The organism is Corynebacterium sp. HFH0082 (assembly GCF_000411235.1).
GTDB lineage: Bacteria > Actinomycetota > Actinomycetes > Mycobacteriales > Mycobacteriaceae > Corynebacterium > Corynebacterium jeikeium_D.
This window is the reverse complement of the sequence record NZ_KE150404.1, coordinates 1,934,229-2,164,914: the sequence shown is the minus strand read 5'-3', so window position 1 is coordinate 2,164,914 and position 230,686 is coordinate 1,934,229. Positions and strand designations below refer to the sequence as shown.

Genomic DNA, 230,686 nt, shown 5'->3' with positions numbered 1-230,686 from the left:
CTAATTCCGTCGCTCTACAGCAGATCCTTCACCTTCGGATCCACCAGCGCGGTCACTGCGGCCTTCGCATCGGCCGCAGTTTCGGCATCGACAGCGTATGCTGCCATCTGCTGGCAGGTAGCGCGGTCGTGGAGGCGGAGAGCGGCGCGGACGGCCGGCACCTTCTTGGAAGCCATGGACAGCGAGCTCACGCCGAGGCCCACCAGGACCAGTGCCAGCAGCGGGTCACCGCCGGCTTCACCGCAGACACTAATGGGCTTGCCGGTAGCATTGCCGCCCTTGCATGCGGACTTAATCATTTGCAGCACAGCCGGCTGCCATGGAGATAGGAGATCCGCCAGAGCCCCCTGCATACGGTCGGCCGCCATAGTGTACTGCGACAAGTCGTTAGTACCAATGGAGGCAAAGTCCACAATGGACAGCAGCTGCTTCGCACGAATCGCTGCTGCGGGGACCTCAATCATGATGCCGACCTTCGGCAGGCCACGCTCACGCGCTTTGTCCGCAAACCACTTTGTTTCTTCGACCGTTGCGATCATCGGAGCCATAACCCGTAGGTCAGCCTTGCGCCCGGTGGCGTCAAACGCAGCGGCGAGTGCATCCAGCTGCGTATCCAGCAAATCTTCCCGAGCCTGCGACAGGCGCAGTCCGCGGCGACCCAGCGCCGGGTTTTCTTCCTCGCCTAGGTCGGCAAAGCTCAGCGGCTTATCCGCACCCGCATCCAGCGTGCGCACAACCACGCGTCGCTCACCGAATGCCTTCAGCACACGAGTGTAGGTTTCCGTTTGTTCTTCCAAACTCGGAGCCTTGTCGCGGTCGAGGAAAAGGAACTCAGTACGGAACAGGCCGGTGCCCTCATTATCCTGCGCTGCCGCAGACTCACCATCTTCCGCGGTACCAATGTTGGCCAGCAGATTCACCGGGTAACCATCAGCGGTCTTGCCTGCGCCCACAGACTGCGCTAGGGCTGCTTCCCGGCGTCGAGCGCGCTCTTCCAACGCGGCGACCTCATCGGCGGTCGGATTCGCAATCACCTCACCGGCGCCGCCGTCAATGGCGACGAAGGTTCCGGCCTCGAGTTCCATGACGCCCTTCGCCTTAACGACGGCTGGAATGCCCAGCTGTGCTGCGAGGATAGCCGTGTGACTGGTCGGCCCGCCACCAGCGGTGGCAATGCCTACGACCAACTCGGGGTCAAGACCCACGGTTTCGGCGGGCGCGAGATCGTCGGCAAGCAGAATAGTTGGGGTGGAGACATCCGGGACGCCCGGTTTTGGCAGGCCACGCAGCTCGCAAATTGTGCGGTCGCGAACATCGTAGAGGTCGGTGACACGTTCAGCCATGTAGCCACCGAGACTGGTTAGGAGCTGCGCGTAGTCCTCAACGGCATCGTGAACGGCCTGGGTGACGCCGGAGCCTGCCTTGAGTTTCTTCACCACGGCCTTGGCGAGCGCCCTATCGGAAGCCAGTTGCGCAGTGGCCTCCAGAATCGGACGTGCCTGCGGGCTGGAGTGCTCAGCCTGCTTCTTCAGCGACTCTGCGACGTTGGCCATCGCTTCGCGGACGCGCTCACCATCGGCGACGGGATCGGTCGACGACGGTTCTTGAGTATCAACTCCCGGGGCGGGGAGTACCTTTACTACTTCAGCGCTGGCCGTACCGGTCGAGACACCGATGCCATAGATGACAGTGTGCTGCTCGTTCATTGCTTCCGATCTCCTTTTCGGGACCTCTGCGGGGATACTCGTCGGTCGTGGTGTGCCGTGGTGTTATCCAGGAGCGTTCTAGCTGGGCTTACTCGGCATCAATGTCGCGCTCGAGCATGGCTGCAAGCTCGTCCAGAGCTGCAGCTGCGGAGTCGTCCTCGCAGCTCAGCGTGACTTCGTCGCCGTGCTTAGCGCCGAGGGTCATGACCTCCAGGATCGAGGCGGCATCGGCCTCTTCGTCGTCAAGGGAAATGACAATGTCGTAGTCGTACTCAGCAGCAGCCTGAGTGAACAGGGAAGCCGGGCGAGCGTGCAGGCCTACGGAGGAACCGATGGTAGCGGTACGAGTAATCATGGTTGAATCCTTTCGGGTCGAATATGTGAAATTTTCTGACTCAGGCACAGTGCCTGTACACCCCACCGCGGGTGCGCCGCCCGCTGGTGCTTGCTTAGCATCAACGTCGCGCACGCTCCGGGAAGCCCTGGAGGCGGTGGGAGATACAGCCGCTGCCTGCACAATGCGTGCAATGTGCAGGGTGAGGTAGGAAACTTCGTCTTCCGTCAACCCCGTCCCCAGACGCAGTTCAATGACTGCGGAGATACGCTGTGCGCAGCGAAACGCCTCTGGGGCGGAGTCACGGATGGCCTGGCCAATAGCGGAGGAGTGATCTTTCAACTGCTCATGCTTGGCAATCCGGACGAACAAGTAGCGCAGGTGCGTGATGAAGCGCCCTACATTGACAGTCTCTGGCTCCAGCGTGATGCCAAAATCACTTTCAATGATTGTGAGCAGCTGCTGCAGGACGCCCGTCATGGTGTAGGTGAAGCTCAAATCACCCGTGGCAAACCCGGCGTTGACCAGGTGCAACGTAATAGCCACTGCTTCGGAACGGGGCAATGGCGCTATACGACGGTCATTGAGGGCGCGATTGATATGCGACAAAATCGCCTGCGCCTGCGCGTATTCTTCACTATAAAGTTGGCTGACCTCCGCGAGCAGCGGGTAATCGGCTCGCTGCCCGTTAGCTGCCCTCATGATGGCGAAACCAATGTGATCGGCCAACGCCACAAGGAGGGAAGCGTTCTTCGTCATTGATTCCGGCAGGCCGGCTGCGGTTACCGCATCGGTCACAAGAGTCATGTGAGCCAGCGGAATTTCTGTGAGCATCGTGGCAATATGGTCCGGATCGCGGCCTTCTGCCGGGACGAAGATTCGGACTACTTTGCTCGAATCAACCGGCTGTCCCGGGCGAGCCTTGAACCCAATGCCGCGGCCGGTGATGATTTTTTCACCGGTCGCGTCCTTGGCCAGGACCACGTTGTTATTGAATACTCTCAGGATTTCCATGTCGGTAACCGTGAACTCCTCCATAAGTTGAGGGATTTCAGGCCGGTATGCCTTCTAGAAATCAATTATGGCTGAACTTCGATGACCATGTCGCCGGCTTGGACAGAGATGCCGGTGACCGGGGAAACCTTGGTTAGCTTCTTGGTATTGGTGATGGTCATCAGTGTCGTGGTTGGGTAACCAGCTTCCTTGACCTTGTCGAAATCGACCTCGGCAAGTACATCGCCGGCCTCGACGTGCTGCTTCTTGGAAACCTGGACATCGAAGCCTTCACCGGCCATCTTGACTGTGTCGATACCGACGTGGACGAGTACCTCTACACCGTCATCGGTCTTAATACCGAAGGCGTGACCGGTCTTTGCCACAGTCATCAACGTGCCCGATACGGGTGCGACCACGGTAGAACTGGTTGGCTTGATACCGACACCGTCACCGAGAGCACCGGAGGCAAAGACCGCGTCGCCGGCCTCAGCAAGGCTGACAACCTCACCGGCAACCGGGGCCTGCACCTGTACAGGCTTGGTATCAACGGCAGTTGCGACACCACCGGCGCCAGCTGCCGCAGCAGCCGGTGCGGCAGCCTCGGCGTTGGTACCAGCGTCACCGGAAGCCTCAGCTGGAGCCGAATCGGAGCCACTGGTGGCAGCGTGTGGGGTGGCGTCGCTGGGTTCGTCGTCAAGCTCTGCGGCGCGTGCGGCCTCGGCCTCAGCCTTCTCTTCCGGCGTGCGGTAGTCGGTGAGAATGATGGCGAACATGGCGACGAAGAATGCCACGGCGACGGAAATCAGGTAGACCCACATCGGTTTGAACACGACAGTGGTGATGAGGGAGGTGAAGACGAAGGCGTTGGTTGTCACACCACCGAACGGAGCCGACAGGATGGCGATAGTCAGACCGCCGGCGAAACAGCCGAGCAGCATGCGCGGGTAAATCCGCTTGAAGCGCAGGTGAATACCGTAGAGGGACGGCTCGGAGATACCACCGAAGAGACCGGCAGCGAGTGCACCCGTTGCAGTTTGGCGCATCTGAGTGTCGTGGTCGCGCATGGAAAGAACCAGCACACCGGCAGTTGCTCCGAAGCAGGCGAAGTTCCAGGCACCCATCGGGCCTTGGATGAAGTCGTAGCCGAGAGTCTGGATATTGACCAGCATCAAGGCATTCAGCGGCCAGTGCAGACCCAGCGGTACCAGGAACGGGTAGAGCATCGGGATGAGAATTGCGAACACAAACGGTGCGTTCGAGTTCATCCATGCCAGGCCGGAGCCAATTCCGTTACCCAGCCAGATACCCAGCGGGCCAATGAGGAAAGCCGTCAGCGGAATCATGATCAACATGGAGATAAACGGAACGAAGACCATCTGCACATTCTCCGGGAAGATCTTCTTCAAACCGTGGTAGACCACTGCCAGGATGGCGACCATGATCAGCGGTACAAAGACCTGTCCGCCGTAGTCATTGAGCTGCATTGGCAGGCCGAAGATGTTGGCGGTGAAAGTTTCGGTACCGAGTTCCTCGTTGACTGTCTTGATGGTGTCCGAGAAGCGATCGGTATCCTGCAGACTCATAAACTCCGGCGTCATTAGGGCAGCCATGATGGCTGCGCCCAGCCATGGATCTACCCGCAGCTTCTTCGCTGCGTTGTAGGCGACCATGATTGGCAGGAAGTAGAAGACGCTGCGCCACATGGCATCGACGAAAATCCAGGTGGCGGACTTATCCTCAGCGCGGAAGTCGACGATGTTCAGGCCGTCGAGTACAGCCGCAATCGCGATAATCAGCGATGCACCCAACAGCACGCCCAGGATTGGGCGGAAGGAATCCGAGAGGTACTCGAAGAAGTTGTCCAACCAGGAGTACTTGCCGCGTGCCTTCGAGCGAGCTTCTGCCTTAACGTCTGCGTCGGACTTAGTGGCGACTGCGCCGGCGCCCTTCATTTCCGGTAGATGCTTAATTGCCGTGTACATCGATTCGACGCCACCGCCACAGATGACCTGGTAGCGGTTATCGCCCTGGTGAACGACACCGAGTACGCCCGGCACCTTGTCAATCTTGTCCTCGTTGATCTTGGAGACATCACCGAGTTCAAAACGCAGACGCGTCGCACAGTGCGTCATGCTTGTGATGTTTCCGGGTCCACCGAGGTTTTCAACTATTGCCCTCGCGCTGGAATCTTTTGACGACCCCATCGTGACCTTCCTTCACAGTAAGCAGGGCCGTTAAACGCAAAAAGACCCGAGGCGCCACAAACTGTGGGCCTCAGGTCTTGCCTCAAAAGAGTAACAACCCTGGGTTGATATCTATTAACTTCGACCCTACTCCGCTTTACATAGTTTTGACAAGGTAGTAATTCAAGCTCAAATTTCACATTTGGGGATAGCCTGGATTGCCTGTGGACAACCGCATGCAACCTATTTCGCGCTCAGTGCGGAAGTCGTAAGGTGGCAGCTATGAGGATTGGAGTTTTAGGTGTAGGAGCTGTCGGCGGCTGGTTTGGCGGTCGCCTCGTGCAAGCGGGTTATGATGTCGTCTTTCTCGCCCGCGGCGAGACCCTGACACGTCTTCGTGAGGTGGGGCTCACGCTTATCGACGAGCACGGGGAACGCAGCATTATCCCCGTCAAAGCAGCCGACAATTGGGGTGAACTCACTGCCGATGGCGTCGACGTCGATGTTGTGATTGCAGCAACCAAGGCGCTGCCGGGCAACGATCCTTTCCCGCAAGTTCCGGCTGGTGCAGCAGTGGTGACCACCCATAACTCGGTGGAAATCCCTTATTTGGCAGCGGGGCGGTTCGGTGAGGACAAGGTGTTCCCGGGTGTTATCCGCGGTTTCTTTATCCACACTGGCCCGGCAGAAGTCACCTTCCGACCAGGACCGATGAGCCTGAACATCGGCACATTCGATGACTCCACTAATGACCTGGTCGGGGAAGTTATCGAGGCATTGCACATGGCTGGGCTCGGTGGCGAACAGCTCCCGGATATCTGGGTCGATATCTGGGCAAAAGCGATGTTCGTGGCTAACCTCGGTGCCCTAGGTGCCCTGGCTGATAGTCCGATTGGTTACTTGCGTTCGGAAATGCGCGACAGCTTGACGCGGATGTTTGAAGAAACCGAGGCAGTCGGTCGAGCCTGCGGCGTTGCGCTGCCAGAGGACATCGTGTCGCGGACCTTGGCCTTTACTGATGCTCAAGGGTACGACAACACCTCGTCGATGCAGCGCGACTACACCGCGGGACTTACCAATGAGCTCGATGCCCAGATTGGCGCAATCCGCCGGATGGGGCAGAAGGCGAAAGTGGAAACGCCGACGCTGGATCTGGTGTATGGCGCTCTGGTTGGGCGTCAACACAAGCATAAGAATTAAGAGCTGCGGTGCTCAGCTAAGTCAAACCGGAATTGGGGGATTGGAAAGACTGATGAAAATTGGATCGGACTACACGGAAAACAATGGGCTCATCATCGGTGAGGATGGGTTGGCTCGACCGGCATGGGCTGCTCACAGTGAGCTGCTGAGAGAGTACTACGACACCGAGTGGGGGATGCCGGTGCGCGATGAGCAAGGACTATTCGAACGGCTCAGCCTGGAGGTATTTCAGGCGGGGTTGTCGTGGGAGACAGTGCTGAAGAAGCGGCCCGCGTTTCAGGAAGCCTTCGCGAACTTCGACCCCGATGCGGTTGCTGATTTCGATGACGAAGATGTCGAAAGATTGATGAATGATGAACGAATCATTCGGAATCACAGGAAGATTACCGCGGTAATCAATAACGCCGCGGCGACGATTGCTCTGCGTGAAAACGGCGGCTTAGCCGAGTTGATGTGGTCGTTTAAACCGGAGAAGTCTCCCGAGCCACGTTCAATCGAAGAGGTGCCCAGCTACTCCGAGGAGTCCAAGGCGCTTGCCAAGGCATTGAAGAAAGCTGGTTTTAAGTTCGTAGGCCCCACCACGGTCTTTGCATCAATGGCTGCCGTGGGGATTGTCGATATCAACATTGTTGGCGCACATCGGCGCGGTGCCTCTGGCGTTTTTGACTAGTGGAAAGGGGGATTTAACTAGCTAGGGGGAAAGAAAAAGAGCGTGCCACCCGGCACGCTCAAAATCTTTCGGTTCGTGTAGAACTACTTGTTCTCGTAGGAGTCGGAGTAGTTCTGGCCGTCCTCAGAGGTCCACTTCATGGTGTCCTTAGTGAACGGCTGCTCCCAACCGTTTTCAATCTCGGACTCCGGAGCGGTCGGCAGACCAATCTCGTTTTCCAGTGCGCCGTTGGCAACCCAGGTCTCGCGAATCTTACCAATCAGCGGCTGTGCACCGTTGGTCTCTGGGGACTCAACGAAGGTGACGTTCTCGTATTCAGCGGCAACTGCGTCGCCGACCTTCTTAGCGGACTTGAACTCGCCAGCCTCAGAATCGTACGGGGAGGTGAAGGAAGAAGCTGCCTCGGTGATGGACTCAGGCAGGTCAGCCTCTGCCACATCCTCGCCAGCAGCGTCGCCCAGACCCAGACCGTTCATAGCCTCGCCGGCCTTGTCCTTAGCGCCATCAGCAGCCTCGCCAGCCTTGTCCTTAGCGCCATCAGCTGCGTCGCTGGCCTTATCCTTAGCGCCGTCCATAGCGTCGCCAGCCTTATCAGTGGCGTCGGTTGCTACCTGGCCAGCCTGATCCTTGGCGTTGTTAGCAGCATCCTGTGCATCATCGGAAGAACATGCAGCCAGGCCGCCGAGTAGGGCGGCGGAGCCGACGATTGCGGTAGCGATACGGGTCATCTTCTTGTTCTGCATTTCAAAACCACTTTCTTGAGAGCTAACTAAGTTACCTATTCAATTATTGGCAACTTCCACTATTTGCCAGAATTAAATTCAAAGAGAAATTGACAATTCTTTTGAATATCAGGCATCGGAAGAGGGCGTGGCTTCAAAGCCGTACAGAAAGAACACTAGGTAATTCTGGGACCTGTGCAAGTCAAATGGCGCGAATCTGTGCACTTTATGCACTATTTGTTACCGAATTTGCGTGATTGCGAAATTGGAATAGTGCTGGTGAGGGCGTTGCGAGTAACGGAAAGGTATCAATCTTATTAAGCTTGACGTTTATTGCTTATTTTCTTTCCCTGCGGGGTTGGAGCCGCGGGCATCGTCGTCAAGCGTGTACTCGCCATCTGGCAGGACGAACCAGGCTAAGAGGTAAAGAGCTAGGAATCCAGCGCCAATCTTCCAGCCAATCATCGATCCAACGCAGGGAAGGATGATGTAGACCATTCGTGTGAAAGTGATATCCCAGCCTTGGCTTTCCGCGATTCCTGCGAGGACGCCACCGAGGAGGCGGTCATTACGCGAGCGGTAAATTTTCTTGGTGGGTTTTTCGGGAGCGGCGTCGCTCATTAGATAAATACTCCAAGGTATGGCTATTTAGGTATTTTTCGGTCGACCGCGCTTATACGTAAGTTTGCTTCGGCATGATAATCCATGCTGCGAGGTAGAGAAGAAACTGCGGACCAGGCATCAGGAAAGACGCGACAAATATAACGCGCAGCAAAGTCGCATCCCAGTTGAAATACTCAGCGAACCCACCGAGCACACCGGCAACCATTTTGTTATTGGTGGAACGGGTCAGTGACTTGTTGTTCATAACAATCAAGGGTAGCCCCAATCCGTTTAGTTCGCAGTGGTGCTAGCTCTACTAAATGTGCCGACTAAAAACAGCGTGTCCCAGCTAAAAACACCGCTACCCCAATACGGTTAGGTGGGGTAGCGGTGTGGGCGTCGTCAAGCGAGCTTTACGGGGCGAATGCTAGCAGTCGTAGTAGAGCTCGAACTCCTGCGTCGTCGGGCGCAGACGTGCCGGCATAATCTCCTGCTCGAACTTGTAGCGGATATGCGCGTCGATGAGATCCTGTGTGAAGACATCGCCGGCAAGCAGGAACTCGTGGTCCTCTTCCAGCGCCTTCAGCGCACCCTCCAGCGAATGCGGGACGGTGGGGACGTCCTTGAGTTCCTCTGGTGGCAGCTCGTAGAGATCCTTGTCAATCGGCTTGCCAGGCTCGATGCGGTTCTTGATGCCGTCGAGACCAGCCATCATTGCGGCGGTGAAAGCCAAGTACGGGTTGCCCGACGGGTCCGGAGCGCGGAACTCGATGCGCTTGGCCTTCGGGTTTGCGCCGGTAATTGGGATTCGGATGGCGGCCGAGCGGTTCTCCTGGCTGTAGACCAAGTTGACGGGGGCCTCGAAGCCCGGAACCAGCCGGTGGTAGCTGTTCATCGTCGGGTTGGTGAAAGCCAGGACTGCGCCGGCGTGCTTCAGAATGCCGCCAATGTAGTAGCGCGCCATGTCCGACAGGCCACCGTAGCCATTCTCATCGTGGAATAGCGGCTTGCCATCCTTCCACAGTGACTGGTGGATGTGCATACCAGAGCCGCCATCGCCGGCCAATGGCTTCGGCATGAAGGTAGCGGACTTCTGGTTGAACTTGGCGGTGTTCTTCACCACGTACTTGAAAGTCTGCATGTCATCGGCAGCGTGCAGCAGGGTATTGAAACGATAGTTAATCTCCTGCTGACCGCCCGAACCCATCTCGTGGTGGGATTGCTCAACATGGAAGCCAACATCCTGCAGGTGCTCGCCGATTTCGTCACGAAGATCCTGCATGTGGTCATACGGAGCAGTAGGGAAGTAGCCGCCCTTGGTGCGCACCTTGTGGCCGAGGTTGCGCGATCCGTCCGGGTTTACCTTCACACCGGAGTTCCACCAGCCCTCAACCGAGTCCACCTCGTGGAATGACTTGTTTGAACTGGAGTCGTAGCGGACGGAGTCGAAGATGTAGAACTCTGCCTCAGCGCCAAAATTACAGGTATCGGCGAAGCCCAGTTCGTTCAGGTAGTTCTCGGCCTTGCGGGCAATATTGCGCGGGTCGCGACTAAACGGCTCGCGGGTGTGCGGGTCATGGACGAAGAACTTCATGTTCAGCGTCTTCGACTTACGGAACGGGTCGATGAAAGCCGTGTCCAGGTCGGGCAGCAGCATCATGTCGGAGTTATCCACCGAGGTGTAACCCGCAATGGAAGATCCGTCGAAGGCGAGGCCCTCATAGGCTGAGTCCTCATCAAACTCGGATACCGGAACGGTTAGGTGCTGTTCGATGCCGGGAACGTCGGTGAACTGGACGTCTACCCAGCGAATGTCATTGTCCCGGATGTATCGTTGGATTCCTTCCGGAGTTGTCTGGTCACTGCTGGGTTTGAACTTACCCATTGGTAAAACTCGCCTACTTCGCGTCTAGCTTGTTGAGCTTACTAATCGTGTTATCGAACTTGCTGGTCACTACTACTTCAGCAGCGGAACATCCCACAGGTTCAGCTTGGTGCCGATGCCCTTTGCCAGGGCGTTGTCGTAGACATCGGTGGCCCAGGCGACGTCCTCGACTGGCATGCCTCCGATGGAGTAGCAGAAGATTTCCTCGTCGTTCTGGCGACCCGGGGCCTTACCGGAAGCGATATCACCAATGTTGACAAGCTTCTCGGCGGGAAGGGTGCCCTCTTCCTTCATGTCCCACCAGCGGTTACCCGGAATACCGAGCAAGCGCTCATAGGTCACGTCTGGGCCGTTCTCGTTGAACCACTCTTCGTACAGGCCGGTGTAGTCAACGACGAGGTTGCAGTCGTCGGAACGCACGAAGTCGTCGTCGAGGCGTGCAGCGGCTGGCATGAGCAGCAGCGCGCCGGGCTTCAGATACTCCTTCTTGAAGTACGGGAAACCGGACGGGCCATCGGAGGAAGTCGAGGTGCCGGCGATGAGGATGTTGGAGTCGCGGATGGCCTCTTCTTCGGTCTCGACGATACGGACCTCTTCCAGCTGCGGGAACTCGTTCTTAATCCAATCGACAGCCTTCTGAGTCGAGGCCTGGGAGCGGCCCTTGACCTTGACCTTCTTAATGCCCGGACGCTGCGACATGGCAGAGCCGAGAATGGTGCGGCTCATAACACCCGGGCCAATGATGCCAACGACCTCGGCGTCTTCGACGGCCAGGTGCTTGACGCCGACACCCGGAACAGCGCCAGTGCGGTATGCCGACAGGAGGTTTGCCGACATGACAGCCTTCGGGGCACCCGTAATTGCATCGTTGAGAATGAACAGGTGGATCGAACGTGGCAGGTCGTTCTGGCGGTTATCGGCATTGGAGCCGTACCACTTCACACCTGCGCCGTTGAAGCGACCACCGAGGTAAGCGGGCATTGCCATGAAACGACGGTCAGGGCCATTTGCCGGCATACCCTCATGGATTGGGTTATCCGGGAAGTTGATCTGGGCACCGTGGGAGTTAGCGGAAGCACCGGCCATGCGGTAGTCGCCGTCAGCCAGCAGAATCAGGGTTTCTTCCATGGTCTCAACACACTTGGCGAAATCCGTGACACCAGCTTCAACCATGTCCGGTTCGCTGAGGTAGAGAAAATCAATGCGAGTTGAGTTTTCTGGGTTGGCAGCGTTTTCGTTAGTCAAGAATGCTCAAATCCTTCTTAATGTTCATCGGCCACCCTATGCGGCGGCTCTGCTTAAGAAATTCCAGATGCATGCTCTCCAGAATCAATCAAATCGCCTCGGCGTGGGCTCTCGAGTCGCCATTTCCGAGGGGTATGGCGTACCACCATACGGAAAAACCACAGCGTAGGGGCGTTTACGCAGTTTTCAGCACGACATTCCCGCTTTACGACGGTCACAGCGACAGAGTCCAATTTCCGTCAATAAGTTGCCCGTAATAACTACTTCGACATGCACAATTGATACTTTTTGAGAACGATTACAGATGAGTGAATTATCCTCCCACGCATCAATGTTTATGAACTTTGTCACATGTCATTAAGTTGCGACACATTTCTGGTTCAACGGGCGTGATTGCCTGGCGTCCTACCTTCGCAGCATGCCCCATCCGCTCTTGGTGTCCGCCCCCTTGCGGTGTCCCTCGCATCCGTCCCTCGTGTTGTCCCTAGCGCCACCCTCGCACTTATGGCCACTTTTCTGGCACTTATCGATGATTTTCCTTCACTCATCGACGGCTGTCCGGCACTTATGCGCACGGTATCCTCCCCACCCTGTCACTTGTCGATGCGCTGTTCACTTATGGCCACGCTATAGCGCATCGACAAGTGAATATTGCATCGATAAGACTGGGGCGGAGAGTGTGCAACTCTACTCGTGCAGGGGTCGCGGCCCTTTTGTGGTGGTGTATGACCCTGTTCAGGGGAGTGGCCCGGAACCGCGCACAAATTCGTGCTCACATACGCGCGCGTATGCGGGCCCAGGCGCCCGCAGCCAGCATGACCGCAATGAAAAACCGCCTGACCACATTAACTGTGGTCAGGCGGCATCTAACAAGCTCGTTGGGCGGCCATGAGGAGCAATGGGGGGGTGCTTGCTGTGGCCGTCGTGAAGCGAAAACTTTAGCAGTCGTAGTACATTTCGTATTCCTGCGGAGTCGGGCGCAGGCGAACCGGTTCGATCTCGTTTTCGTACTTGTAGTCGATGTAGGTCTGGATGAGGTCCTCGGTGAAGACATCGCCCTCGAGCAGGAACTCGTGGTCGTTGCGCAGGGCCTCGAGCGCGGCCTCGAGAGAGGTCGGAGCCTGTGGGATGTCGGCGGCTTCCTCCGGCGGGAGCTCGTAGAGATCCTTGTCAACCGGAGCGTGCGGCTCGATGCGGTTCTTCACGCCGTCCAGTCCGGCCATCATCATGGCAGCGAAGCCAAGGTACGGGTTGCCCGACGGGTCCGGGGCACGGAACTCGATGCGCTTTGCCTTCGGGTTGGAGCCGGTGATCGGAATGCGAACAGCGGCAGAGCGATTGCGCTGCGAGTAGACCAGGTTAATCGGAGCCTCGAAGCCCTTGACCAGGCGGTGGTAGGAGTTCAGGGTCGGGTTGGTGAAGGCCAGTACCGCACCTGCGTGGTACAGGATGCCGCCGATGTACCAGCGAGCGATGTCCGACAGTCCTGCGTAACCGGCCTCATCGTGGAACAGCGGCTTGCCGTCCTTCCACAGCGACTGGTGAGCGTGCATGCCCGAGCCGTTGTCGCCAGCCAGCGGCTTCGGCATAAAGGTGACGGACTTGCCCTCTTCCCAGGCGGTGTTCTTGATGATGTACTTGAAGGTCTGCAGGTCGTCTGCAGCGTGCAACATCGTGTTGAACTTGTAGTTGATCTCCTGCTGGCCACCAGTGCCGACCTCGTGGTGGGCGCGCTCCAGGTCGAAGCCGGCGTCAGCGAGCTTCAGGCACATCTTGTCGCGCAGGTCCTGGTAGTGGTCGTACGGAGCGGTAGGGAAGTAGCCGCCCTTCAGACGGGTCTTGTAACCCAGGTTTGCAGAGCCGTCCGGGTTCTGGTCCTTGCCGCGGTTCCACCAGCCTTCGATGGAATCAACTTCGTAGAAGCCGCGGTTGGTGTCGGTCTCGAACTCTACGTTGTCGAAGATGTAAAACTCCGCCTCAGCGCCGAAGAAACAGGTGTCGGCGATGCCGGTAGAGATGAGGTATTCCTCCGCCTTCTTCGCGACGTTACGCGGGTCGCGGGAGAACGGCTCGAGGGTAAACGGATCGTGGACGAAGAACTTGACGTTCAGGGTCTTTGCCTTGCGGAACGGGTCAATGCGCGCGGTGCTCAGGTCGGGCAGCAGTGCCATGTCGGACTCGTCGATGGAAGTGAAACCACGAATCGAGGAACCGTCGAATGCCAGGCCTTCGGCCATCGCGTCCTCGTCAAATGCGGATGCCGGGATGGTGAAGTGCTGCTCGATGCCGGGAACATCCGTGAAGCGGACGTCTACGAACTCGACGCCCTCTTCCTTGATATACGCGACTACTTCCTCGGGAGTTTTGAAGGACATGTGCGGTCTCCTTAGTTGGCCTTGTTTAGTACGCAGCAGGGAATTCTTGCACGCTGTTTCGTGCACCTGCCGCGCTGTCAAGGACTGGCCGGTTGACGCCTTCAAGCTTAACGAACCACGCATTCATTCTGGAATTAGAACCACGAATTTCTGGCATGGCGCGTGAGGAATTCGCCAATACGGAATGGGTTACGCAAATAGGGAGCGGATTATCTGTTTATGGAAACACGGCAATATCCTGCGCATTCATGTCACACACGCTTTACGACGAGCCTTTAGCTCCCATGCTGATAAGAAAATGGAAAAGGCGACGCAACATCGCCCCCGGATTACCCCCGCACGCGCTGAATGGCTGTCCCAGCCCGTGATTTGATAGCCGGATTGCTGCACTAGACTATGAACCCATGGAAGAAAAGCACAGTTGGCTAGATGGCCCTCAGATTCCGGGAGAGTTCGATAATCCGGACAAGCTCTCGGACTATCCCGGCCAGGCATTGGGTCTTGCCCCCGATGGCCCAGGATCGCAAGCGACGTTGATGCGTCGCGTCGGCGGCATTCTCATTGACTGGATTATTTCCTTGATGATTGCCGGCGCTTTTTCGATGTTCTTCGGCCCGAGCGAGGCGCAGATTGACCAGTTCGGGGATTCGTTTATCGCCTGGCAGTCATTCCTTGCGACCTATTCGCCAGTTGTCTTCCTCATTATTGGCACGGTGTCGGTTTGGCTGTTCGCCCGCACTCCGGGCCAGTGGATGATGAAGATGGGTGTCGCTCGCGTGGACAAGCCCGGCGAGCGAGTTGGCTTTGTTCGTGCCTTCTTCCGCAGCTTGCTTACTCTTTTCTTGCTGCCGCCAGCAATCACCGACTCGGATATGCGCGGCATGCACGACCGTGCCACTGGCACGGCCGTCATTTTGGGTTAGCGCTATAGCACCAACACGACCAGGACCTGGGCGAGAATAATCTTCATGATCATGGCCATTGGATACACCGTTGTGTATCCCATTGCCGGCAACTCGTTCTTGGCCTGGTCGTTGACGTATGAGAGCACTGCCGGGTGAGTCTGCAAGCCCGAGAGGATACCCGCAGTTTGGCCGAATGGAATCTTCAGCACACGGTGACCGACAATGAGGGTCAACAGTGCGGAGCTAAACGCGATGATGGCGGCAAGACCCAGAACTGTCAGTGATGCCGGGTCAGACAACGCAGCCTGGAATCCCTTACCAGCAGTGGTGCCGATACCAGCCAGGAACAGTGCTAGACCCATGGTGCGGAACGCCAGGTTGGCCGAGTAGGGGATAGGCCAAACCAACGGGCCAGTGCGGCCGACAGCACCCAGAATCAGCGCCACAACCAGTGGACCACCAGCGGATCCCAGGGCTAACGAGCTGCCGCCCGGAAGCGGAATCTTGATGAGACCCACCAAGACACCCAGCGTAAGCCCAAGGGTGAGTGGCAAGAGGTTGACGTCGGAAAGCTTCTTGTAAGAGTCGCCGAAGAACTTTGTTGCGTCCTTGATTTTCTCTGGCGGTGCAACTACGCGGACGCGATCACCAAGCTCTAGGCGCATGTTTGGTTCCGCGACGATGTCGTGGTCGCCGCGGCGGATACGCGTAATGATCATGCCATCCATGCGAGTCTGAAGCTCCGCGATGGGTACGCCAACCACGTCAGATGCAGAGACGAAGATGCGGCGGAAGTCTAGGCGGCCGTCGTGTGTCGGATCACCCGGCATAAGCTCGCCAATGTACTCGGCGGCACGAGCAATTTCTTCCTCTGTACCGACGACGGAAATAATATCGCCGACGGAGACAGTGTCACCCGGAGACGGAATGTAGAGGTGGCCCTTGTACTCAATGCGCGAAACCGTGATGTCCAAACCGAACTTCGACGGAAGGTCAGTGATGGAAGGCAGGTCGTCCTTGAGAATCTTGATGTCCCGAGTATGTAGCGGAAGCGCGGCGACACCTGCGTCAATAGCTTCCTGGTCGTGATCGACGCGGAAGACCTTCGACATAATACCGATAGAGGCAATCACTGCCAGCACGCCGATTGGGTAGGCCAGGGAGTAACCAATCACCGGCATATCGTGCGCAGCGGCCAGCTCGCCCTTATCCGAAATGAGGCTAGGAAGAGCATCGACGATTGCTGCCATAGCCGGGGTGTTGGTCAGGGCGCCTGTGAAGGCGCCTGCGCCTTCCACCGGATCGATAGGCAAAAACTTGATCAGCAGGAAAGACTCGATGGTGACAACTGCGAGCACACCAATGCCGAACAGGTTGTGCTTGATGCCGCGCGAGCGTAACGAGCTGAAGAACTCGGGGCCCGCCTCCAGCCCGATGGTGTAGACGAATAATGCCAGGCCCACGATGTAAATCAACGGGGAGATTTGAATTTCCGGCTCAATAGTCGCGAGGATAAGGCCGACGAAGAGGACGGCAGCCACGCCAAGCTTGAAGCCGAAGATCTTGATCTGGCCAATTGCCAGGCCAAGAAACAAAATCACTAGAAGCGCTAAGAGTTCATTTTCAGCCAAGAGTTGCACATATCCCATGGTGGCACAACTAGCAGTAATCTTCATTAAGCACTGTTTCCAGCAAGGATACGACCTTTGCTGACAGCGTGATAAGTGAGAGCAATCACTTCAACAAGACATCAATAACTGTGTGTGAAGACATGGCTTTAGGCATCGTTTTAAAGCTTTAAAGCACAAAAAAAGGGGGCCCGAAAGCCCCTTTTTTCTGCTTCAACCTAGATTGCCCCTCGGCGGGTTGCCCGAGCAACCGACCCTGGTGAAACCTAGCTAAAACCTCTAGTGCTTCTTGCCGCGATTGGCGGCACGGCGCGCACGACGGTTCATGCCGGCCTGTGGGTTAGCGCCCTTCGGCATTGGACCCTTGGGCATGTTCGCGCGCGCATCGCGAATACGGTCCATCGACTGGATGCGCTCATTCAGAGCGTTGGCCTGATCCTTATTCAGGTTGCGCGGCAAACGCATGAGTTCGCGCTGCAGCTTCTTCGGCGGGACCTGGCCCTCGTCGCTACCAGCAATCATGTCGTAAATCGGCGCTTCGCCCGCAATGCGTGCCAGCGACTTCTTCTCACGAGCAATCATCTGCTTGACGCGGTTCGGATCACCTTCACCGACCAGCACAACACCGGCGTTACCAATAACACGGTGAACAGCATCCATGTGCTGATTAGCGACAACACCGGTCTTGACGTGCCAGACATAGCCAACGCCCTGACGCATATTGTCCAGCGTCCACGCCGCAGCGCCGGCCTGGCCTTCCGCCTCTGTGTAGAAGGACGCCTCAAGACGCTTAGAGAAGATGTACATCGCGACCATAAAGCCGATCGAGATACCAATAATCGTCAGAACCCAGGGCCAGACTCCACCAATGAGCAGACCAAGCAGTAACAGCAGGATAATTGGACCGAAGAAGCCCAGCGCCATGTAAGGCACGAGCTTGTTGTCCCGCGAGCGCTGCAGCTTAAACGCCTGCCACATCTGGCTACGAGTCTGCTTACGCTGAGCGCGCTTGGCGGCGCGGTTCGCCTTCTTCATTTCTTTCGCATCATTGGTCGCCATAATCACCAACTTTAGGGCATGCGATGTAGTTTTAGGCAATAGACCGCGCCGTAGCGCCGTTTCGCTTTACGACGGCGCTGCGGCCGTCGGCCTCTAGGAAGCCGGAATAGTCGAAGTGACTGGCGTATCCTCCGATGCGCCATAGCGGTCGAGCAGAGTCGAGGCTTCCTGAAGCGCGAGGTTGTTGTCGTTGTCGTCGGCAAGCGCGGACAGATGCGCAGGCAGTTCCTGACCGCGGTGCGCCAGTGCACGGGCGTAGAGTCGGCCAGCGCGGTAGGAAGAGCGGACCAGCGGGCCGGACATGACGCCGGCAAAGCCCATCTCTTCAGCGGTCTTGGAGAGTTTGACGAACTCCTCCGGCTTAACCCAACGTTCAATTGGATGGTGCAGTGGAGTGGGGCGGAGGTACTGAGTGATCGTCAGAATATCGCAGCCGGCATCGTGCAAATCCTGCATAGCGGAGATGATCTCGTCGTAGGATTCGCCCATGCCCAGGATGAGGTTGGACTTGGTAACTAGCCCAGCTTCGCGAGCGCGAGTGATGAGTTCCAAGGAACGCTCGTAGCGGAATGCGGGGCGGATGCGCTTGAAGATGCGCGGCACCGTTTCCAAGTTGTGGGCGAAAACCTCGGGCTTGGCGTCGAATACCTGCTGTGCTGCAGATTCGTCGCCACGGAAGTCATCGACAAGGAGCTCGACTCCGGTATTCGGGTTGAGTTCGTGGATCTGGCGGCAGGTCTCAGCGTAGAGCCAGGATGCACCGTCGGGCAGATCGTCGCGGGCGACACCGGTGATAGTGGCGTAACGAAGACCCATCTCGCGGACGGATTCCGCAACACGACGCGGCTCATCCTTATCCAATGGGTCGGGCTTGGCTGAGTTAATCTGGCAGAAGTCGCAGCGGCGGGTGCACTTATCGCCGCCGATGAGGAAGGTGGCCTCGCGGTCTTCCCAACATTCGTGAATGTTCGGGCAGCCAGCCTCCTGACAGACCGTGTGCAAAGAGGCACCCGAGACACGGTTTTTCATGTCCTTGTAGCTGGGGCCCGGACGAACCTGGTTGCGAATCCACCGGGGCTTGTTCTCGATAGGGGTCTCGGCATTTCGTGCCTCGACGCGCAGTAACTTACGTCCTTCTGGCTTAACAGTCACAGTTTCATCCTACTCTTTTGTTGATGAGTACTCGAATATGCCGGTGGTGGAGTTGTGCTTCACCCGGTGTGGCAGGTCCTTCGTGGGGTCGGGCGCGGAGCCGAAGGAATGGTCGGCAACGGTCAGATGGCCTTCCAAAGCATCTTGCAAATCTGCCAGAAGCGGCTCTGTCATCTCTGACACGCTAACATCTCGGTCAAGCTCCCGGGATAGGGTGGTCACTCCAGCGTCGGAGATGCCACACGGGATGATGTAGTTGTAGAACTCCATAGAGTTGTCGCAGTTCAGACTGAGTCCGTGCATGGTTACACCATGGGTCACGCGGATTCCCAGTGCCGCAATCTTTCGGTCGCTCAGTCCGTTTGATGCGGGAACCCATACCCCCGAGCGGCCATCGATGCGGCCAGCAGCCGCGATGCCAGCTCGGCGAACGGTTTGAATGAGGGCTTCTTCCAGTCTGCGGACGTAGTCCACCACATCGACCGGCTGAGCGAGCTTGATGATGGGATACATCACAAGCTGGCCCGGGCCGTGCCAGGTGATGCGGCCACCGCGGTCGACATCGACGACCGGCAACCCATTGGTAGGACGGTCCTCCGGCTGGGTGCGCTTTCCTGCTGTGTAAAGACTCGGGTGCTCAAGCACGAGAACCTGATCTGGAATTAGGTCTTTCGCACGCTTGGCAGCAAGGTCTGCCTGTAGGTGCCAGGTCTCTTCGTAGTCGACAAGGCCGAGATGTTGAATCTCGATGTCGGAGCTTGATTCCCGAATGGATTTATCTGCGCGAGTAAAAGGTTTTCTTGGGGCAGTCATGGTGGCCTATAGGATACGCCGAAATTCTGTGAGCCTCAGAATCCTTGTTACTTGGATAGCGCCAGACTTACTTGGATAGCACCAGACGTAAAAATACCCCGGTGGTCACTAGAAAGTGACCGCCGGGGTAAAAGTGGCGTGCTTTTGTGGGCTTAGCCGAAGACGACGCGGAGGATGGAAACGGTAATTGCCGAGATACCTGCAGCGGCCGGAAGGGTAATAACCCAGGCCAAACCAATCGGCTTCATCAGGTTCCAGTTAGCGGCGCGGTTAACGATACCGACACCGAGAACGGCACCAATCAGAATGTGGGTGGAAGAAACCGGCAGACCCAGCAGGGAAGCAATCATAACGACCACAGCAGCGGAAAGCTCTGCGGCAAAACCCGATGCTGGGTGGATCTCAGTCAGGCCGGAACCGACGGTCTTGATAACGAAGCGGCCGATAAACCACAGACCGGAGATGAGAGCGACACCCATGGTGGTCATGACTGCCAGCGGAACACCAGACTCGGAAGAGATCTCGTTGGTACGGAGAACATCCAGAATTGCCACGAACGGGCCAAGCGCGTTAGCGATGTCGTTCGAGCCGTGGGAGAAAGCGAACGCAGCAGCGGTGAAGACCTGCATCCAGCTGAACAGCAGGAAGGTGGAACGATCCAAATCCTGACGCTTCAAAGTACGCGCGAAGATGTAAACGGCAAGCCACACTGCGGTGGCGATCATGCCCATAATCAGAAAGTTGTCCAGGCTGGAAAGCCCTAGGTGAAGGTTCTTCAGACCCTTGAACAGCATCATCGCGGAGATGACGATAGAGCCCAGGGCTGCTAGACCCGGAACCCAAGCTTCCAGCGCACGGTGAGCGCGGACATCATCAACCTTGGATTCGATGTGGACGAGCTTGCGGAAGTACTCAGACTCCAGGTCATCCGGAGTCCAGTCGTTGTCACGCATCGTCGTCGCGTCGCGAAGCATCGCGTTGGTGTACGAGATCTGATCGTGCTCAGGGAGCTTTTCGAAGTCGTCGCGGTGCTGCGCCTTGAGGTCCGCCTTTTCCTGGTGGATGGCCTGCAGCTGCTTGGAAGCCTTGTCGTTGTAGACGAGAATCGAGTTCTTAATGCCGCCGAACAGGAGGAACGCGACCAAACCGCCGAGGAGCGGAGAGAGGACCCAAGAAACGGCGATCTGACCAATCTGATCCCACTGGACCATGCTCCAGCCACCCTTGCCGGTGATGAAACCGACCGTCAGTGCGGCACCGACGATACCGCCGACGATGGAGTGGGTAGTGGAGACTGGCCAACCCATGCGGGTCGCAACGAGGAGCCACACTGCCGCGCCAAGAAGCGCGGACATCATGATGAAGGCGAACTCCATCGGGTCCAAACCGTGGATTGCGTTCAGGTCCACAATGCCGGAACGGACGGTGTCAGTAACCTCGCCACCAGCGAGGACGGCGCCCGAAACCTCAAAGACTGAAGCGACAACAAGCGCCTGCTTCATGCTCAGGGTGCCGGCACCGACTGAAGTACCGAAGGAGTTAGCAACGTCGTTACCGCCGATGTTGAACGCCATGAAGACGGCGAACGCGATGGTAATCAGAAGGATTGCCGTATTTGCCTGCGGGCCCACAAAGTCATAAGCCCAGAAGACAAAAATTACGATGTTGATTGCGAGAAGCCCGCCGAAGAAGAGGTGCCACCACTTATCTGAGGAGCTCGATTGCTCAGATGATGTGGTCCCGGTCGACGAACTAGTATTCGCTGGAGCCGAGGACATGCTCCACCTTTCTAAGTTACGTACAGAGAGCAAAAATAGGCACGCCAAAGAAGCCTGCTGTCTAATGATTTCTTAGATTGGTAAAGGCTAATTGCTAACTAGGTGACGGCGAGGTTAACAAATAATGAATTTAATTATCGCTATCTTCAGCTCTCGTCGGTGTAGCTGAAAGCGATAGCCGGAACTGTGTGCGGGGGTGTGTGGTGTTCTCGCATTTCGGCAGGACAAAAAGTATGCGCATTTGCTACTTGCAGCTTTGCTTTCGGTTCGACCCTCCCGCTGTCTGCTAATGGCTTAACGGCGCAATAACAGCACGTTAATTCTTTGTGCCGATGGAGCCTTTGCTAGCTATGTGTGGCTACGTGAAATCTGAGCACTAGCCAAGAATAGGGGGCCTGCGCATTTGAAGGAATCGCTGATTAGGTTCAACTGCGGGACGAATGCGGCAAAAGAAATACCCGCGTCAGCCGCAAAGTGCGACTAACGCGGGCAGGGAAGAGGCAGAACCTCCTGCTAGCAAGCCAGCTAGATTCCCGCGGCGCTACTACCCCAGGAGGGGAGCAAGCTGCTTAGAGCTGCAGATCCGATTCGAAGTTAGCAACCTCGAGGCGGTCAACAACGGTCGTCATGAAGCGACCTGCATCAGCGCCGTCGATCAGGCGGTGATCGTAGGTAATTGGCAGGAAGACCATGGCGCGAATACCAATGGCATCTGCCTCATTCTCGGTGACGACTACTGCGCGCTTCTTAATCGCGCCGGTGCCGACCATTGCGGCCTGCGGCGGAACCAGAATCGGAGTGTCGGTCAGAGCGCCCTCGGAGCCGATGTTGGTAATGGTGAAGGTGCCGCCGGACAGGTCGTTCGGGGTCAGCTTGTTGTTGCGAGCGCGGTCTGCGATGTCCGCAATAGCAGCAGCCAGCTCCGGCAGGGACATATCCTGAGCGTTGTGGATGACCGGGGAGAGCAAACCACGCTCGGTATCGACAGCGATACCCAGGTTGACCTGCTCGTGGTAGGTAATCTCCTTGGTCTCTTCGTTCCAGGAAGCGTTGACGTTCGGGTGGCTGACCAGAGCCTCAACGATTGCCTTTGCAAAGAATGGCAGGAAGGTCAGCTTTGCGCCGTGCTTCTTCTCGAACTCAGCCTTCTTAGTAGCGCGCAAATCCCAGATGGCAGTCATATCGGCCTCGTGGACCTGGGTCAGCTGTGCGGAAGTCTGCAGAGACTCGAGGGTCTTGGCAGCGGTGATCTCGCGGATGCGGTTGACACGCTGGGTGGTGCCGCGCAGCTCAGCGAGCTCAGGGCGAACGCCCTTGGTGGACCAGTTGGAGCCGGACTCAGCAGTAGTCTCCTGGCCGCCCTCGGCAGCGCGCAGAACATCCTGCTTACGAATGCGGCCGCCGATTCCAGAGCCCTCGACCTTAGTCAGGTCAACGCCGTGCTTGTCAGCCAGCTTGCGGACCAGCGGGGTGACGTAAGGAACGTCCTTGTTAGCGGAAGGCTTGGATTCAGCCTTCGGAGCCTCAGCCTTCGGAGTCTCCTTCTTCGGCTCTTCCTTCTTTGGCTCCGGCTTGGACTCTGCCTTTGGCTCTTCCTTCTTTGGCTCCGGCTTGGATTCAGCCTTTGGAGCTTCCTTCTTCGGTGCAGCCTTCTTTGGCTGGCCACTGCCAACGCGAGCGATGACCTCGCCGACGTCAACGGTGTCGTCTTCGTCGTAGAGGACCTCGAGCAGGGTGCCTGCGACTGGGGAAGGAATTTCGGTGTCGACCTTGTCGGTGGAAACCTCGAGCAGTGGCTCGTCGACCTCGACGGTGTCGCCGACCTTCTTCAGCCAGGTGGTGATGGTGCCTTCGGTGACGGATTCGCCGAGCTCCGGCATCTCAACGTCAGTAGCGTCGCCAGCGTCAACGTCAGTGGAGTCTTCCTCAGTCTCCTCGTTAGCCTTTACTGGCTCCTCGTCCTTCTCGACTGCGGCAGATGCCTCCTCGGCCTCTTCCTTGGCGGCCGGAGCAGCGTCTGCATCGCCAACGCGAGCGATGACTTCGCCGACGTCAACGGTGTCGTCTTCGTCGTAGAGGACCTCGAGCAGGGTGCCTGCGACTGGGGAAGGAATTTCGGTGTCGACCTTGTCGGTGGAAACCTCGAGCAACGGTTCGTCGACCTCGACGGTGTCGCCGACCTTCTTCAGCCAAGTGGTAATCGTGCCTTCGGTGACGGATTCGCCGAGCTCCGGCATCTCAACGTCAGTAGCGGAACCGGAGGCAGCCTTCGGTGCTTCCTTCTTTGGCTCTTCAGCGTCTTCCTTCGGAGCCTCTTCCTCGGTCTCCTCAGCGGAATCGTCAGCGCCTTCCGGCTCTTCGCCCGGCTCGCCGACCTTTGCGATGACCTCGCCAACATCGACGGTGTCGTCTTCTTCAAAGAGAATCTCGGTGAGAACACCGGCGACCGGAGATGGAATTTCGGTGTCGACCTTGTCGGTGGAAACCTCGAGCAACGGTTCGTCGACCTCGACGGTGTCGCCGACCTTCTTCAGCCAGGTGGTAATGGTGCCTTCGGTAACTGATTCACCGAGCTCCGGCATCTCAATAGAGGTCGCCATGTTTGTGCACTCCTCGAAAAGTTAAGAAATCTCGTTTTAAGACGGTTATTACAAATTAGCTTACAGGTTGAAAACTCTGCTTGCCCCGTGGGCTGCGCCCGCTTTCGACTGGTGCGTGGAATAGCTCATTCCAGCCAGGATTCCAGCCGGGCGGGGCGCAGTCGGATGACCGGCTACTTCGTTGCCAAATCCTCAATCACAGAGAACATCGTCCGAACCGGAACACCAGTGCCCCGCTTCGGGGTATAACCATACTCCCCGGTGGTGTTGAAGGCCGGACCGGCAACGTCGATGTGAACCCATTCAACATCCTCGCCAACGAATTCGCGCAGGTATGCAGCTGCAACACTCATACCGCCAAAGCGAGAGTTCGTGACATTCCGCAGGTCAGCCACCGGCGACTTCAGGGCCTCTGCTAGCTCAACTGGAATCGGCATTGCCCAACCATTTTCACCAATGCTCTGAGACAGCTCTGCAACACGGTCACGGAACTCGTCGTTACCCAGGACGCCCGGGGTGCGCTCGCCAAGAGCGACCAGCTGCGCACCGGTCAGGGTAGCGGTGTCAATCAGGTGAGTCGGCTTGTCTTCGCAGGCGCGGACAATGGCGTCTGCGAGTACGAGGCGGCCCTCAGCGTCGGTATTCAGAATCTCAATGGTCTTACCGCCGTACTGCGTAATGACGTCGCCCGGACGGTACGCCTTACCACCCGGCATGTTCTCCGCCATTGGAACAGTTGCGGTCACCGGGGTGGATACACCTAGGCGAGCAGCCAGGACGACTGTGGCAATAACAGCCGCAGCGCCGCCCATATCGGAGATCATGTTCTCCATGCTGGCGCCCGGCTTCAGCGAAATACCGCCAGTATCAAAGGTGATGCCCTTACCGACCAGGCCCAGCGAATTCTCTGCCGACTCATCGCCCTTCCAGATCAGGCGCACCAGGCGCGGCCCGCGCGAGGATCCACCACCCACGGCATTGAGGCCTCCGAAACCGCCGGCGCGCAGAGCGTCGTCGTCAAGCACCTCGACCTCGAGCCCCGCGTCACGGCCCAGCGCTGCAGCAGCGTCAGCAAACGTCTCGGGGTAGAGGTGCGACGATGCTGTATTGACGAAGTCACGCGCGGTGGCAACGGCATCTACAATTGCCGAAGCGCGCTTTACGACGTCGTCATCAGCGCCCAACACAACCACCTTCTGGGTGGCCTCGTTGCTTTCTTCGGTGCTCTTCTGACCGGAGTAAGCGTAAGCGCCCAGCGCAAAGCCCTCGGCTGCAGCCTGCGGATCGATGGCGCCGAGAGTGTTAAAGACCACCTTGGCCTTGGTCATACGGCGGGCAGCGGCGCCGCAGGCACGGCGGATGTCTTCCGCATCCAGGTCCTCAGAACCCACGCCAACGCCCGTGACACTGTCGACATCCAGGCCAGCAGGAGCCGGGATGGTGGTCACGGACTCGGACTTAGCGCTGGCGGAGACTGCCTCAAAGGAGGCGAGCAGCTGCTCTGCAACCGAACCGATGGCCTCGGGTGCGACCAGCTCGAGGCCATCCTCGCCGTCGATAAGCGCGACGAGAACCGCGTCGGCGTCCGCGGGCAGAGAGTTGTCGGCAGCGATGACCACGCGAGTGCCGATAGCCGGCAGGTAATTGGACAAAACAGCGGCGTTGCGAGAGGCGCCGAGCTGTGCCGAATCATTGTTAGCGGGGACTGACATGTAGTTGCATCTCCTTGTAGTCGTACTATGTGGTACACCACCGTATCCCTATTTGCCGGTTCGTGTCCTTCACCCCTGGACAGCGGACTGACGAGCCAGCGCCACGACTATTGGAATGTACCCGCGCCTAGTGCCCGCGACGCTGACATTGCCCTGACTAACACGGTCTTTCGGGGGCGAGTATTGATACGACTCGATCCTCGACGGTTTAGGATGAAAGACATGTCTGCTTTGGAATTTGCAATCGAACGTAACCCGAATCCACTCTCTGATGCCGAGCGCGAGGAGATTTTGGCCAACCCTGGTTTCGGTAAGCACTTCACCGACCACATGGTCCGAATTGACTGGACTGCAGACAAAGGCTGGCATGGCGCCAAGCTGCAGGCATACGGTTCGATTGAAATGCAGCCGTCTTCTTCGGTCCTGCATTACGGGCAGTCGATTTTTGAGGGACTGAAGGCGTATCGCATGCCGGATGGTTCCATTGTTACTTTCCGCCCGGAGCAGAACGCTCGTCGCTTCCAGCGCTCCGCTGACCGCATTGCAATGCCGCAGCTGCCGGAGGAGACCTTCCTCGAGGCAATCCGCCTGCTGGTTGAAGCCGATGCAGCATGGGTGCCGCCAGCTGGTGGCGAAGAATCCCTGTACCTGCGTCCAATCATGTTCTCCACCGAGAGCACCCTGGGCGTGCACCCGTCGAACTCTTACACCTTCCTGCTCATCGCTTCACCTGCCGGCGCGTACTTCTCCGGTGGCATTAACCCGGTGACCGTGTGGATCTCCCACGAGTACGTGCGTGCCGCGCCGGGCGGCACCGGTGCTGCGAAGTTCGCAGGTAACTATGCAGCTTCGCTGGCGGCTCAGCAGCAGGCAGAGGAAAAGGGCTGCGACCAGGTTGTGTGGCTGGACGCTGTCGAGCGCAAGTACATCGAGGAGATGGGCGGCATGAACCTGGCGTTTATCTACCCGGATGAGAATGCTGACGCTGGTGTTCGGCTGGTGACTCCAGAGCTGTCTGGTTCGCTGCTGCCGGGCATTACTCGGGCATCGCTGCTGCAGGCTGCTCAGGATCTGGGCATGAATGTCGAGGAGCGTCGCATTTCCACCGAGGAATGGAAGAATGATGCCACCTCCGGTGTTATGAGCGAGGCATTCGCCTGCGGTACTGCTGCAGTCATCACCCCGGTCGGTTTTGTGAAGTCCGCTGAGGGCGAGTTCGAGATCAACGGCGGCGAGACCGGTGAGTGGACTATGAAGCTGCGCGAGCGGCTGACCGGTATCCAGCACGGCGAGGTTGAGGATACCCACGGTTGGATTTACAAGCTCGTTGAGGCTTAGTTTCGGCGTAGGTCGGCTAAGAAAAATTTAATAGTGGTTACTAGAATTAGTACTTTCGCAGCCCCTGTTCAGTATTCGCTGTTCAGGGGCTGCGTTTTTGCTTTGCTGGCTCCCCAACGGCTGTGCGATTTTCTCATGGTTCATGAATTGTTCAGGCGGCATTTGTTTAGCCGTTAAAAACACCTCTAGCGTGACCGGGGTCACTGTGAAAAACTACCAACACGATTGATTTTTGTAGTTGGGAAAACAGTTTGAGGCGCTGTGATGGTGGTAGTTCAAGACTTTTTTAAAGATAGTTTTTCGTCAAGTAGTTCAAAGCGCCTAAGGGTAACCATCGTTGTCACTCTGTTGTTGGCTGCGTGGACGATTGGGTTTAGTGCGATTCCGGCTCCGGTGGCGGCAGCCCAAGATTCGCCTTCGCCGTCCGGGGTGGAACAGCCCGCTCCTACGGGCGAAGGGGGTACGGGCGAAGCAAAAGCAGAGCTAATCATGGATCTGTCTGGTTCGATGCTTGCCGACGACGCCGGAGGCACCCGCCTCGATGCGGCAAAGCGCGCATCCACGGAGCTGATTGACTCCCTCCCGGATGATGCGCTGCTTGGCATGCTGGTTTATGGCCAGCGCGAATCCAGTGATGAATCCAACCGCGAACGTGGTTGCCAGGACATCGAGGTGCTGTCGCCTGTCCAAAAGGTCGACAAAGAAGGCCTGAAGAGCAGGATTGCCGGGTTGGAAGCTCAGGGCTATACGCCGATCGGCAATGCACTGCGTAAGGCGGCTGATGAGCTTGGCCCAGACGGTGAGCGGTCAATTATTTTGGTCTCTGACGGTATCGACACCTGCGCGCCGCCACCGGTGTGTGAGGTTGCGAAGGAACTGGCAGGGCAGGGTGTTGGCCTGACGATTCACACAGTGGGCTTCAAGGTCGATGAAGAAGCTCGCGCTGAGCTGGAGTGTGTTGCGCAGGTATCCGGTGGACAGAGCATGACTGCGGACGATGCTACCCAGCTTGCAGACCACATGAAGTTCTTGACTCAGCGGTCAGTGCAGGGCTACGAAACCACGGGTACTCCTTTCGAGTTCTCCGAGACTAAGGAAGGCGCGAAATGGCTCGGCGAGGGCAAGTACCAGACGACGCTGGTGCCAGAGGTTGCCCAGCACGATCGCACCCCGCTCTACTACCGAATCGCAGTGCCGAAGGGACACAACGCGATTGTTACCTCAAAGGTGTTAGCGAATATCGATGCTGAGGGTAAAGGCCAGCAGGATGTCCGAACTGAAGTTGACGAAATCATCAATGAAACTGGCGGAAAATGCCAGGACGACGGTCGTATGGGGTCGCTGACTGGCGCCGAAGCTAGTGCCGATTCGTGGACTCCAACTTCGGCTGATGCAAGCATTCTTGCATGGGATAGTGACCGCATCGAATCCAGTTGCGATCAAACCAAGTGGCTCGTCGCAAATAACGTGTGGGTCTATGACGGTGATTCAGTAGCGGACTATCGTGATGAACCGGTGAAGGTCGAGGTTAGCGTCCAGTTTGAGCCAGTCCTGAAGAAGCAGGATGCTGACAAACTAAATGAGGGGCGGTCTTCTTCGACCGGCGACAAAGCCTACAAAAAGGCCACTTTTGGAGAGGCCAAGCCCGTAAACGGTGGCAATAACGCAGCCCAAGCGCCGGAAGTTAAATCTGGGGATAACATCTCTGACACAATCGTGCCCGGTGAACAGAAGTTCTACAAGATCCCTGTCGAGTGGGGTCAGCGACCAGTGATTGCTGCCCGCACTGGAAATTCGGAGCGCGATAATGCCGATTCCATGGGAATTGCCCTGCTGAATCCGTTCGAGGTTTCCGTGGCGGATGGAGCAATGCACTTTTATCAGGATTCCGAGGACCTGAACTTGTCAACAGATCGTCCGGTCGAATACAACAACCGAGAATCTAATGTTGGAGGACGACCTGTAGCCAACGCCGGCTACTACTACGCGACTGTCCGAATGGCTAACTATCGCCCGGATGAAGAGGTCAGTGGCATCGATCAGCCGTTCCAGCTCGCATTCCTCCTGGACAACAAGCCAACTAAGGGGCCTGACTGGCGACCGACTGACAAGAACGGCCCGACTCCATCCGATAAGCCGATTCTGGCCAAGGGAGAGCCGGAACAGGAATCGTCAAAGGACTCGTCAGAAGATGCGTCGAATGAATCTGACTCCTCGGATACGGATTCTCAGGCATCCGCATCCTCGTCGGACATGGAAGATGAGGGCATGAGCCCGTTGGTCATTGGCACCGTTGTAGCAGTGGTCGCCGTGTTTATCGGCATTGCCGGCGCAATCGTCTACCAGAACAAGAAGCGCAAGGAGTAGACAAACCGTAAGATCAGGAAGTTCCTGAGCAGGGGGGGGGGGCAGGGTGGGGAAGGCAGCAAAATTGTGTCCGCTTGGCGTATCGCTGGCGGGCACATTTTTTGCTACTTAGCCGCAAGAACTGACAACTCCAAGAATTATGGGCTGCAGATGTGAAACTGTGTGAGTTTATGACACTTTCAAGCCATTTTTCGGACCATTTTTGACATAAACGCAGTCAGTAACTCGCATTGGCCCGCCGTCGCTAACATAACCGCAGTCACTAGCCCCACTGAACCCAAACCCCACTGAACCCAAACCTGGGAGTGCCACCCCAACAAAGAAAAGCGCGTCCCGTGCATCGCTGCGGCGGGACGCGCTTTTTTAATTAGCTGGGAGGCTAGAAGGTGTGCTCGTTCTTGGCGCCCCGGCAAACGGTCGGCGCAAAATAATTTGGGCGAGCCCCGAAACGAGCCTCCTGTACTCCGCCTTCCCGGCGGTGTGCCCTCAGAATACGTCCGCGTCAAAGCGACCGTCAATAGTTCTTTTTAAAGAAAACCCCAACGGGGGCAATGCGCGCATTTTCCCTGCTAGAACCCTATGGCAAGTGCCACGGCACAGACAGCGCACGTTATCTCAATGACTGCACCAAACACGTCGCCGTTGACTCCGCCAAACCTCTTCACGCAATGCCGCGTCAGCAGCAGTGTAACGCCAAAGCTCAGTGCACAAGCGACTACGCCCACGAGCCCAACCACCCAGCCCGACACAGCGAGCAGCAGTATCCACCAGCAGGTCACCGTGACTGTGGACTGAGTACCGGCAGTCAGAGAGCCGAAGCCGCTGTTCGAAAAAGGCGGAAAGCCGCGCCAGCAGGCAGTCGTTGCTGCCGCGCGAGAGGCTACAAAAGGCAAGCACAGCGCAACCACGCCAGGCCACATCTGACCGGCAGACCACTGCGACAGCACACTAGCCACAATCACGGCAAAAGCAGTCGTCGTCGTCAACATCGTCAGCACGATGGAGCCCACGCCCATTGGGCCGGTGCTCGGATCGCGCAGCACCTCCCGCGCCCCCTCCGGCGGCTTATACGAGCCGAGGGCATCCGCCACATCCGCCAGCCCATCCAGGTGCATCGCGCGGGTCAACATCTGTGCCGCCACCATAATCAGGGCGCCGCCGAGGATTGGGGTGACGTCGTAAAGCGTGGGCGTGCGTGACGACGACGTTGCGAACAGCGCCGCCGTGATGAGAACTGCACCCGCGGCAGGAACGAGCCCAGCTACTGGCAGTGCGGCGATGGCGCGACGGCCGGTGATACGGTCGAACACGCTCGCGCCTTTGAAAGGCAGGATGGTGAGCCAGGACAGGGCAGTGGTGATGGCCTCAGCGACGGCATTGCCGTGAGCAGAGTGATCGCCGTCGAGGTTGTCCTGGTGAGACGGGCCGGCTTTGTCGGACAAGTCGATTAGTCCTTGGTGCTTACGCCTGCGTCGGCGAAAGTAGCCATGTTGCGCAGGACCGATACGCCGGATTTGACCAGTGGTAGGGCAGCGACGGCGCCGGAGCCTTCGCCAAGACGCATCCTGTATTCGAGAAGTGGTTCCTTATCCAGGTGTCGAAGGGCAAGCGCGTGCGCGGGCTCTGCCGACTTGTGGCCGGCGACCCACCAATCGCGGGCGCCCGGAGCGAGCTGGTCAGCCAGCAGAGCAGCGGATGTGACAACCACTCCGTCCAAAATCACAGGAGTGCGACGAACCGCTGCTTGCGCCAAGAACGCGGCCATCACGGTTATATCCGGTGAGGAAATACGACGGAGCACTTCAACCGGGTCATTGCGCAGGCGACGCACGCGGAACATGGCATCGCGTACGGCAGCGACCTTGAGCTTCCACCCTTCGTCATCAATGCCAGTGCCTCGGCCGACGACGACAACTGGTTCGGAGTTGGTCACGGCACCAATCAGCGCTGCGGCTGGAGTGGTGTTTCCGATGCCCAGGTCGCCGGCAATGAGCAGGTCAGCGCCTTCATCAACGGCGGCGTCGGCAATCGCGATGCCCGTGCGGATGGCCTTATCGACCTCCTCCTCGCTCATCGCATCCTCGCGGTCAATAGAACCACAGCTGCGACGGATACGGTATGGCCCTTCGGCATCGTGGTCGAGGGAAATGTCCACACCGGTAACAGTGGCTCCCGCGATGTCAGCGATAGCGTTCACGCCGGCACCCTTTGCCTCGATATTGGCAAGCATCTGAATAGACACCTCGGACGGGTACGCGGACACCCCGCCCTGGGCAACACCGTGGTCACCAGCGAAGACATAAACACGACAATCGTCCAGGTCACGCGGAGGGCATTCTCCCTGACACGCCGAAATCCAAATGCCGAGTTCTTCCAACCGGCCAAGTGAGCCTGCGGGCTTAGTCAACTGCTCATGGCGCGCGCGGGCGGCCTGTTCAGTCTCTTCGTCAGGGCGTGCTACCGGTCCAAAATAATCCGCGTTCATACTCTCAAACGCTACCCGAAAACGATTTGTCTACCGACCATTGGTGCACAGTTATTCGCATTGCTAGGCAGGCCGTCATAGGGGAAGCGGCGTGGCGTGAATCTAGCTCGCCGCCTTGACTTCCATGGGGCAGCCAGCCACAACTAGGACGACACGATCACAGATAGCTGCGAGCTGCTGGTTGAGAAGGCCAATCTCATCACGGAAAAGCCGCCCTGAACGGTGTTCGGGAATGACACCGAAGCCCACTTCGGGCGACACAATGAACAGGTCGGAATCTGCGGGGAAGTTGCGCACGGCGTCGACAAGCGAGTGCGTCCACGGCGCGACGCTGCCCCTCGGCGCTTCCCACAGCCCCTGCGCGTCGATGATGTGCGTCAGCCAGGTGCCGACATCGTCCAGCAGCATGCGCCGCTCCGGCGACTCGAGAGCTTCCACCGCATCGACGTCATCAACCGTGTGCCAGGCCACTCCGTGCTCTTTTGCCTGTGCTTGACGACGAATGCGGTGCTCCTCGACCCTGGAGTGAAAATCGCTATCACCGGGCCAGGGCCGTGCTGTTGCGATGTAGTGCAACACCGTTGAGGCTGCAGCATCTGAGCCACCGCCGGTTGAGGCTGCGGCGGTGGCCAGCAGCTCGTGCTCAGCCCATGAGGACTTGCCTGAGCGGGCGCCACCGAGAACCAAAGTGCGCATGGCAGATGAGGCTACTTGATTTCGTCGCCGATGTTGACCTGCGGACGCGGAGTACGCAGACGACGCGGCTGAGAAGCGCGGGAGTAAGCGTAGAAGCCCAGTCCCCAGGCTCCTTCGGTGGTCTTCGGGAAGCGCTCACGCGTCAACTTGATGGCACGGCGGCCGATGTAAATGCCCTCGATAATCAGGGCGATGATGAGAACCATCGCGATGAGAGATGCGATGTTGGCCAGCTTCGGCAGGGAAGTGCCAATCATCATAATCAGCAGCAGAATCAGCGCGAACGGGAGGAACACGTTAGCGAGGAAGCGACGGGAATCAACCCAGTCGCGGACAAACTTGCGCTCAGCGCCCTGGTCGCGTGGCAGCATGTAGCGCGGATCGCCGGCGGCCATGCGCTCGTCGGCAATGCGACGCTGCTCACGTCGCTCTGCTCGCTCGCGTGCCTTGGCGGCCTTGAGCTCTTCCTTGGACATGGAAGCCTTGAGCTCCTTGCGGCGCTGGCGAGCTTCCTTAGCGGTCAGCGGCGCCTCGACCGGGCCACGGCGGATGCCGCGTTCGCGCTCAACCTCGTTGCGCTTCGGAGTGGGGCGCCCCTTCTTGGGAGTAAAAGCACCGCTGTGCTTCTTCTCGGGCTGCTGAGACTCCGAAGCGGTGCCCTTGGCCCCGCTGGATGCGGTCGCGTCGGTGGCTACGTCTCCGGCGTTGGTTGCGTCAGCGTTAGCTGCCTCAGCTGCCTTGGACTTTTTGTCATTCTTTTTCCACGGTAGATTCACGACCCCAGATTATAAGGTCTTCAAGGTGCTTCCCTAATTAGGTTGCAGGTTGAGGGTCAGGGGCGGGGCAAGGGCGAGGTTTTGGGGATGACCGCCGCAGGGGCAGGCGGGAAGAGTGCGCTTGTGGCGTGGGAAGCCGTGGTGTGGTTGCGATGTGGCGGCAAAAAGAGACTTCCGAAAAAGAGAAAGAAAAAGAGAACCCAGAATTGGGAATTAAAGACTGGTCGGTAAGGTTGTGATAAATAATGACGTAGCCGACCTTGGGGTCGACTCGCATACTTAAACACTTCAACAAGGAGGACACGCGCTATGACTACTGCTCAGAGCACTGGCGTTACCCTGACCGAAGCTGCGGCTGCCAAGGCAAAGGCACTTCTGGACCAAGAAGGTGCCACCGACCTGGCACTGCGTATTTCCGTGGCTCCGGGCGGCTGTGCCGGCCTGCGCTACCAGCTCTACTTCGATGACCGCAGCCTCGACGGCGATGTCGCCGAAGTTTTCGGTGGCGTCAAGCTGGTCGTTGATCGCCAGTCGGTTCCGTACCTGTCCGGTGCCACCATCGACTTCGCTGACACCATTGAACAGCAGGGCTTCACCATCGATAACCCGAATGCCACTGGCTCCTGCGCTTGCGGTGACTCCTTCAACTAAGTCATTAGCTGAGCAGAGCTGTCAGCAGACGCTGTGAAAAGCGTCGGATAGTAAAAAGGCTCGGACCTCACTCTTGTTAACTGAGTGAGGTCCGAGCCTTTTCTATTGGTTGCCCCAGCGATGGTGACAGCCTGCCGGGGCAGGATGGGGCTGAATCGCGGAGACCGTCGTAAAGCGAGCTAGAGCTCGACGGGGTAGTCGCGCTGCTCGATGTCCGGAGTAATGCGGTCTTCGATGAAGATGCCGTGCCAGACCATGAAGGCCAGGATGGTCCAGAGGCGGCGGGAGTGGTCGCGCTCGGTTGGGTGGTGCTCGGCGAGCATCTTGAGCACGGCGTCCTTATTAATGAACTCTTCGGTCTGGGACTCGCGGATGATGTCCTCGGCCCAGCCGTGCAACTCGTCGCCTGCCAGCCAGTGGCGAATCGGCACCGGGAAGCCCAGTTTGCGGCGGTTGAGCACGTGCTCCGGAACAATCTGCTCCATGGCGCGACGCAATGCGTACTTGGTGGTGCCGTGAGAAACACGCATGTCCACCGGCAGCGTCTGCGCAACGTCGAAGACCACACGGTCGAGGAACGGCACGCGCAGCTCCAGGGAGTTAGCCATGGTGATCTTGTCCGCCTTGACCAGAATGTCGCCACGCAACCAGGTGAACAGATCCAAGTGCTGCATCCGAGTCACAGGGTCCCAGCCTTCAGACTGCGCGTAAATCGGCGCAGTGACATCGCTGTGGTCCCATTCCTTCTTGGCCCACGGCAGCACTTCCTGCAGCTGCTCAAAGTTAAAGGAACGAGCATTGCCGTAGTAGCGCTGTTCCAGCGGAGTAGTGCCTCGCTGCAGTAGCGACTTGCCGCGCATGCCCTCTGGCAGAGCTTCGCCGACCTTAGCCAGACCGCGCAGCAGGGGAGATGGAACCTTGTCGAACGGCTTCAGCGACAGCGGCTCCTTATAAATGGTGTAACCACCAAAGAGCTCGTCTGCGCCCTCACCGGACAGTACGACCTTAACGTGCTTACGAGCCTCTGCGGCCACGAAGTACAGCGGCACCAGTGCAGGGTCAGCTACCGGGTCATCGAGGTACCACATAATCTTAGGAATCGCCCCGGCGAACTCCTCCGGCGAGACGACCTTCACAATGTGCTCGACGCCAATGGCGGCGGCGGACTCGGCAGCCACATCGACCTCGGAGAAGCCCTCGCGCTCGAAGCCAGTGGTAAACGTCAGCAGGTTCGGGTTGTGGCGCTTAGCCAAAGTTGCAATCGCAGTGGAGTCGATACCGCCCGACAGGAACGAGCCCACCGTGACGTCGGCACGCATATGCTTCTCGACGCTGTCCTCCAGCGCACGGGCAATGCGGTCAAAAACATCCTGTTCAGCGCCCTTAGCCACTGGCTGAATCGGGAAATTCGGCTTGAAGTAGCGGGTCTGCTTAACTTCGCCACCAGGCGTAACGATGGCAGTGCAACCCGACTCCAGACGAACAATGTCAGTGTGCAGCGACTCCGGCTCCGGAACGTACTGCAGATCGACGTAGTGCTCCAGTGCGCGCTTATTCAGCTTCTTCGCATCGATGCCCATCTCCGGCGCAGCTTCGAGCAGGGACTTCTTCTCAGAACCGAAAATTGTGCCACGCTCTGTGGTGGCGTAGTAGAGCGGCTTAATGCCGAACGGATCGCGCGCCAGGAAAAGCTTGCGCTCGACGCTGTCCCAAATGGCAATGCCGAACATGCCGCGCAAGTGCTTTACGACGTCCGCTCCCCAGTGGTGGAACCCAACGACGATAGGTTCACCATCGCCGGAGGTATTAAAGGCATAGCCTTTCTTCTCCAGCTGCTCGCGAAGTTCGACGAAATTGTAGATTTCGCCGTTGAAGGTCATGGAGTAACGATTCGGCTGATTCTCTGGTCCCCACTGCAGCGGTTGGTGGCTGTGGGCAATATCAATAATGGATAGGCGGTTGAAGCCGAAAACTGCGTCCTCATCGTGCCACGTGCCTGCATCGTCAGGGCCGCGGTGCCGCATGCAGGGCAGGGCCCTTTCGACAACGGGAACGAGCTCCGCTGCGTCAGAATTTGCAGCCAGGATTCCGAGAAGACCACACATGCTTCGTGCGCGCACCTTTCGCTTAGTGTCACTTAATGGATTTTCGACGGCTCCGTAGCTAGCGGCTCAGCGCGACTGGTTGTCGCCTTAACCGGTGGCCGTGAAGGACCGCCGCGTGGCTGAGTAGCTGGGTTGAACCCCAGATTGGCGCCACATAGAAATGCTGCACCTACTTTAATGCCTTTTGGGGAAAAGCGAGAATGTCTGAGTTTGCCGTGTCTAGGGCTCGGGGCAAGGTTGCGCGGGACGGTGTGTGCGTCAGCGCGTGGCACAAACACTAAAAAATTCATAGACTTAGGAGCGTCAACAGGGTGTAACTGGTGAGAATGCCACCCCCGATAGGCGGGTCTTTCTCAGTATTTTATTAGGGCAGATATACTCAAAGGCACCCCACAGCCATATTTATTGTGGAGAAAGCTTAAGAATCGACTACTCTGCTTGGGTAGGACGAAACCTTAATCGGTTATCGAAAATTGTGTGGATCAGGAAGGCAGACACACGTGAATCAGCGTAGAAAGTTCGGAGTCGCCCGTAAGCTCGGCGTCCTCGGCGTTGCCACCGGTAGCGCAGCCTTGCTTGCCGGCTGCGATGTTAATCCTCCGGAGAACGGCTTCTTCAAGCTGCTCCGCTTTGGTTGGCCGGAAGGTGTGACCCCGGAAGCACAGTCCATGGGTAACTTCTGGGTTTGGACCTGGGTTGCAGCTTGGATTATCGGCATCATCGTTTGGGGCGTTACCCTTTACTCGATGGCAAACTTCACAGCTAAGAAGGCTGAAAAGAAGGGCAAGGGCGAGTTCCCGCGCCAGACTGCATACAACGTTCCGGTTGAGTTGTCTCTGACCATTCTCCCGATTCTGATCGTGATGACTCTGTTCTTCTTCACGGTTCAGACTCAGGACAAGGTCACTGCCCTGGATAAGGATCCGGAAGTTACCGTCGACGTCACCGGTTTCCAGTGGAACTGGAAGTTCGGTTACGCCAACATTTCCGCTGACCTGATGGGCGGCGAGGAATACAACGGCCGTATTGAGAAGCCGGCTGATGAGCAGTTCTTCACCGAGGGCGGCCACGAGGTTCCGTCCGCTGAGGATCGCGCAAAGCAGAAGGAGCACCCGGTTCACGGACGCTCCAAGGAGAGCCTCGACTACCTGCACTACGACGAGATTGAGACCCTCGGTACCACCGAAGAGGTTCCGGTCCTCGTTGTTCCGGAAGACACTGCAATCCAGTTCGACCTCGCGTCCGCTGACGTGATTCACTCCTTCTGGGTTCCGGAGTTCCTCTTCAAGCGCGACGTGTTCCCGCACCCGGAGGCTAACAAGTCCAACCGTGTCTTCCAGATCGAAAAGATTGACTCGGACAAGATTGCCAACCGACCAGAGGACAACCCGAGCGACAAGGTCAAGAACGCATTCGTTGGCCGTTGTGCCGAGATGTGTGGTACCTACCACGCAATGATGAACTTCGAGATTCGTGCTGTCTCCCGTGAGGCATTCACCGAGTACATCAAGTTCCGCCAGGAGAACCCAGAAGCTACTAACGCTGATGCTCTGAAGCACATCGGTGAGCCGGCATTCGCAGTCTCCACTTCGCCGTTCAACTCCGGTCGTGTCGACACCCGCGACATGGGTGATTGTGGTGCTAACACCATTGACCTGAACGCGACCGCCAAGTAAACCCAGCAAGATTCTTACTTAAAGGAAGTTCTCAAATGAAGTCTGCAGCAAAGCTCTTCTACGGACTTACCGTGTTCCTGGGGTTCATGGCTGTCGTCTACATCTTCGGCACTCAGTACCTCCAGGACACCGGTAACGTCATCAACGAAAGCCAGGGTCGCCTCGAGTGGGCTGGCGCAACCGGCCTGGTCCTCGCAGCTCTGATGACTCTGATGCTCGGTGGATACTTCCACTTCACTGAGCGCCGCTCCGACATCACCCCGGCCGACTTCGAAGAGGCAGAGATTGCCGACGGTGCAGGTACCCTCGGTTTCTTCTCCGCTAGCTCGATTTGGCCGTTCGTGATGACCATGGGCATCCTCCTCATGGGCTACGGCATCGCATTCATGGCCTACTGGCTGATTGTCCTTGGCGCGGTAATTCTGATCGTCTCCGGCACCAAGCTCAACACTCAGTACATCACTCCGCCGGAGAAGCACTAGTCCGAGTGCAATCAGACTGAACCACAGTCGTAGATAACCGAAAAGTCTCTCCCACTAACAAGGGCGTTAGTGGGAGAGACTTTTTTGTTTGGGCGAGTGGGAGGGGATTCCTAACTGGTGTTACCTCGTCGGTTAGGATCTGTAGTCAATATATGATTCCGCATCAAGCGAATTCGACGGGTTTCTGCCCCTTAGGTAGTTCGATGACCTCACCGTCAGTCACCTGCAGATGACGCGCTTCGAGCGAGTTGATCATGCGGTGATCGTGGGTAATCACAATAATTGTGCCCTCTGCAGATGCGATCGCGTCTTGGACCTGCTCGATTAGATCCACACTCAGATGGTTCGTAGGCTCATCGAGCAGCAAGATCTCCGGCGGATTGGCTACGACCAACGCTAACGCCACCCGGCGCTGCTGGCCGATGGAGAGGCTTCCTACCGGTCGATTGGCATCCTCAGGGCTAAGCAATCCAAAGTCGTCGAGAGGCACGCGGGCATTGGGCGCAAGGTCGTACAACTCACGGGCGGACTTCTTTGGGTTTTCCCAGTCTTGTTCCTGAGCCAGCATGGCTACTCGACAGTTCTCGCCGATACGCACCTCGCCAGCCTGCGTCTCAACTTGCCCCATGATCGTCTTAAACAAAGTAGATTTGCCGGCCCCATTAGGGCCGGTGATCACGACCTTGTCGCCGGGACGAATAGTCAGTGAACCAACCCGAATTCGATCTGGGACGACCACACCGCGCATCTTGATGTGAAAATCTTCATCGCTGCCCGAAGCAGCGCGCTTGGTCGGTAGGGGTGCGGTCAACGGGGCATCAAAGCCCAGTAGTGCCGGTGGACGCTCCACACCTTCCTCAATGAGTTCCTCCAGCCGCTGCTTAGCCGAACGCACGCGGCGGGCGATTTGCCGCTCTACACGACCGCCACGGCGGTCATAAGCCATCTTGTTATTGTCCGTCATTTCCCGACCCGGTGAGATCTCACGAGCGCCATTCTCGATGGTGTCTTCCAACCGATTGCGTTCATGCTCCTCCGAGCGCCACTGGTGCTCCCATAGCTCACGCTGGTGGCGACGGTGCTTCGCGTAGTCGGAGTAATTACCACGGAACAGCCCAATACCAGGGCGCCCCGGCACCAAGTCTCCAATTACAGTACAAACGGCATCCAGGAAGTCGCGGTCATGTGTTGCCACCACAACCACTCCAGGGTGGTTCTGGATGGTGTCAATCACGAGCTGGCGACCGCGTTCATCGAGATGGTTGGTGGGCTCGTCGAGAAGCAGAATCTCTGGCTTTCGAATGAGCGTAATCGCGAGCCCCAACCGCGCCCGCTGCCCGCCGGAAATCTCCGTGGTTAGTTGCTCTGTCAGGGGAGCGCCGTCCGGAGCAGAACCGGTCAGGCCGAGATGGTCGAGCACAATCTCCGCATTATGTTCGGCGTTCCAGTCATCGTGAGCCATGACGTCCGAGAAGGCCTTCGAATACGCCTTCTCTGCCGCCTTAGACTCATCTGGGGTCTCTGCTAAGGCCATCGCCTCAGCTGCCTCTTCTAACTCCGCTAAACGACGTTTCGAGGGGCCGAGGGCTTCATCGATAAGCATTTGCACCGTGGAGTCGAAAGGAGCTTCCAGTTCCTGAGAGCCGAGTACACGCGTGCCAACATGAGTCACCGTACCGCTCGTGGGCCGACGACGACCCGACAGCAGCCAAAGAAGAGTGGACTTGCCGGCTCCGTTGTCTCCAACCAGACCGAGGACATCGCCGTCGGAAAGCGTGAGCGAGACATCGCGCAAAACAGGCGTGGCCTCGTAGTCGAAGTTGACACCGTTGGCGACAAGCTGTGTGGCGTTGCTCGAAAGATCGGTGGTGGGGGAGGGACTGGTAGACATATGTCCATTTTAGTACTGGTAAACAGTAGATTTGGTATCCGACATATGTGGGGTCAAGGCGAAATCGGAAGAATCTGGGTAACAAAAACCACCCCGGTCGACATCCGAAGTGGATGCGGACCGGGGTGGTCTTATTTGAGCGCAGTAGAAAACCTACCGCGGAACTTTACTGCTCGAGCTGGCGACGCTCTTCAGCGTTTTGAGCTTCGAGGTCACGGAACATCTGAGCCTGCTGCTCGTGGTTCTCGTGCTCGATACGAGCTGCCTCTTCGGCGATCTCCGGGGAGTCCGGGCTGAAGAAGCTACCGCGACCCGGGCTACCAGCGGCGCCCAGTTCGTTCATGGTCTTCGGGACGTAAGCACCCTGGTACTCGAGCGGAACGGCGTGGCCGTGCTCGTCGACCGGACCCAGTGGCTGGTGGACCTCGATGAAGGAACCATCAGGTAGCTGGTTGATGATGCCCGTCTCGATGCCGTGCTCCAGGACAGCGCGGTCAGAGCGCTGCAGGCCGATGCAGATTCGGTAAGTGACGAAGTAAGCGATCGGAGGCAGGATGATCAGACCGATACGGCCAACCCAGGTCATCACGTTCAGCGAGATCTGGAAGTGGTATGCGATCAGGTCGTTACCACCGGACAGAGTCAGCAGGGTGTAGAAGACCAAAGCCATGGCACCCAGGCCGGAGCGAACCGGCACGTCGCGCGGACGCTGCAGCAGGTTGTGGTGGGCGTTGTCGCCGGTGATCTTCGCCTCGATGAACGGGTAAGCGAAGAGCAGGACAACCAGAACACCACAGAGCAGGGCGACCCAGAAGACTGCCGGGATCGTGTAAGAGCCCAAGTAAAGCTCCCACGGCGGCATGACACGGGCAGCACCGTCAGTCCACAGCATGTAGATATCCGGCTGGGAACCAGCGGAAACCTGCGCCGGGTTGTACGGGCCAAGGTTCCAAATTGCGTTGATCTGGAAGATACCAGCGAATAGCGCCAGGAAGCCGAACGTAATCAGGCCGAAGGAAACGGACTTGACTGCGAAGATCGGGAGAATACGAACGCCGACGACGTTGTTCTCGGTACGACCTGCGCCAGGGAACTGGGTGTGCTTCTGGTACCAGACCAGAGCCAGGTGAGCGGCAATCAGACCCAGCAGCAGGGCCGGGAGAATCAGCACGTGTGCAATGTACAGGCGCGGGATAATCATGTCACCCGGGAAGTCGCCGTTGAACATCATCCAGTGCAGCCAGGTGCCGATAATCGGCAGACCGATGATGATTGCGGACATAATACGCAGACCAACACCGGAAAGCAGGTCGTCCGGCAGGGAGTAACCCATGAAGCCCTCTGCCACGGACAGCAGCAGGAGGATGGAACCGATGACCCAGTTAGCCTCACGCGGCTTGCGGAATGCGCCGGTGAAGAAGATGCGGAACATGTGCGCCATGATGGACACGGCGAACAGCAGAGCACCCCAGTGGTGAATCTGGCGAATGAACAGGCCACCGCGAACCTCGAAGGAGATCTGCAGGGCGGTCTCGTAGGCGCGAGACATCTCGACACCGTTGAGCGGCGCGTAGGCACCGTCGTAAATGACCTTCGACATCGACGGGTCGAAGAACAGAGTCAGGTAAACACCCGAGAAGAGCAGGACTACGAAGGAGTAGAGTGCAATCTCGCCCAGCAGGAAGGACCAGTGGGTAGGGAATACCTTATTGAGCTGCTTACGCATGCCGCCAGACAGGGTGTAGCGGTCATCCATATTCTTAGCAGCGGTTGCTAGTTTCGTTGGATTACTCATGACTGACGCTCCCAGAATGCCGGACCGACGGGCTCAATGAAGTTGCCCTCTGCGTACATGTAGCCTTCTTCGTCAACGCTGATCGGCAGCTCTGGAAGAGCGCGAGCAGCTGGACCGAAGACCGGCTTGCCGTAGTGCAGTGCATCGAACTGCGACTGGTGGCATGGGCAGAGAATACGGTTCGTCTGCTGTTCGTACAGAGAAGTCGGGCAACCGATGTGTGTACAAATCTTCGAGTAGGCGAAGTAGTCGCCGTAGTGGAAGTCTTCCTGACCCTTGCGCAGGATTGCCTTTTCAGCGTCCTGGGAACGCAGACGGATCAGCATGACCGAGTTGCGGGAGCCGTGAATCGAGTGCATGTGTGCCTCGTAGACATCAGCATCCTTGGAGTACTTGTCGCCGTCGTTGACGTCCTCCTCCGGAAGAGGGAAGACGGTCTCCATGGAACCTGCGGACAGGTCCTCTGGGCGGAGGCGAACCAGGCGGGAAACGCCCTTAGTGGTGTAGCCGTGTACGCCCTCTTCAGCGATAGCGCCGGTGTCGCGACCCAGGTAAACCTTGTGGCCCTTCTCGACGAGAGTCCAGCCAGTGGTCCACAGGGTGCCGTCACCAGTGACGTCAACGTCGTAGCGTGGCTTCCACGGGTTCTTAATCATGCCGCCAAGCGGAAGGATCATGCCGATACCAGCCAGGACGGCGCCGGTACCAAGGAGGCCCTTGATAGCGGAGCGACGACCCAGGGTGGAGGTCTGCCAAGAATCGTTCAGCAGGGCAACGATGGTCTTCTGGTCGACCTCTTCGGACGGACCATCGTGGCGGCGCTGAACCGAAATCTCTTCCGGAATGAAGCGCTTGGTGAACTTAACTGCACCAATACCCAGGGTGACGATGCAGCCACCGATGGTGATACCCAGCAGCGGGGTGTACATAGTGTACAGCCACAGACCCTCTTCGCCGTGCCCCTTGTAGTGCCACGGGTAGAACAGGTAGATGGCGATGAATGCCAGGCCAAGAATGACCGACAGTGCCAGCCAGATGGTGACACCACGAGCCGCGCGCTTTTCAGCCGGGTCGTTGGCAATCGGGAAGCGTTCCTTGCGGTAAGCAATGGTCACGTCATCGAGTTCAGCACCCAGACGAGCGAGATCCGCATTGCTCATCTTCGACAGCTCTTCGGAGCTGTACTTCTTGTTTTCGTTATTACTCATCGGCGGGATCCAATCCAAAGAGCGGCCGCTACGAGAGCGACAATGCCTACAATCCACATGACAAGGCCCTCAGCAACTGGGCCGATGCCACCAATGCCCCAACCACCCGGGGTCGGAGTTTCCTTGGCGTTCTTGATGTAGGCGATGATGTCCTTCTTCTCGTCAGCAGACAGCTGGCGGTCAGAGAACTTCGGCATATTCTGCGGGCCGGTCAGCATGGCCTGGTAGATTTCCTGCTCATTTGCAGGATCCAGGACCGGTGCGTACTTACCGCTGGACAGTGCGCCGCCACGACCGGTGAAGTTGTGGCAGGATGCACAGTTCAGGCGGAACAGCTCGGAACCGCGAGCAACGTCAGCCTTGTCAAGCTCACCGTTCGGGCCAGCGTTCTTACCGCGTAGCGACTCCATAGCGATGGAGCCGTCCTCGTCGCGGACGATGCCGGCGCCGCCGCCATTAGCCTGGACGTAGGCTGCGATAGCCAGCGTCTGCTCTTCGGAGTAACGCGGGGTCTTACGTGCTGCCTGAGCCTCGTTGCGGAGCATCGGCATACGACCGGAGTGAACCTGGAAGTAAACCGAGCCTTCGCCGACGCCGATCAGCGACTTGCCGCGGTCCTTAACGCCCTGAAGGTTGGCGCCGTGGCAAGTAATACAAGCAACGTCGTAAAGCTCCTTGCCCTGCTGAATCATTGCGGCTTCATCCTGCTGAGCAGTAGCCGTCTGTGCATCAGGGGTCAGAGCATTAGCGAGGAAGCCCGCGCCGGTGAGGGCGAGAGCCATAGCCATAATGCCGGAGGCAGTACGGCGCATCTTGCGGCGGCCCTTTGACTTCGGGGCCGCAGCCAAGGACGTGGTGTCCTTGGTTTCGGAGGTAGTGTTTTCCATCTTTTTCCCTTTAATACTGTTCGTGGAAAGTGGATGGGCTGTAGGCCGTACTAAACAAAGGACGGCCAATACGGCCTACTGGATGAAGTAGATGGTGATAAACAGGCCAATCCACACGACGTCGACGAAGTGCCAGTAGTACGAGACCACGATGGCAGCAGTGGCCTGTGCCGGGGTGAACTTCGCCTTGGAGGTACGGATAAGCACCACAACGAAAGCCAGCACACCCGCGAGGACGTGGGCTGCGTGGAATCCGGTGGTGATGAAGAAGACCGAACCGTAAATGGAGTTCTGAATGGTCAGACCGTGGCTAACCAGTGTGAAGTACTCGTAAGCCTGGCCGACGAGGAAGATTGCACCCAGGGCGGTAGACAGTGCGTACCACTTACGGAGTGCGAAAACGTCGCCACGCTCGGCCGCGAACACGCCCCACTGGGCAGTGAACGAAGACGACACTAGGATCACGGTGATCAATAGTGCGTACGGGACATTGAGGTGGCCGGTACCCCAATCCCACGAATCGCCCTGGCCGTTCGCGCGTGACACGAAGTACATCGCGAACAGACCGGCGAAGAACATTAATTCCTGAGACAGGAACACAATCGTGCCGACACTGACCATATTCGGTCGGTTCAGTGTCGCAGCACGACGTGGTGCTGTCATACCTTGATTTTCAACTGCGCTCGTCACAACTAACAGTATGTACTGTTCTTAAGGAGTAGTCACGTTGCAACCCCCGTTTTTGTATAAAAATTCCTAAAATCCCAGGTCGCGAGGAAAGGTTTCTGAGAATTTCACTAATTTTTCCCCCTGTTGGGAACTTTCCGGTGTCTTTATCCGACGCGGGTGAATTCGAGGGTTTGGTTGTGCTGAGTTGCGCGGTGTCCATCCCCCCCTGGACTGCCAGGTTCACCTCCGGTGAACCTGGGTTTGCGATACTGCGGCATCAGCTGTCGGTTAGTTTATCGCAGGTTCGGCTCTATTTAATATCGTATTTTTCCAGTTGCCCCAATGGGGGTGAGATTTTCGGCGAACGCAAAAGGTGGACCTGGTGATGCGCTGGATATATGGGGGAGGTATCTTATCTTATTACGTACATCACGGTGGGATTTTTCAAAAGCCCTGTGATGTGGTGCACCTGGTGGACCGGATAACCAGTAGTACCTAGGTGCAGTTGTATTAATACTGTACGGGTACAGACTTGACTATCTAGTGGAAGGGAGTGGCGATGAGCGAGATCGGCGATAAGAGGGCGGTCGAGAACTGGCGCCATGTTCTCTCCACGATTGGCGCTGGCCGCGAAGTTTCCGGTGAGGGCATTCGATTCGCCATGGATCAGATCATGTCTGGTGCTTCCGGAGACGTGCAGACCGCAACGTTTGCTTTCGGTCTCCTCGCCAAGGGGATTACGGCTGCCGAGCTCGATGCTGCGGCTGAAGGCATGCTTTCATTTGCCCGCCCAGTTCATGATCCACAGCTCGCCGGTGTTATTGAGCGTGGAGCAGTCGATATCGTCGGCACCGGTGGTGATGGCGCAAATACCGTCAACATCTCCACGATGTCCATGATTGTTATCGCTGCCAGTGGTGTGCCGGTGCTCAAGCACGGTAACCGCGCGGCTTCTTCGAAGTCGGGCGGAGCTGACATGCTGGAGGCCTTTGGCATCGACATTGAGAACGGTCTCGTTACTTCTCCGGAACATCCGGATTTCTACGTGCGCTTCCTCTTTGCCGCTCGCTTTCATCCGGCCATGCGCTTCGCTGGACCTGTGCGTAAGGAGCTAGCGGTTCCGACAGTCTTCAACCTGTTGGGGCCGCTGACGAATCCAGCACGCCCGCAGGCGAGCTTGATTGGCTGTGCCTTCGAAGATCAGATGGAGACGATGGCGGACACCTTCGCCCGCCGTGGTCAGCGCGCGCTGGTGGTTCGCGGAAGCGATGGCCTCGACGAGATTACCGTTACTGGCCCCACCAAGGTCTTTATTGTGGAAAACGGTGGAGTTGCCGAAGATGTCATCGATCCACATGACTATGGCATGGAGTACTCCGAAATTGACGCGCTGCGTGGCGGTGACCCTGCTTACAACGCTGATGTTGCACGTCGCATTTGGGCTGGCGAGCTCGAAGGTCCGATTCGCGATGCAGTCATCCTTAACTCCGCCGCCGCAATCGCCATTTCGCGTGGTCTGAGTGGCCGTCCACTAAAGGAAGCTATGGCCGACTCCATTGAAGAGGTCAAGGAAACGCTCCAGTCGGGGCTGTGCTTGGATATCCTTACCGCGGCGATGAGGGGTTAAGGTTCGCGTCGCGCTTCACGACGTGCTTGCTGCGCGTCAATTGCCCACTGAAGGTATTTTCCTGCGCCCAGCCTAGGGTAGGAAAACTCGCCTCCGGTGGGCTTTATTCGTACCTCCGGGCGCTGCAGCCATTTCCAGATAATACTGAGTTCATCAATTGATGCTCCTTTATATAAGGAGTCATCTGGAGTGACTGTTTGGGCCGAACTCTCCATGAGGTCGATGATGTAGTTCATATCCGCGCCACGTGGTGCGGTGCTGGCGCCGGCCAACCTGCCGTAGCGAATTTCCGCTAGGTGCCAGCCTCCATTGCCATCGGGGAAAGCGGCTTGCAGAGATGGGATGGCGGCAAGCATGCTCAGGCGCTGCTGCTTGTCCAAGCTGATAATGAACTCCGCAGTGCGGTCACGCTGCACTGCCGCGCGTTGGAAGCGGTGTGCTTCGGCAAGTGCTGATATCTCTGCAATCATGTCTGCGATCTCGTTGGAACCGGTGGTAGAGATCTGGGTGGTTGTTATCGCAAAGTCGTCGTTAAGCGCAGAGAACCTGTCGCGGATGGCGGTAGCGGTGTCGCGCGTGCGGAAAGGACCTAGGCTGCGGGCGTCGGTGACTGTCCGGCTAATCTTGGCAGGCCGACCGGGGCTAGTGGGGACGATGTACCAGCCGCGGGTTGGTTCGGTGCGTTGTCGGTTGTAGGGCGGACGGAGTGCAGAGATCAGACGAGCCTCGCGGATTTCTGCAGCGAAGCCGTGCGGGCACTCGATGATCTCGACGCGTTCGGCTAGAGAGACCATTTCCGTAATCTTGCGACGAGAATCAGTGCCGTTGAAATACTGCAGAAGTCTACGTCGCAAATCGAGAGCTGTACCTATATATAAGGGGTCGTCATTTCTTGACCGAAAAACATAGACACCAGGGGTGTGCGGAGCTCCATCGGCAAGGTGCCGTTTAGCACGAACCTCTGGAGCGACGGTGGGCGAGTAGTGCACTAGCTCGGACGCTGTTTGTACTTCATCGCCAGCTAGTCTCTCCATGAGGTAGTGAAGGACGTCGACGGTTGCGATTGCGTCGTCAAGCGCCCGGTGGGTAGGGCGATTCGGAGAACCGACGTACCGTGCGAGCTGTGAGAGCTTGAAACTGCCAACTTGTGAGCGGTCGAGGACGCGACGCGCCAACGTGAGAGTGTCTACGACACTGGGGCTCGGCCAATCTAGGCCCAAATCTGTGCAAGCCTGGCGGAGGAATCCAATATCGAACTTGGCATTATGCGCAACCCAGACGCTTCCCCGGGCAAATTCGAGGAACTGAGTAATAACTGTGCCGAGCTGTGGTGCAGTTTCAACATCGGCGGTAGTGATGCCGGTGAGAGATGTGATGTGGTCGGGAATCTCCATGCCGGGGTCGATGAAGCTGGAAAAGGTGCCAATCGTCTTACCGCCACGGGTTTTGATGGCCCCAATTTCAATGATGTGGTCGTTCTTGGCCTTCAGTCCAGTCGTTTCTAGGTCTACGACGACAAAGGTGGTGTTGAAAAGAGAATCATCGACGGTGCCTTCGAGAGGGAAGTGCTGTTGTCCTGAATCCACATCAATAATCCTATTCTGAGCGCCCCTAGCGGTGTTAAAACTGTGAAACTTGAGCAAATTGAGCCGCTACAAGTTGGAGTGTGACATAAAACACGTTTTGAGCCCGCGATAAAAATGTGTCGACTTTAAGGCGTTAAGTGTAAAGTTCTCGGCGGACTTCAAAATGCCAGGTAGTGGCGCGTTTATCAAACTGTTATTATTCTGCTATAGGGGAGTGTCTAGTTGTAACAGCTTGGTAACGGTTTAGTTCTATCGATGGTAACAACCGGGCCTCGAGCGGTTTTCTGGACAAACGGCTAGACAAAACTTGATGCCATTTCGTAACCTTATCGAGACATTGAAACGGGGCCACTGAGTTGGTGCCGGTCATTGATAAGAAAACACAGAGCCTTATCGAAGGTCCTGAGGTTCTAAGTAGTGAGAGCCTCAGGGGATTCGAGCCGGGGACCCACCTCGAACCATGGGGTGAATCCCAAAGGGAAATCCCGGAGGGTAGGAAGTCTTCCATTCTTCCGAACCCGTCAGCTAACCCGGTCGGCTAAACAGGAAGATTTTGGAGTTTCAAAACAATGGGCAAGCACCACCGCCGTTCTAACTTTGCACGCAACGCAGTCGCATTTGGCGCAACCGTCGCCGGCGTTACCGCTCTCGCAGTTCCGACCGCTAACGCTAACCCGCTGAACGACATCCAGGGCGCACTGAACGGCTTCGATACCCCGCAGGTTGCAGGTCTGCAGGATGTTGTTGGCAAGTTCAATGACGTCGCAGGTGAGGTTACCTCCGGCAGCGTTGCAAACGTTGCAGCACCGTCCACCGGCTCGGCTATCGTCTCCGCTGCACGTTCCAAGATCGGTTCCCCGTACGTGTGGGGCGCTACCGGTCCGAACTCTTTCGACTGCTCCGGTCTGACCTCCTGGGCATACCAGCAGGTCGGTAAGTCGATTCCGCGCACCTCCCAGGCGCAGGCTTCCCAGGGCACCGCGGTCTCCAGCCCGGCACTGGGTGACATCGTTTCCTTCTACTCTGGCGCTACCCACGTCGGCATCTTCTCCGGCAACGGCAACGTGATTCACGCTCCGCAGTCCGGCGATGTCGTCAAGGAAGCTCCGATGAACTACATGCCGGTTCACAACTTCGTCCGCTTCTAATCTGTTTGAACGGATGACAACCTGCGGGGCCTTGATGTCCCGCAGAGCCTTGGCTCTCTTTTTACTGAGGGGCACTGAGGCGAGCGCCCGGGTGCTGACGCTATGCGCGTCGTAAAGCACTATAGGGGCGCTCGCCTCATTTTTTGTTTTTCTACTGCGGTTACGCAATGCGTGGAGTCGAAGGGCTATCCTGGTTACTCCCTTTGGATACCCCTTTGCGCTGGCGGTTTGTCGGTGTGTTGTTCCGCGGCAAGGCTGCTACAATTTGCTCGAATGCGTCAAGTGGTTTGATGTTTTGTTTTTCGGGGAAGAAATTTGAATACACAACTTGAAAAGGGTTTGGATTTGTCGCGTCACCGTGTCTCTCGTCGTCGCCACAACTCTCGTCGCGGTGTAGTCGGGCTTACGGTCGTGACTGGGCTAACCTTTGGCGCCGTAGGTTTGGCGCCGATTGCCTCTGCACAGGATGAACAGCCAGCCCCGGATCTGGCTACTGCAGACGGCATTATTGCAGAGCTGGAGAAGATTTCTCGGGATACCGAAGCGGTTTCTGAGGAAGTTACCGAGCTGGATTCCCAGGTTCAGGCCAAGGAAGAGGAACTCCGGCACGCCGAGGGGGAGCTGAAGCACTCTGAGGATCAGGTTCTCCGAGCACAGGATGACCTCAAGGCGCTCTCTGGTGAGATTTCTTACTTCGCGAAGAAGCGGATGCGTGGTGAAATCGTCGACCCATTGTCGGCCGCCCTGGGATCTGCCAGTGCTCAGGACGCTATCGACCGTGCCGGTTACATCAACAAGATGTTCCGCGACAACGATGAAGTTGTCAGCCGTGCGGTGCAAGCCCGCAAGGATGCCGAGGATGGTAAGGCCAATGCGCTGCGTCTGCAGGACGATATCCGCAAGCAGCTCGATGACCTGGCCAAGCGCCGCGATGATTTGGACAAGCGCAGCGCCGAATTTGATGAGCGCGCCGAGCATGTCAAGTCCATGGTTGAATCGCTGAGCCCCGAACAGCGGGAAATTTGGATTTCCAAGAACAACCCAATTACCGAAGGGTTGGACAAACTGTTCGGATCTTCCGCCGCAGTTGATGCCGCTCTGTCGAAGCTGGGCTCCCCGTACTCGTGGGGAGCTGCTGGTCCCTCTGAGTTCGATTGCTCGGGTCTGATGTACTGGGCGTACCAGCAGATTGGTAAGTCCATCCCGCGGACCTCGCAGGCGCAGCTCGCCGGTGGTACTCCGGTGAGCCGCGACCAGCTGCAGCCGGGCGACATCATCGGTTACTACCCGGGAATCACGCACGTGGGCATGTACATCGGCAATGGTCAGATTGTCCATGCTTCCGACTACGGTATTCCAGTCCAGGTCGTTTCCATCGACCAGGGTGGCCCGTACCAAGGCGCTGTCCGCTTCTAACTAGCGGCAGGTGGCCTCGCGTCCTTTTAGTCAAGGTAGATAAACTCGGCTCCATGTCTGCGCGCGTACTGCTCATTACGAATGACTTCCCGCCTCGCGATGGTGGAATCGAGTCCTACCTGCGTGATTTCTGTGCTCGTTTGGATCCGGAGAACCTCGTAGTCCTCGCGTCCTCGCGAGCTCCTAAAGAAAAGCTCCGCGCCTACGACGAGTCGCTACCGTACCGTGTTTATCGCATGCGTGATTCCGTGCTGCTGCCACTGCCGCACGTAGCTCGTCGCGCCGCTCAGATTATTCGCACCGAACGCATTGACACCGTCTGGTTTGGTGCAGCCGCGCCACTTGGTTTGCTTGCCGACGCATGCCGTCGCGCAGGTGCCGCCCGCATCGTTGCTACCACTCACGGACATGAAGTGGGCTGGTCGATGCTGCCTTTGGCCCGCCAGATGCTGGGGCGCATTGGTAAGAGCTCCGATGTTGTGACCTATATTTCCCGCTACACCCGTGGTCGATTTGCGGCAGCCTTTGGTCCGCAAACAGCATTTGAACGCCTGCCTTCCGGTGTCGATATCGAGCGATTCTCCCCGGACCCCGAGGCTGGGCAGAAGATCCGTCAGCACCACGGAATTGGTGAATCCCAGCCGCTTATCGTCTGTATTTCTCGGCTAGTCCGCCGAAAAGGGCAGGATATGCTGATTCGCAGCATGCCTAAGGTTCTTGAGCAGCACCCGGATGCCAGATTGCTGATCGTCGGCGTTGGTCCGTTGAACCGAGAATTGGAAAAGCTGGCAGTAAAGCTCGGGGTCTCCGAGCAGGTTATTTTTGCCGGCAAGGTCTCTTATGATGACCTCCCCGCCTATTACAATGCGGCCAGCATTTTTGCCATGCCCGCCCGAACTCGCGGACGTGGCCTCGATGTAGAAGGCCTCGGCATTGTCTACTTGGAAGCACAGGCCTGCGGTGTCCCTGTCATAGCTGGCAAGTCCGGTGGTGCTCCGGAGACCGTTATCGATGGCGAAACTGGCATCGTTGTCGACGGAGCCTCGAAGCGCAGCGTCGCCACCGGGCTGGTTGAGATTTTGGATGATCCGGAGCGCGCGGCGGCGATGGGAGCCTGTGGTCGGGAGCATGTTGTGCAGTCGTGGACCTGGGAGGTCATGGCTGCTCGGGCTCGCCGAATTCTCCGAACCTGCGCAATCCCTTTATAATCAACTGTTATGTCCACCGATATTCCGATTCATCCGAGCTCAGACGAGTCCGACGCCGCTGATCGCCCGGCTATCGGTTTTGATATTGGTGGAACAAACCTGCGCGCTGCAGTGGTCAGCGCTGATGGGCAGGTGTTGTATCGAGTTCAGACCAGTTCTGATGGCAGTGTGGATGCCATTGAGCGTGGCATTGTCCAGACATCCGAGCGCTTGGTTGAACGCTTTCCAGATGTCAGCGCCATCGGTTTAGCTGTAGCTGGTTTTTTGGATTCTGACCGCCAGACGGTTCGTTTTGCCCCGCATCTGCCGTGGCGCGATGCGAACGTCGTCAAGCGTTTATCCTTGCTTCTCCCATGTCCGCTGCAGCTTGAGCACGATGCCAACTCGGCCGCCTGGGGTGAGTATCGCTTTGGTGCGGCTCGCGGTGCGGATAATTGGGTGCTGTTTGCGCTGGGGACGGGAATCGGCGGCGCGATGATGCAGGGTGGTGAGATTTACCGTGGCGCGTACGGCACGGCGCCGGAATTCGGCCACCTCACCGTTGTGCCGGATGGTCGTCCCTGCTCCTGCGGAAAGCGTGGTTGCTTGGAGCGTTACTGCTCGGGTACGGCGTTGGTTACCACCGCTCAGGAACTCTCTGAATCCGGTCGCTACTTCTCGCGGCTTACCGACGGGCTCGTGGCCGGCTCGGTAACTGGTACCGATGTCGTCTCGGCTGCTCGCCAGGGGGATGAATTGGCTCTAGCTGCGATTGATGACTTTGCTACCTGGCTGGGGCGTGGCCTGTCGATGGTGGGCGATGTCTTTGATCCGGAATTGATTGTTATCGGTGGCGGTGTTGCCTCGGCGTCTGATCTATACCTGGACAAGGCCAAGGCCGAGTTTGCCCGCAATCTCACCGGTACTGGCTATCGTCCGGTAGCGGATGTGCGGGTCGCTGAACTAGGTGCGGATGCTGGGTTGATCGGTGCGGCGGATATTGCGCGCAGCGTTGTGGCTGCCGAGGGTGCGGCATCGTCGTAAAGCGTTAATTGGGGAATGTAGGGGAATTCGCCCGCGAAAAGGTGGGGGAATGGCTGCGGAGATGGATCGTCGGACCACCTGAACCTGTATAGTTTTAAACTGTGAATAATCGCTGGTACAAGTTCTTTAAGTACATCCTCATTGGCCCTTGGCTGCGGATCTATAATCGCCCGTACTACATCGGTGGTGAGAAGATTCCTCAGGAAGGTCCAGCGCTGATGGCGTCGAACCACCTTGCTGTGATGGATCACTTTTTCTTCCCACTGGTCTGCCGTCGTCAGCTGACGTTCCTGGCGAAGGCGGAGTACTTCACCACGCCGGGCTTTGTCGGCGGTATCCAGAAGTTCTTCTTCTCCTCGGTGGGGCAGGTGCCGATTGACCGTACCTCTGGTGATGCAGCTCGCGATGCGCTGAACGCAGGCTTGAAGGTGCTGTCACGCGGTGACCTGCTGGGCATTTCCTTGGAAGGCACCCGTAGTCCGGATGGTCGACTGTACCGCGGTAAAACTGGTGCGGCACGTGTAGCGCTGGAGTCCGGTGTGCCGGTGTTCCCAATGGCGATGATTGATACGGAGAAGGCCAACCCGATTGGTTCGTGGATTCCTCGTCCGGTGAAGGTCGGAACGATTATCGGCGATCCGATTGATCCGTCGGAGTACAAAGCCAAGTACAGCGATGAGTATGAAGCGGCCAGGGCGCTGACGGATGACCTGATTAAGGAAATTCAGAAGCTTTCGGGTCAGGAATATGTCGATGCTTACGCGACTGATGTGAAGAAGTCCTTGGAGGCCGGCACCGGCTATCCAGCGGGAACCGAGCCGGGTGGAGAGCTGACCACTCCGGCTCCGGGGCCGAAGCCGACCCCTCGTCGCTGGTTCCGACGCGCTCGCTAGAATAATTAGGCGCAGATAGTTTTCGCGACAGTGGGGCTGCACACTTCCTATGGCGATTCGGTGCATGGGTAAGATTTGCTCGGTAGGGCTCCACGGTCTTTTGGTCGCGAGGTAGCCGACGCGAGGCCGAGGCTGGAGAGGATTCCACACCGTGCGTTATTTTTATGACACCGAGTTTATTGAAGACGGCAAGACTATTGATCTTGTCTCCATCGGTGTCGTAGCTGAGGACGGCCGCGAGTACTACGCGGTGTCTACCGAGTTCAATGAGAGCAAGGCCGGGCCGTGGGTTCGGGCCAATGTGCTCAATCAGCTGCCCAACCCCTCATCTCCGCTGTGGAAGAACCGGGACACGATCCGCGAGGAACTGCTGGCATTTTTCACCGAACCCGGTACGGGCAGCCCAGAGCTGTGGGCTTGGGTAGGCGCCTACGATCACATTGCGTTGGTGCAGCTTTGGGGTGATATGACCAAGCTGCCGCAGTTCATGCCACGTTATACCCGTGAACTCAAGCAGTACTGGGAGATGGCGGGTAAGCCACGGTTGCCGAAACAGACTGCAGGTAAGCACGACGCGCTGGCAGATGCCCAGCACAATCTGCTGAAGTTTCAAAAGATTGCACAGAAATTGCCGCTCGATTAAGCAGCGGAATTCGAATATTTGGTGACCTGACTAACACCCTTCTGGCAGGGGCACTACAATGAACTTCTGTGAGTTGGACTATTGATCTCCCTGTAGATGACCTGCCCGATCTGCCACCGCTTCCCGGCGACATGGCTGAGCGTTTTGCTGATGTCGTATCCCGCCAAGCCCTACAGCAGCCAAGCTGGGATGCCCGCGCCGCTGCAAACGTACGTCGCATTCTCGAATCGGTACCGCCAATTGTGGTCGCGCCTGAGGTTCGTAAGCTTCGTCAGGAGCTTGCCGACGTCGCTAATGGTAAGGCCTTCCTGTTGCAGGGTGGCGATTGTGCGGAGACCTTTGAGTCCAATACTGAGCCGCACATTCGCGCCAATGTGAAGACCTTGCTGCAGATGGCCGTTGTGCTGACCTACGGCGCATCCACCCCGGTCGTAAAGATGGCTCGTATCGCTGGTCAGTACGCCAAGCCGCGCTCGAAGGATATCGACGGCGACGGTTTGCTTAGCTACCGCGGTGACATGGTCAACGGCGTTGAGCCGACCGAAGAAGCTCGAGTTCACGACCCAGCTCGAATGGTGCGTGCTTACGCCAATGCCTCTGCGGCGATGAACCTGGTACGTGCACTGACAGGTTCGGGCACCGCTGACCTGCACCGTCTGCACGAGTGGAACCGTGAGTTCGTCAGCAACTCGCCGGCTGGCGCCCGCTACGAGGACCTGGCACGCGAGATTGATCACGCACTGCAGTTCATGGCTGCCTGTGGTGTTGCGGACTCGAACCTGCAGACCGCGCAGATTTACTGCTCGCATGAGGCGCTGGTTGTTGACTACGAGCGCGCTATGCTGCGCCTTTCTGAAAACGATGGCAACCAGGAGCTGTTCAATCTCTCCGCGCATCAGCTGTGGATTGGTGAGCGCACCCGTGGCATTGAGGACTTCCACATCAACCTGGCTGCCATGATTGGCAACCCCGTCGGTGTGAAGATTGGCCCGACCACCACGCCGGAGGAGGCTGTCGCTTACGCCGACAAGCTCGACCCGTTCTTCCAGCCTGGTCGCCTGACCCTGACTTCGCGTCTGGGCAATGACAAGGTTCGCTCCGTGCTGCCTCCCATCGTTGAGGCTGTGGAAGCTTCTGGTCACAAGGTCATTTGGCAGTGCGACCCGATGCACGGCAACACTTACTCGGCTTCCAATGGTTACAAGACCCGCCATTTCGACCGCATTGTCGACGAGGTTCAGGGCTTCTTCGAGGTGCACCGCTCGATCGGTTCGCACCCGGGCGGTATCCACGTGGAGCTGACCGGCGAAGATGTCACTGAGTGCCTCGGTGGCGCGCAGGACATTTCCGATGTCGACCTGCCAGGCCGTTACGCATCCGCTTGTGACCCGCGTTTGAACACTCAGCAGTCGCTGGAGCTGGCCTTCCTGGTTGCCGAGATGCTGCGCAACTAGTTGCAACCAGCTCAGCTAGGTACAACTAGCCCAGCTAGTGCAGCGCCGCACTCATTAGCGCGCCGCACTTTTTACAGAGTGCTGACCGAAATGCTGTCACCCGCCGTGGCCTTAGCGCCCGGTCGGGGTGACTGCAATACGATGCGATCGTTCTCGTTCGCAGAGCCGTCGATGTCGAGCTGAAGATGCTGTTTCTCCGCTTCACGACGTGCCTGCGCAACAGTTTTACCCAGCAGCTGCGGAACCTTCACTGCTCTGGATACGGTCAGCGTGACAGTCGCATCATTGGGGTTAACCAGACGACCTGCACTCGGTGAGACTGCGTCGACACGGCCGTAGTCGCGCGAGGAGGAGGACGCGTCCTTTACTTCGCTTACCTCAATGCCCTCGCGCTGCAGAATTTGGCGAGCAGTATCTTCCGACTTGCCCACTACATTGGGCACTTCGATGCCGTTGTTAATGGTCAACGTCACAGAACTACCGCGTTCGAGGCCAGTGCCTTCCTCAGGAGACACGGAAAGAACCTCTTCCGGCTCAGCAGAGGAGGAGAACTCCGCCGATACCTCCCGGACTTCCAGTCCGGCCTTACTCAACAGCTCACGAGCTTCATCCTCTTGAAGGCCCACGATTTTTGGCACCTTCACCGGTGCTGGCCCCTTGGAGTAATGCACAGTCACAACCGAGCCAACTTCGACGGTCTGTCCTGGAGCAGGAACCGCAAAGACCAAGCCGCCGGTGGAGACATCATCGGAAAAGACGGGGTCTCCGACCTCTTCTTTCAACGTCCGCTTAGCTAGGGCAGCGCTGAATACTTCCTTTGAGTGGTTCGCGGGATATGCGGGCACTGTCGGGCGGCCGAGGCTGACCAGCACGCGAACATCATCACCGCGGACAACCCGCGCTCCAGCCAGGGGGTCCGAGCCAATAATCTGGGACACTGCGACATCGTTGTCGTAGCGCTCATCAACCACCGGTTCAAAGCCCGCCTCACTGATTGCGGTCATCGCCTGTGGTTGCGACAGCCCAGTGATAGAGGGCACTTCGCCGTAACGGCCAGAGCCCAGCCACCATGCGCCAAGCCCCATGCCCAACGTGGCAACCAGGGCGATAATCAGCCACAATGCACATCCACGGCGCGTCCGCTGTCGGGTAGCTCGACGGCTCTTAGGCGTCTGAGTCTGAGCAGATCGCGGCTGCGGATGCTGTGGGTGCTGTGGGCCCTGAGTGTCCGGCGGCAGCGGATATTCCGGAGCGCCTGGAACGTCGGCTGGTACGAGAGCTCCACCAGACGGCTCCGGGGATTCCCAGCCAGGGGGGTTGTACTCGTCATAGCGATCGAAAGTGCGTGTCCGCCCCGCATCCGGGTCGTCGAAATCATCGAAAACGTTTGGTGGTCCCGGTGGTCGGGAAGAAACGGGGCTACCGGGTGCGTCCGTCGAGAAGCCATAGCCGTCGTGACCGAAGCGCTCGGGTGCCGTCTCTGCGGTGCCGTGTCTGTCATCGAAATGGTCGTTGCCCGGTCGGTGGAAGTCCTCTGTGAGCCCCTCCATGGCGGCAGCGTTGGCGGCTGCTGAATTGACGGGCGACGGCACGCGGAATGGTGGCAGCGCGAGTTTGTCCGCAATGTCTTCGAGTGCGTCACCGAATTCCTCGGCCGTCTCAAACCGATCCTCCGGCCTGCGGGAACAAGCGCGGGCGACCAACTCGTCGAACTCCTCGGGAACGCCGTCGATGAACTCCGAGGGTGGCGGGACATCTTCGTTCAATCGCTTCATGGCAACGCCGAGCGAAGAATCGGCGATGAATGGCGTGGTGCCGGTAAGCAGCTCAAAGAGCAAAATACCCGCCGCATACACATCGGATGCAGGGGAGATGGATTCACCCGTGACCTGCTCCGGAGCCAGATAAGCGACGGTGCCGACGATGACCGAGTTAGAGGTCACCTTGGCATCAGCGGCCGCGCGCACTAGACCGAAGTCCGCCAGCTTCACTCGCCCGTCCGAGGCAATCAGCACATTTTCCGGCTTGATATCTCGGTGCACCATGCCGCGGGAATGCGCCACCGATAGGGCGCGCAGAACTGAGCGCATCACGACGGCAGCTGCATGCGGAGGCATCGGACCGCGCTGACGGAGCAGTTCGCGGAGGGTCCCACCGTCGACGAATTCCATAATGAGGAAAACATGCCCCGCCGGGTCCGTGCCCTGGTCGTAGACGTTGACAAGCGACTCGTCATTGAGGTGCGCGACCGCGCGGGCCTCACGTTCGAAGCGGATGCGGAAAGACTCGTCGTCGACAAAACGCGGATCCATGACCTTTGCGGCCACCCTGCGATCGAGCCGCAAATCGGTGGCGCAGTACACGGTGCTCATGCCACCGTGTGCGATGGTGGCTCCGATGCGGTAGCGACCATCGAGAATCTGCCCCTCGACAAGCTGCGACATAAACCAGCCTTCCCTGTTCCAATCAGTTGCTTCTAATAAGTATATGGGGACGTACCTACTGCAAGGCCAACGCGCTAAAGTGACCAGTGTGAGAAAGATTCCAACTTGCCACGATGTCCTGAGCGCCGACGAACCCACTCTTGCGCTGCCCGATGCCGCTGACCTCATTGGCGTCACCGTCACCCGAATTCACGCGTTGCTGCAGGAGGGTCGCCTTATTGCAGTCCACCGCGACGGCATTGCACAAATTCCCGCCCGCTTCTTTGAAGATGATGAGGTCGCGCGTTTTGTACCTGGCGCACTCGCATTGCTTGCCGACGGCGGCTACACGCGAGAAGAAACGCTGGAGTGGCTATTCACCGAAGATGAATCTCTGCCTGGACGTCCGGTGGACGCCCTGCACGGTCACCTTGCACGCGAAGTAATGCGCCGCGCACAGGCTATGGCGTTGTAAAGACCCGGACGGCGTCCTACGCCCGCCGTCCTACGCCCGCGATAGCTCCTGTCGTAATCGCCCGGCCACTGCTGTGAAAAGCAGCGGGAGGGCGATTTTTGCTTTTCGAGCGCGTCCCACTTGAGCGCGTTGCGCAAAGACGTTGTAGTTCATGCGCTCAATTTCGCCGAGAATGTCTGAGTAGAGAATCTCCGCGGCACGGATAGCCTGACGCCCTGGCACCTCTAACATGTCCACGCCGCTGCTGGCTTCGGCATAGAGTGCGCGGTTGCGAGCGATGAAGAAGGCCAATGCCTGACGTACCGCCGGGGTCGTCTGTCCCGTGGCGGCACAGTAGCCGATCTCCTCGGTACCCACTCCGAAGGCCTCCCACTCATTCAGTGGTAGGTAAATACGGCCACGGCGAAAATCCTCGGCGATGTCGCGGAGGAAATTCGTCACCTGAAAGGCTTTTCCCAGGAGCTCTGCGTAGGGAGTGGCTTCCTCGCGGGAGACCCCTGCGCGGGTGCCTAGGATGGGCATCATCTCAAGGCCGATGACTGCTGCGGAGCCCCACATATACGAGTCGAGTTGCTCCCATGTTTCAAAATGCGCAATGTGGCACGATGTGTCGGGCACGTCCATCAACATGGAGTGAACAAAGTCCGCAGAGAGCTGTGGATCGATGTCGTAGTCGCGAAAAGTCTGTGCGGCCGCCGAGATGACGGCACGGTCGCGGTCGCGGTGGACGTCGTCAAGCGAACCGATGACGACAGCTGAGTGGAAAAGCTCGCTTAAACGTGTGACCGTGGCTTCGATGTGCGTGGGGGAGCGGTCGGCGTCGGCGGGGCAGTCGACGTAGTCATCGACGATGCGTGCCCAGGCGTAGAGAGACCACACCGCACGCTGTTGGCGGGGTGCCAATAGTCGCGTGGCCAGGGAATACGTGCGACCGTGGGAGGCCATAATATCGCGGCAGAGCTCGTAGGACTGTGGCAGCGCGATTGTCGAGAGAGGCTGTGGGGTGGGCATGGACAACTATGCGACCTCGATCGACCGCGATAGGGGCGCTACCGTGGAATCCGTGTCTGCGGCGGTTTTATCGTCGCGCCACGGGTACTTCCAGCTGAACTTTCCAGTGGTCAGCCAGCCGACGGCCAGCCAGCCGAGAACGGTAATGATAACCATCCAGGGCACGTCGTAGAAGCGGTGATTGCCGCCGCCGGCGAAGGACAGCGACAGGATGAATGTGAACAACACGGTGCCTTGAATCACCCATCGTGGCGGGCGAATCGTTCCCATGGGAGTCAATAAGCTGGCGTAGTACCAGGGAAGTGCCACGGCATTAAATACGCAGGCCACCACGTAGGCGGCAATCATGCCAGCGACATTGTTACGAGGGGTGGCTCGGAAGTAGAACCAGGAGATCACGAGTCCCACCAGCATGATGATAGAGGAGACCACGCGTGTGTGGCTGACGATGACATTGAAACCGATGTCGTCGTTGAACCACGCCATGACGCCCGAGATCACACCAGCGACCGCTGACGGTGCTGCCAGGGGGTTAATCACCTTGGTATTGCCACTGATCTCGGAAATCCAGCCCCAGCTCGAGCCGGTCAGCCACGTCACCACTGCAAGCGTGCCGACGCAGACTGCGACCAACACGATGCCCACACCGGCAATCGCCGGAATCTTGCGCAGCATCTCTTGAACCGTGGCGATGGGCTCGCGCCTGGTCAACACAATCCACACGACGAAGGGAAGCGCCAGGACAGCGGTGGCTTTCAGCGCGACGCCGATTCCGATGAGGACAGCAGCGACCAGGCCACCCCGCATGTGCTCCATGTGCAGTGCGGCAACTAGTGCCAGGCTGACCAATCCGACCATCAGTGCCTCGTTGTGCATACCCGCAATCAGATGCAGTAGCACCAGTGGATTGAGCACACCGAGCCACTGTGCGAAAGCCGGATTTGCTCCAAGCTCCCGGGCGATTCGCGGGATCGACCAGACAATGGCGGCGAAGCCCAGCAGACACACAATGCGGTAGAGAATCACGCCGACGGTGATGTTGTCGCCGACAATCCGCGTGATGACCTCGCCAATTCCCAGATGCAGCGGGCCATACGGGGTGGTGGTATTCCGCCAATCTGCGGATACCTCCAGCAGCATCGGCCCTGGATTAGCTGCAGCTCCCTCGGTGTAGGGATCAAACCCATCGCGGACCATCGCGCCCTGCATGAGATACGAATAGACATCGCGAGAGAACAGCGGTGCGGCCAGCGCGAGGGGAATTGCCCAGGCCACCAGGATTGAATTGAACAGACGCAACGTGGACTCATCGCCGCCAGCGTTCGCTGGAACCGCAGCGCCTGCTGCGTCGCCAGCATGGGCAGAACCGGCCACAATGTCCCGGATGGTCCCCTTCGAGAACAGCAGTTCCCGCCCGATGCGCAGCCACGAGATAAGCAGCAGGGCGATACCTACCCAAATCACAATCTCACAGAAAATCTGACCGTGACCGTAGGTGATCCAGTCGAGTCCCAGAGCGTGGACAAGGCCGCCACGGTAGCGATTCGCACCGGAACCGTAGGAGCCCAGAGCAATGAGGATGCCACCGTAGACACCCAGCTGAGCACTCCGCGATAATTTCATGTCAACCTAAACAATCGATACATTGCTGATGCATTAATCCTAGTTGGTCAGTGACCACCGGCAGACATCCGGGAGACATTCATGAGCTAAGGCGTTTCAAACCGCTGTGCCGCAAGTCGTCCCGAAATCATGACCGTCGGCACGCCAACCCCCGGCACCGTCGTCGATCCCGCCAGCGTCAGATTCTTTGGCATCTTCGGAGAGAAGTTGCGGGGACGGAACGGCCCCGTCTGTCGGAACAGATGCGCCAGCCCAAACGGCGAGCCAACGCCCATGTCGCGTTCTTGCCACTGCTGAGGGGTATCGATCCGACCGACTCGCCACTTCGTAGAAATCCCGGTCAGTCCGCGCCGCTCCAGCTCAGCGGTTATTTTCGCAACGTAGTCCCCACTGATTCGTGACCAGATCAGATTGGCCGACTGCAAGTTTGGGCACGGCGCGAGCACACTGACGGGCTCCCACTGCACGCCGTTCGCATCTGTGACAATACGCTCCGGCGCGCTCACCGCAGGCCGGGTGACCAGCAATGATGGGTCCGACATTAGCTTTCCATGGCGCGGTGACGAGATCTCTTCAAAGGTTTCGTTCCACTTTTCGCCAAACGAAATCAGGTGATGCCGCTTCGGCCAGGTCGCAGTCTCCAAAACCGGAATCAGTCCGTGCGCCACCACCGCCGATGGGGAAAATCGAACTGGGAACAGCCGTCGCGCTCCCGGCCGCTTTACGACGCTCCGAAGGCCTCGCCGCTTCGATAAGCTACCGGCGGCAGAGGTATTCGCGTCGTGAAGCCAGCTCTGCACCACAGGTAAATCGGTCGTAGCGATGACGGCATCGGTGGGACGCTCGCCAGTTGCCGTGGTGATGGCGGAGACAAAGCCTGCCTCGTCGACTTTCAGCCCAGTGACATCAACGCCGAAGTCGATGGTTCCGCCAGCTCGACGGACGGCCTCGGCGAGCAACTCGCTGACGGCGCCTATACCCGAACCAAATGCGGGGGAGTGCGGATAGTAAACCCCCATCGAGGTATCCATGTGGGAAATGCAGCCGTAGACCGCACGGGCCTTAGCGGGAGGTACACCTGCGTAAAGCGCCTGGAAGCTGAAAACGCGAGCGAGATCATTATCTCCGAGGAAGGCACGAATCTTAGGTTCGAGGGCGCCGAAGGCACCGAGTCGGAGGAGCGCAGTGAGGTCGCGAAGCGCGCCGGGCCCGGTGAATAGGTCTGTAACGCGGTCAAAGCTGCGGGACATGAAGTTCTCGAAGCAGGCATTGAAGAGAGCTTGCAGCCACGTGCGAAGTTTGCGGTAACCGGCGACGGTGGAGTCAGAGGCACCGAAGCGCGCGAGTTCATCGGCCATCATGTCTTCGTTGGAAAACACGTCGAGTCCGCCGCGGGTGGCAAATTCCGCACGGTAGGTGGGCGTGATTGGGGAGGCCGAAAAACCCGGGTCGATATCGCGCGCGTGGAGGCCGACGGCGGCTAGGGCATCGTCGACAAGCGAGGGCATGGTCCATACAGTTGCGCCAGTGTCGAAGACTGCGGTGAGCGATTGCCCGTCGATATCGACTGTGATGGGTTCACTGGCGCAGCGTCCGCCGACGAAACTTCCCCGCTCGACAACGGTGACATCGTAGCCATCGGCGATGGCGTAGAGCGCGGCGGTAAGTCCGGACAGGCCTGCGCCGATGATGGTCAGTCGTGGTTTGGAGCCCTTATGAGGACGAGTGACCGCACGTCGCAGACGCGGGGAATTAATGGGGGCACGAGTGGGGGAAGCAGCGGGCATGACTACGCAACACCTGGTCTAATGCTGACGAGCGGTGGCGCGAACGCCCATAGCAATGAGGTTCTCGCGCGACGTTGCAGGCAGGTCGGCATTCTCGATAGTGGAGAAAGCGCGGCTGGTCAGGCGGTCAATTTCACGTTCGACGGCATCGGCAGCGCCGGAATCAGCGATGAGATTTCGTAGCTCATCAATATCTGCAGCAGACGAGACCGCTCCCAGGCGTTCATCGATAAAGCGGGCCTTTTCAGGTGCGGAATCGAGGTAGAGGCTTAAAGCCTGGCCGACCAGTACGGTCCGCTTGCCCTCGCGGAGGTCATCGCCGGCAGGCTTGCCCGTGACTTCGGGATCGCCGAAAACACCCAGCTGATCGTCGCGGAGCTGGAATGCCACACCGATATCGCGGCCGAAGCTGCGGTAGGCCTCAACCAATTCCGCTGGGGCGCCGGCAATCGCAGCACCAATGTGGAGCGGCCGCTCGATGGTGTAGGCGGCGGTCTTGAACAGATTGATTTTCTCAGCGGTCTCGACGCGACTGTCCCGGCTGGCTTCGGCCGTGATATCGAGCAGTTGGCCGCCAAGTACTTCAGTGCGCATCGCCCGCCAGGGGACAAGTGCGCGGGTTAGCGCTTCCGAGCTGAGGCCTGAAGAGTGCATCATGTCATCAGCCCAGGTCAGGGCGACATCGCCAATGAGAATCGCGGCGGAAATGCCGAAGCGGTCGGCGGCTCCATTCCAGCTATGGGCCTCGTGCTTGGCCTCGAATACCTTGTGGATGGTCGGTGCGCCACGGCGCGTATCAGCGTCATCGATGATGTCGTCATGAATGAGTGCGCAGGCTTGAATGAGTTCCAGGGCACTCACCGCGTTCATCACAGCCTGGGAATCCTCGGCTGGGGAGAAACGGCCTTCGAGGCCGCCTGCTCCCAACCACCCCTGCCAGGCGAAGGCTGGACGCACGCGCTTGCCCCCATTGAGGACGAAGGAATGGAGCGAATCTATGGCCTCGGTGTATACCGCATCGACCGACGCGACATCGTCGCCACGGTTTTTGAGGTAATTCTCCAGCGTTTTGGTAACAGTAGCTGGTACTTCGCGGGGCTGTAGCGCGGCCAAATCCAGTTCTTCGCTCATGTGAGCCTCTCGTCGATGACGGGTAATGCTGACTCAAGAATAGGACACCGCTTAGTATGAGTGACTATGTCCTCAACAATGCCACTGTCGCCAGGTCGCCAAGTGACGATCCGCCAGGCGCTTTCAATGCCGAGCGCGGGCAGTATTCCCTTCTCGGTCGAGTTCATGCCCCCGCGTGACGACGCGGCCGAGGAACGTCTTCTCCGAGCAGCTGAGGCTTTCCATGATCTTGGTGCCTCCTTTGCATCCGTGACCTACGGCGCCGGTGGTTCTAGCCGCGACCGCACCCTGCGAATCGCCCAGCGCGTTTCGAGGCAGCCGCTTACAACGCTTGTGCACCTGACATTGGTAGAGCACACTGTCGACGAGCTGCGGGAAATCCTGCGCTCTTATCTCAGCGCGGGGCTGACGAATCTGCTCGTTCTGCGTGGTGACCCACCGGGAGACCCGCTTGGCCCTTGGGTGGAGACCGAGGGCGGTCTGCACTACGCCAGCGAATTGATTGAGCTGATTAAGGCCGAGCCGGAGTTCGAGAAATTTGAAATCGGCATTGCGTCGTTCCCGGAGGGACACTACCGCTCGCCGGATTTGGACCATGACACGCAGTACACGCTGGCCAAGCTGCGCGCGGGAGCCGAATACTCGATTACGCAGATGTTCTTCGATATTGAGCACTACTTACGCCTTCGAGACCGCCTGGTGGAAGCCGACCCAGTGCACGGTGCCAAGCCCATCATTCCGGGGCTGATGCCGATTACATCGCTGCGCTCAGTGCGCAGGCAGGTTGAGCTCTCCGGGGCACAGTTGCCATCCGATTTGGAGGAACGCCTGATTAAGGCAGCAGATGGTGACGAGCAGGCCAATAAAGATGAGATTCGCAAGATTGGTATCGAGTTTTCGACCAACATGGCAGAGCGGCTCATCGCCGAAGGCGTGCCGGGGCTGCACTTTATGACTATGAACTTCGCTCGCGCCTCCCAGGAAGTTTTGCACAACCTCGGCATGGCGCCCGAATGGGGCACCGGCCAGGATATGCTGCGCGGCGGTTTTTAACTGCTAAAAGTCCTGCATGTCGCGAACTCTTCGCGCCCACAGGACACCTAGCACTGAGGCTAGGACACCGGCGGCTGTGGTCACACCGGCAAATAATAGGAATTGATTCCGCTTGGTGGATCCAGCCGGCGACGAAGCCCATACATTATGGTTCTCGCCACTGGCGAGCTGCCATTCCACCTTGTTCGGTTCGGTCTGGCGGCCATTGGAGTCAGTAACCTGCTCCGGGAACGCGACGACGAAATCAACCTTCGCGCCGGGCAGGTGAGTCAAATCCATGTGGCCGTTCATCGAAATCTTGCCGCCACCGGTACGGTCTAGGTCGATGTCTACGCGATCGTCGGAAAGCTGTCGGAGCGTATCGGTGAGTTCAATGAAGTGCAGCTCGTTGAACGAGACTTCCATCTTTCCTGTGGAGGAGTCGATTACTCCCTGCGAGACGCGGTCGGAGAGATCTTCCGGTACTTGCCACTGCTCAAATTGGGAACGGACTTCCTCCGTGGGCGTTACGTGAATTGTGCCCGAGACTCTGTCGTCGCCGGAAATGGTAATGCCAGCCTGCGCGTCAAAGCAGCCGCTGAGCGGCAAGATGGCGGCAATTCCGGCCATTGCTGTGGCAATGCGCAGAGGCGAAAGCCGTCGACGTGGTGTGGAAGGTTCACTCGGTGATGATGTCACGGGGAAGATCTACTCCTAGAACTGCGAAGGGACGAGAGTCCCCTGTGAAATAAAAGTTCCTTAAAACATCTTTGAAACCAAATTGGCGGTAGAGCTGCCATGCCCTATTGGCCTCATTTGGGTATTCCGGGGTTGACAACAGAACTCGCCTCTCTGGGCGGGAATCGACCAACTCACGGAGCAGCCGTTTACCGAGTCCCCGCCCCTGAAAGCTGGGGTGAATGTGAATCTCAGACAGTTCGGCGTAGTTGCCCAAGAGCTTGACGACGTCCGGTAGCGAGCGCCCGTCCATGAGCAGTCCATCTCTTACCTGGCGATACCACCAGTGCGTGTCCAATCCGGTACGGCAGTAGCCGATGCCAACCAACCTGCAGCGCGGGTCGCGGAGAGCCTGGGCAGGGGAGAGCTCTTTGGGGTGAGCTATGGCTGCAGCAGCCATGAAGCCGGGTTGAGTGGTTTGCTTCTGCCATTCGTGGAGACGACCGGGCAAGATCGCGGGGTTGTACTGCATCGCGGTGATGTAGAGAGCCACTGCTTCTTGCAGGCGGAGATTGAAGTCTCCTGCTGTCATCGGAACCACGCTGTATTTCACAGTGACCAGATTAGCGACTTGGACGAACTTAGTTGTGAGATTACTGCAATAACATTGAGTCGAACAGGTGTGCGAAAGTGTGCATGGCGTAGTCCGGGCTTGGGGATAGATTGCAGTCAATCCCGCTAAGGAGAAGCGGAAAATCCGTGCTCATGTGAATGCTGTGTGAAAGGAGAAGCAGGGTGGTGGCAAGGTCGAACGTGGTGGAGTTTAGGGCGATTTCGCAGTCGGGTTCGGTCGCCCCGGTCGGTGTCTCAAGGCAATCGCTGGAGCTGCTGGGGCGGGCAGAGGCTCTGCTAGCGAATGCTCGGAATGCCAGCTCTGATGAGATGTTGGAGCTTTCCTACTGTGCGGCGCTGCGTTGCGCAGGCGCGCTGTTGAATCGCGACGATGCGTCGGTGGCTGGGGGTTCTGGCTCGGGCGCTCGTTCGGGCTCGGCAGTTAAGCGTCGTCGTTCGGCAACACAGAGTGCCTGGTTGCGTTTGAAAAAAGAGCAGCCTGAATTTGATAGCTGGGTCACCAAGTTCGAGCAGTTCACCGCACTGCGTGAGGAAGTCCGGTTGGGTATTTCGCGTCGCATTGACTCGCAGCGGGCGCAGGAGCTGTGGGATTTAAGTTGTGCATTCTTGGGGGCTGTTCGGACTGAGCTGGGTATTCTGCCCGCGGCTGCATAAGCCGGTGGGGGGGGCGTGCTAAAGCGTTGCTTTCCTAAATAAATGGGGGATTGTTCGGATTCATGGAACAATAGAGGTGAGTCGCCCGTTGAAGGGGTAAGAATGAAGCTAACGGACGCCGCGTTAGCAGCAGGTGGCCTGTGATTAACTTTGCTGTATCGGCATTGTTGGTTGAGGGTCAAGGCTCGCCAGTATCGCGGTGGGCAATGCTCAAGTAGGCGATGGAGGAATTGTGGGACTATCTGAGCACGAACAGCGGATGCTCGACGAAATCGAGTCTGCACTCTACGCTGAGGATCCTAAATTTAGTTCGACGATGGCCGGAAATGCGTTCAGCTTTCCGGAGGAAAACAGCGCACCTCGTGGGTTTTCCATCCAGGTTTTTGCGCTCATGCTCCTCGGTCTGCTGATGTTGATTGGCGGCGTCGCTCTTTTCTCTGTGAGCAATTGGTTCATTGTGTTATCGGTTGCCGGCTTTGGCCTTATGTTCGGTTCCGGCGTTTGGGCTCTGACCGGCGCCGGTAAGCAGGAGAAGGCTAGTTCTGCTTCGGGGCTGAGCTTTGGAAAGTCTAAGTCCGGGGCGGCAAAGAGTCGTCGAGGGACCTCGGGTAGCCGTGGCTCCTCTGGTGATTCCACGTTGGAATCGCGTTTCCGTGGCCGCTTCGAGGGGCGTTAGGGGATAAGCCTCAAGAATTAACAAGTGAGGGCAAGCCAGCGATGGCTTGCCCTCACTTTTTTGTTTTTCTAGACGTGAATCGTCTCCACAAGATCTCACCCACTTTGCCCCACCCCGAGTCCCCACTTTCCCCCACTTAGCTATTGGGGTGAGGGAATTCTTATCTGCGGTCGTTGTTGGTATTTCTGAAAAGTTTGGCTCTGGCGACACAAAATTGCAGGTCAACGCGCTAATTCTGGCGATCAGGTTGAATCTGGATGGTTTTTAGCAGGTAAGTGGTGGGTAGTGGGGCGTAAACTGCTTTCTGTTAACAATGTGGTTGGTGTGGCGTCGTTATCGGCGTGGTTGCGGGTGGGTGCCCCACTTTTTATTCGCGCTTTAATTGTCGAGGTGATTCTTTAAAAGTCCAGGTCAATTGGGTTAAAGTGGATGTCCTGGCGGCGGGGTTGCGCTGATTCTGTGACTATTTTTCTTCTTCTTGTGTTGATAGTGGCAGATAGTGGGGTAAAGTGGGGCGTGATGTTGATTGAGGTTGGTCAACATTGCAGAAGTGAATATCCGATTTGCGCTTAAAGTTTGGCGAGATTTTGGCACTGCGGTAAAGCACAGCCCTCCGGCTCTGCTTGAAGGCAACGCCTAAATCCCTGAATTCGGTAAGCGTTTGTGCGTTGACATTGAGGTTGACACGGGGATAGGAGGCCAGTGACGCATGTTTCTGGGCACCTATACGCCGAAGCTTGATGACAAAGGGCGCCTGACGTTGCCAGCGAAGTTCCGTGAGGATCTCGCAGGTGGCCTGATGGTCACTAAAGGGCAGGATCATTCTCTGGCGGTGTATCCGAAAGAGGAGTTCGTCAAATTAGCTCAGCGGGCTACTAAGGCCTCTCGTACGAATGCCAAGGCGCGAGCTTTCATCCGAAATCTTGCGGCGAGCACCGATGAGCAGCGTCCTGATGGCTCGGGGCGAATCACGTTATCGATGGATCACCGTCGGTACGCGAATCTCTCCAAGGAGTGCGTGGTTATCGGCTCTATTGACTTTCTGGAGATCTGGGACAAAGAGTCCTGGGAGGCCTACCAGGCGGAGCATGAAGCTGATTTCTCCGAAGGTGAGGATGACTCGCTGTTCGGCGTTTTATAAACCGCTTGGAATAACCGAAAAGAGGGAATGTCCGCATGGACTCTGCCTGATAGCCCCTGGTGTACTTCCCCGATACCAGGTTCTGTCAGGCGGGGCCCTGTGAACATCCCCGCTTTTTGTTTTAAGCACCGATAGCAGCATTCCCAGTAGTGCTCATGAGGTGCGGTCTGGTTGCTGGCGCGGCACTCGTCGTTAAGCAAACCGGGAATACACTCGATAGATTCTCTGACCAGTGCGAACATACCCGGTGAGGAGGGGAAATGAACGGATCGGCACCTGCGGATGATCGCAAGTCCGGCGAGTTTGGTCATGTCCCCGTTTTGCTTCATCGAGTAACTGATTTGTTGCGCCCGGGCATCGAGGCACTGGGTGACGACGCAGTAGTTGTCGACGGCACTCTTGGTGCCGGTGGACACACGGAATACCTGTTGGAGCAGTTCCCGAAGCTCTGCGTTGTTGGACTCGATCGCGATGACAATGCATTGCGAGGGGCAGAAGAACGTCTCGCGCGCTTCGGTGATCGCTTTGTAGGGTTCCGTGTGCGTTTCGATTCGCTCGCCGAGGTGCTCAGTGGTGAAATTTCTGCAGCCGCGGGTGGAAGTGGCGCGGAGGACATTCTCGCCCGCGCCGCTGAGAAGGGCATTGCAGGTGCGCTTTTCGATCTCGGTGTTTCCTCGATGCAGCTTGACCAAGTCAATCGTGGATTCGCCTACCGAGTCGACGCCCCGCTGGACATGCGCATGGATGCAAGCCAGGGGATTACCGCAGCGGATGTGCTCAATACCTATTCGCACGGTGATATCGCGCGCATCCTATCGACTTACGGCGACGAGCGCTTCGCCGGCAAGATCGCCTCGGCAGTCCTGCGTGAGCGGGAGAAGGAACCGTTTACGACCTCCGGTCGTCTGGTCGAGCTGCTCTACGAAACCATTCCGGCGGCATCTCGCCGCAAGGGCGGACACCCGGCCAAGCGTACGTTTCAGGCTCTTCGTATCGAGGTAAATCGTGAGCTTGAAGCTCTGGAAAATGTACTGCCACAGGTCTGCAATGCACTCGCAGTCGATGGGCGTGCAGTGTTCATGAGCTACCAGAGTCTGGAAGACCGCATCGTCAAGAAGGACTTTGCGGAGCGCGTGAAGTCGACAACCCCACCGGGGCTCCCGATGGAGCTTCCGGGGCATGAACCGCACTTTGCTCTCATCACGAGAGGTGCGGAGAAGGCGTCGGCAAGCGAGATCGAAGACAACCCCCGAGCCGCACCGGTGAGAGTTCGCTGTATCGAGCGGATTCGAGCCGATTGACCCAAACCTTTCAACCGCACCAAACGCACCCTTAACGATCTAAGTACTGGGAGAACTTTCGAGCATGGCAACGACAATCACGGAGCACGCCCCCACCCGGCGCACCTCCCGCGGCGCATCTGCAACCGTCGCCGGTGCCAAGACGAAGACTCGTCAGCGCGGTCGCAGCGCCCGCACGAAACAGGATCTTTATCAGCGCCGGCGGTTTGGGCGCACAGGTTCTCAGCAGGTCATCTCGGTGCGTGGGCGTCGCGTTACGACGTCCTCGAGGGATAACCACAAGTTTGCCGGTGCGGCCGTGATGATCATTCTCGTCGTTGCCGGAATCGTGGCGGCGATGTGGCTGTCGGGTATTTCGACCTCGACATCCTTGCAGCTGGATGCTGCGCAGACCAAGGAAAAGGAGCTGCGTAACCAGCTGGAGGTGCTCGAGCGGGATGTTGCTTACATGAAGTCAACCGGTGCTATCGCGCAGCGTGCTGTGGAAGAGGGCATGGTCAATCCGGAGCAGCCTGCCGTTTTGACGACCGATCCGGAAGGCAAGGTCGTGGAAGTGCGACCGGGCGATGAGAAGCAGCAGAAGATTGTCGACCTCAATAACGAGTCGCCGAATATTCCGCATGCGCCGTCGTCGAACCCGAAGGACACCGAGAATGTTCCGGGGATGCAGGCACCGGCCATTGAGGAAGCGCACCCACGTCCGAACGGGTTGCCGGCAACCGCTCCGTATGCGCCGCAGAACCATGAGCCCGCACCAGCACCTGCGCCGGCTCCGGCACCCGCGCCTGAGGCTGAAGCGCCAGCGCCAGCCCCAGAAGCGCCAGCCGCGGCGCCGGAAGCACCGGAAGCTCCGGCACCCGAGCCAGCTCCAGCACCGTAGGAACTTAGAAAACAAACTGGGCCAAACTGGCCAACTGTCCGATATTCTGGCGGTTCCACTGTTTCTGGTCAGTCGACTGTAGACTAATTAATTCAGTACTCGCGATGGCAGGGAATACCGCCTAACGTTATCGCGCGCGGGAGAATCGACTTAGTAGAAAGCACTAGCGCATGATTCGATCTGAAGACGACTACCCCAACCGTGGAGGGGGGTATGACTTCGGCGAACGTGCTTACCGAATTACATCCCGTGAGCGCAGAGGCCAAAGTCGCGTTCGGGATGGTCAGCGCAGCCGGGGGCTCGATGCTAAAACCAACCGAAGCGTGCCCCCGCGCGAAAAAATGCGCATTAGTAATAAGGACTTCATCCGACGTCGCAACTGGCTGCAGTTTATAGGCGCTATCGCAGTTGTAGTGCTGGTCTCCCGTTTGGCTTGGGTGCAGCTCGTCGCAGGTCCTGACCTGTCGGCGGCGGCGCAGAATCAGCGCACGGTGGAAGTTGTTGATGCAGCTCGGCGCGGTGCGATTCTCGATCGTAACGGAGCTCAGCTTGCCTTCACTATGGAGGCACGCAGTATTACCGTTCACCCGAACACTTTGCGCAAGTGGATTGGGGACGCCCATAAGCAGCGCCCGGATGATGTCGCTACCTACGATGAACGCCTCGAGCAGATCGCCAAGGATTTGCCGAAGCTACTCGACGTGGCCGACATCGACGCGGAGAAGTCGGGAAGCAGTCGCCGTCGTCAAGCGGAACCCGAAACCGAGGAGAACTCGGTGATGAGCGCGCCGTCCCGGGTGAGCTCGAAGGACATTCTGGAGAAGCTGCGCAATGAGGACAGCACCTATGAGGTGCTCGTGCGTAATGTCGACCCGGACAAGGCCGCTGCCATCGTGGAAAAGTATCCGGAACTGGTGGCGGAGCGTCAGGATATTCGCCAGTACCCGAATGGGGCGACGGCGGCTAACGTCATCGGCAAGATTGGCATGGAGGGCGTCGGCCAGTTCGGCTTTGAAGCCTCTCGTGATGCCACTTTGCAGGGTATTAACGGTGGCAAGACCATTGATATCGCCTCTAACGGTGTGGCAATCCCGGGATCCACGCGCGATGTCCACGCAGCTGTGGACGGTACGACTTACGAGCTGACCCTGGACCTCGACATGCAGTACTTTGTCCAGCAGCAGGTCAACCAGGCGAAGGCCAACTCGGGAGCGAAGGATGCGTCGGCAGTCGTGCTCGACGCGAAGACCGGCGAAGTGCTTGCAATGGCGCAGGCGGACACGGCTAACCCGAATAAGGATATGGGGGCCGAGCTCGAAGAGGGGCGCACTATCGGAAACTCCGCTGTATCGAACCCATTTGAGCCGGGCTCTGTAGCAAAGATCATTACCGCCGCGGCCGCTATCGAAGATGGCAAGACCACACCGGATGAGGTTCTGCAGGTCCCGGGCACGATTGATATGGCGGGTGTCACCGTGCGCGATGCATGGGAGCACGGCACGGAAGCTTTCACGACGACCGGTGTATTCGGCAAGTCCTCCAATGTCGGCACCCTAATGCTGGCAGAGCGTTTGGGTCAGGACCGCTTCGCTGAGATGCTGCATCTCTTCGGGCTGGGGCAGTCCACGGGTATCGAGTTGCCCAGTGAATCGTCCGGCTTTGTGCCACAGCGTCCGCAGTGGTCCGGCGGTACATTTGCGAACCTGCCCATTGGTCAGGGTATGGCCATGACACTGCTGCAGATGACAGGAGTTTTCCAGGCAATCGCCAACGATGGCGAGCGCATCCCGCCGCGTATGATTCGTTCGACAATTTCCCCGGACGGCACGAAGACGGCAACAGAGCGCCCGGAAACAGTGCGTGTGGTTAGCCCGGAGACCGCCCAAACTGTGCGCGCTATGTTTGAAGGCGTTATGCAGTCTGATCCCACGGGGCAGCAGTCGGGTACCGCGGCCGGCAATAGTATTGAGGGATACTCGCTCACAGGCAAGACAGGTACGGCGCAGAAGTTTGACCCCGACACCGGCGCGTACTCGAATTCCAAGTACCACATCACGTTTGCAGGCATCGCGCCTGCCGACGATCCCCGTTTTGTCATTGGCATTATGCTTGACGAACCCCAGCGTGGTGTCCATGGTGACGGCGGTCAGTCAGCAGCCCCACTGTTTAAGGACATCGCCGCTTGGGCGCTTAACCGCTACAACGTACCGCCGTCGCCACCCCGCGAGGGCAAGTTGTTGCTGCAGCCGTAACGAGGTCACCACCACAATGAAGTTACCGCGACAGCACTAATACACAGACTTTTATTACTTTGGTTTCTGCAAAGTGAATCTCTTGAATTTTTCCAACCTGTTGTACACCAACGACTGACTTGAAAGAGGGAACAGCCAATGACCGCCACCCTTGCGAAATTGTGTAACCTCGCGCATGGCCGACTTGACGGCATTACCGAATCCGCGGCGGCAGGAGCGGATATCGCCGCAATCGAACTCAACGCTGCCGAAGTGCCTGAAGGCGGAATGTTTGCTGCCGTCCCAGGTACTCGCACGCATGGTGCGCGCTACGCGCAGCAGTCGGCTGCTACAGCGATCCTGACTGATGAGGAAGGTCTGAAAATCCTGCGGGAAGCAGGGGAGACTCGACCAGTCCTGGTTGTCGACGATGTCCGGGCCGTCATGGGGCACGTTGCTGCAGAAATCTACGATCACCCCTCGGATTCACTGACCATCATTGGGGTTACCGGCACCTCTGGCAAGACCACCACGACCTACATGCTGGAGGGCGCGCTCCTGGCAGCTGGATGCTCGACAGGCATCATTGGTACTACCGGCACGCGCATCAATGGCCGTGCCGTTCCGTCGAGCCTGACTACCCCAGAGGCTCCAGCCCTCCAGCGCCTGTTCCACCAGATGCTCTCCGAGGGTGTGACGCACGTTGTCATGGAGGTTTCTTCCCACGCACTGTCGTTGGGACGTGTAGACGGAGTCAGTTTCGACGTCGGCTGTTTCCTCAACCTCTCGCAGGATCACCTGGACTTCCACAAGACCTTGGAAGAGTATTTCCAAGCCAAGGCCAAGCTCTTTGATCCTGAAGGTCCGACACATGCACCGAAGGCTGTCGTGTGCATCGACGACGACTGGGGTGTCCGCATGGCAGATATCGCTGCCGGCGACCCGGATGTCCAAGTCACCACTGTCCATACTCAGCATCGCGTAACCGACAAGACGCCAGCTGCCGAGGTCTTTGCAGAATGGCACGCCGCTGCAGCCACTGTCGCCACTAACGGTGTCCAGCATGTGGAGCTAACGCGAAACAACACTGACACAGTTGAGGTGGAAGTTCCTCTGCCGGGTGCTTTCAACGTTGCCAATGCCGCAGTCGCATGGGCTGTGCTCGATGCGATTGGGCATGCCAATGACGCGGCCAAGAGCGGTCTGGCACAGGTGCGTGTGCCAGGCCGCATGGAGCGCATCGATCGCGGACAGGACTTCCTGGCTGTGGTGGACTATGCCCACAAGCCAGCCGCAGTAGCTGAAGTGTTGGCCACCTTGCGTGCACAGACCGAAGGTCGCGTGCTGGTTGTCGTCGGCGCCGGTGGCGACCGCGATAGTGCCAAGCGTCCAATTATGGGAGCTGAGGCTGCATGCGGTGCCGATGTCGTCATCATCACCGATGACAATCCACGCTCCGAGGTGCCCTCTGAAATCCGTGCGGCCGTGGTCGCCGGTGCGAAGGAAGCGGTTGCCAGCAGCAAGGCCAGTTCTGACACGGTTGTTGAGGAAATCGGCGATCGCGGCCAGGCAATTCGCCGTGTCGTCGAACTTGCCCACAGCGGCGACAGCATCGTGGTGGCAGGCAAGGGACACGAAACCGGCCAGGATATCGGTGGCGTGATTCACCCGTTCGATGACCGTGAGCAGCTGGCCGAAGCACTCACACAGCGACTGGAGGGATCCGCTGATTGAGATTGCTGAAATCGCTGAGGAAGCGCACCACCTGACATGCCTACCGCGAACCATTCGCGGTAAGCGAATAGAATCAAGAAATCATCCTTTACTAGGCGCCTGGAACTCTAACCAACAAGGACTATAGACATCATGATTGCCCTGACCGCCGCGGAAATCGCTCACATCGTGGGAGGTGAACTCGCCCACGTCAATGATGACGCCACAGTGACTCAGCCCGCAGAATTCGATTCCCGAAAGATTCGCGAAGGCTCGCTCTTCCTCGCCCTACCGGGCGCGCGTGTCGACGGCCACGACTTCATCGATCAGGCTGTGGCAGCTGGAGCGACGATGGCACTGGCGGCACGAGATGTTGGGCAACCTGCGGTCGTCGTCAAGCCCCTTGGTAAGCAGGACTCCAATGCCGACGCATTTGCACACGATCCGGATGGTTCCGGGGCGGCGGTGCTGGAAGCGCTTGGTAAGTTGGCGCGTTACGTCGTCGACGAGCTGAAGAAGGATCAGCTGCATGTCGTCGGTGTGACGGGTTCGGCGGGAAAGACGTCGACGAAGGACATGATGGCGACGCTGCTGCGTACCGACGGTCCGACGGTGGCGCCGAAGGGGTCGTTTAACAACGAAATTGGACATCCGTACACGGTGCTGCAGTGCACTTCGGAGACGAAGTACCTGGTTGCGGAGATGAGCGCACGCGGAATTGGGCATGTGGCCCACCTGGCGCGCATTGCGCCACCGACTATTGGTGCGGTGCTCAATGTTGGCACGGCGCACCTTGGTGAGTTTGGCTCGCGCGAGGCAATCGCGCAGGCTAAGGGCGAGCTCGTGGAAGCGCTGCCGGCTGCGGAGCAGGGCGGTGTGGCCGTACTTAATGCCGACGATGACTACGTCACTGGCATGGCTCCGCGTACCCAGGCGAAGGTGGTGTTCTTCGCTGCAGATGAGAACTCCGAACGCCACGCAACCGCGGATTACCGCGCCACGAATGTGCAGCTCGACGATCTTGCTCGTGCATCTTTTGACCTGCATGTACCGGACGGGCGTACATTCCCGATCCAACTGCAGGTCTATGGTGCGCACCAAGTGGCCAATGCCCTGGCGGCGATTGCGGTGGCAGTGGAATCCGGTATTGATGCTGAGCAGGTCGCAAAGGCGATGGCCGCGCATGTGGCAGCGTCAGAGCGGCGCATGGATGTCCAGCAGCTCACTGGCAACATCGTCGTTATTAACGATTCCTACAATGCCAACCCTGATTCGATGCGTGCGGGGATTGATGCTCTGGCACGTACAGCAGCTGGCCCAACGCACCAGGACGCCTCATCGTGGGCCGTGCTGGGACAGATGGGTGAGCTTGGTGATTCCGCTGAAGATGAGCACTCGTCGCTTGGCGAGTACCTTGTGGGCCGCGGCATCGATCGACTAATTGCAGTCGGAGAGAGTTCTAATGTGCATGCCCTGGCCGACAAAGCGGAAGAGTTGGGGTTAAATACTTCTAGGGTGCCGGATACATCCACTGCCGCGGATTTGGTGGCGGCCGAGGTGCGTCCGGACGATGTGGTGTTAGTCAAGGCCTCCTATGCGGACGGTATGTGGCGGGTCGCGGACTCGCTGGCTGCCAAGGTTGGGACTACGCCCGAAGGTGAAAGCGGAGAGGAAAAGTAAGTGATTCAACTTATTCTCAGTGGTGCGATTGCATTTCTGGTGAGTGTCTTTTTAACACCAGTGCTTATTCGCAAATTCTCTGCTGAAGGTCTTGGCCAGGAGATCCGTGAAGAAGGGCCGAAGAGCCACCTGCGCAAGCGGGGAACTCCGACTATGGGCGGCATCGCCATCATCGCCGCAATCGTCGCTGGTTATTTCCTCTCACACCTCGTTACGTATATCCAGACTGGCGTGGGGCCGTCCGCCTCCGGTCTGTTGGTGATGTTCCTGGTTCTGGCGATGGGCGCATTGGGTTTTGCCGATGACTTCATCAAACTCTACAAAGGACGCAACCTGGGGCTGAACAAGACAGCGAAGCTGGTTGGGCAGCTGGCGGCAGCGCTGATTTTCGGCGTGCTGCTGCTGCAGTTCCCGGATGCGTCTGGCTTGACTCCCGGTTCGACGAGCTTGTCGCTGATTCGAGATATTCCGTTCCTGAATCTGGCACCGGGGCCTGTGTGGTTCGGCATGATTGTCTTCCTGGTATTTGTCTTCATCGTCATTGCCGCATGGACGAATGCCGTCAATCTCACTGATGGCCTTGACGGCCTGGCCGCTGGCGCCACCGCGCTGCTACTGGCCACCTACACGCTGATTTCCTTCTGGCAGTTCCGTAACTCTTGCGAGGCTTCGCTGGGCAGCGGTTGCTACAACGTCCGCGATCCGCTGGATATCGCCGTTATTTCCGTCGCGGGTCTGGGCGCCTGTTTGGGCTTCCTGTGGTGGAATGCAGCGCCGGCAAAGATCTTCATGGGAGATACCGGTTCGCTGGCTCTTGGCGGTTTGGTAGCGGGTCTGTCATTTGTCACCAAGACTGAGCTGCTGATGGTTATCATTGGCTTCATCTTCGTGATGGAAGTTGCTTCCGTGGCAATCCAGATCGCGGTTTTCCAGACGACTGGCAAGCGCGTATTCCGCATGGCTCCTCTCCATCACCACTTCGAAAACGGAGGTTGGGCGGAGACAACTGTTGTCGTTCGCTTCTGGCTACTCGCAGGCATTTTCAACATGATTGGCGCAGCCATCTTCTACAGTGACTGGCTCTCTCAGGTAGGCGTATTTCAATGATTAACTCACCAGACCCGACCAACCTCACCGATATCCGAAATCTCGACTTAGTCGCTACGGTGCGCTCTGGTCGAGTTCTGGTGGCAGGAGCCGGAGTTTCCGGTCGCGGTGCCATTGCGATGCTCAAGGACATCGGCTGTCCGGAAGTTGTCGTCGTGGACGATTCCGCTCTCGGCGCACTGGTTGCCGCTGACTTTTCGGTTCGGCATGTCACGACCGCAGACGCTCGCGACGAGCTTGCCGACGCGGTTGCGATTGTGACCTCGCCGGGGTGGCGTCCGACCAGTCCGCTGTTCGGCGCCGCCGCTGAGGCCGGTGTCCCGGTATTCGGCGATGTGGCGCTGGCTTTCGCCGGCGACTGTGCCCAGCTGTGGGGGCCGAAACGTACCTGGCTGGTAGTCACCGGCACTAACGGCAAGACCACAACCACCTCCATGCTGGCCGCCATGCTCGGGGAGCAGGGCGCAGCTGTGGGCAACATTGGTGTGGCTCTGTACGACGCACTGACTGCTGAGCCTCGTATCGAGGTCTTGGCCGCAGAGCTGTCCAGCTTCCAGCTGCACTGGGCTCCAAACATTCGCCCAGATGCGGGAGTACTGCTGAACCTGGCGGAAGACCACATCGACTGGCACGGTTCTTACGAAAACTACGGTCTGGACAAGACCCGTGCGCTGCGCGGTACTGTCGCAATCTACGGTGCGGATGACGCAGATGTCGTCGAGCACGTGGAAAAGATGCTGAAAAACGACGAGCTCGGCAACTCCGTCGTGGGCTTTACCGATGGTCCCCCGGAGGCACACCAGGTCGGAGTTCGCGACGGCATGATTGTCGACCGCGCTTTTGGCGGCGGCGATGCCGCAGCTGACGACTCTGGTCCGGGCATTGTCATCGCACCGGTAGCGGGAATTTCTCCTCCCGGCCGGGCAGGTGTTCTCGACGCGGTGGCCGCCACTGCGATGGCGCGCAGTATCGGTACCTCACCGGAGCAAATTGCAGCGGCATTGGAGACTTTCGAAGTTCGCGCACACCGCGGTCAGATTGTCCATAAGGCAAATGATGTCGTGTGGATTGATGACTCCAAGGCCACCAACCCCCACGCTGCCGACGCTGCACTGTCCGGTCATGAGCGTGTCGTTTGGATCGTCGGTGGTCAGCTCAAGGGCGCGGAAATCTCTCCGCTAGTGGCGAAGCATGCTCATCGCCTGCAGGCCGCCGTGGTTCTGGGCGTCGATAGGCAACTAGTCAGCGATGCGCTCTCCCGCATCGCACCTGCTGTGCCGGTCGTTGTCATTGATGACACCGATAAGGTCGATGCCATGGCAAAGGTCTGTATGGCAGCTAGTGAATATGCCAACCCTGGGGATGTGGTGCTGTTGGCACCAGCTGCCGCCAGCTTGGACATGTACTCCGGTATGGCTGAACGTGGCGACTTGTTCGCGCAATGGGCGCAGAAGGTGACGTCAACTGATGGATAACTCCCGCAAGGCTCGTAATTTAAGCGCTAGCGCCGCGACGGCACAAAAGGGGACGAAGGCTACCAGTTCACAGCGGCCTTCGTCGTCAAGCTCTAGTGCTCGAGAACGGCCGGCGTGGGTGGAGCGTTTCAACGACTGGAAGTCGCGTCCGCTGTTCGACTACCACCTACTGATGATCATCGTCGCGCTGCTGACGTCGATAGGCCTGGTGATGGTGCTGTCGGCATCCATGGCCAGCGCGGGTAACGACTCGGGCAGCGTGTGGTCGGTGTTCATCCGTCAGCTGGTCATGGTGGTGGCGGGTCTTATCTCCATGTGGATCGTGCTGCGAATGCGGGTGGAATTGATTCGCTCGCTATCGACAGCAGCGCTGATTTTGTCCTTTGTGCTGCTGGTTTTGGTGATTATCCCTGGTATCGGCATCGGCCTGGAGGAAACCGGTGCGCGTTCGTGGCTGAGTATTGGTGGTATCACCATGCAGCCGTCAGAAATCGCGAAGATCGCGCTGGCACTGTGGGGTTCGAAGCTGCTGGCTGAAAAGGTCCGCACTGCTGTGTCCTATACCGATTTGTTCGGGCTGTTCGGTGCGGTCAGCTTCGTGGTATTGGCACTGGTGATGCTGCAGCGTGACCTCGGCATGGTTGCTTCCATGGCGTTCGTCGTGGTGGCGTTGGCGTGGTTCGCTGGCCTGCCGCGCGTATTCATCACCGGGCTGCTTGCCGCTGCGGCTTTCGCCCTGGTGATTTTTACCGTCACCGCGGGTTTCCGTTCGGCGCGAATCAGGGTCTACTTGGACTCGCTGGTTGGTAACTTCAACGACGTGCAGGGCGATGCCTACCAGTCCTACCAAGGCTTTCTTTCGCTTGCCGACGGCTCTCTCACCGGTGTCGGTCTCGGTCAGTCGAGCGCGAAGTGGGGATACCTACCGGAGGCGAAGAATGACTTCATTTTCGCCATTATCGGTGAGGAGACTGGTTTCCTCGGCGCGCTGATGGTTATTTTGCTCTACGCAGCGCTCGGCTGGGTGGGACTTCGTATCGCCGGTCGTCAGAACGATCCGTTTCTCCGTCTGCTCGCGGGCACGATTACTGCTGCAACCGTGGTGCAGGCTTTCATCAACATCGGCTACGTCGTTGGTGCGTTGCCAGTGACTGGTCTGCAGCTGCCGCTGATTTCCGCCGGTGGTACATCGGCGATGGTGACGTTGTTCTCGATGGGTCTGCTGGCCACATGTGCCCGCCACGAATCGGAGGCAGTCTCTGCAATGCAGACTTCGGGACGTCCGGGGCTGGACAGGTTCCTGGGTATTCCGGAACCAATCCCGTATGACGAATCGCGTCGCCACGCGCCGAAGGTGCGTGCCCATCGCGATCCGCAACGCTTCGGTCCTCCCGTGGTGACCAGTGGAGCGCGTACTCCACGCGGCGAGGGGGCGCAGGTGCGGGAAACCTACAGTGGCCGAGCTGACCGACCCAATCGGCCCGGCCGTAGTGGAGGCAGCCGCAGTGGTCGAGGTGCCGCCCCGCAGCGTGGCTCCCGAACCTCCGGCAGCTCCGGAAACTCGGGCAGCGTTCGTGGCCGCGAAGTGGATTATTCCCCTCGCAGTGACAACGGACGGACGCGGGGTTTTACAGCGAGGTCGCCGCGGACTGGACGGTCACAGGGCTCCTGGTCGTCGTCAAGCTCAGGCCGGGGCAGTAGGATTCGGGGCGAAGGTCGTGGCGGACAGTCGCGTTCGCGCCAGCGCCCGGGCCGAAACAATAGGAACGGCGGTTCAGCACCGCGGAGGAGGAATCGATAACACCATGGCAGACAAGAATCTGGGCGCAGCCGCTGGGGCGAAAGGCGCTTCGGAGTCTGAGCAGTTTCTCAAGGAAGATGGCTCTGCTCCGACCATTGTGGTGGCCGGCGGTGGTACGGCTGGCCATATCGAACCTGCACTGGCAGTAGCGGATGCGATTTTGAAACTGCAGCCGGATGCCCGCGTCATTGCACTCGGTACGAATCGGGGGTTGGAGTCAACCCTCGTACCGGCGCGAGGCTATGACCTAGAGCTGATTCCGCCAGTGCCGGTGCCGCGCAAGCCGACTGCGGATTTGTTCAAGCTGCCTCTCAACGTCGCTCGTGCGGTGCGTGAGACCCGCAAGGTTTTCAAGCGCATTGACGCTGATGCGGTCATCGGCTTTGGTGGCTACGTATCGGCACCGGCCTACATGGCGTGCCGTGCGGGGAAGAAGATTCCGTTCCTGGTTCACGAGGCCAACGCCCGTGCGGGCCTGGCCAATAAGCTCGGTGTCGCACTCGGGGGCGTCGGTTTGGCTGCCGTGACTGGCTCTGGCCTGAAGGCCGAGGTTGTTGGCAATCCCGTGCGTGCCAGTCTCGCGGCGTTGGACCGCGACGCCAAGCGTGCCGAAGCCCGCGAGTTCTTCGGTTTACCGCAGGAGGGTCCGGTGCTCTTTGTCACCGGTGGTTCGCAGGGGGCACGTTCCATCAACGAAGCTGTTACCGGTGCAGCCGCAGAGCTCGCCAACGCCGGTGTATCTGTACTGCATGCCTACGGCAAGAAGAATCACGTCGAGGTCGAGGCTATCCGCGAGGACGCCCCCTATGTCGCTGTGCCGTACATCGACCGGATGGATCTGGCGTACTCCGCCGCCGACCTGATTTTGTGCCGTTCCGGTGCGATGACGGTGGCTGAAGTCTCAGCTGTCGGCTTGCCTGCGGTGTACGTTCCGCTGCCACACGGAAATGGGGAACAGGCGCTCAACGCCACCGATGTCATCGATGCTGGTGGCGGTATTCTCATCGCCGACGAGTCGCTGACTGCGGCATCAGTTTCGGATATCGTGATTCCGCTGGTCACGTCCCCAGAAAAGCTTGCCGACGGGCGCCGCGCCCTGGCCAACATTGGACATGGTAACGCTGCGGAGAACATCGCCCGTCGGGTGCTGTCTGCGGCTGTGAACTCTAAGAAGTAAAGCGAGCATAAACATGAACGTTAATTTCGATGACTTTCAGCCGGTAACGGGAGAGCTGCCCGCAAGTGTCCACATGATTGGCATTGGCGGTGCCGGTATGTCCGGTATCGCTCGCATCCTGTTGGCGCGTGGCATTCGTGTTACCGGTTCCGATGTCAAGGAGTCCCGCGCGGTGGTGGGACTACGTGCGATGGGAGCCACCATCGCCATTGGGCATGACCGTGCGAATCTCGAGCTTGCTGGCGAGGGAGAGCTGCCGGACGCAGTGGTCATTTCCTTCGCTGCTATCCCGAAGACGAATCCGGAGCTGGCCGGTGCACATGAGCTGGACATTCCGGTGCTCAAACGCTCCGATGTGTTAGCGCTGTTGATGCAGGACTCCAAGGCTCTCCTGATCGCCGGTACTCACGGCAAAACCTCGACTACATCGATGACCGTCGCCGCTTTGCAGGCAGCTGGTTTGGATCCGTCTTTTGCCGTTGGCGGTCTGATGAGCAAGGCCGGTGTCAATGCTCACCAGGGCAGTGGCGATGTCTTTGTTGCTGAGGCCGATGAGTCGGATGCCTCGTTGTTGACCTACCAGCCGGAAGTGGCCGTAATTACCAACATCGAGCCCGATCACCTTGACTTTTTCGGTGACGACGAGACCTACTACGCCGTCTTTGACGCTTTTGCAGAGCGCATTAAGGATGGCGGTCATCTGGTCATCTGTGCTGAGGATCCGCATGCGGCCGCATTGGGCGAGCGCGCGGTGGAGCGCGGCATTAACGTGCTGGCTTATGGTGGGGAAGAAGCCTTGGCTCAACACCCGACGCTGCCGGTCGGTGCCGTTTTGCACGGCTGGACTCCGGTCGGTGGTGGTGCCCGCGTGGAGGCCACTGTTGGCTCGACATCGGTGAGGTTTGAACTTCATCAGCCCGGCCGTCACATGGCGCTCAACGCGCTGGCTGCAATGGTCGGTGGCGACTGCGTCGGGGCAGATTTGGGGCGTATGGCGCGCGGTCTCGGTGAATTCACCGGTGTCCGTCGCCGCTTTGACTACCACGGCAGTATCGGCGAGGGGCCATTTGTTGGCGCTCGTATCTACGACGACTACGCGCATCACCCGACCGAGGTCTCCGCAGTTCTCGGCGCAGCTCGGGAGTTGGTCACCGAGGCCGGTCGTGGCAAGGTCATCGCTGTGTTCCAGCCTCACTTGTACTCGCGTACTCGCAACTTTGCCGACGAGTTCGCTGCCGCCCTGTCTCTGGCGGACAAGGCCGTATTGCTCGATGTCTTCGGCGCCCGCGAGGAGCCACTGCCGGGCGTCGACGGCGCGCTCATTGCCAACAAAATGACCATCCCTGTGACGTATGAGCCGCATTTCACCAGCGTCCCGGCTCGCGTTCGCGAAATCGCCGAACCGCACGACGTCATCCTGACCATCGGCGCTGGCTCTGTGACGATGCTTGCCGACGAAATCGTGCGCGAGCTCAGCGGAGACAACGACGAACAGGTGGAGTCGTAGCACTGTGAAAACCAGCCGAAAGCAATCTCAGCAGACCGACGGTGCAGGCCGGGGCGCAACAGCGTCGCGGCGTCGGCGTTCAGCGCGCGCCCCGCGACGCGGCTGGCTCGTCGGCGGTGGCCTGGTCGCGATTATCGCCATCGTTGCAGCGGTGGTGTGGTTTTCGCCGTGGCTGGTTGTGAAAAACATCGATGTTGAGGGCGTCGTCCACGGGGATAAAGACGCGATTGTCGAGGCCAGTGGTATCTCCGAGAATCAAAAGCTCATTCGCTTGGACACGGATGCCTCAGCGCGCTCCGTGGCGGGGCAGCCGTGGGTCGATAGCGTGACTGTCAGTCGTTCGTGGCCGCAGGGCGTGACTATTTCGGTACGAGAATTCACCCCGGTGGTGTTTGTCCGTGCCACTGACGGAGAGCATCTGTTTTCCGCAAATGGTCAGGAGTTCGTCACGGCAGCCCCGCCGGCGGGTGTCATCGAGGTTGTTGATGCACCTCGTGTGGATGAGCCAACAGACGGCAAAGTTGACCCCGAACCGCGCGTTATCAAGGCGGTTTTGAACGTCGTCAAGGCGTTGCCAGAGCCCGTTGCACACCGTGTGGAGCGGATTAGCGCTCCTTCCGAGGCAGAGATCAAGCTATTTCTGACCGATGGATACGAGGTGTACTTCGGGTCCTCGGATAATGCGGCAGAAAAGGCACGCGCGACGGAGATTGTGCTGAACCGTGGCGAGAAGATTTGGAATGTCTCCAACCCCCGACTACCCGCTGCTAAGGGAGAGTAGAGAATGGTGGTGTCTGGAGTGATTTCTGTGGCTAAACACTATCCCTCAAGTGCAGGTTTAAGGTAGCGACACGCGCTAAAAGGTCGCTGAATTATTTGCAGTTTTCGACCACAATGGGGTCAACAGCTTTTCGGCCATGATGCACTTCTTCCGTGCGGTGTCATGGAGAGCTGTACTGCCCGGCGGTGCCAATGCTGTCGTGCGGCCCATGTGCAACGTGGCTAGATGAAATTATTTAGGACCTATAGGAAAGGGCGAGAAACGCGCAATGACCTCCCCGAATAACTACCTCGCCGTTATCAAAGTCGTCGGTGTCGGCGGCGGTGGCGTCAATGCTGTCAACCGCATGATCGAGGAGGGGCTGAAGGGTGTCGAATTTATCGCAGTCAACACCGACTCGCAGGCCCTGATGTTCTCCGACGCTGATGTCAAGCTCGACATTGGGCGTGAGGCAACTCGTGGTCTGGGAGCTGGCGCTAACCCCGAGGTTGGCCGCACTTCCGCGGAAGACCACAAGGACGAGATTGAAGAGACCCTCAAGGGCGCCGACATGGTCTTCGTTACCGCAGGTGAGGGCGGTGGAACCGGTACCGGTGCAGCTCCGGTTGTCGCGAGCATCGCCAAGAAGTCCGGTGCCCTGACTGTTGGTGTCGTAACCAAGCCGTTCGACTTCGAGGGCAAGCGCCGTGCACGCCAGGCCGCCGAGGGCATTGAAACCCTCAAGGAGGTCTGTGACACCCTTATCACCATTCCGAACCAGCGTCTGCTGCAGATTGGTGAACAGGATCTGTCCATGATGGACGCGTTCCGCTTCGCCGACGAGATTCTTTACAACGGTGTCCAGGGTATTACTGACCTGATTACCATTCCGGGCATGATTAACGTCGACTTCGCCGACGTCCGCTCGGTAATGGCTGAGGCTGGCTCGGCTCTGATGGGCGTTGGTTCCGCACGCGGCGACGACCGTGTGATGAACGCCGCTACTCAGGCCATTAACTCCCCGCTGCTGGAGTCCACCATGGATGGTGCACAGGGTGTGCTTATTTCCGTCGCCGGTGGCTCCGACCTGGGCTTGATGGAGGTCAATGCCGCCGCGTCCATCGTGGAGGAAAAGGCTGACCCGGATGCCAACATCATCTTCGGTACCATCATCGACGACAACCTCGGTGACGAAGTTCGCGTCACTGTGATTGCTACCGGTTTTGAGCAGGGTAACGGCAACCCGCTGGACAAGCCAGCCGCAGGTGCCGCTGCACGTCCGGCTGCACAGGATGCCGAGGCGCGTCCGGCCGCTGAGCAGGCACCGCGACAGGGCAGCGCACTGCCGGGCGGTGACAACCTCGGCGCTCCGGCCCCGCGTGTGGAGGAAGAGCGCCCGGTCGCACAGCCGCGCGAGCGTGAGGATCGCGACCGCTTTGTCCCGCGCACCAACCCGAACAGCGGTGGTCTGTTCACCGATAACCCGACACCGCGTACGCAGGAAAACCGCAACTACCGTGGTGCTCACCGCGATGACCGCGACGACCGTCGTGGCGGCTACCAGGCTTCCAGTGACCTGCCGGAGTGGGGCTTCTAAGAAATCATGACTGAATCCCGCCGCAGCCGAAAAATTCTGACGAATCGGCGCGGCGGGTTTTCGCTGCCACCATATGATTCCTTCAATCTTGGAGATCATGTCGGCGATGACCCGTCCGCAGTCGAACGCAACCGCCAGCGCTTGGCCGATTCTCTGGGAATCGACCGTGCCCGCTTCGTCTACATGGAGCAGCTTCACACCAACACGGTCACCGTCGTCAACGAACCACAAACTGAGCCTGTCTCGGCTACCGACGCCATCGTCACGACCACGCCGGGTCTCGCGCTGGTAGTGCTCGTTGCCGATTGCGTTCCCGTCTTGCTTTCCGACGATTATGCGGGTGTCGCCGCTGCGGTACACGCAGGGCGGACCGGTGCCCGCAACGGAATCGTTCGTAAATCTGTCGAGAAGATGATTGAGCTCGGTGCCACGCCCGAGAATATCCATGCGCTTCTCGGTGCGGCGGCTTCTGGCCACAATTACGAGGTGCCTGAGTCGATGGCCGATGACGTCGATAAGCATTTGCCCGGAGCGAAGATGCGAACGAAGCAGGGGACTGCCGGTGTCGACGTGCGCGCCGGCCTGATGCGTCAGCTCTATGACCTCGGTGTACGGCATGTCAATGTCGAGCCCAGCTGCACTATTGAAAATGAGCAGTACTTTTCCTACCGGCGGGAGGGGAAGACTGGCCGTCAGGCGGGCATCGTAATCTTGCCTGAGCAGGGCTAAGTTTCAAAGTTGTAATTTTGGCGCGCCAAATTTGCGCGTGTCTATGCGATATTGCCAACCCAGCCGGTAGGTTGTGGGTAGCACAGACTTAAATTCGCACACTAAGAAGGACGTAGCAGAAGATGGCTGATTTCTTCCGTGGGGTTTCAAATTTCTTCGGTCTTACCCCGACTGATGACGCGGCTTACGACGAGCACTACGACGAGTTTGACCGCCGTGACGAGGAGCGTTTTGATGATTCCTATGCCGACTCGCGTCGTGCGGAGCGTCACCGCTACGAGCTGCGCGAAGAGGCTCCACGTGAGGCTGCAAGTGTGAACTCCCGCGAGGAGGACTACCGCTACGGCAACCTGCACTCCGTTGCTGATACCAAGGAACCGGAGCAGGTCTTCATCAAGCCGGAAAGTGGTTTTCAGGACAAGTACTCCAAGGCTCCGGACATCGGTTCGCACTTCCGCGACGGTGACATCGTCACCTTCGATCTGAGTGAGCTTGACCCATCTGAGGCTAAGCGCTATGTCGACTTCGTTGCTGGACTGGTTTTCGGTCTGCGCGGCCGGATCAAGGCTGACGGCTCCGTGTTCACCCTGTACCCGCATGGCTGCGATGTCAACGAGGGCCAGTTCGACCGGATGTCCGGCTAGTCAGCCGGCTCGCATGGCTTGTTAGTGTTTCGTATTTCGATTAATTAGCTAGACTGTTTATTCGTGTCTTCACTACTGCTAGTTCTGCTAATCCTGCTGAAGCTTTTCACCTATCTGCTGTTGGCTCGCATTGTGATTGAAATGATTCAGTCATTTTCTCGCTCTTGGCGACCAGGCAGGGTGTTTTCGTCGATTGGTGAAGTTGTTTTTGTCATTACCGACCCGCCGGTGAAGCTGTTGCGCCGACTCATCCCGCCTATGCCGATGGGCAACGTGATGGTGGACATGTCTGTGCTTGTTTTGTTCTTCATCCTTATGATTCTGCGAATGGTGCTGCAGGTAGCTCTCGGCGCGGTGGTGTAAATATCGCTAACTGTTTGCTTGGGGTCCACAATGTGGATTTCGGTGGAGCTGTGTTGTTTTGACTGTCCCGAATGTGATGTTCTCGGGCATTGAATTGCTACCGGGGGTGTTAATCGGGGGCAATAATAGGAACCCGTTGGGGAATGTAATCCCCAATGGGTTTTTATTGTGTCGGGGGTAAAGTTCTGTGGCTAAAGGTGCAGGGTAAGGGCGAGGTTTAACGTTTTACTAGAACTTTGCCATTGGTTAGAACGTGGGGGATAGAGTCCTGCCCAAAATAAATGGGGTGAGGACTGTGACTAGAGCAGGTAGGATTGGCCGGGTAAACAGTACTACTGGAAATAATTCTCTTAAGATTTCTTAAGAACTGTCCGCTCAAAGTGTTAGGGGAACTCACCATGCCGTTGACTCCGGCTGATGTGCATAATGTGGCTTTCAGCAAGCCTCCGATTGGCAAGCGTGGTTACAACGAGGACGAGGTCGATCAGTTCCTCGACCTCGTAGAGGACGCACTGGGTGAGCTCCAGGATGAAAACGCTGAGCTGCGCCAGCGCGTTGAGGACCTTGAAGGTCAGCTAGAGCAGGGTGGCGGCGCAGACTACGCTGCTTCCGGTGCTGCCGCTGCGGCGCCGGCTGTCGATGAGGACAAGCTGCGCAAGGAAATTGAGCAGGAGCTGCGCGCTGAGTACAACGAGCGCCTGAGCGCTCAGCAGCAGGAGATTGAGGCTCACTACCAGGATCGTCTGGATGCTCTTGAGAAGCGTGCTTCTGAGGCAGAGGCTTCTGCACAGCAGGCTTCCTCCGCAGCTGCGGAGCAGCCGCAGGCAGTTGCAGCAAGCACCGGCACCGAGTCGCAGGAAGTTAGCCTCCGCGCTGCTCGTATCCTGCAGGCTGCTCAGGACACCGCTGATCGCGTCACCACTGACGCCGACGCTGAGGCCAACAAGCTTGTCACCGAGGCTCGTGAAAACGCTGACCGCACCGTGGCAGAGGCCAATGAAGAGGCCGAGCGCACTATCACCAACGCTCGCAATGAGGCAGAAGCAACTTTGGCTGATGCCAAGGAGCGCAGTGAGCAGCTGTTGGCTGATGCCCGCAACGAGTCTGAGTCGACCCTCACTGACGCTCGCCAGCGCAGCGAGCAGATGATCAGCGACGCAGACGCTCGCTCTAACGCCACCATCACCGCAGCGCAGCAGAAGGCAACCGCGCTGCAGGACGATGCAGAGCGCAAGCACCACGAGATCATGACCACCGTCAAGGAGCAGCAGACCGCTCTGGAGGGGCGCATCGAGGAGCTGCACATCTTCGAGCGCGAGTACCGCACCCGCCTGAAGACCTTCCTGGAGTCCCAGCTCGACGACCTGAACTCTCGCGAGTCGGCTGCCCCGGCCGACGGCTACAACAACTAATTACGTAGCCAACACGTAGAAAACCACCACGCTCGGCTCCCCAGAGAGGGGAGGCAGAGCGCGGTGGTTTTTGCTATCTTTCCCTGCGAACCAATCGCATTCTTTGTTCCGGTCAGGGTTGTAGTAGTTGCCTGAGACACTGCTATACTGACACCCATACGCGCAATGAGCCGGCCATCACCGGGGAGCGTTTCGGAAGAACAGTCCAGTAGAAAATGGGCCCAGTAGAACCGAACGGTTTGGCACCGTTACAAAGCCTTATTAAATAAGCGGGCTATCGCGTGAAACCGCATGGTTCTTGTTCGCAAGAACCGTCGTAAAGCGTGATGCCAAGCGGGGTGGTACCGCGCGAGACTCCTTTTCAGCGTCACCAGTAACAACGCTGAAGGGGCTAGGCATGCGTCCCCGTGGTGAGTATTAATGATGTTCGACCACGGAAGTGACGTAGAAACGGTGTCTAATTCGAACGATGTAAATGCCTCTGCTGAGGCCACTCCGGCAGGTGGCGCGTATCCGCGCACTGCTGACTTTGGTAAGTACACCTCGAGCCCGAAGTTCCCGGAGCTGGAAGAAAAGGTCCTGGAGTACTGGGGTAAGGACAGCACTTTCCAGGCCTCTATTGATCAGCGTGATGGTGCTGACGAATACGTCTTTTATGATGGCCCGCCGTTCGCCAACGGCCTGCCGCACTACGGTCACCTGCTGACCGGTTACGTCAAGGACATCGTTCCGCGTTACAAGACCATGCGTGGCTACCAGGTTGGTCGTGTCTTTGGCTGGGACTGCCATGGTCTGCCGGCTGAGCTGGAGGCAGAGAAGCAGCTCGGTATTAAGGACAAGGGCCAGATCGAGGAAATGGGTCTGGCTAACTTCAACAAGTACTGCGCTGAGTCGGTGTTGCGGTACGCGGGCGAGTGGAAGGAATATGTCACTCGTCAAGCGCGTTGGGTTGATTTTGACGGCGGATACAAGACCATGGACATGAGTTACATGGAGTCCGTGATTTGGGCCTTCAAGGAGCTCTACAACAAGGGCCTGGTCTACCAGGGATTCCGCGTGCTGCCGTACTCCTGGGCAGAGCACACCCCGCTGTCCAACCAAGAGACCCGCCTGGATGACTCCTACAAGATGCGGCAGGACCCGACCCTGACCGTGACCTTCCCGTTCACCGGCGCCAAGGCAGGCTCGGCAGCGGAGAAGACGCTGGCGGACAACCCGGTGCTCGCTGACACTGCGGCTATCGCTTGGACCACCACGCCGTGGACGCTGCCGTCCAACCTTGGTCTGGCCGTGAACCCGAAGGTCACCTACGCCGTAGTTAAGGTCGGCGAGGATTCCTCCGTGCCGGAGTTTGCAGGTAAGACCTTCCTGCTGGCAGAAGCGCTGATTGGTGCCTACGCCAAGGAATTGGGCAAGGAACACGAGGTCGTGGCTACCTTCGCTGGTGCTGACCTGGAAGGCCTGACCTATCAGCCGATCTTCGACTACTTCGCAAATCACCCGAACGCTTTCCAGATTATGGTGGCCGACTATGTCACCACCGAGGACGGTACTGGTGTGGTCCACCAGGCGCCGGCCTTCGGTGAAGACGATATGAACACCTGTAATGAATACGGCATTGATGTCATCATTCCGGTGGACATGGACGGTAAGTTCACTTCGCAGGTGCCGGAGTACCAGGGCAAGTTGGTCTTTGACGCCAATAAGGACATCATCCGTGACCTGAAGGCCGCTGGCCGCGTCGTCCAGCACCGCACCATCGAGCACTCCTACCCGCACTCCTGGCGTTCGGGCGAGCCGCTGATCTACATGGCACTGCCGAGCTGGTTTGTGTCCGTTACCAAGATCCGCGAGCGCATGGTGGAGCTCAACCACAACGAGATTGAGTGGATGCCGGAGCACGTCCGCGACGGTCAGTTCGGCAAGTGGCTCGAGGGCGCACGTGACTGGAACATCTCCCGTACCCGCTACTGGGGTTCGCCTATTCCAGTGTGGGTTTCCGACAACGACGAGTACCCGCGTGTCGACGTCTACGGTTCCCTCGATGAGCTGGAGGCCGACTTCGGCGTTCGCCCGACCACACTGCACCGCCCGGAGATTGACGAGCTGGTGCGCCCGAACCCGGACGACCCGACCGGTAAGTCCATGATGCGCCGCGTCCCGGATGTCCTGGATGTCTGGTTCGACTCCGGTTCCATGCCGTTTGCGCAGTTCCACTACCCGTTCGAGAACAAGGAGTGGTTCGAGTCCCACGCACCGGCCGACTTCATTGTGGAGTACATCGGCCAGTCCCGCGGCTGGTTCTACCTGCTTCACGTCCTGTCGGTTGCACTGTTCGACCGCCCGGCGTTCAAGAAGGTCGTCGCCCACGGCATCGTGTTGGGCGATGACGGCAACAAGATGAGTAAGTCCAAGCGCAACTACCCGGACGTCAACGAGGTCTTCGACCGTGACGGCTCCGACGCCATGCGCTGGTTCCTCATGTCCAGCCCGATCCTGCGCGGCGGCAACCTGATCGTCACCGAACAAGGCATTCGCGAGGGCGTGCGCCAGGCGCTGCTGCCGATGTGGAACGCATACTCGTTCCTGCAGCTCTACGCCTCCAAGCCGGCCGAGTGGTCGGTAGACTCCGACAACATCCTGGACAAGTACATCCTGGCCAAGCTTGCAGCAACCGTCCGTGCTGTTACTGAGTGCCTGGACAACACTGACATTGCTTCTGCCACCGATGAGGTCCGTCAGTTCTGTGACGCACTGACCAACTGGTACGTGCGCCGCTCCCGCGACCGCTTCTGGGCCGGCGATGTCAAGCACCCAGAGGCCTTCAATACCCTGTACACGGTGCTGGAGGTTCTCACCCGCGTGGCTGCTCCGCTGCTGCCGATGGCCACCGAGGTCATCTGGCGCTCGCTCACTGGCGGCCGCTCGGTGCACCTGGAGGATTGGCCGGACGTCGACAAGCTGCCGACCGATGACGAACTCGTTGAGTCCATGGACATTGTCCGCAATGTCTGCTCGGCAACATCGCGCATCCGCAAGGCCAACCAGCTGCGTAACCGCCTGCCGCTGAAGAAGCTGACCCTGGCATTCCCGGATGCTGAGCGTCTGCGTGAGTACACCGACATCGTTTCCTCCGAGGTCAACGTCGACAAGGTGGAGTTCACCTCCGACGTGGACTCGGTGGGACGATTCGAGGTCTCCGTCAACGCTCGCGTGGCCGGTCCGCGCCTGGGTAAGGACGTCCAGAAGGTCATTAAGGCTGTGAAGTCTGGCAACTACGAGGTTGCCGACGGCACGGTTGTCGCCGATGGTATTCCGCTGCAGGAGGGTGAGTACACCCGCAACCTGGTCGCGATCTCGCCAGATTCCACCGCTGAGGTCGACGGCGTCAATGGCCTGGTTGTGCTCGACACTGAGCTCGACGAGGACCTGGAGTCCCGCGGTTGGGCCGCTGACCGCATCCGTGGTCTGCAGGATGCCCGCAAGAACGCTGGCCTTGAGGTCACCGACCGCATTTCGGTGAAGTTGCAGGTGCCGGCCGAGCGTGAGGAGTGGGCCAACCGCCACGCTGACCTCATCGCCCGGGAAGTTCTCGCAACCGCTTTCGAGGTCGTCGCTGGCGGAGAGTCCCTGAGCTACGACGTGGCGGACGGCTGCTCGGCGGATATTGCCAAGCAGTAGGGGAGAGTAATCTCTATGCCGACTTCCGGGCGGTGGGTTCTGCACATCGACATGGACGCGTTCTTCGCGTCCGTCGAGCAGCTCACTCGCCCGACTCTGCGCGGGCGGCCAGTTCTCGTCGGCGGACTGGGCGGTCGAGGTGTGGTCGCCGGTGCCTCCTATGAGGCCCGCGCGTACGGCGCGCACTCGGCTATGCCGATGGCTCGCGCACGTCGTCTCATGCCACCGATCGCAGTGACGGTCAGCGCGCGCAAGGGCATCTATGGGCCGGTGTCGCGCCGCGTGTTCTCTGTAATCCGCGAGCGCGTGCCCGTGGTCGAGCAGCTCAGCGTCGATGAGGCTTTCATGGAACCCGAAGAGCTGCAAGGCGCCTCGAAGGAGCAGGTCATTGCCTGGGCGGAGCAGCTGCGGGCAGATATTCGGCGGGAGACCGGCTTGGCCTCGTCGATAGGCGCGGGCGCGGGCAAGCAGTTCGCGAAAATTGCGTCAGGCCTGGCGAAACCCGATGGCGTGTACGTGCTGGACCCCGCACGCAATCACGAGCTTCTACACCCATTGCCGGTAGAGAAGCTCTGGGGCATCGGCCCTGTCACCGCTGCAAAATTGCACACGCTGGGCGTGGAGACGATTGGTGATTTTGCCGCCATGTCCCAGCGCGATGTCGAGGTTTCGCTGACATCCAAAACCGGTGTGATGCTGTGGCAGCTGGCGCAGGGGACGGACGATCGGCCGGTTAAGGAGCGAGATGTCGCCAAGTCTGTATCGGCGGAGTACACCTACCCTGAGGATTTGGAGTCGCAGGCCCAGCTCCACGCCGCCGTCGATCGCGCGGGTGAGTCCGCTTTTCGACGGCTCAAAAAAGATGGCCGTGGTGCCCGCACCATCACTTGCAAGGTGCGTCTGTCTGACCTGAGCATCCATACCCGATCTGAGACACTCGCCTATGCCACACAGGATTTCGACACCCTCATGGCCGTGGCGCACCGAATCGCGTTCACGCCCGCGGAGGTCGGCCCAGTGCGACTGGTGGGCGTCGGTTTCTCCGGGCTGGATTCGCACATACAAGAAGTCCTGTTTCCTGAGCTCGACCGCGCTATCACCGTCGAAGATCGAGTGCCAGCACCTGCGCTTTCCGACGCTCCCGCCGGCCTGGTCGAGCTATCTGGAACCGGTGCGTTGCCGACCGTTCGGCTTTCCGACTCCAAGTGGGCACCCACCTCGGACGTACACCACAGCGAGTATGGACATGGTTGGGTGCAGGGTTCGGGGCACGGGATTGTGACCGTCCGCTTTGAAAGCCGCACCAGTGGCCCCGGGCGCATGATTACGTTGAAGGAAGACGACCCGGAGCTGCGTCCGTGCTCCGCGGTGTGCAGTTTGGACTGGCCGGAGTGGCTGGCATCCGACGAAGCAGCAGCTCTCGACTTGCCGCAACCTGAGCGGGAAAGCGAAGACGATCTCGGCCCCGACGCGGATGCTTGATATGGCTGACTGCCTCAGTGCCGTTCGCGGCTCTCTGTTTATGCGCTATCCGTAAACTAGGGCACTATGACTACCGCATCCCGCATTGCAGAGCTCGAGGCAGCTCGCCGCGCCTCGTTGCGCAACACCGATCGAGATCCGAATCCGTCGACCACACTTCCCGACGACGGTCTGGATAACCGCCAGCGCATGCTGAACGGTCAGTGGTATATCGCCGATCATCCGGAATCACAGGCTCTGAACGTGCGAATTGGCCAGGTGGCCGCTGAATTTGAGGTCGCATTCCGCGAAGACCAGCAGGCAGCACAGCAAGTGCTAGCACCGGCACTGGGGTCTTTCGGAGAGAGCAGCACCGTTCGCCCGCCGATCTACCTGGACTACGGCGATAACATCCACATCGGCGACAACGTTTTCATCAACTTTGGGCTCACCGCACTTGACGTGGTGAAGGTGACAATCTGCGACTATGCGCAGCTCGGGCCCAACGTACAGCTGCTTCCACCAGTACACCCACTGGGAGCTGAGGCCCGCGCCGCTTATCTAGAGTCTGGAGATGAAATCATCATCGGACGCAATGCCTGGATCGGTGGCGGAGCCATCATCCTGGGCGGTGTTCACGTCGGCGACAATTCTGTGGTCGCCGCGGGTGCCGTGGTGACTAAGGACGTTCCCGCGGGCGTAGTCGTGGCTGGAAACCCGGCGAAAATCATCCGCATCATCGAGGCGTGAATTAGAACAGCGTCTGCGGATGCACATTCGCAGCCAGCGCGGCGGCGAGAATGATGCGCGCCTGCGGTGCATGCACGCAACCAGCGCTAATCACACCGTGCCGAGCCAGCGTCGCACCGCCACCGGCACCGCCGTAGGCGCCGTGGACATCACCGCGCGGAACGCGCGTTGCCATCACGACGGTCACATCAGCCGCAATGGCCCGGTCAATGGCAGCGGCAAACTCATCGGAGACATTGCCCGACCCCAGGCCCTCTACGACAATGCCGCGTGCACCGGCGGCGACTGCCGAATCCAGCAGTGATCCATCTGCACCCAAGTAGGCGGGGATAATCTCTACCTTCGAGCCCGCCAAAGCCGCCAGAGGCAGCGGATCTGGACGAACCGGCTCCTCCGGTGCATTAGTGGCAAAAGCCAAAGGATCGGTTGTGTGCCACTTCGTCGCACCTCGTACCGGCAAGACTGCGTGGCCAAAGACAATAAGAACGCCAATTCCCTGCGCAGAGGCATCGGAAGCAATGGTCACGGCCTCAAAGAGGTTCCCCGGTCCGTCGGTTTCCGGATGATCATAGGGAAGTTGTGCACCAGTAAAGACAACCGGACGCGAGTCAGCATGGAAAATATCGGCAGCCATGGCCGTTTCCTCCATCGTGTCCGTGCCATGAGTTACGACGACACCGTCCACGGAGTCGTCGTCAAGCACTTCGTGAATAGTGGCGAGAATACGGTCAACGTCGGTGAACGCGAGATTCGACGAGTCCAGCATCCCGAGCTCACGAACCTCCAGCTCTAACATGCCCTCTGGATAACGCTGCGCGACCGCTGCGACGAGCTCCGTGCCCGAGATGGTCGGGGTTAGCGCACCGCTGCGATCTGTGGTGCAGGCGATGGTGCCGCCGGTGGTGATGACAACGATTCGGCGAGGGGAGGCCGTGCTAGACGAGGCCGAGCTAGCCGGGGAATGATCCTGAGTCGACATGTCCACCATCTTACCTAGGCGTTGTTTTGGCCTTGTGTAGGATTATGGAAGGCGTGAAGCCAGCGAATCTTCATGCAGATTTTATTGGAGTAGTGCACATATGAAAGTCCCCTGCAACCAGCGCGTTAGCGGAATGCGTTGGCGCACAGCGCGTGGTGTGACAGTAGCGGCAATGGTCTCGGTCAGCGCACTTGGGCTCGCTGCCTGCGGTGGTGGCAATACTGCAGCGCCGACGACTGAATCGAAGACATCCAGCTCGGCGGAACCCGTCATCATGCTGCCGACGCGCGCAGAGCTTAACGACGTCCTCGCACGCCTTATCAACCCCGATTTACCTATCGAGGAAAAGGCGCTGACCATCGAGGACGGCGATACTGCCGGCGATTTCTTCGACATTGTCACCAATAGTGCCAATGAGCAGGAAATCAGCTTTGATGTCATTGATCCGATCACGCCCGGCTTCACGACGAAGCAGGCCGTGGCCGGTGTCAATATCCTCCGCCAGGAGGAAGATCCGATGCTCGTGGATCAGGTGGACTTCATCTACAGGGATGGCCGTTGGATGCTGAGCAAGGAATGGGCCTGCAACCTGGCATCGACGCTTGATCCGGAGCACAAGCCGGGGTTCTGCCTCGCGCCGGGCGAAACCCCTCCGCCGCCACCTGAGCCGGAGGAAGAAGCTCCAGTTGAAGAGGCTCCGGTTGAGGAGGCCCCAGCACCGGTCGAGGAGCCAGCCCCGGCTCCGGCGCCCGAACCACCCGCTGAGGAAGTTCCGCCTCCTGCACCTGAACCGCCGGCTGAGGAGGTCCCGCCTCCTGCGCCGGCTCCGGCTCCGGCTCCGGCGGAGGACGCGCCTCCTCCGCCTCCCCCGGCTTAGGTGCCGTTGGCCCAGGCATCACAGCCTAGCCCGGTCGGGTGCACTGGGGCAGACAAAAGAAAGTGTCTAGGTTTATGACAGTTCCGCCCATTTTTTGGGCAGAAAAGTGACATAAACCTAGACACTTTCTCGTCTTCTAACCTTGCGCTGGCCAGAGCTATTTCTTCTGGACTCTGGGCTACTTCTTCGACCCGCTGCCGTCCTTAAACTCCAGCCCGCGGTGCGTCTGCTGAGTGATGCGCACATCGGAGTTGCCGTCGCCGTAGGTCACGGAGGTCACAAAGTCGATGTTGCCCTTCATCGGAAGCGGCTTAGTCAGGTCGATGGTGACGCGGTCGGCAAGCATGTCAGTCGTGGCCTCGACAACCTTCAGTGCACCCTCGCCGCCAGTGTCCAACTCCGTGACGGTCGGCACCTGCTTGACATCGACCTTCAAATTAACAATGTCGCCCGCACGGCTGAGCAGGGTATAGGTCACCTTCTGCGTCATCGTGGTCTGGCCTTCGACCTCGCTTTCGACCGTCCAGGTTGCATCCTTTCCGATGTCCTCGGAGGGGAAGACGATAGGTACGGAATGCAGCTGTTGCAGCGCCATCTCCACACCAGCGCGAGCGGTGTCGGTCGCCTTCTCCGGCGCTCCCAGTTTGAGTTCCTTGACCTCACCAGTGGCCGTTGTTGACCAATCAGAGATAAAGCCCTGCGCGGTCGCGATATCCTCATTCAGCTCATCGTTGGAGCCGTGTGGCTTACCCACCTCTGACGTCACCACACGAGTATCGTTATCGCTGGTAACAGTGCTGGTCAGGGGGATTTCCAGGCGGGTGTCCGGGAACGTCTGGTCGCTATCGGCGTTTCCGCCACGCTGCGCGAAGCCCTGCGTCACCGCCACGGTCGACTCCTGCTCTGCACCGTCGTCCTTCCAGCGCACGCTCGCCAGCTCACCGCTACCAGCACTGGTCAATTCGACCTTGGGTTGTGCAACGTCCACGGGTTGTGTTTTCACCGAGCTTTCCGACGAGCACGCGGCCAGTGACACCACAGTGGTAGCGGCAACAACAGCGGTGCCGACCCTCGCCAGCAGGCCACGCTTGGTGTGACCAGGCTGGTCGCTGCGGCTAGGTCGACGGAACCACGAGGAGGTGGTGCCTCCTGCACGTCGTAAAGAGGAGGAGGCCGGAACAAACTGAGATTGGAAACGTCGAGTCACACCGGTTAGCGTACCGGTTTCGTGGTGGATAGGAACCACCCGGGCGGTGTCAGTTGGCTGAATATGGGTTTGTTAGGCCATTATGGGACAGTGACTAAGAAGGAAACGAGGACATATTTCCCGCGGCGGGGGATTCTCGCTGCGGTTATTGTGTCAGTTGCGATTATCGATCAGCTGACCAAGATTATCGCTTTGAAGACTCTCGATGGCCGTCCTGCGGTGCAGGTGATTGGCGATCTCTTCGAGTTGCGGCTCGTTTTTAACCCCGGTGCAGCCTTTTCCTTTGGCACGAACGCCACCTGGGTTTTTACCACGTTGCAGCTGGTTTACATCCTGGCTGTGATGTGCTTTTCCCATTGGCTGCGCAGTCCTATATCGGCGACTGCGGCGGGGCTTATTGCTGGTGGTGCGCTGGGCAACCTCATCGATAGGCTGTTTCGGGAACCCGGTTTCTACGTCGGCCACGTCGTCGATTTCCTGTCGGTTAAGGGTTTTGCCGTATTTAATATCGCGGACTCCGCGATTACAGTGGGCGTTATTATCCTCGTTATCTGGATGGTTTTTTCCAAGGAGCCGGATCTCTTCGCTGATCAGATTGCAGCGGAGAAGAAATCTTCCCAGACGGATCAGAAGCAGTCGGCGGAGGGAGGACAGCAGTGAACGACAATGCAGTAAATACCGGTGCAGCACTCGGGGGAGCGCACCAGCCCGACCGAGAAACCCGGCAGATGCCCGTTCCACCGGGCTTGGCCGGTATGCGGGTAGACGCCGGTGTGGCTAAGTTGCTGGGACTCTCGCGCACAGCGGTGGCTGATTTGGCAGCGGCTGGGGACATCACGGTCGATGGCGTGAGCGTTGGTAAGTCCGACCGATTGGAAGAAAACGCTTTCCTCTCAGTGTTGTTGCCGCCGGTGGAAAAGCCATTGGTTCCCAAAGAGGAACTCGTCGAGGGCATGGACGTGCTCTACCACGACTCCGATTTGGTGGCTGTTCACAAGCCTGTCGGTGTGGCCGCACATCCGTCGGTCGGTTGGGAAGGCCCAACGGTTATCGGCGGACTGGCGGCTGCTGGTTTCCGCATTTCTACCTCCGGTCCGCCCGAGCGAAAAGGCATCGTGCATCGCCTCGATGTTGGCACCTCTGGCGTGATGGTTGTCGCCTGCTCCGAACGGGGCTACTCCGTGCTCAAGCGGGCGTTCAAAAACCGTGAGGTGTCCAAGACCTATCACGCTCTGGTTCAGGGGCATCCGGATCCGCTGTCGGGGACAATTGATGCGCCGATTGGCCGTCATCCTTCGGCGGGTTGGCGCTTTGCCGTCCGCCAGGATGGCAAGCATGCTGTGACGCACTACGAAACGCTTGAGGCCTTCGCCCCAGCAACGCTGCTGAAGGTGAATCTAGAGACTGGGCGCACGCACCAGATTCGCGTGCACTTCTCTGCGCTGAATCACCCATGCTGCGGCGATCCCATGTACGGTTCCGATCCGGCATTGGCCAAGCGGCTGGGGCTCAACCGCCAGTGGCTTCACGCGGTCTCGCTTGGTTTCCACCACCCGGCAGATGGGCGCTGGATGGAAATCGAATGTCCATACCCAGATGATTTGAACCACGCATTGGAAGTTTTGAGGCAGAGCGCATGACGCAGACCCCATCGGGATCCAAGAACCCACCACGCCGTGAAACTCGCGCGAAAAGCACTGGTGACGGCAGTATTTCGCCAGTGATGGCACTGATCTCTGGTTTCTGTGTTGTCGTATTGGTGATTGTTTTAGCAGTCGCTTCGACCTCCGATCGGGTAAGCAAGCCGCAAAATCTCAACGGCGATGCGCTCGGCCCGGACCCGTGGGAAGCAACCGAGCAGTACGTAGAGCGTGCCGACGAGTCCCTCGCGAATATGAAGAAAGAGGACTACCGGCTAAAGACCGGCCAGCCAGTCGTAGAGGACCCGAAGTTCTGGGCGTTGGTGACTTTTGACCGGCTGCTCGATGCGCAAGAAGCGGCACAGGTCTATGAAAAAGAGCCCTCTCTGCGAGTATCGACTGCAATCATCGGCGGTGTGAGCACCCGGTATTTGCCGCAGCCGAGTAAAACAGCGAGCGAAGAAAAGCTGCTGCAAGATCAGCTGGAGTTAGCGGCTGCTTACGCAGACGTCGCGATTGACGACGAACGGCTCGGCTTCAACGGTTTACTGGTCTATGGTGACGCTGAATCGTTGATGGATGTCAAGAAAATGCCCGATGTGAAAGCTGTCGAGGCGCTGCCATCAGATGCGGCGCGTGGCCGTTTTGGTATTCGCCCGGTGCTGAGTTCCGGCTTCACGGATAAAGATCCTCTCTTTGCGCCGGGGCTGAGCCAGAACTAAGCGGCCAGAACTAATAAAAGCCAGAACCAAGCGCCCAAATCCAAACGACTAGGATGAAGCGGCTAGAACTCTGCCGTCAGTACGCAGTCAGTTTCAACAAGAACGAAAAGGAGTCAGTCAACAGTGATTCAGGCATTCGGTGCGTACCTTTTGTGGGCGCTGTTTCCGCTCTATTTCCCCTTGCTGGAACCAGCAGGGGCCGTAGAGATTTTGGCGCACCGATTCGTCTGGACCCTTGTCTTTATGGTCATTGCCCTCAGCTTCATGCGCGCATGGCCAGAGCTGAAGGCCGCGAGTGCCAAGACCTGGGGCACTATTATTATTGCCGCACTGTTGATCTCCGTCAACTGGGGTGTGTACGTCTACCTGGTCAACAATGGGCAGGTGGCGGAGGCCGCGCTCGGCTACTTCATCAACCCGCTGGTCAGCGTTTTGTTGGCGATGATTTTCTTCCGTGAAAGCATCTCGCGGTTGCAGCTCGGCAGTGTCATCCTGGCAACCATTGCGGTCATTGTTCTCACAATCGGTGTGGGACATCCGCCGTTGGGTGCGCTGGCGCTGGCGTTCAGTTTCGGTTTTTACGGACTAATGAAGAAGCGGGTATCGCTTTCCTCCGCAGCTTCGCTGACGGCCGAGTCCGCCGTAATCACACCGATTGCGCTGGCCTACATCCTCTGGTTTACCTACAACGGGCAGAGCACCTTTACCTCCGAAGGAACTGGTCACATGCTGCTCATGATGAGCGCCGGTGTTGCTACCGCCATTCCGTTGCTGCTCTTCGGCGAAGGTGCCAAACGCCTGCCGCTGGCCACCTTGGGTCTGATGCAGTACCTCACTCCGGTTCTCCAAATCACCCTGGCAGTCACTGTGCTGGGCGAGCAGCTCGAACCGGAGCGCTGGATCGGGTTCTTCATCATCTGGGGTGCCGTCGCGCTGTTCATCTGCGACCTCATCCTGAAGATGCTCCGGCAGCGTCGGGTTCGCCGGGAACTCCGCAAGGCCGGTGTTGAACCGGCCGCGGTTTCCGACGATGCCGCCGACCAGACGGATGGGGCGGTTACCCGGGACGTCGTAAAGCCGGCAGATAATTAGCAGAAAAGTTCGCGCAGGTGCTCGTTGAGGAAGATTCCCTGCGGGTCGACCTTTTCCCGTAGTGCCTGGACCTCGCCGAACAGCGGATAACGTTCCGCGAAATCCTCCGCGCGGAGCGTGTGCAATTTGCCCCAGTGCGGGCGACCTTCGTGGGCCTTGAAAATCGGCTCGATGAGGTTGAAGTACTCTCGATAATTTTCCTTCCAGTAGCGGTGGATGGCGATGTAGGCACTGTCGCGACCGTACGCAGTGGATAGGGCCACATCATCGGCTTTCGCGGAGCGCACCTCGATGGGGAAGGAGACTTTCATCCTCTTGCGGGCAATCGCGTCGCGGATTTCCCCGAGGACATCGGAAGCGGCCTCGAGCGGGACGGAGTACTCCATCTCGGAAAAACGCACTCGGCGCGGCGAGACAAAGACCTTGTGCGCCTCATTGGAGTAGCTGCGCTCTGGCACGGTGTTGGTGGCAATCCGGTTGATGGTATCGGTCGTAGCGGGAATGGCCTTAGCAATCTCGCAGCACGCCAAGAGTCCCATGTTGTTGACGACTTCGTCGTTAAGATACGTACGCGCGCTGCCCAGGCGCTGCTTCAGGCTATTGCGGCTCGGGCGGCGGTGGCGCTGCGGTTCAATGCGAGTATTGTGCTTGACCAGCGTCTCGCGCTGTCCCGGGAACCAGAAAAACTCCAGGTGGTCAGCTTCTTTGCAGCGCTCGGCGAAACTCTTGCGCAGGGAATCAAACTCTTCGCGGTGCTCGTCGGCGTGCAGATCAAACGCTGGCACGACGGACATCGTGACCTCCGTAAGCACGCCGAAGACACCCAGTCCCAGCCGGCCGAGGCGGTAGAGCTCGCCGTCGATTCCCTCAGCGTCCGGATGGCAGTGCCTGACGACGCCATCCGCAGTGACAATCTTGAATCCCTTCACGGTGCCTGCGAAACCGGTGAATCCAAGCCCGGTTCCGTGCGTGCCAGTAGAGATAGCACCGGCCAGCGACTGCGGATCGACATCGCCCTGGTTGGGAAGTGCCCAACCGAGCGGGCGCAGAATACCTGGAGTGTCGCGCAGGCGAGTGCCGGCACGCAGCGTAGCGGTCTGGTTGACGGCGTCGAGCTCGACCAGACCAGAGCAGCGATCGAGTTGAATGCGGTGCCCATCGGTGGTGGCCACGGAAGTAAAAGAATGACCGGCCCCCAGCGGGCGCACCGTAGTCCCTTCGGTCTTCGCCGCTTTAATTACCGAGATGACGCCCTCATCATCGTGCGGCTGATGAGTGTAGGACGGGGTGCACGATTGCGTGTGCGCCCAATTGCTCCAATGCGAGTTGGCGACGGCTTTCGCCTGCGCACGCCGACGTACGCGTGGTACTCGGGACTCAACTGTAGAGACTGTGAAGCGGGCGTTGTTGTGTGAATTGCTCATGTGAAGATCAATCCCTTTCCTCGGTACGTGGGCCAGTGGGCGATGATGGTGCCATCTCGAACTGCAATGACTTCTTGTGTGTGCTCGGCTATTTCGCCGGCCTTGGCGTGGCGGAACCACACGGGATCTCCCAGCGAAATTGCGTCGGCGGTCTTGCCGAGCAGCGGAGTCTGCACCTCACCTGGTCCTTCCTCTGCCGCGTAGCGCAGGCCAGTGGGGTACCAGGGGGTTGGCAGCCGGTCATCTCCCGCCGGTCCAGAGGCAATTCGACCACCGCCGGACACCGTGACCACGCCCTTCTTAGGACGTCGCGTCGCCGGCAACACAAACCAGGACGCCGGGCGCAGATTGAATGCGCGATAGTTATCGAAGAGGGTTGGTGCCAGGAACCCCGACCCCGCCGCTGCCTCGGTGACTGCGGCCTCGGCGCACGTCGACTCCAGCGACCCCGTGCCACCACCGTTGACAAACTCCAGCGGCCCCGCCACTTTCTCGACTGCAGCGACAACCTTCTCGCGGCGCTTCGCCAACTCCTTCTTTGAGACGGCCTGCATCACTCGAATTGCGCGCGCACGCAGGGAGTCTCCGGCATCGCCCACTCCGGCAATGTGTCCCTCATACATCATGATTCCCGCCAGCTGCAGCTCCGGACGGGCAATAATCTGCTTGGCAAACGCCGCTGCCTGCTTCGGCGAGAACAGGCTTGAGCGCAGCGTACCGATATGCACGCCGGGGAGGGGACGAAAGGATGCGTCGACGTCCATGCACACGCGGATTGGCGCATTTTCGCTTGCCGACGACGCCAGCGCCTCCAGATGCTCGGGACGGTCAACCATGACGCAGATGGCGGCACGCGCTGCATCATCGTCGGCAAGCTCTGAGATAGCGCGGGCGTCAAGTGTTGGGTAGGCGACGACGATGTCGTCGCTAATGCCTTCTCGGAATAGGTACAGCGCCTCTGCCAGCGAATATGCCAGCACGCCCTGGAAACCGGGGAAGGCCAGGACGTGCGAAATAAGCTGTGGAATGCGAATCGATTTCGAGGCCACGCGGATAGGCATCCCGTTTGCACGGCGGAGCATATCGCGGGCATTGGCTTCGACCGCCGCGAGGTCGACGACGACTGCAGGAAGGGAAGTGCAGTTAAGCAGCGTGTCGGTAGCTAGTGGCGGGCGGGCTGTCTGGGGCGTCTGTGGCGGCAGCGCTTCAGGCAGGTGAGACATCGATGTCGGAGCCGGGCGGGATGTGTCCGAGGACTCCGGGGCAGAAGCTCGAGAAAGTTTCATGCCCTAAAACGTAATCATTGAAAACCTGTACTGTCTTTGATTTTGAAAAGAAAGTCAGAATTTTCCAGGTCTGCGCCCTTTTAGACCAGCCAGCTGTAGCGGGCGGCATCCATGTTGGAGGTGATGACATCGCCATCGATGAGGTAGCCGGCAGCGACAGGGCGGCGGTCGATGGTTGCAAGAACCTCGTCAAGCTCGGGCTTGGGGAAGTAGGTGAAGTGGCCATCGGAAAGTGGTGCGAACACTGTATTGCTCCTTTGGTTCTTTGCTCGAGGGCGGTGCGTTTCTTTGTGGCCGCGAGGAAATATGAGGACTTCCTCACGAACTGTGATGTCGAGTATTGTCAACTGGTTTTGAAAAGTAAAGGAAAAGTAAGAGTGATGTTGCACACGTCTTTAGCTATAACTGTGCAGGCATAAGGGGCTGCTTCATTTTGGGTGTTCGAAGGAATCTTGTTCAGTCCGGGGGATTGTCTACAATCTGGACTCATGGCTAACTCCTCCTTCGTGCACCTCCACAATCACACCGAGTACTCCATGCTCGACGGTATGGCGAAGATTGATTTGCTTGCCGACGAGGTTGCGCGACAGGGAATGCCTGCGGTCGGTGTCACCGACCATGGCAATATGTTTGGCTCGAATGCGTTCTATCGGCAGATGAAGTCCAAGGGCATCAAGCCAATCATCGGCATTGAGGCATATATGGCGCCGGAGAGCCGTTTTAATAAAAAGCGCATTCAGTGGGGTGAACCGCATCAGCGTCGAGACGACGTCTCGGGTCGCGGTTCCTACTTGCACCAGACCATGTTGGCTGCGAATGCGCAGGGCCTGCGGAACCTGTTCTACCTGTCGTCGATGGCGTCGTATGAGGGACAAATTAGTAAGTACCCGCGTATGGATGCCGAGTTGGTGGCAGAACGCGCCGAGGGCATTATCGCGACCACTGGTTGCCCGTCGGGTGATGTGCAGACGCGTCTGCGCCTGGGGCAGTTCGACGAGGCTCTGCAGGCCGCCGGGATGTGGCAGGACATCTACGGCAAGGAAAACTACTTCCTTGAGCTGATGGATCACGGGCTGGATATTGAGACCCGTGTGCGCAGTGAGCTACTGGAGATTGGCCGGAAGCTGAACCTGCCGCCGCTGGTTACGAATGACTGCCACTATGTCACCCGTGACCAGGCCAAGGCTCACGAGGCCATGCTCTGTGTGCAGACGGGTAAGACGCTCAATGACCCGGACCGTTTTAAGTTCGACGGTGACGGCTACTTTATTAAGTCCGCCGAAGAAATGCGCGCGACCTGGGATCACCTAGTCCCGGGTGCCTGCGATAACACGCTGCTCATCGCAGAGCGCGTTGAGGACTACGACGAGCTGTGGGAGGAGCACCCGCACGATCGCATGCCGAAGGCGGACGTTCCGGAAGGGGAGACGCCGACGACATGGCTGCATCACAACGTGATGGAGGGGCTGCGCAAGCGCTTTGAAGGGCGCGAGGTACCGGAGGAGTACATCCGGCGCGCGGAGTACGAAATTGAGGTGATTGACGGTAAGGGCTACCCGTCGTACTTCCTTATCGTGGCGGAGTTGATCCGCCATGCCCGTGAGGTGGGCATCAAGGTCGGTCCGGGGCGTGGTTCCGCTGCCGGTTCTTTGGTTGCATACGCGACGTGGATTACCAATATCGACCCGATTGAGCACGGTCTTCTCTTCGAGCGATTCCTGAACCCAGAGCGCCCGTCCGCGCCGGATATCGATATCGACTTCGACGACCGCCGCCGCGATGAAATGATTCGCTACGCCGCCGATCGCTGGGGCGAAGACAAGGTGGCGCAGGTGGTCACCTTCGGTACGGTGAAGACCAAGCAGGCTCTGAAGGACTCGGCGCGTGTGCAGTTCGGTCAGCCGGGTTACCAGATTGCAGACCGCATTACTAAGGCGCTGCCACCTGCGATTATGGCTAAGGACATTCCGCTGAGCGGCATCGTCGACCCGGAGCACCCACGCTACGGCGAGGCCGCCGAGGTTCGTCAGCTTATTGAAACCGACCCGGATGTGGCTCGAATTTACGAGACAGCCCGTGGTCTCGAGGGCGTCGTTAGGCAGACCGGCGTGCACGCCTGTGCCGTGGTAATGGCGTCGGTGCCACTCTTGGATCACATCCCGATGTGGAAGCGACAGGCTGACGGCGCGATTATCACTGGCTGGGACTATCCGGCGTGTGAGGCCATCGGTCTGTTGAAGATGGACTTCCTGGGTCTTCGAAACCTGACGGTTATCGGTGACTGTATTGAGCACATCAAGTCCAACCGAGGCGAGACAGTTCTGCTCGATGACCTTCAGACCGATGATCCGAAGGTCTATGAGCTGCTGTCGCGCGGTGACACCCTCGGCGTGTTCCAGCTCGATGGTGGCGGCATGCGTGAGCTGCTCAAACGCATGCAGCCAACGGGCTTCGACGACATCGTGGCATCGCTGGCGCTGTACCGTCCGGGGCCGATGGGTGTGAACGCGCACTTTGACTACGCGGATATTAAGAATGGTCGCAAGCCTTATAACGCCATCCACGCGGAACTGGATGAGCAGCTGAAAGAAATCCTGGAAGAAACACACGGCCTGATCGTGTACCAGGAGCAGATCATGAAGATCTCGCAGAAGCTGGCGAATTACACCGCGGGCCAAGCAGATGGTTTCCGTAAGGCCATGGGTAAGAAGAAGCCCGAGGTGCTGGCCAAGGAGTTCGTGAACTTCGAAGGCGGCATGTTGGAGAATGGTTTCTCCAAGGATGCTGTCCAGAAGCTGTGGGATATTATTCTGCCCTTCGCCTCGTACGCGTTTAACAAGTCTCACGCGGCGGGCTACGGCCTGGTGTCCTACTGGACCGCGTATCTGAAGGCCAACTACACCGCTGAGTACATGGCGGCGCTGTTGACCTCGGTGGCGGATGATAAGAACAAGCTGGCTATTTATCTGTCGGACTGTCGCCACCTTGGCATTAAGGTGCTGCCGCCGGATGTCAATGAGTCGGGTATGGACTTCGAGCCGGTCGGTGAGGATATTCGCTTCGGCCTTGGCGCTATCCGCAACGTCGGCCATGATGTGGTCGCGTCGATTGTGAAGACGCGCGAGGAGAAGGGCAAGTTCACGTCGTTCTCGGACTACCTGGACAAGATTGAGACGCTGCCGTGTAACAAGCGCATCACCGAGTCGCTGATTAAGGCCGGCGCTTTCGACTCGCTGGGGCACCCACGAAAGGGCCTTGCGCTCATTCACGAAGAAGCCATTGACTCGGTGCTGTCGACCAAGAAGGCTGCAGACAAGGGACAGTTCGACCTGTTTGCGGGCTTCGGTGGGGAAGAGGACACCGGATCGGAGAGCATCTTTGAAATCCGTGTGCCGGATGAAAAGTGGGATCGCAAGCACGAGCTGACCCTGGAACGAGAAATGCTGGGCCTCTATGTCTCCGGTCATCCACTCGATGGGTTCGAAGAATCGCTGGCCGCGCAGACCGATACCGCTTTGACCACGGTCGTCGGTGGGGAAGTCGCTAACAACACCGAAATCACTATTGGTGGCATTGTCTCTAGCGTTGACCGTCGCGTGAATAAGAACGGCCAGCCCTGGGCGATTATCGGTATTGAGGACCACAACGGCGCGCGCGTGGAAGTTATGGCTTTTGCGAGAACCTACGCGATGATTGCCACCAGCATTGCTGAAGACGCCATCGTGCTTATTCGTGCCCGCGTTCAGTACCGCGATGACCGCATGAGTGTGGTCTGTGATGACCTGAAGCTGCCGGATCTTGGCCGTAATGGCTCCACTTCGGCGCCGCTGCGTCTGACCATGCGCACTGATCAGTGCACTCCGGAGATGATTGCCAAGCTGAAGTCAGTACTGCTGGACAACCCAGGCGACTCCGACGTTTACCTCAAGCTTGTCGACGGCGATTCCCACACCACTTTGGTTCTCGGCGAGCACTTGCGGGTCGACCGGGACGCCAGCTTGATTGGTGATCTGAAGGCGACGATTGGGGCCAGCATTTTGGGGTAGCTTATCGTGGCCCTGATTGTCGCAACCGGTTGTATGACCGAGTAGAGTCATAGCTCATGAGTGAGAATTCTGTGCCTGCTTCCCAGACCGAACGCCGACTTGTCCACGCGGCCGATATTCAGATTGCGCAGGCACGAATTTCTTCGGTTATTGCGGCCACTCCGCTGCAGTTCAGCCCACGTCTTTCCGAAATCACCGGTGCTAAGGTATTCCTCAAGCGGGAAGACCTCCAGGACGTGCGCTCGTACAAGATTCGCGGTGCCTACAACGCCATGGTTCAGGTCACCGACGAAGAGCGAGCAGCAGGCGTCGTTGCGGCATCTGCAGGAAACCACGCTCAAGGCGTGGCATATGCCTGCCGCCAGCTGGGTATTAAGGGGCGCATCTATGTGCCCAATGCCACGCCGAAGCAGAAGCGCGACCGTATCGCTTACCACGGCCGCGATGCCGTTGAGATTGTCGTTGTCGGGGACTCCTTCGATGAGGCCGCCGCTGCGGCGCGTGCTGACGCACAGCGCACTGGTGCCACCATGGTGGAGCCATTCGACTCCTTCAACACCATTGTCGGACAAGGCACTGTCGCAGCTGAAATTATTGCGCAGCTCTCCGGCCAGGGGTTGACTCTGGATACCATCTGCGCACCGGTCGGTGGCGGTGGTCTGCTCAGCGGTGTCACCTCTTACCTGTCGGATATGTCGCCGAACACCCAGGTCATGGGTGTGGAACCTGCGGGTGCGGCCTGCATGCGCGCAGCCCTGGAGAACAACGGCCCGATTACGCTGGGGCACACCGATCCGTTCGTCGATGGCGCCGCGGTGGCCCGTTTCGGTGACCTGCCATGGCACATCCTGGAGGCCAACCGCAACCGCGTTCATCCGATGATTGCGCCGGAGGGCGCGGTCTGTGAGGCGCAGCTGGATCTCTATCAGAACGAAGGGATCATCGCTGAGCCGGCCGGTGCGCTGTCTGTGGCAGCTCTGGAGCAGATGCAGTTTGAACCGGACGAGGTTGTTGTCTGCATCATCTCGGGCGGTAATAACGACGTGCTGCGCTATGCCGAGATCATGGAGCGCTCGCTGGTCTACCGCGGCCTCAAGCACTACTTCCTGGTCAACTTCCCGCAGAAGCCCGGCCAGCTGCGTATGTTCCTCAGCGATGTTCTCGGCCCGGATGACGACATCTCGCAGTTCGAGTACCTCAAGCGCAACAACCGCGAAACTGGCGCGGCTCTTGTCGGTATTGAGCTACGTCGTGCCTCTGACCTCGAGGAATTGCTGGCACGCATGGATGCCTCGCCGCTGAAGTGCCGCCGACTGGTACCCGGCACACCAGAGTATGACTTTTTGACCTAGACTTGCTGGGTCCAGCTGGGAAACCTCCGAGGAAGTCCTCCCAGCTCCGTTAATTAAATGAATCTTTTCGAGCAAGCTTTGTAGCGAAGGGGAGCGTCCACCCACTATGACTGGGGCAAGCAGTGTCGACCAGGGTGTCCGAGTGGAAAATACCGTGACTGTCGAAATGTGGCTGGCTGCCGCAGAGCAGGACCTGGCCACCCGGATTCCAGGGCTGTTGGAATCTGCCACACAGGCCAAAGTTGAGCCACTGTTTGTCTGGTCAGGGCTGGCGATGGACGAGGTTGAGCGTATCGACCGCTTCCTGGGAACGCTCCTGGCCCATCATCTGGCGGGCGGTACTGCCGCCGATATCGAAGCTGCGAAGAGTGTCGTTGACAATCACCCGCTGGTCACCCTTGCCTCGCTGGTAGGACGCGCCGCGCGTGTTGCGTCGGCAAGCGAAATGTGGCTGGACTGGCCAGCCGCTCTGCAGCTGGATCCAGACGCTGACACTACCGGCGCGCTCATCGAGCACCTCGCCGCCGCAGTGCCGACAATGCTGGCCAACGCTGGTTTGCCTAACGACGTCGACAGCAACCAAGCCGACGCGGATCCGCTGCAGCGGGCAGCGCAGGTGCTTCTGCTGCACGCGGGAGTGCAGCTGTCAGTGATGCCACTGATTATCGAGCGCTGCGAGGAACTTGCCGGGGTAGCGGAGCTATCCGACCCTTCATCAAATGACCTGGTACAGGCGCTTTCGAAGGTTCATCCGCTGCTCGAGGAGCTGCTGACCGAAATCGCAGAGGCGGAAGATGGTGTCTACCCGCTGGCGCTGCGTCAGCTGGCCAGGACGGCACCTCGTCAGGCACACAAGTTGTTTAAGGCAACCCTCGGCTACGCCATTGCCACCGCTGCCGATCCGGCCAACTGGGAGGCCCGGGAAGAACTCGGCCAGCTCGATGCGGGGCTGCCGCCTATTCTGGTGGCCGCTGCGCGTGAAGAGCTGCGTATGCGTCCGGCGGGTACTGCGAATCGTCGTGAAGCGGTGGGCGTGGTGGCAACGACCGGCCGCCCGCAGCTGTACTTCGATGAGCTGACGCAGACCGTTGGCGTACAGCTACCGACGCCGCTGGATCCGGCGGGACGGACCTGGCGTGTCACCTTCGGCGGCACGGTAGCAACGACGCCGGTGGTGGGCCTGCAGGATTCGCTGCCGCGTCCAGTGGTGACCATCGATGAGCCGGTGCGCGATGTGCTGGTGGAAATTGGCGATGAGAAGCACTGGCGAGTCCCTGCGATTAGCACTGAGGACCCAATTCTCATTTTCGGTGCCGACGGTCAGTCAGTCACAGACAAGGTCTCGCTACACTCGACGTCCGCTACGGTGGTCTACCCGGTTGATGCCACACTCGTTGACCCCGTTACGGGTGCTGAGGTGCCATTGCTATCGGACCCGCGCCCATTTAACTGGGAGTTGTGGCAAGTCGCTGAGATCGATCTTCGCGATGTTCATGCAGTTCAGGTTCGTCGGTCTGGGGCGGCTGGCGAGGTTCGCTCGGCATCACCGCAGCGTCAACCGCGAATGACCATGCCCCACGCGCGTCTCGACGGCACGGTGTCTGCCTACGGCACCCCGGTTTACGCCGGTGGTCCGGTCGCTGTGTTCCCGCCGACGCTGTCCGGTAAGGACGAGTCCTGGCGCGCCATCGTCACCGATTTTGGTGGCTATGGTGCGTTTACCACGGATTCCGTCATGGTCTATGACCTCGAGGTGCCCGCCGCGGGTGGCGAGGTTGAGATCCTTACCGATGATGATTACCCGTGGGTCGGCGAGTTCGTGGTTCGCCTGGTCAATCCGCGTGGCCGCAGCTTCCAGAAGCACTTCGCCATTGCGGAGCAGGCAGACCTCACGATCACTTACAGCGGTGGTGGTGACGGATTCCGCATCCCAACCATCGACGGTCTGAGCCCCGCCGACATCCGCGTTGTCTCCGGCGACAAGCCGCTTGACGCCGAGCCCGCTATCGTGCGCCTCGGGGCGGACGAAGTCACAGGTACCGTCGAGCTTTCCACCGACGAGGGCGCATGGCTGCAGTTGCAGGTCACGCCAGGCACGCTGCAGTTTGAGGTTCCGCTTGCCGACGAATCCGTCGCCCGCCGCACCACTACATTGGTCACCCGCCCGAAGCGTGTCGATGCCTTCGGCAAGATTGTCGTCAGTGCCCCGGGCGAGTTGCGCCATGCGCATGTTGCAGTTTCCAGCGGTGAGCGCGACATCTGTCGTGTCCCCATCAAGCGTTTCGGCGATACTGGCTACGCGGAGTTCGGCAAGTTTGCAGACCGTATCTCCCTGCTGAAGGCTCTGCGCATCAGTTTGGACTGGACACGTGTGACGGGACGGAAGCGCCTGTCTGTACCACTGGTGGAGGCTTCCTCCCGCGATGCCATCCGCCAGATTGCCTTCAACGATGAAGCCACTGACATCATCGAGGTTGATGTCGCTGACGACGTTTCGCACTTGCCGATGACCCTGTGGCTCTGGGCCGCCGGTCAGCCGTGGCGCGAACCCGTCGCCCTCGAAGTCGTGGAGGGCGAATGCGAGCTTCCCGACGAGCTCCGCGGCCTCGGCCCATTTGTCGCGCAGGTGACTCTCGGTGTGGAAAAGGAACGCCACCCGCAGTGGCCGGCGGCCGGGTCGACCATTCTGAATCATGTCGATGATGCAGAGGCTATCGACCTCGATGGCGAGGACACCGATCCCGTTGCTCGCGCGCAGGAACTGTGGGGCGAGCTAAATCAGGATCAGCTCGCACGTTTGTGGACACTACTGGCGACCTTGCGGGCTGGTCGTGCAACCGACATGGCGCAGGCGAATCCGCTGCTGGCCGCACCTAGGTTGGGTGCGATCTTGTGTGCCGAACCACGCGCCGGTCTGGCAGCGTTGAACCGTTCAGTCATCGCGCTCGACGATCAGCCGGGTATGTTTATCGCCTCCGGACTCGTGCTGGGAGACTTCAGCGCTACTAAGCCAGTGCCGGGGCGTCGCCGTGTGCCGTGGCTCGGTGCATTGGCAGCATTGGCGGATCTCACTGATGAGAGCGTGGACCGTTCTCGTCAGCTGGACTACCTGCGCACAACTGGTGGCCAGGGACTGCTGGACATTGCTGCCAGCGGCCAGGACACCACCCTGGAGTCCGCTACTATCGACCAGAGCTCGGTGCAGATTACCTCGCTGCCGGAAGCACAGGCCAGCGCTATTCTGTCGCAGGTCTTTGATCCTTACCGCATGGTCCCGGGTCCGCTGACCGACGATGACGCTCGCTTCACCGCAATCTACGAAGTGGTACGCAATCGTGCTGAGATTGTGGAATCCGGTGTCATGACCCAGCTTGCCGCCGCCTCTCGGGTGTTGTTTAAGACGGTATCGAAGGCGTCTCCACGACTGCGCAAGGCGGTCAATGTGCGCTTCCACAAGCTCGACGGCATCGATGCGGATGATCCTTCGCTGCACTGGACTCTGGTGCCGGGAACGTCACTGCTTATTGCAGTGGCTGCCCGCGTATTGGCTCGTACTCAGGCTGAGAACTCTGATGCCAGTGTCGCCGCTGTCCGTGAGCTGATTCCGATGTGGGCTCAGCTGGCGGACCTGGTTCCGACGTTGGTGATGAGCGATATTCTCATCGCAGACGCGTTGGTGGCTCACGTCCTCCACGGTGATGTCACCGAGTTGCCGTGGCCAGCACCCGAGTCGGGTGCGGCGGATGAGGAAGAGTCCGACACCGAGGCTGAAAATCCGGCTGACTAGCTGAGCGAGACGACAGCGTAGCCCCACGCTGGAAGCGAGATTTCGGGACCAGCAGCTTCGTCATTGACGATGCTGGCTGCTGCGTCCTCAAAAGTGTGTAGCAGGTGGGCGGAACCGAACTCGGAATCCAGGCTGACGCTGGTTTCGGCGTCGGAGAAATTCGCAACCAAAGCGACAGTTTCAAAGGCATCCGAGTTTCGGGCACCCATTTCGCGCTCATCCTGGCTGCGCACAACGACGAGGCAACGATTGTCCTCGTCATACTCAGTCACTACAGATGCCGACCACGGAGTGCGAAGCGACGGGTGTGACTTCCGCAGCGCGAAGAGATCGCGGTAGGCCGCCAGAATAGTGGCGTGCGAGCCCTCCGAGACCTCCTGCCAATTGAGCTTCGAGCGGTTAAAGGTCTCTGGATCGGATGGGTCGGATACCTCCTTCGGATCCCACCCGGCACGGGCAAACTCACGTAGGCGTCCCTCGCGCGTGAGCCGCTGCAGCTCCGGATCTTCATGGGAACAGAAGAAAGCAAACGGGGTAGAGGCGCCCCATTCCTCACCTTGGAAAAGCATCGGGGTGAAAGGACTGCAGGCGATAACTGCTGCCTTTAAAACCTGCTGCGCCGGAGTGAGGTTCATCGACGGACGGTCACCGACAGCGCGGTTTCCCGTTTGATCATGTGTGGTCGTGTACGTTACGAAAGCATGCATGGGCTGTACAGACAGGTCGAAGAGACGACCATGAGTGCGACCACGGAACGTCGACATTGTGCCCGTATGCCAGAAGCCAGTTTCCAAAGCACTAGCTAGCGCTTCCACCGACCCAAAGTCTGAGTAGTAGGCGTGGTCCTCGCCAGATACTAGCGTGTGCAGTGCATGGTGGACGTCATCATCCCACTGAGCGTTGAGGCCAAAGCCACCAGCGGCGCGCGGACGGACCAAACGCGGATCATTCTGGTCGGACTCTGCAATCAAAGAACGCGGAATACCAGTCTCGGCTGCGACAGTGTCTGCGACAACCTGCATCTGCTCCAGAATGTGGAATGCGCCCTCGTCATGCAGGGCATGGACTGCGTCCAGACGAAGACCGTCGACGTGGTAATCCACCAGCCATTGGCGCACTGCATCCAAAATATACGCACGCACCTCATCAGAGTTGTCGCCAGTGAGATTGACAACCTCACCCCAACCCGTCGAACCACCAGCGGTGTAGGGACCGAAAAACCCCACATAGTTGCCGTCTGGGCCAAAGTGGTTAAAGACCACATCCAAGATGACAGCCAAACCCTTTCGGTGGCACGTATCAACTAGCTTCTGTAGACCCCGCGGGCCACCGTAGCCCTCGTGCACGCTGTGCCAGGACACACCGTCATAGCCCCAATTGCGGTCACCGCCGAAAGGCTGCACTGGCATCAGCTCAATGTGTGTTACCCCCAGCTCAATCAGGTGGTCTAGATGTTCCACCAAACCTTCGAAATCACCAGAATCGCTGAAGGTGCCCACATGCAGCTCATAAATCAGACCTCCTGGCAGAATCCGGCCCGACCAGGCCGAGTCCTTCCACTTATAGGCACCCAGGTCAACGACCTCGGAGAAACCATGCGGACCATCCGGCTGCGACTGGGAACGCGGATCTGGCAGCGGTATTGTCCAGTCACCGACAGCGGGGGAGGAGCCGTCCCCCGATTCGTCGTCAGGCGCGCCGAATCCCGCATGTGCCCGCAGCGAAAATGCGTAGCGATCCCCCGGTGTGCGAGCCACATCAGCTTCAAACCAACCAGAGTTGGCGCCGTAGTCATCGGTCGCGTCAGCGATGGGATGCATATCAAAAATCGCCGGCGCGTCAGGATTGCCCAACAGCAGACGAACTTCGGAAGCGTACGGGGCCCAGACTCGGTAGTTGCTCATGGGCACCATGGTAGGTCAGTCAGCGGATGGGCACAGGGAAACGTTTTCGAACACCGCGGATTCGAGGGGAGTCAAAGGTGAGGTCGAGAAAAGTACCGAGCGGCGGTGATTGGGTGTGCACTAAGCCCATAGGCAACAATGGACACTATGACCACCGAGCCATCCACTTCGACCGAAGCGACGCAGAATCAGCGTGACATCGAGCTGATTGTCCCCGCCGACGGTGACATCGTCACGAATGAAATCGAGATTAAGAAATCTCGCTTCATTACGTGGATCGCGCGTGCCGACGACGAAGACAGCGCCCGAGAGGTCATCAATTTGGCCAAGGCGGAGTACCCGGATGCTCGCCACCACTGCAGCGCATACATTCATGAGGTCGTCGGAGGGAATCGGGTGGAGCGATCCTCAGATGACGGTGAACCTGGTGGCACGGCAGGGCGCCCGATGCTCGATGTGCTCCAGGGCTCTGGAATGACGAATGTCACCGCCGTAGTGATCCGCTATTTTGGCGGCATCAAATTAGGCACGGGTGGGCTTGTGAGGGCCTATTCGGATTCGGTCTTAGAGTGTCTAGAAAAAGTCACGCGCATGCGACGCGTGCAAAGAGCCTTGAGGGTAGTGAGTGTCTCCGCCGCAGATGCCGGTCGCATCGAAGCGGAATTGCGTGCTCGTGGTTATGAGATCGTGGAAACGCGGTGGGGCCAGAACGTGGAGTTTTCCATCGCGGTGACTGCCGATGGGATTGCCCAGCTTGACGGCGAAATGCAGGCGCTGACTAAGGGAGCTAGCGAGCCGTCTACGGACGGTGGCGAAATCTGGTGGGAGCTGCGCGCTTAACAGCCACTAACCCTGGTTCGGGGATTCCTCGCCGTTGTGTGCGCCGCGATGGCGCTTGAGAATTTCCACCAGCTCGTCCTTATTTTCCGCAATCTTTTCTGGCCGACCGAAGACGCAGACTGCCGCGACAGTAGCACCGTCTTCCTCCACTGCGATAGAGACACCGTCAACGCCACCGCCTTCGGCAATACCCGGGGCAGCACAGACGCCGGTCTCTGCGATTTCCCCGGCCTGGCGGAGGAAATCATCCACATAGACCTGGTCTTCCGGCCGCGCGGAGTTCAGGTAGGACCACAGTTCGCGCTTTTCAAACCGACTCATCAAAACCCAACCTGCAGAGGTGCGCAACAGCGAGCGCGGCAGGAAGTTCTCCGTCAGGTACTGGTAGCGCATGGATTCACCGACGGTTTTGAGGTAGAAAAGCTTGCCACCAACCGGCAGTGCCAGCACGGTAATCAAGCCAGTTTCGTTGTGAATCGCCTCGAGCTCAGCCGTCGGAACGTTGACCATGCGACGACCGGCCATGACATTGAGCAGAAACGGCGCCATGCCGAGCGTGTAACGCTTGTTGGACTCGTCAAGGTAACCTGTCACAGTCAGACCGTTGACAAGGCCCTGCGTGGTACTGAGCGGATAGTTCAGCGTGTGGGCGATGTCAGTGAGGGTTAGACCTTCGTTAGAGCGCGCAACGAGTTCGAGGATCGCCGCAACGCGGTCGACCATGCGGTGGCGGGGGCGGACAGTTTCTGTCATAGGACTAACACTAGCAATCAACCTACGCCATTGTGTTAATTACCTACCCAAATAGGAATATCTAGCAGGTTTGCTATAGCTGTAGAAATTTTTCCCGAATTGTACGCCCTATCGACCTATGCGATGCGTCAGGGCGACCAGAACGCTCTAATATGTACTCCATGAGCTATCTTCAGCCCCAACCTCAGAACCCCATTGAGCTCCGCAAGAACGCGGTGCGAAAGTACTCCCGCAATGCCGTTGTATGGGCAGGCAGTGGTGTCGTCGGCGGTGCAGTGCTCGGACTTCTAGCCGGAAGCATGTCTCTATTCCTCATCCTGGCAGTAGTCGGCCTGGTCGGTGGTTTTCTCAATTGGCAAAAGGTTCAGCGGATTGTGAACTACAAGGATCCGCAGTAAATGCCTGCTCAGCAGCAATTGTCTACCGAGCCAGTGCGTATTGATGCCTGGATTTGGGCGGTCAGGTTGCTGAAAACTCGCTCATTGGCCGCAGATGCGTGCCGTGGCGGCCACGTCAAAGTCAACGGCGAAGCCGTGAAACCCTCAGTTCTAGTCGTCCCAGGGGACAGAGTGCGACTGTGGGCAAACCACCGCGAACACATTGTTGAGGTCACCAAGACGGTGAAGAAGCGGGTCGGAGCTCCGGTGGCCAGGCAGTGCTATATCGACCACTCTCCGCCACCGCCTCCGAGGGAGATTCTCGCATCGATGCCGATGCGCGATCGCGGTGCCGGGCGGCCTACGAAGCGCGATCGCCGTCAGCTCGATCGTCTTCGGGGACGTCGCTCATAGGCATCCCGGCCTCCGCTAGTTGCTGCAACCGTGCGCGCAAACGGGCTGGTCGACGCTTCGGGTTATGGCTGGTATCTGCAGTGGCCTTGATGTGCTTTTCACCGCGAGCCGCTAGTAGTAGGTCATCGATAACACGCACATGGCCTGGGTTAAAGCGGTACTTCATGGCCTTGCTTACCGCACTGAGGCGCTGTGGATTAAGTAGCTCTCGCAGCTGCCCGACAGTGCGAATGCCATTGCGCTCCAGCAGTTCTTCTGCCCAGCCGTAATGTTCTGATTTCGATCGGGGCGCATCTGGAAGCAGCATCGTCAGCACGCCGGGTAGGGTTTCCTCAGTCACCACAATGTCATCGGCTGTGGTCTTTGCCGGAGCTGAGGGCTGTTTGCCCTCTCCCTGCGCGGAATCGTCCGGCGTGGATTCCTCCAGCACGGCAACGACTTGGTCGAACTGCTGATCCGCGAGCTCAATAAGGCCAGCGGCCAGCGCAAAAGCTCGATCAATCCGCGGGTCTGTCGCTCCCTCAGGGGCCTTATAGCGAATATCGTGCTCAAATTCCGCCCACGCATGCTGCAGCACAGTGCGCAGTTGCACCTCAAACTGCATATCCGCATATGGAGCTAGCTCTGACGGCGCCGCCGTCGACACCTTGCAGATCAAGTGCTGGGAGCCGTATCCCAACCGGCCGCTGATTCGTGTCTCCGCGGTTTTGTCAATCCTACGCAGCACAGTCAGCGAATCTCCCAGCGCATCCATGATCGCGGGAATCTCCGTCGAATGGTACGTGGTTACACGCACACCGATGATGTCGTGGATATCGTGCCACGGGTCAGGGTAGACGTAGCTGCCATCCGCTTCACGACGCAGGGCCTTCTGCCGCAATGAGCGGAAAGACTTCACCCGCGCCGTGACATTGTCAAAGGCCAAACCGGCATCGGAGAGAATCTCTTTAATCGCATCGACAAAGTCCTGCGCGGCGGTGGGGTGCCGAGTTGCCCACGAGTCGTACTTCGACTGCAGCGCACGTGTAACCTCTCGATCCTCCGCCAACTGAGCCTTGCGGGTCTGATCGCGGGAACCGTCGGCAAGCGAATCCTTCATGCGCTTAGTCGTCATCGTCCTCGCGTACCAGCAGTGCTACTGGGAAGGAGCTGAACAGAGAAGCCACGGCGATGGTGCCCGACCAGGTATGGCCGGTGAAACGGTCGGTCCAAAACCCCTTGGGAAGTGTCACTGTAGTGTCGCCCCAACCGCCTTCGCGCTGCAGCCCCAGCGGACGGCGCGTCACCAGCGCGATAACATCTTCCGGCTCGCCCTTCGGTCCACGCGCCGCGCCGACCAGATGACGCTCGCCCACACCAACGGCGAATACTGGCTGGTAGGCACCGCCGACGAAGGACTCCGGGCGTTCCGCACGCAGCTTCACTCCGTGGTGAGTCACCATCAGCTTTGCGACGTCCGCATCGGCATCCGTAAAGTCCTCCGGCAGCTCAGCTGGGTGCTCTGGACTCTTAGTTACCGACGTGACCTCATCGCGAGCAACCTTATCCAGCGCCGCGACGCGCGCATCGTAGTCGACGAACCGGCGGTTGTCAGGATCAACCAGGGAGTCCTCTGTGAACTCCGTCCCCTGGTAGGTATCGGGGATGCCGGGGCCGACAAGCTGGAGGAGCTTGCGCGACAGTGACGTGGTCAGGGCAGCTGGCGCAATGGAGCGGACGAACTCTGTGATGGAGTCGGTCAGGGGGCCGTCGAGAAGCGCGTCAATCCAGCTGCGGATGCCGAGTTCGAACTCCTCGACCGGCTCCGTCCAGGAGGTGTGCACATCTGCCTCGCGGATGGCCTTAATGGCGTAGTCGTGGAGGCGTTCGCGCAGTTCATCGGTAATCACGCCGTCGGTCGGCCAGACTCCGATGATGTTCTGCAGCAGGAAGTAGCCGGTGGCATCGTCCGGGGCGGGGGTGATGGCCATCCAGTTGCGGACATTTTCAGCCCAGTCGCCGGAGACATCGGAGAGCTGGAGAATGCGGGCTCGGACATCTTCGCCGCGCTTGGTGTCGTGCGTGGACAGCGTGGTCATGGTTCGTGGCCAGAGGCGAGCACGTTCCGACTGCAACAGGTGGAACTCCGCCGCCGACATGCCGTAGCGACCCAAATCACCGCCGACTTCGTTCAGGCTGATCAGGCGGCAGGCGCGGTAGAAGGTGGTGTCTTCGACACCCTTTGCCATGACCGCACCACAGACCTGCGCGAACCGCGTGGCGGCCTCACCACCGGCTACCAAACCTGCCGAAATGAGGTCGAGGGCAAAGACACGCGAGGGGAAACGCGCTGCCATTTCACCAATGACCGTGGAAGCCACTCGCGACAGGGAGACATAGTCCGAACGATAGACAGGCATGGCAGCGACCAGCTTGCAGATGGTGTCGATAAGTACCTCATCGCTGACGCTGGTACCGCTGATAGACCAGTTATCGCGGCGCAGGGCACGTGCTAGACGACGGACTTCTGCAGCCAACTCGTGCGCTGCGACATCGTGCTTGAGGGCCTGCGCAGTTGCCTGCACGGCAGTTTTGTCCCAGGTCGAGCCGGACTGCTGCAGAGCCAACATGCTCATGGCGTCTCGGGAGTCGCGGTTGACGAAGACATTGTCGAACTCACGCAGGGCGTCGTAACCCGTGGTGCCGTCAACCTGGAGCCTCGGATCCAGTGGCTCTTCGGCACCCAGAATCTTCTCGATAACCAGCCACTTGTCATCGCCGAGTAGACGGCGTAGCTCACTGAGGTATCCGAATGGGTTGCTGAGGCCATCCGGGTGGTCAATGCGGACACCGTCAATGATGTCCGCTGCCAGCAGCTCGCGGATGATGCGGTGTGTGTGCTCGAATACCACCGGGTTTTCCTGGCGGATGCCGGCCAGACCGTTGACGCTGAAGAATCGACGGTAGCCAATGACCCCGTCCTTCCAGTACATCAGGCGATAGGCCTGGCGATCATGTACTTCCTGCGGGGTGCCGTCCTCGGTGCCCGGGCGCACCGGGAATGTGTTGTCGTAGTAACGCAGAAGTGGCTCGTCACCAGACGTGTCGAGCTCCAGCTTGTCGATATCCTCCGGGGAGCCCAGAATCGGCAACCCCATCTTGCCGTTGGCACCGTTGTCCTCGTGCCAGTCGATATCGAAGTATGGCTCGAACTGAGAATCCTTGCCATAGGTCAGAACGTCCCACCACCAGGCATTGAGCTTAGGCTCCTCAACACCGAGGTGGTTCGGTACCAGGTCGATAATGATGCCCAGACCGGCCTTGTGCGCCACCTGCGCGAGCTTCTGCAGCTCTTCCATGCCGCCGAGCTCCGGGTTCACCGTCGTCGGATCGATGACATCGTAGCCATGGTTAGACTCCGGTACGGCGGTGAGGATAGGCGACAGATACAGGTGTGAAATTCCGAGGTCTGCCAAGTAGCCGACCTGTTCAGCCGCGTCAGCGAACGTGAAAGCGCGCCCGTTTGGGTCGGCCTTGGGGCCACGGAGTTGGAGACGGTAGGTGGACGTAATTGGTCGGCGACTCATGTTCCCCTTTATACCGCCCACCAGGAAAAGCTGCTGCCTGACCGCTGTGGCAGCAGCTAGCCCCAGAGTCTGCGCCTGCCGTCCGAATGCGAATTTCTTCTCGTGAACGTGGCCTAGAAGGGTGGCATTCCGTCATCGCCGGGCAGGGAAGTAGAACCGAACAACGGAACCGACTCACTGGAGTTGTTTCCGGCGCTGGCGCTAGGTGTCCCTTCCGCAGTGTCTCCTGCTTCGGACGCGCCATCCTCTTCCGGATTCAGCCCGAGTGCGGTGAAGAGCTCCTTCTCAGTCCAAATCTGGATTTCCTGGCCTTCGGCCTGCAGCTGTCGAGCCCTCTTCTCCTTCGACGTCACCGAATCCCACGGACCGGCGACCAAAATTGTCGTCTTCTTCGTGACACCCTTATTGATATTCGCACCTGCAAAGGCGATCTTATCCCACAGAAAGCCCTTGTCATACGGGGCAAAATCGCCGGTCAGCGTCACCCGCTGCTGGTACAGCAGGCCGCTTGGATCCGCGTCCGGATTCGGGTCTGGAATGGTGTCCGGTGTCTTGGCCGCATCCCACTTCGCATTGCGACGCGTCCGACGTGACGGCGCGGAACTGCCGGATTGCGCACCAGCACCAGTACCAGTTCCCGCGTTGGTCCCGGCGCCAGTGCTGGCGACACCAGCCGGGTCATAGCGCACCATCCGCACTCGTCCACTGCCAATCTGGCCCAAGCTCAGCGAGACCTTCTGGCTCAAATCAGCCACCGATGTTGCGCGCTGCTGCTCCATCAACCACAGCGCTACCTCAGCACATGCGACCGCATCTGCCGTCGCATCATGATGATTCTCCAGCGACGCCCCCGCGGCCTCCGCCAACGTCGGCAGCTTCAAATTGGGCAGCCCCAACTGCATCTGCCGAGCCCACATATAAGTACACGCAAAATTCAACTTCGGCGCTGGAATGCCTTCCGCCCGGCACGCCCGCGACAGGGCAGTGAAATCAAACCGCGCATTGTGAGCAACTACGTCCAAATCCCCAACGACGTCAACAAACTTCGCCAGCTGCTCCGGAAATGACGGCTCACCGGCCACATCCGCCGCCGTGATGCCATGAATCGCGACATTGGCTTCATCAAAATACTCCAGCCCCTTTGGCGGACGGCACATCCAGGAATAACGCTCCGTCACCTTCCCGCCACGCACGACCGCAACGCCAAGCTGAATAATCGAGCCGGTGTCTTCGTTCGCTGTCTCTACATCGAACGCCGCAAACGGTGCGATGTCCGACGCCGCAACCTCATCCCCCGTAGGAAGCGGTGCAAAAGGCACAGACTGCTTTACGACGTCGCCCGCGCCCTCAACCACACTCACGCCTTCGGTGACCGCCGCACGCTGTGCCACCCACGGCATCAACGTGGAAGTAAAAGCATCTGCTGAGTTGTAGAACTCCGGATTCTTGGCCATCTCCGCCACGAGGTCTGCCAGCAACTGCGCTGCTGCCTGACGATGAGGCATCACACGGGCCTTTGGCAAAGCTACTCCGAGGTCCACCGTGCCGGGGAAAAAGCGGTTGGCCGGAGTGTAGACACCGTTTTTACTTGCCGATGCGACCTCCGCAACGTCGGCAAGCGGGAGGGGCTTCGCGGGGTCGGTGCTAGCCGTGTTGATGGTGTGGGTAAGGCGGAGCCCATCTGCGGTAATAGTCACCGTGTCGCCTGTGAGCTCGAAGACGACGGCGGACTCGGAGGATGGCGTGGTCGTAGTCATGCACTAGATGGTAGCGCCGATGGCGGATTGAGCCCCATAGAGGCTGCGGTACCTGCGGTTCTCGCCGAGTACACATGGCTTCCGACAATGTGGAAATGCCCACAAAAATAGGAATATTTATGGAGCGTTCGGACAGTGGGGGTGTCTGTACCCCTGAAAACCACATGTTTTGGGGGGTTAAATGTCCGGATGCATTTTGAGCGGGCGCTCCTTATACTTTTCGACGAACGGCGGTAACTGGTCGTTCGAGCTTTCGAGCTCAAGCGTAGGGCAAAGCGGAAACAACGTATGCCAGTGAAGCGATGAAATAAGGAGTAAACATTTTGAGCACGCATCCTGTGCACCCTGGTTCTATCTTGAACGATAATTTCCTCGAGCCGCGACACCTCTCTATCTACCGACTGGCTCTTGCCATCGGCGTGCCAAGCTCAACTCTGGAGCGCTTTCGCACCGGCCGCACTGCGGTCACTACTGACCTCGCAAATCGACTGTCCGACTACTTTGACACCGAGCCGGAGTACTGGTTGAACTCTCAGGCGGAGTTCAATATGCGCGCATCTGCGTAAGAAGACTTCACGCCAGCTCGGCTCCCGCAGTGCTGTGTTGACCCAAACCCTGTTTTGAGTTGAACTCAGAGCCGAAAATCCCCTGTCAGTGGAAGAAAAGCCTTCCGCCGACAGGGGATTTTTGTGTAGGAACCAACCCAGGCCCAGGCCCCTACACCCAACGCGGACGCGGCTAGTGTCGCTCGATCAGCACGATGGTAGAACGGGCTGGCACGCGGAGCTCGCCTTCTGGCTCAACGATGCGCTCGCGGGTCGGGCGACCCGTGATCTCTGTGGTGTCGATGATGACTTCCCAGCTGTGTGCGTATTCGGTGCCCGGAATTTGGAACATGATGTCCTCGTGGTGGGCGTTGAAGCACAGCAGGAAGGAGTCATCCTCAATCCTGTGACCTCGGCGGTCAGGCTCAGTGATGGCATCGCCGTTGAGCCAGACCATCAACGACTTGCCGAAGTCGAAGTTCCAGTCATCGGTCGTCATGACACGACCCTCATAGGTCAGCCAGGCAATGTCACGATCGTCGGTTTCCGCACCGAGCGGGCCACCGCGCAGGAAGCGGCGGCGTCGGAAGACTGGGTGTTCCGCACGCAGCTCAGTCAGGAACTGGGTGTATTCGACCAGTTCAGAGTTGGTGCGAGTCTGATTCCAGTCGACCCAGGCCAAACGGTTGTCCTGGCAGTAGACGTTGTTGTTGCCCTTCTGGCTACGTCCCATTTCGTCACCGTGGCTAATCATTGGAGTGCCCTGGGACAGTAGGAGAGTGGTCAGGAAGTTACGACGCTGGCGAGCGCGCAGCGAAATGATGCGCTCGTCGTCGGTCGGGCCTTCCACACCGCAGTTCCAAGAACGGTTGTGGGACTCGCCATCGCGGTTGTCCTCGCCGTTGGCCATATTGTGCTTCTCGTTGTAACTGACCAAGTCATTGAGGGTGAAACCGTCATGCGCGGTCACGAAGTTAATCGACGCAGTTGGGCGGCGGTCATTGTTTGCATACAGGTCCGAGGAACCGGTGATACGTGAAGCGAACTCGCCGAGCGTGGATGGCTCACCGCGCCAGAAGTCGCGGATGGTGTCGCGGTACTTACCGTTCCATTCAGTCCACTGCGGTGGGAAGTTACCGACCTGGTAGCCACCTTCGCCGACATCCCACGGTTCTGCGATGAGCTTGACCTGGCTGACAATCGGATCCTGCTGTACCAAGTCAAAGAAGGCGGAGAGTCGATCGACATCGTGGAATTCTCGAGCCAGGGTGGAGGCCAAATCGAAGCGGAAGCCGTCGACATGCATCTCGGAGACCCAGTAGCGCAGCGAATCCATAATCAGCTGCAGCGAGTGTGGGTGGCGCACATTCAGGGAGTTACCGGTACCGGTGTAGTCCATGTAGTGCTGGCGATCGCCTTCGACCAGGCGGTAGTAGGCCTCGTTGTCGATGCCTCGGAAGCAGATGGTTGGGCCCATGTGGTTGCCCTCGGCGGTGTGGTTGTAGACCACGTCGAGGATGACCTCAATGCCCGCATCGTGAAATGCGCGCACCATGCCCTTGAACTCGCTGACTGCGCCACCTGGCTTTTGGGAAGCCGAGTAGTCCTGGTGCGGTGCCAGGAAGCCGAAGGTGTTGTAGCCCCAGTAGTTGCGCAGCCCCTTTTCGCGCAGGTGGTCGTCCTGGAGGAACTGGTGGACCGGCATCAGTTCGATAGCCGTGACACCAAGGTCCTTGAGGTAGTCAATAATCGCCGGATGCGCGAGACCGGCATAGGTACCACGTAGCTCCTCCGGGATATCCGGGTGAGTCATGGTCATGCCCTTGACGTGGGCCTCGTAAATCACGGTCTCGTTGTACGGCGTGCGAGGTGCGCGGTCAGCGCCCCAGTCGAAGAATGGGTTGATGACCACGGAGGTCATGGTGTGTCCCAGGCTGTCCTCGGTGTTGCGCTTCGAGTGGTCATGAATGTCATAGTTGAACAGTGATGGGTGACCGTCGAATTCGCCGTCGAAAGCCTTGGCGTATGGGTCGACCAGCAGCTTGTTGGGGTCGCAACGCTTACCGTTGGCCGGATCGAATGGGCCGTGTACGCGGTAGGCGTAGCGCTGGCCCGGCATGATGGACGGGATGTAGCAGTGCCAGATATGCGCATCGACTTCTTCCAACTCAATGCGTGTTTCTTCGCCTTCGGCGCTAATCAGACAAAGCTCAACCTTTTCCGCAACGTCGGAAAAGAGTGCAAAGTTGGTGCCAGCGCCGTCGTAGGTAGATCCGAGCGGGTAAGGCTCACCCGGCCATACTTGATAATCGCCGACTGTATTTGCTTGGTTCATGTGACTACCTTAACCGTTTTGTAAAAAACATGAGCCTTTTTCGGTCCCGTGTGGGCGCGCCATCCGTCCCATCTGTCGAGCGCACTTCGCAAAAACGACCCCCAAGGAAAAATTCGAGTCGAACGATTAAGAGCATAAACTTCGCGTGAAAATAAGTATTTAACCCTGCAAGTGGGCAATTTGACACTCTAAACGCACCTTGGCGGGCGCCGAATCCCCAATATTCGCGGTCACCAACGCGCGAAGATCCCCAAAGGCCTTTACTTTTGGAGTTATGAGTCCACGAACCATTGGTGTAACGGAAGTAGCGTTCCGAGACGCTCATCAGAGTCTCATGGCAACGCGAATGGCTATGGAAGACATGGTCGATGTCTGTGAAGAAATGGACAAGGCCGGTTTTTGGAGTGTGGAGTGCTGGGGCGGCGCAACCTTTGACGCCTGCATCCGCTTCCTTAATGAAGACCCCTGGGAGCGCCTGCGGACATTCCGCAAGCTGATGCCGAACAGCCGCCTGCAAATGCTGCTGCGCGGCCAGAATCTCCTCGGTTACCGCCACTACGAGGACATGGTGGTTGACAAGTTCGTCGAAAAGTCTGCTGAAAACGGTATGGACGTATTCCGTGTTTTCGACGCGCTCAACGACCCACGCAATCTCGAGCACGCCATGCGCGCGGTCAAGAACGTCGACAAGCATGCGCAGGGCACGATCTGCTACACGACGTCTCCGCTTCACGACGTCGACGGGTACGTGAAGCTCGCTGGTCGTCTACTGGATATGGGGGCGGACTCCATTGCGTTGAAGGACATGGCAGCGCTGCTGAAACCCCAGCCGGCTTACGACATCATCCGCGGCATCAAGGAAACGTACGGCGAGGACACCCAGATTAACGTCCACTGTCACTCGACCACCGGTGTCACGATGGTGACTTTGATGAAAGCCATCGAAGCTGGGGCGGATGTCGTGGACACGGCAATTTCGTCGATGTCGCTGGGCCCGGGGCACAACCCGACCGAGTCGCTGGTGGAAATGTTGGAGGGAACCGACTACACCACCGACCTGAACATGGATAACCTGATCACCATTCGTGACCACTTCCGCAAGGTGCGCCCGAAGTACGCAGAGTTCGAGTCGAAAACCCTGGTCAATACCGACATTTTCATGTCGCAGATCCCCGGCGGCATGTTGTCGAACATGGAAAACCAGCTCAAGGCCCAGGGCGCGGGCGACCGCGTCGAAGAGGTCATGCGTGAAGTACCGATTGTCCGCAAGGACGCCGGTTACCCGCCGCTGGTGACTCCGAGCTCGCAGATCGTCGGCACGCAAGCTGTGTTTAACGTGCTGATGGGACGCTACAAGGTTATGACGGCTGAGTTCGCTGACCTCATGCTCGGCTATTACGGGCAGTGCCCGGGTGAGCGCAACCCAGAGCTGATTAAGCAGGCAGCGGAACAGACCAAGAAGGAAGAAATCACGGTTCGCCCGGCTGATCTTCTCGAGCCAGAGTGGGACGACCTGGTCGAGCAGGCCAAGGAGCTCGACGGTTACAACGGCACCGCCGAAGACGTCCTGACCAACGCACTGTTCCCATCCGTCGCACCGGGATTCTTCACCACGCGCGGCGAAGGGCCGAAGAACGTCGGTAAGACTGCCGAACAGCTCAAGCGCGAGGCGGAGCAGGCCTCTGGTGCTGCCAATGCCATTCGCGAGCCAATTCGCTACAAGGTTACCGTTGGCGGTCGCTCACAGACCGTCCAGGTGGAACCCGCCTAGGAACATCGGGAGAAGAGATAGCAATGTCGCAAAGTTCAGCAAACCAGCCGAATCCGGCGGGTGCCGTCGCGCCGGGCGTCGATGCCTCGATGGCGGAGCGCCTGGATTATTTGGATGCTCAGCGTCGCCGTGTTGAGGCCGGTGGCGGTGAAGCCCGCCAGGCCAAGCAGCACGAACGTGGGAAGATGACTGCCCGCGAGCGTATCGACAACTTCGTCGACGAGGGCACTTTCCGTGAAACCGGGATGTTCATGACTCACCGCACCACCGACTTCGGCATGGATACTGCCGACGCGCCTGCCGACGGCGTGGTCACCGGCACTGCCGCGGTTCTCGGCCGGGCAGTACACGTGGCCTCCCAGGACTTCACGGTCATGGGTGGCTCCGCTGGTGAAACGCAGTCCCGCAAGGTTGCGGCCACCATGCGCGCTGCTGCCGACAACGGCACTCCGTTCGTTTTCATCAACGACTCCGGTGGCGCTCGCATTCAAGAGGGGATTGACTCTCTGTCGGGCTATGGCCAGGTCTTCTACAACAACGTGTGGCTATCCGGTCTGGTGCCGCAGATTTCCATCATTGCAGGCCCATGTGCTGGTGGCGCTGCCTACTCGCCAGCGCTGACCGACTTCATCATTCAGACTCGCAAGGCGCAGATGTTCATCACCGGCCCGGGCGTTATTAAGTCTGTGACCGGCGAGGAAGTTACCTCCGAGCAGCTCGGTGGCGCTGATGCGCACATGGCCAAGGCCGGCAATATTGACTTCGTTGCCGACGATGACGAGCAGGCCATCCTGATTGCGCAGAAGCTCTTAAGCTTCCTGCCACAGAACAACACGGAAGAGCCGCCGATCGTGGATCCGGTATTCGACGCCGAGCCGGATCCAGAGCTCCGCGACATCGTCCCCGTCGATGGCAAGAAGGGCTACGACGTCCGCGAGGTCATCATCCGTATCGCCGACAATGGAGACTTCCTCGAATGCCAGGCGGGTTTTGCCACCAACCTGGTTGTCGGCTTTGGGCGCGTTTTGGGCCGTACCGTGGGCTTTGTCGCCAACCAGCCGAACGTGATGTCCGGTGTGCTGGACATTAATTCCTCGGACAAGGGCGCAAAGTTCATCCGCTTCTGCAATGCCTTTAATATCCCGCTGGTCACCCTGGTTGACGTTCCTGGCTTTATGCCGGGCGTCACTCAGGAGCACGGCGGCATCATTCGCCACGGCGCAAAGATGCTCTACGCATACTCCGCAGCGTCTGTGCCCAAGGTGACCGTCGTCATGCGTAAGGCCTACGGCGGTGCGTACCTGGCGATGTGCTCGAAGGACCTCGGCGCGGACTACGTATTCGCATGGCCGACCGCGGAAATTGCGGTGATGGGCGCAGAGGGTGCGGTCAACGTGGTCTTCCGAAAGGAAATTGCCGCCGCGGGCGACGAGGAAGAGCAGGCGCGCGTGCGCGACGAGCGTATCGCCGAATACAAGACACGCTTCTCGACGCCGTATGTCGCCGCCTCGCGCGGACTGGTCGACGACGTGATTGACCCGGCGGAAACCCGCCTGCGTGTGGCTGACGCACTGTCGGTTCTGCGTAACAAGCGCGAGGTTCGCCCGGCCAAGAAGCACGGATTGGGGCCACAGTAATGTCTGACGGCATCGGTGAGATTAAGGAGCTGCGAGCGCTCGTCGCTGAACTGACCGACCGGTTGGATGCGACCTCGACAAGCTTGCAGAAGGCCACGGCACGACTGAATCAGGCAGAGAGCGAGTTGGCTGAACTGCGCAAACGCGTGGACGCAGATATCCCCGAGGATACTGTCATCGCCATTTCGGCAGCGGTGTCTGCGTACCTGGGCAATCGCGGCAAGGTGAAGGCAATTCGATACAACCGCCATAAGACGTGGGCTGCGCAGGGACGCCAGATCCAGCAGCAGCGCAACCTGCGTTAGTTGGAAATTTTCGATAACCGACTTAATTGAGTCTGACTCATTGACTTTTGCTACGTGAGGATTGTTGAGCCATGAAATTGAAAGTGACTGTCGGCGGCATTGCCTACGATGTCGACGTTGAAGTAGTTGAGGAGCCCAAGCGTCTTTCGCCCATCGTGTTGGGTGGATCGTCGAGCGCTTCCGTTGAGCCGGCCACCGCTAGTGTCTCGGGTGTCTCCGCCAATTCGGTGGTGGCGCCACTGGCAGGTTCGGTCAGCAAGATTTTGGTCGAGGAAGGCCAGAAGATTGAGGCTGGGGAGGTGCTGCTCATTCTCGAGGCAATGAAGATGGAAACCGAGATTACGGCCCCGGCTGCAGGCACCGTCGGCTCTATTCATGTTGAAGTCGGCGACGCAGTGCAGGGCGGCCAGGGACTCGTCTCGATTGATTAGCCGCATTAGCCGGGGTGTAAAGATTCTGGGGTGAAGTCTTTCTAGCCCCGGTTGCTGGAAATACTTAAGGTTGCCTTAATATTTTCCTTATGAATGCCGTTCTTCTCGCCGTTTTGGTGATGCTAATCCTGGCGGTCTGCCGGGTACACGTTGTGCTAGCGCTGTTTATTGGCGCCTTAGTCGGTGGTCTTTCCGCCGGTATGGGGCTCGATGCCACAATGGTTGCCTTCCAGGAAGGCCTCTCTGGTGGTGCGAAGATTGCCCTGAGCTATGCCATGCTGGGTGCCTTTGCCATGGCAGTGGCATCCTCCGGGCTGCCCAAACTGCTGGCCGATTGGCTGATTGCCAAGATCGGCACGGAGGATGAAGGCGCTAAATCTAAGGCAGAGGCATGGACCAAGTGGGGCATGGTCGCCGGCATTTTGGCCATGGCGATCATGTCGCAGAACCTCATCCCAGTTCACATTGCGTTTATCCCGCTGATTATTCCGCCGCTGTTGCCGGTATTTAACCGCCTCAACATCGACCGTCGAATGATTACCAGTGTGATGACCTTCGGTTTGGTCACCACCTACATGTGGGTTCCGGTCGGATTCGGTTCTATCTTCCTGAACGACATCCTGCTGGGGAACATCGAGAATGCTGGCCTTGATGTTTCCAATATCAACATCATGATGACGATGGGCATCCCGGCTCTCGGCATGCTGGCCGGTCTGGCCATTGCCGTATTTTTCTCCTACCGGAAGCCACGGCATTACGAAGATCGGCCGATTGCCCAGTCCTCACACGCAGAAACCCAGTCTGACGAACCGGTGTCGAAGTACCGAGTTATCGTTGCTCTCGTTGCAATCGTGGTGACTTTCGTCGTCCAGATTGTGATGAATTCTATGGAGACCGATGCCGATCCGTTGCTGATTGGTGCACTCACTGGTCTGGCAATCTTCATGCTCACCGGTGCCGTGCGCTGGCGTGAGGCGGACGACGTGTTCACCGCCGGTATGAAGATGATGGCCCTGATTGGTTTCATCATGATTTCCGCACAGGGCTTCGCCTCGGTGATGTCGGAGTCCGGCCAGATCGAGCCGCTGGTGACCGCTACTGCAGAGCTGTTTGCGGGCAACAAGCCTGCCGCTGCATTCGCCATGCTGGTCGTTGGTCTGGTGGTCACGATGGGTATTGGTTCGTCCTTCTCGACGCTGCCGATTATCGCCATCATCTATGTGCCGTTGTGTGTATCGCTGGGCTTCTCGCCGATGGCTACCGTCGCCATCATTGGTACTGCAGGTGCTCTGGGCGATGCTGGTTCGCCGGCATCGGACTCGACGCTCGGCCCGACGATGGGTCTCAATGCCGACGGGCAGCACGACCACATTCGCGATTCGGTTATTCCGACCTTCCTGCACTTCAACCTGCCGCTGCTGGCAGCTGGTTGGGTAGCAGCTCTGGTGCTCTAGCGCCGCGGCTTGACCGTGAGTGTGATTGCTCCAGCGGGGCTTAATGACCTGCGATTCCCTTAGTCCCCGCAACCCCCGCAATTCCGGCGATAAAGAGCTCGGTTCCCAGTGCAATGCGCTGGCGGCCGAGCTCTTTTGCCTGTACAGCAGCATCTTCAGAGGAAGTCTCGACCTCAAGATCCTTATCATCGGCGTTCTCGCCACTGGTGTCGCCCTTGTTGGAAACGCCCTTGGCGCCGTTCAGGTCAAGCGCGATGGCTGTCTGCTGGTCGACTGTCGCACCGAGAATGAAGTGCACGAGGACAGACGCGGTATCAGCCGCTGATGGGGTGCTGATGGAGGTTTCGGGTGCGTTCTCCAGGGCGTCGGCAAGCAGTTGTTCGGGGCGAATCGTGGCGGTGCCCGTAGCGAGCGCGGCCGAGACGACCTCGGCGCCATCCCGATGAGCGGTGAGGCAGGAGTAGAGCAGCTCGGCGACGGCTTCGATGTCGGCACGCCAATCGCCTGTGGCGGAAAACTCTGTGCAGGGAGCCAAGATGCGGTCAGCGACGGCGCCCAGCAGTGCCTGCTTGGAAGGGTAGTGCCAGTACATTGCGCCAGCGGCGGTACCCAAGTGGCGAGTCAGGCGGCGGATCGTGAGATCGCCGAGTCCGTACTCGTTGAGAATGGTGAGAGCTGCGTCGACAATGATGTCCTTGGTCAATTGCACACTGCCTACCGTAGACGAAAGAAGAATCATCTGGAAGATGTCTCAAGGCTGAAATGGGGAGCGTAAATCCGCGACACGACGGGAATTGAACCCTGTTCGACATTCTGTAGCTGCGGTATTAAGTTTGATAACTGAACAACTTCTGAAACGGTGTTCAAGTTTTATCCCCAGCCTCAAGGAGCGTCACCCCCATGACTCAACAGCAGCAGGACATTTTGGAACTCGCCCGAGAAAAGGTGCTCGGCCGCGGTGAGGGGCTGAACTATGAGGAGACCCTGGCAGTTCTGAACCTCGATGACGACAGCATCGAGGATCTGCTGGCACTGGCTCATGAGGTGCGCTTGAAGTGGTGCGGCGAAGAGGTCGAGGTTGAAGGCATTATCTCGCTGAAGACTGGCGGCTGCCCAGAGGACTGCCACTTCTGTTCGCAGTCGGGTCTGTTCGAGTCTCCGGTGCGTTCGGCATGGCTGGATATCCCGGCACTGGTGGACGCCGCCAAGCAGACCGCAAAGTCGGGTGCGACTGAGTTCTGCATCGTTGCTGCAGTAAAGGGGCCGGACGAGCGACTGCTCAGCCAGATGGAACAGGCCGTCGCCGCCATTCAGGCAGAGGTTGACATTAATGTGGCCGCCTCTATGGGCATTCTGACGCAGGAGCAGGTAGATCGCCTGGCCAAGGCTGGTATTCACCGCTACAACCACAACCTTGAGACTGCTAAGAGCTACTTCCCGCAGGTCGTGACCACCCACACTTGGGAAGAGCGCCATGACACCCTGCGCATGGTCGGCGAAGCCGGTATGGAGGTCTGCTGTGGCGGCATCCTGGGTATGGGAGAGACCCTTGAGCAGCGTGCCGAGTTCGCTCAGGACCTGGCGGAGCTCAACCCGACCGAGGTGCCGATGAACTTCCTCGACCCGCGCCCGGGCACTCCGTTCGCCGGTCGCGAGCCGATGCCAGCCAAGGACGCACTGCGTGCCATCGGTGCCTTCCGTCTGGCACTGCCGAAGACCATCCTGCGTTTTGCTGGCGGTCGTGAGCTCACCCTGGGCGACCTGGGCGCAGAAAAGGGGCTGCTCGGCGGTATCAACGCTGTCATTGTCGGTAATTACCTGACCACTCTGGGCCGTCCGGCGGAGCAGGATCTAGACATGCTTGGCAAGGTACGACTCCCAATTAAGGCTCTCAATGCAACTGTCTAAGCCTCGGACATCTAGCCCGCGCTCGCCGCGGAGTAAGAAAGTCGACTCCACAGAGCTGCTCCAGGCCATGGTGCTGGGAGATGAGCCCAAGTTCGATCCTTTTACCGGCGCCGACCTCGAAGCTGGTGAAGTGCGCGAACGTTCCTATGGTGCAAAAGCTGGACTGGAGGCGCCTCGGTTCTGCCAGCTCTGTGGGCGCCGGATGGTGGTGCAGGTGCGTCCGGACGGCTGGACTGCAAAGTGCTCGCGCCACGGCGAAGTGGACTCCGTTATGTTGGAGCAGCGATAAAGGCGCTGATTGTGCTAGTGCGCCATTCGGGCACGCTAGTACCGGATGTGCGCCGTGAGGTAAGTTAGTCAACTATGACTATGAAAAATACCCGAGTCCCACACGTTGAAAAGCAGAGCGTGGCAATGGCCTCGGGTATTGTTCTCTTCTCCGTCGTAACGGGAACGATAGCCGGAGTGGCCTGGGCATTCCTACGCCCCAAGCAGCAAGTGCAAATGCTCCCGGATAACCAACTAGCGATTATTCAGGAAACCGTTGACGCTGGTTTTATTGGGCTGCTCTGGTTTGTTGCTGTCACTGCCATCAGCGGCCTGGTGCTGGGAATTACTACGTTCCGAAATCGTGCCATCACGACCCCTGTGCAGATGCTCACAGCAATTGGCTGGGCAGGTTTCTCCGCGTTGATGAGCGCAGCAGTGACGTACCTCGTCGGTCAGTCGGTTGCGGCATTGCTCCAGCCGGATCTGGCGGGAATGCAGCCGGGCGATAAGTTCTCGGTGATTCCGGACTTCAAGACCTATGTAGCGCTGCTGGTCGCGCCACTGGTTGCCATGCTCGCACTGTGGTCCCGGGTGTTGTTCCAAACGGACTTCACGGAAGGCGGCGAGAGCGCTGCGGACAATGTTGCGGACGCAGATTCGGTCACTAAGTGAGGCAGTGAGGTTCTGCGCGGGGGGCCGTCGTAAAGCACTATTTCCTACTGAACAGGGGTAGTTATTGGGAAATAGGCTTATACAAGCCTTACAATTTTGGGAAATAGGTTCGTCTTCGATGTCAGTATTCGCCCCGATTTAGGGGCTTTTTCGATATTGTGCGGCGAGCTTAGGTCTCTTGCACTTGCCCGTTTGAGTCCGCTGCGAATGCCTCCGGGGACCGTTGCCGGTAACGGTGACGGCGTTTTCTCCGGTCGTAGCCACAGCCCATTGAAGTAAGGACGTAGTTTTCCGTGAATACCAGCCTTGCGGCCAATGCTTCCAGCCTGCCGCGCCTCGAATCGGATCTGTACGAATCGGTAGTCGATAAAGATGGCCGCTACGGTGGCGTAATTGCAGATGAACGCTGGGCCCAGGAGATTAAGCGCCTCGCCCGCGAACGCAATGCCGTAATTCTTGCGCACAACTACCAGCTGCCGGAGATTCAGGATATTGCCGACTACACCGGCGACTCCCTCGGACTTTCCCGCATCGCTGCGGAAACCGATGCCGACGTCATCGTCTTCTGTGGTGTCCACTTCATGGCGGAAACCGCCAAAATTCTGAGCCCTGAGAAGACCGTCCTTATTCCGGACGAGCGCGCCGGCTGCTCCCTGGCGGACTCCATCACCGCAGATGAACTGGCCGAGTGGAAGGCAGAGAATCCCGGCGCACTGGTAGTCAGCTACGTCAACACCACGGCAGACGTAAAGGCTCTGACCGACATCTGCTGTACTTCCTCCAACGCCGTCGACGTGGTCAAGTCCATCCCGGAAGACCAGGAGATCCTGTTCAACCCGGATCAGTTCCTCGGCGCACACGTCCGCCGTGAGACCGGCCGCGACAACATCAAGGTATGGGCTGGTGAGTGCCACGTCCACGCCAACATCAACGGTGAGGAACTCGCGCACCGCGCGGAAGAGAACGCCGATTCGCAGCTGTTCATTCACCCGGAGTGCGGTTGCGCGAACTCTGCGATTTACCTCGCAGGTGAAGGCACCATCGAGCCCGAGCGCGTGCAGATGCTCTCCACCGGCGAGATGCTGACCGAGGCGCAGAAGCTGAAGGAGAACAAGCCCAACGGCAAGGTGCTCGTGGCCACTGAGGTGGGCATGCTCCACCAGCTGCGCAAGGCCGCGCCGGATGTCGACTTTGAGCCGGTCAACGACCGCGCTTCCTGCTCGTACATGAAGCTCATCACTCCGGCGGCTCTGCTGCGCTGCCTCGTTGAGGGCACTGATGAAGTCGATGTCGAGCCGGATGTCGCCGACAAGGCACGCGCTTCGGTCGAGCGCATGATCGCCATCGGTAACCCAGGCGGAGGCGAGTAACACGTTTGGTCTGCGCCCATCATTCGACAGTTGGACACTGACGTGTGACTTCCTCGTCATCGGCGGGGGAGTCGCAGGGCTCAGTGCTGCGCGTCGGGCCCTTGAGCTCGGCCTCGACGTGCTGGTTATCGACAGCGTCGAGTGGCGCGTCGGTGCCCGCAAACAGCTACGTTTCGCCGATGCGGCCACGAATCTCGCCCAGGGCGGGCTCGCGGTCGTCGGGCTTGACGACGACCCCAGCGGCCATGTGGCCAATGGGTTCGATGACACCACTGATTCCCACATCGCGGATACTCTCGATGCCGGTGCCGGCCACTGCGATGAAGGGGCCGTGGCTTCTATCATCCGCGCCGGCGCTGCGGCGACCGAGTGGCTGATAGGGCTAGGCGCTACATTCGACCCGGCGCGGGATAACCCGGCCGTATATTCCCGCACCAAAGAGGGCGGACACCACGCGCGGCGCATCATTCATGCCGGCGGTGACGCCACTGGTGCTGAAATCGAGCGCGCCCTAGAAGCCTCAGTTACCGGCGTGCGAGTACTACAAAACGCCACAGCGCGCCAGCTCATCGTTGGCAAAGACGGCCGCGTGCTGGGGGCGCTGGTAGCGGATCCCCGTGGGGGTGGAGCTATTCGAGCAGGCGCCACTCTGCTGGCTACCGGCGGCGTGGGCCATATTTACCGCGCGACCACGGCCCCCTCGGGTGCCCGCGGTGAGGCTATCGGCATGGCCTCCGATGCTGGCGCGGAGATTCGGGACATGGAGTTTATCCAGTTCCACCCGACGGTGCTCTATGACGAGCGCTCGGCATCAGATGGCACCGGCCGACGCCATCTCATCAGCGAGGCTGTCCGTGGTGAAGGAGCCATTCTCGTCGACTCCCGGGGCAACAGTGTGACCGCCGGCGTTGACCCTCGCGGGGACCTGGCTCCGCGCGATATCGTCTCGCGCGCCATCGCGACTCGCATGCGCGAGCTCGGCGAGGACCACGTCTTCCTCGACGCACGTCACATCGACAACTTCGCCGCCCGCTTTCCGACGATCACAGCGGGCCTGACCGCAGCGGAGATTGATCCGACCAAGGACCTCATTCCCGTGGCCCCGGCGGTCCACTACACCTGTGGTGGTATTGCCGTCGACCCATTCGGTGCAACTAGTGTGCCGGGCCTCTATGCGGCCGGCGAATGCTCCGCAACAGGGCTCCACGGTGCCAACAGGTTGGCCTCCAATTCGTTGCTGGAGGGCCTGGTCGTCGGCAAGCGGGTGGCCGAAAAAGTCGCTGAAACACACGCTGTGCCGGTCGGGGACGAGGAATTCGCAGCGGCCGTTGAAAGCCTGCCTCAGCCACGGCCAGAACTGGAACCACGGCAGCTTTTCCGGTTGCAGACGGCGATGCAGGAAGGCGTTGGTGTAACGCGTAATGAGCAGAGCTTGCGGCAGGCGTTGGCGGTTATCGATCGGCTCCCGCAATCGGTTCAGGTCGTGGCCGCAAGGAAAGTCGTCGAAGCAGCATTGGCACGACCATATACTTTGGGGTGCCACACTTGGTTTGAAAAGGATGGGGATTAGCTAACCATGACTCTTGAGAAGGACACTCTGCGCGGGGTGCTGAACGAAAACATCACCCGTGGCCTCATTCGGACGGCACTACAGGAAGACATGAGCTTCGGGCCGGATGTGACCTCGCTGTCGACAGTCTCGGCATCTGCGCAGGCACTCGCCCGCCTGGTGGCCCGGCAAGAGGGCGTTATCGCGGCAATCGATGCGGTGGAGTGGACGCTGCAGGAGGTCATCTCGGGTGAGTTCACCGTCGAAAAGCACGTTGAAGATGGCACCCTGGTGCGTCCTGGCACAGTGCTGGCAACGATTTCTGCGCCGACTCGGGGGTTGCTGACTGCTGAGCGGACAATGCTGAATATCCTCACGCACGCCAGTGGTGTAGCTACTGCGACGCGCCAGTGGGCTGACGCGATTATCGGCACCGGTGCGCGGGTGCGCGATTCCCGAAAGACGCTGCCGGGGCTGCGCAACCTGGAAAAGTATGCTGTGACCTGCGGCGGCGGAATTAACCACCGCTACGCTTTGGGCGATGAAGCACTGATTAAGGACAATCACGTGGTGGCTGTCGGTTCCGTGTCCGGTGCGTTGAAGAGGGTGCGGGATCAGTACCCGGAGCTGCCGTGTGAGGTGGAAGTCGATACCCTCGCACAGCTCGATGAGATCCTGCCGATGAAGCCGGACATCGTCATGCTGGACAACTTCGAGGTCTGGGAGACCCAGATTGCGGTGCAGCGCCGCTCGCAGATTTCTCCGGCCACGCAGCTTGAGTCCTCTGGTGGACTGACCATCGATGTGGCTCGTGAGTACGCGTCCTGTGGTGTCGATTACCTGGCTGTGGGCGCGCTAACCCACTCGGCCAAGGTGTTCGATGTCGGACTCGACTTCGACGAGCAGTAGCTGAATCAGCCCCCGGTATCGCTTCGCAGCTTCGCCTACAAGCGACGGGCGATTTCCGCGCCAATCTCGCTTAGTGCCGACCCCCAGCGCTCCCGCGATTGCTCATCACAGGTTTCCTGTGCGCGGTAAAGCGCCTTCTCTGCAGCAGCGACATCGCCCAAATGCAGGTGGCACTGTGCAATTTGTGCAAGCAGAGGCACGGCCTGGATATTGAGGTTATCGGACTGGAAAAGTCCCGCCGCCAACTCCAGGTGATCAATGGCGCGCCCTTGATGTCCTCGACGAATCTCTGCCTGGCCGTTCAAGGTGTGCCACATCGCCCAGCGCAAGTGGCGCGGAGGGGTGTCCGCAGTCGGCTCGAAGCCGTCTTTCTCCAGGTTATCCAGCAAATCCAACCAGTCCGCGGCCTTGTCCATCAGCTTCGGTGCAGAGCCACGGATGGGGCGCCCCAGACTGTCGGTCTGCGGAGCATCCGCCTCGTCGCCGAGCTCCTCGAACCCCTGCATCAGAGTTAGGGCTGCTTCCCAGAGGTTGTTTTCCTCAGCCAATGCCGTGGCGGCGTCGAAAAGCTGCTGCGGGCTAGAAGTCGCGGAATCACCAGAAGTAGTCATGACCTAACACTCTACTTTGTGCCACCGCCAGCACCGAAGTGGGCGGGGCGCTAGTATTCGTCGTCAAGCGATTGAATGATGATGACGTCAAGGGCATCGAGAACAGGATGGCCTTCCCACACGTCGCGGGGCAGAAGCTCTTCGACGCGCCGGGCGTAGGCGGCGGCACCGTCGGAATCACCCGCGTCGAGACGGTATCGAACCCCCGCCAGCAGCGCGCGGGCGGCTTCCTCGCCATCGCCGGACTGCAGGTAGCCCTTCGCGGCGGCTTCCACATGGTTGATGGCCAAAGTGTCGCGGCCAGCGGAGTAGAAGACGTAGGCGGCATCGTCGTGCCAGTCGGCGAGTGACCAGTCGTCGGAGATGAGCTTCTGAGAACGCAGCAGAAGGTCCTCAGCCTCGTTGAGCGTGTGGTCAATGACGGCGGAAGCGTCCTCGGAGACGATCTCGGCGGTGAATTCGGAGCCCTCTTCGGAAATGACCAGGTCAATGACATGAATGATGGAACGTGCAGCCTGGCGGTAGGCCTTGGCAGCGCCCTTGGTATCGCCGTTGCGTTCAAGGTGCTCGCCGTGTTCGATGAGCAGCTTTGCCGCCTGGCGGGGATTATTGCCGAGACCCGCGGCTGCGGAGGCAATAGAAAAAGCCGCGTCGGTGCGTTCTTCATCGGCGGTAAATGCTGACCAGTGCGCAACTGGTTCGGCAAAGCGCAGCGCCTCGTCAACCTCGTCGGCGTCGAGGAGACTGCGGGCCAGAACGAGCTGGATATCCATGGTGATGGGGTTGACCGGAATGCCTTCGGCGCTGGCGAGCGCGCGGCGGGCAATTGCGGCGGATTCCGCGAAATCGCCGTGGGCGTTGAGAAGCGCACAGAGCAGACGCACGCTGCGAAGCACCGCGACCGTGAGTCCTGCATCGAGACCAGCCTGCACGATTGGGCGTAGCTGGCGGATTGCCTCCGCTTCCTCACCAGCTTCCAGAGAGAGGAAAGCCAGGAATTGGCGAGCTTCAATCGTCGTGGTGACGGGTTCCGACTGAGGGGCTGCCGCGACGCTGGCTGCGATGCGGGCGGCCCTGCGCAGCTCACCACGGCTGTGCGCGAGCTGCGCCTCCAATAGCTTGCGGTCATCAAAACTGCTTCGCTTTGGTGCCCAGCGTGCGGACCATTCAGAGAGTTGACCGGCGATTTCCGCCCGGCGCGCCAGCGATGCTGCGGCACCAGCAACAGCCGCGCTGACCAGGTAGTAATAGGCCTCCCCGGGCTGTGGAGTGGTGGCGACGATGTCCTTAGTAAGCCTGATCAGCTCGGGGATTTCGGAGTCCTCGGGGCGCCGGCCGGTGATGGCATCACCTGGGTTGGCGTCGATGAAGGCCTCTGCCTCGGCGAATGCTCCGTAGGAGCGTGCGTGCAAGATCGCGGGGCGGATGTTGGCCTCAGTTGCCCAGCGCAGCCACTCGGCGCGTGCAGCAGCGGCTTCTTCTACTAATTCCAGTTGGTCGGCGACTGCGTGCCTGAGTGCGTGGAATTCGCCAACGACATCGGGGGAGTTGGTAGGCGCGTCGGCTAACCAGTGCGTGTGGGCGAACTTGGTGACAGCGCGCCAACTGGTGACGTGGTCGAGCGTGGCACCGGCCCTGCGGGAAATAACCAGCAGCTCCGGAAGTGAGTCCGGTAATGCCTTTAGCGGATTGGGCAGGGGAGGAAAGTCCAGGGGTTCGGACGAGTTCTCCGTTGCTGATGCGTTTTCTGAATTCCCTGACGCGTAGTCGGCCGCGATGCCGGTATCCCAATCGCCAACTTGAATTCCAGACTCAGAGTTTTCTTCTTCCCACCAGACCATTGGACTATCTTCGCCCGTGGCATCGGGAAGATGCAAAAACTGCTTTGTTTTTCAGACCTGTGCAGTCGGGTGCGCTGTTAAGCCGGGTTTGAAAAGCTACGCATTAGTCCACGAACTTCATCGCGCACCGGGTGATCCGGGCCGACTAGGTCGCCGATGCGAACCGCGAACCGGCGGGCGCGTTCCTCATTGTTATCACTAGCAGCAGCACGCACCGCGATGGTCAGTGTGCGGGCGGCGTCGGCAGGGGCGTGGGCTTCTAAGAAAAGCTCGGCAGCTTCGTCGGCGTACTTGTACACGCCGTCGTTGTCCCACACAGACCAGCACAACAGCGCCTGTGCTTCATGCCACTTGGCCGATTCCCAGGACCCAACCACGTAGCCACGTGAGCGTTCCATCAGGTGGTCAGTCAGTTCACTTGTAGCGCCCACGTTACTGAGTGATAGTGCGGCATCCATCAGAGTTTCCGCAGGCGAAATCGGGGACGAGTATCCGGCACGAATATCGGCCAGTGCGTCGAAGAGTACTGCGGCATGCTCAGTATTGCCCTCTTGGACTGCCGATTCCGCCGCAATGGCACAGGAAAAATCAGTACGTGCGGAATCCTGGGTAGGCTCAGACCACTTTGCAACCGACTCCGCTTCCTGGCCGGCATGGTGGAAATCTCCGAGCTCGTACAGTGCCGTTGCCTTCAGCAGCGCGATTTCCATGGTGACTTCACAGTTGGGGTAGTCTGCCGACACATCCTGGGCGCGCTGAGTTAGCTTCAGCATCTCCCCGGCATCGGGCTTGTTGTGTGCCACCTCGAAGTTGATGTCTGCCATCTCACGAACCGCGAGAATATAGTCAGTGTCCAGTCTGTGCTGGTCCGCGACTGCCACGTTGTTTGACAGCATTCGGAACGCGGTATCGCTATTACCTGTCTCTATCGAGTACCGTGCCAAATTCTGCCTCAGCTCAAGGCCCGCGATTACGGAGCGGTTACCGATTGCATTGAGCTGTGAGGCGCAAAGTCGCGCTGCGTCGACGACTTTCCCGGCTCGGTGCAGCAGTGATGCCTCCGTCAGAGTCTTCGCCAGCGCAATCGACTCAAACTTATCCTCATTTGGCAGTGCACGAATCATCTCGTGCAGCTCCCGTGCCAAGTCCTCGCGGTTGACCTTTCGCAGGGCGCTTGCAATCCGAATCAGCGCGTCAGTCAGTGCCGCCCGCTTCTTCCACTGGCGTGGGCTAAACGGCTCCTCCGCTTCTTCGCTTGCCGACGATTCCTGCGGCCGCGGCCCATCCGCATCCGTGGTCACCGCGCTGTGACTGCTGGTTGGGGCATCCAGATCGTCGGCAAGCACGAGTGCCCGGTACGAGGTGATCTCCCTGCTCATGCGTGCGATGAGTGGGATTTCGGTCTCTGCGGCAGCAGAGGTGGGGCCATCGGCGATAAAGGTGGTGTAGCGGCGGGCTTCATCCGCCGCTAGCCGTGCCCGGGCGCGCCAGTACTCCGGGACGTTGTCGTTATCGGATGCCCATACCATCCAGTTCAGGGCGGCATCGTGCGCAGCCGTCATCATGCCGAGCGATTCGGTGACCTCGCGGACTATGCGGTAAAACGCGCCGACGTGTTCGGTAACGCCGTGGGCTTCCGGGTCAGAAAAGAGCTGTGGGTTGTAGAAATGATGCGCGAAAACTGATTCCAGTTGGCGCGTGGCCAGGGAATTGTCGGCTGCGGTCGCGTCTGCATAGGCTGCGACGAGCTCCGGCAAATCCGGGCTGTTTCCTTCCTGGTTCAACAGCTGACCTTTCTACGACTGGTTACTACTTTCCTTAACACTGTAATGGGTCACTGTGGCGGAGCTAACTTGCGCCACAGTATGAGGGGTTAAATGGGGCAATCGGTATGAACCTAACGTGAGAAAGATATGCTTAGTTCATACTCAAGGGTGCCTTTAAGGGCGAATAGTAGCGAAAACCGTGGATAAAGTCTTTGGCTTTGACCCAGATTTTCAATACTTTGTTGTCATTTCTTTGTCACTCTGAAGTGCTCACGTATGAATCCATCGTGCGAATAGGCGGTTACTAATTAATTATGTTGTCCACTATTGATCTTCGCGGTCAGACTCCCACCACCGCCACTCTGCGTCGAGTGTTGCCGCGTGGTGCGGCAGACGTTGATTCGATGATTCCCACGGTCAAGCCCGTTGTCGATGACGTGGCAGTCCGTGGTGTGGAAGCGGCGATGGAGTACTCCGAGAAGTTTGACCGTATTCGTCCGGCATCCATGCGCGTTCCAGCGGAGGTTATCGATGCCGCGGAAGCTGCGCTGGAAGACGATGTCCGCTCTGCTCTGCAGGAGTCCATCGGGCGCGTGCGCGCGTTCCACGCTGCTCAGAAGCCGAATGATAAGACTGTTGAAATTCTGCCCGGCGGCATTGTCCGCGAGAAGTGGATTCCGGTTTCGCGCGTCGGTCTTTACGTCCCCGGGGGCAACGCCGTCTACCCGTCGTCCGTATTGATGAACGTCATCCCAGCTCAGGAAGCTGGTGTGGAGTCCCTCGTCGTCGCCTCTCCGCCGCAGGCCGACAACGACGGCTGGCCGCACCCGACCATCCTGGCTGCCTGCAAGCTGCTTGGCGTGACCGAGGTGTGGGCCGTCGGTGGTGCACAGGCCGTCGCACTGCTCGCATACGGCGATGAAAACGAGAGCCTCGAGCCGGTCGACATGGTCACCGGTCCGGGCAACATCTTCGTTACCGCCGCCAAACGCCTGTGCCGCTCGGTCGTCGGTATCGACGCCGAAGCTGGCCCGACCGAAATTGCCATTCTCGCAGATAACACCGCTGATCCTGTCTCCGTCGCCTACGACCTGATTTCCCAGGCTGAGCACGACGTCATGGCCGCCAGCGTGCTTATCACCGACGACGCCGATTTCGCCGCCACCGTCGACCGCGAGGTCGAAAACCGCTACGAGGTCACCATGAACGCCGACCGCGTTCGCGAGGCGCTCACCGGCGATCAGTCTGGCATCGTGCTTGTCGACGACATGAATATCGGCATCCAGGTTGCAGACGCCTACGCCGCTGAGCACCTGGAGATCCACACCGAAAACGCGCAGGCCGATGCCGAACGCATTACCAATGCCGGCGCAATCTTCATCGGTCGCTTCTCGCCGGTGCCACTGGGCGATTACTCGGCCGGCTCTAACCACGTGTTGCCGACCTCCGGCACCGCCCGCCACGCCTCGGGCCTGTCAACGCACACCTTCCTCAAGTCGGTCCACATGATTGACTACAACGAGGCCGCGTTGAAGGAAGTTGCCGACAGCGTAGTAGTCCTGGCCAACGAAGAACGACTGCCAGCGCACGGCGAGGCCATCCGTGCCCGCTTTGAGACGCTTCTCGGCTCTGAGGACAATGGCGCAGAAAAGGGGAACAACTAATGAGCAACCAGCCTGAGAATCAGCCACAGCCGTCGGTAGCCAAGTTGGCGCTGGCAGATTTGCCACTGCGCGACGAACTGCGCGGCGAGGAAGCCTACGGTGCCCCGCAGCTCGACGTCGATGTTCGCCTGAACACCAACGAAAACCCGTACCCGCCATCCGATGACCTCATCGCCGACCTGGTGGCGCAAGTGGAGAAGGTCGCCTCTGACCTCAACCGCTACCCGGACCGTGACGCAGTAGCACTGCGCAGCGCACTCGCCGATTATGTCACCCGCCAGACCGGCGTGGACATCACCGTCGACCAGGTATGGGCCGCCAACGGCTCCAATGAGATTCTCCAGCAGCTGCTGCAGGCATTTGGCGGGCCGGGGCGCAGCGCAATGGGCTTTGTGCCCAGCTACTCGATGCACCCGATCCTCTCGTCCGGCACGCAGACGGAGTTCATCGGCATCGCCCGCGACCCGGAGACCTTCGACATCGACATGGATAGTGCGCTCGCGGCCATTGCCGAGCACCGTCCTGACGTCATCTTCATCACGACTCCGAACAACCCGACTGGCAATCTGACCACGCTCGCTGACCTGCGCCGCATTATTGAAGCCGCGCCGGGCATCGTCATTGTCGATGAGGCCTACGCCGAGTTCACTGAGGAGCCGTCGGCGACAACGCTGCTGGCTGAGTTCCCGTCGAAGCTGGTTGTCTCCCGTACGATGAGCAAGGCTTTCGACTTCGCCGGAGGCCGCCTCGGCTACTTCGTTGCTAACCCGGCATTTATTGATGCTGTGATGCTCGTACGTCTGCCATACCACCTGTCGACGTTGACGCAGGCCGCTGCCACGGTTGCACTTCGCCACTCGGATGCGACGCTGTCGACCGTCGCAAAGCTTGCCGACGAGCGTGATCGCGTCGTAGCCGCCCTGAACAGCTATGGCTACGACGTGATTGACTCGTACTCCAACTTCGTATTCTTCGGTCGTTTCGCCGATGCCGCGACGGCATGGCAGAGCTTCTTGGATGAGGGAGTACTCATCCGCGATGTTGGCGTGCCCGGTCGTCTCCGTGCCACTATTGGTCTGCCCAGCGAAAATGATGCGCTGCTGGCGGCGGCCAAGAAATTGGCAGCGACCGCGCTGGCTTAAGCGAAATGCTGCCGGTACATCCCACTACAAGGAGAGATCTGACTTATGCACTTCAGTGATAAGGACCATCTGGAGGCAGAGCGCACTGAGCGCGTTGGCCGTGTCGAGCGCGCCACCCGCGAATCGAGCATCGTCTGCTCGGTGAATCTCGATGGCACCGGCAAGACCGATATTTCGACCGGTCTGCCGTTCTTCGACCACATGTTGACCGCTTTCGGCTCCCACGGCAGCTTCGACCTGACTGTGCACGCCAACGGCGACACCGAGGTCGATGCGCACCACACGGTGGAGGATACCGGCATTGTGATGGGGCAGGCCTTCGCCCAGGCGTTGGGGGACAAGTCTGGTATTCGTCGCTTTGGTGACTGCTATATCCCGATGGATGAAACGCTGGCACACGCAGTGGTTGATGTGTCTGGTCGCCCGTACTTCGTTGGCACTGGCGAACCAGAGCAGATGTTGACTGCCGTCATTGGTGGTCACTACGCAACGGTTATCAACGAGCATTTCTTTGAGTCCTTCGCCCTAAATGCCCGTATTGCGCTGCATGTTCGCTGTCTCTACGGGCGCGATCCGCACCACATCACCGAGGCTGAGTACAAGGCTGTGGCCCGTGCCCTGCGTGCTGCCGTCGAGGACGACCCGCGCGTCCACGGTGTGCCGTCGACCAAGGGCACTCTGTAGGTCGCAGCTGAAGTAGACGGCCACTGTAGGAAACCGGAAAATCCGCCTTAGCTGGCATTTTAGGGGAATCGATGGTAACAACGTCTGTAGACGTGCTTTTAGCGCAGGTGTCTACCGCATCGACGCTGAGCACTTATTTTTTGTTCATTGTCGCTGGTCTGCTGGTGGGCGGAACATGGTCACTCTATAAATCCGGATCGAGGGTCGGAACAATTGTCCTTGGTCTCTTATCTGTGATCGCGCTCGCCGGCGCAATTTTGTGGTTGATAGGAGTGATGGAGTAAATGGCGTCCCGGGTGATGGACCGCAGGCAGTTGGACGAACTGGACAGCATGTGGAAAGCGCCCGGACTAGTACCTACGCTAGTCGCCGTGATGGCCGCCTTCGGTGGCTGGTCACTCCTCATGCCTGTCATTCCGCAGGCAATTCTTGACGATGGCGGTGGAACCTCGCTCGCCGGTGCCTACACCGGTGTTTTTATGGCCGCTACCGTTCTCACACAGACGCAGACTCCACGTATGTGTCGCCGTCTTGGCTACGGCATGACCATGCTGATTTCAGGTCTGTTTCTGGGCTTGCCGACGATTCTGCACATCTTTGGCACCGATGCTGCTTTGGTGCTCATCATTGCGGTTCTCCGCGGTATGGGCTTCGGTGCGTTGACTGTCGCCGAGTCCGCATTGATTGCCGAGCTAGTGCCAATGAAATTTCTGGGTAAGGCCTCTGGCGTTCTCGGTGTGGCAGTTGGTTTATCTGAGCTCATTTTCTTGCCACTAGGACTAATCATTGCGGACAAGACGGGTTCTTACACCCCTGTTTATGTCTTGGGCGCCGTCATCTCGCTTGTCGGTTCGTTGATGGCACTCTTTATCCCGAAGATTAAGCCAGCGCCGAAGGAGGGCAAGGGCGGCAAGGAAGACGTCGGCGATCCTGTGCCCGGATCTGCAGCAACTCAGCCGAGCCCCGTTGAGCACGTTGCCACATGGAAGCTGGTGGCCATTCCCGCGCTCGCAATTTGCACGATTGCGATGGGCTTTGGTGGTATTTCCGCATTCCTTGCCCCGGCAGCTCGCGAAATCGATCTGGTCTCCGGTGCGGTTGTGGCTGGCCTGTCGCTGTCTGTTCTCGGTGGCGCGCAGATGGTGTTCCGTTATTTCGCAGGAATCTACGCCGACCGGAAGTCGGAGGCTGGAATTCTGCTGATTCCGGCATTGATCAGTGGTTTTATTGGTCTGCTGATGATGTCCGGCGTGGTTCTCTTTGATTTGTCGGCCTGGCTGCTGCTGGTTGCGGCCGTTTTCTACGGCGCGGGCTTCGGCATAGTGCAAAATGAGGCTCTGCTGCTGATGTTTGCCCGCCTGCCGCGTGACCGTACTGCTGAGGCCAGTGCCTTCTGGAACATGTCCTTTGACTCGGGCACTGGTATCGGCTCGTTCGTTCTGGGAGCCGTAGCCGCGGCTGCACTCCGTCCGTACCCGGCTGTCTTTGCCTTTGCGGCAGCTCTGCTGGCAGTTGGCCTCATTGGTGCGGTGCTCGACCGAATCATCGGAAAGCACCGCGTGGCGGAGTACCAGAACACCCGCGCTACGCTGCGTCGTCTGGGGGATGCCGTGAAGCGTCGTACGCCGGAGGCCGCTGTGCGTGTTGCCCGCCCGGCAAAGAATGCAGTGACGCGTTTGACGGTTCGGGACCGCAAGAAGAAGTAACTACATACAAAGAGACGTTTGAAAAAGAGTGGCTGCGCAAGTTCTTGCGCAGCCACTCTTTTGGTTATTAGATGCAACCCCCGGTGTGGGGTCAGCCGTGCCTGTTTATGCGACGGCGACGTCCATCTCGGTGAAGAGAGCCCGCAGGCGGGTTTCGATATCGTCGATAAGCGACTGCAGCTCATCGTCTGTGAGACTGTCCGGATCTGCGACATCCCATTCCACGTAGCGGTCGCCGGGGACTGCTGGTGTCTCGTCGATGCCCATGAGCACGACAACATCGGCGCGGTGGGAAACGCGGGGAGTAATCGCCTTTTGGGTGAGGCGTGAGGTGTCCACGCCACGGTCGTGAAGAGCCGCGACGACGCGAGGGTTCAGGCCATCCTCTGGATTGAGGCCGATAGTGCGGATAAAGACTTCGTCACCAACCAGGTGGTAGGCCAGGGCAGTGGCAATCTGGCTACGGCCGGAACCGCGACTATCGGCAAAGAGAATCTCTTGGCGCGGGGCGAAGTCCTTGCATCCGCTCGCGGCCTTGATGCGTTCGGTGGCCTCGCGTTCGGCGAGGACGGGGAGGAAGTTAGTCACCTTCGCAGAGTTGGACAGCTCTGCAATGACATCGTCGAGGATGGAATCGATGGTCGCAGCATCGCAGGCTGCACCGTAGAGCCGGTGAAGGTCCTCGCGGACAATGGCAAATGATTTACTAAGAACGGATGCGGTAGTCATGGCGTCGGAGCCTCTCTGTGAAAAAGTAATCAGGGGTATTAGGGATAAATCAATAACTTAGTTAACCTGTTGTTAACCTTGAGTTTACCAAAGTATTCGGTAGTTGTATACCAGTGCTTCTGCCTATCCAGGCAGTTTTCTTGGGGTAAGTGGCAAACATCGATTCCCAGCGCCTTAAAATGTCCAACTATGGAACAAGTCTCACCTTCGACGAAGACCCCGACCGTTGCCATCCTTGATTACGGCTCCGGTAATTTGCGTTCAGCTGAGCGCGCTGTGGCCACCACGGGTGCCGAGGTTATTGTGACCGCCGATCCGAAGACCGTGATGGAGGCCGATGGTCTGCTCGTTCCCGGCGTCGGCGCCTATGCCGCATGCATGGAGGGTTTGCATCGAGTACAAGGGCCGCGCCTGATCGGCTCTCGACTCGCAGGTGGTCGACCAGTGATGGGAATCTGCGTCGGTATGCAGGTGCTCTTTGACCGCGGCGTCGAGTACGCCGACGGCATCCACGCAGCGGAGACCGACGCATCCGCAGCTGTCACCGGCACCCCGGGTTGTGGTGAATGGCCCGGTACTGTCGAGCGTCTCGAGGCGTCGATTCTGCCGCACATGGGCTGGAACACGGTTGAAGTACCGGAAGGCTCAAAGATGTTTAAGGGACTGGAAGATCAGCGTTTTTACTTCGTCCACTCCTACGGTGTGCGCAAGTGGGACCTTAATACGGATTCTCGCATCGCTCCGCCGCTGGTGACGTGGTCTGCCCACGAATCCGATCGGTTTATCGCAGCCGTGGAAAACGGTCCGCTGTGGGCCACGCAGTTCCACCCTGAGAAGTCTGGTGAAGCAGGGTTGAAGCTGCTGCAGAACTGGGTGGACACGCTGTAGTTGCCCAATCGGTAGTATCTGCCCTAACCGCACTACCTGGTAGGTGACGGAGTTTCGCCACCTAGACCACCTATACTGAGATAACTAGCAACAAGCATCGTTGTGACAATCGCCACAACGCCCAAAAGTCGAAGAGAGTAGAGCCCCCATGAGTTTGACCCTGCTGCCCGCTGTAGACGTAGCCGATGGCCAGGCTGTGCGCCTTGTTCAGGGTGCTGCTGGAACCGAGACTTCCTATGGTGCACCGCTGGAAGCTGCCATGAATTGGCAGAACGCAGGCGCTGAGTGGATCCACCTGGTCGACCTCGATGCCGCGTTCGGTCGCGGTTCGAACTACGACCTGCTTGCCGACGTGGTGGGCAAGCTCGACGTGAAGGTGGAGCTCTCCGGCGGTATCCGTGACAACGCTTCGCTCGAGGCTGCGCTGGCCACCGGCTGTGCCCGCGTCAATATTGGCACCGCCGCACTGGAGAATCCGGAGTGGTGCCGCGAGGTTATCGCCAACTACGGCGACCGTGTAGCCATTGGTCTGGATGTTCTTAACGAAGAGGGGCAGTGGCGCCTGCGCGGCCGCGGCTGGGTCTCCGACGGCGGTGACCTCTGGGAGGTGCTGGAGCGCCTGGATGCTCAGGGTGCATCCCGTTTCGTGGTGACTGACGTCTCCAAGGACGGCACCCTGCAGGGGCCGAATGTGGAACTGCTGCGCGAGGTCGCCGCTGCTACCGATGCTCCAATCGTCGCTTCTGGCGGTGTCAGCAGCCTGGACGACATTGCAGCTATTGCCACACTGGTCGATGAGGGCGTTGACTCCGCAATTGTGGGTAAGGCGCTCTACGCAGGGCGTTTCACCCTGGAAGAGGCCCTGGCAGTAGCTCGCGGCTAAAGAGAACACTTTCGTGGCCGGGCCGGGGAGACGTCGTCAAGCGAAAGCGTTAACGAGCAAACGGCACCCCGGCTGAGACGGCGGATGAAGGATTTAGAAAGTATGGATGCCCTGGAACCGCGGGCGATGCTCGCTATTGCTGAAGCGGCGCTCGATGAGGTCGAAGGCCTGTTCACGCAGCAGGTGGGCGCGGACCCGGTTGTCATGAAGCCGCGCGGAGATTTCGCGACGGAGACCGACCTGGAAATTGAGCGTCGTCTGCGCCAGCTCCTCACGCAGTATTCCGGCCTGCCCGTCTACGGCGAGGAATTCGGTGGCAAGGTTCCCGAGGAACATACCGCCTGGGTCATCGATCCGATTGACGGCACCACAAACTATTCCAACGGCTTTCCGCTGTGTGCCATGCTGCTCACGCTCATGCATGAGGGGGAGCCGGTGGTTGGAATTACCTCCATGCCTCTGCTGCGCCGTCGTATCACCGCAGCTAAAGGTGGCGGAACGTTCGTCAACGGCCGTCGCGTCAACATCGATGCCGAGGCCGGCCGCCCGGTTTCGATTGCCTTCGGCTCCGTCATTGCGAGTACCGACGGTACACTCCCGCGCAAGTGGCGCCAACTGCTGCTGTCAAAGGTGGGCGAGCGCTATCCAACGATTCGAATTACTGGCTCTGTCGGCGTGGACTTGGGCTCCACCGCGATGGGGGCATTCGGTGGCACGGTGACTTTCTCACCGCATGTGTGGGATAACGCAGCTGGTGTACTGCAGATTTCCGAAGCTGGTGGCGTGGTCACAGACTTGGCGGGCAATCCCTGGCGGCATGATTCCGTAGGCGTGCTGGCGGGAACTCGAGATGTTCATGCCACGCTGCGGTCGATTATTGACCAACTGGGTCGTCCGGAGACTTTCCGGAGCTAAACCGTGGGCGACGCCCCTGAGCTGGGTGGTTGCGCAAACCGTCGAGCCACAACTTTGAGCTAACACGAGGAGAACTTAAAAACTATGTCTCTGGCAGTACGCGTGATTCCTTGCCTGGATGTCAACGATGGGAGGGTCGTCAAGGGGGTCAACTTTGAGAATCTCCGTGATGCCGGCGATCCGGTGGAGCTGGCCCGCCGCTATGGTGAGGAGGGCGCTGATGAGCTGACCTTCCTGGACGTCACGGCTTCCAAGGATGGCCGTGGCACCATGCTCGACGTGGTGCGTCGCACCGCAAGTGAGGTCTTCATTCCGCTGACGGTCGGCGGTGGCGTGCGCAGCGTCGAGGATGTCGATCAGCTGCTCCGCGCCGGAGCTGACAAGGTCAGTGTCAATACCGCTGCGATCGCACGTCCAGAACTGCTCAGCGAGCTGTCGCGCCGCTTCGGTGCGCAGTGTGTCGTCCTGTCGGTGGATGCCCGCCGCGTTCCCGAGGGAGGCACGCCGCAGCCGTCGGGCTTCGAGGTGACGACGCACGGTGGTTCACGCTCGGCCGGGATTGACGCCGTCGAGTGGGCACGCCGTGGCGAGGAGCTCGGGGTCGGCGAGATTCTGCTGAACTCCATGGATGGCGACGGCACCAAGGATGGCTTCGACCTGGAGCTGCTGGAGAGAGTCCGCGCTGCCGTCGACGTCCCGGTGATCGCCTCTGGCGGTGCGGGCAAGGCAGAGCACTTCCCCCCGGCAGTGCGCGCCGGTGCCAACGCGGTTTTGGCCGCATCCATTTTCCACTTCGGCGAGGTCAGCATTGCTGAGGTTAAGGAAGAGATGGCCCGCGAGGGAATCGAGGTGCGCCAGTGACTGGTCTAGCCCCGGGCGCTGCAGCTCACGGCGCCGGCGACGATCCGCGTGAGTACACGCTCCCAGCAGATATCGCGAACATCGCCAAGTTCAACGCTGACGGCTTGATTCCCGCTATTGTGCAGGAGGAATCCACTGGCCGCGTGCTCATGATGGCGTGGATGGATTCCCACGCACTGGCATATACCATCGCTACCAAGCGCGGCACCTACTGGTCGCGCTCCCGGTCCGAGTACTGGATTAAGGGGCTTACCAGCGGCCATTTCCAGACCGTGACATCGCTGGCGTTGGACTGTGATGGCGATACCGTGCTGATGCAGGTAGTGCAGGACGGCGCGGCATGCCACACTGGCTCGCATAGCTGCTTTGACGTGCATCCCGTGTTCGAGGACTAGGCAGTCAACCCCGGCTGCCGAGGTGGGGATTTCGTCGTCAAGCGCGCCCACCTCCGGTGAAGTCCGGGGTTAAGTGATGTGCAATCCGGGTGCGTGGCACAATAGCGGCTATGACTCGTATCACCATGACCACGCGTGAGCGCTTTCGTGAACTGGCTGCACACCATCGGGTCGTGCCCGTGGTTCGCAAGGTTTTGGCGGACGGCGAAACGGCGCTGTCGGCCTACCGCAAGCTCGCGGCCGATCGTCCCGGCACTTTCTTGCTGGAGTCCTCCGATGTGGGGCAGTCGTGGTCGCGCTGGTCGTTTATCGGTTGCGGCAGTCGTGCTGCGTTGACGGTGGATGATGCGGGGGAGGCAACCTGGATTGGTAATGCGCCGTCGGGTGCGCCAGAGGGCGGAAATCCGTTGGATGCTCTGCGTCGCACGCTGGAGCTGCTGCACACGGAGCTTCCGCTTGCCGACGATGCCTCGGTGCCCAAGCTCACCTCTGGTCTCGTTGGCTACTTCGGGCATGACATTGTCCGCTACATTGAGCCACAGCTGCCGGATACCACTGACAATGATTTGCAGATTCCTGAGCTTATGCAGTTGCTGGTGGAGGACCTGGCTGCTTTTGACCACCACGAGGGCGTGCTGTGGCTGATTTCCAATGCTGTCAACTGGGACGGCTCGGATGAGCGGATTGACCAGGCGTATGACACCGCCTGTGATCGGGTCAATGCGATGGTGGAGCGGCTGTCGGGGGCCTCTGATCTGCGTCCGGCGGAAATTAGCTTCCCAGAGCCGGTGATTCGTCGCCAGCGCGCCGCCGACGACCACATGGATCGTATTGAGCGTTGTAAGGACCACATCCGAGCTGGTGATGCGTTCCAGATTGTGCTCTCGCAGCGGTTCGAGATGGACACGCAGGCGTCAGCTTTTGATATCTACCGCATCCTGCGGGTTTCCAATCCGTCGCCCTACATGTTCCTGGTCAACGTTCCAACCAAGGACTTCTCCGCTACCGCTTTTCAAATTGTCGGTTCCTCCCCGGAATCACTCGTGGCAGTTCAGGGCAGTGAGGTCATCACCAATCCCATCGCGGGCACACGTCCGCGCGGTGCCACGGTGGAGCAGGACAATGCGTTGGAAGCTGATTTGCTGGCAGACGAGAAGGAAAATAGTGAGCATCTGATGCTCGTTGATCTTGGCCGCAATGACCTCGGACGTGTCTGCCGCCCAGGCAGTGTTGTTGTGCACGACTTCCGTCATATTGAGCGCTACAGTCACGTTATGCATCTGGTCTCTACGGTCACCGGCGAGCTTTCCAGCGACGCCACTGCCGTCGACGCGTTCGCGGCCACCTTCCCAGCGGGAACGCTGTCGGGTGCGCCGAAGCCTTCCGCGCTGAGCATTATCGACAAGTTCGAAGACACGCGTCGGGGTGTTTACGGCGGCACTGTTGGATACTTTGACTTCCGGGGCAATACCGATCAGGCAATTGCCATCCGCACAGGTGTGAAGAAGGGCGATACGGTCTATGTTCAGGCTGGCGGCGGAATTGTCAGTGACTCTGACCCGGTGGCAGAGGATGAGGAGACCCGCAACAAGGCCGCGGCCGTGCTGCGAGCTGTCGCGGCAGCTGAGACACTAGTCCCAGCGGAAAGGAGCTAGGTTTTCGATGAAGTCGACAACGATGCTCTCCGGTGGCCTCATTGGCGTGGCCGCAGCGGGAATGTGGTTGTGCAGCCGAAGCGCGTGGCTGACGGTCGATACTGTTGATGACAAGTCCGGTCCAGCGACCACAGATTTGGTGGGCGCAGTTTGGGCTCCAGAGTTGACGTCGATTGCGCTGGCAATGGTGGCTGCACTGTTTGCCACCACCATTTTGGGCTCACTGGGGCGCCGTATTGTCGGTGGCCTCGCGGCGCTGCTCGCAATTGCGGCGTCGTGGACTCCGATGACTCTGCTTGCCAGCGGAGAAGACGGTGTGGACTCCCAGCGGGCACTGGATTTGTTGACGTCGGGAAGCGCCTCACAACGCGCCAGTGATGCGGTGACTGTGGCAGACTGGGCGCAGATCTCAGCGATTGAAGTGCATGCGATGGGGCCAGCCCTGGCCTTGCTGTGCTGCGCATTGGCGCTGGTCGGGGCGGTATTGTTGGTGCGTCGACCGGGTACTGTGAAGAAGCAGAAGTCCAGCGCGTATGAGACCCCGGAGGTACGCCGTCAGCGTATCGCCGAGGACCTGGAGGAAGACCCACAGTCGGGTCGAGTTCTGTGGGATGCTTTGGATGCCGGTGTAGATCCTACGGATCTGGATAAGGAGTAAGGCCGTGGCTAACGTTCTGGACAAGATTATTGAGGGCGTGCGGGAAGATCTCGCTGCTCGGGAAGCCAAGATTTCCTACGGTGAAATCAAGGAGCTCTCGCTGAAGGCGCCGTCGCCGATTGATGCCGTGGCGGCACTGGCTAAGCCCGGGGTGCAGGTGATTGCAGAGGTCAAGCGTGCCTCTCCGTCGAAGGGAGAGCTGGCTGACATCCCTTCGCCGGAGGTCTTGGCGGCAGAGTACGAGCAGGGTGGCGCGGCTGTCATTTCCTGTCTGACTGAGGAGCGCCGCTTCCGCGGTTCGCTCGCCGACCTCGATGCCGTGCGCCGCGCGGTCAACATTCCAGTGCTGCGCAAGGATTTCATCGTCACTCCGTACCAGGTCCATGAGGCCCGCGCACACGGTGCCGACCTGGTGCTGCTGATGTGCTCCGCTTTGGATCAGCCGACGCTGGAATCCCTGCTGGATCGCACCGAGTCGCTTGGCATGAACGCTCTGGTTGAGGCGCACACCGAAGAAGAGGTCGAGCGCGCCGAGGCCGCTGGTGCCAAGATCCTCGGCATCAACGCCCGCAATCTAAAGACCCTCGACGTGGATCTCTCCGTGTACGAACGCCTTGCGCCGATGTTGCCGGATCATGTTGTGAAGGTGGCAGAGTCCGGTGTCAAGGGGCCGGAGGAACTGCGCTACTACGCCTCCCACGGCGCCGACGCGGTACTGGTGGGCGAGGGCCTGGTTACCGCGGGCAAGCCGGGTGAGGCTTGCCGACGTCTCGTTGCCGCCGGTGTCCACCCGACACTCCGCAGCGAGTAGTGATAGACCGCAGTTGCGATAAGCAGCTGTACCGCGCTGCGAACTGCGCCTAGTTTAGTTGCGTGTCACACCTGTTGTGCTGGCACACCACAGTTTCTTAGGCCTTATGTCCCCGCAACCGGTGGGGATAGTCCACAATAGATAACTGTGAGTGACCAAGATTTCAAGAATCATGATGCCCGCGGTGACCGCCTGCCCACGATGGGTGAGGTTATCGCGGAGACAACGAACCACGAATCAGATGCCATTGGGCACTGGGGTAAGTGGGGCGGCCAGTTTGTGCCGGAGGCGCTGATGGCCGTTATCGGTGAGGTCACCGATGGCTACGCGAAGGCCCGCGTTGATCAGGATTTTCTCGATGAGCTCGACCGGCTTCAGCGTACTTATGTCGGACGTCCCTCGCCGCTGTACTACGCGGAGAAGTTCTCCGCTGATATCGGCGCTGACGTCTGGCTCAAGCGCGAGGATTTGAATCACACCGGTAGCCACAAGATTAATAACGTCTTGGGGCAGGTTCTGCTTGCTAAGCGCATGGGCAAGAAGAACATCATTGCCGAGACCGGTGCCGGCCAGCACGGTGTCGCAACCGCGACTGCCTGTGCGCTGCTCGGCCTTAACTGCCGTATCTACATGGGCAAGGTCGACGCAATCCGCCAGCGCCTCAATATCGCCCGCATGCGCCTGCTTGGTGCCGAGGTTATCGAGGTCGAGATTGGTTCGAAGACTCTCAAGGACGCGATCAATGAGGCCATGCGTTTTTGGGTTTCACACGCCGATGACACCTACTACTGCTTCGGCACTGCAGCCGGCCCGCACCCGTTCCCAACAATGGTGCGCGACTTCCAGCGCATCATCAGCGCCGAGGCACGCCAGCAGATTCTCGCGGAGACCGGCTCGCTTCCCGACGCTGTCGTGGCCTGTGTCGGCGGCGGTTCTAATGCGATCGGCGCGTTCCACCACTTCATCGATGATGAATCGGTTCGACTGATTGGCGCTGAAGCTGGCGGTGACGGTGTTGAGACCGGTCGCCATGCAGCACCGATTTCGGCCGCCGGTAATCCGGGTGTGTTCCAGGGCTCCTTCGCAGCCCTGATGCAGAACGAGGACGGTCAGATTACAGAGTCGCACTCGATTTCCGCGGGTCTGGATTACCCGGGCGTGGGCCCGGAGCACTCGTACCTGGCTGATATTGATCGCGCGTCCTACCTGCCGGTGACCGATACCCAGGCGATGCAGGCATTCCAGGATCTGACTCGGATGGAGGGCATCCTGCCCGCTATCGAGTCCGCACACGCGGTAGCTGCCGCCCGACTCATCAGCGATGATCTGAATGAAGAGCTGGGCCGTAAGCCGCTGATTATCGTCAATGTTTCCGGTCGCGGTGACAAGGATGTCGACACCGCTGCTAAGTGGTTTGATCTGATGGAGGAGTCCTAAATGAGTCTGAGTGACGTCTTTGACAAGGTCCGTGAGGAAAACCGCGCAGCATTTATCGGCTACTACCCAGCGGGTTTCCCGACCACCGATAAGTCGATTGAGAACATCAAGGCGATTGTCGACGCTGGCGCCGACATCATCGAGGTTGGTCTGCCTTTCTCCGACCCGATGATGGATGGCCCAACTATTCAGGATGCCGCCAACGTGGCTCTGGATGCGGGCTTCCGTACCCGTGAGATTATGCGGGTGGTTCGCGAAGTCACCGAGCACGGCGGTACCTGTGTGGTCATGAGCTACTGGAATCCGATTCTCCAGTATGGTCCGGAGCGTTTCGCCGAGGACTTGGCCGCCGCTGGTGGTCGGGGCACCATTATCCCGGATCTCATCCCCGAGGAGGCCGGCCAATGGCAGCGTGCAGCTGAGGCCAATGGTCTGTCCAACATCATGTTGGTGGCCCCGTCATCGACCAACGAGCGTCTGCAGCTAACTGCCACCGCGTCGACCGGCTTCGTCTACGCCACCAGCCACATGGGTGTCACAGGTGCCCAGGCTAGCGTCGACTCGGCCGCCGGCAAGTTGGTTGCCCGCACGCGCGAGGTCACCGATACACCGGTGTGCGTCGGTTTGGGTGTCTCCAATGGGGCACAGGCCGCGGAGATTGCCGAGTTTGCGGATGGCGTAATCGTTGGCTCGGCACTGATCAAGGCCGCGATGAAGAGCACCGATGACCTGGTAACGCTCGCCCGTGAACTCGCCGCGGGCGTACGAGGAGAGAGCTAGCGCATTTATGAGTTCCACCCTTGTTCTCGCTGAAACTGCAACGACGTATCTGGCCAACATTCCCTCTCCGCCGCAGGGGGTGTGGCAGTTAGGACCGCTACCACTGCGTGGTTACGCGATTTCCATCTTGGTTGGCGTACTCGTCGGCATTTATTGGATGCAGCGCCGCTACGCGGCCAGGGGTGGAGACCCGGAGTTGGTCCTCGACATTGCCATTGCGGTTATTCCTGCGGGCATTATCGGCGGCCGTCTCTACCACGTCGCCACTGACTGGGAGAAGTACTTCGGCCTCGGCGCCAATCCCGCCGATGCACTGAAAATCACCAATGGTGGCCTCGGCATCTGGGGAGCGGTGGCGCTGGGGGTGCTGGCCGCGTGGGCGGTCGCTAAGTGGCGAAAGGTGCCGTTTGCGCCAGTTCTTGACGCGGCCGCACCCGCGATCATCCTTGGACAGGCCATTGGGCGTCTGGGCAATTGGTTCAACCAGGAACTCTACGGTGGCCCAACGTCACTTCCGTGGGGCCTGGAAATTTACCAACGAGTTGATGAGTTTGGCCGGGTTGCCCCCGTCACCGGAACGTCGACAGGCGAAGTGCTGGCCGTGGTGCATCCAACGTTTCTCTACGAGATGGTGTGGAACGTCCTCGCCTGTCTGGTCATTGTGTGGGCGGACCGAAAGTTCAAGATGGGCGGAGGACGCGTCTTTGCGCTCTATGTCGCGGCCTACACTTTGGGGCGTTTCTTCATTGAACTCATGCGCGTCGATGACGCAACGCTGATATTCGGTGTGCGTATTAATAACATCACGTCGCTCGTGGTCTTTTTCTGCGCTGTCATTGCTTTGTGGATTCTGCGGTCCAAGAGCCGCGAAACCGCAGCTGAAGTCGGGGGAGAGCGCGAGGCTGCTGAAGCTCACAGTGCTTCCAACTGACGCATAGCCCGTTAAGGGACTAGGCTGGAGGCCGTGCTTAGACGAACGAAGATTGTATGTACCCTCGGTCCAGCAGTTGCTTCGCTGGAGGGGATTACCGGGCTGGTCAACGCCGGCATGGATGTTGCCCGCCTGAATTTCTCTCACGGTGAGCATGAGGACCACGCTCAGAACTACCACTGGGTGCGTGAAGCATCCGACGCTACGGGACATGCCGTCGGTATTCTCGCCGACTTGCAGGGACCAAAGATTCGCCTCGGTCGTTTTAAGGAAGGCTCGACGTATTGGGCTGACGGCGAGATTGTCCGCATCACCGTCGACGATGTCGAAGGCACGCACGACCGCGTCTCCACCACGTACAAGAATCTCGCTGACGATGCCCGTCCGGGCGATCGCCTGCTTGTCGACGATGGCAAGGTGGGCCTGGAGTGCATCGAGGTAGATGGCAACGATGTGGTGTGCCGTGTCATCGAGGGCGGTCCGGTCTCGAACAACAAGGGTGTTTCCCTGCCGGGGATGAACATCTCGGTGCCGGCTCTGTCAGAGAAGGATATCGCCGACCTGCGCTTCGCTCTGAAGCTGGGAGTCGACTTCATCGCGCTGTCCTTCGTCCGTTCGCCTTCCGACGTCGAACTGGTCCATGCGGTCATGGATGAGGTTGGCCGTCGTGTCCCGATTATCGCCAAGCTGGAGAAGCCAGAGGCAGTCGAGTCTCTCGAGGCCATCATCCTGGCTTTCGATGCCGTGATGGTCGCCCGTGGTGACCTTGGTGTTGAGGTGCCGTTGGAAGATGTTCCGCTGGTTCAGAAGCGCGCTATTCAGATTGCCCGCGAGAACGCCAAGCCGGTCATCGTCGCCACCCAGATGCTCGACTCCATGATTTCGAACTCGCGCCCGACTCGTGCGGAGGCCTCCGACGTGGCCAACGCTGTGCTCGATGGCGCAGATGCCGTGATGCTCTCGGGTGAGACCTCGGTTGGTAAGTACCCGCAGTCCACGGTTAAGACCATGGCTCGCATCGTCACCGCCGCTGAGCGCGAGGGGGAAGTTCCTGCGCTGACCCACATGCCTCGCACGAAGCGTGGTGTGATTTCCTACGCAGCTCGCGATATCGGTGAGCGCTTGAATGCCCGCGCTATGGTTGCTTTCACCACCTCGGGTGATACCGCTCGCCGTGTGGCACGCTTGCACTCTCGCCTGCCGCTGCTGGTATTCACTCCGAATCAGCAGGTTCGTTCGCAGCTTGCGCTGACGTGGGGTGCGGAGACCTTCTTGGTGCGCGAGGTTAACAGCACGGATGAGATCATGCAGGTCATCGATGAGCAGCTCTTGACCATGGAAAACTACAACGCTGGCGACACGCTGGTCGTTGTTGCTGGTACCCCTCCAGGAAATGAGGGCAATACCAACATGATTCACGTCCACGTTATTGGCGAGGACGCACGCTAGCTCTCTGGCGCGTTTGAAAAAGCCGGTAAGTCCTTTTGGGGCTTACCGGCTTTTTGTAAGAGCCTTTCGACCTGGGGGGTTAAGTAGCAAAACTGACAACCCGAAAACTGAGCTGTCTTTTTTGGCGCGGTGCGCGGTGGCAAGCGGCCGGCACACAGCCCTTACTTTGCCAAGTAGGACAGCACGGCGGCAGCGGCGGCAGAAGTCGCGGAGGTAGCCGTCGGCTTGAAATCCGGGAGGAATGTCGGCATGTGGTTCGACGGTACGTCTTCGACCACGCGGTCGGCAGCAACGGCGGCTTCCCACGTATCCCGAGGTGTGGCGCCAACGGTCCAGTAGACATATGGGCAGTTCAGTCCACGCGGCAGGTCTGAGAAGTCCTCCGATGCGGTCCACGGCACAGCGTCGGTGGAATCGTCGCCGAGCACAGCGTCCATGACCGGGCGAATCGTGGCAAACGCCTCCGGATCATTGTCAGTGACTTCGCCGTGATCGGAGTACTCAATCACAGGCTCAACCTCAGTGCCGGAAGCCAGGCATTCGCCACGAACAACGCGCTCAATGCCCGCAATGAGCTTCGCGCGCACATCGTTGGAGTAGTAGCGAATGTTCAGCACAATCTTGGCCTGGCCAGGGATTGTGTTATTCGAATTGCCGGACTGCAGCGTGCCGACGGACAAAACACCAAACTCGTGGGGAGGAATCTCGCGCCCTACAATTCCTTGCAAGCGCAGAACGACTGCGGCAGCCAAGTATGTCGGGTCAATGGCGTTGTGCGGCATAGACCCATGTGCGGAGCGACCTGTCAGCGTGATGCTAATAGTGTCACAACCAGCAAGTGCCGGGCCGGGCATGGTCATTACCTGACCTGCGGGGCCGGGAACAATGTGCTGGCCGAAGCACACATCTGGGGTGGGGATGAGGTCTGCCAGGCCGTCGTCAATCATGGCCTGTGCACCGCAGGCCAGTTCCTCGGCGGGCTGGAACAGGGCAATGTAAGTACCCGACCACTCAGACTTAGTTGCTGCCATCAGGCTAGCCAGACCAAGACCGGCCGTCATGTGCATGTCATGGCCACAGGCGTGCATGACGGCGGTGGCAGAACCATCGCGGGCGGTACCGGTAGCAGAGGAAGCGAAGTCCACACCTGTTTCCTCGAAAACGGGAAGCGCATCGATATCAGCGCGGAACAGCACGGTAGGGCCGGGGCCATTTTCCATGACACCAACGAGGCCGTGACCACCGATTCCCTCATGCACTGTGTAAGTGCCCATGTCGCGAAGAGCACCGGCCAGATACGCGGCAGTTTTCTCCTCCGCCTGAGATAGCTCCGGGTGCTGGTGCAGGTAGCGGTAGATTTCCCACTGCCGGTCCAATGGCACTCGATGGGCGGCGATGAGGTCGCGAATGCGGCTCAGTCGTGCTTCATTGTTGCTCACCTGGTTTAAGACTCCTAACTTCTCTCTACTCTGTGCCAGAGAACTACAGCCGCGACCCGTCTTCAACGAGCGGGTTGTATTTCAGCGAGTTTGGCTGGCACTGGCACTCGGTCGCAATGTGGATGCTGTCCGAGATCTTTCCGGTCTCCCGTAAACGGTACATCTCCGGGACAACGCGGTCTCGCAGATCCCATGGGGAGATGGTGTTCAGATAAATCTTGGTGCCACCTTCAAAGCCGGCCAGGTTCGAGGTGCGCCACTTAATCATTACGCGCCACGGCATGCGGGCATCCAAATCGACAGGGCGGTGGTGCCATTCCTCGTTACACGGAATAGTGGGGCCGGCAGCTGCATGACATGCGTGAATCAGGTCCGACATTGCGTCGATCTCAGCCCGGGTTTGCAGCCACGGTTCGCAGACATCTGACTTCGAGAAGATCTCCAGCGTCGGGTACCGGTGTCCGAATCCTGCGAAAGCCACCGCGTGCTCGTTTTCCGCGATAACCAGGTTGTGGCGGGCCGCATAGTCCACTGCGTATTCGTTGTAGATATTCGGGTTCTTGCGCACCGCCTGTACTTCGCGCTTGAGCTGCTCACCGTGCTCATCGATGGCCACAAGCTGCTTGTGCAAGTGATCGAAGCTTGCGCCTGCCGGTTTTAGCCAGTTTTGGAAAGCGGCCACATAACGCACGTAGCGGTTACGTCGGTACAGGTCAGCAATCGACTCGACGGTAAACGCAATAAGTGCGCGGTGCTCGGCAACACTCAATGTGCCAGAAGAAGCCAGCTGATTATCGTGGGTAGCGCCGTCGACAAAGTGGCGACGGGCAACAATCACATCGTGGCCGCCGGCGAAATAGCTTGGGGCGCGGCGCAGCAATTCCTCGTCGGAAAGCGCGCTGATTTCCTCTTCACTGCGTCCAGCGGCGCGGTAGCGCGTGCGAATGATATTGAGCACGTGCTCGCGGCCCTTCGGGTCATCGAGGTAGGCCTCCATACGTTGCTGAGTTTCGCGGTCGGGCTCGAAGCCATAGTTTTCCGACCAATAGTCATAGGAGACGATCTCGAACAGGTTGGGCACGCGGCGGAACTCCGCGGTGGTGTCGAAGAGCTGGTCGGGCAGTACTCCGGTCACCGTGCTGTAGCCGCCGAATACCGATTCGTCGAGGACAACACGGGCCTTCTCCGGCGGGGTTTGCAGCAGGTTGTTCCAGCCAAAGGAGTCGCGGGATCCAAAATCCTCCTCGCTCAATGGCTGCGGATCCGTGTGCTTAATTCCCAACGGCCGATTGCCACGACCTGGGACTGTCCACACCTGGGTACCGGAAAAAGGATTGACTTGCTTCACCGTGCCGTCGGCAAGCGTGATGAGGGGATTGCTGAAAGCCTGCATAAGTCCAACACTACGTCTTTGCTGGCGGTCGGCGCGCCAATGTAGGGGGACAGGGCTTGACGACGGTTAGCTATTGTCTGGCCGTCTCGCGTGGCTTAGCCTGTGAAGTTATGTCGAAGATTGTTTTTCACTGCCTGGTGAAGCCGACCGAATCGGAGGCGCTGGCCGAGGCATTTCGTACCAAGTTGAGTGAGTTTGACCGCGCCGGGCGAATTAGTGACGTGGATGTTTCGGTGGCGTCGGCGGACACTGACGCGCAGTTGGTGGAGCAGTGGGAGCGTGAGAACCCGAAGGAGCCGTTGGGGGATAGGAAGGTATTCCGTTATCTCTTGAGCTTCGATCAGCACGGCGGTTCTCTCAATGAACTCGCTATGGACCTCTCTGAGCTACTGACTCCGCGTGCAGAATTGCCCCCGGACCCAGTGCTGCGTGAGTTCGACGAAATGCTCGAATCTGTTGCGACGTATCCCTGGAATGTTGCCGTATTTAGGTAATTTCCTACCTAATTCGTGAAAAGTGTAAGCCTCCACAGAGTCAGTGATTGGCTTGGCCAACGGGTGTAGCGCAAATCGCTACGAGTTTTCCCAGCAATATGCCGTTGTATAATTATGTCCGCTTCAATATCTACAGTTGCCCAGTCCTTGTGCACACAACCTGTGCCACCGAGTTACGGCAACCGGGAAGTGGTTTACAACCGCTGACGGTTTGTTCTTCGTGGGCGCCATAATGGTTTCGCAGAGAGGTTTATTTTGAATATCGAGCAGAAGGTTTCGGGACTCTATGACCAGATTCTCACCCGAAACGCCGGTGAGCCGGAGTTCCACCAGGCAGTGGCAGAAGTTCTGGAGTCGCTGAAGGTCGTCCTGGAAAAGGACCCACACTACGGTGACTACGGCTTGGTTCAGCGTCTGTGTGAGCCGGAGCGTCAGATCATTTTCCGCGTGCCGTGGGTCGATGACCAGGGGAAGGTCCAGGTCAACCGTGGCTTCCGTGTTCAATTCAACTCTGTGCTGGGCCCGTACAAGGGTGGTCTGCGCTTCCACCCGAGCGTGAACCTCGGCATCATTAAGTTCCTGGGCTTCGAGCAGATCTTCAAGAACTCCCTGACCGGCCTGCCGATCGGTGGCGGCAAGGGTGGCTCCGACTTTGATCCGAAGGGCAAGTCCGAGCTAGAAATCATGCGCTTCTGCCAGTCGTTCATGACTGAGCTGCACCGCCACATCGGTGAGTACCGTGACGTCCCGGCCGGTGACATCGGCGTCGGCGGCCGCGAGATTGGCTACCTGTTCGGTCAGTACCGCCGTATGGCCAACCAGCACGAGTCCGGCGTTCTCACCGGTAAGGGCCTGACCTGGGGCGGTTCCCTGGTTCGTACCGAGGCCACCGGTTACGGCTGTGTCTACTTCACTGAAGAGATGATGAAGGCCAACGGTGCTGACATCAACGGTGCCAAGGTCATCGTTTCCGGTTCCGGTAACGTCGCCATCTACGCCATTAAGAAGGCTCAGGAGCTCGGCGCTACCGTCGTCGGTTTCTCTGACTCTTCCGGTTACGTCTCCACCCCGAACGGTGTCGACGTCGAGCTGCTGAAGGAAATCAAGGAAGTTCGTCGTGCTCGCGTCTCCGAGTACGTCGCTGAGGCTGAGGGCGCTGAGTTCCACGAGGGTGGCAACATCTGGGAGCTCAAGGCTGATGTCGCACTGCCGTGTGCAACTCAGAATGAGCTCAATGGCGAGTCCGCCAAGCTGCTGGTCGACAACGGCTGCCGCTTCGTTGCTGAGGGCGCAAACATGCCGTCCACCCCGGAGGCTATCGAGGTCTTCAAGGCCAACGGTGTCCACTTTGCGCCGGGCAAGGCTGCCAACGCTGGCGGTGTTGCAACCTCCGCTCTGGAGATGCAGCAGAACGCTACCCGCGATTCCTGGTCCTTCTCCTACACCGATGAGCGCCTGAAGCGCATCATGACCAACATCTTCAAGAACTGCGAAACCACCGCCGCTGAGTACGATCACGAGGGTAACTACGTGCTCGGTGCCAACATCGCAGGCTTCAAGAAGGTCGCTAACGCAATGCTGGCTCAGGGCGTCATCTAGTCTGCTAACGTTTCCGCTTTACGACGGATCCTCGGCGACCCCGCCCGTCGAATAGCCAAAAAGCCCACGCTGTAAACTCCCTCCTATGGAGTTATCAGTGTGGGCTTTTGTCTTTATCGTGGCAACGATTTTCATCGGGGCCCTGATGCAGCGAATAGCCGGTATGGGGCTCGGACTGTTGGGAGGTCCGGTCCTCTCACTGGTTGCAGGTCCCGTAGCAGGAATTTTGATTATTAACGTGCTCGCATCGGTCAATGCGATCATGCAGACCATCTCGGTGCGAGAAAACGTCGATTGGAAGAAATTCTGGCTGATTGGCCCGGTGATGGCTCTCGGCGCGCTCCCCGGCGCTTGGGTGGTTCACAACACGCCCAGCGGGCCGCTCCAGGTGTTGGTCGGCGGGCTCGTGCTACTTGCGCTGCTGGTGACATCGTTTATGCCTCAGCGCATGCGTGTCGACGGCCCACAATACGCCGTTGCCTCAGGCGTGGCCGGCGGTTTTATGAATACCCTGGCCGGCATTGCGGGCCCAGCCATTACCGTTTACGCACAGGCTTCCCGTTGGCCAGCGCAGACATTTGCAGCCACCCTGCAACCGCTCTTCTTTGTTTCCGGCGCGTTGTCCTTGCTGTTCAAGGAAATCAGCGGTGACGTATCTGTCTTCGCCACCACACCGGTTATCCTCTGGCCGCTGTGTTTGGTTGCCATGATTGTGGGTATATTTTTGGGCACTCGCGTTTCCCGACGAGTGCCCATTGTGCAAGCCCGAAAGCTCGCGGTCATTCTGGCGACTACCGGCGCGGCAGTCACTATGTTTCGCGGAATCTCCGCAACTTTTGGCGCTTAGGCTTGCTGTTACTTCAACAGCGAAGACAGGAAGTTGCGGGTGCGCTCGTGCTGCGGATTACCCAGCACCTCATCCGGGGTGCCTTTCTCCACGACCACGCCGTCAGCCATAAACACGACCTGGTCGGCGACTTCGCGGGCAAAGCCCATCTCGTGCGTCACGACGACCATGGTCATGCCCTTATCGGCCAGACCACGCATGACGTTGAGAACCTCACCGACGAGCTCGGGGTCAAGAGCGGAAGTCGGCTCATCGAAGAGCATTAGCTTCGGCTCCATGGCCAGGGCTCGAGCAATGGCAACACGCTGCTGCTGACCGCCCGAGAGCTGAACAGGGTAGGCATCGGCCTTGTGAGCCAGACCAACAGTCTCCAGCAGCTCCATGGCACGCTTTTCAGCCTGCTCCTGAGAGACGCCCTTTACCAGCACTGGTGCCTCGGTGATATTTCCCAGCACCGTGCGGTGCGGGAACAGGTTGAAGTTCTGGAACACCATGCCGATATCGCGACGCTGACGGGCAGCTTCTGCGGCGGAAATTTCGTAGAGGCTGCCGTTCTTTTCGCGGTAGCCAATCAGGGAACCGTCGACGTAGAGACGGCCGGCATTGACCTTCTCCAGGTGGTTGATGCAGCGCAGCAGTGTGGACTTACCGGAGCCCGAAGGCCCAATGAGGCAGGTAACCGTACCGCGTGGAACTTCCAGGTCGATGCCCTTGAGGACCTCGAGACGGCCGAAGTTCTTCCGAACCTTTTGCGCCTCAACCATCAAATCTTTGGTAGTCATTTACTGCGGATCCTCTCGGTAGAAGTGCTCTTCGTCCTTATCGACAACGCGAGCATTTGCAAGCGGCACACCTTCGGCGTCGGCAAGCGCGGCCAGCTGGCGGGCGGTGAGCTGACGGGTAGCGCCGCGGGCGAAGTAGCGCTCAAGGTAGAACTGTCCGACCATCAGAATTGATGTGATGACCAAGTACCAGGTGGCGGCGACAAGCAGCATCGGCACCGGCAGGAACAGCGCATTGGCGATGTCCGTGGAGCGGCCGTAGAGTTCCAGCGAGAACGGCACTGCGATGACCAGCGAAGTGGTCTTCAGCAGGGAGATGAACTCGTTGCCCGTCGGCGGGATGATGATGCGCATAGCCTGTGGCAAGATGGTGCGGCGGACAGTCTGCCACCAGCTCATACCCAGTGCCTTCGATGCTTCGGTCTGGCCCTCCGGGACAGCCTGGATGCCGGCACGGACAATTTCAGCCATGTATGCGGACTCATTCAAGCCGAGACCGACGAACGCTAACACAAAGGTATTGGACAGGACAGTGCTGAGATCAACCTCGGCAACGCCCAGGTCAATCGTCGAGTAGATAGTGCCGAGGAGGCCCCAAAAGACCAGCTGCACGTAGACCGGAGTTCCTCGGAAAACCCACAGGTAGAACCAAGCAACAGTGGACAGCACGGGGTTGTCCGACATTCGGAGTACGGCGACGATGGCACCGCCGACGATACCGATGAGCATGGCCAGGACCGTTAGTGCAATGGTCCAGCCAGCGGCAGCGGCGATTCGTGTGTCGAACAGGTACTGGAAGTAAACATCCCAGTGGTAGGCCTCGTTGCGGGCGGCACCGATGATGAACCACAGGAAGAGCACAAGCAGCACTGCTGCGGTGATCCAGCGACCCGGGTGCGGCAGCGGTTTGGCCTTAATTTCTTCGTTGAGTTCCGCCTGTGTGGCCTCGTAGCGGGCGCCAGACGCAGATGAGTCGCTCACTTAAAGTTCCTCTCCGTTAATAGTGGCGCGTTCCAAAGCACCGTCTTCCAAACCCCATGTGGTCAGGATTTGCTTGTACTGGCCGTTGTCGATGAGGTACTGCAGCGCCTGCTGGAGTACTGGGCCGAGTTCTGAATCCTTCGGAATAGCGAAGCCGAACGGGGCACCATCGTAGATATCTCCGGCAAGTTCGAGTTTGCCCTCAGAACGATTGACCGCGTAGGCACTGACTGGTGAGTCAGCTGCCAGCGCGTCAGCACGCCCCAGCACCACGGTGGTAGCTGCGGTACCAGCATCCTGGTAGGCCAATTTGTTAATTGGTGGCAAACCGCGATCCAGACAATCCTGATTCTTTACCGGCAGGTCCTCCATGTCAGCGACGGTATTGCGCTGAACAGCGACAGTTTTGCCACAGTAGTTGTCGGAGCTGGCGTCGCTGCCCGGGCGACGTGCCCACTGCAGGCCGGTATCCAGGTAGTCGACGAAGTCGTAGGTCTTGCGGCGCTCCTCGTTTGAGGTGAAGCCGGAGGCACCAACATCAACTGCGCCGGCCGACAGGGCCGGCAGAATCAGTGCGAAATCCTGTTCTTGGATTTCCAGCCGCAGATCCAGGACGCTGGCCATGGCCCGCATGAGGTCAATGTCGAATCCGATGATGGAACCGGCGGAATCCTTAAACTCTGCCGGGGCGAATGTTGGGTTGGTGCCGATGCGCAATACTTCGCGCTTACGAAGATCTGCTGGGACCTGTTTCGCCAGTTCGGGGACCGCTGCCGGTTTGATCTCTGACCAGCCCTCGGGGTTACCGCTTTCGTCATTGGTGACGCAGCCTGTAAGCCCTAAGAACAAGGTCGCAGTCAGCGTGGCAGCCGCCAATGCGATGGGTCTTTTCATATCTGAATATGTTACCTAGGCACAGGAATACCTTAAATTCGGTACCCCTATTCAGCTGCGTCTTAGGCTGGTGCAGGAAAACCGCACACTTTTCAGACTTCCCGGGGAATAGTCAGCGCCGGTTTTCTAGTTCGCTTCAGCTGCAGCAAAGCCATTGCCAGTGACGTCGAGCGGGCCGACCGCGCCGGAGGCCGGGTCGCTCAGCGCAGCATCGCGGACAGCCTTCGCCACGGCCGGCATGACGCGCGAATCCAGTGCCGACGGAATAATGCGGTCGGCACTCAGGTCTTCTACGCCAACATTTGCAATGGCCTGAGTAGCAGCCAGCTTCATGGCCTCGGTGATCCGTTTGGCACCCGCCTCCAGTGCGCCACGGAACAGACCCGGGAAGGCCAGCACATTATTAATCTGGTTCGGATGATCCGAGCGGCCAGTGGCCACGACGGCTCCGTACTTGCGGGCGACTTCCATCGGAATCTCCGGAATCGGGTTGGCCAGCGAGAACAGAATCGGGTCAGCGGCCATTTGGCTAATCGCATCCTCGCCGATACGGCCGGCAGAGACGCCGATGAACACGTTAGCGTCGACAAGCGCATCGTTGATCGAGCCGGTGATACCGCGTGGGTTAGTCATGCCGGCGACCCACTGCTTGATGTCGCTCAGTGGCTCGCGGTCCGGGTGGATGATGCCGCGCGAATCGACGACGACGATGTCGGACACGCCAGCGGACAGCAGCATCTTCGTCGCAGCGACACCAGCGGCACCAGCGCCGGAGATGACCACGCGGAGATCCTGGAAGCTGCGGCCGGTCAGCTTGCAGGCGTTGATCAGGCCGGCGGCGATGACGATGGCGGTGCCGTGCTGGTCGTCGTGGAAGATGGGGATGTCGAGCTCTTGGTCGAGACGCTGCTCGATCTCGAAGCAGCGAGGCGCGGAGATGTCTTCGAGGTTCACTCCGCCAAACGACGGCGCCAGCGCCTTGACCGTCTGGATGATTTCCTCTGTATTGAGGGTATCCAGGACGATTGGCACAGCGGAGATGCCGGCGAACTGCTCGAAGAGCTGGGCTTTTCCTTCCATCACCGGTAGCGCGGCCTTGGGCCCGATGTCGCCAAGGCCAAGCACGGCGGTGCCGTCGGAAACCACTGCGACGTTCTGGCCGGTCCAGGTGTAGGTGCGGGCCAGAGCCGGATCTTCGTGGATGGCCTCACAGACGCGAGCGACACCTGGGGTGTAGCCGATGGAGAGGTCGCGAATTGTCTCGAGCTTCATGGTGGAGTGGGAGCGGAGCTTGCCGCCTCGGTGTGCCTCAAAGATTTCCGCATCGGTGATGGTCGACGGATCTGTGGGGGCGGTGTCCTCCGGTACTGCGTGAAGTGGCGTCTTAGCGGAGTTCGCGTTCGCAGTGTGGGCGGAGGAGCTAGAGGGGGAATTCGCAGCAGGCATGATGACAGTCCAAAACGTGTTGAGTACTGAGTACTTTGTACTTTGAGAAAACTCGACCGCGGCGTGAGCTGCTGGTGGGCAGTGCGTAAAGCCGGGAGCAAAGCTTGGCAGGTGATACGTAGTGGTGTGCGTAAAAACTAAACCAGTCTTGCTATACGGGATTGGTATCTCATTATATGGACAGTGGGGTGGAAAATAAAATCTTTGCGGTTGGGGGAGCGGGGATTTGGGAAGTGTCGTGGGGCTGGCGGCCGCGGGCGTGATGCCGGAACCCCGGCTTTTGCCGAGTTCGACGAGTCCTGCCATGGCATCGTTTGTGTTAAGGGCTACTCAGCTGCGTCGTTTGTGATGAAGGTGTGCATCGAGCTTGCTCGGAAGCATCTTTGTTAGGAAGTGCCTTCGGTGGGGTGTCTATGTGCTGTCGGGTTCCATATGGGCGGCTGTCGTTGGAGGGGCTCCATGCCTTGGCCGCTTTTGGCCTTCTATTGGTTTGGAAAATGTTGGCGATATTATTTGCCGATATTGAGTAAGCGCTGGCCGGGGTTGAAGGTTAGTTTTTAAAGAGATTAACCAGTTCCAAGCCCTGTTCTATGGGGTAGAGGCCTGGTTTTTTCTTACCTTCAGTGGTGCCTTATGGTTCGCGAATCGAAAATATTTGTGTAGTGCGGAAAGTTGAATCCGGAGTTCCTGGGATAGTTCCAACTGACGACAGAGAGCTGTTCGTTTATTGCAACTTCTACGCAGGAGGCTTCTTACGATGTCCGATTCCACTTTCCCCCAGAACCCGCAGAGTCCACAGAACCCGTATGGCTCCCAGAATCCGTACGGCTCCCAGAATCCGCAGGATTCGCTGGGGCAGCAGTCCTACCAGCACAGCCCGCAGGATCCGCTCGGCCAGCAGCCCTACCCGCAGGGTCCGTCGGCAGCGGGGCAGATGCCTCCGGCTCCGAAAGAAAAGAAGAAGGGTGGCTGCTTCAAATGGGGTGGTATTGCCGCGGGCGCTGTCGTGGTCCTCGCTGTGGCGGCCAGCTTGACTGGTGGCGGTGACACTGAGTCGGGTTCCGATTCTGAAGCTGCATCTCTCTTTGGTTCGGAGACTGCCGTTGCGGCTGATTCTGGGACTGTTGAGAATGCCGATTTCGCTGAGGCACCTGAGGCAGGTGCAGATGAGCAGCAAGGTCAGACGGGGGAGCAGCAAAAGCAGGATGAGAAGGTCCCGACCGAATACAAAAATGCTCTCCGCAAGGCAGAGATTTACGCGAATCGCATGCACATGTCGAAGGCCGGTATTTATGATCAGCTGACCTCGGAGTATGGCGAGAAGTTCTCACCGGAGGCTGCCCAGTATGCAATGGATAACCTTGAAGCGGACTGGAATAAGAACGCACTGGAAAAGGCGAGAATCTATCAGGATTCGATGGCAATGTCCCCGGATGCTGTTTACGAGCAGCTGACGTCGGAATACGGCGAGCAGTTTACTCCGGAGGAAGCTCAGTACGCGGTGGATAACCTGTAGCAGCGGGCTTCGTTTGTTGATGACGCCAATTGGCCAGAGTCCAGTTGGATGCCTGCTGCAAAAGGACGGCTTCCGCTTCACCAGAATGCATTTGCTGCACACTGAACGGCTGTTGGTGAAGCGGAAACCGTCTTGGCAGTTTTAATGTGTGACCGGGCAGTTGAGCGAGTGTCTGCAGCACAACTTCGGCGCGGTACAATTCGTGCCGTTTATCAACCGCGCCCGCATCGGCGACCGCGGCGGCAAATCAGAAGTAACCGCGACACTGCGCCGCTACGCAGACGCAGCCACCTATCTTGCAGAAGACATCGCTGAGTTTCGAGTCTCCATCATAGAAGAGCAGCGGCAAGCTTTGTTGAGTGGGATTTCCGAGTACGCCGATGGCGATGAAGAAGTTTTCAGAGCGTATGCTCGCCTGTTGAAATCAACGGACTCAAAAGCCATGGAGTAGCCACATTCGCGGGGTGCGAGTCCCTGCCATGGCACTGCCCCGTTCACTCAATCGGTAGTGGCGGGGTTTTCTTATTCCCAAAAACAGATTCACCCAGGAGTTAACGCAGGATTCAGCAGGCAATACGTGGCTCTTTTTTGGCTCATTTTTGGTGCAAAATACCCGTGAAAGTGCGTGAAAAAGAGTGAAAGATAGTGAATACGCAGACAAGCAAAAACCCGCCCCCACCAGGCTAAAAGCCAGGTGAAAGCGGGTTTTAAAATCGTGCCCCCGGTGAGACTCGAACTCACACTGGACGGGTTTTGAATCCGTTGCCTCTGCCAATTGGGCTACAGGGGCGCAAAGCCGTCGATAAGCGAAAATGCTCTATCGAAGCGACTTTGACTAGTTTAGTCCATCGACCCCGAATTAGAAAAACGGCGCTGCGCATAAGCGACGACGCTGACGATTGCGGCGCCGAGAATGAAGAGCCCGAGGGCGAGTCCCCAGTCGGAGCCGATGCCCTGGAGCTCGTTGTTTTCGGTCTGCCACGGCCAGAGAGCGCGCAGTGAACCGAGCATGAGGCCGGACATGGCGACCAACGTGAGCGCCTGGTGCGTACTCAGCAGCCATTCGAGGAGGCGGATGAACAGGACGATGCCGATCAGCGCGCCGACGAAGAACGTGCCGATGTAGGCGAAGTCACGGTCGTGAATTGCGCCCATGGTCGGTGCGTAGAGTCCGATGACCAGTAGGAAGAAAGAGCCCGAAACGCCCGGCAGAACCAGTGCCCACACGGCAATCGAGGCGGCGATGAGTACGAGCCAGAGAGGCGGCTGCGTCGGTGCGGCCTGTGGCAGGGAAGTAAGCGCGAACAGGGCGATGCTGAAGAACAGGAAGACGGCGATGGCCTTGCCGCGCATGCCCGGCTGACGCAGAGCGCCTGGCGGTAGCTCGTTCAGCGGCATGGTGATCGAGGCGGCGATCATGCCCATGAACAGTGCTCGGGAAGCGACTGGTTGGTTGGTGACGAAGTTCTCCATGACGCCTGCCATGGAGAAGACCACGGCAACCATGCCGATAGCCACCGGGATGAGCAGCCACCAGTCGATTCTGCGCAGGTCCTCCTTGAAGGTGCCCTTCGAAATTGCCCGCGGCAGGTCGGTGATGCGCTTTGCCGATTCAATCAGGCGTCCGTAGATGCCCGTGATCAGCGCAAGGGTGCCGCCGGAGACCCCCGGAATCGTCTCGGCGAGACCAATGAGGCCACCGCGAACTGCGTTGGCGATGACACCCAGCGGGGTCGGCTTCGGGATTTCAGAGTAGGGGCTCGTGGTCGGCAGCGTGGTCGACTCTGCGCCAGGAGCGCTCGTATTTTCAGTAGACATCGCAGGCCATTGTATGTCTTCCACCTGAGAAGAAGCATATTTCCGTGTGTGTATTGGTGGCTTCGGGGTGCGATTAAGGACACAAAACAAAAAGCAGCGCCTGGGGCGGCGCTGCTGATTCAGTGAGTTACGCAGGAATAGTCGGTGGGCAGTGGGCAGTGGAGCTGCTTTCTTAGCCGTGCTCGGTTCTTAGCCGTGCTCGATAATCTGCTGCAGGCAGTTACCCAGGGCCTCAACCGAAATCCTCGGCGCGTTGGCCTCATCGATCAGACCAGTATCAGAAAGAACTAGGTATCCGACGCAGAGGGAAATAGCCATCTGGCTGCGGTGCACAGCAGCATCGTGGCTAACGTCTTCCGGTCCGTCCTCTTCGACGCGGCGAATCAAGTCATCTGCAACAGCTTCATTGAACCGCTCGGCAATGACTTTTGCGGTTTCCTCGGAGTCGAGGGATCCGACAATCAGCGGAATCATGGATTGTCCGGCCATTCCTTGACCAGTCAAAATAGCGCTGGCCATCCGCTGGCCAAGTTCATTGAAGGGAGCTCGGCTGAGTGTGCCTTTGAACTGGCTGAAGTCAATCAGTTCGGCCATGAGACCTTCTTTGGAGCCGAAGTACTTGATGATGAGCGGCGCGCTAACGCCCGCATCGCTGGCAATTTCCTTCAGCGGCACGCTTCGCAAAGGCTTGCGCGCGAAGTGCCGAGCTGCAGCCGCGATGATGCGCTCGCGGGTGGACTGGGCGCTCCGTTGGAAATCGGTCGAATCGAACTCACTCATGCTGAAGAGTCTAAAGCCATGAAAGCGTAACTACGCCAATTGATTTCAGAGGTATGCGCAGGACGTGGTGATATGTTTTCGCGGCCACCTCAAAGAGGGGGTAATTTCTAGGTGCCTCATTTGGGGCGGGTTCCGTGCATGTTGTTGACCAATCGCTGGAAAATATGGAAAAACTCCAGGAAAATAAGGCGAATATTAAAGTTGGATTACAGCATTTCGGAAACTGAAACCAGGTGCCAAGCGACGCTCGAGAGGCTCACTCTTGCGAATCACTGTTCAGGTGGGCTAAGGGGCTACTGAACCCGTTTCAAAATACAGCCTGATTACCGTAATTATTGTTCACTGAAGCTGGTCGGCCAACAGCTCATCCTCCGCAGCTCGCGATTCCTCAGCGCGCATCTCAGTTTTCCTACGCTGTTCAATATTTTCCTACACTGGGATGTCATGAAGAAGACCCTCATGCTTATCGACGGTCATTCCATGGCCTTCCGCGCGTTCTTTGCCCTTCCGGTGGATAATTTCTCAACCACCGGTGGTCAGACAACGAATGCGGTGTACGGCTTCCTTTCTATGCTGTCCAATATCCTCAGCGAGGAAAAGCCCACGCACGTGGCGGTCGCCTTCGACGTCGCCCGCGAGACCTTCCGCAACGAGATCTTCCCGGAGTATAAGGCTCAGCGTGAGAAGACTCCTGAGGAATTCCGTGGTCAGGTGCCGCTTATTCAGCAGGTGCTGAAAGAGATGGGCATCGTCACGCTGGAAAAGGACAACTATGAGGCCGACGACATTATCGCGACTTTGGCTACCCAAGCCAAGCCTGAGGGCTTCGAAACGCTCATCGTCACCGGTGACCGTGACTCGTTCCAGTTGGTCAACGACACCACCACGGTGCTTTATCCAATGCGCGGCGTCACCACGCTGCATCGCTTCACGCCTGCTGCTATCGAGAAGAAGTACGGTCTGACGCCGACTCAGTACCCGGACTTCGCTGCTCTCCGCGGCGACCCCTCCGACAACCTCCCGGGCATTCCGGGGGTCGGCGAGAAGACCGCGACGAAGTGGATCGTTCAGTACGGCACGCTGGCAAACCTCATCGACCACGCTGACGAAATCCGCGGCAAAGTCGGCGATAACTTCCGCGAGCGCGTCGCAAACGTCCAGCTGAACCGCGACATCACCGAAATGGTCAAGGACCTGCCCTTGCCATACGGTCCGAACGAGCTCGAGCTCCGTCCCGCCGACGCCCAGGGAATCATCGACTTCTTCGACCGCCTCGAATTCGGCGACAACCTTCGCGAGCGCGTGTTCCGCACCCTTTCCATCGAAGGCGCGGGCGTCACCGCCTCCACCAGCGACAGTGCGACAAAGCTCGAGGCTGTTTCGCTTGACGACGGCGCCCTGGCTGCCTGGCTCGATAATCTGCACGAGCCGGCCGCGTTGCAGGTCGGGGAGCACACCCTGATGATTGGCTCCGCAGATGAGAAGGGCAAGACCTCCGGCCAGGCTGTTTCTCTCGACTTGGGTGATCTTTCCGCCGAAGATGCCGACGCACTGCGCGAGTGGCTCGCTGGCGACCATCCGAAGCTGGTGCATGACTCTAAAACGGCCATGCATGCACTCTGGAACTACGACTTCGAGCTGGCCGGGGTCATCCACGACACCTTCCTGGCTGCGTATCTGCTGCGCCCAAGCCAGCGCAGCTACAGCTTGGACAACGTCGTCCAGCGTCACCTGGGCCAGACTCTTTCGCAGGCCGAGGGCCAGATGACCCTGCTCGATGGCCCGGCCGAAGACGCTTCCCATGTCGCCGCCGTCATCGACCTGGCTGAGCGATTGGCTGTCGAACTCGACGAGGCCGGGCTCTACAGTGTGTACGCCGACCTGGAAGTCCCGCTCGCCCCAGTGCTGGGTCGGATGGAGCGTGCCGGTATCGCTGTCGATGTTGATGCGCTCGAGGAGCTCCGAAAGCAGGCGCAGGCGGCTACCGATGAGGCGGAGAGTGAGGCTCGCAACCTCGTCGATAAGCCTGAGCTGAATCTCGGATCGCCGAAGCAGTTGCAAGAGGTCCTGTTTGACCAGCTGGGGATGCCCAGGACAAAGAAGACGAAGACTGGCTATTCCACGGCGGCGAAGGAGATTGAGGGGCTGGCGAAGGTCAACCCGCATCCGTTCCTGGATTACCTGCTGAAGTTTCGCGAGTCGCAGAAGATGAAGTCGACCGTGGAGGGGCTGATTAAGGCTGTCGCTGATGATGGCCGTATTCATACGACTTTTAATCAGACGGTCGCGGCGACGGGGCGTCTGTCGTCGACGGAGCCGAATCTGCAGAACATCCCGGTGCGCACGGAGTTCGGGCGACGGATTCGTGAGGCGTTCGTGGTCGGCGATGGCTATGAGCAGCTGATCACCGCGGACTACTCGCAGATTGAGATGCGCGTGATGGCGCACCTATCGCAGGATCCGGGGCTGATTGAGGCCTACCGCCAGGGCGAGGACCTGCATAACTACGTCGGCTCGAAGGTCTTCGGCGTCGGCATCGATGAGGTTACGCCCGAGCTGCGTCGTCGTGTAAAGGCGATGAGCTACGGATTGGCTTATGGTCTGAGCGCTTTTGGTCTGGCTCAGCAGCTCGACATTCCGCAGCGCGAGGCGAAGAAGCTCATGGAGGACTACTTCGAGCGCTTCGGCGGCGTGCGCGATTATCTGCACAAGGTTGTTGAGCAGGCGCGTAAGGACGGCTTTACGGCCACGATGTTCGATCGTCGTCGCTACCTGCCGGAACTCAACGCCGACAACCGCATCGCTCGCGATAACGCGGAACGTGCGGCTTTGAACTCGCCGATCCAGGGCTCGGCGGCAGACATTATTAAGATTGCAATGCTCCGGGTCGACGATGCTTTACGACGGGGCGGGTTGCGCTCACGTGTCCTCCTGCAGGTTCATGACGAACTGGTTGTGGAAGTTGCAGATGGGGAAGAGGAAGCCATCAAGGAGCTGCTGCATCGGGAGATGGACTCGGCGGCTGAATTGTTGGTGCCGTTGGATGTTTCTATCGGTGCTGGTGTGAACTGGGATACTGCTGCGCATTAGTGGTGCGAAGGTCGGGCCGTAGTGCTGGTCGGCGGACTTGTTGCGGGCTTGCCGTGGATGTGTTGCGGACTTGAATGTCGCAGCTCAAATCGGTATTGTTCGCTAGGTATGCATTAGCGTGCCGACTTTGCAGCCTCGAGCTTCATGGACATCGGGTTAACTAATTGCCAATGGTGAGATTCGCCGAAAGCGGATTTGGCCCGGTTGTCCAGGTGTTTCTTTGAGGGGCAAGGCCGAAATTGTCCGTTTTTCGATTTCTATCCGCTTCGGAGCACATCTTATATGTCCACTTCTAACGTCCCTCAGGTTGCCATCAACGACATTGGCACCGCTGAGGATTTCCTGGCCGCTGTCGACTCGACGATGAAGTACTTCAACGATGGTGACATCGTTGAGGGCACCGTCGTTAAGGTTGACCGCGACGAGGTTCTTCTCGACATCGGCTACAAGACTGAAGGTGTCATTCCTTCCCGCGAACTGTCCATCAAGCACGATGTCGACCCTGACGAAGTGGTCGAAGTTGGCGATGAGATCGACGCGCTGGTCCTGACCAAGGAAGACAAGGAAGGCCGCCTCATCCTGTCCAAGAAGCGCGCTCAGTACGAGCGTGCTTGGGGCACCATCGAGCAGCTCAAGGAGAACGACGAGCCGGTTACCGGTACCGTCATCGAGGTCGTCAAGGGCGGCCTGATCCTCGACATCGGCCTGCGCGGCTTCCTGCCGGCTTCCCTCGTCGAGATGCGTCGTGTCCGCGACCTCCAGCCGTACATCGGCCAGGAGATTGAGGCCAAGATCATCGAGCTCGACAAGAACCGCAACAACGTCGTTCTATCCCGCCGTGCATGGCTCGAGCAGACCCAGTCTGAGGTCCGCTCTGAGTTCCTGCACCAGCTGCAGAAGGGCCAGGTCCGCAAGGGTGTCGTTTCCTCCATCGTCAACTTCGGCGCATTCGTCGATCTCGGCGGTGTTGACGGCCTGGTTCACGTTTCCGAGCTGTCCTGGAAGCACATCGACCACCCGTCCGAGGTTGTCCAGGTTGGCGACGAGGTCACCGTCGAGGTTCTCGAGGTCGACCTGAACCGCGAGCGCGTTTCCCTGTCCCTGAAGGCTACTCAGGAAGATCCGTGGCGCGTCTTCGCCCGCACTCACGCAATCGGCCAGATTGTTCCGGGCAAGGTCACCAAGCTGGTTCCGTTCGGCGCGTTCGTCCGCGTCGAGGAGGGCATCGAGGGCCTGGTTCACATCTCCGAGCTGGCTTCCCGCCACATCGACGTTCCGGACCAGATTGTCTCCGTCGACGAGCAGGTCATGGTCAAGGTCATCGACATCGACCTCGAGCGTCGTCGCATCTCCCTGTCCCTCAAGCAGGCTGACGAGGACTTCACCGAAGAGTTCGACCCGACCAAGTACGGCATGGGCGACTCCTACGACGAGCAGGGCAACTACATCTTCCCGGAGGGCTTCGACCCGGAGACCAACGAGTGGATGGAGGGCTTCGAGACCCAGCGCGCAGAGTGGGAGGCTCGCTACGCAGAGGCAGAGCGTCACCACCAGCTGCACGCTGCCCAGATCGAGCGTCACCGCGCTGCAGCTGCCGAGGCTGCAGAGACCGCTTCGAACTACTCCTCCGAGTCCGGCGAGGCAGCTCCGGCTGCTCCGGCCGCACCGGCTGCAGACAACGCAGGCGGCACCCTGGCTTCCGACGAGCAGCTCGCTGCTCTGCGCGAGAAGCTGGCTGGCAACTAAGCTAGGCCTCTAAGGGGCTTACACGTCCCTTTGAGAAATCGCCCCGGCGAGGTTTTCCTCGCTGGGGCTTTTTCGTGCCTTCTTTGCTTTACGACGGGCACCTGCTCGGCCTTGTTCTTATAGCGGCGGCTTGGGTGCTTGCTGCATCTTTGGTCCGGGTGATGGAGCTTTGGGCCATGAAGGGGGGCACCGCTGTTGCCTAGGGCGGGCTTACGCTTCACCAGAAGTAGTTTGCTGCACAGTAACCGGCTACTGGCGAAGCGCAAGCCGTCCTAATGGCCCTAATGACTCTAATGCCCCGGTGGTCCTGTCGATTTTGGTGGCTCTGGCGGTCTTTACTGCCGTTGACAGCCTATCTTTCTGCCCATATGATTGGTGACATGACAACAAAGAATCAGGCCAATCACGTAGAGGATTCCTCCCACTCCACCGGTGGTGTGTACTCCCAGGAGGGCAAAGACTTTAACCGCGACACCCGCTATATCAATGACCGGATTGTTAAGGATGGTCGCGAAGTAGGCGAGGGGATTAAGACGTGGCCCGTTGAAGCCGGTCGCTACCGCCTCATCGCGGCTCGCGCGTGCCCATGGGCACACCGCACGCTTATTGTTCGCAGGTTGCTCGGCTTGGAAGATGCAATTTCAGTCGGAATTCCAGGGCCAGTGCACGATGCCCGCTCCTGGGCATTCGACAAGGGACCAGGTGGCCGTGACGAAGTACTAGGCTACGAGCGCCTCCAGGAGGCATTCCTCAAGCGTTTCCCGGACTACCAGCGCGGCATTACTGTTCCGGCCATCGTCGAGATCGAGTCGGGCGAGGTCGTGACCAATGACTTTCCCTGGATCACCTTGGACTTCATTACCGAGTGGACCGAGTTCCACCGCGAAGGCGCCCCGGATCTTTACCCGGTGGAGATGCGCGAGGAAATGGATGAGCTTATGCAGTTCATCTACACCGAGATCAACAACGGCGTCTACCGCTGTGGTTTCGCAGGCTCGCAGGACTCCTACGACAAGGCTTACGACCGGCTGTTCAATGCCCTAGACAAGGTTTCTGAGCGCTTGGAGACCCGCCGTTACCTCATGGGCGACCACATCACTGAGGCCGACATTCGCCTTTACACAACCCTCATCCGCTTCGATGCCGTCTACCACGGCCACTTCAAGTGCAACCGGAGCAAGATCTCCGAGATGCCGGTTCTATACAACTACCTGCGTGATCTCTTTCAGACTCCGGGCTTCGGCGACACCACTGACTTCGTCGATATCAAGCGCCACTACTACGAAGTCCATCGCGACCTCAATCCTTTAGGGATTGTCCCGAAGGGGCCGGAGCTCTCTGACCTGCTCCAGCCGCACGGCCGTGAGGCCCTTGGTGGCAGCCCATTCGGTAACGGCACCGCCCCGGCCCCAGTCAACCCAGATCCCGTTGAAGAGGGTCACCGCATCGAGGATCTCGTCGTAAAGCACTAACGTGCGGGGGCGTGTCCACGTACCCTTAGAGACATGCTCAAAGTAGGACTAACCGGTGGCATGGGCAGTGGGAAATCTACGGTCGCCCGTAGGTTTGCCGAGCTCGGTGCCGTCATCATCGACGCTGATCAGATCGCTCGCGATGTCGTCGAACCCGGGGAACCGGCGCTGGCCGAACTCGCCGAAGCTTTCGGCGAGGGCATTTTGTTTGACGACGGCTCCCTCAACCGCGGCGAGCTTGCGAAGCGGGCCTTCGTATCAGCGGAGAAGACGGAGCTGCTGAACTCCATCACCCACCCGCGTATTGAGCAGCGCACCGAAGAGCAGTTCAACGCGGCAGGTGACGCCATCATTGTTTTTGACTCTCCGCTGTTGATTGAAATGGGGCAGTCGGAAGCGCAGGACCTCGTCGTGGTTGTGCACACCCCAGTGGAGGTCCGTCTCGACCGTCTGGTGGAAAGTCGCGGTGTAGACCGAGAGGATGCGAAGCAGCGCATCGCTAAGCAAATCAGCGATGACAAGCGCCTGCAGTTCGCCGACGTGGTTCTGGAAAACTCAGGCACCGAGGAGGACCTCGTGCGCCAGGTCGACCGGATTTGGGAGCGGATTATTCAGCCGCTGAATCAGATTCGCCAGCTGCAGGCCGGGCAGCAAGATAATCCCGTAGCCGCGCAATAGCCTCCTCAATCACCTCGGCGCGCTTGCAGAAAGCGAACCGTACCAGGTAGCGGTACTTTTCTGACTCTGGGTCATCCACAAAAGCGGTGACGGGGATGGCTGCGACGCGGCATTCTTTGACCAGCCGGGTGCAGGTCTCCAGGGCGTCGCCAAGCCCCCAGCTCGAGATATCGGCGACGACAAAATACCCCGCCTGCGGCGTGAAGACATCGGCGCCAAGGCCCTCCAAGCCATCGGCGAGGAGCCGCATGTTGCCCTCGAGCTGCCCCGCCAGTTCGTCCACCCACGGTGCGCATTCCTGCAGGCCACGGGCGACGGCTGGCTGAAGGGGAGTGGCACCGACATAGCTCAAGAACTGCTTGGCTTTAACCACGCCATCGAGTAGCTCGGTCGGGGTGAGCGTCCAGCCAATCTTCCAGCCGGTGACGTTGAAGGTTTTTGCGGCACTGGACACGACAATGGTCCGCTCGCGCATGCCGGGCAGAGCGCTGATGGAAGAGTGTGACAATCCGTTGAAGTACAGGCGTTCGTAGACTTCGTCGGCAAGCACGAGTAGATGGTTTGCGATGGCGACATCGGCGATGGCCTGCAAGTCCTCGTCCGCGAGGACGGTGCCGGTGGGGTTGTGCGGCGAATTGATGATGATCATGGCCGTTTTGGCGGTGACGGCATCGGCAAGCGCGCTGCGGTCGAGCGACCAGGAGCGTGCCGTGCCGGAAGCTGCGGGGATGAGCGGCACCGCGGTATATGTGCAGTTAGCCAGTGCGATGACGGCTTTGTACGAGTCGTAGTACGGCTCGATGACGATGACGTGGCTGCCGGGTTCGAGATGCCCCAAGGCGGTGGCGGCAATCGCCTCCGTGGCGCCGACCGTGACGAGGCATTCGGTGTCGGCGTCGTAGACCTGCCCCGTGCGGCGGGCGCGATCGGCGACGATGGCATCACGGAGCACCTTCATACCGCGGCCGGGGCCGTACTGGTTGTTTCCTCCAGCTATCTGATGTCGCGCCTCCGCGAGCACCTCGTCCGGCCCATCCCAGTCGGGGAAGCCCTGTCCAAGATTGATCGCCTCGTGCTCGGTAGCGAGGCGGGACATGGTGGCGAAGATGGTCTCGCCGAAGGGGCGCAAGCGGGAAACAGTCATGGTATTTACTGTAGGTGGAATCTCATGAGTTCGAAGCATGAAGCTGCAGGATGTGATGGTCGTCAGTCCGCGAAGCTGTGTACACCAGCTTTGGCGTGCCATCTCTGAGCGCTACAAATCGAAGCGACAATTCTAGATAAGAGCTTCAGATATTCTGTGCATTCTCTTCCTTTTAAAAAATAGTCTTTACCGCATGCAAGATTGGTCGTGGTACGCCCTTGAGGCTGCCAAATTGGTACAGCTGCGTGGCAGAGTTCCAGAAATTATCGCAGTTATACTAATGCTGCTGACTCTCGGGTTTCTCCTTTGGCTGGTTGCAAAGGGGAACAGCTCTAGAAAATCGGGACTAATTCAAGTTTGCGCGATTGTAGTGGCTGTCTCTGTGGTGAGCACCATCGGCTGGTATGTGCTTAATAAGGTGTGGCGACCGATCCCGGACTACATCGGTATTGAAGTTTTCGGACCATTCGCATCTGGCTTGTCCGGCATCGTTGCTCTAGTTGTAATTGCGTTTTCCAAGAAGCCTAGGCGCATCATTGCGGGTCTTCTCGTCTGCTCATTATCAGTACTCGGCGCCTATGCCGTTCCCAATATTCACTATGGCACGTATGCAAACTTGGCCCAGGTGCTACGCGGACCAGGCAAAGTGCAGGCTTTTGGCGAGGTAGATGGGCTCGCGCCGGTCGCGGATGTTTATCGTCCCGGTGACAGTGAGTCGGCAAAACAAACATCCTTGGAACAACGGTGGCGGCCACGCCAAGTCGAAAAACTGAGCTCTGATAGCAGCGTTCTCGTGCAAGCAGATATCCCTGCTACTGACTTTTCTCCGCGCTCCTCCATTATCTATGTTCCAGCTGCCTATTTCGCTCGACCTCGTCCTCTGCTGCCTGTGCTTGTACTGATGCCAGGACAGCCGGGTACGTCGAAGGATTGGCTGGTAAACGGCGACCTGAAAAATACTATGGATCGCTTTGCTGAGCAACACAATGGTTTGGCGCCGATTGTGGCGATAGTTGATCAGCTATCTTCGAGCTTCAAGAATCCGCTCTGCTCCGACACTGAAAATGGGGCGGTCGCAACCTATTTGGAACATGACGTACCGGCGTGGTTGGAGCAACATTTCCAAGTAGATACTCGACCGCAGTCGTGGGCAGTAGGTGGATTGTCCAATGGTGGTACCTGCGCGATGCAAGTTCTCAGCCGTAAGGGAGGCCCGTATCGTACCGTGCTGGACATGTCAGGCGAGGAGTTCCCAAATCTGCACAACCTTGAGACGACAATCGAGAAGGGCTTTGGTGGCGACAAGGCCACGTTTGAGGCAAATAATCCGTTATCGATTTTCGCTTCTGGCGAAGACTTCACAGGTTATTCCGCATTCTGTTCCATCGGCGATGAGGAATCTAAAGATGTCATCGAAGGGCTGTGGAAAGTCTGCCGAGCCGGACGGGAACAGGGAATGGACGTCCAAGAGCGCACCTATTCCGGTACGCACGAATGGAAAGTGTGGGATCGCGCGCTTGACGACGAGCTCCCCTGGCTTGCGGAGAAAATGAATCTTATCCGGGCGCAAAGCCACTAGAACACAAGAACACTGTTTTTCTCGATGCGGCCATCAAAAGTATGGCTGTCTGGTTTAGATCATCTGCGAAATTAAAGATCGGAGTTAAAGGTATGACGATGCAATCCTTGTACCAGTGGCTTAAGGCGCACGGAAAAATCTTAAAGATTGTTTTCTATATCGCGATAATCTCCATTATCGTGCTTGTGGCTCGTGGCCAGTTTGCCGCCATTTCAGGAAGCCAACTTCGAGAAATTTTTGCTGATACGTCGATGCACGTAAACGCAATCATCATGGTGTTAGGTCTGATTGCGTTCAGTGCGACGGGACTCTACGACTTGGTCGCCTCCAAATATGCCGGTGTGGAGGTGTCGCCACGCGAAGCATTGAAGATTGGCTGGATTGCGCAGGCCTTTAATAATTTCGCCGGATTCGGTGGGCTCACCGGAGGTACAATCCGTGCGAAATACTATACCTGGGCGGGTGCGGACCGAGGTAAGTCCATTGGTGTTTCGGCAAGTGTGTGGGCTGCCAACCTACTCGGGTTATTCGTAATGTTGGCAATAACGTTGCCGTACGCAGTGCATTTCGATGGCTGGTTAATTGTCGTCGCCATAATCTCATGTTTTTATCTGCCGCTGTTTTTCTTAGCGGATAGATTTAAACTTGGCGTAATTGATTTAAGAAAAACGACTTTTGCGCAGATAGGAAAGCGGGAAAAGTGGTATCTTCTCGGCACCTCAGTCGTTGATTGGGCAGCAGCTGGGCTGTTCTTCTGGGTATGCGTTCGGGTGTTCACACCGGAGTTTTCACTCCCGATTGCTATCTTTATTTTTGCAACCGCCACTCTGGCCGGATTGCTATCTTTCCTGCCTGCAGGAGCTGGTAGCTTCGACCTCACAGTGTTTGCGCTGTGCGCCAAAGTTGGCCTCGACACTAACCATATTCTGCTTGGCCTTGTACTGTACCGCGTTTTCTATTACATCGTTCCGTGGCTGCTGGCGGCGGTCTTTTGGGTCTCCGACAGCGTGAAAGAACTCGAGTCCGATTTTCCGCACCGTGTCATGGCTCGGATACTCGCAGTTATCACCGTTTTCTCTAGTCTTTTGCTCTTTGTTTCGGCGCTGACACCTGAAATTGCTTCACGTATTCGGATTATCGAAGAAGTTTTGCCGAGCACTGTCCGGCGTGCATCGCATTTGACAGTGCTGTTTATCGCCGTCATGTTGCTTATCTTGGCTCGCGGAATTAACCAACGAGTCAGACGCTGCTACCAGCTGGTTTTAGTGCTGCTTGGGGTGGCAGCGGTTGCGTGTCTAGTGCGCGGAATCGACTACGAAGAGGCTATTTATCTTGGGGTCTTTGCACTTGCACTATTCGCGTCTCGCAGTGCGTTTGATCGAGATCCACTCCCATTAAAGTGGAGTAGTTTCGTACCAACGGCAGCTCTGGCGATTGCTATTCCAATCGTTCTTTCGAGTTGGCATGCGCTTCGGGTAAATAAGGTGGTCAATGTACCCGCACCATCCCCGCATGCCAATACTCACTGGCCAATGGTTCTTTTCTACGTAATGCTCGCATGTGCTGTGGCAATTGCAGTATTGTTTTCTCGCTGTCGCGCTCCGGAGTTCGAAGCCCCAAACGAAGAGCAGACACGTCGATTCGAGGCCCTGATTGAAAAATGGGGCGGGAATGCTTTTTCGCATCTGTATTACCTAGGCGATAAGCAGGTTTTCTTTACCGTCGATAAGCGAAATGGTGCGGACCGTGCAGCGTTGCTGTACCGCCCCCATGGCACGACCTTGATTGCACTCGGTGATCCATTCGGCGACCCGGATGCCTTCAATCAACTGTTCGCGGACTTTATTGACTATGCGGATACCTTTCAGTGCTCGGTCGCATTCTATGAAGTGGGCGAAGACCATTTGGCTCGATGTGTAAATGAGGGCATGAGCCTGGTCAAACTCGGTGAAGATGCGACGGTTGATATTTCGGGTTTCACCCGAGTCGGTAATAAGGGCAAGACGTTCCGACGTATGTACAACAAGTTAGAAAGCTCTGGTTGTACTTTTGAAATTGCCGAGGCACCGTACAGCCCAGAATTCATTATGGAATTGCGAGACGCATCGCAGGAGTGGCTCGGAAAACGCACGGAAATGAGCTTCTCGCTCGGTTTCTTTGATGAGAATTATCTGTCACGTGCACCGATTGCAGTTGTTCGATCGGCGGATTCAGACCGTGTCGAAGGATTTGCTTCGATAATGCCGCAAGGGCAAAGGGTTGCGTCAGTGGATTTGATGCGCATTCGACCTGATGCTCCAGATGGAGTGATGGATGGCATTTTCGTGAATCTGATGGAGTGGGCAAAGAACCATGGATATACCGAGTTCAATTTTGGCATGGCACCAATGTCAAACACAGGTGCCCGACCGCATTCTAGGCTCAGCGAAAAAACGATCTATTTGGTGTACAACTACGGCGGACGGATTTATAACTTCCGCGGGCTGCGCAATTACAAGGAGAAGTTCAAGCCTGTATGGAAGTCTCGGTACTTGACCTACACCGATGTGAAATCGTTGCCTGCCATTACCGCAAGTCTGTCGAAACTGATCAATCGGCCAGGGCAGTATTCAGCAATTGCGCTGTCAACGAGTGAAGACGAAATGCCTGCTCCCGAAATGGCAATCAACGCTAATTGATATAAATCCGTGCGTCGTTTCCGCCGCTGCACGCCACGACACCATCGCCCTGCGTGCCGCAGCTGACATCGTAGGTCTGGCCGGTCGCAGGGCTCGTTGCCTGAATATTCGGCTTCAAATTATCGCGAATGTTATCAGCGGTGGCGTTGAGACCGTCGGTCTGCTGATGGAAGACCTCGGTGGTAAACTCACAGCTGGTATTCGGCCCGGCAACGACCAGATTCGTGCGGTAACCATCGCCATACACGTAAACAGTCATCTCCTCGCCCCCGGTAAACGTGGTCCCCGGCGACGAGTTGCTGTAGATGATGTCCCTCATCGCCTGGCCGATGTCTGCATTTTCGCTTGACGACGAAGACGTGGTTTCGGTATCCCCATTGGTTTGTCCACCATTTTGTGATGGGGCCGTCTCGGAAGAATTTGCATCGTCGGAGGTGTCGTCGGAGTTTCCGGCAGCGCCACCGTTATTGCTGCCGCCAGCATCAGAGTTTGAGCCGGTTGGGTTCGGCCTATTCTCTGAGTTTGCGTTTGATGCGTTGCCGTCAGTCTGAGTCATGGTGGCGGTGTCAGCTGCCGATTGGCTAGTTACTGCGCCGTCGTTTTGAGAGCAGGCGGTGAAGGTCAATGCGGTTGTGGCGAGGATACCGGCGATGAGTGCACGTCGTGAAGCAAAGGTGTGGTGGGTGTTCGTAGGCGTCACGCAGTGGGCAGTAGGGAGTTTTCGCACTATGAAAGTAATAACGATTCGATGAAAATCAGGGCGGTATTTCGACCTGTTTTCTAGAGCCAACCATTGTCGCGAGCAGTTTTCGCGGCCTCGACGCGGTTTGAGGTATTCGTCTTCGTGATAATTGACGACACCTGATTGCGCACCGTGCCCTTGGCAATGAAGAGCTGGCCGGCGATTGTGCCCGTATCAGCGCCTTGGAGAATCAGTCGAGCGATCTCGACTTCGCGGTCGGTCAGGGGAGAGTCGGCCGTGAAAAGTGAGGCCTCGGCCAAGGCCGGATCGATGACTCGGAGGTCGGAGTGGATGCGTCGAATAGCTTCTGCGAGCTGCTCAGGAGGCGTGTCCTTTGCCAGGAATCCGCTGGCACCGGCCTGAAGTGCGCGTTTGAGGTAGCCGGGGCGAGCAAAAGTAGTGACGACGAGGCAGCGGCAGTGGTCAGAAATTTTCGCGATGGTGTCAATGCCGTTGAGGCGCGGCATTTCGATGTCAATAAGCGCGACATCGACGTCCTGCTCGATGACTTTTTGCGTTGTTTCAATGCCGTCGGCGGCTTCAGCCACGATGTCCAAGTCCGGTTCGGTTTCCAGTAGAGCCTTTAAAGCCCCTCGAACTAGGTGCTGATCATCAGCTATGAGAACGCGAATCATCTATTCTCCCGCGCATATTCGGTGACGGTTGTGTCAGTGAGGTGGTTTTTGGAGCTTGTGGTGGATGAACGGCCCGCGTGGTGGGAGCGGTGCGAGCGCTGCAAGCGTGACTGCGTCATCGTGGCCACAAGGCGAGTGCCGCGACCTGGTGCGGACTCGATAATGAGGTCACCGCCAGCATCCTGGACACGCTGCTTCAGCCCAGCCAATCCACCAGCGGCGACAGTTTGGCCTTCGCCCGTGGTAGCCGCGGAGGAATCGCAGCCTAGGTCGGAAATGTCGAAGCCGATGCCATCGTCGATGATTTCCACGCTGGATGGTGTGAGTTCGATTGAGACATTCTCTGCCTCAGAATGCCGAATGATATTGGTGGTGGCCTCGCGAATCACCCAGGAGAAGAGTTTCGCATTGGTGGTTACACCGCTGGAATCGTCGGGAAGCGAAGCCTCAATGTGTGCGGTGTGGAATGCCCGCGCGGCGGCGGCGAGCTCGCCTGCGAGATCCGGCTGGCGCATGCGTGTGACTGTTGAGCGGACTTCGGCAAGCGATGTGCGCGACAGAGCGGTGATGGCCTCGAGTTCGGCAGCGGCGGCATCGGGGTTGGTGTGGACCAAACGCCGCGCGACTTCAGATTTGAGCGAGATGACCGTCAGCGAATGGCCCAGCACGTCGTGGACATCGCGGGCGATGGAGTCGCGCTGCTGGCTGAGCTCAATTTCCTGGTTGAGCTGGGCTCGTTCCTGGGAGAACCTGCTGAGTTGAACAACGCAGCAGACAACGACGGCCCAAAACAGGGCATCGATGGGTAAGATGAGACCGCTTTCCGGAGCCAAGAAATGACTAATGGTAACGATTGTTGCGCCGAGCACGCCAATGCTGAGGATGGCGGGGATGATGGGCAGCATCCAACTGAGCAATGCTGCGACAAATGGCAGGAATGCGCTGGCGCCGTTTCCCACAAGCGGGATGGAGAGCAGGCCGAACGCTGCGACTATGCACAGGGCAAGTATGTTGCGAGCTCGTTGCAACCAGCCGCGAGGATAGTAGTGAAGTGAGCCCCAGATGAAGATGTACACCAGCGCAAAGCTGACAATCAGCGCAGTTATCTGAGCGACCTTTTCGGCGCCGAAACCGAAGAAGACGAAGGGTAAAACCACAATCCAGATGCCAGCCGACAGTGCGGAGTAGACATGGAATCCCTGGAAGGGATGGCTGAAGCTGCGTCGCAAAGTGGTTGTCATAGATGCCTAGGCGGTCTCGGTCGGTGGCAGAGGGAAGTTGGTCTAGTTAGTCACAGGTTAGATGGAGGCGATGGCTATCGCTTGGGTTTGCTATCTAGCCGTGTTTCGCCGCGCCATTTACAGCCGCGACTTCTCGCGCTTGTTCAGATATATGCAGAAGCCGATTAGCAGGATGCTCCACACTGCAACATTGACAATGGGCACCCACAGTGGCTCGGTGTAGAGTCCTGCACCAGTATCCGTGCTGGGAGTAAGACCTGCGGTCAGCGGATACCTCGACAGAGTCACAGAACCGAACAGTGGCGTGAAGCGGCTGATTGCCAGCAACGTGCCCTGCATCGGGATAAAGAGGTTACCGAGGTAAGACAGCACGACAATCGAGCCCGACGCGATACTGAGCGCTGACGGCTTCGGCAGCAGCAGTGCCCAGGCATAGCCGTAGAAACCAAACGGCAGACAGGTTACAACACAGAGAATGAAGCTGACAATCCAGGCCCGTGGCTCCATCTCGGCGCCGATGACGAGGCCGAGAAGATACATTGCCGCAATCGGCAACACTGCGGCGAAGAGCACCAGAATTGCCTGGCTTAGTACAATATGCGACGTCGACATTGGTGTCAGCGCAAGCTGGCGACCCCATCCCGTGGTTTGCTCCATAATCGTTTGTCCGGCGCTGGCCACCGCTGCTGTGACGCCGCCGTAAATAGCCATGCCAATCATCACGTAGGCGGTGACATTGCCGTGAGGGAAGGCATCGCCGCCGCGGTCGAGCGAGGCACCGAACACCAGAAAGAACAAGATGGGCAGGCCGATGGAGAAGAACAGGTTCGACCAGTCGGACAGATAGCGTTTGATCTGAATGGCGATGTATGTCGACAGGCCGTGGGATTCGGTTAGCTTTGTTGCGCTGGTACCAGCAGTCGCGCCGGGTATGTCGGACGAAGTTTCAGTCGCGGTGTACGTCATGGCAATCCTTTCCAGTTATTTCCTTTAGTTCCCAGCAGCCACGGCGACATCGGGCGTGGCATCAGCTGCAACATCTGCGTCACGCTGCATAGAAATGAAAATGTCATCAAGCTTCGCGCGCTGGACCGTGAAGTCGGTCGCATCCGTCTCCGTTACCAAGTGACGAAGCAGTGAGTCCGAATCCCGTGTCCGCAGCCGCACGCGCCTACTGGTCCCGGCCGGTTCCCCAGCAGCGCTACTCAACCAGGTGACCTCATCGACCTCAGTGCGCTCTGAAAGCTCCGGTGCCGCACCCGGAAAATTAGCCTCAACCAGCACTGATTTACTCAGCGCAAGCATGCTCGGCGTATCCAAGTCCGCCATGATACGCCCTTTGTGCAGCATGATGATTCGCTTCGAAAAATCCTCCGCCTCATCCATGTAATGCGTGGTGAACAACACCGTCGTGCCACGCTCCGCCCGGGCATGAATATCCGCCCAAAAATTGCGCCGCGCACTCGGATCCATCCCCGCTGTCGGCTCATCCAACACAATCAACTCCGGATCACCGAGCAGGGCCAACGCAAACTTCAATCGCTGCTGCTCACCGCCCGAGCACTTACCGACTTTCCGCTTCAGCAAGGGTTCCAGCCGCGCTTGCTTTACGACGTCCGCCAACGCCACATGCTCCGAATAGCCACTGGCAATCATCTTGAGTGTGTCCTCGACCGTTACGTCGGGAAGCAAACCGCCCGTCTGCAAGATAGCGCCGACCTGCTGAGCATTGACCGCGTTCCTGGATGATTGGCCGTTGACTTCGATGCGGCCGGCGGTGGGTGTGGTCAGGCCGAGGATGAGATCGATAAGTGTGGTTTTGCCTGCGCCGTTTTCACCGAGGATGGCGACGACCTCACCGCGGCGGACGGTGGCGCTGACATCATCGAGTGCGGTTACCTGGCCTTTGCTGAATTGCTTGGTGATATTGGAGAACTCGAGAATTACGTCCGGATTCATAGTTCCAAGTTCAGCGCGGATTAGAGGTATGGACGTATAGGTGGTGTCACGAATTGCCCATGACAGGTGTCATTGCTTGTTGGCGTAGCCAACCGTTGGATTCCACTCCCAGACTTTCTGGCAGGCAGGCCATCCTGGTTTATAGTCCACGCGGGGACGGCGCTTTTGTACCCATCGGATTGCCTGCTCGATTTCGTCGAGGACGCTGTCGAGATTCCAATTGATGCATGAGTCTGTGAACCTTAGGATTATCCAGCCGTGCAGCGTGCCGGAGTTGGTCTTCCAGCGATCTGTGATGAACGAGTCCTCGTTGGCGTGGTACTTCTCTGAGTCAACTTCGATGGCTATTTTCCACTGGTCAAGCAGGATGTCGAAGCAGTAGGGGCCGATGTACTGGTTCATTCGGATGCGGTACCCGCGCTTGATTAGTGGACGGGCCAGCTTGCGCTCGAGTTCGCTGCATGAGCCAATCGGCGTGGTGGTGATGGTTTCACGCAGCCATGCGGGGACTTTCCGCATCCGGCTGAGGTCGTGGTTGAGTCGCTTCTCGCCGTCCCGGCCGGCGTAGTGTGTTTCCAGGATTCTGTGTGCATAGTCTTTTGAAGCGCGTGCTGCCCAGAGGGCTTCGGCAACTGGGAGGCCATTGATGTCGGTGTAGGCCGGCAGGCGGCTGTGCCTAATGGAGAAGGTCTCGGCCTGAACTGATCCCGCGCCCTCTGCCTGGATAGGAAGTGTCAGGGGAAGTCTCAAGTGGATTTGAGCTGCGCTTTTACCGCTTAGCGCAATGCTTTTGTAATGCCCCGTGATTGCTCGGGCGACTGAGGCGGGAGAGTGGTCGTCAATGTAGAGGCCCCGTACCAATTTAGTTAGCCTGCCTTGTTGTAGGAGGGCTCTGGTCTTTTTCTCTCCGATGCCGAGTGCACGCAACTCGGCCGTGGTGAAACTTCCCATGGTCGGGACTCTAAGCTTTTTCGGCCCAGGGACTTCGCTGCGAGAGAGGCTCCACGTCCAATCTGTGGACAACTTTCAGGGTGTGGATAACCCAGGCCTCCCGCAGCCTTGCAGCCTCGCAGCCTCGCAGCCGCAGCCGCGGACCATCGATAAGACGGCTTGCGCTTCACCAGGAGTCAGTCCATGCGCACTAAGGGCCAGCTGGTGAAGCGGAACCTGCCTTTGCTGGCCTGGCAGCGACTTTATGCCAGCCTTGTCCAAATCTGTGCCGATTTTAATGTTGGTCCGGAACTCGACAGCCGCTCCTAAGCCCCTGGGCCCCAGCCCTGGACAGCCCAAAGCCCCAGGAAGTAACGTAACCAGCCGCTTTCAAGACAGCCTTCGCTACGCTGGGAACTATGGCATTTGCAGCAGAGCAACCCGTCCTCGCGCACTCGGAGTTCCGGCCCGTCGGTGAAGTCGAGCGCGCTGAGGGAAACTTCGAGGTCATCAGCGAGTTCGAGCCCTCGGGCGACCAGCCGCAGGCAATCGCGGAACTGTCGGAGCGCCTAGATAGAGGCGAGCGCGAGGTAGTCCTGATGGGTGCCACGGGCACCGGTAAGTCAGCCACCGCAGCGTGGCTGATCGAAAAGGTGCAGCGGCCAACTCTGGTCATGGCACCGAACAAGACGCTGGCGGCCCAGCTGGCCAATGAGCTCCGCAGCCTGCTGCCAAACAACGCGGTCGAGTACTTCGTTTCGTACTACGACTACTACCAACCCGAGGCCTATATCGCGCAGACCGATACCTATATTGAAAAGGATTCCTCCATCAACGAGGACGTGGAGCGACTGCGCCACTCGGCTACTTCAGCGCTGCTGTCGCGTCGCGACGTAGTCGTCGTCAGCTCTGTTTCGTGCATCTATGGCCTGGGTACCCCGCAGTCCTACCTCGACCGTTCGGTGTGGCTGAAGGAGGGAGAGGAAGTCGACCGCGACCAGTTCCTGCGCCTTTTGGTGGACATTCAGTATGCCCGCAATGACATTGCCTTTACCCGCGGCACCTTCCGAGTAAAAGGTGACGTGGTCGACATCATCCCGGCCTACGAAGAAAAGGCCGTGCGGGTGGAGTTCTTCGGCGACGAGATTGATTCGCTGTACTACCTCAATCCAGTCACGGGCGACGTCATCGACCAAGTCCCGGAGCTGCGCATTTTCCCTGCTACGCACTACGTCGCCGGCCCGGAGCGCATGGAACGGGCCGTCGCGGACATCAAGGCCGAACTCGCCGAACGCCTGGCGGATCTGGAAAACCGGGGCAAGTTGCTGGAAGCACAGCGTCTGCGCATGCGCACGGAGTACGACCTCGAAATGATTGAACAGGTCGGCTTCTGCTCCGGCATTGAGAACTACTCGCGCCACATCGATGGTCGCGCGCCGGGCTCGGCCCCCGCGACGCTCATTGACTATTTCCCGGAGGACTTCCTCACCATCATCGATGAGTCGCACGTCACCGTGCCACAGATTGGCGGCATGTTCGAGGGCGACGCTTCCCGTAAGCGCAACCTCGTCGACTTCGGTTTCCGCCTCCCATCGGCGCTGGATAACCGCCCGCTGACGTTCGACGAATTCGATGCCCGCGTGGGCCAGGTCGTGTTCATGTCCGCAACGCCGGGTGACTATGAGCTCGAAAAGACCGGTGGAGAGTATGTGGAGCAGGTCATTCGTCCGACTGGGCTGGTGGACCCCAAGATCGTCGTTAAGCCTACTGAGGGGCAGATTGATGATCTGATCGGCGAGATCCGAAAGCGCACCGAGCGTGACGAGCGCGTTCTCGTGACCACCCTGACGAAGAAGATGGCGGAGGACCTGACCGACTACCTGCTCGAAAATGGTGTGCAGGTGCGGTACATGCACTCGGATGTGGATACGCTCAAGCGCGTTGAGCTGCTGCGACAGTTGCGGCTCGGCGAGTACGACGTGCTGGTCGGCATTAACCTGCTGCGCGAGGGCCTCGACCTGCCCGAGGTTTCGCTGGTGGCAATCCTCGACGCCGATAAGGAGGGGTTCCTGCGTTCGGAGCGCTCGTTGATTCAGACGATTGGTCGTGCCGCGCGAAACGTCTCCGGCGAGGTGCACATGTACGCCGACAAGATCACCGATTCCATGCGGTTCGCCATCGACGAGACGGAGCGCCGCCGCGAAAAGCAGATTGCGTACAACACCGAGCATGGCATCGATCCGCAGCCGCTGCGCAAGAAGATCGCGGACATTCTGGATCAGGTCTACGACAACGCTGACACCGATTACGAAGGCAAGACCGGTGCGGCCGCTGATGCGCTGCTCTCGCGTGCCGACGGCTCGGGCGCGGCCGATGGTGCCAGCGGTAAGCAGATGCCGAGGGCTGAGCTCGAGGCGCTTATCGCGGACCTGTCGGAGCAGATGGCCGCGGCTGCGCGAGAGTTGAAGTTCGAGCTCGCGGGGCGCTTGCGCGATGAGATTTTCGACCTCAAGAAGGAACTTAAGGGGATGATTGAGGCCGGTGTCGAGTAGTTTTTTGCTACTGTTGTGGGAAGTAAAACAGTGTATTCGCGAAAGTGGCTCTGGCCAGTGGGTTCGGGGCAACGACGGCGTTACGCACGATGAACTGTTTTAATGCAACTTCCACAGTGAGGGATAGTTTTCATGAGTGATTACAAGACCATTGTTGTCGGCACGGATGGTTCTAAGTCGTCGCTGCTCGCAGTAGAGCGCGCTGCCTCGATTGCCGCTGCTTTCGATGCCACCCTGGTTATCGGCTGCGCTTACTACGAGACTGCAGAGGATGCGTCCAAGACCCTGCGCCAGGATTCGGTTCAGGTCCTCGGCGATGATCCGGCTCAGAAGAACCTGGCTGCTGCTAAGGAGGCCGCAGAGGCCGTCGGCGCTACCAAGGTTGAGACCGAGGTTCGCTCCGGCTCCCCGGTTGAGGCTCTGATGTCTCTGGTCACCGACCGCCGCGCTGACCTGCTGGTGGTCGGTAACCGCGGCATTAACTCGCTGACTGGTCGTCTGCTGGGCTCCGTGCCGGCTGATGTTGCTCGTCAGTCGGACTGTGACGTCATGATTGTTCACACTGTGAGCTAATAAAACGGTGAGCTAACAGTTTAGCTTTCGCTTTAAACCGGCACCTTTGGGTTGAGGTGCCGGTTTTTCTATTGTCGGCCGGTGATAACCCCTTCTTCAACTACAAAAGGCCAGCTAATTCCGTTTCTGGTTAAGACCTGGTTGCGAAGGGATTCAGGAAGAGTTTCGGTGCGGCTGCCGTAGCCCATGAGGTACTCGTCAAAAGCGGGCAGTCGAAGCGTCAGTGAAAGCGCGGCTTCAAGCTCGGCTTCAGTTACGTTCTGCTGCCATGTCGGCATGAAGTACTCATTTTGCGCGAGATTTTCACCGATGAATTCTGTGTCAGTTGGCGCGTCCGGAGAGGCAGAGGAATCGAGGGAGAAAGGAACTATTAAGTGATCGATAAGCTTAAGGGCCTTTTTCGCTTGAGTTTTCGTCAGCCCCAGCCACCACGCGAAGTCAGCTACACAGATAGGTCCGCGGGAATTAACATAGCGCCAGGCAATGTCGGCCAGCGTGGATTCAGCTGAGTGTTCTGTGCTGGAGCCCTCTGTGGTATTTGCTGAGAGGCCGTCTTTGGACGTTACGTCGGCAAGCAGGACGAAGGTATCTTCGGATCCTCTTCGTGGCCCTTGGACGACAGCGCCTTCGCCGCCGAATGTGCGCAGTAGGTGAGGACCTCTTTGTTCCGTGGGGTCTATTCCATGATCTGCGAAAACCTCATAGGCTTCAGTCCGAGTCAGCGGGTCGGACAGGCCACGTGAGCGCAATTCGGAATGAAATGCTGCCCTTGCGGTCTGCACATCATCTTGAGAAAGCCCGAGTGTCGTACGACGTCTTGCTGCTGCCTTTTCGATGCGCGGATTCGTCAACCTCATAATTGCTCCCGCGTCTTGCGCTGAAACAAAGTGCAGGGTGCCTCGTTGCGACCAACAGCGAACGATGTCGTAAGAAGAAATGGCTGCTAAAACATCGTCGGTGGTGCTGCCACTGCGCAAGGCGATGGCATCAACACCGTTCGAATAATTCTGTCCTTGCAGAGCAACCATGCCATGCGTTGCTGATAATGCAGGCGACTTGAGGTTTGTATTCCAATCGCTGCGTGCTTGACTTGCAGCTAACCCCTGGGCAATGAGACGGCGTGCGCGAAGTTCAGCTAGCTGAGGTAGATAGTTTTGGGACATTATGTCTCACTCATTCTGTACGGCACTATCCTCGTCATTCTAACCATTGCAGCTCCGGCAAAACGCCCGACTGCTGAGGCGCCACAACAATTAGCCCCTGGGTCGCACGAGTCAGTGCAACGTACAGGTCCTGTAGCCCCTGTGGGGATTGCGCCACAATCTGGTCGGGCGCAACGACGATGACCTCGTCGAATTCCAGGCCTTTTGAGGTCGTGATGTCGTAGACCGCGCAGTTGGTGAGTTTGCTGGGGCGAGTAGCAGGTGCGTCATCGGCGGCACTAGCCCCGCCAGCACCATCAGGGTCACCATCTCCATCAGCTCCACCACCGAGAAAATCCCGCACCTCCGCGCGCGTGGCTTCGAGCAACTCGGCGGGCGCGATCACAGCGACCAGGCGGTCCGGCTGCGCAACCTGCTCCACATGCGCCAGAGCCTCCGTCACGGTGCGAGCCTGGACAGGCTTGCGGCCGGTCGCGCGGATCGACTGCGGTGCCTCCAGCTCCGGATCAATCTCGGCCAGGACGCTGGCGGCGACCTCCATCACCTCAGCTGGGGTGCGGTAGTTGACGGTCAGCTCGTGGAGATGCCACCTCGAGCCGATGATGGGTTCCAGCACATCATCCCAGGTCGCGGCACCTGCGGGGGAGCCCGTCTGGGCCACGTCGCCGACGAGGGTCATCCAGCCGTTGGGGCTGCGGCGGCGCAGCATTCGCCAGGCCATCGCGGAGAGTTCCTGAGCCTCGTCGACGATGACATGGCCGTAGGCCCACAGACGATCCGCCGCCGCCCGCTCGGCGGTGGATCGCAGGTCGCGCTCACGGTGGCGTTCGGCCAGTGCCTCGGCATCGATGACGTCATACGCTGACAAAATCTCGGCCTCGAAGCCGTCGTCAAGATCCTGGGATGCAGAACTGGACAGGGTATCCAACGCGCCCTGCGCCTCCTCGACGCGGGCCTGCCAATCCTCTTCATCGGCCTCCGATTCACCAACCGGGCCGAGGAGTTCCGCCAGCTCGTCGAGAAGCGGGGCGTCGGAAGGCATCCAGTCGGTGCCTTCCGGCCGGTAGAGAGCCTCGCGCGTCAGCTCGTCGTAATCGCTGGCGGCGTAGTCGATGGCCTCGCGAGAGCTCAGCAGTTCCGACAGCACCCGCTCGGGCGTAAGCGCAGGCCACAGCTCGTCGAGGATGTCGGCGACTGCTCCCGATTCGTCAATTTCGTCACGTAAGTCGGCAACGTCGGTCACGGACAGCAGGTTCTCGCCGCCCAGCGGGTCGGCGCCGATGACCTCGGCCATCTGCGCGGCCAGGAGCTCCACCACGTGATCGCGGAAAATCGGCCGGGCCAGATTGTGGGGTTTCCGAGTCCGCCGCGCACGCGTGCGTGCAGTTTTCACCATGTCAGGTGTGATCGTCAGGGTGATGTTGTCGTTCCGGACTTCAAGAGGTTCCGCGGGGAGCTCCTGGTAGGCCCGCACGGCTTCGCGCAGGATAGTGAGCATCTCAATCGAGCCCTTAACTTCCTGCGCAACCAGGGGTTCGGGGTTGTGTCCGTCGATAAGCGCGTTGGAACCGCGCACGCCGGGGTAGAGATCGGCGATGGTGGTCAGCACCACGCCAGTTTCGCCGAGGCTCGGCAGCACGCGCGAGATGTAGTCGAGGAAAGTTGTGTTCGGGCCGATGATGAGGACACCGGTTTTCGCCAGTTGATCGCGGTAGGTGTAGAGAAGCCACGCGACGCGATGCAGCGCCACCGCCGTCTTGCCCGTGCCGGGACCGCCCTGGACGACCAGGGTGCCGCGGGTGGAGTCGCGGATGATGAGGTCCTGCTCGCGCTGAATGGTCTCCACAATGCCTCGCATATGGCCGGTGCGCGCTTGATTCATGACCTCCCGCAGCACCGATTCGCCACCGACGCCCGCTTCAACTTCGGTCTCGTGTGCGCTGTCGGCTTCCTCGCCGGAGAGCCATTCGTCGTCAATGCTGCGGACCTTCCGGCCGTGAGTGCGCAGGTGGCGACGCAGACTGACTCCCTCGGGATGCGCGGTCGTGGCCAGGTAAAACGGGCGCGCACCGTCGGCACGCCAATCCATGATGACCGTGCGGTAATCGTCGCCTTCATCGGACAGGCCGATTCGCCCGATGTATCGCTTATCGACGGTCGCCCCCGGCCCTTCCTCTGCCAAAGGATTGTCGGGGTCTATGTCATCGATATCGATTCGACCAAAGACCAGGCCGATCTCGGCTGAGCGGTAGCGGTCCAGATTAGCCTGTAGTCGGTGGTATTCCACCTCGCGTTCAACGCGGGCTTGCGGGTCTGGGGCGTCGATGAGCATGACCTGGCGCAGGTACTCTTGGTCGCGCTCGCGTGCCCGGTCGAGGAAGCTGAACGCACGGTCGACGTAGGCCTGTTCGGCAGCGAGGGTACTCTCTTCTTCTCGCTGTGGTGCTGAACTTGCTTGGTCCGGCAGACCTGCCTGGCCAGTGCGGCCAATGCGGCCTGTCTGGTCCTGCCCGGGCTCGGATGCGCGCGACGCCAACCTGGTCTCCTCAACGAATCGCTGAATTAGTGCTAACTGATGTGCTGAATGAATATAAAAATATGAAAACGCTCCCGCACGCGTAGTGGCGTGGGGAGCGTTTAAGTATACCGCTTTAACTGCGGCAGCAAACTTACTGCAGGCGCTTCTGCGCCTTCTTTGCGGACTTCTTGGCCTCCTTGGAAGCCTTGGCTGCGCGCTTGCGCAGTTCCTTGCGCTGCTTGCGAGTGTCCTTCTTGAGATCCTTGCCCAGGTCCTCGGCGTAGTCGCGAGCGTCCTCAGCGAGCTCGGTAGCCTTGGCAATCCAGTCGTCCTTGTTGTCCTCGACGTAGCTCTTAGCGGTGTCGAAGGCGTCGGTGAGCTGCTCGCGCCAGCCGTCCTTGTTGTCCTCGACGTATTCACGAGCCCCATCGGTGGCCTCAGAAGCGCGGTCACGGAGCAGGCCAGCCTTTTCGCGGACGTTCTCGCCGGCGGAAGCGAAGGCTGCGCTGATTTCCTCAGTGCGCTGCTCGGTTTCAGACTTGGTCGGCAGGGCAGCCTGAACCTTCTTGTTCAGCTGCTTGCCAGCCTTCTCAGCGCGCCAAGCGACACCCGGCTTTCCGTCGGTGTCAGCGGTAGCCAGGAAGAGGCCACCCAGCAGACCGATGTCGGTCAGGAAACCAGTGCGGCGAGCTGCCTTCTCCTTCGAATCCTGGGTCTCCCAGAATGCGTGGCGAGCCAGCATCGTCGGAACCTGTGCAGCGACCAGAGCGGTGGCGGACAGGCGTGGAGCCTTACCCAGAGCGTAGAGGGAACCCGCAGCAACCTTGGTACCAGCGACGACCTGGACAACCAGCTTCTCACTATTTGGCACGTACTTGTTGTACTGGTTCGGGGTTACGGAGCGGACGCGGGCAATTAGGTCGCGTGCGCCCTCTTCATGATCCTTTTGGTTCATCAGCGTGTCGACACCGTCGGCAACGAAAACCGAGGCCAGCATTGGTCGGGCAAACTTGCGAATCATCTAAATTCCATCTCCTTTGTCGTCCAGGTGAAACCGTGTTTTTGGCCATCTGGTCGCTGTAATTCACTATTAATCCTACGCAGCCCGGCCTATTTATGTCGCGGGAATGACGAGTTTTTCAGAAGCTCCGGCTGCATCCAGCGCTGCCAACCACACTCATCCAGCACTACCGACCACGCTCATCCAGCGCTACCGACCACGCTGGCGCCAGTTCTCGACCTCGGGGCTCTCGACACCAACTGTGGTGTCTTTGCCGTGGCCGGGGTGAATCACCGAGTCGGCGGGGTAGACGTGGAAGACGCGGCTCTCGACATCGTCGATAAGCTGCGTGAAATCCTCGGGGGAGTACGTCTTGCCGACGCCGCCTGGGAAGATGCTGTCACCGACGAAGAGGTGGTGTGACGGGGTGTCCTCGGAAAGCGCGCCGGCTTCCTTGGCGGACAGGTCGAGGCAGAGGCCGCCCTTGGTGTGTCCGCGCAGGATGAACGTGGGCAGCGTGATGTCCTCGCCGAACGTGATGGTCTCGCCGCCGTCGAGCTGCTGGTCGGCGGGCTCGGGAATGTCGGCAGCGTCGAGGCTGGACGTGATGTGGCGGGCCGGGAATGACTGCAGGAGCTCGCCGAGCGCCTGAACGTGATCGCCGTGGGAGTGCGTGGTGACAATCGTGCGGACCTGCGCGCCGACGTGCTCAACCAGGCGGATTAGGTGGTCGGCGTCGGTGGCGGCGTCGATAAGTAGGGAATTGTCGGGCTCGCGGGAGTCGACCAAAAGGTAGACGTTGTTGTCCATCGGTCCGACGGAGGTCTTATAAATAGTGACATTGCCGTAGTCAATGCGCTCAACGCCGCGCGTGCTCGGCGAATTGGAGTAAGGGCTGATTGTAATGTCGTCGTTCATGCGCCCCAGGGTAATGAGGTGTCTGTCGGCGCGCTAGGAGCGCAACGTAACCACGAGTCTCTGAACACATGTGCGAAAAATTGGTTATGGGCTGTAGACTAGTCGGCAGTGAATCGTCGACGAATTGAGGTTTCCCACTGTGGCTGAACGTCTAGTGGTCAGAGGCGCCCGCGAGCATAACCTGCAGGGTGTTGACATCGATTTGCCCAGAGACAAGATGGTGGTTTTCACCGGTCTGTCGGGGTCGGGTAAATCGTCACTGGCATTTGACACAATTTTCGCCGAGGGCCAGCGCCGTTACGTGGAGTCGCTGAGCTCCTATGCGCGCATGTTCCTGGGGCAGATGGAAAAGCCCGATGTAGAGATGATTGAGGGGCTCTCGCCGGCGGTGTCGATCGACCAGAAGTCGACGAACCGCAACCCGCGCTCGACCGTCGGAACCATCACTGAAGTGTATGACTACCTGCGTCTTCTCTACGCGCGCACCGGTACACCGCACTGTCCGACCTGTGGGGAAGTAATCTCCTCACAGACTCCACAGCAGATCGTCGATCAGGTCATGGAAATGCCGGAGGGCACCAAATTCCAGGTCCTCGCACCCGTCGTGCGCACGCGCAAGGGTGAATTCGTCGACCTGTTTGAACGCCTCGCATCCGAGGGATACGCGCGTGTCATCGTCGATGGTGAAATGCACCGTCTGACGGATCCGCCGAAGCTGAAGAAGCAGGTCAAGCATGACATTGACGTGGTCATTGACCGTCTCCAGGTGAAGGAGTCGCAGCAGCGCAGGCTCACCGATTCCGTCGAAACGGCGCTTCTGCTTGCCGACGGCGTCGTGGTCATCGACGCCGTCGGGCTAGAGGCGGACGACCCGCGTCGAACCCAGCGGTTCTCGGAGAAGATGGCCTGCCCGAATGGGCACCGTATTGCTATCGATGAGTTGGAGCCACGGTCGTTTTCCTTTAACTCGCCGTATGGTGCGTGCCCGGAGTGTGACGGTATCGGCACCAAGCTGGAGGTGGACACGGACCTGGTGATTCCAGATCCGTCGCTGCCGACGATTGAGGCGATTGCGCCATGGCGGCAGACGCTGAACAAGAAGTACTTTGAAAAACTGGTCGAGGGGCTCGCCACCGAGATGAGCTTCGACCCGACCACGCCTTTTGAGGAACTTACAGCGCCGCAGCGCAAGGCCCTGCTGCATGGTTCCAGCCACAAGGTCACGGTGCGTTACCGCAATCGGTATGGCCGTACTCGCCAGTACACCGCGCCGTTTGAAGGCGTGATGCCGTACCTGCACCGCAAGCTGTCGCAGGCGGAGAGTGACTCTCAGAAGGAGCGTTTCCAGGGGTACATGCGTGAGGTGCCGTGTCCGGCATGTAGCGGTACTCGTTTGCGTCCGGAAATTCTTTCGGTGACGTTGGATTCGGCGGAGTTCGGGCAGAAGAATATTGCCGAGCTGACAGAGCTATCGGTTCACGATGGCTCGGCATTTCTGAATTCCCTGACTCTGGGCAAGCGCGAGGAAATGATTGCCGGGCGTGTTCTGCGTGAGGTGCAGGCTCGTCTGAAGTTCCTGCTAGATGTGGGGCTGGACTATCTGTCCCTGTCGCGCTCGGCAGGCACGCTGTCCGGTGGTGAAGCGCAGCGAATTCGTCTGGCCACACAGATTGGTTCGGGGCTCGCAGGCGTGCTCTATGTCTTAGATGAGCCATCGATTGGTCTTCACCAGCGTGATAACAACCGTCTAATCAAGACTCTGAAAAACCTGCGCGACCTGGGCAATACCCTGATTGTGGTCGAGCATGATGAGGACACGATTCGCGAGGCCGATTGGCTGGTCGACATTGGGCCAAAGGCCGGTGAATACGGTGGACAGATTGTCTACCAGGGTGAACCGTCTGGCATCGTTGACTGCGAGGAATCACTGACAGGTGCGTATCTCTCGGGTCGTCGGGTATTGGCGGTGCCGGAGAACCGTCGTGCGATTGATAAGTCGCGCATGGTGACGGTCAAGGGCGCTCGCGAAAACAACCTGAAGAAGATCGACGTGAAGTTCCCGCTCGGTGTGCTGACCTGCGTCACGGGTGTTTCCGGGTCCGGCAAGTCCACCTTGGTCAACGAAATCCTGGCCAAGGTGATGAGCAACGAGCTCAACGGTGCTCGTCAGGTGCCGGGTCGACACAGCCGCGTGGAGGGGTTGGATCAGCTGGACAAGCTGGTGCAGGTAGACCAGTCGCCGATTGGTCGCACCCCGCGTTCCAACCCAGCGACGTACACCGGTGTGTTCGACAAGATCCGCAACCTCTTCGCCGAGACGCAAGAGGCCAAGGTTCGTGGTTATAAGCCCGGTCGTTTCAGCTTCAACGTCAAGGGCGGCCGCTGTGAGGCGTGTAAGGGCGACGGCACCATCAAGATTGAGATGAACTTCCTGCCGGACGTCTATGTGCCTTGCGAGGTTTGCCACGGCGCGCGCTACAACCGCGAAACGCTGGAGGTTCGTTACAAGGGCAAGACCATCGCTGAGGTGCTGGACATGCCCATCTCCGAGGCAGCGGAGTTCTTCGAGCCGATTCAGTCGATTGCGCGTTATCTCAATACGCTTGTCGACGTCGGCCTGGGCTATGTCCGTCTCGGACAGGCGGCAACCACACTCTCGGGCGGTGAGGCTCAGCGTGTAAAGCTGGCCAGTGAGCTGCAGAAGCGCTCCAATGGCCGGACGGTCTACATCTTGGATGAGCCGACCACGGGGCTGCATTTTGAGGACATCCGCAAGCTCATGTTGGTGTTGCAGGGCCTGGTGGACAAGGGCAACACCGTCATTGTCATTGAGCACAATTTGGATGTCATCAAGTCTGCGGATTGGATCATCGACATGGGGCCGGAAGGCGGCTCCGGCGGTGGCACCGTGGTTGTAGAGGGCACGCCGGAGGATGTCGCGAACTGTTCCGGCTCCCACACCGGGCAGTACCTGAAGCCGCTGCTTAAGTAGCTTAGGTAGTCGGGTCGTTTCCGTCGGAGATCTCAGGACCGTCGGTGCGGGTGATGCCTTCCATTCTGTCAGCAGCGGGGTCGGCATCTGCTGCGCCGCTCGCGCCGGCAGCGTCAGTATTGCTGGCGGTGCCGTCACGGTCCGGTGCCGCCGGCTCCTCGGCACTCTTCTGCTTCGCCCCGGAGACCGCCATGGCCAGCAGAATCAGGCCACAGCCGAGGAACGCCAAGGCGCGGATAACGCCATCGAGCGTTGCCATGTCGTAGAAGATCAGCTTGACGATAGACAGCGCCGCAATCGTTAAACCCGCTGCCAGTCGCGCCGGAATGTGGTGGAACCTCTTCGATAGCACCAGCATGCCGGCAATCGTGGCCCAGAAAATACTCAACAACATGTGTGCAGCGTTGAAGCTCACGCCAATAGTCGTGAGCAGCACGATAAATGGCATACCCAGTGCAGCCAGGCCAATCAGTGCAAAAGCTGGCGGTAGCTGCGACCTCGCTGCCGTCACGGCCAGGCCGACGTCGGCGCACAGCAGGAACAACAGCGAAAGCATTTCTGCCCACGTTGCCGAGTAGTCGTCCGCAGCACCGGCATTCAATGCTGCGGGCAGGATGTAGAGGTGTACTACCGTTGCGCCGAGTAGCCAGGTCAGTGCCGCAATCTTTGTATATGGTGCGACGGCATCCCGCGTTGGCTCTGGGGCCTGTAGTCGTGCGCCAATCGCGCCGTGCTTCGGTGCTGTGGCCAGCGCCCAGACAAAGAGCGCGGCACCGATGGAGATTGGGATGAGACCCCAAGTGTAGGTTCCAGTATCGGCTCCTGAGCTCCTTTCCGGGCCCGCCACCGCGAGCGCTAGCCAGGGCAGAATTGCCGTGGCCAAGGCCAATGGTGCGAGATAGCGGAAGATGGCACGGTTCCAAAGGAATACTGCAGCAATTGCGATGAACAGCACGAATCCGCCGTAGAACAGCAACCAGAGGCTGGAGGTGGACTGTGTGGCGTTGACCGTTGGGACTGCAGCTACAACCGGAGTCGAGAAGGCAACTACTGACGTGATGGTGACCAGATCGTCTTCCCAGGTGCTGGTTTCCGAAGGCTCGTCGTCAAGCTCGGGAGTGAGTTGGCGAGCCATCGCCAGCGGGCCGAACTGGGCAAACACGAAAAGGGCAATGGTGAGTGCGGCGATTGCGGGCATCACCAGTGCATTGTTGGTCGTGATTACGCCGATGAGAACGTTTGCGCCGAGCAGGAATGCGACTACGTACTTCCGGAAGGGGACGTTCAGGAGGCAGACGATAGCGGCGATGACCATCAGTTGAAGGGGGATTTGCGCGAGCGAGGAGCTCAGCGGGCGGGCGTGGAAGTTGAGGCCGATCGTCGCCCACAGCATTAATCCGGTGTTGATTGTGATTGTCCACGCCGCGGTTGCACTCGACTTCGTCCACCGCGCGCCGTATAGACCGACTGCGGCGAAAGGCAACATGATGACCAGCGTCGCTGCCACCGGAATCCAGTCGAGGAGGTAGGACATCGACATCGTTGTCAGGTGCGCAGCGGCTAGTGATGTCGCAATCAACGCCGTCACACCAGCAGGCGGTGCTTGACGACGGTGCGCTCGCACAGCCGCGACCGCGAGCACGGCGGCCAACAAGTAAGCCAGGATCACACGACCGGCCGGTCCAATCAGGCCGGATTGGATTGCGACCGCGACGAAAAACGCGATACCGGCAGCGGTGATGAGACCACCGAAGATGGCGATGATTCTGATGATTGCCTTCTCGTTGCGCCACCAGGGCTCGCGAGGTTCGCGCGATGCCTCTGGCAGCTTCGGTGGCGGGGTGGAGTCTGTGGGAGAAGACTGTGACGAGGGAGAAGACTGTGGTGACTTTGAATCCCGCCGCCATTGGTGGGCAGAGGGGAAGCCAAACATCGGCTGCGCAGCTGCGTCGCTCTGTGGCAGGGGAGCTGGTTGATTCCGCCAGTCCGCTTGTGTTGGCGGTGATGGCACCTGCATCTGCTGAGGCTGCTGGGGATACTGCGGTGTGGTCAGTGTCTGCTCAGCCTGCGGTGCCCAACGGGGAGGAGGCGCCTGCTCTAGTGGTGGACTGGGCGCTGGCGGCGGTTGCGGATTGTGCTGAGGAGCCCCTTGGGGTGCAGCATGGGGCGGCGCTTGAGTCGCACCTTGAGGCGCGTGCGGTCCAGTCGGCGCTTGCCCGCTTTCCTGAGAAAGGCGCACCTGCCAAGTATGAGTCAGCTGAGCCAGCCGAAGCGAGCTAGCTTCGAGATCTGCCAGAGCATGGGAAAGCTCTGAGACGGAGTCGCCGGTCAGGACAAAATCGCCGGTCGGAGGCTTGTCGTATCGGGCGGAATGCTGATTAGGATCGGTGTTCTCGGCTTTAGGGCCAAAGCCGTTGGAGCCAGTATTCATGGTGACGACTTTAATCGTGTTTGGCCTAAAAACTATGGAGAGAATCTACCAATCTGATTACAATTCGGATTGCACTTTTAAGCGCTCGGTAGTGCGCCGGGGAGCTGGTGGTAAATAACCTGGCATAAGCGTCGGTTTTGGTGTGCGAGAACAGCTGTGTTAACATCTCGTCTACGACCGCCAGAATGCGATGTTTGCTGCCTTCGGGGAGCATTTAGTTGCATTCGGCAGCGAAGAGGATTTAAGTCCCACCCTAGGTGCGCCAAAGAATTACGGTAGCGCCGGGGTCCACCCTAATCGGTGATGTCACATCGCACGATTGGAAGGCGTCCTTATACAGTGTGTAGTAATCCGCTGTAGACGCGTGGCTTTTCTTCCTTTCCCGCTTGCTATCGCGGTTTGAAACGAAGATTGTTCAGGTTCAACCTAGGAGGCCACATCAGCGCTGAAGCTCGTATTAACGAGGATATTCGAGTACCGGAAGTCCGCCTTGTAGGACCGAATGGTGAGCAGGTGGGCGTTGTCCGCACCGGTGACGCACTCAAGCTCGCTTACGAAGCAGACCTTGACCTGGTTGAGGTTGCTCCGCGAGCAAAGCCGCCGGTCGCCAAGATTATGGACTACGGCAAGTTCAAGTACGAACAAGCCCAGAAGGCACGCGAGGCTCGAAAGAACCAGCAGCAGACTGTGGTCAAGGAGCAGAAGTTCCGTCCGAAGATTGATGACCACGACTACGAAACCAAGAAGAATAACGTTGTTCGTTTCTTGGAAAAGGGTTCGAAGGTCAAGGTCACGATTATGTTCCGTGGCCGTGAACAGTCTCGTCCAGAACTGGGATTCCGCCTGTTGGAGCGTCTGGCCGCCGATGTCGAAGAGTACGGCACCGTCGAGTCTCGCCCGAAGCAGGACGGTCGCAACATGACTATGGTCCTGGGGCCGGTTCGGAATAAGGGTAAGAAGTAACCGACCTGACCAGAAATGGTTGTAAACGAGATTTTTGCGCCACGAGCGTCAAAGATCGGTAGGGGAGAGTTTTAACATGAAGCAGAAGACCCACAAGGGCACCGCAAAGCGCATCAAGGTTACCGGTTCCGGCAAGCTGCGCCGCGAGCAGGCTAACCGCCGCCACCTCCTGGAGGGCAAGCCGTCCACTCGTACCCGTCGCCTGAAGGGCACCACGGACGTTGCTAAGTCGGACGTCAAGCGCGTCAAGCGTCTGCTGGGCAAGGCTTAATTTTTCAAGCCTCGTCCCAGGGCAATCGCCCTCTTAATTTCACTAGTTCTTAAAGACAACGAAAAGGAAGTATCACCGTGGCACGTGTGAAGCGGTCTGTTAACGCTAAGAAGAAGCGTCGCGAAGTTCTCGATTCCGCAAAGGGCTACCGTGGTCAGCGCTCCCGCCTGTACCGCAAGGCCAAGGAGCAGATGCTCCACTCCAAGACCTACGAGTTCCGCGATCGCCGCCACCGTAAGGGTCAGTTCCGTCGTCTGTGGATTCAGCGCATCAACGCTGCTGCCCGCGCTAACGACATCACCTACAACCGCTTCGTCCAGGGCCTGAACCTGGCTGGCGTTGAGGTTGACCGTAAGAACCTGGCTGAGATGGCTGTCAACGACCCACAGGCATTCGCTGCTCTGGTCAAGGTCGCTAAGGATGCTCTGCCGGAGGACGTCAACGCTCCTGCTGCTAAGTAAAGCAGCTACGAGGTAACTCGTACGTAGCGTCGGCAAGCGCCTGCGACCGGCAGTGCGCCTGCCAACATCTTTGTAAAACCACCGTCGATTGGGTTAACGAATAGCCTCGACGGTGGTTTTTCGTATCCGCACTGGCCTGCTGGCGGTTATGAATCCCGAGCCGCATCACTAGGATTAATCACTATGAACTCTGCGCTGTACTTCAACGACGAGCCGTTTACTCCTCGCACCCCGCGAGTCTCGGCGGCTATTCAGCTCCACCGTGCGGCCAAGCGGAAGAAGGCCGGGCGCTTCCTCATCGAGGGCTTCAATTCCGTCGATGCGGCTATCCGCGCAGAGGCTGTCGTAGAAATTTTCGTCACCGCTGCCGCCGCCGAGCAGTTCCGCGAGCTGCTCACGGGGTATCTCGAATCGGGGACGCAGCGTAAGTCTGTCTCGCTTATCGACGCCGCCGCCGCCCGCTCTTTAAGTGAAACTGTCACCACCACCGGACTCTTCGCTGTCTGCGACACAGGTGCGGTGTCCATTTCGTTGGAAGAGGCCATTGAGGTTGGAAAGCAGTCCGGCTGTCTGGTGATTCCGGTGGAGTGCAATGACCCGGGTAATGTCGGCACGATTGTGCGTATGACTGATGCTCTCGGAGCTGGTGCGGTTATCCTTGCTGGCGATTCGGTTGACCCGTTGAATTCTAAGGCCGTGCGTTCGTCGGCAGGTTCTGTTTTTCATACCCCTGTCGCACGCGAGCGCGATATTGATGTCGTTATGGAGAAAGTCAGGGAAGCGGGCTTTACCACCCTCGCCACGGCGATGGATGGCGCTCTCACGCTCGGCGTTGATGCGCTTCCCGACGGTCCCGTCGCCTGGCTTTTCGGCAACGAAGCCCATGGCCTGTCGGAGGAGATTACGGCCTCGGCGGGGGCAAGTGTGTCCATCCCGATTAAGGGCGAGGCAGAGTCGTTGAACCTCGCCACCGCAGCGGCCATGTGCCTGTGGGAGACGGTTCGGGGTAAGTAGGAAACCTCGATGGTGAGGTGCATGCACGTGTGCAGTTATCCTCGACTATGATTGTTCCATCACAAGAACTGATAGTCCTATATAGAAGTGGTTGACACGTGAGCGATTCGCCAAATCCTATCGATCTTTCCGAGGACGCCCTTCAGGCGGCTGCGCAGAAGGCCACGGATGCCTTTGATGCTGCCGGCAACCTGGATGAGCTTTCTGCCGCCCGCCGTGAGCACTTGGGGGATGAAGGCTACATTCCGCAGGCTCGCCGCGCGCTGGGCTCCATTCCGAAGGCTGAGCGCAAGGATGCTGGTCGTCGCGTAAATGTTGTTCGCGGAGCCGTCGAAAAGCACTATGCTGAGCGTCTTGCAGTGCTGGAGGAAGAGGAAAACGCGCGTCGCCTGGTCGCGGAGCGTATCGACGTGTCGGTGGACACCACGCAGAGTCAGCGTGGCGGTATGCACCCAATTACCATCCTGTCCGAGCAGATTGGTGACATCTTCGTGGGCATGGGCTGGGAAATCGCCGAGGGCCCAGAGGTCGAAGCTGAGTACTTCAACTTTGACGCGCTGAACTTCCTGCCGGATCACCCGGCTCGTACTCTGCAGGATACTTTCCACATTGCGCCGGAAGGATCCAAGCAGGTGCTGCGTACGCACACCTCGCCGGTCCAGGTTCGCACTCTGCAGTCACGTGACCTGCCTATTTACGTTATCTGCCCGGGCCGTACCTTCCGTACCGATGAGCTCGACGCCACCCACACCCCGGTCTTCCACCAGGTGGAGGGACTGGCCGTGGACAAGGGGCTGACCATGGGGCACCTGCGCGGCACGCTGGATCACATGGCAAAGGCGCTGTTCGGTCCGGAGACCAAGACCCGCATGCGCACCAACTACTTCCCGTTCACTGAACCGTCCGCTGAGGTTGACGTCTGGTTCCCGAATAAGAAGGGCGGCGCAGGCTGGATCGAGTGGGGTGGCTGCGGCATGGTCAACCCGAACGTGCTGCGTGCCTCCGGTATTGACCCGGAGGTGTACTCGGGCTTCGCGTTCGGCATGGGCCTGGAGCGCACCCTGCAGTTCCGCAATGGCCTGACCGACATGCGCGACATGGTCGAAGGCGACGTCCGCTTCACGCAGCCGTTCGGTATCCGCGGCTAATTCACTGACCTACAGATAGGAGTTTTACTTACATGTTCATTCCACAGTCGTGGGTCACTGAAATCGTTCGCGGCCCAGAGAACACCATCAACCCGGACTGGTCCGTTACCCCGGACGAGTTGGATGAGGGCTTTGTCCGCGTTGGTTTTGAAACCGAGGGGCACGAGCCGCTGGAGAAGATCGAGGGGCCGCTGGTTTTCGGTCGCGTCGACCACATTGAGGAGCTCGAGGGCTTTAAGAAGCCAATTCGCTTCTGTCAGGTCAATGTCGGTGATGCCAATGGCACCGGCGAGCTGCAGGAGATCATCTGTGGTGCCCGCAACTTCGAAGAGGGCTCCATTGTTATCGTCGCGCTGCCGGGCTGCGTGCTGCCGGGTGGGTTCGAGATTTCCGCACGGAAGACTTACGGCAAGATTTCCAACGGCATGCTCTGCTCCGAAGCTGAGCTGGGTATGACCGATTCCTCCGCCGGTATTCTGACGCTGCCGTCGGTCCCAGCTGAGCTGGGTTCGTGTGCCAAGGAGTTCATCGGTCTCGATGACGAGAAGTTCGAGGTCAACATCACCCCGGACCGCGGTTACGCGCTGTCGGCCCGCGGTCTGGGCCGCGAGATCTGCTCCGCCTTCAACCTCGACTTCGCCGATCCGGCCAAGGTCAACGAGCTGCCGGTGGAAGGAGAGGTCCTGAACGTCACCATCGACGAGGACACCGACACCCGCCGCTTTGGTCTGCGCCGTGTCACCGGCATCGACCCGAACGCCGAGACCCCGTGGTGGATGCGCCGCCGCCTGCTGCTTGCTGGTCAGCGTCCGGTCAACGTGGCCACGGACGTCACCAACTATGTGATGCTACTGCTCGGTCAGCCGATGCACGCTTTCGATGGTTCTAAGATCGCTGGTGGCCTGCACATCCGCAACGCTAAGGCCGGCGAGACTCTGACCACCCTCGACCACGTGGACCGCAAGCTCGACCCGGCGGACGTTGTCATCTGCGATGACAATGGTATTCAGTCGCTGGCCGGCATCATGGGTGGTCTCACCTCCGAGATCGCCGACGACACCACCGATGTTGTCTTCGAGGCCGCCAACTGGTCGCCGCTGCATGTCTTCCGCAGTGGTCGCCGCCACAAGCTGAGCTCTGAGGCTTCACGACGTTTCGAGCGCGGCGTGGACACCGCTCTGGTCGAGCCGGCTCTGGATCTGGCCTGCCAGCTGCTCGCTGACATCGCCGGCGGCACTATCGACACTGGTCGCACCCTGCTCGGTGAGGTTGCCACCATGCCGACTATTGACTTTGCCGTCAACCGCGCCAGCGAAGTTGCGGGCGTTGATTACCCGCGTGAGACCGTCATTGGACGCCTGCGCGAGGTCGGCTGCGAGGTCGTCGACAACGGTGACCGCCTGGCTGTCACTCCGCCGACCTGGCGCTCCGACCTGACCATGTCCGCTGACCTGGTTGAGGAAATCCTGCGTCTGGAAGGCCTGGAAGACATTCCGGTTATCCTCCCAATCGCCCCGGCCGGTCGCGGTCTGACCGAGCGTCAGCTGCGCCGCCGCTTCGTCGGCCACGCGCTGGCTCACAATGGCTACCTGGAGATTCTGCCGACACCGTTCATTGCCAACGATGTCTTCGACGTCTGGGGCCTGGACGCTGATGACCCGCGTCGTAACACCGTCAAGGTTATCAACCCGTTGGAGTCCGACCACGCTCAGCTGGGCACGACTCTGCTGCCGTCCATGCTTGAATCGCTGAAGCGCAATGTTGCTCGCGGCCAGGTCGACCTGTCGCTCTACGGTGTGGAGCAGGTATCCATCGAGCGCGGTAACGGTGTCTCGCCGATGCCGTCTACCGCGGGTCTGCCGAGCGAGGCCGAGCGCGCCGAGCTGCTGAAGTCGCTGCCGGAGCAGCCGCTGCACGTCGCCACTGTCGCCTGCGGTCGTATCCGCCTGGATAGCCCGTGGGGTGACGAGGCCGCGTACACCGTCGCCGACGCCATCGAAGCCGCGCGCATTGTTGCCCGCGCTGCCAACGTCGAGCTGGAGATCCGTAACGCTGAGGTGCTGCCGTGGCACCCGGGCCGCTGCGCTGAGCTGCTTGTCGACGGCGAGGTCGTCGGCCACGCCGGTGAGCTGCACCCGAAGGTGTGCAAGGACGCTGGTCTGCCGGAGCGCACCTGCGCGATGGAGATTAATCTCGATGCACTGCCAGTGACGGAGCACCTGCCGGCGCCGGTACTCAGCCCGTTCCCGGCTGTCCACCAGGACGTCGCGCTTGTTGTCAGCGATGAGGTCTCCGCCGCAGAGGTGGAGAAGACTCTGGTGGAAGGTGCCGGTGAGCTCCTCGAATCCATTCGTATCTTCGATGTTTACCGTTCCGAGCAGATGGGCGAAGGCGTTCGCTCACTGGCGTACTCCCTGCGTTTCCGCGCACCGGACCGTACGCTGAAGGAAGAGGAAGCTTCCGCAGCTCGTGAAGCGGCCATTGAGCTGGCCACTACCCGTCACGGCGCTCAGCTGCGTGGCTAAAAGGGGAGACCACAGGGAGAGATACCCATGATTGGCATCTTGCGGCACCGCGGCAACAGGCTGAATAGCGCAGAGGCACGAGAGCAGCGCGTTGGAGTGCGCGCGGTGAGCAGCGCGAAGCCTGCGGCGACTGTGGCTGCAGCTGCTGTCACGGCAGGTCTGTTGCTCACCGGCGCGCCGAGTGCGGCTGCGCTGGTTGGCGGGGAGGCTGCTGCGCCTAGTGTGGCGGCGGACTCCGTGGTGTCAATCATGGTCCAGACCAGTCCCCATACCGGAAACTTTTGCACGGGAACTGCAATCGCCCCGCAGTGGGTAATGACCGCCGCCCACTGCGTGCGTGATGTCCCGCAGCAGGCTGGGGAAGTAGAGGTCGGTTTCGGTCAGGATTCCCACCGTGTTCCTATCGATAGCTGGGAAATTGCGCCCACCGGTGACGTAGCGCTTGTTCACCTTGCGGGCGACGCAGCTCTTCCGGGGTATCCCGCAATGGAACGTCGTCAAGCGTTTTCGGAGCAAGAAACGGCAGGCACGGTCTATGGGCGATCGCTGCTCGGCGATGTTGCGGATGGCTCGCTGCCGTCGGCGACCGTCACCGCTTCGATGTGTCCGGTGAAGTATCAACAATGCGTGCGGGAAGACTCCGTGTTGGCGCGCATGGAGCGCCCCGCGGCGTTGCAGGTAGGCGATTCGGGCGGACCGCTTTTTATCGACGGCCAGCTAGCGGCGGTGTTCTCGGGCGCGGTGGCTTTTGATGGCAGCGTGGCACCGGAGGAATCGGGTTACTATCTCTACACCACGACGTCATCGGTGGCGCAGTGGGCAGATGGCGTGATGAGCCAGGAGCCAAGCGTCGTAGTTGAATAGTCCGGCGTTGAGTAATCCGGCGCGCTGATTGAATGGCCGGCTCGGCGAACCAGATGTATGTACCGACGACGGCGTTATATTCATAATTCACTCACGTCACATCGATAGAATTCCAGCACTTTGGCGACGAATTCTATGAATATCTTGCAACGCAGTGAATAAAAGTGTTGAATGTTTGGCATGAGTATTTCCGTTGCCATTGCTGGTGCGACCGGTTACGCAGGAGGAGAGATCCTCCGCCTCCTGTTGTCGCACCCGGCGTATCTTTCCGGCGAACTGACCATCGGCGCACTAACGGGAGCATCCAACGCGGGTGCCCGTGTGGGCGACATTATGCCTCATGTGGCACCTTTGGCTGATCGTCGTATTGAGCCGACTAATGGTGACACACTTGCCGGGCATGACGTGGTGTTCCTCGGCCTGCCCCACGGTCATTCGGCTGCGATTGCAGAGCAGTTGGGCGATGACACGGTGATTATTGACTGCGGCGCGGATTTCCGCCTGCAGGATGCCGATGAGTGGGAGCACTACTACGGCTCGGAGCACGCCGGTACCTGGACTTACGGTATTCCGGAGCTGCCGGGCAACAGGGAAGTAGTGGCTGCTTCCAAGCGTATTGCTGTGCCGGGTTGTTTCCCCACTGGCGGTACCATTACGGCACTGCCGGCAGTTGCAAAGGGTCTGGTCAAGCCGGATCTGTCCGTTGTTTCCGTCACCGGTACCTCCGGTGCGGGCAAGAAGGCAGCTGTGCCCCTGCTCGGGTCCGAGGTTATGGGCAATCTCCGCGCCTACAACACTGCGGGCAAGCACCGCCACACCGCAGAGTTCCTACAAAACCTCAAGCCGTACGCAGAGGCTCTCACCGTCAGCTTCACGCCGGTGCTCGCTCCGACGTCGCGCGGCATTCTCACCACCATCACCGCTCCGCTTGTCGACGGGGTGACGGAGGCAACCGCACGGGAGGCCTACCTCGAGTTCTACAAGGGTGAGCCGTTTGTGCAGGTGTTGGCCGAAGGGCTGCAGCCGCAGACGCAGTCGGTAATTGGCTCTAACTTGGTTCAGATTCAGGTTGAGGTAGATGAACGCGCCAAGCGTCTGGTGCTGACCTCGGCGATTGATAATCTGACAAAGGGCACCGGTGGTGCCGCAGTTCAGTGCATGAATTTGGTTACTGGACAGAATGAAACTGCAGGACTTCCATTGGTAGGAGTTGCCCCATGATGAAGGAAGAAAAAGAAGGTCTCGTCAACGTCGCTGGTGACGAAGGCGGCGTATGTGCACCTCAGGGGTTCGTGGCCAGTGGTGTCATTGCAGGCATCAAGGTCAGCGGAAACCCGGACATGGCGCTCATCGTAAACCAGGGGCCGGAGAAGACTGCTGCGGCTGTCTTTACTACCAACCGTGTCCAGGCTGCGCCGGTGACGGTATCCAAGAAGCACATCGCTGACGGCAAGCTGTCCGCTGTGGTGCTGAACTCGGGCAATGCCAACGCCTGCAATGGTCAGCCGGGTATTTCCGACGCCCTCGAAGTCTGTCAGAAGGTCGCAGATGAGCTCGGCGTCGATGTTACCGAGATTGGTACCTGCTCCACCGGCTTGATTGGTGACCGGCTGCCGATGGACATTGTTCTGGCAGGTGTGCCGAAGCTTTGTGAGAATCTGGGCAGCGATGCCGCCGCAGGTACGGCTGCAGCAGAAGCCATCTTGACCACTGACTTGGTGGCAAAGCAGGCCGTTGCGCATGGTGACGGATTCACTGTCGGCGCTATGGGCAAGGGTGTTGGCATGATTAGCCCGTCGATGGCCACGATGCTCGGTGTGATTACGACGGATGCGTCGGTAAGCGCAGAAATGGCGCACGAGGCTATTGCCAAGGCGAGCGAGGTTACGTTTAACCGCCTAGATATTGATGGCTCCACATCCACCAATGACACCGTCATCATTTTGGCCAACGGTGCCTCTGGTGTGAAGCCCTCGCAGGAGGAGCTCGACCAGGCAGTGCTCAGTGTGTGTGATTCCATCGCGCGCCAGATGCAGTCGGACGCCGAAGGCGTGACCAAGCGTGTGTCCGTGACCGTGCGTGGCACCGGTGGTGCTGAAGATGCTCTGGTAGCTGCTCGAATCATCGGCCGCGACAACCTCTTCAAGTGTGCGATGTTCGGTTCGGACCCGAACTGGGGTCGTGTGCTGGCGGCTGTCGGCACTGCACCGGTGGATATGGATCCGGAGCACATCACTGTTTCCTTCAACGGTCATGTAGTCTGTCGCGATACCGGTGGCACGCCTGATGCTCGTGAAGTGGATCTCTCCGGCAAGGACATTGCCGTGGAGGTTGACCTCGGTACTGGTAATCCGGAAGAGGCCACGATTCGTACGACTGACCTTTCCCACGACTACGTTCACATCAACTCGGCATATTCGTCGTAAAGGTTTTGAGGAGACTCTGCAATGGTTCACCAGTTGACCGAAGGGCTGTCCTTCGAACAGCGGGCACATGTGCTGGCGGAAGCACTGCCGTGGCTGCAGCACCACCGCGACAAGATTGTGGTGGTCAAGTACGGCGGTAACGCGATGACCGACCTGAAACTGAAGAAGGCCTTCGCGCAGGACATGGTTTTTCTGCGCACCGTGGGGGTGAAGCCGGTGGTTGTCCACGGTGGCGGCCCTCAGATTTCGTCGATGCTCAAGCGCCTGGGGCTGGAGGGAGAGTTCCGAGGCGGTTTCCGTGTCACGACTCCGGAGGTCATGGAAATTGTCCGCATGGTGCTCTTCGGGCAGGTCGGCCGCGAACTGGTGAACCTCATCAACGCCTACGGCCCCTATGCAGTGGGTACCTCTGGTGAGGACGGTGGCCTGTTCACTGGTACTCGACGAACGGTAAACGTCGGCGGCAAGGAAACAGATATCGGGCTGGTCGGCAATATCACCGAGGTGCACTCGGAAACGCTATTGGACCTGATTGATGCCGGACGTATTCCGGTGGTCTCTACGATTGCGCCGTCCGCTGATGGCAAAGAGGTCTACAACATCAACGCCGACACGGCAGCAGGTGCACTGGCATCGGCAATTAACGCGAACCGTTTGGTGATTCTGACTAATGTCGAGGGTCTCTACACGGATTGGCCGAACCGCGATTCGCTGGTGTCAAGGATTTCCACTTCGCATCTGCGAGAAATCCTCCCGACGCTGGATTCCGGAATGATTCCGAAGATGGAGTCCTGCCTGAACGCAGTGGATCAGGGAGTGCCTGCGGCCCACGTTATCGACGGCCGCCAGCCACACTCGGTGCTGCTGGAGCTGATGACTTCCGGCGGTATCGGCACAATGGTAGAGCCCGGATAAGGCAGAAAAGACGGACAAGAATTTACCGACATACATGTTAGGCAGGTCGAAAGACGACATGAGCGACTTCAAGCAGCAGTGGCAACACACGATGATGAACAATTACGGCACGCCGCGCATTGAGCTTGTGCAGGGTAAGGGCGCTATTGTCACGGATTCCGAGGGCAAGGAATACCTGGACCTGCTCGCCGGTATTGCAGTCAACGCGTTGGGTCACGCACATCCGGCCATCGTGGAAGCTGTGTCCAAGCAGATTTCCACGATGGGGCACGTGTCCAACATCTTCGCCTCTGAGCCACCACTGGCACTGGGCGAGAAGCTCATTGAGCTCACTGGCTGGGACACTGATGACACCCGAGTTATGTTCTGCAACTCCGGCACTGAGGCCAATGAAGCCGCGTTCAAGCTGGCGCGGTTGACGGGGCGCAATCGCATTATCGCTACCCACCACGGGTTCCACGGCCGTACCATGGGCGCACTTGCCATGACCGGCCAGCCCGACAAGCGCACCCCGTTCGAACCGATGCCGGGTGGAGTCGAGTTCGTGCCGTACGGTGACATTGACTTCCTCACCAAGACCATCGAATCCGATCCGTTGGGTGTCGCTGCGGTGATTCTGGAACCAATTCAGGGTGAGACCGGCGTGGTCGCACCGCCAGAGGGATACCTCGCTGCCGTCCGCGAACTGACCAAGCGCTTCGACGTTCTCATGATTGTCGACGAAGTACAGACCGGCATCGGCCGTACCGGCCAGTGGTTTGCCCACCAGCACGATGGCATCGTGCCGGATGTTATGACCCTGGCGAAGGGGCTCGGCGGCGGCCTGCCGCTGGGTGCTGTCATCGCCAACGGCCGCGCAGCGGAACTGTTTACTCCTGGTGCGCACGGCACCACCTTTGGTGGCAATCCGGTCTGTGCCGCTGCCGGCCTGGCCGTCATCGAGACGCTGGAAGAAGAAAAGCTGCTCAATCGAGTCACCGAGAAGGGCAAGGTCCTGGCTCGCAAGCTCGCGTCGTTAAGCCATGTCGATCACGTGCGTGGTCGCGGCTTCATGCTTGGACTGGTGCTGCGCGAGAACCTGGCGAAAGAAGCGGTTAACGCCGGTTATGAGCGTGGTGTCATTCTGAACGCTCCGCAGGCGAATGTGCTGCGTATTGTGCCGCCGTTGAACCTCAGCGATGAGGAAGTCAACCGTGCCGTCGAGTTGATTGATGCCTGCCTGAACGACGCCGCCGAGGCTGTCGCCAACAATGGAAGGAATTAGAAACTGATGCTCCGTCATTTTCTCGCCGATGATGACCTGACTCCACAGGAGCAGGCTGAGGTGCTGCAGTTGGCTGCAGAGCTGAAGGCAGCGCCGTACTCCCGCCGGCCGTTTGAGGGGCCACAGTCGGTTGCGGTGCTGTTCGACAAGACGTCGACTCGTACCCGTTTCTCCTTCGACGCTGGTATTGCGGCTCTGGGCGGCAACGCGATTGTGGTCGAAACCGGAAACTCGCAGATGGGCAAGGGCGAAACCTACCAGGACACCGCTGCTGTGCTCAGCCGCTTTGTCTCGGCAATCGTCTGGCGCACCTACGCGCAGTCCGGTTTGGAAGCCATGTCTGAAACCGCGACGGTGCCGATTGTCAACGCGCTTTCCGACGAGTTCCACCCGTGCCAGATTCTCGCTGACCTACAGACCATCATCGAGCACAAGTGCCCGGAGGAAGGCCAGACGGGACTGCGTGGCAAGAAGGCTGTGTACTTCGGCGATGGTGCCAACAACATGGCCAACTCCTACCTCGTGGGCTTCGCCACCGCAGGTCTGGACGTCACCATCTGTGCACCGGAGGACTTCCAGCCGGAGCAGGTCTACGTCGACCGTGCCAAGAAGGTCGCGGAGCAGACCGGTGCGGCCGTGTCCGTGACCGCGGACGTCGATGAGGCCATTGCCGGTGCTGACGTTGTCATCACCGATACCTGGGTCAGCATGGGTCAGGAGAACGACGGCCTGGATCGGCGTACTCCGTTCCTGCCGTACCAGGTCAACGCTGAGCTGATGGCCAAGGCAAATGAGGATGCCATCTTCCTGCACTGCCTGCCGGCATACCGTGGCAACGAAGTTACTGCCGAGGTCATCGATGGCCCGCAGTCGGTAGTCTTCGACGAGGCGGAAAACCGCATGCACGCTCAGAAGGCGTTGCTGACCTGGCTGGTGGAGAGGCAGTAAGGTCATGACCGCAGCACAACCAGGATCTCGCACAGCTCGGCAGACGCGCATCGCTGACCTGCTGGCGCAGCATCACGTGTCCAGTCAGGTTCAGCTCGTCGAGCTGCTTGCCGACGAAGGCATTGAGATTGCGCAGGCGACGTTGTCCAGAGACCTCGATGAGCTGGGCGCCCGAAAGATTCGCGATGGAGCCAACGGTTCGCGTTATTCCATCGTCGAAGACGCACTCGCTGTTTCCAGCGGGGCAGTGGCCAGGATGCGGCGTGTTTTAGACGAGCTGCTGGTCTCCATTGATCATTCGGGCACCATCGCGGTTGTGCGTACACCACCGGGAGCCGCACAGTATCTAGCCAGTGTGATTGACCGTGCGGGACTCAAAGAAATCGTTGGCACAATTGCGGGAGATGACACCGTAATGTGCCTGGCTAGAGAACCACTTTCCGGCGCTGACCTAGCCCAGCGTCTAGCCGCCGGAACGAACCAGTAAACTATTCCACGAAATGCTTTAAAGCACCGATTAAAGGAGCGCTTACCCTATGACCAACCGGGTTATTCTTGCTTACTCTGGTGGCCTCGACACCACCGTTGCTATTCCGTACCTCAAGGAAATGACCGACGGCGAAGTCGTCGCAGTTTCCATCGATGTCGGACAGGGCGGCGAGGACATGGAGTCCGTGCGTCAGCGCGCTCTGGATGCCGGCGCTGTCGAAGCTGTCGTTGTCGACGCTAAGGACGAGTTCGCCGAGGAGTACTGCCTGCCGACCATTAAGGCCAATGGTCTCTACATGAAGCAGTACCCGCTGGTTTCTGCACTGTCTCGCCCGCTGATTGTTAAGCACATGGCGAAGGCCGCAGAGGAGTTCGGTGGCACTCACGTCGCACACGGCTGCACCGGTAAGGGCAATGACCAGGTCCGTTTCGAGGTTGGTTTCGCCAACACCGCCCCGGATCTGAAGATTATTGCACCGGCTCGTGACTTCGCTTGGACCCGCGACAAGGCTATTGCCTTCGCTGAGGAGAAGGGTCTGCCAATTGAGCAGTCCAAGTCCTCTCCGTTCTCCATTGACCAGAACCTCTTCGGTCGCGCCATTGAGACCGGCTACCTGGAGGACCTGTGGAACGCACCGACCAAGGATGTCTACGCGTACACCGAGGATCCGACCCTGAACTTCAGCTCCCCGGACGAGGTCATCATCTCCTTCGAGGACGGTAAGCCGACTGCCATCGACGGCAAGAAGGTTTCCGTGCTTGAGGCCATCGAAGAGATGAACCGCCGCGCTGGTGCTCAGGGCATCGGTCGTCTGGACATGGTTGAAGACCGCCTGGTCGGCATTAAGTCCCGCGAGATCTACGAGGCTCCGGGCGCAATTGCCATCATGACCGCACACGCAGCGCTCGAGGACGTCACCGTTGAGCGTGAGCTGGCTCGTTACAAGCGCCAGGTCGAGGGCGAGTGGGCCAACCTGGTCTACGACGGCCTGTGGTTCTCGCCGCTGAAGCGCGCGCTGGATGCCTTCATCGAGGAGTCCCAGAAGGGCGTTTCCGGTGACATCCGCATGGTCATGCACGCAGGTCACTGCAACGTCAACGGTCGTCGTTCGAACACCTCGCTGTACGACTTCAACCTGGCTACCTACGACGAGGGCGACACCTTCGACCAGACCCTGGCTCGCGGTTTTGTCGAGCTGCACGGCCTGTCCTCGAAGATGGCCGCAAAGCGCGACTTCAAACTGTAAAGATTCTCCAGAGCGACTAGAGCGAAAGGCCTATTGGAAAAGACAATGGTCGAAAAGCACGGTACCAACGAAGGCTCCCTGTGGGGCGGCCGCTTTGCCGGTGGCCCGTCCGAGGCGATGGCCGCATTGAGCAAGTCCACCCATTTTGACTGGGTGCTCGCGCCTTACGACGTTCTTGCGTCCAAGGCCCACGCCCGAGTGCTGCATGCCCGTGGGCTGCTCAGCGATGCCGACTTTGACACCATGATCGAAGGCCTTGATCAGCTCGGTCGCGACGTTGCCTCCGGCGAATTTGGTCCAGAGCCGACAGATGAGGACGTCCACGGTGCCATGGAGCGCGGTCTGATTGATCGCGTCGGCCCGGAGGTCGGCGGTCGCCTGCGCGCTGGTCGTTCCCGCAATGACCAGGTGGCAACTCTGTTCCGCATGTGGCTGCGCGATGCCGTGCGCGGCGTTGCACTGGATGTCACTGACCTGGTTGCCGCCCTGGTGGCTCAGTCCAAGGCACATCCGGATGCCATCATGCCGGGCAAGACCCACTCCCAGGCAGCGCAGCCGGTATTGCTGGCCCACCAGTTGCTGGCTCACGCGCATCCGCTGCTGCGCGATCTGGACCGCATCCGCGATCTCGACCGTCGACTGGCTGTGTCCCCGTACGGTTCTGGTGCGCTCGCAGGGTCCTCGCTGCACTTGGATCCGGAAGCCATTGCTGAAGAGCTCGGCTTCGACTCTGCCACGGACAACTCCATTGACGGCACTTCTTCGCGTGACTTCGCCTCTGAGGCGGCATTCGTCTTCGCCCAGATTGCCGTGGACATGTCTCGCCTGGCAGAGGAAATCATCTACTGGGCCACCCCGGAGTACGGCTACGTCACTCTGGCTGATGCCTGGTCGACCGGGTCGTCCATCATGCCGCAGAAGAAGAACCCGGACGTGGCAGAACTGACCCGCGGTAAGACCGGTCGCCTGATCGGTAACCTCGCTGGTCTTATGGCCACGCTGAAAGCGCAGCCGCTGGCCTACAACCGTGACCTCCAGGAGGACAAGGAGCCTTTGGTGGACTCGGTTGAGCAGCTAACCTTGCTGCTGCCGGCCCTGACCGGCCTGGTGGCAACGCTGACCTTCCATGAAGACCGTCTGCGCGAGCTCGCTCCGGCGGGCTACACCCTGGCCACGGACTTGGCCGAGTGGCTGGTCCGCGAGGGCGTACCGTTCCGCGACGCTCACGAGGCATCCGGCCAGTGCGTCCGCATCGCGGAGTCCAAGGGCGGTATCGGTCTGGACGAGCTTTCCGACGAGGACCTCGCCGGTGTCCACCCGGCACTGACTCCAAAGGTCCGTGAAGTGCTTACTATCGACGGCGCTGTCGCTTCCCGCGATACTCGCGGCGGCACTGCGGGTGTCCGTGTTGCAGAGCAGCTCGCTCGCGTCGACGAGAAGAACACTGAGCTAAAGCAGTGGGCTGAAAAGCCGGTTCGCGGCTAAAACTGGCAAAGCTGGCAACCTGCTAGCTCAGCTAACGCGGCTAATTAATCGGTGTGCGGTCAATCGACCTCACGCCGATTTTTTACAGCCCGGGGAGAAAGTAGAAAAACCAGCAACCCGACAACTGATGACCCGACAACTGGCAACCCGAAAAATTGCGGGCTCCACGTGCGAATACGGGCTGCAAATGTGAAACTGTGTAAGTTTATGACACTTTCAGGCCATTTTTCGGGCCATTTCTGTCATAAACGTAGTCAGTAACTCGGATCGACCCGCCGCCGCCAGTCATAAACGTAGTCAGTAACTCGAATCGACCCGCCGCCGCCAGCAACCCCGTAATGCCAGGGTGCCCCCGAAGTGACGCAGATTACTGATTATTTCTATATCTGTTGCCAGGTTTGGCCGGGTCTCTTACCATAATTTCATGGCGGAAAGTACGCGGTCGAGCGGTGGAAATCGCAGCTCACGAGATAAAAATAAAAATCAGAGTGGTAGCAAGAAAGGGTGCATGGGCCCGGGGGCAATTCTTGCAGTCATTTTGATTGTCATCGCGGCTGTTGCAGTCTATGTCGGTCGCGGCGGTAGTATCCCAGGTTTTTCTGGTGGCAGCTCCGGAGGAAACCGTGATTTCTTCGGTGGTGAAAAGACCGTCGTCAAGGCGATCGTTGGCTCTGAGAAGAAGCCCTTCTTCGAAGACAAAGAGGTCCAGAAGGCTCTTGCCTCTCACGGCTATACGGTAGAAGTAAAGACGGCGGGTTCGCGTCGGATGGCCACGGATGTGGATCTGGATTCCTTCGACTTGGCATTTCCGTCGTCAGCACCGGCAGCGGAGAAAATTGCCGAGAAAATGAGCGGCGCTGAGCGGTACGACGTCTTCTACACACCGATGGCGATCGCTACTTTCGACAACATCTTGCAGGCATTGGCGCGGGAAAATGTTGCTCGCCAACAGGGCACTACGTGGCAGGTAGATATGGCAGCGCTGGCCACGATGCAGCACGACAATGTCCGCTGGCGTGACTTCGCGGAGAACGATTATCCGTCGCCGCGCACGGTGCAGATGTCCACGACGGACATTCGTTCGTCGAACTCGGCCGCAATGTACTTGTCGCTCATGTCTTGGATTACCAATGAAGGCCGGATTGTGTCTGACAATGGGCAGGTCAATGCGGTCTTGCCAGAGCTCACCCCGCTGTTCACCGGCCAGGGATACACGGAGTCCTCATCTGCTGGACCATTTTCGGACTACCTCTCGCAGGGTGTCGGCTCAAAGCCAATGGTGATGGTCTACGAGTCGCAGTTCCTGGGGGAGAACAGTGCCCCGAACAGCCGGTTGAAGCCGGAAATGCGCCTGGCGTATCCATCGCCGACGATTCTGAGTACTCACGTGGCGCTGGGCTTTAACGACAATGGCGCTGCGGTCGCGCGGCTCCTCGCGGAAGACCCTGAGCTTCAGAAGCTGGCGGCCAAGCACGGTTACCGATCCAGCCAGCCTGAGGCGATGGAGGAATTCCAGACGCAGTTGAAGACGGGCCAGGAGGTCTCCACCGATTTTGTGGACTCCATTGATCCGCCGAGTTTCGACATCCTCGAGCAGCTTATTGAGGGTGTTTCCCGTGGATACCAGAGCCCTCCGAGGCCGGAAACGGAAGAGGGGTAAAGCCGAATGAACATGGATCGAATGAACATGGATAAGGCACCAACTGCCCTCCGCAAAATGCTTCTTGGCCTCGTCGGTGTGCTCGGCATCTTCGCTGTCGCGGCCTGCTCCGACGGTGGCCTGAACCTGCCGCTGGGCTCAGACGATGACAAGACGAACAAGATCAACGTCGATTCTGATCTCAAGGGCTCGACTATGCGCATCGCCGGGGCCACGGAGCTTGCAGAGCTCCAGCCACTGATGCAAAAGGCCTCCGACGACCTCGGTTTTACTATTAACCTTGAGCTTCTCGACGGCACCGTGAAGAACAGCCACGCGCTTGTCGCAGGCGAATTCGACAACGACTTTGATGCCACTTGGTTTGCTACCAACCGGTACGTTGATCTGCTCGGTGGGGCTGACAAGCTGGGCGAAGCCAAGAAAGTCGCCACCTCACCCGTAGCGTTCGGTATCCATTCGGCGAAGGCTCGGGAGCTCGGTTGGGATACCAAGCAGCCGACGTGGGCTGAGATCGCGGAGGCTGCGTCGTCAGGCAAATTGGCCTACGGCATGACCAACCCCGCGGAATCGAACTCGGGCTTTTCCGGTGTGGTGTCGGTTGCGACCGCGTTCGCCGACACCGGATCGGCGCTGACTACGGGGGATATCAACCGCACCACGCCTGAACTGCAGAAGTTCTTCGAGGGGCAGAAGATGACCTCGGGTTCGTCGGGGTGGCTGCGCGACAAGTTCCTGGATGAGCCGGACTCCGTCGACGCGCTCATCAACTATGAAGCTGTGTTGCAGCAGATGAATAAAGAGGGCGCTGACCTGGAAGTTGTTGTTCCGAGCGACGGTGTCATCAGTGCGGATTACCCGCTGACGCCACTAGCACAGCCCGCTAATGATCTCGCCGCGCGGCAGACGGAGGCTCTCGGACAGTGGCTGGAAGCAAACTCGCAGGTTCTCGCCGACCACTTCCTGCGCCCGGTCTCCGATGACGCCAACCTGCCGGAAAGCATGACCAACAGCGTCATTATCGAGCTGCCGTTCCCGGGTGATCGCGCCGTCACGGACCGCCTTATTGAGGCCTACGACAATGACCTGCGCGTGCCCGGAGAGTCGGTCTTTGTTCTCGACACCTCCGGTTCAATGTTCGGTGAGCGCATCGCTGATCTACAGGCGACGATGCGCGCAATCGTCGACCGCAGTGCACGCACGGAAACGGGAAGCGTGGGGTTGCGAAACCGCGAAATCGCGACGATTCTGCCGTTCAGCACGACCGTCGGCGAGCCCACGACCACGACAATTGACGGCCCGGAATCGCGCGCGCAGCTCACCGCCGCCATCGATGGTCTGTACGCAGAGGGCGAGACGGCGCTTTACGACGCACTGATTCAAGCCTTCGACCTTCTCGGCAGCTCGGATAAGAACTCCATCCCGTCCATCGTGGTGTTGACCGATGGTCAGGTAACGTCGGGCAAAAGCTTTGCGGAATTCCGCGATTTCTACCAGTCCAAGGGCGGGAATCTGCCGCCGGTATTCGTCATTCGCTATGGCGAGGCGGATCCGGGAGAAATGCAGGAACTTGCGAATCTGACCGGTGGTAAGGTTCTTGAATCCCGTGAGACCGAGCTTGCTGATGTGTTCAAGGAGATTCGTGGCTACCAGTAAATCCTCCGGCACTTCCTCCGGTACTTCCTCCGGCGGTGGCTTTCTCAACAGTCCCGCCAACATTGTCGGGCTCATCCTTGCCATCGCCGTCGTGCTGCTGCACCTGACCGTGGGGCTTGGTTTCCTGTGGCCGGTTGTTGCGATTGCCGCGTGGGGCGCGTCGGTTGCTTTGTTGCCGAGGCAGAGCAAAGAGGCGCAGAAGTCCGTTAGTTCGGCGCCGAAGCCTGAGATCCCACAGCGTCGCCCGCTCAATCCATCTGAGCTGCGTAGGAATCTTCACCGGACATTGGGCAGGCTTTTCGATGCCCAGCCTGGCGAAGATCTTGGCAACGCCGCAAATGACCTGGGTGCGACGCTGGAATCCGTCCTGAGCGAGTGGAAGTATCTCAAAGATTATCCCGAGCAGAAGGTAGTCATCGGCGGCATTATCCAGGAGTACTTGCCGCAGACAGTCAACTCCTATCTCGCGGTCCCGGAGCGTCTGCGTCACAAAGCCGAGAATCCGGCTCGGGAGTCCATCGACCTGCTGCATTCCGCGGTGCAGAAGATCCAGGATGCTATCGGCCAGGACAACCTGATTGCTTTGGAAGGTCAGCGTGACACCCTGGCAATTCAGTTCGGTAAGATAGTGGACTATGAGCCTTGATCCGAAACTCCTTGAAATCCTCGCATGCCCGCGTGACAAGGGGCCGCTTGAATACCTCGAAGATGAGCAGGTGCTGGTCAATCCTCGCCTGAAGATCGCCTACCGCATCGACGAAGGCATTCCGGTCATGCTTTCCGACGAAGCTATCGCCTGGGACAAGTAATTGCCTTTCCCGCTTCCCGACGGCTACCGCGCCCTCGACCGCACTGTGCTGTCGGGAGCTCCCATTGAGGCTGCGAAGACGCTGCTCGGGTGTGTAATTGTCATCCCCGCTGAGGATGTTATCGCCACCATCACCGAGGTCGAGGCCTATGGTGGCCCAGTTGACCAGCGTTATCCCGACCCGGCCGCGCACTGCTTTATGGGGCCAACCGACCGCAATCGCGCCATGTTTGGCCCGGCGGGGCATTGGTATATCTACCGCTCCTATGGCATCCACTTTTGTGCCAACATCACCAGCGCTACGGACGGCACGGGCGGGGGAGTGCTAGTCCGTTCCGTTCGCATTGAGCAGGGTATGGATGCGGTGCGTCGTCGCCGTGGTGAAAAGCCCGCGGTTGCGGGTCTCGGACGTGGTCCGGGCAATGTTGGTCAGGCGCTTGGCCTTGACCTAAGCGACTATGGGGCAGATGCGCTGGATCCGTCGTCACGCGTGTTTGTGGCGCAGCCGGAGACCGCCGATTTAGTTAGCGACATCCACGCAGGCCCGCGCGTGGGTGTTCGCCGAGCTGCGAATAGGCCGTGGCGGCTGTGGCTGCCGGACGATTCCGTCTCAGTCTATCGTCGCCACAAGAAGGCCGTTGAGGAGTTCTAGGTCACCCTCGCGGTGAACGTCGGCAAGCGAAACGTTACGATGGAGGACGTGACTGAACAGAACATTATCGACGAACTACAGTGGCGTGGGCTGATCAATCAGTCCACCGATGTTGACGTGCTGCGCGAGGCGTGCGAAAGCCCCATTACTCTGTATTGCGGTTTTGACCCAACGGGCGATTCGCTGCACGCGGGCCACCTGGTTCCGATGATTATGTTGCGTCGTTTCCAGCTGGCCGGTCACCACCCAATTGCGCTTGCGGGTGGCGCCACGGGCTTCATCGGCGATCCGCGTGATGTCGGTGAGCGATCGATGCTCAGCCAGGACGCCATTGAGCATAACCTGGAGGCCATCAAGGGCCAGCTGCGTCGTTTCATTGACTTTGAGGGCGAGGCCCCGGCGACGATGGTCAATAATGCGGACTGGACTATGAACATGTCCGTCATTGACTTCCTTCGCGATGTCGGCAAGAACTTCTCCCTCAACACCATGCTCGACCGCGACACTGTGAAGCGCCGCCTCGAGTCCGACGGCATCTCCTACACCGAGTTTTCCTACATGCTGCTGCAGTCCAACGACTACGTGCAGCTGCGCCGTAACTACGATTGCGTGCTGCAGATTGGCGGCGGCGATCAGTGGGGCAACATCGTCTCTGGTGTCGACTTGAACAGGCGTATCGACGGTGCCAAGGTGCACGGTCTGACCGTGCCGCTGGTGACCGATGCGCAGGGTCAGAAGTTCGGTAAGTCCACCGGTGGTGGCAAGCTGTGGCTGGATGCTGAAAAGACTTCGCCGTACTCCTGGTACCAGTACTTCCTCAATGCCGGTGACTCGGTTGTTATCGACTACCTGCGTTGGTTCACCTTCCTGACTCAGGAGGAGATTGCGGAGTACGAGGTCGCTGTTGAGGAGCGTCCGTTCAAGCGTGAAGCGCAGCGTCGTCTGGCGCAGGAGATGACCAACCTGGTCCACGGCGAAGAGGCCACCAAGGCTGTTGAGCTGGCAGCGCAGGCACTGTTTGGTCGCGCTGAGCTGACCGAACTGGACGAGACCACTCTGGCGGGTGCGGTCTCTGAGACCGAGGTTGCGGAGATTGCCGAAGGGGAACCGCGTACTGCTGTTGACCTCCTGGTTGCTGCGGGTCTTGCCAAGTCGAAGGGCGAAGCACGCCGCACCATTAAGGAAGGTGGCGCGTACGCCAATAACCAGCGCATCGAGGACGAAGCGTGGGAGCCTGCCGCCGAGGACCTGCTGCACGGCAAGTGGATTGTGCTGCGCCGCGGCAAGAAGAACTTCGCTGGTGTGAAGTTCGTATAGGTGCCGGTTGGTCTCCGTACAGGTGCGTTGTTGGCCTCTAGATCAATTGGTGTTTATGCAGCTTGATTCTTTTTAGGTAGCTGGGCTAAGGCTCCGGGCAAGCTAGGAGAATGATGATTTCAGAATCATTGACTCCTGGTCAGTCCGGAGTCTTGGTTGTTTTAGGGGAGCGTAGAAACCGGAGCCAAGGTGGTAGTGATGAGCGAAATCTACCGGCTTTCGTTAAGGGGAGTGGGCTTCCGGTCCTTGGTGAATCGCTCTACTGCACAGGCAAAACGCTAGTTCACATCTATCTACCTGGGGTTTTGTGTCTTTAGGTGAGGTGTGTGTAATGTATTCGGAGGTCAGCGTGGCCAGGCGGTTGTTGTCTGGTTGGCTGATGTGGGGGAAATGTTTTCGTGCGGTTAGCCGCTGGGAGTCGTTGGTTTGACTTTCTGGTTAATTGTTTGTTAATGTTTTCTCTCGCTGCTCACGGGGTGGCTGCTGCTTGGTTGTGGTGGTTGTTTTGTGGGTGTGTTGTGTGAGAACTCAATAGTGTGCCGATGTACTAACTAATACTTTTTTGGGAAAGTGCTTGTTTGGTTGTCGTTTGCGCGTGTGTTGCTGGTGGGTGCCAGGGGCCTTTGTTTGTTTTGGGTCCTTTTGTGCTTGCGGGTGATGGATTGCGTGGCGGCGCCTTTGTTTGGGTGCTTTTCGCGTGGTTTTTTCATTTGTGGGAAAGATCATGGTTGTTCTCTTCTTTTTTGGCCTCGTCGGTTCGAAGGGGAGAACGTTTTATTTTTGGATAACGGCCAGGCCGCGCACTGTTTGTGGTGTGTGGTGGTTGTTTGTTTTGTTTTTGTCAGGTTTTTGGGCCTTTCATTGTTTTTTTGATTCTTCTGATTTGAAGGGTTTTTGATGGAGGGTTTGATCCTGGCTCAGGACGAACGCTGGCGGCGTGCTTAACACATGCAAGTCGAACGGTAAGGCTCCAGCTTGCTGGGGTACACGAGTGGCGAACGGGTGAGTAACACGTGGGTGACCTGCCCTGCACTTCGGGATAAGCCTGGGAAACTGGGTCTAATACCGGATAGGACCGCACCGTGAGGGTGTGGTGGAAAGTTTTTTCGGTGTGGGATGGGCCCGCGGCCTATCAGCTTGTTGGTGGGGTAATGGCCTACCAAGGCGGCGACGGGTAGCCGGCCTGAGAGGGTGGACGGCCACATTGGGACTGAGACACGGCCCAGACTCCTACGGGAGGCAGCAGTGGGGAATATTGCACAATGGGCGGAAGCCTGATGCAGCGACGCCGCGTGGGGGATGACGGCCTTCGGGTTGTAAACTCCTTTCACCATCGACGAAGGGTTTCTGACGGTAGATGGAGAAGAAGCACCGGCTAACTACGTGCCAGCAGCCGCGGTAATACGTAGGGTGCGAGCGTTGTCCGGAATTACTGGGCGTAAAGAGCTCGTAGGTGGTTTGTCGCGTCGTCTGTGAAATTCCGGGGCTTAACTCCGGGCGTGCAGGCGATACGGGCATAACTTGAGTACTGTAGGGGAGACTGGAATTCCTGGTGTAGCGGTGAAATGCGCAGATATCAGGAGGAACACCGGTGGCGAAGGCGGGTCTCTGGGCAGTAACTGACGCTGAGGAGCGAAAGCATGGGGAGCGAACAGGATTAGATACCCTGGTAGTCCATGCCGTAAACGGTGGGCGCTAGGTGTGGGTTTCCTTCCACGGGATCCGTGCCGTAGCTAACGCATTAAGCGCCCCGCCTGGGGAGTACGGCCGCAAGGCTAAAACTCAAAGGAATTGACGGGGGCCCGCACAAGCGGCGGAGCATGTGGATTAATTCGATGCAACGCGAAGAACCTTACCTGGGCTTGACATATACAGGATCGCGCCAGAGATGGTGTTTCCCTTGTGGCTTGTATACAGGTGGTGCATGGTTGTCGTCAGCTCGTGTCGTGAGATGTTGGGTTAAGTCCCGCAACGAGCGCAACCCTTGTCTTATGTTGCCAGCACGTTGTGGTGGGGACTCGTAAGAAACTGCCGGGGTTAACTCGGAGGAAGGTGGGGATGACGTCAAATCATCATGCCCCTTATGTCCAGGGCTTCACACATGCTACAATGGTCGGTACAGTGGGTTGCCAGTCCGTGAGGGCGAGCTAATCCCGCAAAGCCGGTCTCAGTTCGGATCGGGGTCTGCAACTCGACCCCGTGAAGTCGGAGTCGCTAGTAATCGCAGATCAGCAACGCTGCGGTGAATACGTTCCCGGGCCTTGTACACACCGCCCGTCACGTCATGAAAGTCGGTAACACCCGAAGCCAGTGGCCTAACACATTTTGTGGGGGAGCTGTCGAAGGTGGGATTGGCGATTGGGACGAAGTCGTAACAAGGTAGCCGTACCGGAAGGTGCGGCTGGATCACCTCCTTTCTAAGGAGATTATTTTTTCTT

Annotated in this window: 184 protein-coding genes, 1 tRNA gene, 1 rRNA gene, 1 pseudogene and 1 riboswitch; of the genes and pseudogenes, 115 read left to right on the top strand and 72 right to left on the bottom strand. The window is 58.8% G+C overall.

Annotated elements, in window-relative coordinates; all coding sequences use genetic code 11:
* Window positions 1–14: 14 nt before the first annotated feature.
* From ptsP to HMPREF1206_RS09275, 4 genes and pseudogenes are all read right to left on the bottom strand, one after another.
* Window positions 15–1,706, bottom strand: a complete 1,692-nt coding sequence (ptsP, locus tag HMPREF1206_RS09285; protein ID WP_016423057.1) for a phosphoenolpyruvate--protein phosphotransferase — start codon at window positions 1,704–1,706, stop codon at window positions 15–17.
* Window positions 1,707–1,794: 88 nt separating this feature from the next.
* On the bottom strand, window positions 1,795–2,061 hold the full coding sequence (locus tag HMPREF1206_RS11355) for an HPr family phosphocarrier protein (RefSeq protein WP_231367226.1): 267 nt from the start codon (window positions 2,059–2,061) through the stop codon (window positions 1,795–1,797).
* 177 nt (window positions 2,062–2,238) lie between these two features.
* A pseudogene (locus HMPREF1206_RS11350) lies at window positions 2,239–3,054 on the bottom strand (PRD domain-containing protein); the annotation flags it as partial.
* Window positions 3,055–3,119: 65 nt separating this feature from the next.
* Window positions 3,120–5,240 carry a glucose PTS transporter subunit IIA gene (locus tag HMPREF1206_RS09275; protein WP_016423055.1) on the bottom strand — a complete coding sequence of 707 codons (2,121 nt, stop codon included), beginning with the start codon at window positions 5,238–5,240 and terminating at the stop codon, window positions 3,120–3,122.
* Window positions 5,241–5,501: 261 nt separating this feature from the next.
* Between HMPREF1206_RS09275 and HMPREF1206_RS09270 the strand changes: the two genes are divergently transcribed.
* Entirely contained in the window at window positions 5,502–6,419 is a 918-nt protein-coding gene (locus HMPREF1206_RS09270) for a 2-dehydropantoate 2-reductase (RefSeq protein ID WP_016423054.1), read from the top strand.
* 52 nt (window positions 6,420–6,471) lie between these two features.
* Window positions 6,472–7,089 (top strand): DNA-3-methyladenine glycosylase I, encoded by a 618-nt coding sequence (locus tag HMPREF1206_RS09265; RefSeq protein WP_016423053.1) that lies wholly within the window; start codon window positions 6,472–6,474, stop codon window positions 7,087–7,089.
* An 83-nt stretch (window positions 7,090–7,172) separates the two neighbouring features.
* On the opposite strand, the gene HMPREF1206_RS09260 is transcribed toward HMPREF1206_RS09265, so the two are convergent.
* The 6 genes from HMPREF1206_RS09260 to glnA (HMPREF1206_RS09235) form a co-directional block, all read right to left on the bottom strand.
* Complete coding sequence (locus HMPREF1206_RS09260) at window positions 7,173–7,832, bottom strand: hypothetical protein (protein ID WP_016423052.1); 660 nt, start codon at window positions 7,830–7,832, stop codon at window positions 7,173–7,175.
* Window positions 7,833–8,141: 309 nt separating this feature from the next.
* Entirely contained in the window at window positions 8,142–8,432 is a 291-nt protein-coding gene (locus HMPREF1206_RS09255; protein WP_016423051.1) for a PspC domain-containing protein, read from the bottom strand.
* Window positions 8,433–8,484: 52 nt separating this feature from the next.
* Complete coding sequence (locus HMPREF1206_RS09250; RefSeq protein ID WP_016423050.1) at window positions 8,485–8,679, bottom strand: PspC domain-containing protein; 195 nt, start codon at window positions 8,677–8,679, stop codon at window positions 8,485–8,487.
* A gap of 162 nt (window positions 8,680–8,841) precedes the next feature.
* Window positions 8,842–10,299, bottom strand: coding sequence for a type I glutamate--ammonia ligase (gene glnA / locus HMPREF1206_RS09245; protein ID WP_016423049.1), 1,458 nt, complete (start codon window positions 10,297–10,299; stop codon window positions 8,842–8,844).
* 72 nt (window positions 10,300–10,371) lie between these two features.
* Window positions 10,372–11,544 carry a tyramine oxidase subunit B gene (locus HMPREF1206_RS09240; protein ID WP_016423048.1) on the bottom strand — a complete coding sequence of 391 codons (1,173 nt, stop codon included), beginning with the start codon at window positions 11,542–11,544 and terminating at the stop codon, window positions 10,372–10,374.
* A gap of 938 nt (window positions 11,545–12,482) precedes the next feature.
* Complete coding sequence (gene glnA / locus HMPREF1206_RS09235; protein WP_016423047.1) at window positions 12,483–13,919, bottom strand: type I glutamate--ammonia ligase; 1,437 nt, start codon at window positions 13,917–13,919, stop codon at window positions 12,483–12,485.
* A gap of 404 nt (window positions 13,920–14,323) precedes the next feature.
* On the opposite strand from glnA (HMPREF1206_RS09235), the gene HMPREF1206_RS09230 reads away from it, so the two are divergent.
* Window positions 14,324–14,842 carry an RDD family protein gene (locus HMPREF1206_RS09230; RefSeq protein WP_016423046.1) on the top strand — a complete coding sequence of 173 codons (519 nt, stop codon included), beginning with the start codon at window positions 14,324–14,326 and terminating at the stop codon, window positions 14,840–14,842.
* A gap of 2 nt (window positions 14,843–14,844) precedes the next feature.
* Here HMPREF1206_RS09230 and HMPREF1206_RS09225 read toward each other — a convergent pair whose 3' ends face one another.
* From HMPREF1206_RS09225 to HMPREF1206_RS09195, 7 genes are all read right to left on the bottom strand, one after another.
* Entirely contained in the window at window positions 14,845–16,464 is a 1,620-nt protein-coding gene (locus tag HMPREF1206_RS09225; protein WP_172620275.1) for an aspartate:alanine exchanger family transporter, read from the bottom strand.
* A gap of 267 nt (window positions 16,465–16,731) precedes the next feature.
* Window positions 16,732–17,511: a DUF4191 domain-containing protein gene (locus tag HMPREF1206_RS09220; protein WP_005511046.1), complete on the bottom strand. Its 780-nt coding sequence runs from the start codon at window positions 17,509–17,511 to the stop codon at window positions 16,732–16,734.
* Window positions 17,512–17,604: 93 nt separating this feature from the next.
* A complete protein-coding gene (lipA, locus tag HMPREF1206_RS09215; RefSeq protein ID WP_016423044.1) occupies window positions 17,605–18,663 on the bottom strand; it encodes a lipoyl synthase in 1,059 nt (352 codons plus the stop codon).
* Between the two features lie 9 nt (window positions 18,664–18,672).
* A complete protein-coding gene (gene lipB / locus HMPREF1206_RS09210) occupies window positions 18,673–19,476 on the bottom strand; it encodes a lipoyl(octanoyl) transferase LipB (RefSeq protein ID WP_016423043.1) in 804 nt (267 codons plus the stop codon).
* 152 nt (window positions 19,477–19,628) lie between these two features.
* Window positions 19,629–21,254: an inorganic phosphate transporter gene (locus HMPREF1206_RS09205; RefSeq protein ID WP_016423042.1), complete on the bottom strand. Its 1,626-nt coding sequence runs from the start codon at window positions 21,252–21,254 to the stop codon at window positions 19,629–19,631.
* A gap of 569 nt (window positions 21,255–21,823) precedes the next feature.
* Window positions 21,824–23,854 (bottom strand): 2-oxoglutarate dehydrogenase, E2 component, dihydrolipoamide succinyltransferase, encoded by a 2,031-nt coding sequence (sucB, locus tag HMPREF1206_RS09200; RefSeq protein WP_016423041.1) that lies wholly within the window; start codon window positions 23,852–23,854, stop codon window positions 21,824–21,826.
* A gap of 173 nt (window positions 23,855–24,027) precedes the next feature.
* Complete coding sequence (locus tag HMPREF1206_RS09195) at window positions 24,028–25,566, bottom strand: leucyl aminopeptidase (RefSeq protein WP_016423040.1); 1,539 nt, start codon at window positions 25,564–25,566, stop codon at window positions 24,028–24,030.
* 222 nt (window positions 25,567–25,788) lie between these two features.
* On the opposite strand from HMPREF1206_RS09195, the gene HMPREF1206_RS09190 reads away from it, so the two are divergent.
* Both HMPREF1206_RS09190 and HMPREF1206_RS09185 read left to right on the top strand, forming a co-directional pair.
* On the top strand, window positions 25,789–26,904 hold the full coding sequence (locus HMPREF1206_RS09190) for a branched-chain amino acid aminotransferase (protein WP_016423039.1): 1,116 nt from the start codon (window positions 25,789–25,791) through the stop codon (window positions 26,902–26,904).
* Window positions 26,905–27,393: 489 nt separating this feature from the next.
* Complete coding sequence (locus HMPREF1206_RS09185) at window positions 27,394–29,271, top strand: VWA domain-containing protein (RefSeq protein WP_052317820.1); 1,878 nt, start codon at window positions 27,394–27,396, stop codon at window positions 29,269–29,271.
* Window positions 29,272–29,840: 569 nt separating this feature from the next.
* Here the strand turns inward: HMPREF1206_RS09185 and HMPREF1206_RS09180 are convergent.
* From HMPREF1206_RS09180 to HMPREF1206_RS09165, 4 genes are all read right to left on the bottom strand, one after another.
* On the bottom strand, window positions 29,841–30,713 hold the full coding sequence (locus HMPREF1206_RS09180) for an adenosylcobinamide-GDP ribazoletransferase (RefSeq protein ID WP_016423037.1): 873 nt from the start codon (window positions 30,711–30,713) through the stop codon (window positions 29,841–29,843).
* 5 nt (window positions 30,714–30,718) lie between these two features.
* On the bottom strand, window positions 30,719–31,756 hold the full coding sequence (gene cobT, locus HMPREF1206_RS09175) for a nicotinate-nucleotide--dimethylbenzimidazole phosphoribosyltransferase (protein ID WP_016423036.1): 1,038 nt from the start codon (window positions 31,754–31,756) through the stop codon (window positions 30,719–30,721).
* 102 nt (window positions 31,757–31,858) lie between these two features.
* Window positions 31,859–32,452, bottom strand: a complete 594-nt coding sequence (locus tag HMPREF1206_RS09170) for a bifunctional adenosylcobinamide kinase/adenosylcobinamide-phosphate guanylyltransferase (protein ID WP_016423035.1) — start codon at window positions 32,450–32,452, stop codon at window positions 31,859–31,861.
* Between the two features lie 11 nt (window positions 32,453–32,463).
* Window positions 32,464–33,228, bottom strand: a complete 765-nt coding sequence (locus HMPREF1206_RS09165; RefSeq protein WP_016423034.1) for a DUF3043 domain-containing protein — start codon at window positions 33,226–33,228, stop codon at window positions 32,464–32,466.
* Window positions 33,229–33,537: 309 nt separating this feature from the next.
* Here HMPREF1206_RS09165 and HMPREF1206_RS09160 point away from each other — a divergent pair, with 309 nt between their 5' ends.
* Complete coding sequence (locus tag HMPREF1206_RS09160) at window positions 33,538–33,879, top strand: iron-sulfur cluster assembly accessory protein (protein WP_005512007.1); 342 nt, start codon at window positions 33,538–33,540, stop codon at window positions 33,877–33,879.
* A 179-nt stretch (window positions 33,880–34,058) separates the two neighbouring features.
* Here HMPREF1206_RS09160 and asnB read toward each other — a convergent pair whose 3' ends face one another.
* The gene (gene asnB, locus HMPREF1206_RS09155; protein WP_016423033.1) at window positions 34,059–35,984 is read right to left on the bottom strand and encodes an asparagine synthase (glutamine-hydrolyzing); all 1,926 of its coding nucleotides are present in this window, start codon (window positions 35,982–35,984) and stop codon (window positions 34,059–34,061) included.
* Between the two features lie 500 nt (window positions 35,985–36,484).
* Here asnB and HMPREF1206_RS09150 point away from each other — a divergent pair, with 500 nt between their 5' ends.
* Window positions 36,485–37,660: a cytochrome c oxidase subunit II gene (locus HMPREF1206_RS09150; RefSeq protein WP_016423032.1), complete on the top strand. Its 1,176-nt coding sequence runs from the start codon at window positions 36,485–36,487 to the stop codon at window positions 37,658–37,660.
* A gap of 35 nt (window positions 37,661–37,695) precedes the next feature.
* On the top strand, window positions 37,696–38,142 hold the full coding sequence (locus HMPREF1206_RS09145) for a cytochrome c oxidase subunit 4 (RefSeq protein ID WP_016423031.1): 447 nt from the start codon (window positions 37,696–37,698) through the stop codon (window positions 38,140–38,142).
* 163 nt (window positions 38,143–38,305) lie between these two features.
* On the opposite strand, the gene HMPREF1206_RS11425 is transcribed toward HMPREF1206_RS09145, so the two are convergent.
* From HMPREF1206_RS11425 to HMPREF1206_RS09120, 5 genes are all read right to left on the bottom strand, one after another.
* Window positions 38,306–40,033, bottom strand: a complete 1,728-nt coding sequence (locus tag HMPREF1206_RS11425; RefSeq protein ID WP_016423030.1) for an ABC-F family ATP-binding cassette domain-containing protein — start codon at window positions 40,031–40,033, stop codon at window positions 38,306–38,308.
* A 166-nt stretch (window positions 40,034–40,199) separates the two neighbouring features.
* Window positions 40,200–41,828 (bottom strand): cytochrome bc complex cytochrome b subunit, encoded by a 1,629-nt coding sequence (locus HMPREF1206_RS09135; protein ID WP_016423029.1) that lies wholly within the window; start codon window positions 41,826–41,828, stop codon window positions 40,200–40,202.
* Entirely contained in the window at window positions 41,825–43,036 is a 1,212-nt protein-coding gene (locus HMPREF1206_RS09130) for a ubiquinol-cytochrome c reductase iron-sulfur subunit (protein ID WP_016423028.1), read from the bottom strand. The genes HMPREF1206_RS09135 and HMPREF1206_RS09130 overlap by 4 nt, the downstream gene beginning before the upstream one ends.
* Window positions 43,033–43,923, bottom strand: a complete 891-nt coding sequence (locus HMPREF1206_RS09125; protein ID WP_016423027.1) for a c-type cytochrome — start codon at window positions 43,921–43,923, stop codon at window positions 43,033–43,035. The genes HMPREF1206_RS09130 and HMPREF1206_RS09125 overlap by 4 nt, the downstream gene beginning before the upstream one ends.
* 75 nt (window positions 43,924–43,998) lie before the next feature.
* A complete protein-coding gene (locus HMPREF1206_RS09120) occupies window positions 43,999–44,613 on the bottom strand; it encodes a heme-copper oxidase subunit III (RefSeq protein ID WP_088611596.1) in 615 nt (204 codons plus the stop codon).
* Between the two features lie 538 nt (window positions 44,614–45,151).
* Here HMPREF1206_RS09120 and trpD point away from each other — a divergent pair.
* Complete coding sequence (gene trpD, locus HMPREF1206_RS09115) at window positions 45,152–46,219, top strand: anthranilate phosphoribosyltransferase (RefSeq protein WP_016423025.1); 1,068 nt, start codon at window positions 45,152–45,154, stop codon at window positions 46,217–46,219.
* Here the strand turns inward: trpD and HMPREF1206_RS09110 are convergent.
* Window positions 46,216–47,805 (bottom strand): DEDD exonuclease domain-containing protein, encoded by a 1,590-nt coding sequence (locus HMPREF1206_RS09110; RefSeq protein WP_016423024.1) that lies wholly within the window; start codon window positions 47,803–47,805, stop codon window positions 46,216–46,218. The two genes, trpD and HMPREF1206_RS09110, sit on opposite strands and share 4 nt — an antisense overlap.
* Before the next feature lie 412 nt (window positions 47,806–48,217).
* Window positions 48,218–48,360, top strand: a riboswitch (cyclic di-AMP (ydaO/yuaA leader).
* 14 nt (window positions 48,361–48,374) lie between these two features.
* Here HMPREF1206_RS09110 and HMPREF1206_RS09105 point away from each other — a divergent pair.
* The 7 genes from HMPREF1206_RS09105 to HMPREF1206_RS09075 all read left to right on the top strand — a co-directional run bounded on the left by HMPREF1206_RS09105 (window position 48,375) and on the right by HMPREF1206_RS09075 (window position 55,590).
* A complete protein-coding gene (locus tag HMPREF1206_RS09105) occupies window positions 48,375–48,953 on the top strand; it encodes a C40 family peptidase (protein ID WP_016423023.1) in 579 nt (192 codons plus the stop codon).
* Between the two features lie 345 nt (window positions 48,954–49,298).
* Window positions 49,299–50,369 carry an NlpC/P60 family protein gene (locus HMPREF1206_RS09100; RefSeq protein ID WP_367158217.1) on the top strand — a complete coding sequence of 357 codons (1,071 nt, stop codon included), beginning with the start codon at window positions 49,299–49,301 and terminating at the stop codon, window positions 50,367–50,369.
* 53 nt (window positions 50,370–50,422) lie between these two features.
* Entirely contained in the window at window positions 50,423–51,577 is a 1,155-nt protein-coding gene (locus HMPREF1206_RS09095; protein ID WP_016423021.1) for a glycosyltransferase family 4 protein, read from the top strand.
* Between the two features lie 9 nt (window positions 51,578–51,586).
* A complete protein-coding gene (locus HMPREF1206_RS09090) occupies window positions 51,587–52,600 on the top strand; it encodes an ROK family glucokinase (protein WP_016423020.1) in 1,014 nt (337 codons plus the stop codon).
* 101 nt (window positions 52,601–52,701) lie between these two features.
* Entirely contained in the window at window positions 52,702–53,493 is a 792-nt protein-coding gene (locus tag HMPREF1206_RS09085; protein ID WP_016423019.1) for a 1-acyl-sn-glycerol-3-phosphate acyltransferase, read from the top strand.
* Between the two features lie 151 nt (window positions 53,494–53,644).
* Window positions 53,645–54,136: a polyadenylate-specific 3'-exoribonuclease AS gene (locus HMPREF1206_RS09080; RefSeq protein ID WP_016423018.1), complete on the top strand. Its 492-nt coding sequence runs from the start codon at window positions 53,645–53,647 to the stop codon at window positions 54,134–54,136.
* Window positions 54,137–54,204: 68 nt separating this feature from the next.
* Entirely contained in the window at window positions 54,205–55,590 is a 1,386-nt protein-coding gene (locus tag HMPREF1206_RS09075; protein ID WP_005510339.1) for a class II 3-deoxy-7-phosphoheptulonate synthase, read from the top strand.
* Window positions 55,591–55,661: 71 nt separating this feature from the next.
* Here the strand turns inward: HMPREF1206_RS09075 and HMPREF1206_RS09070 are convergent, their stop codons facing one another.
* Window positions 55,662–58,034 carry a Stk1 family PASTA domain-containing Ser/Thr kinase gene (locus HMPREF1206_RS09070; protein WP_016423017.1) on the bottom strand — a complete coding sequence of 791 codons (2,373 nt, stop codon included), beginning with the start codon at window positions 58,032–58,034 and terminating at the stop codon, window positions 55,662–55,664.
* Between the two features lie 79 nt (window positions 58,035–58,113).
* Between HMPREF1206_RS09070 and HMPREF1206_RS09065 the strand changes: the two genes are divergently transcribed.
* On the top strand, window positions 58,114–58,488 hold the full coding sequence (locus HMPREF1206_RS09065; RefSeq protein ID WP_005510311.1) for an Rv2175c family DNA-binding protein: 375 nt from the start codon (window positions 58,114–58,116) through the stop codon (window positions 58,486–58,488).
* Window positions 58,489–58,518: 30 nt separating this feature from the next.
* On the opposite strand, the gene HMPREF1206_RS09060 is transcribed toward HMPREF1206_RS09065, so the two are convergent.
* The 4 genes from HMPREF1206_RS09060 to HMPREF1206_RS09045 form a co-directional block, all read right to left on the bottom strand.
* A complete protein-coding gene (locus HMPREF1206_RS09060; RefSeq protein ID WP_016423016.1) occupies window positions 58,519–59,499 on the bottom strand; it encodes a phytoene/squalene synthase family protein in 981 nt (326 codons plus the stop codon).
* Between the two features lie 6 nt (window positions 59,500–59,505).
* Window positions 59,506–61,122: an alpha-(1->6)-mannopyranosyltransferase A gene (locus tag HMPREF1206_RS09055; protein ID WP_016423015.1), complete on the bottom strand. Its 1,617-nt coding sequence runs from the start codon at window positions 61,120–61,122 to the stop codon at window positions 59,506–59,508.
* Window positions 61,123–61,208: 86 nt separating this feature from the next.
* Window positions 61,209–62,909, bottom strand: coding sequence for a phytoene desaturase family protein (gene crtI, locus HMPREF1206_RS09050; protein WP_016423014.1), 1,701 nt, complete (start codon window positions 62,907–62,909; stop codon window positions 61,209–61,211).
* An 18-nt stretch (window positions 62,910–62,927) separates the two neighbouring features.
* Window positions 62,928–64,040, bottom strand: coding sequence for a polyprenyl synthetase family protein (locus HMPREF1206_RS09045; protein ID WP_016423013.1), 1,113 nt, complete (start codon window positions 64,038–64,040; stop codon window positions 62,928–62,930).
* A 66-nt stretch (window positions 64,041–64,106) separates the two neighbouring features.
* Between HMPREF1206_RS09045 and metF the strand changes: the two genes are divergently transcribed.
* Complete coding sequence (gene metF / locus HMPREF1206_RS09040) at window positions 64,107–65,093, top strand: methylenetetrahydrofolate reductase [NAD(P)H] (protein WP_016423012.1); 987 nt, start codon at window positions 64,107–64,109, stop codon at window positions 65,091–65,093.
* 3 nt (window positions 65,094–65,096) lie between these two features.
* Here metF and HMPREF1206_RS09035 read toward each other — a convergent pair whose 3' ends face one another.
* Complete coding sequence (locus HMPREF1206_RS09035; RefSeq protein WP_016423011.1) at window positions 65,097–65,771, bottom strand: DUF3153 domain-containing protein; 675 nt, start codon at window positions 65,769–65,771, stop codon at window positions 65,097–65,099.
* A complete protein-coding gene (locus HMPREF1206_RS09030; protein WP_016423010.1) occupies window positions 65,752–66,342 on the bottom strand; it encodes a GNAT family N-acetyltransferase in 591 nt (196 codons plus the stop codon). The genes HMPREF1206_RS09035 and HMPREF1206_RS09030 overlap by 20 nt, the downstream gene beginning before the upstream one ends.
* A gap of 206 nt (window positions 66,343–66,548) precedes the next feature.
* Here HMPREF1206_RS09030 and HMPREF1206_RS09025 point away from each other — a divergent pair, with 206 nt between their 5' ends.
* From HMPREF1206_RS09025 to HMPREF1206_RS08920, 22 genes are all read left to right on the top strand, one after another.
* A complete protein-coding gene (locus tag HMPREF1206_RS09025; protein WP_016423009.1) occupies window positions 66,549–67,037 on the top strand; it encodes an SAV_6107 family HEPN domain-containing protein in 489 nt (162 codons plus the stop codon).
* 232 nt (window positions 67,038–67,269) lie between these two features.
* Complete coding sequence (locus HMPREF1206_RS09020) at window positions 67,270–67,713, top strand: DUF3040 domain-containing protein (RefSeq protein WP_016423008.1); 444 nt, start codon at window positions 67,270–67,272, stop codon at window positions 67,711–67,713.
* 709 nt (window positions 67,714–68,422) lie between these two features.
* Window positions 68,423–68,854 carry a division/cell wall cluster transcriptional repressor MraZ gene (mraZ, locus tag HMPREF1206_RS09015; RefSeq protein ID WP_005510286.1) on the top strand — a complete coding sequence of 144 codons (432 nt, stop codon included), beginning with the start codon at window positions 68,423–68,425 and terminating at the stop codon, window positions 68,852–68,854.
* Between the two features lie 260 nt (window positions 68,855–69,114).
* A complete protein-coding gene (gene rsmH, locus HMPREF1206_RS09010; RefSeq protein WP_016423007.1) occupies window positions 69,115–70,155 on the top strand; it encodes a 16S rRNA (cytosine(1402)-N(4))-methyltransferase RsmH in 1,041 nt (346 codons plus the stop codon).
* A gap of 64 nt (window positions 70,156–70,219) precedes the next feature.
* A complete protein-coding gene (locus HMPREF1206_RS09005) occupies window positions 70,220–71,035 on the top strand; it encodes a hypothetical protein (RefSeq protein ID WP_016423006.1) in 816 nt (271 codons plus the stop codon).
* A gap of 341 nt (window positions 71,036–71,376) precedes the next feature.
* Window positions 71,377–73,287 carry a penicillin-binding protein 2 gene (locus tag HMPREF1206_RS09000; protein ID WP_042388777.1) on the top strand — a complete coding sequence of 637 codons (1,911 nt, stop codon included), beginning with the start codon at window positions 71,377–71,379 and terminating at the stop codon, window positions 73,285–73,287.
* A 138-nt stretch (window positions 73,288–73,425) separates the two neighbouring features.
* Window positions 73,426–75,000, top strand: coding sequence for a UDP-N-acetylmuramoyl-L-alanyl-D-glutamate--2,6-diaminopimelate ligase (locus HMPREF1206_RS08995; protein ID WP_016423004.1), 1,575 nt, complete (start codon window positions 73,426–73,428; stop codon window positions 74,998–75,000).
* A gap of 132 nt (window positions 75,001–75,132) precedes the next feature.
* Complete coding sequence (gene murF, locus HMPREF1206_RS08990) at window positions 75,133–76,659, top strand: UDP-N-acetylmuramoyl-tripeptide--D-alanyl-D-alanine ligase (RefSeq protein WP_016423003.1); 1,527 nt, start codon at window positions 75,133–75,135, stop codon at window positions 76,657–76,659.
* Window positions 76,660–77,766: a phospho-N-acetylmuramoyl-pentapeptide-transferase gene (gene mraY / locus HMPREF1206_RS08985; protein WP_016423002.1), complete on the top strand. Its 1,107-nt coding sequence runs from the start codon at window positions 76,660–76,662 to the stop codon at window positions 77,764–77,766.
* Entirely contained in the window at window positions 77,763–79,241 is a 1,479-nt protein-coding gene (gene murD / locus HMPREF1206_RS08980; RefSeq protein ID WP_016423001.1) for a UDP-N-acetylmuramoyl-L-alanine--D-glutamate ligase, read from the top strand. Before mraY ends, murD begins: the two co-directional genes overlap by 4 nt.
* Window positions 79,234–81,042, top strand: coding sequence for a putative lipid II flippase FtsW (gene ftsW, locus HMPREF1206_RS08975; RefSeq protein ID WP_016423000.1), 1,809 nt, complete (start codon window positions 79,234–79,236; stop codon window positions 81,040–81,042). The genes murD and ftsW overlap by 8 nt, the downstream gene beginning before the upstream one ends.
* 4 nt (window positions 81,043–81,046) lie before the next feature.
* Entirely contained in the window at window positions 81,047–82,219 is a 1,173-nt protein-coding gene (gene murG / locus HMPREF1206_RS08970; RefSeq protein ID WP_016422999.1) for an undecaprenyldiphospho-muramoylpentapeptide beta-N-acetylglucosaminyltransferase, read from the top strand.
* Window positions 82,220–82,232: 13 nt separating this feature from the next.
* Window positions 82,233–83,726: a UDP-N-acetylmuramate--L-alanine ligase gene (gene murC / locus HMPREF1206_RS08965; protein ID WP_016422998.1), complete on the top strand. Its 1,494-nt coding sequence runs from the start codon at window positions 82,233–82,235 to the stop codon at window positions 83,724–83,726.
* Between the two features lie 4 nt (window positions 83,727–83,730).
* The gene (locus HMPREF1206_RS08960; RefSeq protein WP_016422997.1) at window positions 83,731–84,507 is read left to right on the top strand and encodes a cell division protein FtsQ/DivIB; all 777 of its coding nucleotides are present in this window, start codon (window positions 83,731–83,733) and stop codon (window positions 84,505–84,507) included.
* A 268-nt stretch (window positions 84,508–84,775) separates the two neighbouring features.
* Window positions 84,776–86,083, top strand: a complete 1,308-nt coding sequence (gene ftsZ / locus HMPREF1206_RS08955; protein ID WP_016422996.1) for a cell division protein FtsZ — start codon at window positions 84,776–84,778, stop codon at window positions 86,081–86,083.
* A gap of 6 nt (window positions 86,084–86,089) precedes the next feature.
* Window positions 86,090–86,812, top strand: coding sequence for a peptidoglycan editing factor PgeF (pgeF, locus tag HMPREF1206_RS08950; protein WP_016422995.1), 723 nt, complete (start codon window positions 86,090–86,092; stop codon window positions 86,810–86,812).
* A 122-nt stretch (window positions 86,813–86,934) separates the two neighbouring features.
* Window positions 86,935–87,456 (top strand): cell division protein SepF, encoded by a 522-nt coding sequence (gene sepF, locus HMPREF1206_RS08945; RefSeq protein WP_016422994.1) that lies wholly within the window; start codon window positions 86,935–86,937, stop codon window positions 87,454–87,456.
* Window positions 87,457–87,519: 63 nt separating this feature from the next.
* Entirely contained in the window at window positions 87,520–87,819 is a 300-nt protein-coding gene (locus HMPREF1206_RS08940; protein ID WP_016422993.1) for a YggT family protein, read from the top strand.
* Window positions 87,820–88,217: 398 nt separating this feature from the next.
* Window positions 88,218–89,231 carry a DivIVA domain-containing protein gene (locus HMPREF1206_RS08935; protein ID WP_016422992.1) on the top strand — a complete coding sequence of 338 codons (1,014 nt, stop codon included), beginning with the start codon at window positions 88,218–88,220 and terminating at the stop codon, window positions 89,229–89,231.
* 420 nt (window positions 89,232–89,651) lie between these two features.
* Window positions 89,652–92,912, top strand: coding sequence for an isoleucine--tRNA ligase (gene ileS / locus HMPREF1206_RS08930; protein WP_016422991.1), 3,261 nt, complete (start codon window positions 89,652–89,654; stop codon window positions 92,910–92,912).
* A gap of 15 nt (window positions 92,913–92,927) precedes the next feature.
* A complete protein-coding gene (locus HMPREF1206_RS08925) occupies window positions 92,928–94,394 on the top strand; it encodes a DNA polymerase IV (protein ID WP_016422990.1) in 1,467 nt (488 codons plus the stop codon).
* 66 nt (window positions 94,395–94,460) lie between these two features.
* Window positions 94,461–95,123: a sugar O-acetyltransferase gene (locus tag HMPREF1206_RS08920; protein WP_016422989.1), complete on the top strand. Its 663-nt coding sequence runs from the start codon at window positions 94,461–94,463 to the stop codon at window positions 95,121–95,123.
* A gap of 1 nt (window position 95,124) precedes the next feature.
* Here the strand turns inward: HMPREF1206_RS08920 and HMPREF1206_RS08915 are convergent, their stop codons facing one another.
* Window positions 95,125–96,102, bottom strand: a complete 978-nt coding sequence (locus HMPREF1206_RS08915) for an asparaginase (protein ID WP_042389390.1) — start codon at window positions 96,100–96,102, stop codon at window positions 95,125–95,127.
* Between the two features lie 100 nt (window positions 96,103–96,202).
* On the opposite strand from HMPREF1206_RS08915, the gene HMPREF1206_RS08910 reads away from it, so the two are divergent.
* The gene (locus HMPREF1206_RS08910; RefSeq protein ID WP_016422987.1) at window positions 96,203–96,979 is read left to right on the top strand and encodes a hypothetical protein; all 777 of its coding nucleotides are present in this window, start codon (window positions 96,203–96,205) and stop codon (window positions 96,977–96,979) included.
* A gap of 178 nt (window positions 96,980–97,157) precedes the next feature.
* Here HMPREF1206_RS08910 and HMPREF1206_RS08905 read toward each other — a convergent pair whose 3' ends face one another.
* Window positions 97,158–98,186 (bottom strand): hypothetical protein, encoded by a 1,029-nt coding sequence (locus tag HMPREF1206_RS08905; protein ID WP_231367201.1) that lies wholly within the window; start codon window positions 98,184–98,186, stop codon window positions 97,158–97,160.
* Window positions 98,187–98,276: 90 nt separating this feature from the next.
* Here HMPREF1206_RS08905 and lspA point away from each other — a divergent pair, with 90 nt between their 5' ends.
* The 4 genes from lspA (at window position 98,277) to rarD (ending at window position 101,640) form a co-directional block, all read left to right on the top strand.
* Window positions 98,277–98,846, top strand: a complete 570-nt coding sequence (gene lspA, locus HMPREF1206_RS08900; protein ID WP_016422985.1) for a signal peptidase II — start codon at window positions 98,277–98,279, stop codon at window positions 98,844–98,846.
* A gap of 68 nt (window positions 98,847–98,914) precedes the next feature.
* Window positions 98,915–99,826: an RluA family pseudouridine synthase gene (locus HMPREF1206_RS08895; RefSeq protein ID WP_042389388.1), complete on the top strand. Its 912-nt coding sequence runs from the start codon at window positions 98,915–98,917 to the stop codon at window positions 99,824–99,826.
* Complete coding sequence (locus HMPREF1206_RS08890; protein WP_016422983.1) at window positions 99,823–100,548, top strand: hypothetical protein; 726 nt, start codon at window positions 99,823–99,825, stop codon at window positions 100,546–100,548. Before HMPREF1206_RS08895 ends, HMPREF1206_RS08890 begins: the two co-directional genes overlap by 4 nt.
* Window positions 100,549–100,671: 123 nt before the next feature.
* Window positions 100,672–101,640, top strand: coding sequence for an EamA family transporter RarD (gene rarD, locus HMPREF1206_RS08885; RefSeq protein ID WP_016422982.1), 969 nt, complete (start codon window positions 100,672–100,674; stop codon window positions 101,638–101,640).
* On the opposite strand, the gene HMPREF1206_RS08880 is transcribed toward rarD, so the two are convergent.
* From HMPREF1206_RS08880 to HMPREF1206_RS11225, 3 genes are all read right to left on the bottom strand, one after another.
* Window positions 101,637–103,064, bottom strand: coding sequence for a D-arabinono-1,4-lactone oxidase (locus HMPREF1206_RS08880; RefSeq protein WP_016422981.1), 1,428 nt, complete (start codon window positions 103,062–103,064; stop codon window positions 101,637–101,639). The genes rarD and HMPREF1206_RS08880 overlap by 4 nt on opposite strands.
* Window positions 103,061–104,350, bottom strand: a complete 1,290-nt coding sequence (locus HMPREF1206_RS08875) for an alanine racemase (RefSeq protein WP_016422980.1) — start codon at window positions 104,348–104,350, stop codon at window positions 103,061–103,063. The genes HMPREF1206_RS08880 and HMPREF1206_RS08875 overlap by 4 nt, the downstream gene beginning before the upstream one ends.
* A gap of 80 nt (window positions 104,351–104,430) precedes the next feature.
* Window positions 104,431–104,595: a hypothetical protein gene (locus HMPREF1206_RS11225; protein ID WP_016422979.1), complete on the bottom strand. Its 165-nt coding sequence runs from the start codon at window positions 104,593–104,595 to the stop codon at window positions 104,431–104,433.
* Window positions 104,596–104,838: 243 nt separating this feature from the next.
* Between HMPREF1206_RS11225 and dnaE the strand changes: the two genes are divergently transcribed.
* The 3 genes from dnaE to HMPREF1206_RS08860 all read left to right on the top strand — a co-directional run bounded on the left by dnaE (window position 104,839) and on the right by HMPREF1206_RS08860 (window position 113,535).
* Entirely contained in the window at window positions 104,839–108,396 is a 3,558-nt protein-coding gene (gene dnaE, locus HMPREF1206_RS08870) for a DNA polymerase III subunit alpha (RefSeq protein ID WP_016422978.1), read from the top strand.
* Between the two features lie 56 nt (window positions 108,397–108,452).
* Window positions 108,453–109,748: a threonine ammonia-lyase IlvA gene (gene ilvA / locus HMPREF1206_RS08865; RefSeq protein WP_016422977.1), complete on the top strand. Its 1,296-nt coding sequence runs from the start codon at window positions 108,453–108,455 to the stop codon at window positions 109,746–109,748.
* Between the two features lie 106 nt (window positions 109,749–109,854).
* Window positions 109,855–113,535 (top strand): hypothetical protein, encoded by a 3,681-nt coding sequence (locus HMPREF1206_RS08860; protein WP_016422976.1) that lies wholly within the window; start codon window positions 109,855–109,857, stop codon window positions 113,533–113,535.
* Here the strand turns inward: HMPREF1206_RS08860 and treZ are convergent.
* Entirely contained in the window at window positions 113,532–115,448 is a 1,917-nt protein-coding gene (treZ, locus tag HMPREF1206_RS08855) for a malto-oligosyltrehalose trehalohydrolase (protein ID WP_016422975.1), read from the bottom strand. The genes HMPREF1206_RS08860 and treZ overlap by 4 nt on opposite strands.
* 129 nt (window positions 115,449–115,577) lie before the next feature.
* On the opposite strand from treZ, the gene HMPREF1206_RS08850 reads away from it, so the two are divergent.
* Complete coding sequence (locus HMPREF1206_RS08850; RefSeq protein ID WP_016422974.1) at window positions 115,578–116,279, top strand: YigZ family protein; 702 nt, start codon at window positions 115,578–115,580, stop codon at window positions 116,277–116,279.
* 6 nt (window positions 116,280–116,285) lie between these two features.
* Here the strand turns inward: HMPREF1206_RS08850 and HMPREF1206_RS08845 are convergent, their stop codons facing one another.
* Window positions 116,286–117,032, bottom strand: coding sequence for a helix-turn-helix domain-containing protein (locus HMPREF1206_RS08845; RefSeq protein WP_016422973.1), 747 nt, complete (start codon window positions 117,030–117,032; stop codon window positions 116,286–116,288).
* Between the two features lie 152 nt (window positions 117,033–117,184).
* On the opposite strand from HMPREF1206_RS08845, the gene HMPREF1206_RS08840 reads away from it, so the two are divergent.
* Entirely contained in the window at window positions 117,185–117,430 is a 246-nt protein-coding gene (locus HMPREF1206_RS08840) for a hypothetical protein (protein WP_005510313.1), read from the top strand.
* Complete coding sequence (locus HMPREF1206_RS11020; protein WP_016422972.1) at window positions 117,431–117,823, top strand: RNA-binding S4 domain-containing protein; 393 nt, start codon at window positions 117,431–117,433, stop codon at window positions 117,821–117,823. It begins immediately after the preceding gene.
* On the opposite strand, the gene HMPREF1206_RS08835 is transcribed toward HMPREF1206_RS11020, so the two are convergent.
* The 3 genes from HMPREF1206_RS08835 to HMPREF1206_RS08825 all read right to left on the bottom strand — a co-directional run bounded on the left by HMPREF1206_RS08835 (window position 117,771) and on the right by HMPREF1206_RS08825 (window position 123,146).
* Window positions 117,771–118,937, bottom strand: coding sequence for a GTP pyrophosphokinase family protein (locus tag HMPREF1206_RS08835; protein WP_016422971.1), 1,167 nt, complete (start codon window positions 118,935–118,937; stop codon window positions 117,771–117,773). The two genes, HMPREF1206_RS11020 and HMPREF1206_RS08835, sit on opposite strands and share 53 nt — an antisense overlap.
* The gene (gene treY / locus HMPREF1206_RS08830) at window positions 118,927–121,389 is read right to left on the bottom strand and encodes a malto-oligosyltrehalose synthase (protein ID WP_016422970.1); all 2,463 of its coding nucleotides are present in this window, start codon (window positions 121,387–121,389) and stop codon (window positions 118,927–118,929) included. Before treY ends, HMPREF1206_RS08835 begins: the two co-directional genes overlap by 11 nt.
* Before the next feature lie 113 nt (window positions 121,390–121,502).
* Window positions 121,503–123,146, bottom strand: coding sequence for an exonuclease domain-containing protein (locus HMPREF1206_RS08825; protein WP_016422969.1), 1,644 nt, complete (start codon window positions 123,144–123,146; stop codon window positions 121,503–121,505).
* 323 nt (window positions 123,147–123,469) lie between these two features.
* Between HMPREF1206_RS08825 and HMPREF1206_RS08820 the strand changes: the two genes are divergently transcribed.
* On the top strand, window positions 123,470–123,712 hold the full coding sequence (locus tag HMPREF1206_RS08820; RefSeq protein WP_005510305.1) for a HigA family addiction module antitoxin: 243 nt from the start codon (window positions 123,470–123,472) through the stop codon (window positions 123,710–123,712).
* 172 nt (window positions 123,713–123,884) lie between these two features.
* Here HMPREF1206_RS08820 and glgX read toward each other — a convergent pair whose 3' ends face one another.
* Complete coding sequence (gene glgX, locus HMPREF1206_RS08815) at window positions 123,885–126,026, bottom strand: glycogen debranching protein GlgX (protein ID WP_016422968.1); 2,142 nt, start codon at window positions 126,024–126,026, stop codon at window positions 123,885–123,887.
* 274 nt (window positions 126,027–126,300) lie between these two features.
* On the opposite strand from glgX, the gene HMPREF1206_RS08810 reads away from it, so the two are divergent.
* From HMPREF1206_RS08810 to HMPREF1206_RS08790, 5 genes are all read left to right on the top strand, one after another.
* A complete protein-coding gene (locus tag HMPREF1206_RS08810) occupies window positions 126,301–127,797 on the top strand; it encodes a methylmalonyl-CoA carboxytransferase subunit 5S (protein ID WP_042388769.1) in 1,497 nt (498 codons plus the stop codon).
* A gap of 23 nt (window positions 127,798–127,820) precedes the next feature.
* The gene (locus HMPREF1206_RS08805; RefSeq protein ID WP_016422966.1) at window positions 127,821–129,434 is read left to right on the top strand and encodes an acyl-CoA carboxylase subunit beta; all 1,614 of its coding nucleotides are present in this window, start codon (window positions 127,821–127,823) and stop codon (window positions 129,432–129,434) included.
* Window positions 129,434–129,739, top strand: coding sequence for a hypothetical protein (locus tag HMPREF1206_RS08800; RefSeq protein WP_016422965.1), 306 nt, complete (start codon window positions 129,434–129,436; stop codon window positions 129,737–129,739). The genes HMPREF1206_RS08805 and HMPREF1206_RS08800 overlap by 1 nt, the downstream gene beginning before the upstream one ends.
* Window positions 129,740–129,810: 71 nt before the next feature.
* A complete protein-coding gene (locus tag HMPREF1206_RS08795; protein ID WP_016422964.1) occupies window positions 129,811–130,170 on the top strand; it encodes a biotin/lipoyl-containing protein in 360 nt (119 codons plus the stop codon).
* Window positions 130,171–130,259: 89 nt separating this feature from the next.
* Window positions 130,260–131,624 (top strand): Na+/H+ antiporter family protein, encoded by a 1,365-nt coding sequence (locus HMPREF1206_RS08790; protein WP_016422963.1) that lies wholly within the window; start codon window positions 130,260–130,262, stop codon window positions 131,622–131,624.
* A 40-nt stretch (window positions 131,625–131,664) separates the two neighbouring features.
* Here HMPREF1206_RS08790 and HMPREF1206_RS08785 read toward each other — a convergent pair whose 3' ends face one another.
* A complete protein-coding gene (locus tag HMPREF1206_RS08785; RefSeq protein WP_172620237.1) occupies window positions 131,665–132,333 on the bottom strand; it encodes a TetR family transcriptional regulator in 669 nt (222 codons plus the stop codon).
* Window positions 132,334–132,524: 191 nt separating this feature from the next.
* Here HMPREF1206_RS08785 and bioB point away from each other — a divergent pair, with 191 nt between their 5' ends.
* The 6 genes from bioB to nadC all read left to right on the top strand — a co-directional run bounded on the left by bioB (window position 132,525) and on the right by nadC (window position 138,302).
* Window positions 132,525–133,532 carry a biotin synthase BioB gene (gene bioB, locus HMPREF1206_RS08780; RefSeq protein ID WP_016422961.1) on the top strand — a complete coding sequence of 336 codons (1,008 nt, stop codon included), beginning with the start codon at window positions 132,525–132,527 and terminating at the stop codon, window positions 133,530–133,532.
* Complete coding sequence (locus HMPREF1206_RS08775) at window positions 133,519–133,821, top strand: hypothetical protein (protein ID WP_016422960.1); 303 nt, start codon at window positions 133,519–133,521, stop codon at window positions 133,819–133,821. The genes bioB and HMPREF1206_RS08775 overlap by 14 nt, the downstream gene beginning before the upstream one ends.
* Window positions 133,822–133,895: 74 nt before the next feature.
* The gene (locus HMPREF1206_RS08770) at window positions 133,896–134,474 is read left to right on the top strand and encodes a hypothetical protein (RefSeq protein WP_016422959.1); all 579 of its coding nucleotides are present in this window, start codon (window positions 133,896–133,898) and stop codon (window positions 134,472–134,474) included.
* A gap of 293 nt (window positions 134,475–134,767) precedes the next feature.
* Window positions 134,768–135,844 (top strand): quinolinate synthase NadA, encoded by a 1,077-nt coding sequence (gene nadA, locus HMPREF1206_RS08765; RefSeq protein WP_016422958.1) that lies wholly within the window; start codon window positions 134,768–134,770, stop codon window positions 135,842–135,844.
* A gap of 10 nt (window positions 135,845–135,854) precedes the next feature.
* Window positions 135,855–137,414: an L-aspartate oxidase gene (gene nadB, locus HMPREF1206_RS08760; protein WP_042388765.1), complete on the top strand. Its 1,560-nt coding sequence runs from the start codon at window positions 135,855–135,857 to the stop codon at window positions 137,412–137,414.
* A gap of 6 nt (window positions 137,415–137,420) precedes the next feature.
* The gene (nadC, locus tag HMPREF1206_RS08755) at window positions 137,421–138,302 is read left to right on the top strand and encodes a carboxylating nicotinate-nucleotide diphosphorylase (RefSeq protein WP_016422956.1); all 882 of its coding nucleotides are present in this window, start codon (window positions 137,421–137,423) and stop codon (window positions 138,300–138,302) included.
* A 35-nt stretch (window positions 138,303–138,337) separates the two neighbouring features.
* Here nadC and HMPREF1206_RS08750 read toward each other — a convergent pair whose 3' ends face one another.
* From HMPREF1206_RS08750 to HMPREF1206_RS08740, 3 genes are read right to left on the bottom strand one after another with little or no spacing between them, the layout of a single operon-like run.
* Entirely contained in the window at window positions 138,338–138,913 is a 576-nt protein-coding gene (locus HMPREF1206_RS08750) for a hypothetical protein (RefSeq protein WP_016422955.1), read from the bottom strand.
* Window positions 138,914–138,963: 50 nt separating this feature from the next.
* Window positions 138,964–140,790 (bottom strand): hypothetical protein, encoded by a 1,827-nt coding sequence (locus HMPREF1206_RS08745; RefSeq protein ID WP_231367200.1) that lies wholly within the window; start codon window positions 140,788–140,790, stop codon window positions 138,964–138,966.
* Between the two features lie 41 nt (window positions 140,791–140,831).
* Window positions 140,832–142,538 (bottom strand): hypothetical protein, encoded by a 1,707-nt coding sequence (locus HMPREF1206_RS08740; RefSeq protein ID WP_016422953.1) that lies wholly within the window; start codon window positions 142,536–142,538, stop codon window positions 140,832–140,834.
* A 296-nt stretch (window positions 142,539–142,834) separates the two neighbouring features.
* Here HMPREF1206_RS08740 and hisD point away from each other — a divergent pair, with 296 nt between their 5' ends.
* From hisD to HMPREF1206_RS08715, 4 genes are all read left to right on the top strand, one after another.
* Window positions 142,835–144,184 (top strand): histidinol dehydrogenase, encoded by a 1,350-nt coding sequence (gene hisD, locus HMPREF1206_RS08735; RefSeq protein WP_016422952.1) that lies wholly within the window; start codon window positions 142,835–142,837, stop codon window positions 144,182–144,184.
* Window positions 144,184–145,326, top strand: coding sequence for a histidinol-phosphate transaminase (locus HMPREF1206_RS08730; RefSeq protein ID WP_016422951.1), 1,143 nt, complete (start codon window positions 144,184–144,186; stop codon window positions 145,324–145,326). The genes hisD and HMPREF1206_RS08730 overlap by 1 nt, the downstream gene beginning before the upstream one ends.
* Before the next feature lie 45 nt (window positions 145,327–145,371).
* On the top strand, window positions 145,372–146,010 hold the full coding sequence (hisB, locus tag HMPREF1206_RS08725; RefSeq protein ID WP_005510321.1) for an imidazoleglycerol-phosphate dehydratase HisB: 639 nt from the start codon (window positions 145,372–145,374) through the stop codon (window positions 146,008–146,010).
* A 284-nt stretch (window positions 146,011–146,294) separates the two neighbouring features.
* A complete protein-coding gene (locus HMPREF1206_RS08715) occupies window positions 146,295–147,716 on the top strand; it encodes an MFS transporter (RefSeq protein ID WP_016422949.1) in 1,422 nt (473 codons plus the stop codon).
* Window positions 147,717–147,821: 105 nt separating this feature from the next.
* On the opposite strand, the gene HMPREF1206_RS08710 is transcribed toward HMPREF1206_RS08715, so the two are convergent.
* Entirely contained in the window at window positions 147,822–148,445 is a 624-nt protein-coding gene (locus HMPREF1206_RS08710; protein WP_016422948.1) for a low molecular weight phosphatase family protein, read from the bottom strand.
* A 189-nt stretch (window positions 148,446–148,634) separates the two neighbouring features.
* Here HMPREF1206_RS08710 and hisH point away from each other — a divergent pair, with 189 nt between their 5' ends.
* The 12 genes from hisH (at window position 148,635) to pyk (ending at window position 160,108) form a co-directional block, all read left to right on the top strand.
* Complete coding sequence (gene hisH, locus HMPREF1206_RS08705; RefSeq protein WP_016422947.1) at window positions 148,635–149,333, top strand: imidazole glycerol phosphate synthase subunit HisH; 699 nt, start codon at window positions 148,635–148,637, stop codon at window positions 149,331–149,333.
* A gap of 148 nt (window positions 149,334–149,481) precedes the next feature.
* Window positions 149,482–150,216 (top strand): bifunctional 1-(5-phosphoribosyl)-5-((5-phosphoribosylamino)methylideneamino)imidazole-4-carboxamide isomerase/phosphoribosylanthranilate isomerase PriA, encoded by a 735-nt coding sequence (priA, locus tag HMPREF1206_RS08700; protein WP_016422946.1) that lies wholly within the window; start codon window positions 149,482–149,484, stop codon window positions 150,214–150,216.
* A 102-nt stretch (window positions 150,217–150,318) separates the two neighbouring features.
* On the top strand, window positions 150,319–151,131 hold the full coding sequence (locus tag HMPREF1206_RS08695; protein WP_005510274.1) for an inositol monophosphatase: 813 nt from the start codon (window positions 150,319–150,321) through the stop codon (window positions 151,129–151,131).
* Between the two features lie 84 nt (window positions 151,132–151,215).
* On the top strand, window positions 151,216–151,992 hold the full coding sequence (gene hisF, locus HMPREF1206_RS08690; protein WP_016422945.1) for an imidazole glycerol phosphate synthase subunit HisF: 777 nt from the start codon (window positions 151,216–151,218) through the stop codon (window positions 151,990–151,992).
* Window positions 151,989–152,387: a phosphoribosyl-AMP cyclohydrolase gene (gene hisI / locus HMPREF1206_RS08685; protein ID WP_005510296.1), complete on the top strand. Its 399-nt coding sequence runs from the start codon at window positions 151,989–151,991 to the stop codon at window positions 152,385–152,387. The genes hisF and hisI overlap by 4 nt, the downstream gene beginning before the upstream one ends.
* A gap of 110 nt (window positions 152,388–152,497) precedes the next feature.
* Window positions 152,498–154,042, top strand: a complete 1,545-nt coding sequence (locus tag HMPREF1206_RS08680; RefSeq protein WP_016422944.1) for an anthranilate synthase component I — start codon at window positions 152,498–152,500, stop codon at window positions 154,040–154,042.
* A gap of 7 nt (window positions 154,043–154,049) precedes the next feature.
* A complete protein-coding gene (locus HMPREF1206_RS08675) occupies window positions 154,050–154,700 on the top strand; it encodes a TIGR02234 family membrane protein (protein ID WP_016422943.1) in 651 nt (216 codons plus the stop codon).
* 4 nt (window positions 154,701–154,704) lie between these two features.
* Complete coding sequence (gene trpC, locus HMPREF1206_RS08670) at window positions 154,705–155,511, top strand: indole-3-glycerol phosphate synthase TrpC (protein ID WP_016422942.1); 807 nt, start codon at window positions 154,705–154,707, stop codon at window positions 155,509–155,511.
* Window positions 155,512–155,658: 147 nt separating this feature from the next.
* Window positions 155,659–156,948, top strand: coding sequence for a tryptophan synthase subunit beta (gene trpB, locus HMPREF1206_RS08665; RefSeq protein WP_016422941.1), 1,290 nt, complete (start codon window positions 155,659–155,661; stop codon window positions 156,946–156,948).
* The gene (trpA, locus tag HMPREF1206_RS08660; RefSeq protein ID WP_016422940.1) at window positions 156,949–157,728 is read left to right on the top strand and encodes a tryptophan synthase subunit alpha; all 780 of its coding nucleotides are present in this window, start codon (window positions 156,949–156,951) and stop codon (window positions 157,726–157,728) included.
* A 7-nt stretch (window positions 157,729–157,735) separates the two neighbouring features.
* Window positions 157,736–158,659, top strand: coding sequence for a prolipoprotein diacylglyceryl transferase (lgt, locus tag HMPREF1206_RS08655; RefSeq protein WP_016422939.1), 924 nt, complete (start codon window positions 157,736–157,738; stop codon window positions 158,657–158,659).
* A gap of 33 nt (window positions 158,660–158,692) precedes the next feature.
* Window positions 158,693–160,108, top strand: coding sequence for a pyruvate kinase (gene pyk / locus HMPREF1206_RS08650; RefSeq protein WP_016422938.1), 1,416 nt, complete (start codon window positions 158,693–158,695; stop codon window positions 160,106–160,108).
* Window positions 160,109–160,269: 161 nt separating this feature from the next.
* On the opposite strand, the gene HMPREF1206_RS08645 is transcribed toward pyk, so the two are convergent.
* Together HMPREF1206_RS08645 and HMPREF1206_RS08640 are read right to left on the bottom strand one after the other, a co-directional pair.
* Entirely contained in the window at window positions 160,270–161,547 is a 1,278-nt protein-coding gene (locus HMPREF1206_RS08645; RefSeq protein ID WP_016422937.1) for an amidohydrolase, read from the bottom strand.
* A 43-nt stretch (window positions 161,548–161,590) separates the two neighbouring features.
* Entirely contained in the window at window positions 161,591–162,940 is a 1,350-nt protein-coding gene (locus tag HMPREF1206_RS08640) for a DUF4921 family protein (RefSeq protein ID WP_016422936.1), read from the bottom strand.
* A 110-nt stretch (window positions 162,941–163,050) separates the two neighbouring features.
* Here HMPREF1206_RS08640 and HMPREF1206_RS08635 point away from each other — a divergent pair, with 110 nt between their 5' ends.
* The 3 genes from HMPREF1206_RS08635 to HMPREF1206_RS08625 all read left to right on the top strand — a co-directional run bounded on the left by HMPREF1206_RS08635 (window position 163,051) and on the right by HMPREF1206_RS08625 (window position 165,880).
* On the top strand, window positions 163,051–163,434 hold the full coding sequence (locus HMPREF1206_RS08635; protein WP_042388759.1) for a hypothetical protein: 384 nt from the start codon (window positions 163,051–163,053) through the stop codon (window positions 163,432–163,434).
* Window positions 163,435–163,689: 255 nt separating this feature from the next.
* Entirely contained in the window at window positions 163,690–165,033 is a 1,344-nt protein-coding gene (gene gdhA / locus HMPREF1206_RS08630; RefSeq protein WP_016422934.1) for an NADP-specific glutamate dehydrogenase, read from the top strand.
* An 85-nt stretch (window positions 165,034–165,118) separates the two neighbouring features.
* Window positions 165,119–165,880, top strand: a complete 762-nt coding sequence (locus HMPREF1206_RS08625; RefSeq protein WP_042388756.1) for a sulfite exporter TauE/SafE family protein — start codon at window positions 165,119–165,121, stop codon at window positions 165,878–165,880.
* An 8-nt stretch (window positions 165,881–165,888) separates the two neighbouring features.
* Here HMPREF1206_RS08625 and ehuA read toward each other — a convergent pair whose 3' ends face one another.
* The 4 genes from ehuA to HMPREF1206_RS08605 form a co-directional block, all read right to left on the bottom strand.
* Window positions 165,889–166,662 (bottom strand): ectoine/hydroxyectoine ABC transporter ATP-binding protein EhuA, encoded by a 774-nt coding sequence (gene ehuA, locus HMPREF1206_RS08620; protein WP_016422932.1) that lies wholly within the window; start codon window positions 166,660–166,662, stop codon window positions 165,889–165,891.
* A complete protein-coding gene (locus HMPREF1206_RS08615; RefSeq protein ID WP_369707174.1) occupies window positions 166,663–167,580 on the bottom strand; it encodes an amino acid ABC transporter permease in 918 nt (305 codons plus the stop codon).
* A 63-nt stretch (window positions 167,581–167,643) separates the two neighbouring features.
* Window positions 167,644–168,537 carry an ABC transporter substrate-binding protein gene (locus HMPREF1206_RS08610; RefSeq protein WP_016422930.1) on the bottom strand — a complete coding sequence of 298 codons (894 nt, stop codon included), beginning with the start codon at window positions 168,535–168,537 and terminating at the stop codon, window positions 167,644–167,646.
* 126 nt (window positions 168,538–168,663) lie between these two features.
* A complete protein-coding gene (locus tag HMPREF1206_RS08605; protein ID WP_016422929.1) occupies window positions 168,664–169,983 on the bottom strand; it encodes an NADP-dependent malic enzyme in 1,320 nt (439 codons plus the stop codon).
* A gap of 757 nt (window positions 169,984–170,740) precedes the next feature.
* On the opposite strand from HMPREF1206_RS08605, the gene HMPREF1206_RS08600 reads away from it, so the two are divergent.
* The gene (locus tag HMPREF1206_RS08600) at window positions 170,741–171,499 is read left to right on the top strand and encodes an Ltp family lipoprotein (protein ID WP_016422928.1); all 759 of its coding nucleotides are present in this window, start codon (window positions 170,741–170,743) and stop codon (window positions 171,497–171,499) included.
* Between the two features lie 148 nt (window positions 171,500–171,647).
* Window positions 171,648–171,950 (top strand): hypothetical protein, encoded by a 303-nt coding sequence (locus HMPREF1206_RS08595; RefSeq protein ID WP_016422927.1) that lies wholly within the window; start codon window positions 171,648–171,650, stop codon window positions 171,948–171,950.
* Window positions 171,951–172,215: 265 nt separating this feature from the next.
* Here HMPREF1206_RS08595 and HMPREF1206_RS08590 read toward each other — a convergent pair.
* From HMPREF1206_RS08590 to HMPREF1206_RS08580, 3 genes are all read right to left on the bottom strand, one after another.
* Window positions 172,216–172,289: transfer RNA gene (locus HMPREF1206_RS08590), tRNA-Leu, on the bottom strand.
* Between the two features lie 50 nt (window positions 172,290–172,339).
* Window positions 172,340–173,317: a DUF368 domain-containing protein gene (locus HMPREF1206_RS08585; RefSeq protein ID WP_016422926.1), complete on the bottom strand. Its 978-nt coding sequence runs from the start codon at window positions 173,315–173,317 to the stop codon at window positions 172,340–172,342.
* A gap of 189 nt (window positions 173,318–173,506) precedes the next feature.
* Window positions 173,507–174,097, bottom strand: coding sequence for a TetR/AcrR family transcriptional regulator (locus tag HMPREF1206_RS08580; RefSeq protein WP_016422925.1), 591 nt, complete (start codon window positions 174,095–174,097; stop codon window positions 173,507–173,509).
* Window positions 174,098–174,541: 444 nt separating this feature from the next.
* On the opposite strand from HMPREF1206_RS08580, the gene polA reads away from it, so the two are divergent.
* The 4 genes from polA to coaE all read left to right on the top strand — a co-directional run bounded on the left by polA (window position 174,542) and on the right by coaE (window position 181,083).
* Window positions 174,542–177,187: a DNA polymerase I gene (polA, locus tag HMPREF1206_RS08575; RefSeq protein ID WP_081636722.1), complete on the top strand. Its 2,646-nt coding sequence runs from the start codon at window positions 174,542–174,544 to the stop codon at window positions 177,185–177,187.
* Between the two features lie 282 nt (window positions 177,188–177,469).
* Complete coding sequence (gene rpsA / locus HMPREF1206_RS08570) at window positions 177,470–178,933, top strand: 30S ribosomal protein S1 (RefSeq protein ID WP_005510285.1); 1,464 nt, start codon at window positions 177,470–177,472, stop codon at window positions 178,931–178,933.
* 380 nt (window positions 178,934–179,313) lie between these two features.
* A complete protein-coding gene (locus HMPREF1206_RS08565; RefSeq protein ID WP_231367199.1) occupies window positions 179,314–180,405 on the top strand; it encodes a glutathione S-transferase family protein in 1,092 nt (363 codons plus the stop codon).
* A gap of 33 nt (window positions 180,406–180,438) precedes the next feature.
* A complete protein-coding gene (gene coaE, locus HMPREF1206_RS08560; protein WP_042388750.1) occupies window positions 180,439–181,083 on the top strand; it encodes a dephospho-CoA kinase in 645 nt (214 codons plus the stop codon).
* Here the strand turns inward: coaE and HMPREF1206_RS08555 are convergent.
* Window positions 181,013–182,227: an aminotransferase class I/II-fold pyridoxal phosphate-dependent enzyme gene (locus tag HMPREF1206_RS08555; RefSeq protein ID WP_016422921.1), complete on the bottom strand. Its 1,215-nt coding sequence runs from the start codon at window positions 182,225–182,227 to the stop codon at window positions 181,013–181,015. The genes coaE and HMPREF1206_RS08555 overlap by 71 nt on opposite strands.
* Window positions 182,228–182,420: 193 nt before the next feature.
* On the opposite strand from HMPREF1206_RS08555, the gene HMPREF1206_RS08550 reads away from it, so the two are divergent.
* The gene (locus tag HMPREF1206_RS08550; RefSeq protein ID WP_016422920.1) at window positions 182,421–183,806 is read left to right on the top strand and encodes an esterase family protein; all 1,386 of its coding nucleotides are present in this window, start codon (window positions 182,421–182,423) and stop codon (window positions 183,804–183,806) included.
* 92 nt (window positions 183,807–183,898) lie between these two features.
* Complete coding sequence (gene mprF / locus HMPREF1206_RS08545) at window positions 183,899–186,484, top strand: bifunctional lysylphosphatidylglycerol flippase/synthetase MprF (RefSeq protein ID WP_016422919.1); 2,586 nt, start codon at window positions 183,899–183,901, stop codon at window positions 186,482–186,484.
* Here the strand turns inward: mprF and HMPREF1206_RS08540 are convergent.
* The 6 genes from HMPREF1206_RS08540 to HMPREF1206_RS08515 all read right to left on the bottom strand — a co-directional run bounded on the left by HMPREF1206_RS08540 (window position 186,477) and on the right by HMPREF1206_RS08515 (window position 192,012).
* The gene (locus HMPREF1206_RS08540) at window positions 186,477–187,184 is read right to left on the bottom strand and encodes a hypothetical protein (RefSeq protein WP_016422918.1); all 708 of its coding nucleotides are present in this window, start codon (window positions 187,182–187,184) and stop codon (window positions 186,477–186,479) included. The genes mprF and HMPREF1206_RS08540 overlap by 8 nt on opposite strands.
* A gap of 80 nt (window positions 187,185–187,264) precedes the next feature.
* Complete coding sequence (locus HMPREF1206_RS08535) at window positions 187,265–187,861, bottom strand: response regulator transcription factor (RefSeq protein ID WP_016422917.1); 597 nt, start codon at window positions 187,859–187,861, stop codon at window positions 187,265–187,267.
* Window positions 187,858–189,102, bottom strand: a complete 1,245-nt coding sequence (locus HMPREF1206_RS08530; RefSeq protein WP_016422916.1) for a sensor histidine kinase — start codon at window positions 189,100–189,102, stop codon at window positions 187,858–187,860. Before HMPREF1206_RS08530 ends, HMPREF1206_RS08535 begins: the two co-directional genes overlap by 4 nt.
* 117 nt (window positions 189,103–189,219) lie before the next feature.
* Entirely contained in the window at window positions 189,220–190,068 is an 849-nt protein-coding gene (locus HMPREF1206_RS08525) for an ABC transporter permease (protein WP_016422915.1), read from the bottom strand.
* A 24-nt stretch (window positions 190,069–190,092) separates the two neighbouring features.
* Window positions 190,093–191,061, bottom strand: coding sequence for an ABC transporter ATP-binding protein (locus tag HMPREF1206_RS08520; RefSeq protein WP_005511996.1), 969 nt, complete (start codon window positions 191,059–191,061; stop codon window positions 190,093–190,095).
* Window positions 191,062–191,130: 69 nt separating this feature from the next.
* Complete coding sequence (locus HMPREF1206_RS08515) at window positions 191,131–192,012, bottom strand: type IV toxin-antitoxin system AbiEi family antitoxin domain-containing protein (RefSeq protein WP_016422914.1); 882 nt, start codon at window positions 192,010–192,012, stop codon at window positions 191,131–191,133.
* 398 nt (window positions 192,013–192,410) lie between these two features.
* Here HMPREF1206_RS08515 and uvrB point away from each other — a divergent pair, with 398 nt between their 5' ends.
* Window positions 192,411–194,543 carry an excinuclease ABC subunit UvrB gene (gene uvrB, locus HMPREF1206_RS08510; protein ID WP_016422912.1) on the top strand — a complete coding sequence of 711 codons (2,133 nt, stop codon included), beginning with the start codon at window positions 192,411–192,413 and terminating at the stop codon, window positions 194,541–194,543.
* Between the two features lie 132 nt (window positions 194,544–194,675).
* The gene (locus HMPREF1206_RS08505) at window positions 194,676–195,116 is read left to right on the top strand and encodes a universal stress protein (RefSeq protein WP_005511992.1); all 441 of its coding nucleotides are present in this window, start codon (window positions 194,676–194,678) and stop codon (window positions 195,114–195,116) included.
* Between the two features lie 68 nt (window positions 195,117–195,184).
* Here HMPREF1206_RS08505 and HMPREF1206_RS08500 read toward each other — a convergent pair whose 3' ends face one another.
* From HMPREF1206_RS08500 to HMPREF1206_RS08485, 4 genes are all read right to left on the bottom strand, one after another.
* The gene (locus HMPREF1206_RS08500) at window positions 195,185–196,279 is read right to left on the bottom strand and encodes a DNA glycosylase AlkZ-like family protein (protein ID WP_016422911.1); all 1,095 of its coding nucleotides are present in this window, start codon (window positions 196,277–196,279) and stop codon (window positions 195,185–195,187) included.
* Window positions 196,280–196,313: 34 nt separating this feature from the next.
* The gene (locus HMPREF1206_RS08495; protein WP_016422910.1) at window positions 196,314–198,815 is read right to left on the bottom strand and encodes an AAA family ATPase; all 2,502 of its coding nucleotides are present in this window, start codon (window positions 198,813–198,815) and stop codon (window positions 196,314–196,316) included.
* A gap of 133 nt (window positions 198,816–198,948) precedes the next feature.
* On the bottom strand, window positions 198,949–199,818 hold the full coding sequence (locus tag HMPREF1206_RS08490) for a DoxX family protein (protein WP_016422909.1): 870 nt from the start codon (window positions 199,816–199,818) through the stop codon (window positions 198,949–198,951).
* Window positions 199,819–200,007: 189 nt separating this feature from the next.
* Window positions 200,008–200,715, bottom strand: coding sequence for an MBL fold metallo-hydrolase (locus tag HMPREF1206_RS08485; protein ID WP_016422908.1), 708 nt, complete (start codon window positions 200,713–200,715; stop codon window positions 200,008–200,010).
* A 139-nt stretch (window positions 200,716–200,854) separates the two neighbouring features.
* On the opposite strand from HMPREF1206_RS08485, the gene uvrA reads away from it, so the two are divergent.
* A complete protein-coding gene (uvrA, locus tag HMPREF1206_RS08480; RefSeq protein ID WP_016422907.1) occupies window positions 200,855–203,707 on the top strand; it encodes an excinuclease ABC subunit UvrA in 2,853 nt (950 codons plus the stop codon).
* 1 nt (window position 203,708) lies between these two features.
* Here uvrA and HMPREF1206_RS08475 read toward each other — a convergent pair whose 3' ends face one another.
* The gene (locus HMPREF1206_RS08475) at window positions 203,709–206,138 is read right to left on the bottom strand and encodes a DUF2339 domain-containing protein (RefSeq protein WP_016422906.1); all 2,430 of its coding nucleotides are present in this window, start codon (window positions 206,136–206,138) and stop codon (window positions 203,709–203,711) included.
* 411 nt (window positions 206,139–206,549) lie between these two features.
* Here HMPREF1206_RS08475 and infC point away from each other — a divergent pair, with 411 nt between their 5' ends.
* The 22 genes from infC (at window position 206,550) to HMPREF1206_RS08365 (ending at window position 230,665) form a co-directional block, all read left to right on the top strand.
* Entirely contained in the window at window positions 206,550–207,101 is a 552-nt protein-coding gene (gene infC / locus HMPREF1206_RS08470) for a translation initiation factor IF-3 (protein WP_005511730.1), read from the top strand.
* A gap of 76 nt (window positions 207,102–207,177) precedes the next feature.
* Complete coding sequence (gene rpmI / locus HMPREF1206_RS08465) at window positions 207,178–207,372, top strand: 50S ribosomal protein L35 (RefSeq protein WP_005511726.1); 195 nt, start codon at window positions 207,178–207,180, stop codon at window positions 207,370–207,372.
* A 77-nt stretch (window positions 207,373–207,449) separates the two neighbouring features.
* A complete protein-coding gene (gene rplT / locus HMPREF1206_RS08460; protein ID WP_016422904.1) occupies window positions 207,450–207,833 on the top strand; it encodes a 50S ribosomal protein L20 in 384 nt (127 codons plus the stop codon).
* Between the two features lie 183 nt (window positions 207,834–208,016).
* Complete coding sequence (locus tag HMPREF1206_RS08455; RefSeq protein ID WP_016422903.1) at window positions 208,017–208,847, top strand: RNA methyltransferase; 831 nt, start codon at window positions 208,017–208,019, stop codon at window positions 208,845–208,847.
* Between the two features lie 98 nt (window positions 208,848–208,945).
* On the top strand, window positions 208,946–209,995 hold the full coding sequence (pheS, locus tag HMPREF1206_RS08450; RefSeq protein ID WP_016422902.1) for a phenylalanine--tRNA ligase subunit alpha: 1,050 nt from the start codon (window positions 208,946–208,948) through the stop codon (window positions 209,993–209,995).
* A 32-nt stretch (window positions 209,996–210,027) separates the two neighbouring features.
* Window positions 210,028–212,520 (top strand): phenylalanine--tRNA ligase subunit beta, encoded by a 2,493-nt coding sequence (pheT, locus tag HMPREF1206_RS08445; protein ID WP_016422901.1) that lies wholly within the window; start codon window positions 210,028–210,030, stop codon window positions 212,518–212,520.
* A 27-nt stretch (window positions 212,521–212,547) separates the two neighbouring features.
* Window positions 212,548–213,384: a trypsin-like serine protease gene (locus HMPREF1206_RS08440; RefSeq protein ID WP_016422900.1), complete on the top strand. Its 837-nt coding sequence runs from the start codon at window positions 212,548–212,550 to the stop codon at window positions 213,382–213,384.
* Between the two features lie 180 nt (window positions 213,385–213,564).
* Window positions 213,565–214,605: an N-acetyl-gamma-glutamyl-phosphate reductase gene (gene argC / locus HMPREF1206_RS08435; RefSeq protein ID WP_172620236.1), complete on the top strand. Its 1,041-nt coding sequence runs from the start codon at window positions 213,565–213,567 to the stop codon at window positions 214,603–214,605.
* Window positions 214,602–215,810, top strand: a complete 1,209-nt coding sequence (gene argJ / locus HMPREF1206_RS08430) for a bifunctional glutamate N-acetyltransferase/amino-acid acetyltransferase ArgJ (protein ID WP_016422898.1) — start codon at window positions 214,602–214,604, stop codon at window positions 215,808–215,810. The genes argC and argJ overlap by 4 nt, the downstream gene beginning before the upstream one ends.
* Before the next feature lie 21 nt (window positions 215,811–215,831).
* On the top strand, window positions 215,832–216,725 hold the full coding sequence (argB, locus tag HMPREF1206_RS08425; RefSeq protein ID WP_016422897.1) for an acetylglutamate kinase: 894 nt from the start codon (window positions 215,832–215,834) through the stop codon (window positions 216,723–216,725).
* A 58-nt stretch (window positions 216,726–216,783) separates the two neighbouring features.
* Window positions 216,784–217,989, top strand: a complete 1,206-nt coding sequence (locus HMPREF1206_RS11170; RefSeq protein ID WP_016422896.1) for an acetylornithine transaminase — start codon at window positions 216,784–216,786, stop codon at window positions 217,987–217,989.
* 6 nt (window positions 217,990–217,995) lie between these two features.
* Window positions 217,996–218,937 carry an ornithine carbamoyltransferase gene (gene argF / locus HMPREF1206_RS11165; protein ID WP_016422895.1) on the top strand — a complete coding sequence of 314 codons (942 nt, stop codon included), beginning with the start codon at window positions 217,996–217,998 and terminating at the stop codon, window positions 218,935–218,937.
* A gap of 4 nt (window positions 218,938–218,941) precedes the next feature.
* Window positions 218,942–219,424, top strand: a complete 483-nt coding sequence (locus tag HMPREF1206_RS08410; protein ID WP_005511719.1) for an arginine repressor — start codon at window positions 218,942–218,944, stop codon at window positions 219,422–219,424.
* A gap of 49 nt (window positions 219,425–219,473) precedes the next feature.
* Window positions 219,474–220,673, top strand: a complete 1,200-nt coding sequence (locus HMPREF1206_RS08405) for an argininosuccinate synthase (protein WP_016422894.1) — start codon at window positions 219,474–219,476, stop codon at window positions 220,671–220,673.
* 45 nt (window positions 220,674–220,718) lie between these two features.
* A complete protein-coding gene (gene argH / locus HMPREF1206_RS08400; protein ID WP_016422893.1) occupies window positions 220,719–222,158 on the top strand; it encodes an argininosuccinate lyase in 1,440 nt (479 codons plus the stop codon).
* A gap of 508 nt (window positions 222,159–222,666) precedes the next feature.
* Window positions 222,667–223,818: a hypothetical protein gene (locus HMPREF1206_RS08395; RefSeq protein ID WP_016422892.1), complete on the top strand. Its 1,152-nt coding sequence runs from the start codon at window positions 222,667–222,669 to the stop codon at window positions 223,816–223,818.
* A gap of 6 nt (window positions 223,819–223,824) precedes the next feature.
* Window positions 223,825–225,471, top strand: coding sequence for a VWA domain-containing protein (locus HMPREF1206_RS08390; protein ID WP_016422891.1), 1,647 nt, complete (start codon window positions 223,825–223,827; stop codon window positions 225,469–225,471).
* On the top strand, window positions 225,458–226,117 hold the full coding sequence (locus HMPREF1206_RS08385) for a hypothetical protein (RefSeq protein ID WP_016422890.1): 660 nt from the start codon (window positions 225,458–225,460) through the stop codon (window positions 226,115–226,117). The genes HMPREF1206_RS08390 and HMPREF1206_RS08385 overlap by 14 nt, the downstream gene beginning before the upstream one ends.
* Window positions 226,107–226,280 (top strand): Trm112 family protein, encoded by a 174-nt coding sequence (locus tag HMPREF1206_RS08380; protein WP_016422889.1) that lies wholly within the window; start codon window positions 226,107–226,109, stop codon window positions 226,278–226,280. The genes HMPREF1206_RS08385 and HMPREF1206_RS08380 overlap by 11 nt, the downstream gene beginning before the upstream one ends.
* Entirely contained in the window at window positions 226,281–226,931 is a 651-nt protein-coding gene (locus tag HMPREF1206_RS08375; protein ID WP_016422888.1) for a DNA-3-methyladenine glycosylase, read from the top strand.
* A gap of 39 nt (window positions 226,932–226,970) precedes the next feature.
* Window positions 226,971–228,248: a tyrosine--tRNA ligase gene (gene tyrS, locus HMPREF1206_RS08370; protein ID WP_042389357.1), complete on the top strand. Its 1,278-nt coding sequence runs from the start codon at window positions 226,971–226,973 to the stop codon at window positions 228,246–228,248.
* Window positions 228,249–229,142: 894 nt separating this feature from the next.
* A 16S ribosomal RNA gene (locus HMPREF1206_RS08365) occupies window positions 229,143–230,665 on the top strand.
* Window positions 230,666–230,686 lie beyond the last annotated feature (21 nt).

What these genes read in the sequence shown, in the direction of transcription:
- HMPREF1206_RS09060 (WP_016423016.1), bottom strand. Translation starts at nt 59,499, where the DNA reads ATGCCCACCCCACAGCCTCTCTCGACAATCGCGCTGCCACAGTCCTAC.
- HMPREF1206_RS09055 (WP_016423015.1), bottom strand. Translation starts at nt 61,122, where the DNA reads ATGAAATTATCGCGGAGTGCTCAGCTGGGTGTCTACGGTGGCATCCTC.
- HMPREF1206_RS09195 (WP_016423040.1), bottom strand. Translation starts at nt 25,566, where the DNA reads ATGTCAGTCCCCGCTAACAATGATTCGGCACAGCTCGGCGCCTCTCGC.
- HMPREF1206_RS08910 (WP_016422987.1), top strand. Translation starts at nt 96,203, where the DNA reads ATGAAAGTCCCCTGCAACCAGCGCGTTAGCGGAATGCGTTGGCGCACA.
- lipB (WP_016423043.1), bottom strand. Translation starts at nt 19,476, where the DNA reads ATGACTGCCCCAAGAAAACCTTTTACTCGCGCAGATAAATCCATTCGG.
- argH (WP_016422893.1), top strand. Translation starts at nt 220,719, where the DNA reads ATGGTCGAAAAGCACGGTACCAACGAAGGCTCCCTGTGGGGCGGCCGC.
- treY (WP_016422970.1), bottom strand. Translation starts at nt 121,389, where the DNA reads ATGAGTCGCCGACCAATTACGTCCACCTACCGTCTCCAACTCCGTGGC.
- HMPREF1206_RS08555 (WP_016422921.1), bottom strand. Translation starts at nt 182,227, where the DNA reads ATGACTGTTTCCCGCTTGCGCCCCTTCGGCGAGACCATCTTCGCCACC.
- tyrS (WP_042389357.1), top strand. Translation starts at nt 226,971, where the DNA reads ATGGAGGACGTGACTGAACAGAACATTATCGACGAACTACAGTGGCGT.
- HMPREF1206_RS09255 (WP_016423051.1), bottom strand. Translation starts at nt 8,432, where the DNA reads ATGAGCGACGCCGCTCCCGAAAAACCCACCAAGAAAATTTACCGCTCG.
- nadC (WP_016422956.1), top strand. Translation starts at nt 137,421, where the DNA reads ATGACTCTTGAGAAGGACACTCTGCGCGGGGTGCTGAACGAAAACATC.
- rpsA (WP_005510285.1), top strand. Translation starts at nt 177,470, where the DNA reads ATGTCCACTTCTAACGTCCCTCAGGTTGCCATCAACGACATTGGCACC.
- HMPREF1206_RS08810 (WP_042388769.1), top strand. Translation starts at nt 126,301, where the DNA reads ATGAGTCCACGAACCATTGGTGTAACGGAAGTAGCGTTCCGAGACGCT.
- HMPREF1206_RS11425 (WP_016423030.1), bottom strand. Translation starts at nt 40,033, where the DNA reads ATGTCTACCAGTCCCTCCCCCACCACCGATCTTTCGAGCAACGCCACA.
- HMPREF1206_RS09160 (WP_005512007.1), top strand. Translation starts at nt 33,538, where the DNA reads ATGACTACTGCTCAGAGCACTGGCGTTACCCTGACCGAAGCTGCGGCT.
- treZ (WP_016422975.1), bottom strand. Translation starts at nt 115,448, where the DNA reads ATGGTGCCCATGAGCAACTACCGAGTCTGGGCCCCGTACGCTTCCGAA.
- HMPREF1206_RS08715 (WP_016422949.1), top strand. Translation starts at nt 146,295, where the DNA reads ATGGCGTCCCGGGTGATGGACCGCAGGCAGTTGGACGAACTGGACAGC.
- HMPREF1206_RS09135 (WP_016423029.1), bottom strand. Translation starts at nt 41,828, where the DNA reads ATGAGTAATCCAACGAAACTAGCAACCGCTGCTAAGAATATGGATGAC.
- HMPREF1206_RS09045 (WP_016423013.1), bottom strand. Translation starts at nt 64,040, where the DNA reads ATGAGCGAAGAACTGGATTTGGCCGCGCTACAGCCCCGCGAAGTACCA.
- HMPREF1206_RS11170 (WP_016422896.1), top strand. Translation starts at nt 216,784, where the DNA reads ATGAGCGACTTCAAGCAGCAGTGGCAACACACGATGATGAACAATTAC.
- HMPREF1206_RS08805 (WP_016422966.1), top strand. Translation starts at nt 127,821, where the DNA reads ATGTCGCAAAGTTCAGCAAACCAGCCGAATCCGGCGGGTGCCGTCGCG.
- HMPREF1206_RS08585 (WP_016422926.1), bottom strand. Translation starts at nt 173,317, where the DNA reads ATGTCTACTGAAAATACGAGCGCTCCTGGCGCAGAGTCGACCACGCTG.
- HMPREF1206_RS08515 (WP_016422914.1), bottom strand. Translation starts at nt 192,012, where the DNA reads ATGGGAAGTTTCACCACGGCCGAGTTGCGTGCACTCGGCATCGGAGAG.
- murF (WP_016423003.1), top strand. Translation starts at nt 75,133, where the DNA reads ATGATTGCCCTGACCGCCGCGGAAATCGCTCACATCGTGGGAGGTGAA.
- HMPREF1206_RS09205 (WP_016423042.1), bottom strand. Translation starts at nt 21,254, where the DNA reads ATGTCCTCGGCTCCAGCGAATACTAGTTCGTCGACCGGGACCACATCA.
- HMPREF1206_RS09185 (WP_052317820.1), top strand. Translation starts at nt 27,394, where the DNA reads ATGGATCTGTCTGGTTCGATGCTTGCCGACGACGCCGGAGGCACCCGC.
- ileS (WP_016422991.1), top strand. Translation starts at nt 89,652, where the DNA reads ATGATGTTCGACCACGGAAGTGACGTAGAAACGGTGTCTAATTCGAAC.
- HMPREF1206_RS08405 (WP_016422894.1), top strand. Translation starts at nt 219,474, where the DNA reads ATGACCAACCGGGTTATTCTTGCTTACTCTGGTGGCCTCGACACCACC.
- ftsW (WP_016423000.1), top strand. Translation starts at nt 79,234, where the DNA reads ATGGATAACTCCCGCAAGGCTCGTAATTTAAGCGCTAGCGCCGCGACG.
- HMPREF1206_RS08710 (WP_016422948.1), bottom strand. Translation starts at nt 148,445, where the DNA reads ATGACTACCGCATCCGTTCTTAGTAAATCATTTGCCATTGTCCGCGAG.
- HMPREF1206_RS08730 (WP_016422951.1), top strand. Translation starts at nt 144,184, where the DNA reads ATGAGCAACCAGCCTGAGAATCAGCCACAGCCGTCGGTAGCCAAGTTG.
- hisF (WP_016422945.1), top strand. Translation starts at nt 151,216, where the DNA reads ATGTCTCTGGCAGTACGCGTGATTCCTTGCCTGGATGTCAACGATGGG.
- uvrB (WP_016422912.1), top strand. Translation starts at nt 192,411, where the DNA reads ATGGCATTTGCAGCAGAGCAACCCGTCCTCGCGCACTCGGAGTTCCGG.
- HMPREF1206_RS08395 (WP_016422892.1), top strand. Translation starts at nt 222,667, where the DNA reads ATGGGCCCGGGGGCAATTCTTGCAGTCATTTTGATTGTCATCGCGGCT.
- ftsZ (WP_016422996.1), top strand. Translation starts at nt 84,776, where the DNA reads ATGACCTCCCCGAATAACTACCTCGCCGTTATCAAAGTCGTCGGTGTC.
- HMPREF1206_RS08935 (WP_016422992.1), top strand. Translation starts at nt 88,218, where the DNA reads ATGCCGTTGACTCCGGCTGATGTGCATAATGTGGCTTTCAGCAAGCCT.
- murC (WP_016422998.1), top strand. Translation starts at nt 82,233, where the DNA reads ATGAACGTTAATTTCGATGACTTTCAGCCGGTAACGGGAGAGCTGCCC.
- HMPREF1206_RS08505 (WP_005511992.1), top strand. Translation starts at nt 194,676, where the DNA reads ATGAGTGATTACAAGACCATTGTTGTCGGCACGGATGGTTCTAAGTCG.
- HMPREF1206_RS08825 (WP_016422969.1), bottom strand. Translation starts at nt 123,146, where the DNA reads ATGACTACGACCACGCCATCCTCCGAGTCCGCCGTCGTCTTCGAGCTC.
- ptsP (WP_016423057.1), bottom strand. Translation starts at nt 1,706, where the DNA reads ATGAACGAGCAGCACACTGTCATCTATGGCATCGGTGTCTCGACCGGT.
- HMPREF1206_RS08580 (WP_016422925.1), bottom strand. Translation starts at nt 174,097, where the DNA reads ATGAGTGAGTTCGATTCGACCGATTTCCAACGGAGCGCCCAGTCCACC.
- sepF (WP_016422994.1), top strand. Translation starts at nt 86,935, where the DNA reads ATGGCTGATTTCTTCCGTGGGGTTTCAAATTTCTTCGGTCTTACCCCG.
- HMPREF1206_RS09220 (WP_005511046.1), bottom strand. Translation starts at nt 17,511, where the DNA reads ATGGCGACCAATGATGCGAAAGAAATGAAGAAGGCGAACCGCGCCGCC.
- trpD (WP_016423025.1), top strand. Translation starts at nt 45,152, where the DNA reads ATGAGCGAGATCGGCGATAAGAGGGCGGTCGAGAACTGGCGCCATGTT.
- glnA (WP_016423047.1), bottom strand. Translation starts at nt 13,919, where the DNA reads ATGTCCTTCAAAACTCCCGAGGAAGTAGTCGCGTATATCAAGGAAGAG.
- HMPREF1206_RS09265 (WP_016423053.1), top strand. Translation starts at nt 6,472, where the DNA reads ATGAAAATTGGATCGGACTACACGGAAAACAATGGGCTCATCATCGGT.
- coaE (WP_042388750.1), top strand. Translation starts at nt 180,439, where the DNA reads ATGCTCAAAGTAGGACTAACCGGTGGCATGGGCAGTGGGAAATCTACG.
- argB (WP_016422897.1), top strand. Translation starts at nt 215,832, where the DNA reads ATGGTTCACCAGTTGACCGAAGGGCTGTCCTTCGAACAGCGGGCACAT.
- HMPREF1206_RS08550 (WP_016422920.1), top strand. Translation starts at nt 182,421, where the DNA reads ATGCAAGATTGGTCGTGGTACGCCCTTGAGGCTGCCAAATTGGTACAG.
- HMPREF1206_RS08475 (WP_016422906.1), bottom strand. Translation starts at nt 206,138, where the DNA reads ATGAATACTGGCTCCAACGGCTTTGGCCCTAAAGCCGAGAACACCGAT.
- trpA (WP_016422940.1), top strand. Translation starts at nt 156,949, where the DNA reads ATGAGTCTGAGTGACGTCTTTGACAAGGTCCGTGAGGAAAACCGCGCA.
- HMPREF1206_RS08410 (WP_005511719.1), top strand. Translation starts at nt 218,942, where the DNA reads ATGACCGCAGCACAACCAGGATCTCGCACAGCTCGGCAGACGCGCATC.
- mraZ (WP_005510286.1), top strand. Translation starts at nt 68,423, where the DNA reads ATGTTTCTGGGCACCTATACGCCGAAGCTTGATGACAAAGGGCGCCTG.
- crtI (WP_016423014.1), bottom strand. Translation starts at nt 62,909, where the DNA reads ATGCCCGCTGCTTCCCCCACTCGTGCCCCCATTAATTCCCCGCGTCTG.
- HMPREF1206_RS09005 (WP_016423006.1), top strand. Translation starts at nt 70,220, where the DNA reads ATGGCAACGACAATCACGGAGCACGCCCCCACCCGGCGCACCTCCCGC.
- HMPREF1206_RS08485 (WP_016422908.1), bottom strand. Translation starts at nt 200,715, where the DNA reads ATGAACGACGACATTACAATCAGCCCTTACTCCAATTCGCCGAGCACG.
- lgt (WP_016422939.1), top strand. Translation starts at nt 157,736, where the DNA reads ATGAGTTCCACCCTTGTTCTCGCTGAAACTGCAACGACGTATCTGGCC.
- bioB (WP_016422961.1), top strand. Translation starts at nt 132,525, where the DNA reads ATGACTCAACAGCAGCAGGACATTTTGGAACTCGCCCGAGAAAAGGTG.
- HMPREF1206_RS08640 (WP_016422936.1), bottom strand. Translation starts at nt 162,940, where the DNA reads ATGCAGGCTTTCAGCAATCCCCTCATCACGCTTGCCGACGGCACGGTG.
- HMPREF1206_RS08875 (WP_016422980.1), bottom strand. Translation starts at nt 104,350, where the DNA reads ATGAAACTTTCTCGAGCTTCTGCCCCGGAGTCCTCGGACACATCCCGC.
- metF (WP_016423012.1), top strand. Translation starts at nt 64,107, where the DNA reads ATGTCCTCAACAATGCCACTGTCGCCAGGTCGCCAAGTGACGATCCGC.
- HMPREF1206_RS08440 (WP_016422900.1), top strand. Translation starts at nt 212,548, where the DNA reads ATGATTGGCATCTTGCGGCACCGCGGCAACAGGCTGAATAGCGCAGAG.
- HMPREF1206_RS08675 (WP_016422943.1), top strand. Translation starts at nt 154,050, where the DNA reads ATGAAGTCGACAACGATGCTCTCCGGTGGCCTCATTGGCGTGGCCGCA.
- pgeF (WP_016422995.1), top strand. Translation starts at nt 86,090, where the DNA reads ATGACTGAATCCCGCCGCAGCCGAAAAATTCTGACGAATCGGCGCGGC.
- HMPREF1206_RS11355 (WP_231367226.1), bottom strand. Translation starts at nt 2,061, where the DNA reads ATGATTACTCGTACCGCTACCATCGGTTCCTCCGTAGGCCTGCACGCT.
- HMPREF1206_RS08530 (WP_016422916.1), bottom strand. Translation starts at nt 189,102, where the DNA reads ATGACAACCACTTTGCGACGCAGCTTCAGCCATCCCTTCCAGGGATTC.
- HMPREF1206_RS09260 (WP_016423052.1), bottom strand. Translation starts at nt 7,832, where the DNA reads ATGCAGAACAAGAAGATGACCCGTATCGCTACCGCAATCGTCGGCTCC.
- HMPREF1206_RS09190 (WP_016423039.1), top strand. Translation starts at nt 25,789, where the DNA reads ATGTCTGCTTTGGAATTTGCAATCGAACGTAACCCGAATCCACTCTCT.
- HMPREF1206_RS08840 (WP_005510313.1), top strand. Translation starts at nt 117,185, where the DNA reads ATGTACTCCATGAGCTATCTTCAGCCCCAACCTCAGAACCCCATTGAG.
- HMPREF1206_RS08860 (WP_016422976.1), top strand. Translation starts at nt 109,855, where the DNA reads ATGACTGGGGCAAGCAGTGTCGACCAGGGTGTCCGAGTGGAAAATACC.
- HMPREF1206_RS08850 (WP_016422974.1), top strand. Translation starts at nt 115,578, where the DNA reads ATGGACACTATGACCACCGAGCCATCCACTTCGACCGAAGCGACGCAG.
- glgX (WP_016422968.1), bottom strand. Translation starts at nt 126,026, where the DNA reads ATGAACCAAGCAAATACAGTCGGCGATTATCAAGTATGGCCGGGTGAG.
- HMPREF1206_RS11020 (WP_016422972.1), top strand. Translation starts at nt 117,431, where the DNA reads ATGCCTGCTCAGCAGCAATTGTCTACCGAGCCAGTGCGTATTGATGCC.
- HMPREF1206_RS08995 (WP_016423004.1), top strand. Translation starts at nt 73,426, where the DNA reads ATGACCGCCACCCTTGCGAAATTGTGTAACCTCGCGCATGGCCGACTT.
- HMPREF1206_RS08625 (WP_042388756.1), top strand. Translation starts at nt 165,119, where the DNA reads ATGGAGTTATCAGTGTGGGCTTTTGTCTTTATCGTGGCAACGATTTTC.
- HMPREF1206_RS08845 (WP_016422973.1), bottom strand. Translation starts at nt 117,032, where the DNA reads ATGACAGAAACTGTCCGCCCCCGCCACCGCATGGTCGACCGCGTTGCG.
- HMPREF1206_RS08925 (WP_016422990.1), top strand. Translation starts at nt 92,928, where the DNA reads ATGCCGACTTCCGGGCGGTGGGTTCTGCACATCGACATGGACGCGTTC.
- HMPREF1206_RS09105 (WP_016423023.1), top strand. Translation starts at nt 48,375, where the DNA reads ATGGGCAAGCACCACCGCCGTTCTAACTTTGCACGCAACGCAGTCGCA.
- HMPREF1206_RS08795 (WP_016422964.1), top strand. Translation starts at nt 129,811, where the DNA reads ATGAAATTGAAAGTGACTGTCGGCGGCATTGCCTACGATGTCGACGTT.
- glnA (WP_016423049.1), bottom strand. Translation starts at nt 10,299, where the DNA reads ATGGGTAAGTTCAAACCCAGCAGTGACCAGACAACTCCGGAAGGAATC.
- pheT (WP_016422901.1), top strand. Translation starts at nt 210,028, where the DNA reads ATGTTCATTCCACAGTCGTGGGTCACTGAAATCGTTCGCGGCCCAGAG.
- HMPREF1206_RS09170 (WP_016423035.1), bottom strand. Translation starts at nt 32,452, where the DNA reads ATGCGCACTTTGGTTCTCGGTGGCGCCCGCTCAGGCAAGTCCTCATGG.
- HMPREF1206_RS08895 (WP_042389388.1), top strand. Translation starts at nt 98,915, where the DNA reads ATGCCCGTTCCACCGGGCTTGGCCGGTATGCGGGTAGACGCCGGTGTG.
- HMPREF1206_RS09270 (WP_016423054.1), top strand. Translation starts at nt 5,502, where the DNA reads ATGAGGATTGGAGTTTTAGGTGTAGGAGCTGTCGGCGGCTGGTTTGGC.
- murG (WP_016422999.1), top strand. Translation starts at nt 81,047, where the DNA reads ATGGCAGACAAGAATCTGGGCGCAGCCGCTGGGGCGAAAGGCGCTTCG.
- HMPREF1206_RS08790 (WP_016422963.1), top strand. Translation starts at nt 130,260, where the DNA reads ATGAATGCCGTTCTTCTCGCCGTTTTGGTGATGCTAATCCTGGCGGTC.
- HMPREF1206_RS08775 (WP_016422960.1), top strand. Translation starts at nt 133,519, where the DNA reads ATGCAACTGTCTAAGCCTCGGACATCTAGCCCGCGCTCGCCGCGGAGT.
- HMPREF1206_RS08800 (WP_016422965.1), top strand. Translation starts at nt 129,434, where the DNA reads ATGTCTGACGGCATCGGTGAGATTAAGGAGCTGCGAGCGCTCGTCGCT.
- hisD (WP_016422952.1), top strand. Translation starts at nt 142,835, where the DNA reads ATGTTGTCCACTATTGATCTTCGCGGTCAGACTCCCACCACCGCCACT.
- HMPREF1206_RS09090 (WP_016423020.1), top strand. Translation starts at nt 51,587, where the DNA reads ATGTCCACCGATATTCCGATTCATCCGAGCTCAGACGAGTCCGACGCC.
- hisH (WP_016422947.1), top strand. Translation starts at nt 148,635, where the DNA reads ATGGAACAAGTCTCACCTTCGACGAAGACCCCGACCGTTGCCATCCTT.
- HMPREF1206_RS09030 (WP_016423010.1), bottom strand. Translation starts at nt 66,342, where the DNA reads ATGACAGCAGGAGACTTCAATCTCCGCCTGCAAGAAGCAGTGGCTCTC.
- HMPREF1206_RS09275 (WP_016423055.1), bottom strand. Translation starts at nt 5,240, where the DNA reads ATGGGGTCGTCAAAAGATTCCAGCGCGAGGGCAATAGTTGAAAACCTC.
- HMPREF1206_RS09145 (WP_016423031.1), top strand. Translation starts at nt 37,696, where the DNA reads ATGAAGTCTGCAGCAAAGCTCTTCTACGGACTTACCGTGTTCCTGGGG.
- HMPREF1206_RS08565 (WP_231367199.1), top strand. Translation starts at nt 179,314, where the DNA reads ATGACAACAAAGAATCAGGCCAATCACGTAGAGGATTCCTCCCACTCC.
- hisB (WP_005510321.1), top strand. Translation starts at nt 145,372, where the DNA reads ATGCACTTCAGTGATAAGGACCATCTGGAGGCAGAGCGCACTGAGCGC.
- ehuA (WP_016422932.1), bottom strand. Translation starts at nt 166,662, where the DNA reads ATGACTACCAAAGATTTGATGGTTGAGGCGCAAAAGGTTCGGAAGAAC.
- HMPREF1206_RS08770 (WP_016422959.1), top strand. Translation starts at nt 133,896, where the DNA reads ATGACTATGAAAAATACCCGAGTCCCACACGTTGAAAAGCAGAGCGTG.
- mprF (WP_016422919.1), top strand. Translation starts at nt 183,899, where the DNA reads ATGACGATGCAATCCTTGTACCAGTGGCTTAAGGCGCACGGAAAAATC.
- HMPREF1206_RS08380 (WP_016422889.1), top strand. Translation starts at nt 226,107, where the DNA reads ATGAGCCTTGATCCGAAACTCCTTGAAATCCTCGCATGCCCGCGTGAC.
- HMPREF1206_RS09095 (WP_016423021.1), top strand. Translation starts at nt 50,423, where the DNA reads ATGTCTGCGCGCGTACTGCTCATTACGAATGACTTCCCGCCTCGCGAT.
- HMPREF1206_RS08920 (WP_016422989.1), top strand. Translation starts at nt 94,461, where the DNA reads ATGACTACCGCATCCCGCATTGCAGAGCTCGAGGCAGCTCGCCGCGCC.
- HMPREF1206_RS08525 (WP_016422915.1), bottom strand. Translation starts at nt 190,068, where the DNA reads ATGACGTACACCGCGACTGAAACTTCGTCCGACATACCCGGCGCGACT.
- HMPREF1206_RS09125 (WP_016423027.1), bottom strand. Translation starts at nt 43,923, where the DNA reads ATGGAAAACACTACCTCCGAAACCAAGGACACCACGTCCTTGGCTGCG.
- priA (WP_016422946.1), top strand. Translation starts at nt 149,482, where the DNA reads ATGAGTTTGACCCTGCTGCCCGCTGTAGACGTAGCCGATGGCCAGGCT.
- HMPREF1206_RS08605 (WP_016422929.1), bottom strand. Translation starts at nt 169,983, where the DNA reads ATGCCTGCTGCGAATTCCCCCTCTAGCTCCTCCGCCCACACTGCGAAC.
- HMPREF1206_RS08535 (WP_016422917.1), bottom strand. Translation starts at nt 187,861, where the DNA reads ATGATTCGCGTTCTCATAGCTGATGATCAGCACCTAGTTCGAGGGGCT.
- HMPREF1206_RS09250 (WP_016423050.1), bottom strand. Translation starts at nt 8,679, where the DNA reads ATGAACAACAAGTCACTGACCCGTTCCACCAATAACAAAATGGTTGCC.
- HMPREF1206_RS08890 (WP_016422983.1), top strand. Translation starts at nt 99,823, where the DNA reads ATGACGCAGACCCCATCGGGATCCAAGAACCCACCACGCCGTGAAACT.
- HMPREF1206_RS08500 (WP_016422911.1), bottom strand. Translation starts at nt 196,279, where the DNA reads ATGTCCCAAAACTATCTACCTCAGCTAGCTGAACTTCGCGCACGCCGT.
- HMPREF1206_RS08915 (WP_042389390.1), bottom strand. Translation starts at nt 96,102, where the DNA reads ATGTCGACTCAGGATCATTCCCCGGCTAGCTCGGCCTCGTCTAGCACG.
- cobT (WP_016423036.1), bottom strand. Translation starts at nt 31,756, where the DNA reads ATGAACGCGGATTATTTTGGACCGGTAGCACGCCCTGACGAAGAGACT.
- HMPREF1206_RS08635 (WP_042388759.1), top strand. Translation starts at nt 163,051, where the DNA reads ATGTCGAAGATTGTTTTTCACTGCCTGGTGAAGCCGACCGAATCGGAG.
- rsmH (WP_016423007.1), top strand. Translation starts at nt 69,115, where the DNA reads ATGAACGGATCGGCACCTGCGGATGATCGCAAGTCCGGCGAGTTTGGT.
- HMPREF1206_RS08520 (WP_005511996.1), bottom strand. Translation starts at nt 191,061, where the DNA reads ATGAATCCGGACGTAATTCTCGAGTTCTCCAATATCACCAAGCAATTC.
- argF (WP_016422895.1), top strand. Translation starts at nt 217,996, where the DNA reads ATGCTCCGTCATTTTCTCGCCGATGATGACCTGACTCCACAGGAGCAG.
- HMPREF1206_RS08390 (WP_016422891.1), top strand. Translation starts at nt 223,825, where the DNA reads ATGAACATGGATCGAATGAACATGGATAAGGCACCAACTGCCCTCCGC.
- HMPREF1206_RS08880 (WP_016422981.1), bottom strand. Translation starts at nt 103,064, where the DNA reads ATGAGCAATTCACACAACAACGCCCGCTTCACAGTCTCTACAGTTGAG.
- HMPREF1206_RS09230 (WP_016423046.1), top strand. Translation starts at nt 14,324, where the DNA reads ATGGAAGAAAAGCACAGTTGGCTAGATGGCCCTCAGATTCCGGGAGAG.
- HMPREF1206_RS08490 (WP_016422909.1), bottom strand. Translation starts at nt 199,818, where the DNA reads ATGATTCGCAAGTTTGCCCGACCAATGCTGGCCTCGGTTTTCGTTGCC.
- HMPREF1206_RS08680 (WP_016422944.1), top strand. Translation starts at nt 152,498, where the DNA reads ATGACTCGTATCACCATGACCACGCGTGAGCGCTTTCGTGAACTGGCT.
- HMPREF1206_RS08610 (WP_016422930.1), bottom strand. Translation starts at nt 168,537, where the DNA reads ATGAAAAGACCCATCGCATTGGCGGCTGCCACGCTGACTGCGACCTTG.
- HMPREF1206_RS09070 (WP_016423017.1), bottom strand. Translation starts at nt 58,034, where the DNA reads ATGTCGCAGCTTGTCGAGGGGCAGATTCTCGATGGTCGCTACCGCATC.
- HMPREF1206_RS08695 (WP_005510274.1), top strand. Translation starts at nt 150,319, where the DNA reads ATGGATGCCCTGGAACCGCGGGCGATGCTCGCTATTGCTGAAGCGGCG.
- dnaE (WP_016422978.1), top strand. Translation starts at nt 104,839, where the DNA reads ATGGCTAACTCCTCCTTCGTGCACCTCCACAATCACACCGAGTACTCC.
- sucB (WP_016423041.1), bottom strand. Translation starts at nt 23,854, where the DNA reads ATGGCGACCTCTATTGAGATGCCGGAGCTCGGTGAATCAGTTACCGAA.
- argJ (WP_016422898.1), top strand. Translation starts at nt 214,602, where the DNA reads ATGATGAAGGAAGAAAAAGAAGGTCTCGTCAACGTCGCTGGTGACGAA.
- murD (WP_016423001.1), top strand. Translation starts at nt 77,763, where the DNA reads ATGATTAACTCACCAGACCCGACCAACCTCACCGATATCCGAAATCTC.
- HMPREF1206_RS08750 (WP_016422955.1), bottom strand. Translation starts at nt 138,913, where the DNA reads ATGACTACTTCTGGTGATTCCGCGACTTCTAGCCCGCAGCAGCTTTTC.
- asnB (WP_016423033.1), bottom strand. Translation starts at nt 35,984, where the DNA reads ATGTGTGGTCTTCTCGGAATCCTGGCTGCAAATTCTGACGCAGCGGAG.
- polA (WP_081636722.1), top strand. Translation starts at nt 174,542, where the DNA reads ATGAAGAAGACCCTCATGCTTATCGACGGTCATTCCATGGCCTTCCGC.
- HMPREF1206_RS09000 (WP_042388777.1), top strand. Translation starts at nt 71,377, where the DNA reads ATGCGCATTAGTAATAAGGACTTCATCCGACGTCGCAACTGGCTGCAG.
- HMPREF1206_RS08835 (WP_016422971.1), bottom strand. Translation starts at nt 118,937, where the DNA reads ATGACGACTAAGCGCATGAAGGATTCGCTTGCCGACGGTTCCCGCGAT.
- argC (WP_172620236.1), top strand. Translation starts at nt 213,565, where the DNA reads ATGAGTATTTCCGTTGCCATTGCTGGTGCGACCGGTTACGCAGGAGGA.
- rpmI (WP_005511726.1), top strand. Translation starts at nt 207,178, where the DNA reads ATGAAGCAGAAGACCCACAAGGGCACCGCAAAGCGCATCAAGGTTACC.
- HMPREF1206_RS08600 (WP_016422928.1), top strand. Translation starts at nt 170,741, where the DNA reads ATGTCCGATTCCACTTTCCCCCAGAACCCGCAGAGTCCACAGAACCCG.
- HMPREF1206_RS09130 (WP_016423028.1), bottom strand. Translation starts at nt 43,036, where the DNA reads ATGAGTAATAACGAAAACAAGAAGTACAGCTCCGAAGAGCTGTCGAAG.
- ilvA (WP_016422977.1), top strand. Translation starts at nt 108,453, where the DNA reads ATGAGTGAGAATTCTGTGCCTGCTTCCCAGACCGAACGCCGACTTGTC.
- HMPREF1206_RS08455 (WP_016422903.1), top strand. Translation starts at nt 208,017, where the DNA reads ATGAACTCTGCGCTGTACTTCAACGACGAGCCGTTTACTCCTCGCACC.